The organism is Vibrio sp. KUL78, assembly GCF_059725505.1.
In genome coordinates, this window is sequence record NZ_AP045838.1 from 978763 (window position 1) to 1209448 (window position 230686).

A 230686-nucleotide genomic window follows, 5' to 3' on the forward strand; every position below is an offset into this window, starting at 1 on the left:
CCACTAATTAAGCAATGTGGCACGTAGAAACTTCCTCTAAGACCACGAAATGCCGACGAGTTCACTATTTTTTGCGTTTTTTTACCTTTTATTGAAATGGTGAATAAGTATCCCATACTGCTACATGAATTCCATATACATGAAACATTTTATGAACATCGTCATTATAAGGTGGATAATTTCTTTAGGTGTAATACTGGTGCTTGCGATGTACCTTATTCTCACTTTTACGTCACCGAACGCCCATACTTCGTCAACAATAAAAGGTCAGAGTCGCTCTGTATATCAAAGCGCTATGGCACTTGTTTCCCCCATTCCTCCTGTGCAGTTAACGCCTAATGAACTCGCTATTGCCAAGTTAGGTATGCAGCTATTTCTTGACCCTAACCTTTCCTCTAATGGACGCGTAAGCTGTGAGTCGTGCCATCACATTTTTACCAACGGTGCGGAAGATATTAAGGTCTCTAAAGGCGTGAAGGGCAAAGGGGTAAGGAATTCTCCTACAGTATTTAACATCGCCCACAATTCACGTTTTTTCTGGGATGGTCGTGCATCAAGCCTGGAATCACAGATGGATGGTCCGGTACACAACCCGCTTGAAATGAATACCAACTGGCAAAAGATTAGCGACTATGTGTCGTCAGTATCGGACTACAAAGATAAGTTCGCGAAACACTTTGAAGGCAAGATCAACGAAGCAAATATAAAAGCGTCCCTCAAATCCTTTATGGTGGCGCTAGACACACCCGCTGCGCCATTCGACCTTTATTTGGATGGAAACAAAAGCGCATTGCCTGCAGCAGCGCAGAACGGCTGGAAAAAGTTCCAAGATCTCGGATGTGTCATTTGTCATCAAGGTACCAATGTAGGTGGTAACCTGTTTCAAAAATTTGGCAACGTAAACAGCACTGGCGAGCAAGAGAAAGACCTTGGTCGTTACAACGTCACTGGAATTGAGTCAGACAAAGGCGTATTTCGAGTTCCCAGCCTGAGAAACGTCGCCAATACCGCCCCCTATTTTCACGACGGCAGAGCTCAAACCTTAGAATCGGCCATAGTTACCATGGCTAGAGTGCAACTCGGGCGCGATCTCGATGCGACAACGATCCTCGAGCTCACTGCGTTTCTCAATGCTCTTACCGCGCCGCCGCCTCCCGTTCTTGAGGAGCTTCTACCATGACACATAGGATATTATCCAGAAGGCGCGTCGAGGCGCTCTACCAGCTTGCCATTGTACTATCCGCTATTTGGTTGATCATTAGTGTGGCCAACAGCCGAGTTAGTGATGCATACCAAAAATCTTACCTAGGCCTATCACACAACATTACTCGTTCTCTCGAAGACATATACTCTTTTGAGTATAACAGTCATAAAACCTATGACAGCTTCTCAAATGAACTGGTGGATATTGAGCTTAAAGCCAATCATCTCTACGAAAACCTAACGCTCAACCAAAAGAGTTACATCGACTGGCTCAGCCCAATTCCCAATGAAGCTGTACTGTTCGGTCGACACATTAAAAATGAGATTCTTGGATTTACTCAACGTCTAGAGAGGCTTCTTAGTGCGAATGTATCCTTTGAATACTCGACAAATACGCTTCGAGAGCTAAAGAAGGAGCTTCTGTCCACTACGCTTTCAGATCAAAACAAGCTCCGCATCTACCAATACTTTGATAACCGCATCAGCCGGCAAGATCTGCCCTCTGATATTAAAACGTATAACGTGGTTATGACAATAGACAGCTATATCAAGCTCAATAACCGCGTTGGCACAGAGATCGACCAAGAAAAGCAGGCACTATTAAACAGTGAAATACACACTCTACTTAATGATGTGAATACTTATTGGCTAGACCGCTCCTCTAATCAACAAAGAAATGTCATTATCTCTAGCGTCTTACTGTTCCTATTTCTCGCAGGCTATATTTACTGGCGTCAATGGATACAACAGTACAGAGAAGCCAAACTCAATCGTGAACTGTTTACCAAAGAAAAAGAGCGCTCGCACCTGGCATTAGTGGTCGAACACGCAAGTGACGCTATCATCATCACAGATAAGTCAGGTTATATCTCATGGGCAAATCCAGCATTCGAGCGTTTATCTGGGTTTGAGCTAGATGAAGTCATGGGCCAAAAGCCGGGCAGTTTCCTTCAGGGAGAAGAGACATCGAAAGAGGAAGTTCAACGCATATCTGCGAGCTTAAGAGAGGGTAATGCGGTTCAATCAGAACTCATCAACTACCACAAAAACGGCACCCCTTATTGGATAGATATTGCAATCACCCCTATTAAAAACCTGAGCAATCAAGTCGAACAATTCATAGCCGTTGAGAGAGACAGCAGTGACAGGAAACGTCTTGAAAGTGACTTGAGACTCGCGGTCGAGAATGCGGATGCCTCTAACCGCGCTAAATCTACTTTTCTCGCTACAATGAGCCACGAACTACGGACGCCACTAAATGGCATCCTTGGTATGGCTCAAATTCTCGAATCCTCGGTCACGCAAAAGCAGCACAAGCAGCAACTGCATATCTTGCTTGAGTCAGGTAATCACCTGCTGTCACTGCTCAATGACATACTCGATATCTCCAAAATAGAAGAAGGCAAGCTTGAACTTGAATCTATCGACTTCGCCGTAGAAGAACTCTGTTCACCTATCGTCAGCACCTATTCCTCAATCTGTAGGGAAAAAGGCATAGAGTTTGAACTAGATAGTCATCTAGAAAAAGGTAAGAGCTACCGAGGCGACAAATCTCGAATTCGACAAGTCATATTTAACTTGCTGGGCAATGCAGTCAAATTCACCGCCTCTGGTCATATTAGAGTAACACTCTCGGGTGAAACAAAAGCCGATAGTACAGAACAGCTCACCATCTCTGTCGAAGATAGTGGCGTTGGTATTCCAGAAGAAAGATTGAAAAGCATATTTGACCCATTTACTCAGGCAGAAGCATCAACGACAAGAAAGTTTGGTGGAACGGGTCTTGGTCTCGCAATCGTTAAAAAGCTCGCGAAAATCATGGGAGGCGACGCAACCGTAACCAGCACCGTAGGCAAAGGGAGTACTTTCACTGTCTCATTCAAGCTAGAGCACGCTGAACCCGTGCAGGCAGAAGCAAAAGCCAATGTCTCGCTCGATGACCAAGCGCTAGCGCAGTCCCTGAAGATTCTGTTAGTTGAAGACAATAAAGTTAACGCATTAGTCGCTAAAACATTTTGTAAAAAACAAGGACATGATGTGGAGGTTGCCGAGAACGGCCAAATTGCCGTTGATAAAGTTAGGGAAAACTCATATGACCTCATCATTATGGACAATCATATGCCAGTAATGGATGGTATAGAAGCAACGCGAGTCATCCGAGAAGAGCTCAAATCAGAGACCGTAATTTTTGGTTGTACTGCAGATGTTTTCAAAGAAGCGCACGATAACTTTGTTGCCGCGGGCGCTAATCATATTTTAACTAAACCACTGCAAAAAGAGAGTTTTATTGATGCACTTCAACGCTATCGACACCTCTTAGTTATGCCTCCTAAAACAGATGCCAACTCCAGTGTCGTCGAGCTAATTAGACATGATTTTACGAAGTCTGATCTACCAACTGCAACAGAAGCCGAACTAAGTATGGATTCGGTTCAAAATGGAAACCCAATCACTTATGCGCTAGTAGCCAACTTTAAGCAAGTTGGCGAAGTGCACTTGAATCGAATCATTTCCAATTACTCAGCAAAAGATACAAAATTGCTTAGTGAAACCCTTAAAATCATTTCGCAGCAGTGTCGCGCTATTGCTCTGCATCGCGTGGTCGACAAAGTAGAACAACTTCAGACCACTTTAAAACTCGACAAGTTACCTGCTTTGGAAGAAGTCCAATCTCTGATAAACCTCGTAGAAGTCAACATTCATGAAGCGACAAGAATACTAGACAAAAACGCACAGCAGACCGACAAGGCTGCGCCAAAGTCGTCTAATATATCTAAGTAGAGATGTACACTAGCGAAAGGACATGCACTTGACTATCAAAGCCGTTGTATTTGACTTGGACAACACCCTAGTATCATCAAATATCGATTTTGAACTGCTGAGGCGAGAGATCGACTGTCCAACTGGTAAGGACTTGCTTACCCATGTTGCTGAAACCAAGTGTGACAATCAACGCAAGATTAGAAACGGCGTCATTTTAGAGCACGAGATCAATGATGCTAAGTCGAGTAGCCTAATGAGCGGGGCGCAGGCATTGCTCGATTGGCTGCTAGCTCAAGATATGCGTTTTGGTATCATTACCCGAAACTGCCGTGAAGCCGCTGAAACCAAACTGAAAGAGCACGCCCTTATTGTCGAGACGCTCATCACAAGGGAAGATTTTCCAGCGAAGCCAGATCCTACAGCACTGTTTCATTTAATGGAGGAATGGAGCTTAGAGAAAGGAAACGTTTTGTACGTTGGAGACCATCAATACGATGTACTCACTGCACAAAACGCTGGTTGTTTAAGCTGTTATATATCCAACTCTTCAGAGCTTTCAGCAAACTATGGCGCAGATTTGCATTATCCGTCTCTAACCGCGCTCCACAGCTACTTAAAGACTCAATAGGTAGTGCTTTTGTTTAAATACATCGCCTTACTGGCAAGCTCTATCAACTCTTCATGGTCGACAGTGTCAAGAGGCGTACAACAGACGACACCGACGCAATAACCAAGTGAGTAAACAGCACTATGCTTTTCATTGAAAGTATCTACCCTATCTTTGAATCGCGTGATCGGGAATTTAGAATCGTTACCTGTTGTCCCTGACATCACTACAACAAATTCATCTCCACCGACTCTAGCAATAACGTCCGAATCCCTGAAGTTGGATTTCAGCAACTTTGCGAACTGGCGTAACGCATCATCACCAACTGAATGACCAAACGTATCATTGATGCGTTTAAAGCTATCCAAGTCAAATAGAGCGATTGTGCAAGGTTCTGCGGCAAAACGACACTTTTGAATGACTTTGCTGGCAAGTGCATTATAGCCCCGTCGGTTTGAAATCTGTGTCAGCTCGTCTATGGTCGAGTTTAGATTCGCGACAAGCTCTGATTCCGCAAGTTTTGCCAGATCGATTAAGTCTTGAACTTGCTGGTCACTTAAGTGCCTAGGTTTGTTATCGATGATACATAACGTCCCTATCTTCACCCCGTTGTCTATCTTGAGCGGGACACCCGCATAGAAACGTATATTAGGTTCACCTATTACCAAAGGGTTGTCGCTAAACCTAACGTCAATAGATGCATCGGGAATAATAAAAGGTTCATCGCCTAATATTGCATGTCCGCAAAAAGATTCTCCTCGCCCCGTTTCTCGAGCGTTGAGGCCTACATTAGATTTAAACCATTGTTTGTCTTGCTCAACTATGCTCAAAAGTGCAATGTCTACATCGAACATTCGCTTTGCCAGTCGAGTGACTCTATCAAAACGCTCTTCAGGTTTTTCTAAAATATTTAACTGTTTAACGACTTTGAGACGGTAGTCATCGTCAAACGGGATTGGCGCTGGCTGCATGTGCTCTTTTTCCTTGGCATGATTCTCGGGGCGTCCCTATGAATAGCTCAGTCACGGAATTCAAACGGAACTACAGACTTAAAATTAGCCAAAATTACCCTGACTTGCCACAAAAGCATCATATTCTTATCGTAAATTTATATGAAATCACACTCTGTTGATAATTATATAATTCGCATTTCGCAAACTAATTGCGTAATGCATTTGCAAACTGGAACTGGTGGGGCTTGATGTGTGTTTTGGAGCACAAAAAAGAGGGAGAATAGACTTTGAAAAAGTTGGCATACATCATGCTTTATAAACTATGACTTCTTTTTTGAAGTCACCTAGCCAACTGACGTTGTTAGTGAACCGATTTGTTCACACTGTTTTCGGCCGATTGACTTGTCAATCGGCCTTTTCTTTGCGCGTTATTTAGTCTTGGCGTTTAAAACAGACTAGCGAGTTATTACCCTTGCTGACCAGGTTGAGATTCTTGCGCTTTTTCCATTTCTGCTAGCTTTTGCTCTAACTCACGGATACGAATTTCAGCCTCAAGCTCATCTGCACGCTTTTCAGCATCGCTGCGGTTATCCTGTTTAATACCGTCCGCCAGAGTTTCCGTACGACCAGTTTCACGAGAGTCTTCTAGATCTTTCATCGACCCGGCAACACCTCCAGCAACACCTCCGGCAACGGCTCCTTTGACCGCCAGATCAGGTTCACCCGTTAGAACGCCCATCGTTGCACCTAATAGTGCGCCTCCAGCTGCGCCTCGATTACGTGCTGCGTTCTCGTTGTCCTTATCGAAAGCAGGTGACGAACAGCCAGCTAGCAAAGCTAGTGTCGTAACAGCAAATAATGATTTAAGAGAAGTTTTGGTAAAAGTCATAGCAGTAATCTCGCAGTGGTTGTTTCTATGCCGCAGAGAATACCGATTTGACCTGTTGCAAGGAATTCACTTGTCGTTATTAGGCTGATAAGCGGTAGTTATCAGCTTATACCGAACGAGAGTATTCATAATAAACCGAGTATTGCTACTCGCAACACTCGGCATTCGGTTAATCAGCTCTGTAATTTAGTTATGATCTACTCAGAGAGAGCTTCCAACAACATTTCAGTTGGCTTAACGATGGCAACAATGGTTTCGTCTATGATGATCGCCGACTCGTTAATCATCGCTTGATATGCATTCGCACCTGCTTTAGAGATAGCCTCTCTAGCTTGCGCTTTAACGACTAGAGTTAGACCTAACTCCGCGATTTTCTTCGTCGCTTTCGTCACAGCGACAGTATCAACAGATGCGACGTTCGCAGCAAAGATAGGTTCAGCACCGATCGCAGCGTTTAAAACTGTCTGATAGTGACGCTCTAAAGCAGAGAGCACTTGCTTATCACCTTTATCAAACTGCTCTACAAGATCTCGCATTTCATAAACAGCATAGCTCTCAACGGGCAGTGCATCAGCGAAACGATTCAAACGTTCATGTTGATTATAAAGATCACCGTGATTTTCAGTTTGAATCCACTTCTCCCAGTTGCGAGCGTAGTACTGCGCAGGCTCAGTATAGCGAGCAAGTGTCAGTAATGGCGTTACATCGGCGCCATTCGCTAAACGCTGCATCATAACTCTAGAGTCAGCGTGATGGCGCATCCCCAGAGAGATCTCAGACCAACTATCGATAGCGCGCATGCGCTTATACATGCTCGCTTCATCGGTCAGTTCTTCGGAAGACCAAAATCGCTCAGCAATGGCATAGCTACGCGGCCAAATACGGTTTTCCATAGTTTGAGAGTTAATGTTTTCAGCCCAGACGGTGATTTCGCCACCAAGAATGAGCGACTGCTCTTCTTCAGTTAGTTCGGCTGGGTAACCACCGCTTGGCTCAGGTATAGTCGAGCCTGGCTGCGCAGAAGAAGCCACGATTTCACCCGTGGTTGGCCAACGAACGTTGCCAATAAGCTGATAGCTCCCTTCTGCAAGCTTGTCACCAGCCAGCTTCAGGTTAAACTCAGTATACGACATAAAGTTGTCAAAGTGCCCCTTGAAGCTCTCTCCTGGCGTGTACTCAAGAATTTCGACTTCAGTACGAGACTTACCGTTGTAGTCGGTAAACGCTCTGACGCTGCCATCTTTAGCTTGAATGATAGTGAGCAAGCCTTTACGTGGACCGCCTTTCGTACGCGGTTTTTCCCACTGATAGCTAACGAAACGCTCGCCTTCATGCAACGTATCATCGACCGTAATACCATGAGGCATTGGGTCATTGCGATAGTGATAGCTCGTCGGCTGAGGTTGGTCTAGGTAATAGCCCGTAGAGAGAAGTCCTTGATAGCCTTCTTTCGCAGCACGACCAATGCTGTCATGCCCACGCCAGCTTTGAATCACGATGGATTTTGGCAGATCTTTATGCCAGATCTCATCCCAGCCCGTCATCTTCTTGCCGCGCTCTTCAAGCATCTTCTCTACTTTCGCATTCAAATAAGACTGTAAGCCGCGCTCGCCATCGAGATTATTTTCTTTGATAAACGCTTGGATTTTAGGGTTCTCTTGCCATTGCTTATAGTTTGGCTCGTCACCGCCGATGTGGAAGTACTCATCAGGGAAGAGTTCGACCACTTCATCAAAGACACTACTCAACATGGTGTAAAGCTCAGGATTTGTTGGATCCATAAGCGGCTCAAATACACCCCATTCACGCTGCTTTGGGTAGCTTTGCTCCCCCATCCCAGACATTAGTTCAGGGTAAGCATGAGCAACTGCAGAAGCGTGACCAGGAAGTGAGATCTCAGGAACCACACGAATACCTAACTCACGAGCATAGTCAACAACATAGCGAATTTGATCTTTCGTGTAGTAATCACCATCCGTGGTTCTCTCCCAAAGCTTAGTGTAGTTATCCAGTTGAATGCGGATGCCTTGGTCATCCCAGATATGCCAATGGAACACGTTCATTTTCGCTGACGCCATTGCATCCAACTGACGCAGGATCACTTCCATCTCAATGAAGTGACGAGAGGTATCATAAGAGACACCGCGCCAGCGGAAACGAGGTTCATCTTCAATATAAATTGCAGGTACCGAGTAACCGATGGCATCCGTTTTGACAAGTTGAAGAATGGTTTCGATACCACGGATCGCACCGTATGGACGGTTCGCTTTTAGAACTATCTGCCCATTCTGTGCATTCAAGGTGTATGACTCATCAGCATTGATATCCTGAACCGCGGCTTTAGGCGCATCATCAATGTCGATGACCAAGGTCGCGTCGCTCGCACTTTCAGCCTGCCAATTCAGAGTCGGTAAACCCGTTTGACGCTCAAGGCGAGTGATAAAACGTTTTGCCGTCGCGTCAACGCGCTCTGAATTGTACCCTTTGATAAAAATACTGAAGTCTTTATCGATAACAACATTGCCCTGTTTCAATTCCACCATTTGAGGATAAGGCATTAAGTTCAGATCGGTATTTGGTGCCATAGCCCATGCCGTTGATGTTAGTGTTCCTGCAATTAAAAGAGATACCAGTTTCTTGTCCATGACCACTTCCTGAGAAAACAAAATTCAGACTAATTCGGTAGCGTCAGGGTGTTCGTATGCTACACCCTGACTAAGAGAGTGATTACTCTGTAATTGGCGTTGAAGTCGTGGTGTCCTTGTTGGACTCACCACCTTGCTCCATCTGTGCACGTTCTGCGTCTAAGATGGCTTGAGCTTCCTCTGGGGATACCATATTTCTTGGCGTGAACAAGCTTACTGCTACACCCGCAAGAGTCGCGACTGCAACAGATGGGATGACTGGGTTACCCCAGAATGCTGTTAGGCTTGGGCTGAGAATAACTGCGAATGAAGCCGCCGATGCACCAACAAGCGTCGCAATCGCACCCTGCCACGTGTAGCGCTTCCAGAAGCGACCCAACATTCCGCACACGAACATGCCTGACATCACCGTTGAGATCATCTTCGTGATGTAGCCGATAATGTCGTTTGACGTCAGTGCAAACAGTAGAGCAAAACCAATCACGACGATAAGCGCTAGCCTTGAGTAGTTCATCATCGATTCTTTATTTGGAACGCGGCCTGTAAACATGACATACACGTCACGCAATAGGATAGACACACCGGCAATCGCATCAGAGCTCGCGCTCGACATAGTTGCCGACAAACCTGCAATCAGAACGATCATGCCAATACCAACTGGTAGTACCGTTGCTGCAATGTATGGGAACGCGAAATTAGCATTATCTAGATTAGGGTCAATCGCATGCGCCGCCATACCAATAACCGCAGGGATGATTGAGAAGAACAGGTACAATACACCAGACAACACAAATGAACGGCGGATGGTCGATACGTTTTTACCTGAATAAATACGCTGACGGAATGAAGGCGTCGCCAAGACACCTACACCAACCACAACGGCTAATGAGATAGCTGGAATCAGACCGAGTTTTTCAATTGCTAGAAAGCTGGTCGCTGCTGGGTCCATCGCGGCGTAAAGGTTATCAAGACCACCAATGTGCTGCACCGATAGTACTGCCATCAAGATGAAACCAACAAAAAGAATGACGGCTTGAATTGTGTCAGTCCACACCACGGCGGTGTAACCGCCAATGACAACGTAAATCGTAAACGCGGCAGCAATAATGACTTTCGCAACATTAAGATCAATGTCTGCAATCCAAGCCAGATACATACCGCCACCCAAGATGTGGGCGCCTAGCCAACCAATAGAGGCAATAAAGATAAGAATACCGACCAGATTTTTCACCACGCGGTTTGCACCGACATAGTAGGACAACTCTTCACTCATGGTCATAAAATTGAGTCGACGAACAGGGGCAAACCAGAGTGCGAGTAGCAAAATACCAAGAGCGCCACCAATGCCATAGAGTGCACCAGCCCAACCGTTAGCGTAACCAAAACCTACTGCGCCCATACTTGAGCCAGTACCCACCATGGTCGCTACCGTGGTACCTAGTACCAAAAACAGTGGTAAGCCGCGCCCACCAAGTAGAAAATCTTCACCTGACTTTTGGTTGCGCGATACATACCAACCAAGCCAAATAAGAAAACACACATATATCCCGAATCCGGATAAGAATAGTGTACTGTTCATTGAACACCTCCAGAGAGATAAGCAACTTATATACTGCCTATCGTTTTACGTTATTTAATCTCGAAACGTAACTACACAATGTAATCACAATGTCATTATTATTTTTATTGATAAGGGCATCGCAAAATGCCCATTATTAAGTTGCGTGTAGATACGACTTTATATTTATCGACGATCTTCGCGATAGCAAGTCACGTCGACTTCTACTTTTACATCCACCACTAGGTCACAAACCATGCAGATTCGTGCTGGTGGATTTGCACCAAAGAACTCTTTGAATACTTTATTAAATGATTGGAAATAACGAGAATCTGTCAGTACCACTTTAACGTGCACAACATCTTCTAGACCGTAGCCCGCTTCTTCCATAATATCGACACAGTTCTGGATAGCCAGGCGTGATTGGTCAACAATACCGCCTTCCACAACTTCGCCATCTGTCATTGGTGTTTGGCCCGACACGTAAAGAAAGCCACCAGCCTCTGTTGCTCGAGCGAATGGTAAATGTTGTCCACCTGTACCGACACCACCTTCTACACCATAGCGTTTAATTGTCATTGTTTACTCCAGTTTTGTTACGTCTTATTTAAGTTTTACATTTCTTGAATTTGTATAATTCAAGAGCAATTAATTCCATCACGATATATAAATCGACCGAATCTTTCTTTGGCGACTAATTTATTTTGATAGCTAATATTTCCGTTAACTAATACACACTCTATTCCGTCTGCTACAGAAATAGGGGTTTCAAATGTCGCAGTATCACGAACATTATGTTTATTAAATAAAACCAGATCGGCGAATGCCCCTTCTTTGATTATTCCCCGATCGGATAGGTTATAGCGTTGCGCTGACATTCCCGTCATTTTATAAACCGCTTCCTCGAGTGGAAATAACTCGCGATCTCGACAGTAATGTTTCAATACTTTAGGGAAGGTGCCCCACAGTCTCGGGTGAGGATGTGGATCGTTCGGCAGTCCGTCAGATCCAACCATAGTAAGCCTGTGTTTAAGTACTCGCTCCACATCTTGCTCATCCATGCAGTGATATACGGCTCCCGCTGGTTGGAGAGTTTTAGCAGCGTCCATCAAAGGCAATTCCATTTGCTTGGCAATGTCAGCGAGAAGCTGACCTGCAAACTCAGGTTTAGATTCCGACCATGTAATAAAGATATCGAAGTCGTCAGTAACCTGTTTAAGGTCCAGAGTTGAAGAGCTTGCCGAATATGGGTAGCAATCGCATGAAACATCTTGATGCTCTGCCGTCTTTTCGAGCAGATCGAGCACCTCGACAGTTCTGCCCCAGTTACCCGCTCCAGCACATTTCAGATGCGAGATCACCACAGGAACACGAGCATGTTTGCCAGTTTCAAAGGCCTCTTCCATCGCATTTAAGATAGCCTCAAATTCAGTGCGCATGTGCGTGGTATAGATACCACCAAAATCAGCAAGTACCTCAGCCAAACGCATCACTTCACTCGCCGTCGCTTGCTTCGCACTGGCGTAAGCCAGACCAGAGCTCAAGCCCAACGCGCCCTCTGCCATCGCCTGACTCAGCGTGCTTCTCATTGATTGCAACTCGTCCTCGGTCGCCTCACGAAGTAGTTCATCCATCACGTTATTGCGAAGAGTGGTATGCCCAATCAACGCCGCAACATTCACCGCCGGCTGCACAGCTTCGACCGCCTTGGCATACTCTGCAAACGTTGGATACTTAAAATCTTCTTGTTTCCCTAGTAGGTTCATTGGATCAGGTGGTGCAACTTGAAGCGTCGCAGGCGAGGCACTGATCCCACAGTTACCGACGATAACCGTCGTCACCCCCTTGACTAATTTTCGGCAAGCAATCTGGATAGCGAATAACGTTAGTGTCATCGTGCGTATGAACATCAATGAACCCTGGGCTTAATACCTGCCCTTGCCCATCAATCACCAAACCCGCTTTTGAGCCTGCAAGATCACCGATTTTTGCAATACGATCTTGCTTAATTGCTAGGTCTGCATGGTAGGCAGGTCCATTGGTGCCATCGACGATTTCTACGTTTTTTATAATGATGTCGAACAACATGACCTTCTCTCTTATCTTCGCGCTTTCCATAAGAGGTATGTTAGAAATTAACCTGACAAAACTCAGTGACAAATTACACAAAACAACAATCAAAGTTTGATAGTTTCTAACATGATAAATATAATAGAAAACAACAACCATTAAATATCAATAAGTTATCCCATGTTAGTGCGAGACGAAAAATGAAGAACCCATTCACAAAAGATAGAAACAATCACAAAAAACAAGAACTTGATTATGCAATCGGTCACAAAGGCTTAGCGTGTAGTGAAGAAAAAAAGCAGAGTTATAGTTTAATCAATGAAGACATCAGCCTGCCGGCGGCAGTCATCAAACGCAGTCATTTGACGAACAATATGGAGTGGATGCAGAAGTTTGCTAACCATCATGGCGTGAAGCTTTGCCCTCACGGAAAAACCACTATGACGCCCGAGTTTTTTCGTCAGCAACAACAACATGGCGCTTGGGGCATTACGGTAGCAAGCGCCCCACAAGTTGAGGTCGCCGCTCACAGCGGTATTGCTAACATCATGATGGCGAACCAGTTAGTCGGCAAAGCTAACATGGCTTTGATCCACAGAATTAAGCGTGATACAGGCGCTAGGGTAATGGTTTGTGTCGATTCAAAACAAAACGTTGAGCAGCTGCAACACTACTTTGAGCAAACGGATCACACGATTGAAGTGCTGATCGAGTATGGGGTTGAGGGGGGGCGTTGTGGCTGCCGCACCGTAGAAGAAGTCACCGCACTTGCGCAGCTTATTGCAACGCTATCGCACGTTGAACTGGTTGGAATTGAGGTCTATGAGGGCGTTATTCATGGCGGAGACGAAGAGGCTCGTGTACGTCAGTTTCTCTCCAACACGCTTGGACTGGCGGCCAGCTTAGTCGCTGATAAGCTACTCCCCACTAAGCCAATTGTCACAGGTGCTGGTTCGGCTTGGTATGATGTCGTTGCCGAAGAGTTTGCTCACCTCGCTAACGTTGACGCTATTTTAAGACCGGGTTGCTATGTTATTCACGACACAGGTATCTACCTCGATGCGCAGCACAAAGTGATGCAACGCGCTGAGAAAAACCAAGGATTTGCCTGTGAGCTAGGGGGCGATCTTTCCTCAGCTTTAGAGGTCTGGGCTTATGTTATATCACGCCCAGAAGCTACCAAGGCGATTATTGGGCTAGGAAAGCGGGATGTAGCATTCGACGCAGGCTTACCCATCCCAGAGCGCATCTATCGCAATGGCGAAGCACTCAATATCAAAGACCTTGTAGCGACAGATGTGATGGATCAACACACATTTTTATCCATTCCAGAAGACTGCGATCTCCAAGTTGGTGATATGATTGCCTTTTCAACGTCACATCCTTGCCTGACGTTTGATAAGTGGCGGTACATTGCCATCAGTGACGACCAACATAACGTAGACCATTGGGTCGAGACGGCATTCTAGAGGGAACATTTTGAGCGTAGAAGTAGACATTATTTCTCAGATCACGGAGCGCTACAGTGCGCTTCGTGACGCAGAAAAGAAGGTGGCAGACCTGATCACCGACGATGTGAGCGGAGCCGCTAACGCAAGTATTACCGAGCTTGCAGAACAAGCAAGCGTCAGTGAAGCAACTATTACCCGTTTCGCCAAAGCAGTGGGATGCAAAAACGTACGAGACCTGAAAATCAAGCTCGCTCAATCACTTGCAGTGGGTCAACGCTTCATCATTGAGCCCCCAGTTCAAACTGGACACCAAGGTATTTATGAGTCGATCAAACAAGCTCTAGACATCAACCGCGCATTGATAAACGAAGCAGACGTCAGCAAAGCCGTGGAATTGCTACATTCGGCAAGGCAGATAATTGCTATCGGCGTTGGCGGAGGCTCAACCATCACCTCACAAGAGCTGCAACATCGTTTGTTTCGCCTTGGATACCCGGTCGTATCGTACAATGACGGTCTGTTAACCCGAATGGTGGCAGCGACGGCAGATGCCAACGACGTTATGGTGGTCATCTCAGCGACAGGTCACACTCCAATCGTGGTCGAAACTGCAGAAACCGCGAAGCAATATGGGGTTCCTATCATTGCCATTACCCCTTCAGGTTCACCACTGGCTGACTTGAGCGACATCGTGTTACCTATCGTTCATAAAGAGACCGACTTTATCTACAAACCCTCTGCATCTCGATACGCTATGTTGGCTCTTGTTGACGTGCTAGCCATGGAACTTGCCGTGAATCACAAGCGCCGTTCTCGCGACCGCCTACGCCGATTGAAGTTGGCTCTGGATACTCATCGTACGGGCAGTGATCGTCAGCCGCTAGGCGATTAAAGCTCTCCTAAAAAATTTCCCTCCTCCTAACAAACATGAACACCAATCTGACTGGGCGTTCATGTTTGGTTCATATTCTCTGTCGTATTATTTCGATATCAAGGAGAGATGCCATAAAGACTCATCCATTCTTACATTCGGTTTTTACAGAGAGGTCATTATGAAACAAGCACTCCTAACAATCAGCGCACTGTTTATCGGTTTTGTTGCAATGATGTTCAGCCTAATCATGGCGATTCCAATGGCGATTGCTGCATACATCACGGGCAACCGTATAAAAAAGCAGTTAGATAAAGAATTCGCTCGTCAGCGTCAGGCTCAAGGTCACTCAGCACAAGGAAATACGATAGAGGGTGAATATGAAGAAGTATCGTCCAAATGAATCTAAACGAGAGAAGCGATCACGCCACAAACGAAAGGTGGTGGCGTTAGCGTTCTATCTTGCTGCATTTGTTACAGCAGGCATCTTTGGCTGTTCAACCAAAAACGAAAACCCTTCATTTACGCATTCAACGTCACTACCTAGTTATCAACAAGATAGCTATCAAGGTTACGTGACCGCGACGCAGCAATGGCTCGCCGAAAATAGAGCCTATAAGTCTGACGATCATCAACTGGAAGTGGCTTTGAACAGCCCTTTTGAGGTCACTCCCAACAAACCTAACGGTGAGGCCGTTCTACTCGTGCATGGTTTGGGCGACTCCCCCTACTCTTTTCACGACATCGCACAGCATCTCGCTGATCAAGGCTATTTAGTCAGAGCCATTTTATTACCTGGCCACGGCAGCAAAGTGGGCGATCTTATCCTACCAAGTTTTGAAGACTGGCGAGGCGTCGTAGACCATCATACCGACTTACTATTAGAAGATTACCCAACGGTTTGGCTTGGTGGTTACTCCACCGGCGCAAATCTAGTCACCTCCAGAGCACTTGAAGATGATCGTGTTTCTGGACTCTTGCTGTTTTCTCCGGCTTTCCAGCCAACGTCAACTGCCGTTAAGTACGCAGGTTTTGCATGCCTGTTCATGCAATGGGCTGACCAAGACCCTGAAGACAATATGCTTCGATACAACTCGCTACCTATGAATGGTGCTGCTGTCTATTACGACACCGTGAGCGAAGTACAAAACAAGCTCGCTGCTCATGACTTCAGTAAGCCAACCGTAATGGTACTCAGTGAGGGTGACAGTGTTGTCGATACAGCCGCAGCCGTTGAATGGTTCAACCGTCAATTTCCAAACCCAGCCAATCGATTGATTTGGCAAGGAGAATCAGCCCCCAGTGGCAAGCGAGTTATCCAACAGTCGATGAAACTTCCGAAGTATCGCGTGTCAAATGGCTCTCATATGGGCATGCTATTCCACCCAAACAACCCCTATTACGGCACCAAAGGAACTGTGGCAATTTGCGACAATGGTCAATCTGAAGAAGGCTACAATGCGTGTCTGAGAGGCGAAGAGATGTGGTATTCGTCTTATGGGTATCAAGAGCCAGGGAAAGTGCACGCTCGGCTAACCTTTAACCCGTACTTCGAAGAAATGGCAGCGGTACTGGACTCTACGATGGCAGCAACCAAAACCGTCGATGCGGGTTCTTTGCAACACGCCTCTATTCGATAGAAGGACGCTGGTTGATATACTTTTGCTTGATAGAGCACAGAAAAGAAACAAGTAGCTCCAACCTTCTGTTAGATAAACTATTATTGATAAAAAACAGTCAACAGAGGTCATTGGTTTATGAAAAAGATAGCAGTAATTCTCAGCGGATCTGGCGTATTTGACGGTGCGGAAATTCATGAGTCCGTACTTGCGCTTCACGCTGTAGAAAAAGCAGGTGCCACTTGGCACTGCTTCGCGCCAAATGTTGAGCAGCTCCACGTGGTGAATCACCTAACAGGGGAAGCAACGGAAGAGTCACGAAATGTCCTTGTTGAAGCAGCGCGAATAGCAAGAGGCAATATCGAAGATGTCGCAAAGCTCAATGTCGATGACTTTGATGCTCTACTTGTGCCTGGTGGCTTTGGGGCTGCCAAAAACCTAACAGACTTTGCTATCAACGGTGCAGAGTGCTCAATCAACGCTGACGTTGCCGCTGCATGTCGTGCATTCAAGGATGCGAATAAACCTGCAGGGTATCTCTGTATCGCGCCTGTCATCATCCCAATGGTCTACCCAGAGTCAGTAAAAGGCACGATAGGTAATGATGATGGTACCGCAGCTGGCTTTAATGGCCTAGGTGGCCAACATGTTGATTGTCCAGTCGACGATATTGTGTTCGATGAAGACAACAACGTATTGTCGACGCCTGCTTATATGCTCGCTAATAGCATTTCAGACGCGGCAAGTGGTATCGAAAAACTGGTAACCAAACTCGTTGCTCTAGCTTAACCCAAAATCAAAAAAGCCCCTACTATCCAGCAGGGGCTTCCTCAATCAATATCTTTTCACTTCTCAAGCGATAGTTAGCACTTCAGCACTCATAGGCTCAATGTGCAGTGCACCACCAGCTTCAACGACTGCACCAGAGAAAATGGACGTCAGTGTCTTAGATTCATTCAGTGCGATCACTTTGCTGCGCGATGATTTATTGATGACGACTACACCATTATCGCCGCGACGGAAAGCGAGAAGATCTTCGTTTGCTTCAATCACCTCAGCACTTGATTCGTGTACTGTATTGTAAAAATGAATAAGCTTCGCCAGTTTAGGATCTTTCCAGCTATCGACCCATCTTGGTAAACCTTTCGCATTTTTGATCCCACTCGGATCGAGGTCACTGTAAATCAGCGGAACCCCTTCCCCGCGAGTCAAAATATAAACATATGCCAGCCATTCATCCGACTCTTCCATAACCATGTTGCTAAACACATCATTGTTTGGAATATCATGGGTAGTTACAAACGTGATAGAGCGCTCATGTGTTAACGCCTGACCAAAACAGTATGGGTCGATCAAGGATGTGAGACTGCCTTCTTTCGATGAAAAGGCGTCAAAAATAGTCTTAAACAACGGGAAGTCGTAAGCAGCAAGGCGCGTTTCTTCTAGATACGGCTGAAGGAATAGCTCGTACTCTTCTTCCGTCGCGCCGCCGTCGGTAATGATCTCACCGAATACGTGCATACCCTCAGTAATATCTTTGGTGAACACCTTTTTGATGTGCTCTAGCGTCAAATGCTTGGCGGCATCGATACGATAGCCACGTACGCCAAGGTCTTTCATAGCTAGCAAGTAAGCTTGCTGCTGCGCAATCACGTGATCGCTTGTTCTGAGTGTTGGTAAACCTGGATCCTCTGGACCACCAGTAAGACGACCATTTTGAACTTCCCAGCGATCCTTCCAGTTTTCAATACCAAACGCTTCAACAAAATCTTCTTCAGTAAAAAGTGGCTTGCTTAGATCGCCAAACAGCCTCTGCTGCTCAAAGTAAGTCGAATGCTCTTGATAGTTCGCCATATCTTGAGCACTAGGATACTGAAGGTCGAGCCTTTGACTCGATTCATTCGCCATATGATTAAAGACCACATCAATATAAACCCATAAGCCGAGTTCGTTGAGGGCATCCATCATGGCTTTGAAGTCTTCGGTGTTACCTAGCTTGTTATCGATAACACGATAGTCTTGCGGCTGGTAAAGCTGCCACCAGAGGACCTCTTTCTCGCTTCGATATGACTTCATTGGCGGTGAGACCAGCACTGTCTTGTACCCACAAGCTTTGATTTCCTGAGCTCGCTCAGTTACCAATGCATATGGCCAATCGAACGCATGAAGAATCACGTTACTCTGACTAGTGGTAGTGTTAGACATTTGAATCGCCTTTGTTATTTGGAATTACGTCAATAAAGACAAATTATAGTGACTGGGGAAACGTAGGGCTCATCCCCCGACCGCTTTCTCTTGTATTAGAAAGTAGGCGTAGATAAAAATTTAAGATGATATTTTAGAGTATCTCTAAAGTTATCTTCATAACACTATGAAATATAAATATATTTCTACCTGCATAAGAAACATTTTGTCACACCAGTTACGAAATAGTTAAATCTCCAGCTTCCTAAGCCGTGAGCCGTGTCACAGCATGTATCGACATAACTGGACCTAAATACCAACTCTGTCAGATACAAAAAAGGCGCACTAGCTAACTAGTGCGCCTTTGAAAAAGAGATAATGATTAGAATGGCTTAGGAGCGTAGCCAGTCATTACCTTCAGCTTCAGCTCTTTGCCAATTTTAGTCATTGGGTGAACCACAACTAAGCCTTTTACTGACTTTTTCAGTTTACCCATATCAGCCTGCTCAGCTTTGGTAATTTCACGAGAAAATGGCATGTCGAGCAAGCTTTTGCGCTCTTTGTTCATGTCATAGCTCTGCTTGTGTTTCATTTGAGCGATCTTTTTGGTGATTTTATCAATCTCATCCGTAAAGCGTGAGATCAACTCATTGTCGCCACGAGATTTCGCTCCATCTAACTTGTACTTACACTTGTCGAGGCGGTTATTTAGTTTTTGAAGTTCTTGTTTCATGCTCATGGCGTTAACCCGTATGCTATTGAATTTTTGATGGAATAATACTCTATTAAGTGCGATATAAGACTTTTACAACATGCCAGCCAAACTTAGTCTTTACCAAATGAGGAACAAGCGTTTCACCCGAAAAGCACACCTTATCAAACTGTGGCACCATTTGACCTTTGCGAAACTCACCCAGGTCACCACCTTTCTTGCCAGATGGACACGTAGAGTATTTTTTTGCAAGCGTTTGAAACTTCGCGCCTTTCTTAAGCTGTTTAATGATATCTTCAGCTTGTTCTTTGTGTTTTACCAAAATGTGAAGTGCTGCCGCAGTTCTTGCCATGGTATGCCTCTGTGTTATCGCGAGTATGGGATGATAAGTGGCGCAGAGTGTAATCTAAACTGAGATGTAAATCACGTTTACTTTTCACGCAGTTAAACTTTTCTAACGATCTGCCGCATTAACTTTTAGCGATAAAGTTTATAAAATCAACCTATTGGTGATTAGAGTAAGAATTCAAATGAAAGCAAGCATCAGTAAGGCTAATCAATCTCAGGGCATGTTGTTGTTTACCCTTAACATGCAAAAGCAGCGTTTTGCCATTGGTACGCTCAAGGTGCGTGAAATTGTGCCTTTTCTGCCGACCACGCAAATCCCGTATTCGCACCAGCATGTTGTGGGGACGGTCAGCATACGTGGGCTTACTGTACCAGTCATCGATATGGCTGCTGCTATCGGGTTCCGACCTATCGCCCCTGAAGAATACAACAGTACTTATCTGGTCGTGACCGACTGCCTTCGCACGGTGGTGGCGTTTATGGTCCGAGATATCGATAAAATCATCGAGTGTGATTGGAAATCTATTGAACCTGCACCAGAGAGCAGTGGCAAAAATGTATTCGTCACAGGTGTAACACGCTTTAATGATCAGATTGTTCAACTTCTTGATGTAGAGCTTCTGCTTTCTAAGATCTATCCGCAATATGCCGATACCAAGATCCCGATGCTTACCGACGTGCAGCGCGAGAGAATAAAGGCGCTTAATATTCTGCTTGTCGACGACTCATCCATCGCAAGAAAACAGCTGGGTGATGCGCTAAACCAAATCAGCATTCCATTCGATCTCTGCAAAGATGGCAACAGTGCACTTGAATTTATGCGTGCAAAAGCCTCGCGAAATGACGCGATAGATATTCTCGTGAGTGATATTGAGATGCCGGGGCTGGATGGCTATGAACTCGCCTTTGAAGTACAAAATGACCCTGCACTTGGTCACGCTTATCGTATTTTACACACCTCACTTTCAAGTGAAATGTGTACCGAAAGAGCCCATCAGGTAGGGGCGCATGAAGCGCTGGTGAAGTTTAATGCCGGCGAATTGATCGAAGCCATGTTGCGAGGCGCAGAGAGTCTAACCGCTAACTAGCCATGACGCCTCTTTTAGAGGCGTCATTTATTTCTATTCAACTATTCCGCGTCGTAGTTGTTATTTGGGGCAAATGAGAAGCCCTGACCACCGATCGATGCTTCGTACATCAGACCCCCTTTGGTCATAGTAAACACAGCCATACCATTGATGTAGGTCGCTTTACTCTGCTTATCACCCGCTTGTGCTCCAGCACCTGTTGAGCCAGCTTGTGCGCTCGCTCCAAGTGTCAGAGCCACCGCTGATGCTTGCGCACCAAATTCAAAGCTACCGCTCGTAAAGGCGTAGTAATCCGCTTTGCTTTCGAAGAAGATGATTTCGCTATAGGCCTGAGCGCCCAACTGCAAACCGATACTAAGCTGCGCTAATGTCGAATCGCCAACGTGTGTACCTTGACGATAAACCTGACCTTCGCCATAAGATCCACCGATACCAAACCCGCCTTTACCGACAGTTGGAAACACAGCATAACCATACGCATTTTCAAAAAACGGCTGCGTGGCTTCTGCTTGCTTAAACTTATTGAGAGTGGCTTCATACTTACTGCTAGATTCTGAAGACGTGGTGTTTTGTGCGTTATTAACATCTTGTTGAGCCTCCTCAGCAAATACGCTAGGAGTAACGGCAATACATACTGCAAGCAGTAAAGGTGAGGCTTTGACGAACATGTGCTTTCCTTGTTTTTGATAGGCAACGTTAGTTAAGATACTAACTTATTGGATATGCACAACATTAGACGATGAAGGATTTTAATAGTTCAACGGACAAGCTCGGTATTTTGCGTCGGCCCATGTTTCACCCTAAACTAAAGAGTCGCACTTAACTCCCGTAAGGCAATGAAAACTATGCTAAAGAAGCTATTGCTCAACTTGGTTTGTATCCTACTCGGCGTTCCATTGCTCTTAGTGCTGTTTTTTAAGTTTGTTAATCCACCGATTTGGGGGTGGAAAATAGCGCGTACCCTATCTCCCCCAAACGGGTACCCTGAACAGACTTATCATCAATGGGTATCGTTCTCTAATATCAGTCCAAACATGCCCAAAGCTGTGGTCGCTTCAGAGGATCAAAAATTTCCATCTCATTCAGGTGTCGATTTTCAAGCGCTGTTTAGTGTTATCGCACAAAGTGGCTCATCGGGACCATCACGAGGCGCAAGCACCATCACCCAACAGACAGCAAAAAATGTGTTTTTGTTTCCGAGTCAAACCTATGTGCGAAAAGCATATGAACTGTATATCGCGATGCTGCTTGAGCTGATCTGGGGTAAGGAGCGCATCATGGAAGTTTATCTCAACGTCATCGAGTTTGGACCGGGCATTTATGGCGTCGAAGCCGCGAGCCAACAATTCTTCGGAGTTCAATCAAAAGAACTCACTGCCATTCAAGCGGCTCAACTTGCCGTCGTGCTACCGAATCCATACAGAATGCAGCCTACTCCCATGTCTGATTATGTGAACAAGAGAACACACTGGGTTGTCAATCAAATGAATAACTTAGGACCGCTTACTCTCTAACGCGTCAAGGCGTCTCAACATCACTAGCAGAACTAACGCCTTGCCCAAAGCGTCGTACTTGGCTCATCAGCAATACGACAACCATGATTAGAGCGGACATCAAATAAAAACGCCCCAATGAATCTTGTGTGGTTACCCACTGTTCAACCAAATATCCGCCAAAAACACCCGCAATAACCATTTGTATTGAGCCCGATAATGCAGAAACGGCACCGGCTTGCTCTTTATGTGGCCCAAGCAGCAGCGATATAGAAATAGGAAAGGAAAGTCCTTGAGCCACCGTGAGCCAAGTAAATGCGAACAATAGGTTAAAGACAGTCATCTCAGTCATCATCAGCCAAAGACCAGATAAGCTCATAATGATGATTGCAAGAAACAAGATCCAGCTGGTCGAGAAGAACCGATTGAGAATATTGAGCGACACACTACCCATCATCAATCCAGCCGAAGGGATGATCATGACAGAGCCATATTCAGCAGCCGTCAACCCCAACTCATGCTGCATAAGAAATGGAAACAGGCTTAACGTCACTACTGCCCCAAGGTAACTTATCCAGTTATAACTCGCGCTGCCTATAACTTGAGGGTTGACCATTAGCTTGGCGTAATTGCTCATAACTAGGCTCGGTTGAAACGGTCTCGGCTGATAAGGCAGAGTCTCAGGTAAAATAAACCAACCTAAAACAAAAATAGCGACAAGATAAATCAATACAAAAACAAACACCGCCTCCCAACTAAGGTGAAACGCAATCCATCCACCGAAAACAGGCGCGATAATTGGCATGACTGAAGCAGTAACTGAGATGTAAGAAAGTGCCTTAGTAAGTTGCTTACCATCATAGCTGTCTCTGAGCACACTTCGTCCAAGTACTGATGCGCTCCCCGCTCCCAAGCCTTGCAACAAGCGTCCGATCTCCAGTGCGGTAAAATGTTCGTTAAGGACAATACACAGCACTGTACCGAGCAGATAAACACCTTGCCCTAAGATAAAAACAGGGCGTCGGCCGATCGCGTCAGAGAGCGGGCCATAAAAGAGTTGTGATAAGCCAAAACCAACCAGGAAGAGTGTCACGAGCATCTGCACATCAGCATGGCCGATGGATAAGGACTCGCTAATAAGAGGCAGCGAAGGCAAGTAAATACTCACGCCGACTTGGCCCGTTGCAATGATCATCATTGCGAGCAACATAGGGGTTTTGTTGAAGGATTTATTGTGTTTTTTATTCATACACTCATTCTATATTGCGTATGAATCATTGATAATACACTATAAAGGAAACAGAATACGTCCTAACAGGAAACAATAAGAGGTCTTCATGGATTGGATATCATGTATCAACACCTACATTCGTGTCGTAGAAGAAGGCAGTTTCAATGGTGCGGCTCGCCGACTCAATACCACCAGCTCAGCAATCAGCAAACGCATACATTGGATTGAAGACCGCATCGGCGTCCAGCTTCTCAAACGAACCACCAGATCCGTAACGCAAACCGAAGCGGGCGCCCTATTTTATCAGCGCGCTAAAGACTCTTTGGATCGCTTTCAGTCAATTATTGACGAAACTCGCTCAGTCAACGAAACACCCGCAGGTCTGCTTAAGATTGGCGCAACCATAGCGGTCGGCTCTAAATTCTTAGTTCAATACCTGAATGACTTTTTAGCTCAATACCCGGACATACGGATCCAATTGACAACCACAGCGCCTGGTGAACTGCCAACCAGTAATCTCGACGTATTTATAAGTCGTGAGTTAGAGACGCTCAACTCACTGAGTATGAGGCAAACGGCTCTCTTTGAGCAAAGAATTGGCTTTTACGCCGCCCCCTCTTACATAGAAGAGTTTGGCGCACCACAAACCGTCGAAGAGCTTAAACAGCACAACATTCTTATTTGGGGAGAACGTCCACAGCGCGAATACAAAATATCGAAAAACCAACGAATCATGCTCTCAGGAAACTTCGCGACGACTAACCCAGAAGCCCTCTTCTATGCAGCTAAAAATGGTATGGGTGTGCTGATTAGTAACGATGTAATGATCAAAGAAGACGTTAAGTCCGGCGCATTGATACGCGTTCTGCCCGAAATTCAAGCAATGGACTCGACTGTCTATGCCTACTATCCAAAACTAGATTACGAACACACTCGGACCAAGCTGTTTCTCGATTACATCAAAATGCGTTTAGCTCAGTCGAACGATGAGAAGTTAATATGATCAAAAAGCTTTAACTCTGTTAGCTTACCGGCCAAAGCTCACTCGCATTCCAAATGTTTAGCGGGTGTTGCTGACGGCTAGCTCTTCAAAAATGTTCGCCCATCGGCTAAACAATTCTAGATAGTCGTCAAATGTGTTCAAAGCAGTTTTAAGAACTATTTGAGGGCTCCCTTTCAATTAGGCGAACATGAATCCAGCGGCTATGAAACCAAAAAATCCGGCAGCGATAATCTTCCACGTGCTGTTTTCTTTCTTGGCTGCTAGCTCTTGCACTTCCTTGATGATCCTCTCTGTGCCTCTTCTCGTCACATTATGCGCTGCACATAATCGGTAATACCTAAAATGCAATGTCTTAAGGTTCGCTTTGTAGTGGTCGGTTAGCTCGATCCACTCTTCCTTTGTGTAATCTCGGTTGACTGCTGTCGAGGTGCTCGCTGTCTCTGGTACGAAGCTGATGATATCTAAATAAGCGATTCCCGCTTTTTCATCGATTTCCCATCCCTTAGCGTCTGGCGTGGACTGCTTCAGTCTGTAGTATTGATCGAGTTCGTTGCTGAAAAGTATTTCTTCGTTTACGTTGCGCGATACCGCTATAACATCTGTCAAGATACCTACTTTTTGCTGCAGCTTGGTTAGGTTTTGCATCTTTTCCAAATAATTCAATGAATTATTTTTCTCCTCTCCAGGTTCTTTGTTCGGAAGATTTGATTTATTTCGTCGTTTAGAACGGTGTCTAATTTTGGACTCAATCTTCGCCGTGAAGGTCGACTCTAGTCGCTTCTTATATGGCTTCGATAGTTGCTTTCCAACCAGTGCTTTAAATCGACGAAGGTCTGAAAATTTCCTTAGTTCGGATTCGTCCTCGACGGACACGTGTTCGAACTCTGGTTCAATTTCTGGCTTCGGTGGCTCGGCTAGCGCCCTCGGATTCTGTGGGGTTCTGTGCTTGCCGCCTTGTGGCTTTTTCTTTGGTTTTACTAACTTCTCTAGTCCTTCCATGATTAGACTCCGTTCGTTTTGCTTACCTTAGAATGTTGTAAATCATCTTCTGTAGTCTGAATTGGCGCGACTCCATGTATTCCATGCGTTCAAAGTAGCGGTTGCGCTTCTCTGGATAGACCCAAAGATTATCGATGCAACGGATCATGCTTTGACTCCAAACGTGCACATTCGCATCGATGCCAACTTCTTCTAACACCCCTAGTTTGTGCTCACATGCAATTATGAAACGTGCGTCTTTCTTGTCGTCCCTGATGTGTTCTCGTTTAGTCTGCTCTACATGTGAGACAGTTCGGTCAGCGATAACGCTAAAAACTAGACTCGCGAACAAAGTTATGGCGATAGTAGCTGCTATCTTCATGGCTCTAGTTACCCTCCGGCGATTGATCTGGTAGTTCGATTTCGTCAGGAATTAGTGCTTCGATTTCTAATTCGAAGATGTTCTCTAGACCATTACCGTCGACGCTGTAGATCACTTCTCGGTTGTCTAGATCGATTTGTGTATCGAGCCATTCTTCTAGCCACTCGTTGTATAAATCGCAGTTCTCTGACTCGTGCCATTTCTCCGAACGCTCTAACAAGTAGTCTTCATTTTCGCCCGCGATATGCTCTAGCTTCTCGTGAAGAGATTCTGTCTCCTTTTTCTCTTGGTCGATGAGCTCACCAAGTGTGCAACCGCCGATTGTTGACTCTTGGAGCATCGTCGAAATACGCTCATTGATGCCATCGATCAACTCTTTGATGTTTATTTGAACCGACTCGATTTGCTCGATGTTGGCTTGAATCGCGTGATAATCCTCATTGTTAATTCGTCGTTTCATGGTCTTGCTCCTACTTAAATTGTTGTAGAACGTAGCCTGTGTCGAATACGCGCGGGCTGATTTCAAGCGCTTTCATGCGTAGCTCTAAGCTGACGTTGAAAAAATCAAACTCTGCATTTTGATTAACACCCCGAAAATGTTTGCTCATTCTTGCGGACAATAGTTCGCAAGCTAACAAGCATTTGAGTCGTCTTCCTGCGTAGGCTTTTTCGAGCGTTGCCATAACTCGCGTTAAGTACGTGTCGCCAAAATGCGACATGACCATATGTGATTCGTCTTCCGTTACTCCGGCGCTCATAAACTCGTTAATCAATCCCTGTTTGAACTGCTTCAGTAGATGTATTTCAAGCATGCCTATACCTCCAAAACCTGCAACCGTGCATGAAGCCCATCATAATCAAGGTATTTTTAGGTTCCACCCTCGCTTTTGATGGATCAAATCCTACAAATGTTTTTTTTCTTAGGTAATAAGAAGAGTTAACGAGTGGTGATTTATTGTTCGTTACACTTTCTAATCATCCGTTTCGCTTCTTCGAAGATTTTTTCTACAACTAGTGGATTTTTGGGACGAATTTGGACAGCTTGCGTAAGCTGGCTTTGCAACTTTTGTTCTTCTAACGTGCTTGCCACGACTCGATAGATGCTGGAGTTTACAGGGTAGAATCCCTAGGCAGGTATTATAGTATGTGAGGTAAATTGATTGCTTTGTCGGTGTTATTGCAACATATCTAATCGACTACAAAATCACTCGCAACATTGATTTTTAGACTCGTCACGCTCGCGGTAGAGCCACACTTTCACACTGTCGACTTATAGCAGATTATGCACTGTTACATCACGATGTAGGCATTAGCGACTGCGATGGTCCCGTTAAGCCAATGCCCAATATTAGGTCATGCAGCACTAGTAAAGTGCAACTTCGCCTTAGCAAAAAGAAGCTCTAAACCATAGATAGCAGCAAAGAGACAAGAGAAGAACCATGCCGACTGAACAGCAATAACAAACCAGCTATTTTTCCATTCAAGTGCTGTATTTACAATCACTTGCATGCCAGTAAAATACACTGCAACACCAACAATTAGCGCTACCAACAAAGACATCACCGTAAGAATTGGAAACCATTTCGCCATAAGATACTCCTGATAGATATGGTAAGTTCAAAGATTCTTTGTAAGTTGCTGCATTAATAATGCCACTTTTTGTGTGGTTATTTTCTTGTTCAATTTTTTCGAACTAGATACTCAATCAAAGCGGCTTATCAGTTCTCTATCTCACATCTAAACTGAGCACATTGATAGGAAAGCGAGCAATGCTTTCATGAAAGAGGATAACCCCATGTCTAATACACTTGTTTTGAAATCGAGCATTCTTGGCGACTACTCACAATCTAACCAGATTATTGAGCAAGCGATTGAAGGTAAATCCAACGTTACTATTCGCGATCTCGCAGCGGAGCCTGTTCCTGTTTTGGATATGGCAGTAGCAACCGCATTACGAAGCACGAGCGACGACCTTAGCGATGAGCTTAAAGCAATTGTTAAGCTGTCTGACGAACTAATCGCAGAGCTTCAGAACGCTGAAAAAGTGGTCATCGCTGCACCGATGTACAACTTTATGATCCCTACGCAGCTAAAAAACTACTTCGATCTCATTGCTCGTGCTGGTGTGACATTTAAGTACACAGAGACAGGTCCGGTTGGTCTTATCAAAGACAAAAAGGTTGTTGTAGTCACCACTCGTGGCGGCATTCACAAAGACACGCCTCGCGACAGTATGCATGATTACCTTGCAACGATTCTTGGCTTCCTTGGCATGACTGATGTTGAGTTCGTATACGCTGAAGCACTCAACATGGGTGATGAGCCAGCAGCAGAGAATCGCGCGTCAGCATTGGAGGCACTTGCTCCACTCGTGTAATCGCGTAGACAAATTAAAGTGATGAGTGCCGTTTACAGACATTCATCACTTCTTCTGTACATTTCCCAACCCCACAGTTCAAATTCCATACAAACCTACGACAGTTCTCCACGGATATAACTGCACGCCCGTGCAATAATTGATGAGTCCACTTTTTGGGGGAGTCGCGTTGGTCGTTTTCTTCACTTTCTTTCTAAGCCTATATTACTTAATCGCTTTTCCTGGCGGGGTTCGCGCCTACCAGAGAGGTCAGTTGAGCTTAGGGGACGCATTTCTACCGCTTAGCGTATTCGCTACATGGTCACTGCTTGCGACGTCAGGAATTGGCGCACAAAGCTTGGGCAATCTTGTTGAGCTCGTCTTTTTACTGGGTGCTTCGGTCGCTCTGTTTTACATCAGGCTTTGGTTCGTAAAACTTCACCCTACAAACGCAGTACTGTCTTTGATTGCGCTCTACTGCATTGTCATCGCGCTTGTTGTATTAACTAGGATGAGCTTTCCGTTGATACCTGAATAGCTTGCAGTTTAAACCGCAGTGCTTCTGCAAACTCCCTAAGCTGGCGGGCGTTATCTGCGTGTAAAGGATCACCACAGGCTCTGCCATTGTTGGTAATCTCAGGACTGGAGTAGATTGAAAGCAGCTCGGACTCATAACTCATTATGGTTCCCGCACCACCACACTGAAACCCTCGAGCATAGGGCTTCAACCGATCTTTGTTCATGTCTGAAGTATGCTTTTCTAAGGTTTCATCCAGTACCTTGAACCAAGAACGGTCATCGTGCCAAGCCCAAGATAAATGCCCTAATTCATGCTCTAGCGTGTACTCGTCAGCGTGTTCAGACAACAAAAAGAACTGGCTATTTACATCAGGGTTGGTCGTGCCAATGGTGTATTCCTCAAAATAGCCATCGTCGACCGCTAGGATGACACCATAAAAATGATTCGGGGAAGATTCAATGTATCGATGTTTTTCTTCTCCAATCAGTTCAGCTAAATCTTCCCTAATCTTGTCGATATCAAACAGAGCTCTACCACTAAAATCCACCACTGAAACCTCAGCTACGCTTCGCTTCATCGGTATGCAAGAGTTTTTCATGATGACGTTACTTTTTCTCACGGAACGCTCAATCTCAGTCGTGACCTCTTCTAGACCATAGTTCTCAATCACGGTTTTCGACACAAAGAAAAAAATCGGCGTTTCGACAAGCTCTCCCATCGAACACTCTGGCAACCTCATACCTGGTTTATCAACTTTGTAGAACACCGGAATCAGAGTTAATGACAAACAGAACATAATTATTAGGCTTTGAATAGACAGCAGTTTTTTCATTTTAATATGCACTTTAGCTTATATTGTTTAATCCTAACCTAGAGATGAGATGAATAGTGATTAAACCTCGCTAAAGCCAACCTAGCTCAAGCATTTACATTCATTTACCTAGCATGACGTTGCCTTACATAGCATGGCGTAGAGTTAAAGCTCAACAGGAGCGTTATTATGAAAAAACTCTATTCTATGGTGCTCGCCCTCGTGTTGGTGGTGACCTTTATCTGGTTTCAAGCCGAGCCCTCATTGCTAGACAATGAGAGCTTTATGCCGTGGCGAAGCGCATTACTACAACTCACTGGAATCGTTTCAGTATTGCTTCTGACCCTTACCATGTTGCTGGCACTGCGACTTCCCGTCCTTGAAAATCTTACTCGAGGGTTAGATAAATCATATCGTCTACACAAGTGGACAGCGATATATGGCGTCATCATAGGTGCAGTGCACTGGCTTTTAGCTATTGTGCCGAAACAGCTCGTTAGCGCTGGCTATATGGAGCGTCCGCAACGCGGTTCACCGGCCTCGATCAACCCAGACTCACTTTATGCTGTGATTCAACCACTTCGCGGCAGCGCTGAAGCCATGGGAGAATGGATGCTGTATCTGTTTATTGCTCTTACGTTATTAGCGCTGTTTACTCCAGTAAAATACAAGGTGTTTAAATGGACGCACAAGTTGATGGCCATTGCGTTCGTCGTCATTGGCTACCACTCACTTGTATTGTTGAAACACGCGTATTGGGATAATGCGATAACACCAATTACTGTTGTTATCGTTTTAGCGGGCGTTATCGCCGCGTTGTGGAGCTTATTAGGAAAGATTGGAAACAGCCGCAAGCACGTAGGTTCGATCGTCGACGTCCATTTCAACGAAGAAAACTCGACGACTGAGGTGATGGCACAACTTCCATCTTGGAAAGGGCATCAATCCGGTCAATTTGCGTTTATAAAACTTGGTGATGAAGAGCCTCATCCTTTCACTATCGCGTCGTTCGATAAGGGAAATCAGCAAGTGGGCTTTTTGGTCAAAGCATTAGGAGACTTTACCTCCGACATTCAGAACCGAGTGTCCGTAGGTCAACAAGTCGAAGTGGAAGGACCTTATGGTCGATTTGATTTCAACGACAACCGAAAACAGATATGGATTGCGGGTGGCATAGGCTGCGCGGCATTTAAGGCGCGTCTAGAGGAGCTCGCGACATTGCAGTCTAATGACAACGTCGTGTTCTACTATTGTACCCAAGCACCATCAAAAGCCTTGATCGAGGAGATGGAGATCGCGGCTGCCAAAGCAAACGTCGAGTTTCATGTCATCGATAATAGACTTAAACCGTTTTTGTCTATCGAGCAGATACACCAAAAACACCCTGACTTGGCGGAGCGCAGCATCTGGTTTTGTGGTCCTGTAGGGTTTAAAGATGCCCTGCTAGCACAGCTCAAAACACTAAAACTTGACGCTTCCATGTTCCACTCTGAGCTGTTTAACTTCCGATAGCCCAATATTTCTCGTTTAAACGCAGTGACAAAAAAGGCGCTGAACACGCGCCTTTTTAGTCAATCTTCGACAGCTATTAGTTAAGGCTAACCTCTACATCGGACTTGATAGTACTCGAACATGCCAACACATAGCCATTCGCTCTATCTTCATCTGACAAGGTTTCAAAGCTTGTAGACTCAACCTGACCAACCTTCACTTTGCACTTGCACGAACCACAGATGCCACTTCGGCACGCAGCGATGACAGGCACTCCACCTTTCTCGAGCGCATCGATCAGCAAGCTACCTTCATCAGCTTCCAGCTCCATACCAAAATCTGGCACTGCGACTTTTATCACGCTTTCTCCCACCTCAGCATTCAACTGGGTAGGAGTAAAACTTTCTTGATGGAACTGGGACATATCAAATTGCGCTTCTTCGAGGGCTGACTTGACCGCTTCCATGAAGCCTGTAGGGCCACACAAATAGACGGTACGATCTCGAAAATCCGCCACCAACTTATTAATCCAGTCGAGGCTTATCATGCCTTGTGGAAAGGTCGTCCCAGCATTGTCTTCAAGCAGCATGTTGAGATTAAAATGATCCACCGAGCGGTTTAGCTCAACAAGCCTGTCAAAATAGATGGCGTCTTGCTTACTCTTAGCGAGGTGAAAGAACTCAATATCAATATTTGCATCTTGCTCAAGCCACTGATCAACCATCGACATAATAGGTGTCACACCGCAGCCAGCACTCAGCATCAGCACTTTCTGTTTCGGAACACAATCGACATTATTAAACTGCCCAACCGGTGCTTGCGCATCTACCTTATTTCCCACCGCTAGGTTGTCAACAATGTGGTTAGAGACCAAACCGTTAGGGACACGCTTAACAGTAAACTTAAGACGTTGTTCACCTGGTACTGAGCTGATCGAATAGGCGCGAAACGTCTTGTTTCCATCGATATCAAAACCAAGTGAAGAAAACTGTCCTGCCTTGAAGTCGAACGAATCTTGCTCAGAGTCACTCGATAGCTCGAATGACACCGAGTCTGGTGTCTCAAACCATTTCTTGGTGCAGGTTAGTTGAATTGTCTCTGAATCGGACCATGCCATTTTGCTTCTCCTAATAAAGAAATGACGCCTAGAGGCGTCATTTCCGTCACCTACGTTTACGCTGCCAGAATCGTTTTTAAGTCCTCTTCCACGGTTGTAATACCGCGCATGTCGAACTTATCTTGCAGAATGCCCATTAGGTTATCGGTTAGGAATGCAGGCGCTGTTGGACCGGTGTAAATACCTTTCACACCCAGTGCTAACAAGGTCAGTAGAATCACGATCGCCTTTTGCTCGAACCAAGAAAGCACCAGTGTTAGAGGCAGTTCGTTGATATCACAATCGAACTCGTTTGCGAGAGCAAGCGCGAGTTGGATTGCTGAATAAGCATCATTACATTGACCAACATCCAACAGACGCGGGATGCCGTTGATGTCGCCAAACTGATTTTTATTGAAGCGGAATTTACCACAGGCCAAAGTCAAAATAACGCTGTCTTCTGGCGCCTGAGCAGTAAAGTCTGTGTAATAGCTGCGCTCAGATTTGTCGCCATCACAACCGCCGACTAGGAAGAAGTGCTTAATCGCGCCCGCTTTCACTTGCTCTACTACTGCTGGAGCTGCTTGCATCAACGCATTACGACCAAAACCAACCGTGATCATGTGCTCGATTTCGTCATGCTGGAAGCCATCTAGAGCTAGCGCGCAGTCGATCACTTGTTTGAAATCATCACCTTCAATGTGAGCAACACCCGGCCAACCTACGATACTACGCGTGAACAAGCGGTCAGCGTATTGGCCGACATTCGGGTTGAGCAGGCAGTTGGAGGTCATCACAATCGCACCTGGGAAGTTAGCGAACTCCTTCTGCTGGTTTTGCCAAGCGCTACCATAGTTGCCAACAAGGTGTGGGTATTTTTTCAGCTCAGGATAAGCGTGAGCAGGCAGCATCTCACCATTTGTGTAGACATTAATGCCCAAGCCTTCGGTTTGCTGAAGGATCTTTTCTAAATCATGCAGGTCATGACCAGACACAAGGATACACTTACCTTTAACGGTCTTTACATTCACCTGCGTTGGCTCAGGATGACCGAAGGTGTCAGTTTCACCTTTATCGAGCATCTCCATGATTTTGTAGTTCATCGAACCAATCTGCATTGAGGTATTAAGCAGTGGCTCAAGGTCAACGGGGTCAGTGCCTAGCCAAGCCATGATTTGATGATATTCACCATACACAGCTTCGTCAGTCTGAGACAACACGCGCGCGTGCTCAAGGTATGCCGCCGCGCCTTTTAGCCCATATAGGCAAAGTAAGCGCAGACCAATCACATCCTCGTGCAGGCTGTCATGACCACGGTTTACTGCCGCGGTAGGGGCAAACTCTAGTAGTGCTTCTTTTGTTGTTGGTAGCTCAAATTTCGCCGCAGGAGATAGCTCATCGATGGCAATACCTTTGACCAGAGATGCTGCTTGTACTTGCTGCTGAAGGCGAGTTTTATATTGTGCTGCTAGATTAGAGAGCTCGATGATGCGCTCTGGGTCGAAGTTAACGTTAGTTAGTGTCGAGAAGAAGGCTCTCGGCGCCCACTGGTCAATTTCTTGGTCAACAATACCAAATTTACGACCTTGGTCAGCCCAGAATGAAACACCCTGCAGGGTATACACTAATACGTCTTGTAGGTCGGAGACTTCTGACGTTTTGCCACACATACCTTGTGTATATGAACACCCCTTAGAGACAGGGGTTTGAATAGTTTGCTCGCATTGAATACAGAACATAATAAGGACTCCAGTATTTTAAGTCGTGCTTTGGTACTTAGCCAAAGCTGATTATTTCCTGAAGCCCTTATAGCATTTCGCATGCCAATTTTTATCTATCTGATTTAAATGAGTTTAAACAATAAATTAACAACCAAATAAGTCATTTAGACTCGCAAATAAAACCATTCATTTAACCACTATTGAGTCATAATGACTCTTATTCATCCAGGAAGCGGTTCTCCATTTCAACTTCCTGTACTTTCATTAACTTAAGTGCTGTCTTCATATGTTTTTGCATGACTCTGTATGCCATTTCCGAGTCACCCACTCGCAAAGCGTCTATCAATGCAACTTGGCTGTCTAACCCCGTCTTCCACAGATCGTAGTTTTCTGGTTCATAAAGCTTTCGATATATGGTCATATCCGACAACATCTGAGCAGTAAAACGAACCACTAGCTTGAGCAATTCATTCGACGAATAATCAGCCAAAATTCGGTGAAACTCTATCGAAGCTAGGTGGTGTTCCCTCTCTTCAAAGATATCTTTTGGTGGCTCAGCGTACTTGTTAGTCTGGTTTTTCAGTTGCTTCAATTGCGTTACTGACAATTTCCCAGCTAAGGAGGCTGCTAGTTGCGGTTCAAGTGCCAAGCGAATCTGATATAGGTCATCAATCGAAGATTCTCTAAAAAACAGATAATTACTGAGTAACATATGTGCTTTGGATTCTGAAACTTCAGAAACAAAGACGCCTCCTTTGGGACCCGTTTTTGTCTGAAGTAATCCTTGAGCGTCCAGCAGTCGCATTGCTTCACGCACCGTGCTTTTTGATGCATCAAACATTTCCATAACTTCTGCTTCATTAGGTAAACGATCACCCGGCTGAAGCTTCTGCTCCACAATCCACTTCTTTATTGAAGACGCAACATTCTCTGTACGTCGTTTTTTAACGGCCACGCGCCACCTCTGTTTACACGTTGTTTCATCTACTACCGTAACTGAAGATCTCTTTAGGGTGAAGTAGTTACGTACATAGCTCTTCACGAACAGCTTTCATTTTGCTCACAAAACCATCAGCACCATTTGCATTTATCATGATAAATGGTGTATTTTGCCAATTTATCATGATAAATAAGCAAACGCAGCATCATAAAACGGAAAAAATTATGACATTAACCTCGACTTCAACACTTGCTTGGGAATGGCTAGAACAACTCGCTCAATGTTCAGAAACTACTCATCCCGATACTGAGGGAGTAACACGCCTTTGCGCGACAAAAGAGCATCGTGACGCTCTAGAGCTACTTCGCGAATATATGCTTGAGTCTGGAATGTCTGTATCAATGGACAATGCTGCTAACCTGATTGGCCGTTACGCCAGTAACCAACCAAATGCAAAAACACTTATCTTCGGTTCACATCAAGACACCGTTCCTAACGGTGGCAAATACGACGGTATTCTTGGCGTCGTTGCACCGCTCGCGCTGATTCACCACTTCAACCAGAACAACATTACTTTTCCTTACCATATTGATGTCATCGCGTTTAGCGATGAAGAAGGAACGCGCTTTCAATCAACTCTACTTGGCTCGAAAGCTATCTCAGGTATCTTCGATCCAGCGATGCTTGATGCTAAAGATGCTCAACAGGTATCGCTGCATGACGCTTTGGTCGACTTTGGTTGCCAACCAGAGCTCATTGAACGAGACGCTTACCTAGCGGATGACGTTCTTGGGTTTGTGGAGCTGCATATTGAGCAAGGTCCTCAGCTTGAGTCTGCTAAGTTGCCAGTAGGGGTTGTGTCAGCCATTACCGGGATCGAGCGCCATACCATCACGATACATGGAAAGGCCGGTCACGCAGGGACGGTACCGATGAACAATCGTCAAGACGCATTGGTAGGCGCCTCTCATGTGATTACTCTGTTTGATCGGTTATGTAAAAGCGATGAGGACCTTGTCGGTGTCATCGGCAAGATCGAAAACTTCCCTAACGGCGTCAACGTGATCCCTCAGCGCACCGATATCACAGTAGAACTTCGCTCACCAATTGACGCTAAACGTGTTCAAGCAAGAGAAACATTCCTAAAAGGCGTCGAACAAGCGCTAACAGCACTAAACCTGAATTACGACCATAGCCAAACCTACGAGCAGCAAGCCGTTCAATGTTCGAAAGCGTTATCTTCCAAACTCGTAACTGCAATAGAAGCTTGTGGCATTGAAAGTAAGACTCTGTTTAGCGGTGCAGGTCATGACGGACTGGCTGTCAGCTCGCTGACCAATATCGCCATGCTGTTCATGCGATGTACCAATGGTATTAGTCACCATCCAGATGAAGCCATTCTGCCGGAGGATCTGGAAGCGTCGATTAAAGTACTAAAAGAATTCTGCCTAGCAATATAAAAACACTAAGAATATTCCTAGAATCAAATAATGGAGAATATTGGACATGGAAATGACCAATCAGATAAACACAACATCAAAGCGTCCCTGGTATAAGTCGATGCCAGATCCCATGGTACTGATCTTCGGTATCTTAGTCGCAACCTATTTACTGACGTTTGTCGTACCATCTGGTGCGTTCGAAAGAGCGGTTGTCGACGGGCGAACTACCGTAATCCCTGAGTCGTTTACCTTGCTAGCCGACGCCCCATTAGTGCATGTTTTCGACATTTTCGTTGCGATTCCTAAGGGATTGATAAGCGCAGCCCCTTACCTATTTATCGTTTTCATCGCAGGTGGTTTGTTTCACATTCTTCAGCGTTCTGGTGCTCTAGAGAATGCAATCGGTGTAGCTGTAAATCGTGTTGGCGTACAAAACCGCAATCTAATCATCACGGTTGGCACTTTCATCTATGGATTCTTTGGCGTCGCTGTTGGATTTGAAAACAATATCGCCCTTGTTCCTGTTGCAGTGCTCATCTCCGCTGCAGTGGGTTACTCAAGCCTTGTTGGTACTGTTATGGCCGTCGGTGGCATAGGTATTGGTTTCGCATTATCACCGATTAACCCATACACCGTCGGTGTTGCTCAGGGTATTGCGGAGCTACCTACTTTCTCTGGCGCAGGTTTGCGCACCGCTTTGGTTCTCGCTTCTTTGGCACTGCTCTCACTCTTCATCTGTAAAAAAGTCACAAAGATGGACTTTGTCGAACAAGACGGGAATACAGGTCTTCAGAAAGATCTCAGCGAGTACACCATGAATCGCGAAAACAAGCTTACCCTGATAGCTTTTGTCGCGGGTCTTGGCGTGATGCTTTATGGCGTTTTTGCCAATGGTTGGTACATCAACGAGATTGCCGGTTTGTTCTTACTGATGGCAATCATCATTGGCGTTATTAACAAGATGAATGCTAACGAAATCGTTAAAGAGATGATGATCGGTGCGTCTGGTGTGACCGCTGGAGCGCTGGTTATTGGTGTCGCAGCTTCGATTCAAGTTATCCTAGATCAAGCGCAGATCATCGATACCATCGTTAATGCGCTTAGCTCTCTCATCCAAGACATGCCAATCGCTATCTCAGCCATCGTTGCGAGCGTAGTACAAGGTGTCATCAACCTTTTCGTTCCTTCTGGTTCAGGGCAAGCGATGGTGACAATGCCAATTTTAATACCAGTCGCAGACCTTGTAGGTATGAGCCGCCAATTGATGATCACGGCTTTCCAGGTAGGTGATGGTTTGACCAATCTTATCGTTCCAACATCAGGTGGCACGCTTGCGATGCTTGCGCTTGGCCGCGTCTCGTATGAGCAATGGCTCAAAGCCATCCTGCCATTTATGTTGATGGTGTATGCCCTTAGTTGGGTCGCCTTGTTCATCGGTCAAGTGATTGGCTATTAATATCAATATTGGGGGCTAGTCCCCCTATTTCTAAATTATGACTATATCCCTCTTACACTTTAATCCATCAACAGGTACCTCGGCTTCTATTACTGCAACGGGAGGCCCTGCGGTTGGTGGCTATGTGAACCACTCTTGGCGGTCGCTTGGTGGATGCGCAACACAAGGGCTCTTTACCAACCCTTGGTATGCAGACTTTGTCCAACAACAGTTAATGGATGGGCAGAACGCGGTGCAAATCGTTGATAAGCTCATTGCCTTAGATAGTGATCATGACAAGCGTCAATGTCTAATAATTGACAGCCAAGGACAATCAGCAGCGCTAAACGGTGGCGATAACATCCCCTATATTGGGAGCTTGGCGTTTGACTCCGTCGCTGTCGCCGGCAATATGCTGGAAAATGCTGAGGTAATGACCGAGTTCGCCAGCGCTTTTTTAGCCAGTACTACAAATAATGGGACTGCTGTGCTTTCCAAAGGAGAGCGCCCCATATACAAACCTGACTATGAAACCTTTCTGCCAGAGTCTCTGATTACCGCACTTGAAGCCGCATTAAATGCTGGGGGCGATAAACGAGGCACAGTGTCAGCCTCTTTGCGAGTGGAATATACTGACAAAGCACCTATCGACATCCGCGTTGATTGGGCGAAAGATAACCTTATTGAAGAGCTAAAGTTTGTACTCGGAAAAGTCCGAGAGTCCAGCTTTCAAGCATTTCTTGATGGTGTCCCTAACCGTATTGATATTTAACGCATTTTAGCCAGAAGCAACCTGTTGCTTCTGGCTTTTAGCTCTAGCTTATTTTACCCCCGATAGTAGCCACTTTCCTCATTCACTTTGCTTGTTATAGCCATGCGTAATTGCTAATGTAGACGTATATAACAAAAACAATGGGTTCCACGTGAACGCAGTACAATTTAGCAACGTCAATAAGTGGTTTGGAGACTTCCAAGCCTTAGATTCTATCGAACTTGAAGTCAAGCAGGGCGAAATCGTCGTCATTTGCGGCCCTTCGGGCTCTGGAAAATCGACACTCATCCGTTGTATCAACGGATTGGAAGCCTATAACTCTGGTGACATTCAAGTATTGGGACACGGGGTTGGCTCCAAGCAGATAAAGCCCGGTCAAGTGGGCATGGTGTTTCAGCACTTCAACTTATTTCCACACCTTACTGTGCTCGAAAACCTCACACTCTCTCCAATCCGCACGCTCAAACTCTCAAAACAAGACGCAGAGTCACGTGCAATGGAAATGCTAGAACGAGTGAAAATTGCTGAGCAAGCTAATAAGTACCCTTCTCAACTCTCTGGTGGCCAACAGCAGCGTGTTGCCATTGCACGTTCACTTTGCATGAAACCGGATATCTTACTGTTTGATGAACCGACATCGGCGCTAGATCCTGAGATGATCAGTGAGGTTCTTAACGTAATGGTTGAACTCGCAGAAGAAGGAATGACCATGCTGTGTGTGACCCATGAAATGGGCTTTGCAAAGCGCGTTGCTGATAGTGTGGTATTTATGGATGAGGGACAGATATTGGAATCCGCCCCCCTAGTCAGATTTTCGACGCACCGCAGCACCCTCGCACTAAAGCCTTTTTGGAAAAGATCCTCAATCACTGATGCTATTTAGAATACTCAAGCCAGCATTATCGGCATTACTGCAAATCGCACTGGTGGCGTTAGCGCTAGCGTGGCTATTGGACAGCGGAGCCCAGGCAATGGGATATCGTTGGCAATGGGAGCGTGTGCCCGATTACCTCGCCTTTTATGAAGATGGTGAATGGTGGCCAGCGGAGCTTCTCGAAGGTTTGTTAGTTACGATAAAGATCAGTGCCTTGGCCCTGGTCTTTACTCTGCTGTTTGGGCTTATCACCGCGTTTCTCAAAACGTCTAACTCTGTCGTTGGTCGTGGGATTGCGCACGCGTATGTCGAGGGAATAAGAAATACTCCACTGCTAGTGCAAATCTACCTGTTGTATTTTGTATTCGGTCCCATCATTGGGCTCGACCGATTCTCAACGGCGGTGTTCGCTCTCGCGCTATTTCAGGGAGCTTATACCGCAGAAATACTCAGAGCGGGTTTAAATAACGTTCCTAAAGGTCAGTTTGAGGCTTGTCGCTCAATAGGTTTATCCCGTTTCTATACTTATTTTGATGTCATTCTTCCGCAAGTGGTTCGTCGAACCTTGCCACCTTTGACCAACGAAGTGGTGTCACTCATCAAAAACTCGTCCATCGTGAGCGTGATGGCCATATTCGACCTCACGACAGAGGGACGAAACATCGTCGCCGAGACTGCAATGCCATTTGAAATTTGGTTCACGGTCGCGGCTATTTATCTGATGCTAACTTTGACACTTTCTGGTTTCTCCGCGTGGCTTGAGTATCGCCTAAGTCAGGAGAAACGAGCCTAACACTAATCGACCATCGCATTCTAAACCGCTGTTATTTAACGTAACTGTATCTATCACCAAGGAGTCTAACTATGAAAGGGAAACTCAAGCACTTAGTCAAGGCCGCCACAACTGCTGCGATTGGCCTCGCAGTATCATTCGGTGTCACCGCTAGTGACACACCAAACCTAGATAAGATTAACGAACGAGGCACACTAAGAGTCGGCATGTCCACATTCGTACCTTGGGCTATGCGAGACAAGCAAGGTAAGCTTGTAGGCTTCGAGATCGATGTTGCTAAGCGTCTAGCTGAGGATTCTGGCTGGAAAGTAGAGTTCGTACCAACCGCTTGGGACGGTATCATTCCAGCTCTGTTATCACAGAAATTCGATGTCATCATTGGTGGTATGTCAATCACTCCAGAGCGCTCTAAAAGTGTGCTGTTTACCGAACCATACTCTCACTCAGGTGTACAGGTTGCAGCGAGCAAAACCCTCGCCGGCGACTTTTCAAAGATTGAGGACTTCGACTCTCGCCGTGTGAAGATTGCTGCTCGCCGAGGTGCCTTTACGGTTCAGGTAGCACGCGAAACATTCCCTAAAGCGAAAGTACTTCAGTTTGATGATGACGCTCAAGCCTTCCAAGAGGTATTAAACGGCAACGCGCACGCGGTTATCGCATCAAGCCCGAAGCCTGAGCATGAAGCGATTAAACACTCCGATGCGCTGTTTATTCCATTCAGCGACCGTCTATCTAAAGGTAACGAAGCCTTCGCCGTGCGACTTGGTGAAGAAGATAAGAAGGCTTTCTTTGATAAGTGGATCCAAGCACGTACCGAGGATGGCTGGTTAAAAGAGCGCTATGAATACTGGTTCTCAACCCTAGATTGGCAAGACCAGATCGCTGGCGGACAATAGAACTTATGAGCGACACCAACTCAATGAAGATGAACAATAGCGCAGTGCCTTCGCCAAAACAGATCAGCAAACGTTGGAGACCCACACTTCTCGACGGCGTCCTGATCATCGCTTTGATATGCGTTGCCATATGGCTAACCTACCGTTCATCGATCGGTATTAACTACCATTGGCGCTGGAGCCAAGCATTTGAGTTGGTGTTCACTCCTACCGCCAATGGCGGCTTACCTTATTTCGTTCAGGGCATCATCGCCACGATACGCTTAAGCGTATGGGGAATGGTGTTAGCGGTGACTCTTGGGACCGCGTTGGGTTTTAGCAAAACACTCTGCTATCTCTGTTTTCAGTGTACCTGCCAATATATTTATTCAGTTGGTCAGAAATATCCCACCACTGGTATTTGTCTTCATTTTCTATTTCTTTATCTCGAATCAGTTAATTCCATTGCTGGGACTGAGTGATATCTTGAGAGGGTATACGGGTGAGGTTTCTGCGTGGCAAGCCTTTCTGTTTGGACCAAGTTCATTGTGGGAAAACCTTCTTTCTGGCGTTATCTGTATCGGCCTGCTCTCATCCGCTTATGTTGCAGAGATTATCCGAGCAGGTCTATCAGCCATTCCAAAGGGGCAATGGGAGGCAGGAAAATCATTAGGGTTATCGACTTGGTACCAGTATAAAGATGTCGTCGCTCCACAGGTTCTAACTGCCGTGGCACCAGCACTCGCGGGACAAGCTATTTCTTTGGTAAAAGATACCTCTATCGTTTCGCTGATATCGATTCAAGAAATGACGTTTGTAGGTACTGAAATGGCCAACTCTTCGGGACTTATTTTTGAAATCTGGCTTATCGTTGGCGCTTGTTATTTCCTATTGTGCCTTACCCTATCTCTGCTTTTTAGAAGGTTTGAGACGCAGCAAAGATAAGGTAAAACAATACGTTGGAACTACTTTTTACATAACTATATCGCCACATAGTGATCAACAAGCAATAGAACAAATAGCACCATCAAATGAATGATAGAGAACTTAAACGTCTCCATTGCCGTTTTCTCTGTCGCAGCCACTTTTAACTTCCAAGCATAATAAATAAAGCCAGCGCTTAAAAAGGTGGATCCAGCAAGATAGACAAGTCCTGTCATACCAACAAGCGCAGGCATAAGACACACTAGTGCCAACAGTATGGTGTAAAGCAAGATTGAGGTTTTGGTGTATTCAACACCGTGTGTGACTGGCAGCATTGGAATATCCGCTTTGGCGTAGTCGTCTTTGCGGTGGATGGCCAGTGCCCAAAAGTGTGGAGGGGTCCAAATGAAGATAATCATCACCAATAGCCATGCATTCGCATGCAACTCCCCCGTCACCGCGGTCCAACCTAAGAGCGGTGGCATTGCCCCCGCAATACCAGCGATCACAATGTTTTGTGGGGTCGCACGCTTTAAATAAAGCGTGTATACAACGGCATAACCCAGCAAGCTCGCGAACGTGAGCCAAGCTGTCAGCCAGTTTACCCCAAGCGCTAACACCACAAACCCAAGCACACCGATAGACGTCGCAAAAGCAAAGACCTTTCCGGCGCTGAGATCGCCAGAAGGCAGCGGTCGTTTATGCGTTCGAGCCATTATGGCGTCAATGCGTCTATCAATAAGGTGATTGAATGCAGCAGCGGAACCAGCCATCAATGCAATACCTGAAAGACCAAGCACACTAGCTTGAACGGGCAGAGCTCCTGGTACCGCCAGACACATCCCCACCAATGCCGTTAATATCATCAGCGCAACCACTTTGGGCTTGGTCAAGGTAAGATAAACGCGCCAGTTTACGGAGGACTTAACAACAGTGGTATTAGCCGTCGATGCCAAGATATTGGTTTTACTCATAGAGAACTCTCCTTGTCTCCAGATGCCTTAAGCGTTTTTATCGGTGTCGTCGCTTCGACAACGGTTAGATTAGGTTTTTCCGCTCGAATATAACGCGCACTGCGCAGTGCATAATTTGTATGAATAAGACTGAGTAGCAATAGCGCTGCACCTAGGTTATGCAGCACAGCGACCGGAAGTGGTAAATGGAACACCACATTACTGATGCCAAGCGCTAATTGAACACCAAGAATAACCGCAACAACCATGCCCAGCTTGCGAATCGCTTCGTAGGGATAACGAAGTAACCTAAATGCCAGCATGCCGACAATCAACGCCACAACAATGGCACCAATGCGGTGAGTTACGTGAATCGTCATTCTTGCAGGATATTCCAATACCCCGAATTCGTAGTTATCAAAGCCAAAGTGAACGGGTGTAAACGCGGTTTTGAAGTCCAGATACTGAGTCCAGTTGCCTTCACAAATAGGCAGCGCAGTACAGACAACAGCCGCGTAATTAGAAGATGTCCAACCGCCTAGAATGATTTGACCAACCGTGACAACCAATGCCAAGAGTGCAAATGCCTTCAATCGAGAGCTAACGAGATTTAGAGCGGTTGGTGAGATTGGTCTATCGACCACCTTAGGCTCAAACGACTTACTGGTATTTTCCAAATTCTCTTCTGGTGTATTCTGTCGTCTTATTTCCAATTTAGGTCTTAGCTTCAGATAAGTGAAAAACAGGAGCGAAAACATGGTAAAGCCGCCAATGAGGTGTCCCATAACAACAATTGGCATCAGTTTAAGAGTCACTGTCCACATACCGAGCGCTGCTTGAAAGATAATCACCAGAGAGAGCGCGACGGGTAGTAGCGTTCCTAACTTGTCTCGGCACTTAGCTAAAGCGATGCCCGTAATAGCAAACACCATTAACCCCAGACCGCCCGCAAGATAGCGGTGAATCATTTCTAGCCAAGCCTTATAAGGTTCCACGGCTCGCTCTGGATATAGAGTATTGGCAACTTCTACGTCCACTTTAGAGCTCGGGACGGTCAGCTTGCCATAGCACCCTGGCCAATCTGGGCAACCAAGCCCAGCATCAGCCAAACGTGTGTACGCTCCCATGGCAATAACCACAACGGTCAAAACGATTGCAGCTTTAACTAAGTTCATTAATCCCATAGCGACTCCTTGCTCTGCCTACCGATTCTGCTCTGTTCACTGATCACCCGACTCTTGAAAGCTTCAACAGCTTTCTTAGGTCGGAGAGTAGTCCTTTACTGTGCGATACCTGCTCTTCTTTAGTAGCGGGAGGGAAATACATCACCAACTGACCTAACGTGTCTGCAATAAGATAGCCCTGTGATGGCACCACGCCCGCGAACGCATCGTTAACGGTCACCACGGTGAGTGTCTCTGGAAGTTCTGGCAGCGCTTGCTCAGGGAGAACATACACAACAGGTGCCACGCGCTCTTTATACTTGCCTAAAGCAAGGTAGGTCTGTCCCATGATGTAAAGTCGGTTCATACAAGCTTCATCACACGTGGCGGGTAGCATGAAACCAAGCTGCCAGCTTTGGCTCTGCAATGGATTATCAATACCCAGAGTTTCAAACGTCATTCGAGGCTCAATGAGCTGACCGTGATTGGTCACGCCCGACTCATACCAGTTGTTGCTCAGAATGGCTTTGGCAATAATGAAAGGCAATGCAAAAAACACCACCAGAGCTATCAAGGTTAAGCGGCCACGTCGCACTGTTTTGGGGTCAACAACGGGTTTTCTGGTTTCCATACCAAGGTTGCTACTCATATTTCACCCTCTATTTTCATTTTTTACACGACCTGAAGTGCTGCGCCATCTAACAAAGGCAACCACAACAACCAGCGCGAATACTGCTGCCATCGTGAACCATTGAAACGAATAGCCATAATGCTTTGCTGAGTTCATGGAGATTGGCTTCCAAGGGTGCGGGTAATCGGTCAAATTTTCAGTTGGTTGAATAACCCAAGCTGACAACTCGCCTCCGATTGCTTCCACATCGGCGCCTGTCAAAGCCTGCTCGCTACGCAACGCTTCACTCAGCAATGCCAAATTAAGGTTTTGAATCCGATATAACGAATAGTGTTCGTCAACAAACCGCTCACTGTGCAACTCACTGCCAAACGGACTATCTATTTTCTTATAGAGTCGCCCTTGAACATCGACTGGCTTTGATATTGGCGTCACCTTAGGTAAGTGACGTCTGTCTAATCCACCAGCAATGAAGCCCAGCTCTACCAAAAACCGTTGATTTTTTTGTGATGGAGCAATCATCAATTGATAAACGAGATAACCCACTACGCCATCTAGAGTTTGATTGTCGAGATAATATAGATAAGGACTAGGCACCAAGTAAGCACTTACTGGCAAACCTATCCATTTCAGATAGTTATGCCCACTATGCTTCGCTAGAGGTAGAGAGAGTGAAGTAATCTCTGCGGCAGGTAACAAAGCACGCTGCGCCAAGGTTTCCTCTAACGCGACTTTTTCATCACCGCGTTGATGTTGCCACATTCCTAATTTGACCAATGCTGAAAACACAACCAAAGTTAAAGCTAAACCAATCCAAAACTTCACGGTTTTGAACCAGATAACGCGAGGAGTACCAATGTCGCCCACACTGTTGTTTAAGATTGCTTTAGTACTGCTGTTACTCTTCATCATCTTTAACTTAGCGCTTGCCCTAATTCGAATGGTGCGCGACGACCCTGATTCGGATAAACCCATGAGTTATTATTTGGGCCGTCGTGTTCTGTTCTCCGCGATTGTCATTATTCTTCTCATCATCGCACTTCAAAGTGGTTTGTTAACGCCTAACCCCCGTCCTTACTAGCTAAAATCTTTAACTAACTAAAATTCTCAGCCCTGCGAAATACCATTCGCAAGGCTCCCATATCTATAAGACGTACACAAAAACAAATAGACACAACCACACCACATCGACAAAGTGCCAATACCAACTGCCCGCTTGGAACCCAAAGTGGTCTTTAGGGGTGAAGTGGTCTTTCGCTATTCGGAATAGAAGGACGATTAAGAACACTGTCCCGATAAATACATGAAGACCATGGAAGCCAGTGAGCATGAAGAAGGTATTGCCGTAGATACCCGATTGGAGGGTTAATCCCATATCCTGATAAGCATGAGCGTATTCGACCGCTTGGTAATATAAGAAAAACGCAGCCAAGACGATGGTGATCTCTAGCCATACAATGAGCGCGGTACGCTTGTTTTTCTCAAGGCTGACATGGGCCATATGCAGGGTTATCGACGATAACAGCAGGATGACGGTGTTCTGTAGTGGTAACCCCGTCCATGGCATCGCTTCTGTGGTGGTGCCGCCTGGAGTGGTAGTGAGAGGCCATATCGCCTCAAATGCCGGCCACAACACCTCATGAGTCATGGCATTATTGTCTGCGCCGCCTAACCAAGGGACTGATATCATTCTTGCGTAGAACAGAGCACCAAAGAACGCACCAAAAAACATCACTTCAGAGAAGATAAACCAGCTCATGCCTTGCTTAAATGAGCGCGACAGCTGAGCAGAATAAAGCCCAGACATGGATTCAGAGATAACATTACTCATCCACCCAGAAAACATGTAGATAAGTACCGCCACGCCAAGCGCTAATACGATACCCCCAATGACGCTACCTGCACCGCCAGTATCAAGGTGTTGAACGGTTAGTCCCGCCCCAACTGCAACAAAAAACAGCGCTACGGCTCCAACAATGGGCCAACTGCTCTGCGCCGGAACATAATAAGTTTGAGTCTTACTCATAGCTTATCTCCGATGTTGATAGATTCAGTGCGTCGTTACCGCTGTCGACCTGTGCACGAGAAATATCGAGAGTGGCACCTTGGGTCGCTGCACTGCTCGTAATGTTATAAAGGGTGTAAGAGAGGGTCAGAGTATGAATTGACTCTGGAATGTCTGGCTCGATATAAAAGATGAGTGGCATTTCGGCTTCGCCTTTGCCCTCTAACGGCTGATGATTGAAGCAAAAGCACTCTATTTTATTGAAGTATGTCGCACCGGTACCCGGTGATACAGATGGCACCGCCTGCCCTATTAGTGATTGATTAGATTGGTTCTTAGCCAGATAGGCTGTTTGAATGACTTCACCGGGGTGTACGTCCAAAGAGAGTTTCTCTGGTTTAAACGCCCAAGGCATATCAGGATTAACATGCGCCATAAACTCAACACGAATAGTGCGTGAGATGTCGGCTCGCATGCCTACAGGCTGAACAGCAGATTCGGTATTGGTTTTGCCGTTAATACCAAGCGCCTCACACATAAGGTCGTAAAGAGGCACCAAAGCGAAACCAAAGCCAAACATCGCAACTACGGCGACACCCAGCCAGCCCACCAGTTTTCTGTTCGATTTTTTAGTTTCGCTATCCATGGCAATCCACCCTACTAATCAATCTTTGGTGGTGTGGTGAAGGTATGATGAGGTGCAGGGCTCGGTACTGTCCACTCAAGGCCTTCAGCGCGTTCCCAAGGCTTGGCTTCAGCCTTCTGACCACCTTTAATGCACTTGATGACTAACCAAAGGAAAATAAGCTGCGACAAACCAAATGCAAACCCGCCAATAGAGACGATCTGGTTCACATCCGCGAACTGAATTGCGTAGTCTGGAATCCGGCGTGGCATGCCAGCTAAGCCCAAGAAGTGCATAGGGAAGAACAGCACATTCACCGAGATAACTGAGCACCAGAAGTGCCAAAGGCTGAGTTTGTGGTCATACATATTCCCCGTCCACTTAGGCAGCCAATAGTAGGCAGCAGCCATGATGGAGAATACAGCACCTGATACCAACACATAGTGGAAGTGCGCGACAACAAAGTAGGTGTCATGGTACTGGAAGTCAGCGGGCACTATAGCCAACATCAAGCCCGAGAATCCACCGATGGTGAACAATACAATAAAGGCGATGGCAAATAGCATCGGCGTTTCAAACGTTAATGCCCCGCGCCACATGGTTGCCACCCAGTTAAACACCTTCACGCCCGTTGGTACGGCTATGAGCATGGTGCAATACATGAAGAAGAGCTCAGCAAACACCGGCATCCCGGTCGTGAACATATGGTGTGCCCAAACCAAGAAAGAGAGCAAGGCGATACTGCATGTTGCGTACACCATTGAGTGATACCCGAACAGCTTCTTGCCACTAAATGCAGGCACGATCGCAGAGATGATGCCAAAGGATGGCAAAATCATGATGTACACCTCAGGGTGTCCGAAGAACCAGAAGATATGCTGGAACATGACTGGGTCACCACCACCAGCGGCGTCGAAGAAGCTGGTACCAAAGTACTTGTCGGTCAGCACCATGGTCACAGCCCCAGCAAGTACCGGCATTACCGCAATCAGTAGGAATGCCGTAATTAACCATGTCCACACAAACAGAGGCATTTTCATCAGTGTCATGCCTGGCGCTCGCATGTTGAAAATGGTCACGATCACGTTGATCGCCCCCATGATCGAACTGATACCCATGATATGAACCGAGAATACAAACAGTGCCGTACTATCTGGCGCGTAGGTGGTTGATAGCGGTGCGTAGAAGGTCCAGCCAAAGTTAGGACCACCGCCAGGCATAAACAGTGAAGCAATCAGAATGAGAAACGCAAACGGCAAGATCCAGAAACTTAGGTTGTTCATGCGCGGCAGCGCCATATCCGGCGCACCAATCATTAGCGGCACCATCCAGTTGGCTAAGCCGGTAAATGCAGGCATCACCGCTCCAAATACCATGATGAGACCATGTACCGTCGTCATCTGATTAAAGAAGTTCGGCTCTACAAGCTGCAAACCAGGCTGGAACAACTCGGCGCGAATGACCATCGCCATGGCTCCGCCGGTCAAGAACATAATAAAGCTGAACCAGAGGTAGAGGGTTCCTATATCCTTGTGACTTGTGGAGTATACCCAGCGCTGCCAACCGGAAGGCGCGTGATCATGATGATCGTCTTCTAAGACTGCCGTGCTGTTTGCGCGGCTCATGTCAGCATCGGTCACCGCGGATGCTTTCACTTTTTCCATTGGATCCGTTTTCATCATAACTCCTTGGAGCTAGGCTCCGCTTCCTGAGCTTTGTACGCATTGATGTCTGAGGCTTGAATTACATCTCCCGTGTTATTACCCCAAGCGTTACGCTGATAAGTAATAACTGCTGCGATCTCTTTATCGGTTAGCTGATTGGCGAACGACTGCATGGCTGTACCAGGCACTCCGTCAACAATTTTGCTGATGTGGGTAACAATAGGGCCCGTCGTCGCCACTTCGGCCCCTGCAATCGCAGGGAACGCACCGGGAAGACCTTGTCCATTCGCTTGGTGGCAGACAGAGCAGCGACTTGCATAAATGCTCTCGCCCGTAGTCAATAGCTCTTCAATGGATAACGTCGCATCCAAAGCTTTGGCCGCTTCGGCTTTGGCTAGCGCCATCTCTTCTCGCTTACCAGCCAACCATACGTCGTAATCCGCTTGTGTCATGGCTTGAACGACAATGGGCATAAAGCCGTGCGCTTTACCGCAAAGCTCGGCACATTGACCTCGATAGACACCAGGCTCGTCAATTTTGGTCCAAGCTTCATTGATAAAGCCCGGGATGGTGTCCTTTTTCACGGCAAAGTCAGGCACCCACCATGAATGGATAACGTCATCGGAAGTCATTAAGAAACGGATCTTTTTATCGATGGGCACAACCAGCGGGTTATCCACTTCAAGCAGATAGTGTGCCCCCTTCTCTTCTATCCCATCGATCTGTTTTTGCGAGGTCGACATCAACGAGAAAAATTCAACGTCTTCGCCAAAATAGGCATAGTGCCATTTCCACTGCGAACCGGTAATTTTGATCGTGATATCTGATTGAGAGGTATCTTCCATCGCTACTAAGGTTTTCGTCGCAGGAATCGCCATCAATACCAAGATAATGATGGGTATCACGGTCCAAACGACTTCGACTTTGGTACTCTCGTGGAAATTTGCAGGCACAGCACCTTTGGACTTTCTGTGTTTGAAAATGGAGTAAAACATCACCCCAAACACCACAAAGGCGATTGCACAGCAAATGTAAAAGATGAGCATATGCAGGTCATAGACTTGGTTACTGATATCAGTAACACCCCGAGTTAAGTTGTAGTTACTCGACTCGGCGAGGAGAGGTTGGCTGACAAGCGCAGTCGCCAAACCAATCCCAACGTGAATGGTCAGCAATCTCTTCAAAAGATTTCTCCTTTGCCTAGCCACGCCGTTTTTGACGTGGTTCCCCTATGACTTGTACCAAGCACGTCCAGAGAGTGATCAAACAATCTAGGATGGGACAAGTCCGTAATCAAAACCCAACAAGCTGTGATTCGACGACGGTAAACGAAGACCAACTAGGTTTTTTCGACCCTTCACTGGGTCTAAAAAAGTAATGCCAAACTGCACAAGTAAACGGTCAAGACGAAAACTTAACCACTTACTTATTGAGTCCGGTATCAATAAAATACAACCAGAAACAAATTGTTATATTTTTGTTAACTAAAGGCTAGTTAGAGATTTCCAGATCTGCAAGGATAAAAATAATCGGAGACTTTTTGTGATAACGGCTTATCGAACACTCTAAAGATTTTGACAAAATGCTAAGTTAGGTTTCTTGTTACAAGTCGATAACGCGACCAAATTTCTTCATTGGTTACACTTCACAAAAACGTAAGAGAATGCGTAGAAGTATTTTATTATTGTATGACAATATGTCATATTATCCGCAATTCCTTTTCGACACATTTGTATCTACAAGAGAGTTCGTATGAGTAACGAGAAATCATTCGACGCAATCAAGAAAATGAAGCTGGAGAACGATACTTCAGCTGGTAACTTGGTTGACCTACTTCCTATTGAAGTTCAAAAGAGAGACTTTGACCTTTCTTTCCTAGACAACCTTTCTGAGGCTCGCCCTCGCCTACTTATCCAATCTGAAGAATTGGCTGAGTTCAAAGCTAAGGTTAAAGAAGATGAGTCTTACTGCATGTTCGACGACTTCTTCAATAACTCAACGAAGAAGTTCCTAGACACTGCACCATACGCAGAGCCACAACCATACCCAGAAGAAACAGTAGGTAAAGCCTCTCTATGGCGTCCTTACTGGCGTCAAATGTACGTTGATTGCCAAATGGCACTTAACGCAACTCGTAACTTGTCTATAGCAGGTATCGTGAAAGAAGACGAAGCGCTAATCGCAAAAGCAAAAGCGTGGACACTTCAACTCGCTACTTACGATCCAGACGGCGTAACATCTCGCGGCTACAACGATGAAGCGGCGTTCCGCGTTATCGCAGCAATGGCTTGGGGTTATGACTGGCTGCACGCTCACTTCACAGAAGAAGAGCGCGAAACCGTACGTGAAGCACTAGTAACTCGCCTAGACGAAATCATGCATCACTTGAAAGTGACGGTTGACCTACTGGCTAACCCACTTAACAGCCACGGTGTTCGTTCAATCTCGTCTGCTATCATTCCGACGTGTATTGCGCTTTATCACGATCACCCTAAAGCAGGCGAATACATCGCTTACGCTCTAGAATACTACGCAGTTCACTACCCACCATGGGGCGGCGAAGACGGCGGTTGGGCAGAAGGTCCTGACTACTGGAACACGCAAACCGCATTCCTAGGTGAAGCTTTCGACCTATTGAAAGCGTACACTGGCGTGAATATGTTCAACAAAACGTTCTACGAGAACACAGGTGACTTCCCGCTATACTGCATGCCTGTTCACTCGAAGCGCGCAAGTTTCTGTGACCAGTCATCTATCGGTGACTTCCCAGGTCTTAAACTGGCATACAACATCAAGCATTACGCAGGTGTAAACCAGAAGCCAGAGTACGTTTGGTACTACAACCAACTTAAAGGTCGTGATACTGAAGCGCACACTAAATTCTACAACTTCGGTTGGTGGGACTTCGGCTACGACGATCTTCGCTTCAACATCCTATGGGATGCACCAGAAGAGCAAGCTCCGTCTAACGATCCACTGCTAAAAGTGTTCCCAATTACAGGTTGGGCTGCGTTCCACAACCGTATGACTGAGCGCGATGAGCACATCCACATGGTATTCAAGTGCAGCCCGTTTGGCTCAATCAGCCACTCGCACGGTGACCAAAACGCATTCACACTGCATGCATTTGGTGAAACACTAGCATCTATCACTGGTTACTACGGTGGCTTCGGCGTAGACATGCACACTAAGTGGCGTCGTCACACGTTCTCTAAGAACCTTCCACTATTTAATGGTAAAGGCCAGTACGGAGAGAACAAGAACACGAACTTCGAAGGTCACCAAGACCGCTTCTGTATCGAAGCTGGTGGTCAAATCACTGATTACGATACAGATTCTGATGTTAAGTTCGTTGAAGGTGATGCAACCGCATCATACAAGTTCTTCACGCCAGACATTGAGTCTTACAAGCGTAAGATCTGGTTTGTAAAAGGCAAAGTGTTCGTAATGCAGGACAAAGCAAGCTTCGGTGAAGAGAAAGACCTGACTTGGCTAATGCACACAACGTTCAACACAGAGACAGCTGATAAGTCATTTGCTATCCGTGGTGAGAATGCACACCTAGACGTGAGCTTCATCAACGACAGCGCTGACAGCATCACCTCTGTGAAAAATGTTGAAGGCTTTGGCGACGTAGACCCTTACGAGTACCAAGACCTAGAAATCCACCGTCACGTTGAAGTGGAATTCTCTGCAGCTAAGCAGCACAACGTTCTAACGCTATTGGTTCCAAACAAGAACAACGGCGAGCAAGTTGAAGTGTCTCATAAAGTTGAAGGCAACACGCTTCTTCTGACTGTAGACGGCGAAACAGTGACTATCGAGCTGTAATCGCATTCATACGCAAACACCCCGCAATTAGCGGGGTGTTTTTGTTTCTGGCGTAGCCTAAATCGTTAATTAAACCGCGACCCATTCAACCTCAATAATCGCCTTACCGTCGTGCTTGATGCGGCCAAGGAATCGGTCACCCTCAACAATCTCTCCCACACCCTGTGGAGTACCCGTCATAACCACGTCTCCGTCCTCTAGACTCGTATAGGAGTTGAGCTCTTGTAAGATGACTTGTGGCTTGTAAAGCATCTGAGGCGTGCCGCCTAGCTGCATGCGCATGCTGTTAATGAAAAGCTCTACTTCTAACTTACTGACATCTAAGCCCTCAAGAGGGATAAATCGACTGAACTTCGCAGAGTGGTCGAACGCTTTCGCACGCTCCCATGGCAGTCCTTTACCTTTGAGCTTAGATTGTAGAGCGCGCTTGGTAAGATCTAAGCCAAAGCCGACAGCATGCAGTTGCTTGTCTTTGATAATGAAGCAGATTTCCGCCTCGTAGTGGAGAGGTTCATCGAGAAAAGAATGTAACTCAGTCGCTATACTTGAGTTAGGCTTATTGAAGACCACCATGTTTTCCGGCACTTCATTACCCAGTTCATGGATGTGTTCGACGTAGTTACGCCCCACACATAGAATCTTGGATGGATAAAACTTTGTTTCTCCGACATCGACCGCTTTCATTTCTTTTCCCTGAATACCACCACTTAACCTGAACCGTTTATTTTAACGGAAGATAAGTGACAGACTTATGATTTAGAAGAAAAAAGTTCAAACTTGAGGCAAAGATCTGCTTTTGCTTACCTAACCATAACGCCTACCATCTGACGGGTTATTTAAGGCGTCAATCGCACATCAATCGATCGAACACCTTGCATTTTCCAGCAATTTCCATAACCATTTGTATATTCAAATTGTAAAGCTTGAGCGATTGATGCCTGCAGAACCACTCTATATCCAGATAAAACAGTATATTGAAGACAAGATCGACCAAGGTCATTGGGGGATTGGAGAGCGTATTTCGACAGAAATGGAGCTCACCGAACAGTTCGATGTCAGCCGTATGACGGTTAACAAAGCGATTCGAGATTTGGTGGGTGAAGGCAAGCTTGAACGGCGTCCACGTCTTGGTACCTTTGTGACACGTCCAGTCGAAAAGGCTCAATCACCGCTGCTTGATACAAGAAACATCGCTAACGAAGTCGCGTCACGTGGCAAGCAGTACTCCAGTGAAGTACTCCGTCACGAGGCAACACAGGCAGATCAACACATTGCCACAAAACTCGGCGTGATGTTGGGGAGCTCAGTATACTACAGTGAAATCCTTCACAAAGAAAACGAGCTACCCATACAGCTTGAGTGTCGCTGGGTGAACGCTAAATACGCACCACATTATCATCAGCAAGACTTCACAAAAACGACCCCAAATGAATACCTTACTGCTAACTGCCCTATGACGGCAGTCGAGCATACTGTTGAGGCAATCACCTGTAGCGATCAACTGAGCTCACTGCTGGAAATGAATCCTTCGGAGCCATGCTTGCTTCTTCATCGACGCACTTGGAGTGAAGATAAATTGATTAGTTCAGCACTGCTTTATCATCCAGGCAGCCGCTACCAGCTAAGCTCTAAAGTCGAGCTCTAAAATCACCATCAACCTCCATCATTAGAATCACTTCGCTAGCCTTTTTAAACAAAGCGTTAGCGATGATCCTTGAGCATCCCCCACCCCAATTAATTTCAAACTTGATCACATTTCGTTCAACCTCACTTGATCAATTGTATATATTCATCTATTAATTTGTATATACAATAACTACTCTACGCACACTATGAATCTGATCCTTACCAACGCGCGCATTGTGACAATGGAGCCGGGTATTGATGGTTACCTCCCATCAAAACCTTGCACGCTGGTTATCCGTGGCGGATACATTAACGCGATCCTCCAAAACGAAAACGAACTAGAAACCTTACACAGGGACATCACTGACGATGTTCCCGTATTCGATTGCAAAGACAAAATCATCACCCCAGGACTGATTGACCCTCACACCCACTTGATCTTTGCTGGTAGCCGAGCGCAGGAGTTTGAGAACCGCTTGAACGGCATGTCATATGAAGCAATTGCCAAAAGCGGTGGTGGTATAAACAGTACTGTTCAAGCCACCCGAGAAGCCTCTATCGAAGAACTTGTTGAGCTCGCATTACCAAGACTTGATAGCCTGATCCGCAGTGGGTGCACAACCATTGAAGTTAAATCAGGTTATGGTCTGACACTCGACGATGAGGTGAAGATGTTGCTAGCCGCCAAAGCGCTTGAGAATCATCGCAGAATTAACATCACTACCACCCTACTCGCCGCACATACCGTACCGCCCGAGTTTCATGGTCGTGCTGATGAGTACATAGACTACGTCACTGGCACCATTATTCCCCACGTGGCGAAACACCAACTTGCTGACGCTGTTGATGTTTTTTGTGAATCCGTTGGCTTTACCCTCGAGCAAACCAAGCGCGTTTTCCTTGCAGCCAAGGAGCACGGGCTCGCCATTAAAGGGCACACCGAGCAACTGAGTAACCTCGGTGGAAGCGCCCTAGCCGCTGAGTTCAAAGCGCTATCCGTCGATCATATTGAATATCTAGACGATGTTGGCGTAAGAGCACTGGCAAGCAATGGGACCGTCGCAACTTTGTTGCCGGGAGCGTTTTACTTCTTGCGAGAAACCCAGCAACCACCAATACAAAGCCTAAGATCCCAAAGCGTTCCTATGGCTATTGGTAGCGATTTGAATCCGGGTACTTCCCCTTTTGCCAACCTTCAATTAATGATGAATATGGCTTGTACTCTGTTCCGCTTAACACCAGAAGAGAGCCTTCGTGGAGTCACGTGCCACGCCGCAAAAGCCATCGGGCAATACCAGCACATAGGGCAAATCAAGCTAGGCTATCGCGCCGATTTGGCAGTATGGAATATCGACCATCCAAGTGAACTTGGCTATCAGTTTGGCATGAGCGGACTTAGCAAACGAATCATTGCAGGGAGTGTTGAAGATGTCCTCTAAACACCGCACCCCATTTGTCTGGACTGGTCGCGACGATCTCGAAGATGGCGATAAGCGCTGTCGAGTTCATCATAAGATCCACACCTCTGAAGACGCTCAAAGACCATGCCTTCAGTTAATGGGCTTTTGTACTGATGAGGGAGTAAAACGAAACAAAGGACGAGTTGGTGCTCAGCAAGGTCCAGATGTTATTCGTGCTGCCTTGGCAAATTTGGCGTGGCATCAAGACAACGCCATTGTCGATATAGGCAATGTAAGCTGTTCTGATAGCCAGTTGGAACTGCATCAAGCAGCAGCTTCAGAAAAAATCACTCAACACCTTTCCAATGGCCCTATTGTTGTAATGGGCGGTGGTCATGAGATTGCGTGGTCTTCATTTAAAGGACTGTCCGATTATTTATCGGGGGCGAACAGCAAATCAGATGAAAAACCGAGTATTGGCATTATCAATTTCGACGCCCATTTTGACCTCAGAGAATACCAATCAAAAGATGGGGCGTTAAAAGACATCGAACTTAAGCCAAGTTCCGGTACGCCCTTCTCTCAAATCGCCGACTATTGCCAAGCCAAGGGGCACCCGTTTCACTATCTCTGCTTAGGAGTGAGTGAAACTGGCAATACAAGAGCCCTGTTCGACAAAGCCGATGACTTGCGAGTTCAATACATCAGAGACACCGAGCTCTTTGATACACCACTGCACGATAATATCGCCAAATTGCAACGCTTTATCGCCAATGTCGATATCGTTTATCTAACGATTGATCTTGATGTCTTTAATGCCAGCCTAGCACCTGGAGTCAGTGCACCCGCCGCATTTGGAATGACGCTCGAGCAGTTTATCCCGCTGCTCAACACCATTCTTGCGAGCAATAAGCTCATGCTTGCTGACATCGCTGAATATAACCCGAATTACGATACTGATAACCAAACGGCCAAGCTCGCAGCAAGAGTGTGCTGGCAAATACTGGTAGCGATGTCTAACCAAACTATTCAACAAAATATGCACACACAACAGCAGTAATCGCCAACTAATAACGTAAACACTCTCTGCCCATGCTCACAACAAAGCCGCTACCACAATAAAAGCGTCAAGTAAGGCAGAGTTCAAAAGGAAATGACAATGACAAATAAACACCATTCACGCCTTGATACGTCTCGCTCAATCAAAGCGCCTCGCGGCACTGAGCTCAATGCGAAATCGTGGCTAACTGAAGCTCCCCTTCGCATGCTAATGAACAATTTGGATGATGAGGTAGCTGAACACCCTCAATCGCTTGTTGTCTATGGCGGCATAGGACGAGCAGCGCGCGACTGGCAGTGCTACGACAAGATCGTCGAAGTACTTAAGCGTCTTGAGGATGACCAAACACTCTTAGTGCAGTCTGGCAAACCTGTTGGCGTCTTCCCTACACACAAAGACGCACCACGAGTGTTGATTGCCAACTCTAACCTCGTTCCTCATTGGGCAAACTGGGAACACTTCAATGAGCTCGATAAACAAGGGCTGATGATGTACGGTCAAATGACCGCAGGGTCATGGATCTACATCGGTTCACAAGGCATCGTTCAAGGCACTTACGAGACCTTCGTTGCTATCGCTAAAAAACACTTCAATGGTGACGCAGCCAACAAATGGATTCTAACCGGTGGCTTAGGTGGTATGGGCGGTGCACAGCCTCTCGCAGCCACTATGGCAGGCTTCTCAATGATCGCTGTTGAGTGTGACGAATCACGAATCGACTATCGCCTAAATACTCGCTATGTCGATACTAAGGCGCATTCACTCGACGAAGCTCTCTCAATCATTAAAAACAGTGACAAGCCAATTTCAGTCGGTCTACTGGGAAATGCAGCGGACCTCTATGCCGAACTGGTTAATAGAAACATTACGCCAGACGTGGTAACCGATCAAACCTCAGCACACGACCCTCTCAATGGCTATCTGCCGCAAGGCTGGACCATGGAGTTTGCCAAACAGCAGCGTGAGAGTGATCCTGAAGGCGTTGTAAAAGCGGCAAAAGCGGCGATGGCAGTGCAAGTTCAAGCTATATTAGATATGCAAGAAAGAGGTGCGGTGGCCACCGATTATGGCAACAACATTCGTCAAATGGCGCTTGAAGAAGGCGTACAAAATGCCTTCGATTTCCCTGGTTTCGTGCCTGCCTACATTCGACCTTTATTCTGCGAGGGCGTAGGACCGTTCCGTTGGGCGGCCCTATCGGGCGATCCAGAAGACATCTACAAGACCGACCAAAAAGTAAAAGAGCTCATTCCAGATAACCCACATCTACACAACTGGCTGGATATGGCGCGCGAACGCATTCAATTCCAAGGCCTACCCGCGCGCATTTGCTGGGTCGGTCTGAAAGACCGCGAGCGCCTTGGCCAAGCCTTCAACGAGATGGTGAAAAGTGGTGAACTTAAAGCACCAATTGTGATTGGTCGTGACCATCTAGATTCAGGTTCGGTCGCCAGCCCAAACCGTGAGACGGAAGGCATGATGGATGGCTCAGATGCTGTTTCAGATTGGCCGCTGCTGAATGCTCTGCTCAACACCTCAGGAGGCGCAACCTGGGTGTCTCTGCATCACGGTGGTGGTGTTGGCATGGGCTTCTCTCAGCACAGCGGCATGGTAATTTGCTGTGATGGCAGTGACGACGCTGCACGCCGCATCGCACGAGTACTGCACAATGACCCAGCAACAGGCGTCATGCGCCATGCGGACGCTGGGTACGATATCGCCAAACAATGCGCGAAAGAGCAAGGACTTGACCTTCCTATGTTGGATACACAAGCGCTAGATACACAAGACAAGAGCCATGGGTAAGGAGTCCATCATGTTGAAGTTAGTCCTAAAACCCGGTCAGTTAACCCTTGCTCAGCTTCGCCAATTAAGCCGCTCTCCAGTCAGCTTATCTCTCGACCCTGCGGCAGTCGAAGATATTGAAGCCAGCACGCGAATCGTCGAGCAGGTTATCGCCGAAGATCGCACTGTATATGGCATCAACACCGGGTTTGGCTTACTCGCCAACACCCGAATCGAGCCAAACGATCTTGAGATCCTACAAAAAAGTATCGTTCTCTCCCATGCTGCTGGTATTGGTGAGCTGATGAGTGATGAGACTGTCAGATTGATGATGGTTTTAAAAATCAATAGCTTGGCTCGTGGCTTTTCAGGTATCCGTCTTAAAGTCATCAATGCCTTAATTGAACTAGTCAACTCTCAGGTCTACCCTTGCGTGCCACAAAAAGGCTCCGTTGGCGCCTCTGGCGACCTTGCTCCATTGGCTCATATGAGCACCATCTTACTCGGTGAGGGAGAAGCTCGTCATAACGGTAAGATCATCAGCGGATTAAAAGCCCTGCAGATCGCAGGTTTGGAACCTATTACCCTAGCGCCAAAAGAAGGACTAGCACTTCTTAACGGGACACAGGCGTCGACGGCGTTTGCACTGGAAGGTCTGTTCTTGGCCGAAGATCTGTTTGCTTCTGCCACGCTTTGCGGCGCTATGTCGGTAGAAGCAGCGCTTGGCAGCCGACGTCCGTTCGATCCTCGTATTCATCGCGTGCGCGGTCATCGCTCACAGATGGACGCAGCGCAGGCTTATCGCCACCTACTTGAAAACAGCAGTGAAATTGGCGACTCACACCAAGGCTGTGAAAAGGTACAAGATCCTTACTCATTGCGTTGTCAGCCGCAAGTGATGGGAGCTTGCTTACAGCAAATACGCAATGCCGCAGAATCACTGCAAGTTGAAGCGAACTCAGTGTCAGACAACCCGCTCGTGTTTGCTGATGACGGCGATATTATCTCTGGAGGGAACTTCCATGCTGAGCCTGTGGCAATGGCGGCAGATGGTCTAGCACTAGCGATTGCCGAGATTGGTAGCTTGTCGGAAAGGCGAATGGCACTATTGATCGACAGTGCGCTCAGCAAGCTGCCACCGTTTTTGGTAGATAATGGCGGTGTAAACTCTGGCTTCATGATTGCTCAGGTTACCTCAGCAGCCTTAGCCAGTGAAAATAAGACTCTCGCCCACCCTGCGTCAGTAGATAGCTTGCCAACGTCAGCAAACCAAGAAGACCATGTGTCCATGGCAACTTTTGCAGCAAGAAGGCTTAAAGACATGTCGGAGAACACTAGAGGTATCTTGGCGGTCGAATATCTCGCCGCAGCTCAAGGTTTGGACTTCCGTACCCCTCTAAAGTCCTCACCGAGAATCGAGCTAGGTAAGCAAATCTTGCGAGAATCAGTCCCCTTCTACGATAAAGATCGGTATTTTGCTCCAGATATTGCCAAGGCTAACGACATCATAAAACTTGCGCTTCACAATGGGTTAATGCCAGAGCACATTCTTCCAAGCTTATAACGCCCAAAAATCTATCCTATCGATAAAGGGGTCAGCAATTAGCTGACCCCTTTGTTATTCTACTTTTTTCCTTTTTGAGAACCAAATGTCACCTAAGCAGCACTGCCGATGGCATCAAAGCTCTATCTGAACTTTCTCACTCAATGATAATAACAACATTAACAATAGCTTTAGTATAAAAAGGCAGGATATTCCTCTATTTTTTGTCACCGAAATGCTAGAAAATCTATTTTATAGAGTCCCATTCCATATCTGATTTAATCCATTCGCCAGACTTATTTTTCCACTCTAAATTACTCTCAGCACTTGTAAGAAAAAAGTGACAAGAAGAAAAAAACTGTTAACTGCACACTCTGTGCTGAAGAAACTGATTAAGAGAAGGTATTGGTATGAGACACACTAAAGTCTTGATTTCAATGGCAACTATTGGGTTAGTCGCCAGCCCACTTGTTCACAGTCACGGCTATGTTTCAGCGGTTGAAAACGGCGTCGCCGAAGCTCGCGCAACGTTATGTAAGTATCCGGCAGACACCGGAGAGCAGAACGTAAACTGTGGCTCTGTTCAATGGGAACCACAAAGCGTTGAAGGGCCTGAAGGCTTTCCAGAGGCTGGCCCACCAGACGGTCAAATTGCCAGCGCAGGTTTGTCACAGTTCTCGCCGCTCAACGAACAAACAGCGGATCGTTGGGTCAAGCGTCCAATTCAGTCTGGTATGCAAAATTTTGAATGGACGTTTACTGCAAACCACGTAACCCGAGATTGGAAGTACTACATCACGAAACCAAACTGGAACCCGAATCAGGCCCTTACTCGTGATTCATTTGACCTGAATCCATTCTGTGTTGTCGATGGTAACATGCAAAAACCACCAAAGCTGACAACGCACCAGTGTAACGTACCAGCTCGCGATGGTTACCAAGTGATCTTGGCGGTTTGGGACGTAGGTGATACTGCTGCCGCTTTCTATAACGTGATTGACGTGCAGTTTAGTGGCGACAATCCTGGCATTCCAGGTTGGACACAAGCAGGTACGATTAACCCAACGATGGACCTCAAACCAGGTGACTCAGTTTATACCCGAGTGTTTGACGCTAACGGAGAGCTACCAAGTCTTTCGACCAGCGTTACCATTGAATCGGAACAACAAGGTCAAGCAAACCAGTGGTCTCATGCACTAGCAACACAGATTAATAGTGAACATAGCAACATCAAAGCGGGTCAGCCGGACAACAACGGTAACATCGCTCCAGTCTACGGCAGCAACACCGTCTATGTGGCAGAGAATAGTGCTCTAGAGCGTGTGGAAATCGGCTACGACATCGTAACGCCTCCACCAAGTGCAGGTGCTGAAGTGACCGGTCTTGAACCTAAATACACGATTGGCGATACACCTGTTACGCTAGCACTTAACGTCGCGGCGACAGGAAAAGTAGCAATTACTTTGAACGTCTATAATCACGCACAAGAGTCACTGGCAAATAGCGAGCTAAACCTTGAGGATGGTGACAGTCAGAATGTTGATTTAGTTTTGTCTAAGTCGGAGCCAGGACACCATATGCTCGTTACTCGAGTTCGCGATGAGAAAGGCAACCTAGTTGATCAAACAACTCAAGACTTTATGTTGGTTGATGAGTCTGTGCCTGGAGACTACGACTTCGTATTCCCGGATGGTCTATCTCAATACACAGAAGGCACTAAGGTACTAGCGACAGATGGACACATCTACCAATGTAAGCCTTTCCCTTACTCTGGATACTGTGTGCAATGGTCACCAACCGCGACTCAGTTTGAACCAGGTACGGGCAGTCATTGGACATCAGCTTGGGATAAGCTGAACTAACGTTCAAACCCCAAGAGCAGGCAACTCCCCTATGCCTGCTCTTTTTTTGCTCCAAATCACACTACAAAATCATTACCCGTCAATAACGTACTAAACATAACCATAACCTTCTGATATATTTCTAACTCTACTCTATAAAAACTTGTTTGGTGATAGAAATGGATCTTCGTCATCTTGTCATTACGGGCTCGCTGTTAGGAGCCACTACATTTCCTGCGGTTTCCGGTGAGTTTCACATCGCCGGCGGTGCATTTTTTTCTCAGGCCGACACTTCTATTGGCGTGACGAACCCTAATACCGGTAATGAGTTTGACTTAGATTTTGAATCAGATCTGAGCCTAAAGGAACGTTCGACACTGCCATATTTACTGGTCGGCTACGATTTCAATGAACGTCACGGCATTTTTTTAGATTGGCGCAGCCTTCACCGTAAAGCGAGCAATCAAGCGGTAACAAAACCGTTTATATTGCCAGACTCCGGCACAGAAGTTCAGGCGGGGGCACGCATCGATTCTACCCTCAATATCGATATCTTACGCTTTGGCTATAACTACAAGTTCTATGACGGTGAGGATTGGGATTGGAAAGCCTCGATAGGCTTACACGTGATGAACTTTAAGGTTGGCTTTGGTGGTGAGATAGGCATTCGTATGGATGACGAAACCGGAACCATTCCGGTAAAAGATGAAGAGTTCACTGATTTAACAGCCCCGCTTCCCAACATTGGTCTAATCACCGACTATCGCATTAACGATAACTGGCATCTACTTGGCCACGCGCAAGTTTTTGCACTAAGTATCGAAAACATCTCTGGTTTACTGCTCGATCTAGGGGCAGGAGTCGAATACAAGTTTACTGACGACTTTGGTCTAGCAGCAACGTACAGCTACTACGAGATTAATGTGGATTACGGTCGTGATTTTGCAGACTTGGACGCGAAATTTAAATTCTATGGACCAATGGCTACGCTCACTTACGTGTTCTAACTGCCAGAGACTAAAAAGCCCACCTAAGTGGGCTTTTTCTGTTATTTACGAGATTAAGCCTCAGCTAAGTCTTCAACCATTGCAAGCGCAAGCGCCTCAGCAACTTTGATACCATCAATACCCGCTGACAAAATACCGCCCGCATAACCCGCACCTTCACCCGCAGGGAAGAAGCCTTTCAGGTTCACACTCTGGTAGTCTTTACCACGTTTAATACAAACTGGAGAAGATGTACGTGTCTCTACGCCCGTCAATAGGCCGTCTGCACCCGCAAAGCCTTTGATCTTCTTATCAAAAGCAGGAATTGCCTCACGGATCGCTTCAATAGCAAAATCAGGGAGTGCTTTAGAAAGATCGGTCAGCTTGATACCCGGTGTGAATGACGGCTCAACATCACCCAGTGCACTTGGATCGTTACCTTTTAGGAAATCACCAATTTTTTGAGCTGGCGCGTCATAGTTCTCACCGCCCAGTACATAAGCATTACTCTCTAGCTCACGCTGGAAACGAATGCCCGCAAGTGGATCTCCTGGGTAGTCATGCTCAGGTGAAATGCCAACAACGATAGCGCTGTTCGCGTTACGCTCGGCACGCGAATATTGACTCATGCCGTTGGTTACAACTCGACCTTCCTCAGAGGTTGCGGCTACGACAGTACCACCTGGACACATACAGAAGCTGTAAACCGTGCGACCGTTCTTACAGTGGTGAACCAGTTTGTAGTCAGCAGCACCTAGAATTGGATTACCGGCATTTGGGCCAAAGCGCGCTTCATCGATAACAGATTGCTTGTGCTCAACACGAAAACCTACCGAGAAAGGTTTTGCTTCCATGTAAACACCGCGTTCATGCAGCATCTCAAAGGTATCGCGAGCACTGTGACCAACAGCGAGAACGACATAGCGCGTTTTGATTTCTTCGCCGTTAGACAACGTTAGGCCTGTAATTTGGTCATTGTCCATGTGGATATCGTCAACGCGAGTGCTAAAGCGGATTTCACCACCAAGCTCGATAATTTTTGCGCGCATCTTTTCAATCATGGTAACCAGCTTGAAGGTACCGATGTGAGGCTTGCTCACATACATGATTTCTTCTGGTGCACCAGATGCAACAAACTCTTCAATTACCTTACGGCCGTAGTGCTTTGGGTCTTTAACTTGGCTATACAGCTTTCCGTCTGAGAACGTACCTGCACCACCTTCACCAAACTGAACGTTTGATTCAGGGTTTAAGTTGCGCTTGCGCCAGAAACCAAAAGTATCTTTGGTACGTTCACGAACTTCTTTACCACGCTCCACAATAATTGGCTTAAAGCCCATCTGCGCAAGAACCAAACCCGCGAACAAACCACAAGGGCCAAAACCGATAACCACTGGGCGCTCAGTTTGGTTAGCTGGCGCTTTTGCCACAAACTTGTACTCCATATCTGGAGTCACTTTTACATGTGGGTCATCAGTAAACTTCTCGAGCAGTTCCGCTTCGTTCTCTACAACCACATCTAACGTGTAGATCAGCAAGATGCGGGTCTTTTTACGGGCATCGTAACCGCGCTTAAACATGTTGAAAGAGATCAATTGGTCTTCAGAGATGCCAAGCTTTTTCAAAATAGCTTGGGAAATTTCACCTTCCTCGTGATCAAGAGGCAGTTTGATTTCGGTTAAACGTATCATGGAATGGTCTCGCGTCGTTGGTGTCTTAGCTCGTAAACACTGGGCTTACTCGCTCACAATGGCGCGCATTTTACGTTAACTTGAATTGTCTGTCATACTTAATTGAATTTTGCAGGTGAGAGACTGCCCAAGTCATCGCAAGATGTTGAATTTTGCGTCGGGATCAGTATTATCGCCCCTCCACAAATTAGGCTAATAAGAGTTAACCACCATGGCATTTGTCGTTACCGATAACTGTATTCAATGTAAATATACCGACTGTGTAGCGGTATGCCCAGCTGATGCCTTTCACGAAGGCCCAAACTTTATGGTGATTAACCCGATTGAATGTATCGACTGCGGGCTTTGTGTTCCTGAGTGTGATGCGCAAGCTATCTTCCAAGAAGATGAGCTGCCAGAGGACCAAGTGGTTTACATCGAACTCAACGCAGAGTTATCTGAACTATGGCCAGTACAGACCGAAGTAAAACCGGCAATGGAAGACGCTGAAAAGTGGAATGGCGTACCAAACAAACTTGGGATGCTAGAGAAGTAGTTTCAGAAAGTGTCGTCGCCCCTGCGCTGGCAGGGGTCTACTCAAAACGCGCATCAGTCTTTAACTGTGCTGACGTCGATAGTTATCCATAATAATCCCCGTCGCCATCGCTACATTAAGCGACTCAGCACCACCGAACGACGGAATGGTGATCTTGTCAGTGACATATTGCTCCGCTTCTGGGCGAACACCATGTGACTCACTGCCCATCAGCAATATACCTTGTTCCGAAAAATCGGTTGAGTGAACACTTTCACCTTCAAGAAACGCACCGTACACCGGAATACTCGCCTGGTTGAGATAACGAGGTAGATCCAGCAAAGTCACTTGAACGCGACCAAAGCTACCCATGGTCGCTCGAATGGTCTTAGGGTTATACGGATCCGCGCAATCACTGCTGGCTACGATGTGTTTGATGCCATACCAGTCGGCAATACGAATTATCGTTCCCAAGTTACCCGGATCAGAAACACCATCAAGCGCGATCATCATACCTTCTGCGGACGGCGCTTGAACTTTAGGGATCTCTACAATCGCTACAGCTGCGTTGTTACTGACTAGAGAGCTCGCTTTAGTCAGCTCTTCTAAAGACGCTTCGATGCAATCATATTGACTAAGCTCGCTGGCGTGTTTTTGCAAAAAATCATCGGTAGCAAAGACCTGCTTTACAACCAAGGAAGTGTCGACAAGCTCAAGAACGTTCTTCTCGCCCTCAACCAAAAATAGGCCGTGCGCTTTGCGCTGTTTCTTTTGCCCAAGGGCTCTTAGCAGTTTTAGTTGGTTTTTTGAAATCATTGTCTTACCTCAGATGAAAGCGGGCGCATTATATACTTAATTACTTGCTTGATGCGAGTCTCCTCCGACTCTTGGCGCATGATCCTCTTTTCGCTAAAGCCAACTGCTTAATGAAGGAACAAGTAAACTTTCAATTTTAAGGCTATGAAACGAATTTTTAGCTAAAGTAATTAAAAAGCTCACTTAGCCCTCCCGAGCAAACGGTTGCCATGGTCAGATAGAAATTATTTATACTTTTTCCAGATTAATGACCCGCTATTAACCATATGATTAATAGGACTAAATAACCATACCAACTAAAAAAGCATGATTTTTTGCCAAATTGACGGCTTGACACCGTGATTTACATCACCATAATACGCGCCGTTTGCCTGAAATACGGGTAAACGTACGACAAATAGATTTAATGAATGGTGAGGTATCAGATGTCTGCGGATAACAACTACAGTTTAGGGCCGGTTCCAAAATCGGCGAGAAAGGGAGTCGCTTCATTAACCATGGTGATGCTTGGTTTGACTTTCTTCTCCGCAAGTATGTGGACTGGTGGTTCCCTTGGTACTGGTCTCTCATTTAATGATTTCTTCCTCGCTGTTCTCATTGGTAACCTCATCCTCGGTATCTACACTTCCTTCCTCGGTTACATTGGCGCTTCTACTGGTCTCTCTACTCACCTTCTTGCTCGATTCTCTTTTGGTTCTAAAGGCTCTTGGCTCCCTTCTGTATTGCTAGGCGGTACGCAAGTAGGTTGGTTTGGTGTAGGTGTGGCTATGTTTGCCATCCCAGTTCAAAAAGCGACAGGCATTGATACCAACATCCTTATCTTAGTAAGCGGTCTATTGATGACTGCAACGGTTTATTTCGGTATTTCAGCGCTGATGGTTCTTTCAGCTATCGCTGTTCCTGCGATTGCCATTCTGGGTGGTTACTCAGTACTCACCGCTGTCGATAGTGCTGGCGGCGTTGCGGAGCTTCAAAAGATTCAACCCGCAGAGCCTCTCGACTTCTCAGTAGCACTTGCGATGGTGGTAGGTTCATTTGTCAGCGCAGGTACACTGACTGCCGACTTCGTTCGATTTGGCAAAAAGCCAATGGGCGCGGTGTTCATTACTATGGTTGCCTTCTTTATTGGTAACTCGTTGATGTTTATCTTTGGCGCTGCAGGTGCGTCGGTAACTGGTCAGTCAGACATTTCCGAGGTAATGATTGCTCAGGGTCTACTACTTCCTGCAATTATCGTTCTGGGTCTAAACATCTGGACGACCAACGATAATGCACTCTACGCTTCAGGCCTTGGTTTCTCTAACGTGACGGGTCTACCAAGCAAATACCTATCTATGGCTAACGGTGTGGTCGGTACCTTGTGTGCTCTTTGGCTTTACAACAACTTTGTTGGCTGGCTGACTTTCCTATCACTTGCTATCCCACCAATCGGCGGCGTAATCATTGCGGACTTCCTTATCAACCGTAAACGCTACGCAAATTTTGATACGGCAAAATTCCAAACGGTAAACTGGGCAGGTATCATTGCTGTTGCTATTGGTGTAGCAGCAGGTAACTTCCTACCAGGCGTTGTCCCTGTAAATGCAGTACTTGGTGGCGCTCTGAGCTATCTTGTACTTAACCGTCTTCTTAACGCTAAAACAGCTCAGCTAGAAAACGCTGACGCGTAATTATTAGGAATTTGATGCCATGTCATCTTTGCTTATTCAGAATGCAACCATAAACGGTCGAACAGGTCAGTTTGACCTCCTTATTGAAGAAGGTGTATTCAAGGCGATCGAGCCAGCGGGAACGTCATCGTTCAGCGCTGATGATGTGATTGATGCTACAGGTCAAATGGCGACAGCGCCATTTTGTGAACCTCACATTCACTTAGACACCACTCAAACTGCTGGCGAGCCAAGTTGGAACATCTCTGGCACTCTATTTGAAGGCATTGAGCGTTGGGCTGAGCGTAAAGCGATGCTCTCAATCGACGATGTCAAGCGCCGCGCAAAACAAACACTAAAATGGCAAATAGCGAACGGTATTCAACACGTTCGCACCCACGTTGATGTCTCTGATCCAACCTTGACGGCCCTAAAAGCGATGGTTGAAGTTCGTGAAGAGATGAAACAATGGGTGGATATTCAGATTGTGGCGTTCCCGCAAGAAGGCATCCTTTCTTACCCAAATGGTAAAGAGCTATTAGAACAAGCCGTACAGCTCGGTGCTGACGTTATCGGTGCTATCCCACACTTTGAGTTCACACGCGAATACGGTGTAGAGTCTCTGCATTATGTATTCGAGCTAGCACAAAAATACGACTGCTTGATCGACGCTCACTGTGACGAAATCGATGACGAGCAATCTCGTTTTGTTGAAACGCTCGCAGCACTGGCGCACAAATTTGAAATGGGACATCGCGTTACGGCAAGTCACACGACCGCAATGGGCTCTTATAACGGTGCTTACGCGTCACGTCTATTTAGGCTACTTAAAATGTCTGGCATTAGCTTCGTTGCCAACCCGCTAGTTAACATCCACTTGCAGGGTCGCTTCGATGACTATCCAAAACGCCGCGGCGTCACTCGCGTGAAAGAAATGCTTGCAGCTAACATCAACGTTTGCTTTGGTCATGATGACGTATTTGATCCTTGGTATCCGCTAGGTACTGCCAACATGCTACAAGTCCTGCATATGGGACTGCACGTTTGCCAGGTAATGGGTTACGATCAAATCAACCAATCTTTGGATATGATCAGCCACAATTCAGCGCGCGCACTAAACATTCAAGAAACTTATGGTTTAGAGATAGGTAAGCCAGGTAGCTTACTACTGCTGCCTGCTGAGAACGGCTTTGACGCGGTACGTCGCCAAGTCCCAGTGGGTTACTCTATCCGTAAAGGTAATGTGATCGCTCGCACAAAACCGGCCGAGACATCTATCAACTTAGGTGCAGAAGAAGCCATTACGTTCAAACGCTAGTAGTGCCTTAAGCGAATATCTCACTCAAATGCAAGAGCAAGCGACGAAATCGCTTGCTCTTTTTTCATGATTTAACAAGAAATTCATTTAAACCGTCCATAGGTGTGGTACACTGCGCATGCTCTGGTGTTCAGAGAGTTATTTAAAGTAAGAGTAAAAAGAGTACGAGAAGTATTGTCAGATGTTTCCCAAGCGGGTATTTGTCATTCGTTTTTCCCATTTACAGCTTGATTAAATAAACAGAACCACAAAGCAAGATCGCCGCAAGGCAAAAATTTTAATCTTAAAAGTAAGGGACATAACATGTCTAACACAAATACTGGCACTGTAAAATGGTTTAACGAAGAGAAAGGCTACGGCTTCATCGCACAAGAGAACGGTCCAGACGTATTCGTTCACTTCCGCGCTATCTCTGGCGAAGGTTTCAAAACTCTAAAAGAAGGCCAAGCGGTTTCTTTTGGTGTTGAGCAAGGCCAAAAAGGTCCTCAAGCTGTAAACGTTATCCCTCAATAATAACGTTAGCTAGCAAATTCAAAAGGCTTCGATTACTCGAAGCCTTTTTTGTATCTATCGCATTTCCATTTCATGACCTACTCTCCTTCTCCCCATAAGCTCAATTTAGAAGTCGAGATAGAAGCCAAACTCAACATTGCTGCTATCTTCAACAGGCCTCCCTGGACGAACTCGGTACTGACCCTTGGTATATTTCACGTAAGGTTGGACGTAGGGCGTGTTCAGTGTTGCGGATAGATCAAAACTATTTCTGGTACCATTTTCAAAGCCATGTTGTGAAGTCAGCACATCGACATTGTAATTTGCGCCAAGCTCAACCATTGGGTGAATGCTATAGCTAACGCCTAAGGTGTTTTTCCACTCTTGTCTGTGATTAGCATAATCTATTGGGTCTGGCAGTTCATAGGCTTTGGTCGTGTCACGCCACTGGTAGTAAGTATCCCAGTAGACAAACAGGCTCGGCGACACCGAATACCCGTACATAAAGCCAATATCATAAATATCAATCGACTCATCAAAACCGTACTGCCCGTACACACTAAAGTAGTTTCGCTCTATCAACCAATCGTAGCTAAGCCCAAACTGCAAATAGCGATCGGTATCCACTTCTGCACTCACTGTAAGACTGTCAGTGGCCGCAATATCGACACCAAAGACCCCGATGGTTTCATCTTGGTACTGAGTGGCTTGGACGTTGAAATCAATAATATCAGCGAGTGATTGCTCCTCAGCGGCAACTGAAAGTGGAAGAGCCAAAGAAAAAACAGTGATCAGTCCGTTGCGTGAAAGCTTCCATGGAAAACTAACGTTTCGCATGCAATAAATTCTCTGTATGGGTAAGTAACAACTTGGAGTTTGCGCTTAGAGGTGTTCACCTGAAGTATCACCATGGTGCCGGATTACTGATGTTTAAAAAACTGAGCCAAAGATATAGCTGATATTCACCCTGTAAATACCAAGCAGAGTCATTTTTAAACCAACCGCTATGATGACAGCAAAAATTTCCGTTCCAAATTGGATCAAATGCAGATCGACACCTTTAATAAAACCAATGGCGATGTGAGCCAAACCGCTCGATGACTCGGTATAAGTGCTGGTACCAACGACCTAAAGCTCAAAAAGCTTGTTTACAACCAATCATAATCGAAAGGATTAATTATTTTTGTTAGACATAGGGGGTGATTTATCCGTTAATGCGCACGAATCTTAAGTACACGCTCCACAACATTTGAGTACTTAAGACGCGTTTCGTGAGCATCATGGAAGATCATCACGGGGTTTGATTTTTCAGGTAAATGCTTCTTCTCAATCATCAAATCGAGCAGCAATTCGAATAACATAAAGATGAGCGACAGCCTGAACACATAATAAGTGAGACACGCTGTGACAACGACTTCAAAGCTAGACCGCGTTCGTGCGGATTACAACGTCCAATACTGGAGCCAAAACTTCTTCGGAATCAATGACGATGGCGACGTCATTGTTTCCCCTCATAAAAATGGTCAACATCAGGTACCTCTCAACAAGATTGCTAAGGCACTTGAAGACAAAGGACTTACATTGCCTGCACTGGTGCGTTTTCCGCAAATTGTCCACCAGCGCGTACACGGTATCTGTGATGCATTTAACCAAGCGATTCAAGACTACGGATATCAAAACGAGTACCTGCTTGTTTACCCTATCAAAGTAAACCAGCAAAAAGACGTTGTAGAACAAATCCTCGAAAGCCAAGCGGAAGCCGAAACCAAACAGCTCGGCCTAGAAGCAGGCAGTAAGCCAGAGCTGATGGCAGTTCTGGCAATGGCACAGCGTGCTAGTTCAGTGATTGTTTGCAACGGTTACAAAGACCGCGAGTATGTTCGCTTAGCTCTCATTGGTGAAAAGCTTGGCCACAAGGTCTTTATCGTTCTAGAAAAGTTGTCTGAGTTAGATATCGTGCTCAAAGAGGCGGCAGCACTTAACGTCAAACCTCGTGTGGGTCTGCGTATTCGCCTAGCCTCTCAAGGGGCGGGTAAATGGCAATCAAGTGGTGGTGACAAATCTAAGTTCGGTTTGTCTGCCTCACAAGTACTGCAAGTTGTCGAGCGTCTAAAAGCGCAAGACCAGTTGGACATGCTACAGCTTGTTCACTTCCATTTGGGATCGCAGATGGCGAACATTCGCGATGTACGAAACGGGGTTAACGAGGCGGCTCGCTTCTACTGCGAACTTCGCAAGATGTCTGTGCCTATCTCTTACTTCGATGTAGGCGGTGGTCTAGCGGTCGATTATGACGGTACACGCAGTCAGTCGAGCAGCTCCATGAACTACGGACTTGCTGAGTACGCTCGAAACATCGTGAGTACGGTTGGCGATGTATGTGCGCTGTATGAAGAAACCGCGCCGGTTATTATTTCTGAGTCTGGTCGCTCTCTCACTGCGCACCACGCGGTATTGATCACTAATGTGATTGGCACAGAAAGCTATAATGTTCAGTCTGTTGATGCGCCAGCAGAAGAGGCTCATCCTCTGCTTCAGAATATGTGGCAGAACTGGCAGAGCCTAAAAGGTGGTACTGACGCCCGCGCTGTTATCGAGATTTACAACGATACACAAAGCGACCTAGCAGAAGTACACACCTTGTTTGCATCTGGTGTGGTTGATTTGCATCAGCGCGCTTGGGTAGAACAGCTCAGCCTGAGTATTTACGGTGAATTGCATCGTCAAATGGACAACAAGAATCGCTTCCACAGACCGATTCTTGATGAACTTAACGAACGATTAGCGGACAAGTTCTTTGTGAACTTCTCTCTGTTCCAGTCGATGCCAGATGCTTGGGGCATTGAACAAGTCTTCCCTGTTTTACCGCTATCGGGTCTTGGCAGTGAAGAACAAACGCGCGCTATCATGCTGGATATCACGTGCGACTCGGATGGTACTGTGAAGCAATACGTTGATGGTCAAGGTATTGAATCCACCTTGCCAGTACCAGCATGGAACAAAGATGAACCCTATCTGATGGGCTTCTTCCTTGTCGGTGCTTATCAAGAAATTCTTGGCGATATGCACAACTTGTTTGGTGACACCCACAGCGCGGTTGTAAACGTTACCGATGAAGGCGAGTTTGAATTTACGGCGATCGACCTAGGCGATACCGTCGAAGACATGATGCGCTACGTTCATATTGACGTAGAAGCCATCAAACAAAACTACAAAGAGCTTGTAGAGCGACACATCGACGCTGACGAACAAGCGCTAATTTTAGAAGAACTAGAGTGCGGCCTTACTGGTTACACCTACTTAGAGGATTTTTAAATGAATGATTTGTTTACAAAAACCGATTATTCACTGTACTCGAACGCAATGACATTCTTGCGTCGACCTTACGTGAAAAACCCAGTTTCTGCCGACGCAGACGTGGTGGTTTTTGGTGTACCTCTAGACATGGCGACCTCTGGTCGCCCTGGCGCTCGAATGGGTCCAGACGCCATTCGTCGCGCTTCGATTAACCTAGCTTGGGAAGGCAAAAAGTTCCCATGGGACTTCAACGTATTTGATAAAACCAAAGTCATCGATTCAGGTGATTTGGTATTCGATACCGGAGATGCAGAAGATTTCACCTACCGTTTAGAAGCGGCAACCAGTGAGATCTTAAAGAGCGGTAAAACCATGCTGGCGTTGGGCGGTGATCACTTTATCACCCTGCCAATCCTGCGTGCTTATGCTAAGCATCATGGGGAAATGGCATTGATTCATTTTGATGCTCACACTGACACGTATGCGAACGGCAGCAACTATGACCATGGCACCATGTTCTACCATGCGCCAAAAGAGGGCTTAATCTCAGCGAAGCACTCCGTGCAAATCGGTATTCGTACTGAATATGATTACGATGACCACGGTTTTAATGTGATTAACGCCATGCAAGCTAACGATCAGAATGCAGAAGAAATTGTTGCGCAGATCCGCAATATTATTGGTGATAAGCCAGTTTACATCACTTTCGATATCGACTGTCTCGATCCAGCGTTTGCACCAGGTACTGGCACACCAGTATGTGGTGGTTTGAATTCAGACAAAGTATTGAAGATCATTCGCGGTCTGGCTGGTATCAACGTTGTGGGTATGGATGTGGTTGAGGTATCGCCTCCCTATGACCAAAGTGAATTGACTGCATTGGCAGGCGCGACGATTGCCCTTGAGCTTCTTTACGTTTGGGCGAGTAAAGAAAGCCAAGACTAGCCAGCGGCATAAAGCGAGGTACTGATACCTCGCTTTTTTATAACCACGATTTGTCGTGGCGTAAAATGACAAATCCTCTTTTACCATTTATCTAAACTATGCCTCATCCCAACACCTATGAGGCACTACAACCATGCGTAACCTACTTCTTATTGTCGCAGCTCTATTACTACCAGTATCAGCAAGCTATGCCAGTATTTCTATTAAGACTGATAATCTTGAGCTCAGTGAAGACTGTGTAAGCTACGAGTCAGACCGAGTACGAATCGAGTCGGAAGAATGCGATCGTAAACATCATAAGAACAAGGATAACCGTAGTGCACACGGAAAAAACAATCCTGGTAAAGGACATGGTAAGAAGAAATAGCACAGTCACTGATAGAAAAAAGCCCAATATACTGAATATATTGGGCTTTGCTAAAGTATCCGAGATTACCACATCAGATCATCAGGCACGACGTATTGTGCATATGGGTCATCTTCTTCGACCACTTCTTCTTTAACATCATTTTCAATGACAGTTTCTTGATCACGCTCTGCAATCTTTTTCGCCACAACCGTCGGAATCACTGCATAGCTCTCTTCAAGGCGAGCAATAGACAGGTTGCCTTTGCTGAGTTGATCGCGGATTTCTTGTGTTACATAGAGGGATTTCACTAGCGTGCCGTCGGTGAAGTTGTATTTAATGTCACCGTTGCCATGTTCGATGGTGTTAAGAGTGATCAGTTGCTTTACCTGAGCTTTGATTTCTTTGCTCAGTTTTTCTTCGTCACGCTGCTTATTCAGTGCTTGATCGCGCTCTTTTTGCGCTGCTTTGTTCTCTTCAACGGCCGCTTTAGCTTCGCGTGCTTGAACACGTGACTTCTTTGAACCTTTCTTGGCTTTCTTCAGTTTTTTCTCGTTGACCAGACCTGCTTTTAGCATCTGCTCTTGAAGGCTTAGTTTCGACATGAAATGCAATCCTAGTTTGTTCTCACAATTGTGTGCATGATCCCAAGAAAGCCCTTGAAGAGCAAGTCCAATCCAAAGGAATATGACCGTGCCTCCTGTAATTCGCCGCGCGCGTCTTTTGGTGACTTGCAAGCCGCGATCTCTGTCTATAGATCACGTAACCGATTGAACCTTTTGAGACTCGGTACGGTTTAGGATATGTTGATTGTTAACGACTTTTCACCATCATATAACCTCTATGTTACTTGACCTCTCTCAGATAATTTTGCTCTTCCTCGCTGGCGTGTTTGGTGGTGTACTCAACTCTGTCGCAGGAGGAGGGAGCTTCATCACCTTCCCTGCACTGCTTTTCGTCGGAATACCCCCGATTGTCGCCAATGCCACCAATACCTTTGCGGCTTGTGCTGGTTATCTGAGTGGTACCTACGCGTTTAGGCTGGAAGTACTTAAAGATCGCAGTAACCTGCTAAAAATTGTCCTTCTTAGTATTGCCGGGGGCATCAGCGGTAGTTACCTATTGATTTTGGTGTCTGAGCAACAGTTTGTTTCCGCGATTCCATGGTTACTGCTGTTTGCAACTTTGCTGTTTATCTTTGGTGATAGCATCAATAAGCGATTGCAGAAAGCCAGTAGCAATCGTCATTTCGGTGGGCTTGTCGCCTTTGGTTTGGGCTTATTCCTATTCTGTGTAGGCGTTTTCGGCGGCTTTTTTAATGCCGGGTTAGGCGTTATCGGTTTGAGTTACCTTGCGGTTGCTGGCTACAAAGACATTAATTTAATGAACGGCCTCAAACTTCTTATTTCTACGTGTGCGTCAGCCATTGCTATTGTCCTATTTGTTTTCAATGGACTCATAGACTGGTATTCCGGCATTGCCGTTATGCTCGGGACTCTCACTGGCGGTTACGTGGCTGCAAGGCTTTCACGGCAGCTACCCCAAATTGTGGTTCGACGCTTCGTTACCTTTAGCTCGATTGCGATCACTTGCTACTTTTTCTACGACACCTATTTATAACTCTTGGATATAACCTCTATTCTTTTTATCACCCTCTGACCTATTGATAACAAAGCTATGACCTAACGGTTAAACTACCACCAACTGGATATGTTACTGATAGCACCTAATCTATGAGTACTTATGACAAATCGTTTAGAGGTCCCCTATGTCATCACGTATCGCGTTGCTTCTGACGCTGGTTTCCACGTCATTAGCAGCACAGCCTGATCCTTTTCCAACACAACCAAACGACACAGGAAAGTCGTTTATGGTCAGTGCCACCAACCCTTATGTGACCAGCACAGGGTATTCAATCTTGAAGCAAGGCGGCAATGCGGTGGATGCCATGGTGGCGATGCAAATGGTAATGTCAGTGGTTGAACCTGATATGACAGGTATCGGTGGCGGCACCTTTGCCCTCTATTATGACAACAAAGCCAACTCATTTACGGCCTATGACGGGCGCGATGAAGCTCCGTCTAGTGCAACGCCAGATATGTTTTTGGATGACAACGGCAAAGCAATCAGCCGAAATGACATTCTAGGCCCACGTTCGGTTGCCATTCCTGGCACATTGAAGCTTCTGTACCACACTCATCAAAAACACGGTAACTTAGCGTGGAAACAATTGGTTCAGCCTGCCATCAACTACGCTGAGCATGGCTATTCAATGAATAGCTACACCTACGATATCGTTGTCCGTGAACAATCAAGATTGGTTCATGATCCTGAAATCAAATCACTCTATTGGAACGGTGATGATATTCGCCCTACTGGCACCCTTATGACCAACCCGAAAATGGCAGCGACACTAAAAGCTATTGCGGAGCAAGGTGCAAACTATATGTATCAGGGTCCACTGGCTAAACGTATTGTCGACACCGTAAACGCACAATTGGACAAAGGGCAGCCTAAGCTATCGGTTGAAGATTTTGCAAACTATCGGGTAAAAACTCGTGACATCGTTAAGTCCGACTATCGCGGTAACGAAATCGTATCGTTTGGTTATCCGGCGTCTGGTGGCGTTCTGGTTTCTCAGTCACTCGATATGCTTGAGAAGTACGATATCGCCTCGATGCCAAAAACGACGGCAGAGCCTTGGCGCTTAATGGTGGAGGCCATGCGTCTAGCCAAAGCCGATCGCATCGCTTACGCAGGTGATCCGAGTTACGTTGAAACGCCGGTAGAGGCTCTACTCGATGAAGATTACCTTGATGACCGTTTTGATATGATCCCAGAGCAAGGCGCTGGAGACAGCAAAACCATCAAACCAGGTCTGCCTGAAATCAAAACACCGGCTCAACACGAAGGCTTTGAGAGTCAAGATACCGGCCATATCTCCATTGTAGATAGTGAGGGCAACGCGATCGCGATGACAAGTACTGTTGGCACAGGCATGGGCTCTGGCGTCATGGTCGACGGCGTCTTGCTCAACGCGCAAATGGCCAACTTCTCATCGATACCAACACTCAAAGGTAAGCCTGTCCAGAACGCTATTGAGGCAGGTAAACGCCCTCGTTCAGCAATCACTCCTTTGATGATGTTTGATGAAAACGGCAAGCTTCGTTTAGTTGTCGGTAGCCCTGGCAGTTCACAGATCCCAGGGTACGTACTGAAAACCATTGTAGGCGTGGTCGATTGGAACCTATCAGCACAGGATGCGATTGATCTTCCGAATATTCAATATGGTACTAAGATCGACCGAACTAAGCCGTACAACCCAACTGGGCTGCTCGTAGAGAAGCGCACCTTTGCAGAATCAATGGTGCCAAGCTTCGCTGAGATGGGCTATAAGGTGCACGTCATCCCGGTAGTCAGTGGTCTGAATGCGATTGAAGTGAAAAATGGCGAGTTGCACGGAGCAACTGACCGCCGCAGGGCTTCTACATCATTAGGCGATTAATCTCTGATTGAGGCATTCCGCATCGCTTAGAAACAAAAAAACCTCCGGCTCAATAAGCCGGAGGTTTTGTTTTTAGATTAAGGCATTATTTTTGGTATTGATCGTGAGACACGTCAAGCTGGTAGAACGTCGCTTGAGAGTAATCGTCTAGATCACCACTGATGTTTTGGTTGTATACACCAGCTTTGAAGTACATGTACTTGCCACCAACGTCATAACCACTGTCGCTCATGTCAACAACTTGTACCACGTCGTCTTTGCCTTCACGCATTAGTGTAACCGTCATAGTGTTACCTTTAACTTCAATGCGGTAGCTAAATACTTCACCAAGTGCGATGCCGTCTTCACCGACTTCAGCAGTCATATCGCCCACTAGAGGGTAGAAGTCTTCTTTTGTTGCATCTTGGCTTTCGTGTGCAAAGTATACTGCGCCCGTTGCTTGATTTGGCAGTTTACGGTAGTACAAACGAATTGGCTCATCGTTTTGGTCGTGAATCTGACCAATGATAAAGCGGCCAACTTCGTTCGCGTTACCTGTTGTGGTTGCATGGTCGATTTTCAACGTCGCTTCCATCACACCGTCAATACCGCCAGCCGCTTCTAGATCCGCTTGAGGAGCACTTGAGAATACCCAGTTGTTCTTGTTAACACCTTTCGTGCTAATCGACTGGTCACCACGGCGCATCATTTCACGAAGCTCAGTACGCGCGTACTTAGTATTCTTCGATGTACGTACACCTTTCACATAAGACTTGAATACTAGACCGCCGTCATCTGCTGTGTAGAAGATTTCTGGATGTTGGTAACCGTTCGCAAGGTTCCACTCAGAAACGTCATCCGGCTTGCCATTTTTGTCATGGTCGAATGGTTGAGATAGGTACCAGTGTGTCAAATCAAAGTTTTCGCTTGGTGCGTTACCTGCAAGCGGCTTCTCTGGTAGGTTAGTTGGTACCGGCAGCGCGCTGCGAGTGTCACATTTTACTGTTGTTTCACATGGGTATACTGCTGGTGCACCAAAGTTACCTTTACGTAGATCTTTGCGTGCTTCTTTGCGTGCCTTTTCAGCCGCTTTCATCTCAGCAATCATTGTTGCTTCTGCTGCAACCACTGCTGGTGTAATGATGTGGCTCGCTGGACAAGCATTGATGCCACAGTTTACTGCAGCAAGCTCAGTGACACTGTTCCAGCCGTTCTTAGTGTTGCCATGGCCAACGTATCGTACGTAGCGTGCTTTAACAGCAGGCTCAAACTGGAAGCGCTCTAGACCAATTGCTTGACCTGAGCTCATCTGGTTTTCTAGCACTGTTGTCCAGTTTTCGCCATCGACACTGACTTGGATATCAAACTTAGACTGACGCTCATTACCTTTACTGAACGCGGCTTGAACAGCGTCAAACTCTTGCACTGAACCGTAGTCCAACATCGCCCACTCACCATCACCAGCAGAAGACCAGCGCGTTGTAAGGTCTTGATCAAATAGACGATCAGGTCCATTACCATCGTGACTGCTTGCCGTGATCGCAACCGGCGTCAAAAGTGGCTCGCCAGTTTCTTTGTTGTTCGGGAAATCAGAAGTTGGTGTGCTTGTGCTCGCGCAACCAACCGCTAGTAATACAGAAGAAGCAACCAGGCTCTTTAGAATCGTTTGTTTCATATCAAATCCATTATTGTCGTACAAAGACAGCGTATGTAAGCGAAAATGAGTTCGCAAACAGCTATTTTTAGGTACTTAACCTTCAAATGTGGGCCGTTACACAAAACCTTACATAATCTTATAATACAAATAAATCTTTAATTTGATAAATGAGACTGCCGACACTTTTTGTGTTTCTGATACTTTAACTCGGTCACATTTGTTATTGATAAATTAGTGGACAGGCAGGTTATCTCGTTTAAAAGGTCGCTTTGATAGCCCCTTTTAAACAACCTTTTAGTGCAGTCAAAGTTAGAAAGCTTGACCGGAATAAAAAAAGCCGAGCTTTCGCTCGGCTAGGTATATCATCGCTTGGGAAGAGTCGATGAGATATTTTGATTTCGTTATCAATTAAACGATGCGTAGACCGCCTTGAGCGATAGCGAATCGACGTGCACGTGTGAACGATAGTGCATTGGTGATGCCTTCACCCGTTGGGCCAGCGATTGTGAACGTTGACGTACCTTCCGCGTTATAACCTACACCAGAAAGTGTTGGACCATTGTGAGCAAAGATAGTCGTGTTAATGCGACCACCAAACTTAGTGACGTTCTCGATGTTACCTGAATAGATGCATGCAGAGTGCTTATTGCCACGCTCAGCTGCTACCGCACGTTCAATCGCTTCATCGATGTCTTTACAGATAACCACTGGTAGCACAGGCATCATTTGCTCTACGTGTACGAGTGGGTGATCGTTCTCAACCAACATAACTGCCAGACGAGTGTCAGACTTAACGCCAATCGACTTCAGGATTTCACCTGCGTCCTGACCAACATATTGCTTGACTGGGTGCCATACACGCGCAATTTCGTGTGCAGTACATGGTTTCGCACCTTCAAACTCATCAAGAGTTAGAATTTTATCAGTCAGCTTCTCTGCTTCTTTCGCTGACATCACGTACGCACCAACTTCTTCTAATTTGTCTAGGAATGCATCCGCTACAGATTCTTCAACGAAGACTTCTTTTTCACCAATACAAAGCAGGTTGTTATCGAAAGAAGCGCCGCCGTATACGCCAGCAGCTGCGAGGTCTAGGTTTGCTGATGCGTCAACGATAACTGGTGGGTTACCAGCGCCAGCGCCCACACCTTTCTTACCAGACTGAAGAATCGCTTTTACCAGACCAGGACCGCCAGTGCCTACCAGCATGTTGATTAGTGGAGAGTTTGCAATCTCGTTTAGGGTTTCTAGTGTTGGCTCTTTCACCATAGTGACTAGGTTTTCAGGGCCACCTGCAGCAACGATAGTGTCGTTCAGAAGGTCGATCATCATCGCAGACACAACTTTTGATGAAGGGTGAACGTTGAACGTTACGGCGTTACCACCTGCTAACATAGAGATAGCATTGTTAACGATCGTTTCTGTTGGGTTGGTCACTGGCGTTACTGCGCCAATAACACCGTAAGGTGCACGCTCGCCAAGAGAGATACCGTTGTCACCAGACCAAACCTGAGTTTCTAAGATTTCAGTACCAGGCGTCTTAGCAGCCGTTAGTTGGTGCTTAGCAACCTTATCTTCTACACGCCCCAGTTTGGTCTCTTCACGAACCATTTTTGCGAAGTCTTCTGCACGCGCTAATACTGCACCGCGAATTGCAGTGATGATGGCTTCGCGACCTTCTTTCGTACAGTTAACGTAGTACTCGATTTGAGCTTTGTGAGTTGCTTCAATCGCAGCGTCCACTGTCGCGAATACACCTTTAGCGTTATTGATATCAAAAGACATAATGATTACCTCGTGAGATTTGGTGCTATAAGAGCTGGGCTTTGCCTTCTATTTGCTCTTTTGAGCTTGTTGGCTGAGCTTTATCGCCAGCCTCAAGATGGTGACAATTTACCCCAAGCATTCATCGAAACTATGTCACTCAGCGTCAGTTTAATTGACCAAGATACCTATTTCTGACAAGTATGTTACTTGACGATTTGAGGCGAAAAAATCAGAGGAAAGAAGCTGCACGAAAGATCAGTAAGTTAGCAGCATCATGGCAGATAATCAGGCGGCCGTGCGGGGTGAGGCGTGTTACTTTAACTAAGCAATGAAGTAACGGTAACTCATAACACATTGAGCTGAATTATGAATTAAATCTTTGTTTGACATGGACTTATAACATGCACTTAGAACACGTAGTTTGATGTTTAATCACGTTCATCAATGCAATCCTGCCATAGCAGACTAAGTTAAGCATAGAGATCATCTGGTGATGCAACGCTCTCTTTATTTCAAAAAGTTGGCGTTGAACTAGAGCTTACCTAACCAAATCGATAACTAAGCGCAGGGAGCGCAATACGTTCGTCCACCAAACGCTGATCGTGTTCATAATCAGTGTTAGGGACAATTTTCCAACCTGTGTTGTAATGCTCTTTCAAAGCACAAACCAGTTGATAAAAACTCCATCGCTCCGTCGCGTTACTGTCTAGGTGGTACAGGCCAGGTTCATTTCTTTCAATCAGCTGCAAAAACGCAATGGCCGTATCATCCATATGTGATGTGGCCGGAAACCAAGCCTCGCTGGCGTTGATAACCCCTTGTTCTAGATGTTGCTGCTCTAAATGCGCCAACATGTTGTTACCGGTGGTTTCGTCGTGGATCTGCCATCCGATCCTTGCGATCATAGCATCTGGATTGGCCTTCCAGATCGCATCTTCACACTGGATTTTGTACTGCCCGTACGCCTCTTTCGCATTGCGTTCTTGAAAGATACCGTAAGGTCCATCAATCTCAGAATCAAACACCATAGCAGTGCTTACAAAAAGAAAAGGTATCCCCTGCTCTTTACAACGCGTGGCGAGCCAAGCAGCCCAGTTTTCGTCTCCCATGGCCATATGACAGACAGCATCGATCGAGTGCTCGTGCCAAAACTGTGTGCTTTGCTGCTCATCTTGTGGAGATACGACGTGGTGGTTCCACTCTAGAACTCTCCACCCACGGAGGGAAAATTGAGCAGCGACCTTAGGGCCGAGTGTGCCGGTTAGACCTGTCATTAGAACGGTTTTCATTGAATGACTCTGAGGTTGGTTTTCAATGAAGGTCAGTTAATCATATATAAAGAAAGGCTCAATAAGAGATGAAAGGAAGCTTAATAGGGAGCACAGTTTGTATAGAGAAAAAAAGGCCGAAGCATACGCTTCAGCCTTCCTTTAAATCTATCGTCGCGACTCATTAGACGATACGCAAACCACCTTGAGCTATCGCAAAGCGGCGTGCACGTGTGAATGAGTACGCGTTAGTAATACCTTCACCCGTTGGACCTGCGATGGTGAACGTTGAGGTACCTTCTGCGTTGTAGCCTACTCCAGACAAAGTTGGGCCATTGTGAGCAAAGATAGTGGTATTGATAGCTCGACCAAACTTAGTCACATTCTCAATGTTGCCAGAGTAGATACATGCAGAGTGCTTATTACCACGCTCGGCGGCCACAGCACGCTCAATCGCTTCATCAATGCTTGCGCAGCGAACAACCGGAAGAACAGGCATCATCTGCTCTACGTGAACCAACGGATGGTCATTGTCCACCACCATGACCGCGAGGCGAGATTCTGATTCAACGCCGATAGACTTTAGAATGTCACTTGCATCTTGACCTACGTGCTCTTTCACTGGGTGCCATACACGAGCAATCTCTTGTGCAGTGCACGGCTTCGCGCCGTCAATGTCATCCATTGTGAGGATTTCAGTGGTGAGTTTTTCAGCTTCTTCCGCAGTCAGTACGTATGCGCCCGCACTTTCAAGTTTTGTTAGGAATTCATCCGCTACAGAATCTTCAACAAACACTTCTTTTTCACCGATACACAAAAGGTTGTTATCGAAAGATGCACCACCATAAACGCCTGCCGCAGCAAGATCGAGGTTTGCCGTTGCATCGACAATAACAGGTGGATTACCTGCGCCTGCTCCAACGCCTTTCTTACCTGATTGCAGAATGGCTTTTACCAGACCTGGACCGCCCGTACCCACGAGCATGTTCACCAATGGAGATTTAGCGATTTCACTTAGTGTCTCAAGAGTTGGCTCTTTAACCATAGTGATGAGGTTTTCTGGACCACCCGCTTCAACGATAGCTTTGTTGAGCATGTCAACCATGACCGCAGACACTACTTTAGACGACGGGTGCACGTTAAAGGTCACCGCATTACCTGAAGCCAACATAGAAATAGCGTTGTTTACAATGGTTTCGGTAGGGTTAGTTACTGGCGTTACCGCACCGATAACACCGTATGGGGCGCGCTCTTCGAGAGAAATACCGTGGTCACCCGACCATACTTTCGTCTCTAGCACTTCGGTACCTGGGGTTTTTAGCGCTGCTAATTGGTGCTTAGCGATCTTTTCTTCAACACGGCCTAATTTCGTCTCTTCACGAACCATCTTTGCAAAGTCTTCTGCACGTGCAAGCACTGCCTCTCGAATGGCAGTAAGGATAGCTTCGCGGCCTTCTTTGGTAGAGTTAGCGTAGAACTCAACTTGAGCTTTATGAGTAGCCTCAATCGCAGCGTCCACTGTCGCGAATACACCTTTAGCTTTGTAGATATCAAAAGACATAGTAATTACCTCATGAAGATTGAAATGACTGTGTTGGTACAGATCTATTGTTGTGTTTACTCTCTCTTCGGCCTCACATTTGGCTAATAACAGAACGGGCGCTATTAGCCTTGCCTCGAGTTAGTGATTACAAATTAATCACTAAGCATCAACTTGTAACGTCACTGAGAGTCAACTTTATTGACCAAAAACACCAAAAAATGTGATCTTAATAAGGGGGTGTTACTTGACGCTTTGGTGAAACTAGATTTTCCTTAACAAAAAAAACAACAACCCTCTCGAAAAGCAACGAAATCGAACGTAACTCCGCCCCACCATTTGATTTAATTGATACTTTGGTATACCAGTTACGCCGAAGTAACATACCTATGGCAACGAATGAATGTTAACAACACATTCACCAAGCCTATCAATTGAGTTCCAGCCATATTCATTAGGTGTAAGTTTTTTTGACTCTGGGTGACGTGTTGTTTTTTCAACCACCGATTACACTGCTTAGCAACAAATCAGTTCATACCTTTTCAACGATTTCGTGAGGAACGAATATGAAATATCAAGCGCGTTTAGAAGACTCAGTAAAGCAACTAAGTTCTGTACTAGAAGAGCAAAAGCAACTTCTTGCCGAGCACAAAGCAAACCAAAACTACGCTGAGCGTCTACAAAACATCCTAACGCCAACTGACGAGCTAACCACAAAAGGCGACGACCTTTATATCGGCGGCTGCAAAGCTTCTGACCTAGTTGAGCAATACGGTAGCCCGCTATTCGTTCTTAGCGAAGACACACTGCGTGGCAACCTACGCCGCGTTAAAGCAGCATTTGGTTCAAACTGGCCAAAACCTGTGAACGTTATGTTCGCTATCAAATCAAACACTAACTTTGCTGTTCGTGCTATTTGTAACGAAGAAGGCGTGGGTGGTGACTGTTTCGGTCCAGGTGAAGTTGAAGCGACTCACATCGGCGGCGCAGATCCAAAAACGATCGCACTTAACGGTACAGTTAAGCCTGAGCTAGCTATCCGCAAAGCGATTGAGTACGGCTACGCAATCCACCTAGACTCATACGAAGAGATCGAAATCGTTGAGCGCATCGCTCGCGAAGTGAAGCCAAAAGAAAAAGTACGTATCGCAGTACGTCTAAAAGTTATCCCAGAAGAGTTCTTTGATAACTTTACACCAGACGCATACCCATTCCCTGACTTCAAGGGCGCGATGAAGTGGATCAAATTCGGTCTTCTAAAAGAAGAAGCGAAGAAAATCATCAACCGCGTAAAAGAAATCGACGTATTCGAATTCTACGGTTTCCACACGCACCTAGGCCGTTTCTCTAAAGATCCAGCTGGTTGGGATGCGCTTTACCGTGAATACGCTCGCAACGTGATTGAAATCTCTCGTGAGTGTGGCGTTCAACCATTCCAAATCGACCTTGGCGGCGGTTGGCCACGTGAGCGTGAGCCAGAAGGTCGTAGTGTTGAAAACCTAATGAATCCGAACACGATTGAAGACTACGCAAAAGTGGTTTGTGCTGGCATGCTTGAAGAGTTCAACAAAGAAGGCTTCGAGATCCCTCAACTATGGCTAGAGCCTGGTCGTTACATCGCAGGTAACATCGGAACGCTACTGACTTCTGTGTACGTAGTGAAAGAAGACCAAGAGATGGACTACAGCTACACAATGGTTGACGCGTCAACATACCTAGCCGTACTGGTTGAGTCTCAAGAGTCTAAGAACCCAGTTCTACCAGCAACTAAGATGACACAACCTCTTCAGCAGAAGACAACAGAGATCGCAGGCCCAATCTGTATCCCATCAATCTGGGAAAGCGGTGCACGCATGCCTGAGCTAGTACCTAACGATATCCTAGCTATCATGGATGTGGGTCACTACGCAGAGTCTCAAGCAAGCCAGTTCAACTCTCTACCACGTCCTGCAACCGTACTAGTTAAAGACGGTGAAGCTGAACTAATCAAGCGCGCTGAGACTGTAGAAGATGTATTCGCAACTCAGATTCTTCCTGAGCGTCTTCAGCAAAAGAAGAAAAAGCCAGCAGCGAAGAAGCCAGCATCTAAGCGTGCTGTAGCAAGAACGCCTAGCTACGCTAAGAACACAAAAAAAGCAGCATCTGCAAAAGCATAATCAAACTCTGATTTAGCTGGTCAAAAGCTCCCTGTCGGGAGCTTTTTGTTGTTTTAGGGAACCAGAACTTTTCGAAAAGTTAAGTTAATTCTAGGTTCGACAAATCGCTTAGTTTTGGGAATGGTATGTTGCCAATGATGTTGAGTTTCTCCAGCCATGATCAGTAGAGAGCCAGATGTGAGATTAAACTCCACTTTCTCACCGGTCATTTTGTGTCTGAGTAAAAACCGCCGCTCGGCCCCAAAGCTCATCGAGGCAATGACTGGATTAGTGCCAAGTTCTTTCTCATCATCACTATGCCAACCATTGGAGTCTTGTCCATCACGATACAAATTCGCGAGCACGGAATTGAACTGACTGCCAGCAACCTTCTCACAACGGGCTTTCAAACTGTTGAGTAACGGATTCCAAGGTAAAGGCTCAAGCTTTAGGTTCGAATAGGTGTAACTTGCACCACCGTACCAAGCCTGCAGACGTGGTATCGCAATCTTTTTTCCAAACATCACTATACTGTCTTGCCGCCACGCCAGTTGCTCTCGCAGCTGTTGGTGGTAATCGCTAGCTTGATCCGATGTGAAATAGTTGGGTAGCCACAATAGGCGTCCACCCGACAACTCGTTCCATTGATTTTCTAAAAGCTTCAATACGTGTTCTCCAAAGTACTCAGCGTGGTCACCCCTGCTTTGATATTCAAACTAGGGTATCTCACTTTCCTACTTTCTATATGAGAATACACTAGTATCGGCTCACATTTCAGAAGAAACAGAGGTAGGAAATGGAACAGGCAATGAGGCTCGCTTCCAAAACTTGGCCTTAAAACTCTAGGGTTTCACCATCAGCTGGGATAAACACTTTTTGCTCAAGACCAAGCTGCTGTATTGAGTTAGACAGAGTTTCTCTATCAACCGGACAGTGGTTCAGCGCCTCCATATGGTTAGCAATAACCTTACCTGGTGATAGCTGGATGAACTCCATGACTTCATCAGTTGGCATCAATAAAGGTTGACCCACATCCATTTGTGCCTGTCCTGCAGCAACCACGGTAATGTCTGGCTTAAGTTCAGTCAGTGCGCGTTTCACATCGTCTGTTAACACCGTATCGCCACTGATGTAGATACTTGGCTCATTAGGCAGCTGCAAAAAGAAGCCACAGCCATTTGCCATCACTTTGTGAATCCAACCGTGACCGTGCTGAGCAGGTACAGCGGTAATTTCGCCGCCAAGGTATGGCGTCGGTGTCCATGCTTCCAGACCATTGGCAACTGTCATACCATACTTTTCAAGATAGGCTTTATCCTTAGCGGGTGTAGTCACAGGAATACCTTGCTCAATCAAGAATTTCTCTCCAGTAGGATCCAGGTGGTCACCGTGCTGAAGCGGCTTGAAGCCAAACGTCTGGCTATGTGTGACCAAGGCTTGGTTGACTTTGCTGAGAACTCCCTCAGCATTCGCTGGAAGATCAACAGTAGGGTTTTTCTCAGCCTTAAATCTGAACACAGAAAACGGAGGCATTGACCCTTTTTCACCCAACATTGGGTCAATCAAAATAAAGTGTTCGCCAGATTCAATAACAAACGTTGCGCTTCTCAAGTGATGGATTTTCATGGTTACCTCCCGTTTCGTAGTGGTGACCATTATGCAAGTTCGCTGGGGTGTGCAATACTGTCCCAAGAGACATTAATCGCTCACATTGGGCCATTTCATGAAACAACATCAAATCGCGCTCATCGCGCTGGACAACATCAGTGCCTTTCACCTGTCAGTACCATGCTTGGTTTTTCAGGATGTGTTTGTCGACCAAACGCCCGCTTTTCATCTAACCATCTGTAGCGAGAATGCGAGTGCAGTATCGCTCAGTACCGGCTTCCAAGCCTCTGTGACCCATTGTCTTGAAGCCGTTGACAATGCTGATATCGTCATCGTTCCGAGTTGGCCAAATACGCTACCAAAACCTAGTGAGCTATTGCTAACTAAACTCCGAGCTGCTCACCAAAAAGGCGCAACCATTGTTGGGCTATGCCTTGGCGCCTACGCATTAGCAAAAGCAGGGCTGCTAGATGGCAAGCGCGCGACCACGCACTGGGGTTTCCAAGACGCCTTTCAGGCCGAATTTCCCAATGTCATCGTTGATTGCGATCCACTCTTTATTGACGAGCACCAGATAATTACCTCAGCGGGTACGGCAGCCTCTCTCGACTGCTGTTTACATATCGTGCGTTCCTTATGCGGGAGTGAGGTCGCCTCACAGATAGCTCGCATGATGGTCACGGCGCCATTTCGAAGTGGGGGCCAGCAGCAGTACATTCCCAATCCAATCGCCAAGCAACCTGATAAAGCTACCAGCTTTGGTCATGTCATCAGCGAGATTGAGCAGAACTTGACACAAAGTTACGACCTCGACTCTGTTGCGGCAAAATGTGCTATGAGCAGACGTACCTTTACGCGTCAGTTTAAAGCCGCTTATGGATGTACGTTTGGGGAGTGGTTACTTAACAGGAGGTTGGCACTTAGCCAGCAGTTGTTGGAATCGACAAGTTACAATATTTCGACTGTGGCGGACCTTTCAGGGTTTGGTTCGGAAAGCATTTTTAGAAAACACTTCAGTCATAGTTTTAATATTTCACCATCTAAATGGAGAACAACCTTTAGGGGGGATTAAGGAGTCGATGTAAAGCCTGAGAAAGCAAGAAGGAAGTGCCGTTCCTTTGCACTCCCAGAAAACCAAGACGCTAGTAATTACTTACGTCTTGGTTATACCCCGCATACTCACGCCATTCAGGAATATCTCTTGGGTCACCAAACTGACGGAAAAAGCGCACCGAACTTTGTGGGGCTTTGCAATCTAACTTGTCCTGGCAGTAGTTAGTCAACTTATAGTGACTCTGGTAACCCTCTACCCACGCGTCATAAGCTATATGAGATTGCTTCCAGAACTCATGATCCACCTGCCCTTTGGTTGCCAAGAACGGGTAGCTGGGCTTCGTTTGTTGAGTAGAATAAATAGCGGTGCCATACAAGTTGATCAGTTTCGAGAGCAGATCTGCACCTATCTCTTCGATGGTTAGCGATTTGATTTTCTCAATATCATGGCCAACAAGCGTTGCGACTCTTTCAACCAAAAAGTCCATGTCGATCTGTGGCTGGAGTTCATAAGCTAGCCAGTTTAGGCGCTCTCCTATCTCATCAAGAAACTCTTGTCTGGTGAACTGTCCTTCGCGCAACGCTCGATTGTACTTAGTAACATTAGGGTTCTTACGCGCCAAATAGTCTTGAAGCTCTGGGTAGTCAGTGAGCGAAGAGTGACTCTTAGAAAGCACCTCCAATAACGCTTCTTGATTCACCAATAACCTACCCAACTCATTTTTGACACTTTCATTCATATTAAACCTCACTTTTGATTTTGGTTATAATATAACCAAGCTCAAATATAATCAACAATGATGAATAATTAAAATACACACAGAAATGACAATGAGCGGTAAAACAGATATTTATGGAGAAAAACAATGCTAGGCAGCTGAGATAAATTGAGCTCAAAGAGAAAAACGGAAGTTGTGCGGTTGCACTCAATATTGACATCTAAGTCAATATTTTGACTCTTGATACCCTGTTTTTGATTGCACTTTGACTATCGAAACCCTAGAATTTTGTGAACGCCGTTCAAAAATATAATAAGTGTGACTCAAGGAATTTCATATAAAATGTTCGGCTTAAGGCCTTGAGTGTAGGACAGAAAACGTCAGGAACCATCAAGCAGTGACGCAACAAAATCAACAAAAATCTAATCCACCACAACGGACGACTCAAACACTAAACAGCACCGATGCCCTTGCGATGATTGAGCACGGTGGCGATGTTACGCTCACAGTGAACACACCTGTCGGGACGTCATTTCGCTGTGCTACCAAGTTTATCGGCGCGCACTCTGATCATCGAATTCTATTGGAAATTCCCAAGATTGATGAAAGCGACCTTAAGTATTTCTTCCAAGAAGGGTTTTGGCTGATCGTAAGAGCGATTTCACAGCGCGGGGAAGGCGGTGTGGTGCAATATCGCGCGCAACTACTGAACATTGTTGAAGAGCCTCTGCCGATTTTGGTCCTTTCGATCCCCCAATCGATGCAGGTCACCAACCTCAGAAAAGAGCCAAGATATGAGGTAAACCTCGATGCCGTGCTAAAATCTGGCGAACGTCAGACGCGTTGTGAGTTGAGAGACATGTCAAAGAGCGGTTGTCGCTTTATCCTCCCGGCACTTGGTAAGAGCTTGGTCGTAGGACAGGAAGTCTCTTTGATGGTGGCAGCGGGTGCTCAGAAAGGGCGTTATTTTCCTCCGCTATCTGGTTTAATTTGCAACCAACAAAAGTCCAGCCATTACACTGCTTACGGTATCAAGTTCGATGAAGCAGGAGAAGACAACGCCAAAGAGTTGCTCTCACACCTTAAGTTTGACGGCACCAAACTAAAACTGCGCGCATAAAGAAAGCCAAGCGATCGCTTGGCTTTTTTAGTGTCACAGTCGCGAAGTCAAAAAGCGCTACTTACGTAATGCATTCAACCTAGCTTGCGCAATACCAAAAATGGTATCAATTGGATAACTGCCCTCCAGCGTCGCTGTACCTGCTTCTTTACCCGTAAACAACTCAATTGCCTCGGTAACATGGTCTATCGCCCAGATATGGAAGTCACCTTTCTCGACCGCTTTCACGATATCAGCGCGCAACATTAAGTTATGAGCATTGGAACGAGGAATAATCACGCCCTGCTCTGAGTTGCGTCCCTTGATGGTACAAACATCAAAGAAGCCTTCAATTTTTTCGTTCACACCGCCAATCGGTTGTGACTCGCCAAACTGGTTCATTGAGCCCGTTATCGCGATATCTTGTCGATTGGGTTGACCCGAAAATGCCGACACAACAGCACAGAACTCCGCCATACTGGCGCTATCACCATCAACCCCACCGTAAGATTGCTCAAAGGTAATCGTGGTCGTCAGGGGCACTTTTGCCGTTTTACCAAATACCGAAGAGAGGTATGCACTTAAGATCATCACACCCTTGGAGTGAATGCTGCCACCGAGATCAACACTGCGCTCGATATCGATGACTTCACCATCACCATAAGAGGTCGTCGCGGTAATGCGGTTAGGGGCACCAAACATATGATCGCTTGTCGTCAGCACAGACAATGCGTTCACTTGTCCGATAGCAGAGCCTTCTGTGCGAATGAGTGTTGTACCATTAACGAACCCTTCCATCACGCTGTCTTGAAGGCGATTAACACGCATTTGTTGGTATTCCAACGCCTGATCGACATGCCCCAAACGAATCAAGTTTGATTTCGCATTACGAGCGACATAATTGGACTCACGCAACAGGTTAGCGATGTGAGCAGAATGTAGAGAAAGCTTATTCTGATCACCCGATAATCGCGAGCTATGTTCAATGATCCTGGCGATCGCTTTTCGGTCGCAATGCAGCATACTGTTGTCATGAACAATACTAGAAATGAACCGAGCATAATGGAGTTCAGATTCTGCTGTACGAGGCATCTCATCTTCAAAATCTGCGGTGACTTTAAATAACTCGCCAAACTCCGGGTCATAATGTTGCAGTAACTGATAGGTTCTATAGTCACCAAAGAGAATGATCTTCACATCCAAAGGAATCGGTTGTGGGTCAAGTGACACAGTACCTGACAGCGTCAGTTCCTTCTCAAGTGAAGTGAAGCTCAGCTGACGAGCACGAAGCGCGCGCTTAAGTCCGTCCCACACATAAGGCTGCTCTAGAACTTTTATCGCATCCATTAACAGAACACCACCGTTAGCACGGTGCAAACTGCCTGCACGGATCAATGAGAAATCGGTAAATACCGTTCCCTTGTAAGTCGCTGTTTCGATAGAACCAAACAGCGAATGATAATTGGGGTTCTCTTCAACGATGATCGGGAAATCAGAACACGACTGCTTTACAATCAAGTTTACTTTGTAGCGTCTTGGAAATTTTTTATCCAACGATGCCGTAGCAATCTCACCCTGCTCATTACCTTCTTCAAGGAAGATATCGACATTTTCACAGATGTCTTTTTGCAGTGCGCTCAGATATTTCTTGATTTCAGTGTAGCCGTTGTACTCTTTTTTCAGTTTCTTGATCAGATGGCTAATAACACCTAACGTCACTTCCTCGTTAAGCTTCTGAATATTATCTGTAAAGGTTTCTTCCCAATCTGTCAGCTCGCGAGCCATACCACGCAGGCTGACTTCTAGCTCATCGATAGTAAGGCCGAAACGTTCTTGTTCATCTTCAGACAGCTCTGCAAAGGTTTCATCTGTATGGAGATCTTCGCCATTTAACGCGACAAACTGATAATCACCTTGAGAGGTAATAGTGAGACTAATGCCTTTTTCTTTGGCTTCTTCGCTGAGTTTTTGAAGCTCAACTTGCTGCTTGCGTGCCAGATCGTTTTTAAGCTTATCTGCGCGACCAAAATAGAGTTCATTATCAAACGCCATAGGTATGGCTTTCACGAGTTTTGAGATAAGTTTTTCAACATCCTTTTTAAGCTTCTCGCCCATTCCACAAGGAAGTTTGAGCACTTGTGGTGTTCGTGTATCTGCAAAGTTGGCTACATAACACCAGTCGAAAAGTGCTTCACTATCGTGTGGATGACGGCTGAGATAGCGCAAGATCATGGTTCGTTTACCGAGACCGTTTTGACCAATTGCGTAGATGTTATAGCCCTTTTCCTTGATGGACATAGCAAACTCGACGGCTTTCTGAGCTCGTTCTTGTCCGACGATCTCATCAATTGGGTCTAGCTCTTTGGTCGATTTACAAGGCAGCTTTTTTAGTTCTGCGGCGTGGTATAGCTTATTGGCATCTAATCTTTGAATCGCCATTACCAGCTCCTACTTTTTCCCTTCTTAGTTTCAGTTTAGCTGAATTGGCTTTACATTTTAGTGACTTACTAAGGAATTACGCTCAACTGCTGTCTTTTTGTACAATCTCGCAATTCCTGCCAACTTAGCTCGTTAGCCGAGGAGCGCACCGTTTACTCTCTTGTTTAGTTTGGTTATGTTAGAAAAAACTAAGGTCGTTTTAGCGTGCTCAAGCACTCTTTTGGATTACCGACACTACAGTGAGTTGTGAAATGGAAAAAATACTAGCAGGAACCAGAGTACTTTTCGCCTTCGCCATCATGGCATTAGCATGGTCGATTTACAGTTTCACCATGGAGGCGAAACAAGTTCGTACTGAGCTCCCAAGCTTGTTGACGCAGATAGATCAGACCGCACAACGCATCACACCTGTCATAGAAGAAGTTCAAAAGATACAAGCGATTATTCCAAGTATTCTTGAACAAAGTGCTGAGTATCAAAAAGCGATACCTGAAGTGTTGGCGAGAGTTGACGACATCAATAAGCAAATACCCACTATCATTGCCGAAGTTGAGAACGTGAGAAACGCCATTCCCCCTATTCTTGAAGAAACACAAAACTGGCACCGCTCCTTACCAAGCATTCTCAAACAAATAGATGAAACCAATCAGACAATTGAGCAGACCAACAAGCAAATAGCCGCGACATCAAAACAGATCCCTGCCATTTTGGCTGAAAGTGAAGCGGTGCGTAAAGCGATGCCCGAGATAATTAGTCAGGCTGAAGACTTGGTCCAACAGGCCGAGAAAGCCGGTCGTGAAGCCAGTAAGGGCGCGGTCACAGGGGTCATTGGCGGCATCCTTAGTTCACCATTCCAACTTGTTGATTCGCTCACCTCTCAAACCTTTGGAGTGAATGATGAGAGTTACTCAGACAAAGATAAATCGCTACATAAAGACGCGGTTGAGAAATTAATGAGAAGTCCGAAGTCTGGAAAATCTGTTCCCTGGAAAAATACCACCAGTGGTAATTCAGGTACCGTAAAAATCCAGTCTGCGGAGCAAAAAGGTAGCACAACTTGCTACAGCATCGTGAGCCAACTCACCATAGCCAAAGGATCAGACAAAGGTACGCATAGCATCGTAACCGAGCGATGTGTTGATAACCAGTAGCATTATGAAAGTTCAATATATTGAAGACAGCTCAGTGGATGAGCAGCTTAATCAAGCACTGATCGCCCTACTCAGCGCTTGTTTTACCAAGCCAAGTGACGCAAGGTTCAAAACTCAGCGTTTTTACAATGAGATGCCGCAACACCGCTGGTACGTCACGAGCGACAACAAACACCATGTTGTCGCACATGTTGCGGTACACGAGAAATCTGTTGAAATTAGAGGTCGCTCCTATCCTATTGGCGGCGTAGCTGAGGTATGTGTTCACCCAGACTATCGCAAAAAGGGCTTGGTCAAAGCGATACTAACTGAGGTTCACCAATGGATGGAGCAGCAAGGAATGCATTTCTCGGTTCTGTTTGGTCGAGATCAAGTCTATGGGTCTAGCGGGTATATTCGAGTCACCAATTTAAATATCCTGCAAGAGGATCCGCTAGCTCAACCAACACCCGTATCGGCGATGGTCAAGCCTTTGAACGGTTACCGATGGCCATCTAAACCTGTGCTACTGCCTGGTCTGGTTTTCTAGCCAAAGCTTACTTCTTAAACAACACCACCTCAGTGACCAAGTCTTTCGCTTCATTCTCACCTGGGTCATTGAGGTATCTTTCGAGCCCCAAAGGACGACGCTTGACTTTCACCTTGTGGTGGCGTGATGCATTCATTGCCATCGACCAAGCATTGCCCATGAAAGGGTATTCGCCTGTGTGTTCAACAACATAGGTCTCACAGCTAGCCAGCGTACCCGTTTCAAATGGCTTCGCTACCTCGACCTTTTGTCGCACAGGGAAGCAGGTCGTAAACTCAAAGAACTGCTGCTTCATTTTCATCGAGTGATATAACGCAAAGGGTGGCCCGGCTATCTCTAGCCCTTTCGTTTCTATGAGCTGGTTAAGTTCAGAAAAGTGCGCTTGCATTTGCGGTCCCAGTTCAGCAATCGTGCCACTACCGCGTACCCCCACATAATGGATCTCGTCTTGAGTTCGTTCCCCAATGAGTTTGAGACGTGAGTGAACTTCGCCTGTTTCCAACGCAGACTTGAGCATCTTTAGCCCGCGCTCATAATCCATCCCTATCATGGTTTGAAACAAGCCTTTGAGAAAAAACAGGTACCATGGCACCTTACTCTTCATGCTCCAACGTACTTCGGTATTATTGCCCATTTGTACCGCTTGAAGGCTCACCTTAGCCTCAGATTTAAACGGCCTTTGAAAGCTTAAATGCATGTCGAGCTGCGTGGCACTGCGCGTCATCAAGGTCATTTCTCCAGCGCCAACAAGGTCACCGTCCCATTGATACCCATCGCCGATATTGCCTTGCTCACCCCGATAATCAAGCTTGCATTCAGGCTCCATAATGAGCCACGGAGACCACTGAGGCCAGTTCCGATAATCCGCCAAAAAGTTTATTGCGCTCTCTGCTTGAGTCGCGATATCAATTCTTTTTTCAACAAAATAATCCAACATGTTCAGTCACTTTGCGTTATTTAATGTGAGTAGTTTAGCTGCCCGAAAACAAACCTGCTAAGCAATCTGTTTTGAACTGAATACATTTTGTTCGCTGATCTTGGTGATCGATGAGTTATTCGCCGCGTAACAGACGACTGCGAATAGGAATAAAAAAGGATCGCAGATATGAAAACACTGTTAACACGTTCGTTTGCAGCAATGGCAGCACTTCTTCTTTCAATCTCGGCTTTCGCAGACCACCACGGAATGAAAAAGGACATCGTTGATGTTGCGGCAGAAAATGGCTCGTTCACGACACTTGTCGCTGCAGTACAGGCTGCGGGGTTGGTTGATACACTAAAAGGGGAAGGTCCCTTCACGGTGTTCGCTCCGACTGACGAAGCGTTCGCCAAGCTACCTGAAGGCACTGTCGAATCTCTGTTACAACCAGAGAACAAAGACAAGCTGGTTGCTATCCTAACCTACCATGTGGTACCGGGTAAGGTGATGGCTGCAGATGTGATGGGACTAGACAAAGCGAAGACAGTCCAAGGCCAAGAGATTATGATAACTAAGAAAGACGGTATGGTTATGGTCGACAACGCAACAGTTGTTGCGACAGACGTTAAGGCCAAAAACGGCGTCATTCACGTCATTGATGCTGTCATCATGCCGAAGTAACGCAACACGTTACCCTATAAAGAAAACCGAAGCTTGACGCTTCGGTTTTCTTTATCTTGGAGGCAGGTCATCTAACATGGAGCCTATTAGGTTTTTGAGCTCTTCTCGCTCTGCTGAATCTTTTACTCTCTGATCGGTTGGCCCTTGAGCAAGCGCTCTCCATCTTGGGAACGCGCCAACCGAGTCAAAAACAGCGATATAGATGCTGCCCTTCTCACCTTTTTGACTATCGCCCTGTATACCCGTTGCAATCTGCGTGCTTTCAAAAATCTGTTCATCGTTCATGGCATTTTCTGTCGCTATACCAAAATCAAGGTGCATTGTTGCCGCATGACCATCACTGACGGCGATATAACCTTTAGACGCTAAAACCTGGTCGATTTGAGCCTTGATAACATTGAGGTAATAGTCCGCATCATACTCTTTCGAAACATGTGCGACTGGAGAATCACTGCGCCAAGAGTAGGTAACAACTCCAGATTGAGGCAAAAAACTAAAATCACCCGTTTTTGCAACCCCATAGGAAAAGTTAAGTGGTGAGTTCGTTGTGGTAGACGTCGTACACCCGACCAAAGCGATGCTGGCAAAAAGTAATGAAGAGAGCAGTTTGTTCATTGGCAATGTCCCAAAGCGTAATTTAACCTAAGGTCTAAACACAATAATGCACTAAAAAACAACAAGTTTAAATTTTACTCAGCAGAATGGCATTTATTGGTAAACCGCTCGGTAAGCAACACCCTCTAGCCTATTACGCAAGTTCTGGGCTTCCCCCTGATGGTTATCGTAATTTGAAAGCACCTTCTCCGCTGAAAAATCGTCACTATATAACGCTTGGTTGAGGTCTTTGTCTAGCGAAAGCGTGAAGGTATCGATACTTCCACCAAAGTACAGCCCTTTATTTTCGGACACCATCATGGCGCTGACGCCCCCGGTACCACCAATAACCTTGCCACTGACGCCTTTCCCGACTGTGAGGTCTGCCGTGCCACCCACTTTAGTCGGGCTAGATTTGAGGTTCTCAAGTACATCATCTGAGAGAATCACGCCGACACCACTTATATGTTGAGCTCCCGCTAAAAGTCCGATCATCGCGCTGTGGAACTTAACAAACACAGGCTCGCTCCAACGATGATCCTCACGTGTCAGTAGTATCCCTCTTCCCCATTGGGCGCCAATGAGAAAGCCCGCCTGGGCGCCCGACGGAAACACCACAATAGCCTTTGCCACGCCGGTAAGATTTTTCACAGACTCCCAATGTTGTGTCGAATCAAACATGTCGATTTTTTCAGAAGCCTTTACGATGAGTTGTTGTGCTTGCTCCCTGCTTTTTTCGTCACTTGCACATACGGAACTGGCAAACAACACGCTCGTAGTGGCTAACAAAATAGCGAGTAGTTGGCTGCTCAATCGTTTTGATCTCAGAAGCTTTGGTCTCAGAAGCTTTGGTCTCAGAAACTTTTCTCCCAGAAACATAGTTAACCTGCTTAAAATTAATACGCCAGCAGCATAACAAAAAAAGGTGAAGCCAAAGGCTTCACCTATTCGTGATTCAGATAAAAACTATTGTGATTTATGCTATTTGCGACCAACGCCCATGAGAACTTTTTTGGGTCCTTTGCCAGCGTCTATTTCAAACGGTACGGTCACTTCAACTTTCTCGAAGCCAGCATTGAGTAAAATCTCTTTTGCACGCTGCTCAGTTAAACCATATCCCAAGTCATCGCTATCCACCGCCCAATCCCAGTGAATAAACAAGCCATACTCATCAAGAAGGGTATAGATAATGTTTACAGTCTCTTGAAGGTTATCAAGGAACCCACACACCGACGACGCTACAACCAAATCAAACTGATTACGAAATGCTGGATGCTGAGCGACCAAGCCGCGAGTCAATAAGTCGACGACTGGTTCAACGTTTTCCAGCCCCTTTTTATCAAGCTCTTCGATCATGGCCTCAGAGCCGTCAAGAGCGACAATTTCTTTTGTTGCTGGCGACATCAACTGACTTAAAAGGCCTGTGCCACAGCCAAAGTCCAACACCGTTTTGCGCGTTAATGAGGTCTGCGCGGTGAGCTCTTCAAAACAAGACTGTGCAAAGGTAGCCGTCGCTTGGTCTTTCTCCCATGTCGCAGCGTACTCATCCCACTCGTTAGACATAGTTTACTCCATTCATTTGCAAGTGCTGAACACAATATAAGCACTACATTTTAATCCTTAATGACTACGCATAGATTAAACCAGAACGCCAAGCAATTCCTAGTGTTATCTTCGTATTCTTTGGGACTCGTGCTATGATTTTTATTCCTTTGTTTTCGGGTGTTTGAGTGGCAATGTCGATTAATCTTTCCCAAATTGAAGCCTTTTGTGCCGTTGTTAACTCAGGCTCTGTGTCTGAAGCAGCGCGAATGCTGAACTGTAATCGTACTAAGCTCAGCATGGCGATCAAAGCGCTTGAGAAAGATCTCGATACTGAGCTATTTGTTCGTACTGGCAACAATGTCACTTTGTCAGAAACAGGGAAGGCCATCTTCAAAGACTGCGACAACCTACTCGTCACTGCGGCGCGAATTCGACAAACGTGCGCACAAGTATCAGGCGATTTTGCAACCGAGCTTCGCATTGCTCACGATGACAGCCTACCTGATAAGGTTTGGCAAGATCTCACCATAGAGCTTAACCAACGTTACCCTGCTATTTCACTCAATATTGTTCTCGCTTCTTCTGGTGATCTCGCTGATATTGTCGAAAAGAAACAAGTCGACTTTGCCTTTGGTGTCGATTTTGAGAGACAAGGTGACCCAAGGCTCACCTACCAACCACTTGGTAAGATTCGAATGATGTCGGTATGTCGCGCCGACCACAGGCTATCGAACTTGCCTCGGGTCTCTGACGAGGTATTACGAGATGAAATGCAAGTATCTCTTGCCTATCTAAACCTACGTGATAACCCGGAGTTACTGCCTTTCTCATTGAAATACATCGGCTTCTCGAGTTTTGAATTTATGCTCAAGACCATCATTTCCGAAGGTGCTTGGGGGGTATTGCCTGAACCACTGATTCGTCAGCTTCTGCGCGAGCAAACACTTTCAGTGATAAAGCATACCTATGGTCTAACTCAAGAAGACTTCAGTATGATTGCCCCTTCAGGGATGTCTGAACACCCAGCCATGACTTGGCTTGCTGATCAAATCAGCGATTACCTCTTCACTTTCTAGTTATATCGCCAAGTCGCACTGCACTTAAAATACTCAGCGCTCTGGTCAACATCACATATTTTTAATGACCGCATCAGTGGGTGCCACGATTTTTGACAGCAAGAATCATCACATAACCTTCTGATATATCTAACTAAGATCACCTACCTCACTCCAACATAGTTCTCCCATCGACAGTTAAAGTTTGAAAGTTAATCACTGCGGCGAAACAATAGACTCAATTCAAACAAAAGGTAAATCCCATGTCTTCGCAAAAGCAACACAACGAGTCTTCCGTTTTGAGAGTTTCAGCCATTATCGCAACTGGCTTTGCTGTCGCAGGGCTTGTCGTGGGTGTGCTTATGGGCTCGCTCGTCATCGCCTTTGACGGTGTTTACTCATTAGTAAGCTTGCTGTTAACTTTATTGTCGCTGGCGGCAGCACACCAATTGAAGAAACCAAAGAGCCATGCGGCTAAATATGGTCGCCATACCGTAGAGTCGGTTGTTATTGCCATCAAAGGTTTCGTTATATTAGTGATCGTCTTGGCGTCTCTATACTCAGCGATAAGCTCGATGTTCACCGGTGGTCGTCCGGTGGATACTACCGTCGCCACCATTTTTGGTTTGTTTAACGTATTAGGCTGTTCGTACGCATGGTGGTATATCTCTAAGCAAAACAAAGTACTGTGTGCAAACCTGATCGAAGCTGAGACGAAACAGTGGCAGATGGATACACTATTAAGTTTTGCAGTAATGGCGGGCTTCATCACCGCTTGGGGACTAGAACAGTCACCATGGTCGCACCTGAGCGTTTATGCGGATCCAGTGATGATGATTTTGATTTCGGCATACTTTATTAAAGTACCAGCATTTATGTTGATCGATGCGTGTAAGTCTCTATCTCAAGCTGACGATGTCAACTACGCACGTAATTCTTAATGCTTGATTGAGACTGACGCTTAGTAGGCTTTAGTCTCTAACATTCGGATGAGAGAGATGTTGGTATCCAGCAATCTCTCTCTTCAATCCTCTGAAGGTCTCAATGGCGCCTTCTACAGTCAGCTGATTTGCCAGCCAATCTGGCAAAGCCCCGCCCACATCGGCAAACGCCGTATACACCACAAATACCTCTCCATCAGATAACTTAGTAAGCTCCCAACGCGCTCGCACTTGGGTAATTCGTATGTAATCGGGTTGCTGAGCTAAATACTCAGTGGCATCGCTAATCTCTAGCACAAATCGACGACCTGATTGGTAATAGCGTGAATAGGTGACCATATCACGATTTTTGGCAGGCCAAGGGGCGGCGAAGGTCGTGTAGACCACATTTTCATTGGCAGAGAGCTGGGCCAGCACCTTGGTTTGATCTACATTATGAAGCCACCGAGGAACGTTTTTTGTATCCTCAAAGAGTCGCAGAAACGCGGCAAAGGTCGTTGTCATATCCGCATGAACGCGAATCTCAATTAGGCCATCTTTGTGTTCGCGCTTATAAAGCGTCACCGCATCTTGGTTATAGCTGACGAGCCAAGGCTTTCCGCTTGGCGCTGCAAATGAGGTAACACTGTAAAGACTTATTCCAACACCTAGAACGACCAACCCAATTGCTTTGACAAAAAGTCGGTGCTGACAATACCTCAACCAACCATTGTGTCTCTGCTGAACACACTCCATTTACCTCAATCCTATTTTTTGTCGTAATACCCCTCTTACGATAGTAGAACCAGATAAGATTGCTGTGCTTATAGAGCCGACGCCTCTTCGCGCTCAGGTTTCTCTCTCGTTGCCCATGCGCACATTAACGATCCCAAAGTCACCAGCGCAACGCCCTGCCAAAAAGATTGAGTCAACGCGACAGATAAATAAAACGAAGAAAACAAGGTGGAAAACACAGGTGTAAAGTACGAGAAAGTCGCAATCAAAACCATGTTACCGCCGATGATCGCCTGATTCCAAAGCGCATAGCCCGCACCCATCACTATCCCAGCCAGCAGCAAGGTAAATACCGACGATAGGTTGAATGCCATTTCACGCTCATTGCTAAACGCATAATGAACCCAGAGCGTTATGGCTGTCATGGCGAAAAACACCACAATCGCATTCTTGCCACCGCTCATAGACGGGGTTATGTTGCAGTAAAGCGCCCAAATAAAGGCCGCCGAAAACGCCATACTGTAGGTAATCGGATTCGTTGCGATGTTGCTTTTAATGCTTTCTATCGACAACGTCGAGTCACCCGAGATACACCACACTACCCCAATAAAGGCGAGTACCACGCTCGGATAGACAAGAATATTCACTTTGCGACCGCTACTAAGAACAGCGAACAAAACAGTAAGCGCCGGCCACAAGTAATTAATGACTGCCATTTCCATCGCCTGCTGACGGTCATTCGCCATTCCCAATGCTAATGCCAATAAAATTTCATAGGCGACAAACAAAACACCACCAAATAGCAAGTAACGTGTATTGAAATCACTCAGCCTTGGAACCCCCATGACCAAAGCGAGTGCAAGCGTACTCACGGTATACATTAAAGCCGCGCCGCCAATGGGTCCAAAAAGCTCTGCGATATCTCGTGTCAGCGCCATTACACAGCTCCACATTAATATCGCCATCACACCAAATAACGTGTATTTATTACTTCCCAACCCGGCCATCTGTACTCCTAATATCCAGCTCACTAAATCTGGTTTAATCCGTTATAAGTAATTGTTATGCAACCTTGTCGCTTTCGATTAGGCTATACTTATTTGCTATGAAATATGTCAGTAAAAAAGGCGAACGATTCAGTGCAAATTAGCTTCTGAGTCGTTACACTCTCGCTGCATTTGTAGAACTCTATTAAATACCAGCACTTTAACTATGCCCAATATTTTGTCTATCAAAAATTTCTTCGTTTTTTCTCTGATTATCGCGTTAAGTGGCTGCGTCTCGTCCAGCATTGATCCGAGCCGATACGAAAAAGAGAACTCTTACACCATTATCAATGACGAGCCGACTCGACTTGATGAACTATTCAAGCGTGAAGTCTCCTCCCATTCTCTTACCGAAGAAACCGGGTTTTATCCATTAGACAAAGGGCACGATGCCCTGCTAGCTAGGCTCGCTATCATCGAAACCGCTCAGTCGAGCATTGATGTTCAATACTATATTTTCCGTGATGATGAAGCGGGTAACCTTATCGGTTGGCGTTTATTTGAAGCCGCAGAACGTGGCGTCAGAGTACGTTTACTTCTTGATGATATGCAAAAGTACAATGACCAAGATTTGGTGAGGTTCAGCAGTCACCCAAATATCGAAGTACGCATGTTTAATCCACATCACCTGCGCTCTGCTCGTAGCATTTCGATGTTGAGTGACTTTGAACGCCTTAATCATCGCATGCACAATAAGTCGCTTACGGTAGATGGCATTGTCTCCATTATCGGCGGACGTAACGTAGGGAATGAATACTACTCCATTGAATCCAGCGTCGAGTTTGCCGATCTTGATTTACTCATGGTCGGTAAGTCTGTCCGTCAGGTTAATCGTCAATTCGATCTCTATTGGAACAGTGACTACAGCATTCCCATCGAATGGATAACACCTATCGAAGAACACTACACCGACGCCGATGTCGATAAATGGGTACAAGAGCTCGATTTGGAAGCTAAGTTTTCTGGAGGCACTTACGATTTTGCCAAGTTGCCGTTGTACAACGACCTCATCAATGGAACGGTAAAGCTCTACTGGGGTATCGGTGAGCTGCTTTATGATCTTCCCGACAAACCCGATAGCAAGCAAAGTACCCTTATTGATAGCCTCAACTCTGTTCTCGAGGATTCTGAAACCTCGTTAGTGTTTATATCTCCTTATTTTGTACCTACAGAACAAGGAACAAAGGAGCTCGTCACTGCAGTACAGCAAGGGCTCGAAGTGATTATCATCACCAACTCTCTGGCATCAAACGATGTATTCGCCGTACATGGTTGGTACGCAAAATATCGCGAAGACTTAGTCGAGGGTGGCGTACAGCTTTGGGAGGTGAAATCCAATGCAGAGATTAAGAAAAACTGGAGTTTAACAGGCAGTAGCCGATCCAGTTTGCACACCAAAGCGATGATCATTGATAAGCAAAAAGTATTTGTTGGTTCGATGAACCTCGACCCGCGCTCTGCACATCTCAACACAGAAATGGGCGTGGTGATTGAACAACCAGAATACGCTCAGAAGGTCTATCGTAACCTTATTGATGAAATTCCAAAAACAGCTTACGAAATGAAGATGGAAGATGGCGATCTCGTTTGGTTTGATCATACCACCGGAGAAACACTGACATCTGAACCAGAAGCAAGTATCTGGCGCAGAATGGGCGCCTGGTTTAGCGGTATATTGCCGATAGAGGAACAACTATAAACCTCCGACAACACTCATTGCCTCTGAGGCTTTTACGCCTCAGAGGTCGAAATCGCAGGACGATCCAGTTTAAAGGTGTTCACTAAGTTTACTTACTCGCTCATCGAAGACACTGAATACCTCATCCAACGCTGCTGTCGCATCATCAAAATACTCTAATGCGGCGACACTTGGGATCACGATGAGTACCTTGTTTTCTATCGTGCTAAGAAGTTTTTTCACCGTCGGATAATCTGAGTGTTTTTGCGCAGACACAAAGTTATGAATAGACTCATGTAGATACTTTAAACGAATTCGCTCGACACTCGAACATTTTGACTTCGCAGCCACACCCGTTCCTAGCGCACGTGCCTGACCGACACATTCGGCCACTTTCAGTAGGTCCTTCCAAAGCGCCGCTATGGACTCCCCGTCTTTTTGGGGCAACTCAGCTAATCGATAATGCTGCGCGCACTCCTCTACAGACTCCAGAACCGCTGCGAGTAACTGATTGTGAGTAGCGAGATTTTGTTCCGCTGACCACTGCCTATAATGAGACTGAACTGCTGGCCATTTATCTTCGACATGGCGCCAACTGCTCGTACCCCGAATCGGCTCATCGAGCGTGGCTAACGTTTGCAGGTGGCGATTGATGTCACTTTGAATCGACGGCAAGCGGGATTGAAGTTTATCGTCCCCACAAAGCACTCCATTGGTGATGCCTCGGTGTTTCTGAATGGTGGCTAGCAACTGTCGAAGCGTCGTGAGATGCTGTAAACCACCTTGTCTGGAAATTTGAATACTATTGTAAGTACTCGCTCGCTTCCAAACTATCGACCCTAGAATAAGCAGAACTATAGAAACACCCGCGATAATTGGTAGGTTTGTCAGTATCGTATCCATATTCAATGACTCCTTACGCAGTTAGCTTTTCGAGATGTTCGGCAACTTGGGCATTGTCCGCCGCTGTTTCAGCATTATGCTTTGCGGTAACCGCAACCTGCTCCATGTTGCTGGAGATCTCCTGAATCGCGATCGCTTGTTGTTCTGAGGCAGCCGATACTCCTGCGACCTGGTCAGTGATCGATGCCATAGAGACTTTCATTTCCTCTAACGTCTCTTGTGCCACCAGCGTTTGATTGGTGCAACGGCTATTACCCTCTCTCACTTTCTCAACCATTGCGGTCACATCACTCATGCTACTGGTCACCTTGTCAACATGAGAGGTAATCGCATTCGCAGATTCATGACTTCGCTTAGCCAACCGCCCAACTTCTTCCGCCACCACGCTAAATCCGCGTCCATGTTCGCCTGCTCTCGCCGCTTCTATTGCAGCGTTCAGAGCGAGGAGGTTAGTTTGCTCAGCAATATCACGAATAAACTGTGACATTTCAGATACGGTGGACAAGTGGCTCTCTAGCGTCACTATGCTGCTCGCGGTAAATCCAACTTGCTCTTCAACTTTCTCAACACTTGCTTGAACGCTCACTAACGCTTGATTTCCTTGTCCGCACAAAGCATTGCCTTGCTCAATCGCCTTCAGTGTTTGCTCAATACGACTCGACACATCTTCAATACTTTGCGAGATTTCGGTGGCTGCCGACGCTGATGACAACGTCGAGTCCGCTTGCTTGTCACTGTCCCTGGCGGCATCCACGGCATTACTGGCTAGCTCCTGCGCGCAAAAAGCCATCTCTGAGCGCATGGCTTCTGCCTTTCTGAGCTTTCGAGACATCAATTGAACGACGTCATCAATGGCATGAAAACTCGAATAAAGTAACGCTATTGAGCTTGGAAGTGTCGGCTCTTCGCCACCCTTCATCTGCACCATATACTCATTGAGTACACGAACTTCTCGGCTTAAGGAAAACAGTAAAAGTGTTGATAGTGCTGCAGTTAGGAATAGTAGCACCATACCAAGTTGACTGGCTTCAAAAGCAAGTAGTGCTACCGATGAAATCAAAGCGAATGTCAGCAATAAATTGACGCTATTCAACGATGTTGCACGTAAGATAAGTATCATCTCTCCCCTCCCTGGCTAAAGACTCGCTCTCTTTATGTCTATGATTGAAGTGCAACATTCATTCCAGTCGACGCGAATAGGGTGAAATAGTGCTGAGACTCAATAGTATTAGCGCTTGTAGTACATTCGAAGATTGCACACCTACGATGCAGGCACGGTTTAAAGAAGGGCAATGCACCAAGAGAGTGCAGTATACTGATAGTATTAAGAATTAAATGAAAATGGCGACCATTGGGTCGCCATTTACAAAGAAGAACTAAGCAGTAAAGATTACGCTTTTTGTAGGTCTTTTGCTGGGTAAGTTAGAGACATGCCGTCTACTTCTACACGAACGTAGAAGCCGCCACTGCTCAAACCAGTCACGACCATTTTACCTAGATCGATACCTTTAGTTGCAACTACAACATCATCAATAGCAAACATTTTAAACCCTTAATTGGAAAATAAGATTAACAGCAATCTTTCGGGCGCTATTGAAGCAAATGTGAAGGCTTGGGACTAATCAGGTTTTTTATCGTATAGACAAAAAATCATGACATCAGTTTAGAAAGTTCTGTATGCAGCCACAGTGTAAAGCCCGCATGACGATTAGACGCATGAAAGAACAGAGCAGTCTCTCTGCGAAACGTGTCACTTTTGAGCTCTGGCGGCAACGCTTGTGTCACTATCTCCGAATCCAGCATGCCTTCGATGCGTTTTGACACCACACCTAACCCGTCGCTGCTTTTAATAAACTCAAACAACAGCGCGAGGTCTGCAGAGCGTACACTGATCGACTTATCGAGTTTGTACTTCTTAATGAGCATCTCCACTTTAGAAGCTTCGATGTAACCAGGGATAATACTCAAACACAGTGGGTACTGGAGTACTTCCTCTAGCGCTTCAGATTGAATGGGATGATCTTTACGCTTAACCAAAACAAACTTGTCATCAGGCAGCGCCTTTTGCATCACGTTTTTGTTGGTTTCTAGTGGCAGATAGCCCACTCCCCAGTAGCTTGGGTCCTGTTCTAGCATTGACAGTGTGCCAGCATTCCAAGGTTCACAGTTGATCGTGAGGTTAGGAGCGTGCTCACAGAGCGCAGTGATCAGCTTCGAGGCAATCGGAGCCATTAAAGTAGCCGGGAACACTAAGGTAATATCCCCTTTCATCTGAGATATATGCCAGCTTTTATCATCTAGATACAACGCCTCCATCTCTTCGACTAAAGCGGGAAGGCGTTCCATCAATTGTTGGCATTTTGGCGTTGGCTCTAACTTGTTCTTGTTACGAACAAAAAGATCGTCATTGAACTGATGCCTGAGCTTTCTCAGCATCGTGCTGACAGTTGGCTGGCTAATGTTCAGCTTACGTGCTGCCGCGACCGTTTGCCGGGTTTGAAACAGGACGATTAAAAGGCGAAGCAGGTTGTAATCTTTATCCATAACGACTCATCTAGCTCTAATCATAACCGAAGTCTAAATCAAAACAGTTGGTAATACTTTGGTGAGTATCCGTTTTTCATCGCATCAACCATTCTTAACATTCGCGGCAATGCATAGGCAAAAAACGTTTTATAGCCTGAACAGAGCAGGTTCATCGGCTCTGAATCTTGATTCAACAAAGTTCGATTTTTAGGGCAGCCACCATGACAGAGAGGCAAGAAATCGCACTCGTGACACTGTCTACATAAGCTTTCCCATTTGCTCTCCCCAAAATGACGCTGCTCTGTGCTGTTGACCATTTCTCGTAGCGGGCGATAGTCGTTTTGAGCAGCGTCCTTACACTGTCCCAATGAGTATTGCTCATACCCATAGTGGTCGCAGCTGAACACCTCCCCATCAGCCTCGGCCATCAGTTGCTGGCCACAAGTTGGGGCGTGATGACACATTTGACTCGGGTAATCCATAAGAATGGCCAAACAGTTTTCAAAAAACTGAACATTCACTTGCCCGATATCCCCGTCACACCACTCATCAAAGACATCACACAAAAAACGCCCCCATTGCTCGCCACTCAATGACCAATCATAGTCTGAGCGGCGATCAAGATCATGGTCAACACAAGGCTGAAACTGCAGATAGTCACTGCCATTTTTGGTCAGAAACTGATAGATCTCCTTGCCTCTGTGAAAGGTTCGATTGCTTATTACAGTCAAGGTGTTGAACTCAACCTTGTGCTGGCGAAGTAGCGCCATTCCTTGCAATGTCTGTTCGAAACTAGAGCCCCCTCGTTTGTCTATTCGCCCAATATTGTGCAGCAGTTCCGGCCCATCAATACTCACACCCAGCATGAAATTGTGTTTGGCAAAAAAACGCGCCCATTTTTCAGTGATCAGGGTGCCATTGGTCTGCAACGTATTCACAATCCGCTTATTCGTTGGGTATCGACTTTGCTCTGCAACCACGGTTTCATAGAAGCTCAAGCCTCTCATCATCGGCTCTCCCCCATGCCAGATAAAATCGACCACCGGCGTATGGGAGGGCTGCGCTGAGATGTGCTCTGAGACCATAGTTCTCATTGCCTCAACATCCATTTTGTTTGGCTTGTCCTGATTAAGGTAGTAGCAATAACTGCAATCTAGATTGCAGCGGCTACCAACGGGTTTAATAAACAAACTAAAGGGCAATTGCATTTTTTAATGCCTTATATTTGGTAGTTGAACTCTAAACGATGTGACCCATCCTTGAAGTCTGTGTTTTGTGACCAGTTAGAAAAAAAACGAACACTTAGCCGTGGAGAAGCCTGATAAGACAGTGCGACTTCATGGGTCAGCAGCGAGCTCCCTCCTTCGATGCCCTCCCTTGTGTACTCATCACTGCCAGAAAGTGTCGTGAACCACATTGGGTTATAGTTAAACCAAAGCTTATCCGTAAAACTCACTTGTCCGTATGAGCCAACAACAGCAAACGTCCCCGGGACTTCATAGCCACCGACGTGCTCACCCGTGTCATCTACTGCATTACGAAAGTTCAAACCTGCTCCCAACAAGGGGAACAAGCTAACAGGGCCTATCTTTGGTATTGCCTGAATGAAACTATAAGATGCATTCCCTACCTCATTTTTCACGTCATACTGGACATCTATTTGACGACCTCTACCATTCTTGTAGTTGGCATGGAAGTTTCTGAATCGAAAGCTATCGATACTATTATCCCTTCCATCATTCCAGCCGATCTCTTTTCCCAAGAAACCTTTAACCTCAAAAATGTTCATCGCTGCAGTACTAGGATTCCCAGTGTCGTATGAGCGACCGACTTTGAGATTAAAGCCTTTATCTGTCACCCCCATACCAACCTGTGTGTACACAGCCAAAGGATCAGACATATCCTGCACGTCTTCGGTGTCTTCTGCCCACACAAGTTGAGAACTGCACGCGCAAAGCAGCAAGATTTGGAGTCTTTGCATACTCAATCTACCCCGCTTCTTACTATTGGATTTTCTCAAGTCCAGGCACCGTCCACTCCATTCGTAATACCTCTTGAGAAGGGACATACAAACGAGTCAGGAGGTAAAACTCACCTTCAGGTATTGGCAACCAGTTCTGGTTATCAGAAAGCGCCTGATTAGACAGATGAATCTCAAATGAGCCATCGTCACCGCGCTTGAGTGGCATTGAGTTGTTAATGCTGTAGCGGTTGATTGGGTTCTCCACCAGCATCTTGGTTTTGGCATCATAAACAGTGACCGACCAGAACGCGCCAACAGGAGGTTCTTGATCAAACTTCATCACGTAATTATTTTTGCCAGAGAGTGGCTGACCTTTCGCATCCATTGCTGCCATCGGGTAGATAGCTTCTTTCGCTCCTTGTCCACCTAAATAAGGGTGGGCAATCAGAGAACGCATGGCGTTGTCATCACCAAAACCGTCTAGATTAAAGGCATAAACCCAGCCATCTTTAATCTCAAGCGCCGCAGGGTTTTTCTGCTGAGCCATAACGATTGACTGTCCGTCTTGAACCGCTTTGATCATCGCTTCGATGGTTGCCACACTCAGGTTACTGCGATCAAAGCCTTGCTCTGTAATACCTATCTTCGCCAGTTGACCTAGCATCGCTTGCTGTCTTTCGTCGACAGGGTTGTCTTTCAGGTACGCGCCGAGTTCTTCATAAAATCGAAGTGGGTCGCCTTCTTCTCCTGCGCGTGGCGGTAAGGGTGTGGCTGCGACTTTCTCGCCACCAAGATATTCTTGAAGCGGTGTCAAGGTGTACTGATCTTGAATGCGATGAGCAAACACATCATCACTGCCTTCAAAGACTTGCGTGCGTCCCCAAAGCCAAACTTTACTGGTTGGCGCTTCCACGATTTGAAGCTCTCGTGGAACGTCAACGTTAGACTCCCAGCCGGGCGGCACCAGTAGGAGTTGCTTCGAAAGTTGTCCGGTTTCGCGAGTGCCCACATATTGGAACAAGTTGTGCCACATATCGAACATGTTGATCACGTAATAGCGGTCATTCACCTCAGGAACCGATAGCACCATTGGCCCCTGACTCAAATCCAATACTGCACTTGAATAGAGGGTGTCGCGGTTTGCAGACGGCATATCCAAATCATGAGGCGTACTCAAACGTCTCGCATGGCCGAACTCGTTAAGTGGCGCTCGATAGCTGGTATCAGAGATTGGCTGCGTCATATCAGTGTACTGCCGAGCAATCTGCTCCATTCTGACTAGGGTCGAGCCCCACACGTAAGCGTTAACACCCAATACATAGCTTTCATTTTGCATCGCCTGCTCAGCCGTCATCGGCTGTGTTGGAACGGCTGCGATGGTTGGCAAGACAAACAATGAGCTCGACACAACAAGCACGCTTGCTAGTAGCGTTTTCTTGAACATAAAAGAACCTTTAAGAGAGAAAGTGAGATAAACCTAAATCCGCATGCAGCCTACGATAGGCTGCATGCGGTGGATCGGTTATTCGATGGTGTTGTTACCCATACCGACACCTGTCCCTTTCTGAACTGGTGGGTAGTCTTGAAGCGATTTTTGATACTTGCCAATCGCTTGATAGAACTCTGGCAACACCCAAGACTTTTGCTTCATCCAGTGATACCAACCTGTGGTGTCTGGTGAGCGCTCATACGGATCGGCTTTGATATTGACGAGTACGCCGAATGGCCACTGTTTCGCAGGCTCAGTCCACGTCGTTTTAGTGCGAAGGTGAACCTTCCATTGATCAACACGAATTGCGTTGAGGTCCGTTTCGTTATAGAAAAAGAACTCTCGACGTTTGCTCTCCCCATTGTTCGCAAGCATGTCTAGCTGGTTATAACCATCCAGATGAGCAACACGCTTAGTACCTTCGATTTCTTTGCCCTTAAGGAGCTCTTGCTTGATGGTGGTATCACCTGCTGCGGCCATGAGCGTTGGCAACCAGTCTTCCGCTGACATCATGCCGTCGACATAAGTGCCTTGAGGTAGCTTTTCAGGCCAACTCACTAGCATTGGAACCCGGAATCCGCCATCCCAAGTTGTACCTTTTTGACCTCGGAATGACGCTGCGCCCCCATCTGGCCAGTGATCTAGGTTCACGCCGTTGTCAGAGGTAAACATGATGATGGTGTTATCGAGCTCACCGGTCTGGCGAAGCTTTTCAATCAAGACCCCAACCTGATCATCGAGTTCTTTCAATGCATCGTAATAAGTCGACGTCTGACTAGCTCCTTCATATTCCTTTCTCACATGAGTAATGGTGTGCATTCTCGATGGGTTGTACCACATGAAGTATGGCTGGTCGTCGCTCTGGGCTTCGTGCTCATCAATCCACTCGGTTGCAAAGTTCAAAAACTCTTCATCGATGGTCTTCATTCGCTCTTTGCCAAGCGTTCCCTTGTCGGTGATCTTCTGTTTGCCGACTACACCAAATCTAGGGTCTTCGGACTTATCAAACTTATCCGTTGCCACTGAGTGCAGCACATTACGCGGAACGCCGGTGAAGTTGGGGTCTTTCGGGAATTCTGGTTGTTCTGGCATTTCCATCACATTGAGGTGATAGAGAAAACCATAGTATTCGTCGAAGCCGTGTACGGTAGGGAGGTGACTGTTGTTGTCACCAAGATGGGATTTACCAACGTGAACCGTCGCGTAGCCTTTTTGCTTGAGTAACTCGGCAAGGGTCGGACTCTCTTTCTTAATCCCCAACTTTGAGCCCGGTTGCCCAACGCCAGTCAAACCGGTTCGAATCGGATACTGACCGGTGATAAAAGCGGATCGTCCGGCGGTAGAACTGCTTTGGGCATAGTAATCGCTGATCATCACGCCGCGCTGGGCAATACTATCGATATGAGGCGTTTTAATCGCGCCTAAGCCACGGTGATAAGCAGACAGATCCATAGGTGCAACATCATCAACCATGATGGCAACAATATTAGGGCTTTTGGCCAGCGCAGATGCGCTCGCCAACGAAGCGCTAACTACCAGAGAGGCAGTAATCGCATTTTTCGCAAACTTTGTTGTGTTTTTCATTAAGTGTCTCCGCTGTAGGATGCGGTTGATGTTAATGAAAACTCGATAGAAAAAAGGCGATAGCGACTATTACGTTTTCCAATAGTCCTTTTTCGAATAGCCCTAAATTAGAAATCCAAATAATCACTATCACACAAACCAATTTCGCTTCACGTTACTCTCTTCAGACGTTGGCGCGATGCTGTGACAAAACAGTGAGCCAGAGAACGATGGGATAGATATGAAACGAAACACTCTCAACAGATTCACACTGATGCTTGCCATGGCATCCGTGCCTCACATCGCTTGGGCAGACGCGCCAATTGACCCTGAAGAAGAGCTTGCCTACAACCTAGGGGTTCAGGTGTTCATTTATGGTGCAGGGTCGCCGCCGTGAGAGAAACAACCACTTCCGTGGACGCGCCAATGGATAACGCAATGGCTCCTCTCAACAAAATGGGCAAGACACGCGTTTTATCGGGGCCACAAGATCAGATAGTACCAACAGTAAACAACGACACCTTGTATTCACAAGCGCACTACGACTTAGATATCGCGGGTCCGATGGTTCTAGAGATCCCTAAAACAGATGACCGTTATTTCATCGTGCAACTGCTCGACGCTTACTCAGATTCTATTACCGATTTGTATCACGACAACGCCGGTAGTAACGGCTCGAAGTATCTTTTAGTCAATAGGGGTTGGAGTGGACAAGTACCTGAGGGTATCGATGGCGTGATCGAGTCTCGCACGCCTTTGGTTTGGCTAATCCAGCGCACTGGTGTTTCTGGTGAGTCCGACCTACAAAGCGCGCTCAAAGTACACGATGGGTTTATTAGCTATCCCCTCACTGAGCTTGGCTGGCCTCACCAGCCAGTTACGCTGGCCAAATCGAGTAATCGAATTCCACCAATGACACTGCCTCAAGGCTTAGATTGGTATGCCTTGATTGATAAAGAACTGAGAAAAAACCCTGTCTCTGAAGACAAAGCCGTGGTTGATCAGTTCTCTTACATAGGCATTGGTAATGACACCCCATTTGATGCCACCAAGCTATCCGAGGCACAAAAGCGTGGCCTATTAAGAGCGATTGAAACCTCAAAACAAGTGATTCAATACGCTGGTCGAAGTGTCGGTACGACAAACAACGGTTGGTCAATGATGTATGAAGGTGGACGCTATGGTCATGACTACCTGAGCCGTGCCAGCATCAATCTGCGCGCCGCTGGACTCAACGTCCCTGAGAGAGCGTTGTACCCTAATCGATATACCGATGCTAAGGGTGAAAAGCTCTCCGGAGACCACGCCTATCGAATGACGATGCCGGCGAATCCCCCTGCAGACGCGTTCTGGTCACTGACGATGTACGATGCCAAAAACCTGTTTATGGTAGAGAACAGCATCGACCGCTACTCCATTTCTACCAACCGTTCTAAAGAGCTGAAATACAACTCGGACGGATCACTTACCGTGTGCATACAGAGCGACAAACCAAAGGATGAAGACTGTAACTGGTTGCCTGCTCCTAAAGAAGAGTTCTACCTCCATATGAGACTCTACGAGCCAACACAAGCCATCCTCGACAATCAATATATGCTGCCACAAGTTCAGCGTATTCAATAACCTGACTTAGGGTTCTTCCATAGCCCTGCCAATGGAGTAACCGCAATTGGTTGCTCCTTTTTTATCACTTCAAACACAACTCAATAATGATGAATAAGACCGTTTTACTATCCACCTTTGCTGCTCTGGGGCTCCTCTCTTTCAACGCGCACGCAGCGGGTCTGGCGACATCGCAAATTGCCACAGTCGAGAGTGTTGGCAGCGCAGGTGTCGCAGGCGTGACCAACCATAGAGATGCCTCCGCCACCATCACTAACCCAGCAGCGCTGTCGGAAATTGACACCAGCAGTGCTGTTGTGGGGATCCAGTACGTTAACGTACAAAGTGAGTTTGCTCGCCAGCATAGTGAGCTCTCGACTGAAAGCCGTGGCGCGTTGTGGGTTCCGAGCCTTTCTTATGCGCTTCGACTAAATGAAGATAGCGTCGTTGGTTTATCGCTTCATTCACCCGGTGGATTGGGCGTCGATTACTCCAATGGTGTATCGGCAAACCCACTGAATCTTCTCGAAAGTAATCAGATCTCTGTCGTCAATCTAACGGCCGCTGCAAGTCATCAAGTGACTGAGCGTCTTGCACTTGGCGCAAGTGTGATTGCACAGTACGCCTCACTTGAGATGGTCACCAAGGGCGGGGATATCAAAGGCGATAGTATCAGCCCCACCTTTGGTCTATCGGCTTTTTATCAAGCCACCGATACCATTAATCTCGGAGTTAATTACGTTCATAGCACCCAGCACGGCGTGAGTACCGACCACAACTTGATTGGTGACGCCGCAATCAACTGGCCCGCGAGCCTCGATTTGGGGATCAGTAAAGCGTTAAACGAGAACGTCACATTGCAAGCGAACGTCGGTTGGCAGTCGTGGAGTAATTATGATGACGGCTATCAAAATACCTTCAGTACTGGTGTGGCCATCCGATATACTCGAGACTCTTGGCTCTACTATTCAGGCGTAAGCTATGATTCTAGCCCTGTCGAGGCACACCAACGAGATACGCTCCTCCCACTTGATGAGCAGTGGCGCATTGGTTTAGGTGCTGAAAAGCAGTTGAGCTCAGGTTCAAAGGTTGGCGTTGCCTATCAATATCAACATCTAGGACACGGGGAAATCACCTCAAGCGACGACCAAGTTTTCAGACCCAACGGGCAGTATGATTCAAACCGGGTTCACTTTGTCACCCTATCCTACCGCTACTAGCAAAAAAAGCCCCAACCGCATAGCGATTGGGGCTTTAAATCAAATGTTATCAGTCAACGTAATTACAGCGATACAGAACCAAATGCTTGGTGCCATACTGTGTGACGGTTTTCGCCGCCGTTTTCTTTCTTACGCTCTTCTGCTAGCCAACAAAGTAGTTCCCAACCGAAGCCAGCTGCGATGATGCCGTCTTTATCTGTTGGATCTGTGTCTGGCGTGTACTCTGCAATATCAGCACCCACAAGGCGTACTTTACCTGAAGCCTTCACTTTACGGATGATGTCGTAAACCTGAAGGTGAGTCAGACCGAATGGATCTGGGCTCGAGTTTGAACGACAGAACGCAGTATCAAGTGCATCTAGGTCAAACGTGAAGTAAACCGGACCGCCATCGCCACAAAGTTCAATGATCTTGTCTGCGACTGCATCCACGCCTTGCTCGTAAACTTCGTTAGTCGTGAAGCCAGTGGTACCAAATGCTATGTGGTTACCCTTCACCAGCGCCGTTTGACGACCACGCATACCAATCTGAACTGTGCGCTCTGGATCCGCCAGACCTTCAGAGTACAGTTTTGGTAGCCAGTGACCTGATGTGTATGGGTAATCAAAGTCAGCACGAGTTGATAGGTCGTAGTGCGCATCGAAGTGGATAACGCGAAGTGGACCGTACTTCTCACCTAGTGCACGCATTGTTGGGTACGGGATTGTGTGGTCACCACCGAAGATAAGTGGCGTACAATCTTTTTCAACAACCATGTGGTGAAGAAGTTCAGTGAGCTGCTCAACTTCTGCTTTCAGCTCAAACTGGCCTAAGCTGTCCCAGTTACCGTAATCAGAAACACGACACCATTCGAATGGGATCTCACCGTTGTCACCAACCGTACCCATCCCCATTTTACTTAGGTGGCGTAGACGCTGTGGTGCGAATTTGTGTGAAGAACCAGTAGGAGAACACTTCTCAATACCCATACCGTAGATAACAACATCTGTGTTATCTAGGTCTTGAGAGAATGGCGCTTGGTAGAAACCTAGGTAGTCTTTGTTGATAAAGCTCATCTGTTCGATGCCTTTACCGCCACCTTGCTCTTTAACGCGAGCTAGATAAGCCGCGACTTCTGGATCTAGGTTATCTGCTGCAGATACGTTTTCCCAAATGTGCTTATACTTTGCTACTTTTTCTGGGTCGATTGCAGGCCACTTTTTGATGTTAGACATGATATTGCCTCTCTACTTAGTTGATGAGGAAATACTAGCGTAATCAGAATAGTTGGCACAGTAACAGGGGGTAAATTACGTGGACCAGCAAGTAGTCCACGAATGATCAATTGTTCCGTTTTCAGCTATTAAAATAGAGACACACGAGACGCCCATCCATTTCGCGAATATCGAATGGGATCTCGTAGATGGCTTCCATTGTCTCTTGCTGAACAACTTCCTCGACACTACCAGATTTGATGACCTTACCCTTCTTCATCGCAACGATGTTGTCCGAGTAGCATGAGGCAAAATTAATGTCATGGATCACAATCACCACCGCTTTGTTGAAGTCATGCGCCAAACGACGGAGCGTGTGCATGATTTCCACTGAGTGTTTGATATCGAGATTGTTTAATGGCTCATCAAGAAACACGTAATTGGTATCCTGAGCAACGACCATAGCAATAAACGCCATTTGTCGCTGACCACCACTCAGTTGATCAAGGTATTTGTGTTGAATCTCTTCGATTCCTAATTGCCCGAGTGCTTGGTCAATGATCTCGTTATCTTCCGCGGTCAAACGTCCACCAGAGTGCGGGAAACGACCAAAAGAGACCAGCTCGCGAATAGTAAATCGCATATTGATGTTGTTCGATTGGCGAAGGACTGCGAGATGCTTGGCAAGCTCCTTGGTATCCCACTGTGCAAGCAGCTTATCACCGATAACAACTTCACCAGCGTCACTCTCAGTCAAGCGGCTCGCCATCGACAGCAGCGTACTTTTACCCGCACCATTCGGACCAATGATCGACGTGACCTCTCCCTTCGGAAACAGCGCATCGGCATCTTGAACCACAAAGGTTTTGCCGTATTTTTTACTTAGACCTGTTAACTTAATCACTGTTATACCTCTTAATTAATTCTGTTTCTTAGTAATAAGAACAGGAAGTAGGACCCACCAACGAGATTGATAATGACGCTGATCGTCGTTTCAAATGCCAGTACTTTTTCGACAAACCACTGACCCGTTACGAGTAAAAATACCGCTAATAAACTGCTCGCGATGATTAGAAATCGATGCTGATAATGACTAAATATCTCACGGGTTAAGCTCACTGTTATGAGTCCAAAGAAAAGAACAGGACCAACCAACGCAGTCGAGATAGCGATCATAATGGTGATCAGAATCATCACCCGTTGGGTTAGCTGCTGAGTATTCACACCCAAACTGGTCGCGTTATCCGTACCCAACCAAAGCACGTCAAGCTTAGGAGCGTAATAGAACAAGATAGCTAAGCAGAGCGATAGCGGGATAAGGCTCCAATACACCAGCTTGGCATTCACATTATTGAAACTCGCGAACATGGAGTTTTGAATACTGGCAAACTCATTCGGATCCACCAGCATGGTCAAGAACCCTGTTACGCTGCTAAATAGACTTCCGCAAACAATACCAATCAGCAGCAAAGTAAACACATTGCTGTCTTTGCGTTTAAAGTAGAAATGAAACAGCAGCAGTGAGAAGCCAATCATCACACAAGTCGAAAGCAAAAAGTTACTCATTGCGTGTATGACCCAAAAACTGGTGCTGCCAAGAATAACCACCATAAGTACTTGCACCATCAGGTACAAGCTATCAAAGCCCAATATAGAAGGCGTCAAAATACGGTTGTTAGTGATGGTTTGAAACACCAAAGAAGAAGCCGAGATTGCAACTGCAGCTAGGACAATAGCCAACACTTTGGGAAGACGACGCGATAGGAAAAACTGATAGTTATCTGCCGTCAATCCTTGACCAATAAACCAAGCAATAATGCCAATACACCCTGCGATGAGCAAAGAGACTTTTAACGAATCACGCATTGCGCTTCTCCCTTAACACCAGATAAATGAACACCGCACCACCGAAAATACTGATGATCATCGAGATAGGCATTTCGTAAGGGAAAATAATAAGACGACCTAGGATGTCGCAAGCAAGCACCAAGATAACGCCCCAGTAGGCTGTCCACGGCAATATCCGCTTCATGTTGTCGCCCATAAACAGTGACACAATATTAGGGACGATGAGACCAAGGAACGGGATAACACCGACGATCATCACCACGGTAGACGAACTTACTGCCACCAAGATAACGCCAATGAACACGATCTTTTGGTAATCCAGACCGATGTTCTTTGCGAAGCTCTCACCCACACTCGCTGCACTGAACTGGCGCGCATAGAAATACGCCAAAAGACAAGCCGGTACCGCGAGATAGAGGATCTCGTAATTGCCCTGCAACACGCTGGCGAAATTCGCCACCGTCCACGAGGACATGGTCTGAACTAAGTCATACTTATAAGCAATAAATGTTGTCAACGCGGAGACTACGTTGCCATACATAATGCCAATGAGCGGCACTAACACGGCGTTCTTAAATTGCAGTCTTTGTAAAAAGCGTACAAAAATCAGTGTACCCGCTACCGCAAAGAAAAAGATGGCTCCAAGATGCAACCATTGGCTTGCACCGCCAAGGAAAATAAGCCCAACCACGTAGCCTAATAGCGCGCAGTCGATAGTGCCCGTCGTCGATGGAGACGCAAATCGGTTTTGCACGATCTGCTGCATAATCAGACCTGCAACACTTAAACCAGCACCTGCAAGGATAATGGCAAGCAGTCTAGGGACACGGCTGACGACATAGATGGAATAGGCATGCTCATCACCACGAAATAGATCCACGAGTGAAACGGAAGCCGCGCCAAGAACAAGAGAGCAGACTGCTAATACAATGAGCAGCGCACTTGCCAGAATGTATTTTTGAATGGTCATTACAACGATGGGCTTAAAAGGAATTCTAAACAGGAAAAGCCTCCGCCAGATGACCAGCAGAGACTTTCATTAACTTATCTGATTAGTTCAGCGCATTATCTATATCGCTGATCATGGTTTGCGTAGCAGTCACACCGCCGCCAGAGATATACCAAGCGTTTGGATCGACGTAGACAACCTTGTTGTTTTTTGCAGCTGGCGTGGAGTTAACTAATGGGTTGTTGAACAGTTCTTGTGCCTTACCAACACTTCGACCGATGGCTTGTTCGCGATCCAGAATAAAAATGACTTCCGGCTGAGCATCTGCAACATACTCAAATGAAATGAGGTTTCCGTGAGCGCCTTCGATTGGAGCCACATTCTGACTGCTCGATTCAGCAAAGCCAAAGTCATCAAAAACGATAGAGAAACGGCTGCCCTTATTGAACATGGCAACATTGCTACCGTTGTTCATCAGCATCAAAGCGTTCAACTTCTCTTTCGCAACTTTTGATGAAGCATCGTCAAATTGCTGTTGAGTTTCCGCAATCAGCGCTTCCACTTCATCTTGCTTATCGAACAACTTACCTAGCATACGCCAGTTCTTTTGTGCATCTTGCCAATATTGACCGTTGTCGACATAAAACATCACCGTTGGTGCAATTTGGTTTAGGTCATCGTAAACACGAAGCATGCGGTTTTCAGCGATAATGACATCTGGCTTCAACGTAAAGATGGCTTCAAAATCGGGTTCACCTACAGAGCCTGTATTCCCCGTCGTTTTCTTGTAATCAGCAAGATATTCTGGGAGAAGTGAATGAGGAGCACCTACAGGTTTAACACCAATACGATCCAGCACATCCAAACTACCATTACCCAGAACAACAACACGCTTCGGCGTACCGTCAAATTCACTCGTTCCTTTAAAGTGCTGAATAGTAACAGCGCCTGCTTGAGCAACCAACGCTAGGCTTGCGACTGCTGTTAACGCCAAACGCTTGCCGAAACCAAAGAACTGACTCATTCCGATTTCCTTATATATTTTATGGTTATATTAGACAAGCTCATTATCACCTACAGTTAAATGGGAATCAATATCGTTTTCATAGTCAGTTGCGATTTTATTGTCATAACGCAAAAAAGTGCCCTGTCACGCGACTTATTTGATATGGCCCTTACCAAAGCTTTGAACCACCGTACAAATTGCAAACAATTATCAACAAAAGCACGCTATTGTTTTTACTCATCTCGGTTTTGTCATACTATGACCAAAATCATTTACTTATGAGCAAACTCCAAAGCATGGCGACCACCAAAGCGAAATACTCTGATATCTATCAAGCGATCAAGCAGCGCATTCTGTCTGGGGAATACAGCACCACTGAAAAGCTCCCTGGCGGCAGCGAGTTTGCTGAAGAGTTCGGTTGTAGTGAACTGACCATCAAAAAAGCACTGGATATCTTGGTAACGGAAGGCTTGGTCGTGCGTAAACGTGGCTCTGGCTCTTTTGTAAAAAGACCATTAGGTAATGCTGGCTATGCTCACCTTCATGGCACCAAAGCTAATGTCATTGCTAACGGTCAATCCGTAGAAACTAAGGTGCTCGAGTTTCAGGTCGTTCCGGCCGACGAACATGTTGCCAAGCGTCTTAACTGCGATGTAGAAGATATGCTCTATAACACCACCAGGCTGCGCATCATTGACGGCATCGCATCCTCACTGGAAGAAACCTATATGCCAATCAGTATCATCTTAGGTTTAAAAAGAGAGCATGCCGAGGACTCCATCTACAGCTTTATTACCGATAAACTTGGTCTAAAAATACACAGTTCGACAATGGAAATTTCTGTCGTTAAAGCGAGTGCCTTTTACGCCGAGCAGTTTGGGATCGCTGAAGGAGAGCCACTCGTGAATGTAGAACAGGTAGTGTACCTTGATGATGGTGAGATTTTTGAGTACTCCAATGTAAAGCACCGTTGGGAGAACTATAAGTTCGCGACTAACTTCTTCAAGATATAACGCCTTCTATTACATCCAAGCATCGTGATCATGAATCTTGCCGCCAAGTCGCGGCGAGCTTTACTAAGTTGAGTCCGTTAAATCGATGTTGAGCTACACACTCCAACCTAACTGGCCAACTCTATAAGTAGGATTTTTCCTCACCTTTCTATAAAACTGTGCGCGTAAGCACATGATATACCGAAAGCCTTCACATCTTGCAACAAATATAATATGCGCGTTCCAATATAAGTGATAACTTTATTAGCACAGTGCTATCAAAAGTGATGAAGCACAGGAAGCTAATAACCCATGGACTCAATCCAACTACGTGTATACAAAGAACGCTACCTTCGAACAGCAGCGCTGTTTCGTCATGCGGTAAAAAACCATGCCATCATGGGCGCGCTGTTCGCTGTACTTCTGTTCTTAACTACAGACCTGAGCAGTGAGCTTTTCGCTTGGTATGCTTGCATGTGTTGTGTCATATGGCTTCGTCATCTTTCTATTCAATCGGCTATTAAAAAGCTTGATTCTCTGACCGCTACTAGCCGTCGTTTTGATCTTATTTTTGCAGCCTCGCCAATACTGAACGGCTTTGTTTGGAGCATTGGGATATGGCTTGCTTTCTCTCAAAATAACTTTCAAGTCACCATAGCGTCACTACTTGTTGCTGCGTCTGTTGCGTTTCATGGGTACTCTTACCTCTCTTACAGCAAGACGAGTTACATCGGCTATTTTATTGCTGTGTTTAGCTTACCGACGGTCTATGCGTTTAGTGAGGGTTGGTATCTTATTGGGATGGTTTTTGTATTTGGCATGTTTCACTTTGTGTTTTTCAACACTCATCAGTCAGACATCGCGACCTCGAGGCTATATGAACACTTCGAGCACACCCAACTTATCGCTAAGCTTACACAGGCAGAAAAGCAGCTAACCCGACACGCAAAGTTCGACAATCTAACGGGACTTTATCGAAGACGCGAATACGAAAAGCGCTTTGTCGGTCTTAAATACACAGCACTTATCCGTCAGCAGTCTATCGGTGTTGCTCTGTTTGATGTTGACCATTTCAAGCAGTTCAATGACACCTATGGTCACTTATTTGGTGATGAGGTTCTTGTCAAAGTAGCCAATCTCATCAAGATGCATGCCTCTAACACTGTCTTTGCAGGCCGCTTTGGTGGGGAGGAGTTCGTTCTGATTGGAGTTTTCGACTCTAAAAAACAGTTTATCGAAGTATTAGAGCAGGTCCGCCAACAAACCGAAAGACTCGCTCTTTCCGAACACAATACATCGGTCACCATCAGTGCAGGGGCTTGCTTCCAGCCTGCCACTGAGTCAATCGAGCTTCGTGACTATATTCTCGAATCGGACTCAGCGCTCTACCAAGCGAAAGCCTCAGGTAGAAACAAAGTTGTACAGTCAGATGAACTTAATCAACAGAAACAATATAGCTCAATTTCAGTCAGTTAATCCCCTTTCTCGCTGCAGCTCGTCTACAGAATATCGATAAATTTCTTTTATCGTGAAGATCATTTTTTTTCGTTTTACTCCCCCCTCTTAAAGCCTCATAGTCGCGCCGAAAACTTCATCAAATCTTTCTTTTTCTTGATTTCCCACGACTAAATTTGGAGGCTCCGCTAGTGGAAAACACAACTGATTTCGCAGTAAAAACTGGTTTCAAAGTTCCTGTTATTGCGCTATCACTTTATGCCGTGGCATCGGGCTATCTCATGAGTCTGATCCCTCTGATGTTGAATCAGTATGGCATAGACGCGAACAACGCAAGTTGGTTGGCGAGTGTGTTTTATGCGGGTCTGCTAGTTGGTGCGGTCATCATTGAACCTGCGGTAAAACATGTCGGTCACCGCGTCGCATTTATTGCTTGTTTGGCGCTATTTATCGCGACCATCATCACTTTACCTCTAGTTCCAGTGGCAGGAGTATGGTTAGTTGCTCGCTTTATTGCTGGTATTGCGGTTGCTGGTGTCTTTGTCATCGTCGAGTCCTGGCTATTAGTCGGTGATGAATCGAGCCGCGCAAAACGTTTGGGGCTTTATATGGGCTCGCTTTATGGCGGTTCGGCACTTGGTCAACTTGGCATCGGTTTTATTGGTATCGAAGGCAGTGTACCGTTCGTCGTGATACTCTCAATGCTGAGCGCAGCGATTATGGTACTGATGTTTGTTCCAACTCAGCAGCCGCAAAGTGCGCATTCCGCAACCTTGTCGCTTAAGCAAGTTGCAAAGCTTAACCATGCAGCGATCATTGGCTGTATCGTTTCGGGTCTAACGCTGGGTTCAATCTACGGTTTGATGCCAGTCGAGTTGACACACCGTGAGGTGTCACAAACGAACCTAAGCGCGCTGATGGCACTGGTTATTCTTGGTGGTATGGCAGTGCAAACCATGGTTCCAGCATTGATTAAAGTAGCAGGACGTACGCCGTTGATGGGGCTTTTCTGTCTACTCGGTGTGTTTGGTGTGGGACTGGTGATCTTAAGCGACGACTTAAGTGTGTTAGCAATCAGTCTATTCTTGATAGGCATGGCAACATTTGCGCTCTACCCAATCGCCATTAATCTTGGCTGCGATAAACTGGACGAGAGCTTCATTGTCTCCGCTACACAGGTGATGCTGTTTTGCTACAGTATTGGCTCAGTGGCAGGCCCAATGATTGCTGACTGGTTTATGAATGGCACGCAAGGTCTGATGGCATACTTACTAGCAACCATGATGGCAACTGCTATCTACATGTTTATCGCTAGCGTCCGTACCAAGAAGCATTTGGTGGCAGGCGAATAAAAGAAAGGAGCACCGCAAAGTGCTCCCTTTTCAGCGTTGCTCTAAGTGTGTATTTTCTAGAGGTACGTTACTGCGTTGCTCCTTTAGCAAAATTGGCGAGTGCTCCCTCGACTTTACTAAGCACTTTGTCACACCCTTCTATGTGATGTCGCGCAGCAAGATAGCTTGGGCTGTTATAAACAAGCCACACCTCTCCTTGATCGTCTTCCATGATCAGCGCCTTTTGCGGAAGGTCGATAGCGACACTTTGGCTACAAGCCATCAATGGCGATCCTACCTTAGGATTACCAAAGATGATGAGCTCAGTAGGCCTTAACTCTACTCCCACTTTTTTCGCCGAATCTGAATGCTTAACACGGGCAAAAATGGTCATGCCTTTACTTTCCAGCAGACCAACCAGTTTATCTGCTGTCATCGACACATCTTGCGTACTTTTGACTCGGACTAGCCCATCGTCAGTAGCCGAGGTTGACGCTAATACGCTACTGCTGATTACAATAGCGAGTCCAAACCATAACCTTATTAACTTCATCACTTCTCCTATCCGCGATCGTCACAAGATGAAATGAGTATAGTGCTCGCTCGCTAACCTAGCTCTATTGTTTTGTGAATCGTCAAATGCCTAATAAACCCAACATCATGACTGACAACTATGACAGCCCCTGTATAGCCATTGATGGCTTTAACAAGTTGCTGCTTAGCTTCCAAATCAAGGTGGTTATCTGGCTCATCCAACAACAAGATTGAGGCTTGGGTTTGATGAGAGGCAATGAGCATTGCGAGCTTCATTTTTTCTCCGCCACTGAGAGCGAATACCTTTTTGGTGCACCGACTCACGCCGAAAACCTATACCAGCAAGTAGCGTTCGTGCTTGTGGGATGTTTAAGGATTCACAATGCGTGCATACCGCATCCAACATGGAGGCATCAGGCTCTAAGAAAGAGAAATACTGGTCGAGATAAAAGCACTCTCCATTAACCGCTAGATGACAATAGGCGCTAGAGTAATGCTCTGCGTTCAAAAGTAGCCGCAGCAACGTGGACTTTCCTGAGCCGTTTGCGCCCTTGAGCCAAACATGCTCACCAGAGAATATCTGTGCAGTAATAGGCTCTGACTCTATTCGCTCATGATAAAAGCCTTCAAAGTGGATCTTAACTCTCCCCTTCGACTGAACCTCGCTGGTATACCATTTTTGTGGCTTGAGCTGCTCAAGTTGCGATTTTACATCCTGTATTTTTTGGTCGAGCTCAGCCATTTGTCGCTCGTTCTGCGCTTTTACCGCCGAATTGGCGAGTTGTGCGCCTTGTTTCTTGCCATCCATCAATATCTTCGACTGGCTACCAGACGCCCGCTGCTTCTCGCCCCGACTCGCTAGCCTTTGCATCGTAAGGTCTCGACGGCGCGCTTTCTCTACTTTAACTCTGCGGGCTTTCTCTAACGTTTTTGCCATCTTGTTGATCGCCGCAAGCTTTTGCTCTTTTTGGGTTATATATCCCTGATAACCACCACCGAAACAGGTAATTCCCAAGCTATCAAGCTCGAAAATACGGTCGGTTTGCTCGAGGAAGGAAATATTATGGCTGATCACTAGGATAGGTACTTGTCGCTGTCTTAGCGTTTCCACTAACCAACTTATGTGTTCGGTATCTAAGTGATTGGTTGGCTCATCGAGGATCCATCCATCGTGCTCTTGGTTAAGCAAACGATAGAGCCTGATGATCGCCCGTTGTCCTCCACTTAAATGGCGCAGTTTGGTACTTAGGTCAGTGGGCAGCCGCAATGACTCGAGTAGCTCCGTCAATGTTTGCTCGAGCTGCCAATCTGAATCGGCAATAAGATCAAACCACTGATTGTCGGTTGAACCTCGTGAAATCTGCTTAAGAGCTTCAAGCTTGTTCTCAACACCTAGGTAAGCAGCAACAGAGTAATCAAGTTCATCTTGTGACTCTTCTTGACGGTAAACACCAATTGACTTGATGTTGCCCCCCCACTCAACGCTCCCACTGCTGGGTTGAGAGTGTTTCGCCAGCATTGACGCTAAGTGGCTTTTGCCGCAGCCATTTTTCCCAACCAAGGCATTCACGCCAACCGGGATGGTAAAAGAAATATCGTGAAACAGATCGTGACCGTCAGAAAATTGTTTTGATAATGAAATAGCATGAATTGCAGTCATACATCCTCCTTGGCAGAGCATGAGACGCATGGCATCACATACGACAATGTCGCGATAAATAGCAATGTCCTGATAGGTAGACAGGAATATAGAACGAGCCAACGCCCACTAACTCTGCGATTTCAAAAGTTACTTGTATAAAACGTTCGAAATTGAGTTAGTTGTTCATGTAGGCGTGCGCTCCTAGAGAAATGTTGCTTTGAATTATACATGAATTCGCCCAAGTAACACGCTTGTCGACAAGCAGTGTTACTGGGCTCGCAAAGTTATGTGGTGCGGAGTAGCCAGCAATTCAGATTAACGCCTTATCCAAGCAACTTACCTAAGTCCGCTGGTTGAGGTGCATCAGGGAACACTTGCTGTAGGGTTTGTTCATCAGCCCCCATATGTTGGCTAAGCACCGTTTTGAGCACTGAGCGCATATCGGTCGTCGGTTGCAAGTCACGACCTTCATATCGTTCACTTTCAGCAAGTCCAGGCCAGTCAGTAATGACATCTGAACCCTTGAGTGCCCCGCCCATAATAAACATGGCATTGCCTGTACCATGATCAGTCCCTTTGGTGCCGTTTTCTGCGACAGTCCGACCAAATTCACTGGCTGCGATAACCACAGTCGATTGCCATTTGTCTCCCAAGGCTTGTTTGAGTACATCAAGCCCTCTGTCTAATTTAGTCAACTGAGAAGCAAGGCGACCATTTGTCGTTCCTTGTCCTGAATGGGTGTCCCAACCACCCAGCTCTAGTACCGCAATATTGGGCCCCTGTGGTGAGCTGATAAACTTACCCGCTTGACGCATCAAATTGTTAAACTGCTTATTCTGACTGCCTCCGCTGGTCATCGATTCAAGCTTTAGGCTCTCTTCAAAGTTTGCTGATAGGATCTCGTCGTTTTGAAATAGCTCAGCCAGCAATAGGCTTTGTTCCTCCTCTGCTTTGAGTTTATGAGGGAACCAACTGCTGACTTTAACATCCCCTTGCACTATCAAAGGCATGCCAGAATCTATTGCTATCGCTTGCTGTGAGCGCTGCGTCGCTAAGAATCGGTTCATCCAACCAATCGGACCAAATGAGTCGGTAGTGCCGTTCTCAAGCACCTTTTGACCATCAAAGTGAGAACGCTCCCGATAACCCGTTGCACAGGCGTGCACAAAGCCAGCTTGCTTTTGTTGGTACCATTGATAGACATTCTTGAGAGCTGGATGCAATCCAAAGCCGTCACTTAATGGCTGGAGCTGATCCTTACTTATTGCGATGTTAGGTCTGAGTTTGTAGTAATCCTCATCGAAACTGGGCACCACCACGTTTAGTCCATCCATTGCACCGCGCAATGTTATCCACACCAACACATTCGGGCTCTGAGTAGAAGCCAATGACAAGTTGGGCAACATGGTGACTAAAGATGCCGCCCCCATGCCTTTGATAAAGTCTCGTCTCGTTGCCATAGCACTCACCTGTATTGGAACTGTGGACTCATCCACAGCACCACCAATTTCGACGTGGGATCCTGCGCTTTATCCATGGCGGTAAGAACGTGCTCATCCACCTCACTACCGTAAAGACGCTGGGTCATTTGAATCAGTTTGTCATCGACATTTTGTTTGCTGCGCTCCAACTGTCTCACTACTAGCTTGGCGATTTGGTTCGCAACTTGCCAACGCTGGGTAAGTGCAGACGAGGAGTTATAATCAGAGTCTTTATCGGACCACCCGGCAGGCGACCCCGGCATGAAAGGCGGCTGTCCAAGCTGACGTAACATCTGCTGCATCTGGCGCGCATTGGGCTCAAAGTCAGCGCTACGAAGTACTGCAAAATACCACTCTTGAGGCGTCCGAAATCTCAGCTGTTGACTGCTATTTTTGAGCGTGGAGTTAATTAAAGTGATGTAAACAGGAATCAGCATCCCTTCATTCTCTAACCACACTTTAGTAAGCTCATCCACCAGCGAAGGATGACCTGAGCCATAGAAGTGTTGAACCAACTTGCTGCATAAATGCTTCGCGGTGTTTTCATGGTTGGCGAGATCACGAAGGCAAGATATCGCTTGCTCCTCACCCTCCTCTTCATAAACCTTACCAAGTACATTGATGGCACCCGGTTCATGCATGGCATCAACAAATTGGTACCCTGGTCGATCTGTTCTAAAACTCACTGTCCAGCCAGTTAAACCTTGGGCAAGTTCAATCACATCGTTTTGTGAGTAGCCGCCATCGACGCCTAAGGTGTGCAGTTCAAGAATTTCCCGCGCCAAGTTCTCGTTAAGGCCTTTATTGCGCTTTTGACCCGCTTTTGAGTTGGGCCCAATAGAGCGGTGATTATCGAGATACATCAGCATGGTTGGATGCTGACAAACCGCAAGCAGCATAGAGGGGAAATCGATACTCCACAGCTCGCGAACCACCTCATTTTCGATACCAGCAGCTATGGGGCGAACACGTCTGTTGTCTGCTGAAATGGCGAAGTGGTTACTCCAAAACTGAATCAAACGCTCTTGAAAGCCAAGCGGTGTTGTTAAGGTTTGCAGGTTTCTAGCGTGAACTATGGTTTGGAAATTTTCTTGGAAGAAAGCATTGCTAGATTTGGTGAAAAGCTTTTTTTCTTCTGGCGTTGTTGCCTCTTTTCTTCGGCGGTTTAGATCGCCAAGATGCGCCAACATTTCTGTGGTTGACGGTAATTCGGTAATGGTTTTGTGAATGTAGGGGGTCGCTTTTAGCTGATCATTGAGCGCGGGTTCCTGTTTGGCATCGCCAACTCTGGGACCAAAACCAAAACGCTGAGAAACGACGTACTGTGAAGTACTGGTCTGCGCGGTCTCTTTACTTTCCATGGCAACCTCGTTGAAGGGGGCATACAAAAAGCATTGCACATCCACACCAAATTGCCTAGAGCCTGACCATAAAATCACAAACGGCGCTCAAAAATGAACGCCGCTTGTCTTTCGAACTAACAGAATTAACGCTCTGACAGCATGTCGATTAAGAACGTTTAGGCTGACGGTAAGTCTTACCTGCTGTTTTGTAAGTATCGCTCGGTTTGATTTCGAACATAACATCGAAGAACCACGCGACAAACTTAATCACATCATCACCTTCGTTCATGATGTGTTCAGCGTACTCTTGCTCTTCGCCGTTATCATCAACATCGTTAAACACGTGATAGATACGCTCTTCACCGTCAACCGTAGCCAAAGCAAATTGACCCGTTAGGCTCTCTGCTGCCTCTTTGATTTCTGGGTTTTCAGAGCTTTTCAGCTTGTTCAGCGCATCTGGAAGTGTTTTCAACTCACATAGCTGCATGACCAGCAGCTGAAATTCTAATTGTTGCATTCATTACACCATGGTTATTTGGCCAATTATAGGCTAGCCAATTTGGTCTCTTGTTTCTCAAGCATGGCATCGAGTTCATCACGACGCGCAATAAACTGCTTGAGCTCGTTTTTCGGGACAGAGTCTGCCATAGGAATGTTAGCTCGCATAGCATTTACTGGTCTTCCACGAGAAATCAACTCGTAATGAAGGTGTGGGCCAGTCACGCGACCCGTTGCACCAGACAAACCGATTCGAGTTCCACGAGTCACTTTCTGCCCTTTCTTCACCAAGATTTTACTCAGGTGAAGATAACGCGTTTTGTATGGCCCACCGTGGTCGATTACGATGTACTTACCCGCGTACGGGTGGTTACGGACCATAGCAACAACGCCATCACCAGTGGTGTAGACATTAGTACCAGTACGAACGCCAAAGTCTGTGCCATTATGCGGTGAAACTCGTCCCGTCACTGGGTGACGACGATTTGGATTAAAGCCCGAAGTAATGCGATGGTTCTTCACGGGATAACGCATAAAGGCGCGCTGTAAGCTGTCCCCTTTCGCGTCATAGTACTGACCGTTCGAATGCAAGTAAGCCGAGTACATGGCGCCACGGTTAAAGATCTTGATCGCTTGGATCTCAGAGTTACCCGTTGGCGTACCTTCAACAAATTGGCTGTTCTTCACTACCTCAAAGCGATCGCCTGCTCGAAGATCGCGGGTAAAGCTAAGTTTGTCTTTTAGCAGTGTGACTACCTGGTCGATTTCGCGAGGGCTCAGTCCAAGCTTGTTAGCTGAAGCAGAAAAACTACCGTTGATGCTGCCCACCATAGCGACACTCTCCCAGTCACCCGGGATAGAGATATCTTCGAACTCATAGCTTCCATCGTCTAGACGCGCATAAACCGCTTTTTCAGCGACATTACGACTAACTTCGAGTTTGCTTAGTGAACCTGTCGCTTCATCTTGCCAAAAGCGCAGACGATCACCGGGTCTCAGCGTATCAAGAACAAGGAAGTTTAAGTCGGTTTCCATTACCGACATCATGTCACTGTATGGAAAACCCAGCTGATCAAAGATCTGGCTTAGGCTATCACCAGATTTCACAAGATAAGCAAATTTAGGGGGGAGTTCGGCTTTCGCTGGTTCTTCAGCGAGTACAGCTACCACGGGTGAGTCATTGAGATTGAGCTCAATGGTACCCTGCATATTTAAGTCAGGTAAGCTGTGAAGAAAGGCAAAGGCTGCCATAAAGGGCAGGCCAAAAGCGATGCTTCTTTTGAGTTTTCGAGACGGATTCTTAGCCGTTGTTAATCCGTCTGCTGGTTGATTCGATTGCACAATGGTTCCGATGCATGTCCTAAACAGAGCCATTAGAGTAATCGTTTCCTATTTCAAATGCACTCAAATGTCGGGAAAAGTAAGGTAAAACATGTGATGAGAGTGTAAAAAAGCGACGTTCGTCGTCAATTAAACGGCCTAGATATTGTTCTAAATTGGCGCTTTTTCCTTAAGTATTTGAATTCTCGTAAAACGATATATGTGGGCAAATTCGGCAATAACAGCGCCGTATTTTAATGCAGAACTAAGTGCATATGGATGCATTCTGTTTCAGCTTCCATCCATCATCTTGCCCACAAAGGGCACATTTTATGTTAAAATCGCCCGTTCAGGATTAGATGTAAAACGGATAATTTCATCATAAACCTTTGATTAAAATCAGTTTAAACAAAGGATTTTCGAATTCTAATCAGTAATTCATTAAACATGGAGTTGGTCTTTATATTCGTGTGAACGAATATGTAAACCTCATAATTATGAGTTTTAAATCTCAAAAATACAGTATCGATTCAACTGACTATCAAGTCGGCCAAGACAACATCACTAAGTGGGGCATGGATGTCCACAACACAGTTTTCACCGCTTCAGCGGGCTTATCCATCCTATTTATCGTCACTCTTCTCGTACTTTCCCCAGCAGACGCCAAAGCTGCCATCGACGCGGTAAAAGCCGCTGCGCTATCGAAATTCGATTTCGTCTTTATGTGGGGCGCGAACATCCTTCTGATCTTCGCTGTGCTTATCGCCCTATCGCCACTGGGCAAAATTCGTTTAGGTGGCGATAACGCCACGACAGATTATTCAACCCTATCCTGGATCTCAATGCTGTTTGCCGCGGGCATGGGTATTGGTCTGATCTTTTGGGGTGTCGCAGAGCCTACTGCGTTCTTTACCAACTGGTTCGGAACACCTCTCAATGCAGAACCTTTTACACCAGAAGGTCGTGAAGCGGCACTAGGTGCCACAGTATTCCACTGGGGACTGCACGCGTGGGCTATCTACGGAATGACAGCGCTATCGCTGGCTTACTTTGTTTATAACAAAGGCCTACCTCTTTCTATGCGCTCTGTATTCTACCCACTACTGGGTGACAGAGTTTGGGGAAGAATTGGTGACATCATCGACGTAATGGCGGTTCTCGTTATCTTGTTCGGTCTTGCGACATCACTTGGTCTCGGTGGCTCACAAGCAGCTAGTGGTATCAGCCACGTGTTTGGCCTAGAGAATAGCTTATTGCTGCAGATTGCTATCATCCTGACCATTATGGGATTAGCTATTGTTTCTGTCGTTCGCGGCATGGACGGCGGCGTTAAGGTGCTTAGTAACCTGAACATGATCATTGCCTTTGTCTTCCTTGGCTTCATGGGTATTTTGAACTTCACTACCGTGCTCGACTCCGTCACTACGTCGGTTGTAGGCTATGTGAAAAACATCATCCCTCTAAGCCAGACGTCAGGTCGCGAAGATACCACATGGCTACATGGCTGGACGGTATTCTACTGGGCCTGGTGGGTAGCGTACGCGCCATTCTTCGGCATGTTCGTAGCACGTATTTCAAAGGGTCGTACCATTCGCGAGTTCCTTGTATGTGTTCTCGTCATTCCAACCATAGTGACAACCGCATGGATGTCATTCTTCGGTGGTATTGCTATCCAACAGATCATCGACAAAGTTGGCTTGCTTGGCATGGAACAAGGCATCACCGATGTCTCGCTGAGCTTGTTCTACATGCTTGATGCCTACCCTATCGGCAATATTCTTTCGCTGATTGCGGTTGCTCTGATCATCGTGTTCTTTGTAACCACACTGGACTCTGGCTCTATCGTTGTCGATAGCATGACCGCGGGTGGTAAACTCGAGCTACCAATCAAACAGAAAGTCGTTTGGGCGGTAATTTCTGCCGTTATTGCAATGGTAATGCTATGGATTGGTGGTACAGACTCCATTCAAGCACTGCAATCCATTACGATTATTGCCGCGCTGCCGTTTACTATCATTCTGATAATGGGCTGTGTGAGCCTTCTTAAAGGCATGTTGACTGAGGTTGAACAGCCGGAAGTTGCAAGCAAATCTCGATAACCACCGAGCAGCGAGTCAACGTCGATTCGCTTCAAATCGTGAAGAATAAAAAAGCCGCTCACTATCAGAAGTGAGCGGCTTTTTTTAACTTGTGGTGTTGAGTTTTGTCTCAGTGACTTAAGTCAAATCAAACTTGTGCAGTCTTAACAATACAGTTATCAGCACCAAAACCATTTGGCACGTATTGGTCTGCTTGGGCATCGTTAACCCACTCGTTTTCGTTCACTAGGTAACGGAATTGGAACTCCGCATCTTTTGGTAGTCGAGTTTTGTATTTGAATGATTTGGTCTTAGCGACCTTCTTCATTGGGGTTGGCTGCCAGTCTAAAAGTCAGCCATTAAAACCGCACTCTCCACATTGGTCGCATCTAACTCAAAGGTGACTTCTACTTCATCTTTTGTTTTAAAAAAGCGCTTATTAATCATCGCAAGCTCCATTTGTCTAAAAATAACAACATCAAAAAACCCATGTTATGTAATTAATGTCACATTCTCAAGTGTGCATTTCGCAACCATTTATTTCTGATAAGCTATCGTTGAGATCACGCTCTGTGCAAAAAGATGACTAACAATCCACCCATTTAAACGCTTTGGCTACGCAAACTAACGCGTCGTTTTCTTCGGGAGCTTCACTCATTGACTGCGCCTGTCCGTGCTTCTTAAACGTGAGCGTCATGCGGTCATCGGCTCTTGTCAGCGCTGAAATCTCTATTCGATCTCCAGCAAACTTGGCATCCGACAAGATCACGCGTTGGCGCGCGCTGTCCCACTTGAAAAGCCCAAGATAATAAAAAACGCCAGAACCTTGATTGCTGACTGCAAAAGGAATAACGACCGCAGATAACGCCTTGTCGTCATTAATAGATTGTTGATAACGATAAAGAAGATAAACATTACCTCGCTCCATACCGTCATCATAGCTTCCCGCCGCGACTTGTTTATCCGCATCGATATCGGTAAGCAGTGTGAAAGCACTTGTCTCGGGAACTTGAATAGTCCATGGATTCGGAACCTTTAGGCCTAAGATGGCTTCGACAACGGGATCAGCTTGCACATTTTGCTGAGAGGGAAATTTGGCAAGGATCTCTTCATCAGACAGAGAAAATCGATAGATACCTGCGACAATAACCACGGCAAGCAAACACAGAGGGATCAAAAGTATAAGGGGAATAGGGAGCTTCTTCCTAGGCATTATTATAATTCTCAATAACTTATTCATTCACTACAGTTTAGCCTGTTCTCTGAACTGCTGAAAGCATCAATCCCCACTATAATGTAGCCATGTTCACACAAACACTCACCATACATTCTATTGCGTATTATTAGTTACTGCAGAGCCATATAGTGAATAATTACCCTTTAATGATGAATAGTATTGCCAGCATTCAAAAAAAGGAGTAATCTTGCGCCCAATGCACAAATATGGATGTTTAGTGAATAAATAGGCGCAGGACGTCGCCATTATTAACTAGTTGTAACACGAGAGAAAAATGCAAAATAGTGCTCAATCTATGCCGAAAAGCGGCAAAAAAGGCAACTTCTGGATGTTCTTCATCCCGTCTTTAATCGGTCTATTCCTGTTTATGGCGCCTATCAGTTACGATGGCGGCTTGACGATTCCTGTCGCAGTTCTTGCTAAAGCTTTGCAAGCCGCTGTTGGCGATTTCATTGTACCTTTGGTCACGGCAATCATTGCTGTCATGGCAGCGGCGTCTATTTTAACTCGCATTTTTAAGCCTGCTTTCATCACAGACAACGAATTTCTGAACGGTCTATTCAACCCAACACCAATGTGGCTGGCTGTGCGCGTAATTGGCGGCATCGCGGTGCTGATGACCTACTTCCAGGTTGGTCCTGAGGCTATCTGGGAAGAAAACACCGGCGGTCTTGTTTTAGAAGGTCTACTGCCTACCTTGTTCGCTGTGTTCATCTTCGCGGGTCTTTTGCTACCCCTGCTACTGAACTTTGGTCTACTTGAGCTGTTTGGTGCCTTACTAAGTAAGATCATGCGCCCAGTGTTTAACCTTCCAGGTCGTGGTGCTATCGACTGTATGGCTTCTTGGTTAGGTGATGGTAGTGTTGGTATTCTGCTAACCAGTAAGCAGTACGAGAACAAGTTTTACACCATGCGTGAAGCCGCAGTGATTGGTACCACGTTCTCAGCAGTATCTATCACGTTTAGCTTAGTGGTTATCGCTCAAGTTGAGCTCGAGCACTTGTTCCTACCTTTCTATGGTGCGATTTGTTTGGCAGGTATCGTAGCGGCTATCATTATTCCTCGCTTACCACCACTACGTAACAAGAAAGACACCTTCATCGATGGGACTAAACCATCAGAAGATGCCGAAGTGACACCTAAGGGCCATACAACGTTCTCTTGGGGTCTAGACCTCGCTCTGCAACGTGCTGGTACTGTGACGTCTGCTAAGTCAGTATTTGGCGAAGGCGTTAAAAACGCAGTTGATATGGTGTTCGGCGTGCTGCCGGTGGTTATGGGTTTGGGTACTGTCGCTCTCGTAATTGCTGAATACACTTCAGTATTTGAAATCCTAGGTACACCGTTTATCCCTTACCTAGAGTTACTAGGTGTACCTGAAGCCGTTGCTGCTTCTAAAACCATGGTAGTGGGCTTTGCAGATATGTTTATCCCATCAATCCTAGCAGCTTCAATCGACAATGAGATGACTCGCTTTGTCATCGCGGCGATGTCGGTAACACAGCTTATCTATATGTCAGAAGTCGGTGCACTACTACTTGGTAGCCGTATTCCAGTAAACATCGTAGAACTGTTTGTTATCTTCATTCTACGTACACTGATCACGCTACCTGTGATTGCGGGTGTTGCGCACCTTATCTTCTAAACACCAATAGAATTTTTCTCTTTCAAAGGCTCACCTCACAGAGGTGAGCCTTTTTTTATCCTATAAAACAAAATGATAGCTCATTTACTTTATATAAATATCAATTATCATATGCTCTTGCGTGAATAACTCACGTGAATGCAGTGGCGTGACCTTCGCAATGAAGGCGCGTGATCATAAGACTCATCGGATAATGAGTACTCAATGCGAATGAATCGCAGGACATAATAATGAATAAACTAACTAAAGTGGCCGCCATCGTCTTGGCAGCAACCACTCCAATTATATCGAATGCAGCAAACAATATGGTCGAAGCACGTGGTGCCGCCATGGGTAACACTGGTGTCGCGTCAGCTGACTACTTAACTGCAGGCTTATACAACCCAGCATTAACCGCTACATACAAAGATAACGATGATGTAGGTCTGTTGCTACCAACATTTGGTGCGAGCGCTCGTGATACGGATGAGAGCATCACTACGTTGGACGATCTGCAATCATTAATTGATGAGTATGAGAAAAACCCAACGGGCGATGTCGCTAAGCTCGCTGAGATCAACCGCCTATTGGATCAGCTTGAGGGCAACAGACCGACTACGGTCACTGCCAACGTTGGATTTGCAGTGGCAATACCATCAAGCATTGTATCGAGCAACCTGTATGCGCGTGGCTACGCAGAAGCCATTGCAGCGCCATTAATCGCGCCAAGCCAAGGTGACACTCCAGATGCCATTGAAGACCGTTATATGGACTCTGAAGTACAGATGCAGGCATTCGCGAGCGCCGAACTTGGTCTAGCCCTGGGTAAGAACTTCGTGATTGCTGATCAAGACGTCTCATTTGGTATTACGCCTAAGTTCCAAAAGCTACGCACATACGCACTGATCGCGAGTGTTCAAGACTTTGATGCCGACAATGCAGAAGACAGCATGGTTGAAAAAAGTGCATTTAACTTTGATCTCGGCGCGGCATGGCACTACGAAAACTGGCGTCTGGGCTTATCAGTACGAGACATCATTCAACAAGAAATTGATGTTAAAACCCACGATGGTACCAAGATCGACAGCTATAAATTAAACCCTATGGCGACCATTGGTTCAGCATACAATGGCGACTTTGTAACGGTTGCGGTAGATATCGAACTCACCAAGCAAGAGCGTTTTGCAAGCCTTAACGACGAAACTCAATACCTACGCTTTGGTATCGAAGGCAACGCGTGGGACTGGGCACAACTGCGCGCTGGTTATGAGATCGACATGCAAGACAATGCGGACAGTGCTATTACGGCGGGTATTGGACTCAGCCCATTCGATGTCGTCAGTCTGGATATTGCGGGTAACTATGCGGGAAGTAATCAGCTTGGCGCATCTGCAAACCTCGCTTTCACCTTCTAATTCTCTAGTTAAAACGAAAAAACGGAGCGAACTCGCTCCGTTTTAGTATTTGGCAGTGTTGTTCTATACGACTAAGCGCTTAGAAGAAGTACTTGAAGCGTACACGAACACCTTTGTCAGACTCTTCTTCAAATACTTTCGCAGTTGTTTGGTCATCGATAGTCGTGTAGTAAGCACCTAGGTAGATAGAGAAGTCATCCACTTGAAGAACATCAGCAAACTCGTAAGAAGCGTAAACTGTGTCAACTTTCGCTTTACCTTCAGTGTACGTTAGCTTTTTGTTTTCGTACTCGTTGTTTGCATGGATATAACCTAGACCGAAGCCTTTGTATAGCGCGTTCACACCAGCAGTCATGTTGTTTTCATCAACTGCGTCCATGTATGCGAAGTTAGCGATAAGATTCCAGTCTGCAGTTGTGTAGTTTGCTGTCACGCCGTAACCCATACGGTCAGAGATATCTACACCTTCTGTTGTAACAACTGCATTTTTAACAAGGTTAGTCTCTAGAGACGCAGCAATACCAAAGTTGCCCGCTTGGTAACCAACTACTGGACGGATAAGCACAGAGTCTTTTGTCTTATCTGCATCAATAGTCGCACCGTGGTACGTACCACCTACAAATAGGTCAGAACGGTCGCCAATCATAGAACCTAACTCAACGTAAAGGTTGTTGAATGTTTGGCTATACATGATTTGACCGTCAGAACCACGACCACGTGCTTCTTTCATTTGGTAAACGTATGGTGCAGCATCAGAGACTAGCTCGTTAGAAGTGTCACCAGAGTACTCAAGGAAAGTATCTTGACCTACAGGGAACATATCGAACGCTTCGAAGCGACCCATACGTAGGTTCCAGCCATCTTGTGCACCAAAAGCGAACCAAGCATCATCAAGAGCTACGTTGCCGCTGCTTTCCATTAGAGGTTGAACGTTTACTTGGAATACGTGACCAGTATTTGTGATACGCTCACCAGCAAACTCAAGAAGGATACGGCCAGTTTGGTTGAACTCGTTGTTTTCAACACCTTCGCGGTCTTGGAAGTTGAAGTCAAATTCAACGTCACCACCGATAGAGAAGTTACCTTGCTCGTTGTCTACGATGCTGATACCCGCGTTTGCAGCCATTGCAGTAGAAACCAATACTGCAGCTAGCGATAGCTTAAATGTGTTTTTCATTATTAACCCCAAGGATTGTAATTGTAATAAGTGTTTTTTTTATATTTAAAAGCTCTTTGTCTGTAGTGAATGTATTGGGGAACAATTTAGCAACACATTCACACGTCACATCAAACAAAAAACTTGAAATCATTTATCGAATGAACGAGAGCAATTTTGGGGAAATTCATTCACCCCATCAATCCTAAGAAACTGAAAATGCCTATCTAAATCACGCTTTTAGAAAAAGAGAAAAAATCAATTAAATCAGTATTTTATATATAAATAAATATACATTTAGCTTTAAAAACATTTATTGAGGCAATTTATGGGAACTTTCAATCAATCCGCAGTCTTATAGTGATATTCCTCACACTAATCTATTGATAAACTCATTAATCGCATGTTAATGAATTGATGCGAATTTGAAGCAAGACCGTGTCATTAAAGGGCTCTGTACATTTTCGTTGCCGTTGGTTATACAGAGCACAGACTAGGCGACAAACAAAACTCAGAACCTCAAACCAAGACTAGTCACTAGAGTGCATAAACTTTTACTTGCTATCAGTCGCATATCGTCTAATTTATGTAGTAGGGAACCGAGGGAGGGAGTCGTATGAATCAAACGCTAGAAAAAGACATTGTTGATGCTATCCACCGTCTAGACGATGAACAGCTAAGAGATGTTAAGCTATTTGTCGACCGCCTATTTAGCGATAAGCAAGTTAAAGCTCTCGTTACTGACGAAGAGTTAGATATGATTCTTGAGCTTAGCTCATCAAAACAGCGCTTCCGATAATAACAACCCAGGCGCGGAACAACTCACCGCTCTCCAGCTCTTCATTTATTTGAAAGGCTTATAGAAAACAAAAAGGTCAGCATTCGCTGACCTTTATTCGTTATAGCATGTTGCTAGTTGTACTGTATCGAATCGAGATAGTGGATCGTACCAGTGACATCCGACAAGTAGAGCTGATTAAGGTCCGCCACAAACAGTCGCGACGTAAACACTGTTTCGCCGTCATCACAGAATATCTCGATGCTCGAGTTATCGACGAAGATTCTCACTCTGTTGTGTGCGCCGACGCGTTTTGCGTAACGAACTGTTCCGAATTGCTCTGCATGCACATCAGTTACCTCAGTTCTATCGAGTTTCCATTCACAATCTGTACCAGAGAACACCATTTTTTCGCCGTTTTGGTTAGCAAACTCGATTGCGAAATTCTCTTCAACCAAGACGTCCAACTCAAATGCGCGACTCGCTAGCTCAGTCTTTGCAGCAAGTGAGTGAGCACTTAATCTCAATGCTTCCATTTCAATAAGTGGCTTTTGAATCAATTTTTTACCGCGAATTTCGACTTCTCTGGGCATGGTTAGCATATGTGCCCAGTAATTTTTATCCGTTGGGTACTCGCTTTTCGAATTGCCAAGCCAACCAATCAGGATTCGCCTACCCTGCTCATCGAGATACGTCTGAGGCGCGTAAAAGTCGAAACCTTTGTCTAACTCAAAATAGCCTTGATTCTCAAAGGTCAGGGTTTGTGTATCAATTGGTTTGCCAACAATATAGACCACTGAAAAGACGTTCTTAAGATCATATTTGTTGTCGGATGAAACGCCCTGAGGAGAGAAGATAAACACGCCGTTATCGTCTTCTTCATAGTAATTAGGGCATTCCCACATAAAGCCAAACTGCTCAAGACCGATATCGACATTTCCCATATAGTGATAGCTATCGATCGATTGACCACCATAAATAGCCAACTTACCTTCATTTTGGTGGCTTTCAGCACCAATTAGCATGTAGTAGCCATCATCTCGCTTTATGGTGACAGGGTCACGCATGTTGTGAGTGTAATGCTCTGGGTTGAAATCGACAACGATTCCCTTTTTCTCGACATTCCCCTCTTTATCCATGACAGCCAAAATCTGAGTCGGATGACCAGTGTCAGGCTCTGGGACATAGTGCGCGGTATACAACAGATTCAATTGGTCATTTTCCACCACTGCGATACCAGTGTGGCAGCCGTGCTGGTCGTAATCTTGATCAGGATAAAGCGCAACACCTCTGTCTTTAAAGTGGACAAAGTCTTTGGTCGAGACGTGATACCAGTGTTTTAGGCCGTGCACCGGACCTAAAGGAAACCACTGATAAAAGATGTGGTGTTCACCATTGAAGAAGCAAAGCCCATTGGGATCATTCACCAAACCATGCTTTGGTGCGATATGGTAGCTTGGATAATAAGGATCATTTTTGGTGAGTGAAGCAATGTGCTGTAAGTACTCATCCGAAACTTCGTCTAGCCTAACCATACGGTTTTGACGGTTCGAAAAATCCATAACGACTCTCTTTAAAACTGAAAATAAAAAAATCCCCCCATGTGACTCGCTCATCCATGAGGGGATAAAAATCAATGTATTAGTTTGCTTCTTTGTAGAATAGCTTGGTCATTACAAAGGCTACCAATGCCGCGACTAACATAACCACGACGTACATGCCTAGACCACCACCCAAGTAAAGCAACATGCCTGGTAGCATAGTGGCACCAGTACCTGCCGAGCCAATACCAGCAATAGCACCGATACAACCACCAATCGCACCGCCCACACAGCCGTAAAGGAATGGCTTAACTCGAGGAAGCGTCACAGCGAACATCGCAGGCTCAGTGATACCAAATAGTGCTGGTAGCGCTGCACCAAACATACCCGACTTTTTCACCTTGCTGGTTTGCATTGTCATCACCGCCATCGCCGCACCAAACTGACCAGCAATTGCTGCTGTGCCCAGTGGATTGATGTAGTCAAAGCCAGTCTCTGTCACCATCGCAATCGTAATTGGAACAATCGTATGGTGCATACCTGTCACAGCCATAAACTGAATAGCGCCACCGTAAATGAGACCACCAATGCCGTATGGAATTTGCAGGAAGTAAACCACGATATCAGTAATGAACTTTTCAATACCGAGTAGTAATGGACCCACAAATACCAGTCCAGCAATCAGCGATACCAAAAGCGTGATAAACGGCGTAAGGATAAGATCCAGTACCTCTGGTACGTATTTGCGAGAGGTTTTTTCGACCATTGCGGCGAACCAACCCATAAATACTGCAGGCAATATAGAACTTTGCAGACCGGTAACCGCAATCTCAAAACCAAAGAATGGAATCATTAAGGCTTCAGCATTGCCAAACGCCACATCCCACTTGTTAGCCAATTGCGGTGCCACCAGCATCAAGCCTAAAACGATACCTAGGACAGGGTTACCACCAAACACTCGCATGGCAGACCAAGTCACTAAAACTGGGATAAAGATAAAAGCGGTATCGGTAAGGACTTGAGAAAGCGTCGTTAGCTGAGGTGATAATTCAACACCGAATCCACTAACGATCAGTCCGCGCAATCCCATGAGCAATCCCGTTGCAACGAGAGCAGGGATAATCGCAACGAAGATGTCTGAGAAAGTTCGAGTAACTCGTTGAAACGTGCTACCAGATTCTTCCTTCTTTGGTGCTGCGCTCGTTTCTACTTCACCATTGCCAGTTAGCTCAGCGAAGACTTTGCCCACAAAGCCAGTACCTAAAATGACCTGATGCTGACCATTTTTAAAGAAGTAACCATGAACACCCTCTGTCTCACCGAGTTGTTCAGCGTTAACTTTTGAGTCGTCTTTGGTGACGACGCGAAGACGTGTTGCGCAGTGCGTCAACTGTTCGATGTTGCCTTCACCACCGAGCAAGTCCATGACTTGCGATGCGACAACTTTAGCATTTCTTGCCATTGTTTCGTTCTCTCCTAAGAGCACAAAATAGTAACCTGTATTCAACGTGTATTAATGTAATACAGGAAGAATACAGGATAAACCTTTTTATGTTATTGAACGTGAGAAACGTGCTTGTCATCACAATCAATAATAGATAGTGAGCATATAAAAAAACCACCTTATAGAAGGTGGTTTTCGGTAGCTTAAACGTCGCTCAAAGCCTAGCGACGATCTCGAAGTCATAAACGCTAGATTTATAGTAGACCACTGAATACTCGTAAGGCTCGGTCTCATTTCGATAGTTGACCGATTCGTTGATCAAGATAGGTTCAAGCGCGGCGACCGACAACTTATCTTGAACAAACTCACTGGGTAAAGAGGGTTTGATCTTTTGATGAGTTTTCACCATTTCAATCCCCTGCTCTTTTAAGTAAGCAAATTTAGAGCCTGACAATACCTGCTTATTTAAGTCTGGTAGTAACGCCACCGGTATATAGAAATCCTCATATGACACGACATCACCGTTCACAACACGCAGACGACCACATCGAAATAGCTCTGCATGAAGCGCGACCTTAAGCTTATCTGCTAGGGCTTCATCAGCGACCGTCTTTTCAAAATGAATAACTTGGTTACTGGCCTCTAGTCCTGCGCCTTGCAATTCCTGAGCAAGCCCCGCCATACCTAAGAAATCATGCTTCAATTTCTGGACTGCGACATAGGTCCCTTTACCCTTTTCCGATACCGTATAGCCAATATCGGCGAGTTGCCCTAACGCTTTACGAACGGTAACTCGACTGACCCCTAGGCTCTCTACTAGCTGACTCTCAGAGGGCAATTTCGACCCTTGTGGATACAGCCCATCATCGATGCGTTGTTTTAGCGTATCGGCGACTTGTATATAGAGGGGTTGTAGTGATTTCGAGTCCATGTGGCGCTAACGTCTCCTGTAATGAATGCGAGCAGAGATGCTTGTGTTACTTTTATAGTTCTTATTAGACAAGGTCTTTTGCAAACAATCAAATACCTTCAAGGCGAGCTGTTGGCAATCCTGTTCTATGGAATCGATTTTTAGCGGCAAACAATCGAGAATCGAATAATTATCGAAAGTAGCAAGGCGCATCGATTGCTGTGATGCATCCGCCATCAAATCATGCTCGTTAAGGTATCGCAGTACACCCTCGAGCAAAGAGTAGGACCCGGTAAAAAGCGCCTCTGGTAAGCGACCTAATTGCTCGACGCACTGTTGCATCATGTCATAGCCACTTTGCGGCTGATAATCCTGGTTAAACACTAATTCTGGCTGCAATAACAGCTCTCGCTCTTTCAGCGCATCCACAAAACCCTGATAGCGCTCTCGACTCGGAGATAGTGACAATTGTCCACCAATAAAGGCACATTCTTGTGCATTTTCGGTTAGTTCGAATACTATCTCTTTGGTGGAATCATAGGCATTTGTAGTGACGACACTAAAGCGTTCTGACTCGAAGCCTCGATCAAAAAACACAATGGGTGTTTCTTTTGTTAGGGTTTGATAATAGTCATCATTGTCTAAACATGATGCCACCATCATGCCATCAACCTGACGCTCAATAAGATTAGCGACCGCTTTTTTCTCTTGTGATGGATCGTCATCTGTCGAAGCGATCAACAGCTGATAACCTGAAGCAAGGGATAACTGCTCTAGTGATTTAGCGATAGCAGCGAAGCCCATATTAGTAAGATCAGGAATGACTAAGCCAAAAGTCTGTGTTTTCTTAGACTTAAGCGCCCGTGCATAAACACTTGGCGAATAGTTATTCTCATCAACGACCCGTAACACGCGTGCTACGGTCTCTTTATTGATACGGTGCTTTTCTGCATGTCCATTCAGGACAAAGCTAACGGTCGATTTAGAAACCCCGGCTAGCTCCGCTATGTCTGCGAGTTTTAGCTTTTTACTCATCGCGCTTTACTTCTGCTTCCTGCTTATTTCTTCTATCAAGGATCAACTTCGCTAATCGTGATCGTGTTTTAGATCACAGTTTTTACTGCTTTCACTATGTTGCCTATTAAAACACATTTTCTTTGCTAAATCGATTTAGTAAACTGCCAACAAATCGATTAAGGCAGGAAATTTGTTATGAGTAAGGTTTGGGTAACGGGCGACGCCGTTGTAGATTTGATTCCTGATACGGATACCACGTATCTAAAATGTCCTGGTGGCGCTCCTGCCAACGTTGCTGTTGCAATCGCTCGTCTGGGTGGCGAGACAGGCTTTTTTGGTCGCGTAGGTCAAGATCCTCTCGGTCGCTTTATGAAGCAAACGCTGAGCAATGAGAAGGTCAACACGGACTTTATGTTGCTTGATGACGCACAGCGTACATCTACCGTTATTGTTGATCTCGATGAATCGGGTGAGCGCAGCTTTACCTTTATGGTTAAGCCAAGTGCCGACCAATTTATGCAAGTAAGCGATATTCCTGAGTTTAACGCAGGCGAGTGGTTGCACGTTTGCTCTATTGCTCTTGCAAATGAGCCAAGCCGTGGTGCCACACTAGAAGCGATGAAGCGCATTAAGCAAGCAGGCGGCTTTGTCAGTTTCGATCCAAACCTTCGCGACGAAGTGTGGGGCGACCAAAGCCTTATCAAGCCTGTGTGCCAGCAAGCAATCGCCCTGGCCGATGTGGTTAAGTTCTCAGACGATGAACTGATGTTTCTAACTGAAACCGACAACCTTGACGCAGGTATCGCAGCGCTTGGCGAATACAACAATACACTTGTGCTCATTACTCAAGGCGCAAAAGGCGCATTGATTATTCGTGACAATGAGCAACAGCTAATTGCCGGCACGCCAGTCAAGCCGGTTGATACCACAGGTGCAGGCGATGCTTTTGTTGGCGGCCTATTGACTCGCTTATCTAAAACAGCAGATTGGATCAATGAGGAGACAATCGTTGATGCGGTTCGCTGGGCAAACGGCTGCGGGGCTTTAGCGACAACGCAAAAAGGGGCGATGACCGCGCTACCAAGTGAACAAGCCCTTATCGATTACATTCAGTAATCTTGTGCCCCTTGCTGCGGTAAGGGGCGACCTCTTGCTCGTTATACCTTCCCCCTTTTCTATCAAGCGTTATCGTCACGATAAACAACCTAAATTGAAGCATGCTGTCTATTTCTTTATAAAGCGCCCTCCCTGTTTCTAACAACAATGGCGCATCATGCAAACACTGATCGAAAACTTGACCACACATGGCTACTACATCTGGGATGATTTCCTATCTCCAGAGCAAGTCTCTGCATTAAAAGATTGCTTACCAGAAGAATGGAATAAAGCACGCATTGGTCGTAACGATGATGTGATGCGCGAGAGTGCGATACGTAGCGACAAGATCCGCTGGCTTTCTACCGATCTGGGCGATCCCGTTGGTCAGTTTTTAAGTAAGATGGAAATCATTCGCCAAACCGCTAACCAAAACTTTTTCTTGGGGCTATTTGAGTATGAAGCACATTTCGCCAAATATGAGAAAGGCGATTTCTACCAAAAGCATCTCGACTGTTTCCGTGGTAATGAGAACCGTCGCCTGACCACCGTGTTCTACATGAATGATGAGTGGAGCGACGAAGACGGTGGTGATTTGGTGGTTTACGATCTCGATGACAACGAAATCACGCGTATCAAACCAAAATCTGGGCGCTTGTTTGTTTTCTTCTCTGAGCAGTTCCCACACGAAGTGCTGCCTACCAATCGCGAGCGTTTTAGTATTGCGGGCTGGTTTAGAACCAACGGAGTCAAGGACAACATACTAGATATAGCGAACTAGGATCGGCGCCAGTTGAAGAACAACTGGCGTTTTTGTTTTTTCAGAGCTCACCAGAGTCAGGTTTAACCTTAAACTCCAATACCTTAGGCGCACACACATCAATGCATCGGCCACAGCTGATGCAATCTTGGCTCATAATCCGTCGATCACCAGACTTGAGTGGCTGTCTTAATACATCGGGCTCAGGACACACGTTATAGCAGTCCATACACTTGGTACAGGCCTCGCGCTGTGTCGCTTTCACGCGAATAAGGCTCTTACGACCGATCACGCCGTAGGTCGCTCCAAGTGGACAAAGGTGCCCGCACCAACCGTGCTCGACTAAGACAAGATCAAGCAAGAATACCAAAGCAATTAAGATCCAACCGGCTCCCATACCAAAAACCAAACCACGATGAAGTGTCGCGACAGGATCCACCCACGCCCAGAGCAGCGATCCCGATACTGCACTGCCAAGTAAGATCACGGGGATCAACCAGTAACGTATTGTCGGAGACCACTTAAAGCTGGTTTTGAGATTCAGCTTACGACGCAACCATGCCGCCATATCCGTGATGATATTTAATGGACACACCCAAGCGCAAAACGCGCGAGGAGCTAGCAAGGCATAAAAAACCACAACGATAGTGACACCGATTAAGGCATTCACCTCCGGCCAATGTCCGGTAGCTAACGTTTGCAGGACCAATAAAGGGTCACTGAGCGGCACAGTACCTAGCAGCATGCTAGACGACAAATTACCCTGTAAAATACCCCACGTAGGTCCCATCATAAACAGACCAACGATGGTGAGTTGACACAACCTACGTAGAATCAGAAATCGATGAGCACGCCACCAGCCTAACTCTCGGATCGCGTCTTTACCTGCATTTTTTGCGAGATTTTTAGCCATTATTTCCTCCCGTCATTGATGCGGATATGCTCACTTGGGGCAATATCCGGCGTTTCAGGGAACTGTCCATCGCGAAGCTCAACCTTCTCTTCCCAACCAAGCTGGTAATGATCGCCCATATAACCCTTCGCCAGTTCGATTGGCACAACCTTGATCACCGGAACTTCTGTCACACAGGCCTGTTCACACTTACCACACCCTGTGCATGCGTCAGAGTGCACCGTTGGGATAAACATGGCGTGGTATCCAGTTCGCTGGTTTCGTATTGGCTCTAGCGTGATGGCTTTGTCGATAAGCGGGCAAACTCGGTAACAGACATCACAGCGAAGTCCCTGCCAGTTAAGACACTCTTCGTGGTCGATCAAGACCGCGAGTCCCATTCGAGAATCATCAATATTGGTCAATGAATGATCGAGTGCCCCACTTGGACACGCCACCACACAAGGGATGTCTTCGCACATCTCACAGGGAATGTCGCGTGCCGTAAAGTATGGCGTACCCGATGCAACCGGTGAAAGTAGAGTTGCCAGCTTCAGCGTGTCGTAGGGGCATGCCTGAACACATAGCCCGCAACGCAGACAGGCTTGATCAAATTGGTTGCCTTCTAGCGCGCCAGGCGGGCGAATAGGGACACCGCCACTAGTTTTGGCTTGCCCTTGTTTAGACTGCAATCCCAAAACAGTTGCAGCAGCACCGACACCTACGGCGGTGCGTGCGGCGTCGCGGAGGAATCGGCGTCGGCTTTCTGAGGTTTTATTTCGTGACATATGCTCCGCCTTATTGGTGACTTATAACGTGCATTTATGCATAAGGCTTTCCCATAACTTTAATGGGAAAAGTGTCATTTGAAATAGTGCTTTGTGGTTATACGAGGGCTGGCTTGATATTTATCAAGTTAGCCGCGTTACTTTGATCACAATGCGGCATTCTAGTCAGCATTACACTTATGTGACAGCGTCACTTTAAGGTACGTAATGGCTTACAGAAGTATAGCCTACCGTGCTGATGAGTTTATTGATAGGAGAAGGGAACAGCGCGTCCCAGAGAAAGAAACTGGAACGCGCAGGGATTCGATTATGCAGTTTTAACGGCTTTAGACTCTGGGGCTTTCGAGTCGGTTTTAGCGGTATTAGCTTTAGCCGCGCTAACCTCTTTGCTGGTTTGACTTTTCAAAGATACGACTTCTTTTTCAGGTAACTCTGCGGTTTCACCAAAAAACTTACCGCCCGGTTCGATGCTCAAGTTGTTACTCCACACCTTACCTTTTACGCGACCATTCGCGAGAATTTGAATCTGCTCCGCGTGACAGTCACCCTCTAAGATGCCGTTGACCACAAGCTGCTTGGCAAACACTTCACCTTTTACGCGACCAGATTCGGCAACCACTAATACCCCTTCGATATGCAGTTGACCATCAACCACACCATCGACTTGAATATCGTTTTCTAGTTTGAGTTTTCCGCTAATAACACAGCCTTTGGCGATGAGAGTTGAAGCTGCTGAGCGACTCTTTGTTCCACTGTTTTTACTAAAGATTCCCATCTTATTGCTCGTTCCTTTTTAAAAATATCTTCGAAATCATTCACGCCCCACTCCACAAAGGGTTTGGGATCCAGCGCTCGCCCAACAAAGCGAACCTCATAATGTAGATGTGGACCGGATGACAACCCACTATTGCCCGAGATGGCAATCAGCTCACCTTTACGGACAAATTGTCCTGGACGAACTTCAAAACCTTTTAGATGTGAATAGGAGCTAGAGAAGCCAAATGAATGCTGCAATCTAAGGAAGTTTCCAGAGCCTTTGTTGCTGCGTCTGGTAACCTCAACGACACCATCCGCTGGCGCATAGATTTTGGTTCCGGTATTAACCGCAAAATCCAAACCACGGTGCATTTTGTATTTTCTAGTGACTGGGTGTTGTCGCTTACCAAACTGAGATGAAATGCGCTCTTTCCCAACAGGTGAACCGCTCGGTATCTGATTGAGCATGGTCATACGCACGTTAGAATGGATTGCAGCTGCATCAAGTCTCGAATCGAGGTCAATGTCATCGGTGGGCTCTGAAACCCCTAACACCTTTTCTAGATCCGCAAGACGCTCAGAGACTAATGTAATGCGCTCTTCCCGCTCAGACAGATCTTGTTGAAGACTCTGCTTAAGGTCTTGCAAATTTGCTAGCTCATCACCAAGGGTTTGTGACTCACTTGCCAGCTCTGCCTGCTTTAGCTCGGCGTAGTCCACTACCTCATACAAATGCTGAATCAACAAACCAGCGCCTAACACCAGCACCAAACCAATCCACGCGAGACTCTTTAAGCTGCGGCGCATTGATTTACTCAATTGCCAATGCGAAGAGCCGTTAATCGTTGAAATTGAGATAGTTAACTGATCTTTCATGATAGTACGGTATTCCCTAACCCTGATTCCTTTACTTAATCCACTAAGCTTAATCTACGAAATCCCTATGACAGGTACTAGTAAGAAACAGCAAAAGTGTGTCAGGACGTGATGTGGTTTCAGACAATTTAGAAAAAAACGTATTACGTTTAACAACTGATTAAAAACATCCGCAACAAAATCTTCTAGCTGGGTCGTAGCAATAAACAGATGCACTGTGTTAACTTGCCAAAAAACAGTATAAATCTGTAAAACAGCAGTCAAAACCGAGGCTTATATTGAAAATTGCACACATTGGCATGGGTGATATAGCCCAAAAGGCATATCTACCATTCACGACATCTCAAGCAGATGTTCATCCCATATTTTGCACTCGCGATACAGCGACTCTTAATGCGCTGGCAAGCAAATATCGTGTTATAGACACAACCACTCAGTATCAAGCTGTCCTCAACTTTAAGCCTGATGCGGTAATGATTCATGCCGCGACCTCTGTGCACCCAGAAATTGCCAGATATTTCCTCGAACATGGTGTTCCAACTTTCGTTGATAAGCCGCTGGCAGATAGCTTTGAAGAATGTGAAAGCCTGTATCAATTAGCAGAAAAAAGACAAGTACCGCTTTATATCGGTTTTAATCGCCGCCACCTACCTTTGATTAACCAACACTCCCTATCGGATACGGGAACTCTGAAATCGCTGCGCTGGGAAAAACACCGCCATGCACTTCCAGGTGATGCGAAAACTTTTATTTTCGACGACTTTATTCATCCATTGGACAGTATCAATCTTAACGGGAGCATTGAGTTCGATGATATCCATGTCCAGCACCAAATGGACGGTGCTAAGCTAGCTCGACTTGATGTAAAGTGGCAACAAGGAGGCGTGATCTTTGAAGCCTCGATGAATCGTCAATTTGGCATCACACATGAAGTCATTAGCAGTAGCCACGATGACAGAGCCTATCGCTTTGACTCATTTGTGTCAGGTCAATGCTATCAAAACAACCTTGTAGAGCAGGTTCAGCTCAAGGATTGGACACCAATGCTGGCAAGTAAAGGTTTTCACAATATGTTTGATGAATGGAAGGACGTCGTCTCCAGCGGCAAGATGCCACTAAAATTAATCGAAAGAAATCTTTCGACTCATCGAATTGCTCAAAAGCTACTTGACTTCATAACTTGATGAAATTCAGCTAGAAATTCACCACTGCCCTTCTAATATTGATAGTAGAAATCTGTTAGAAGGGTTATGTATGAAACGTTCGCTGCTCGTCATCTTTCCACTCGTCTTAGCACTACTTGGCTGTCAGAATGACGACAACGGCAAGGCGTTAGGCACGTTAGAGAGAGACCGTATTTCTTTCTCCTCAACGGCAAGTGAAATCATTCGCGAACTCCCCGTGCGTGAAGGGACCAGAGTCAAAACCGGTGACGTACTTGTGAGGCTCGACACCAAGCGCCAAGAGGCCGTGCTTGCTCATGCAATCGCTGAAGAGGCTAAAGCCAGCGCCTACTTACTTCGCCTAACTAATGGTGAGAGACCTGAGGACATCGCCGCGGCAAAAGCGCGCGTCGACATGGCTGAAGCCAAATTAACCGAGGCGCAGAAAAACTACTCGCGCGCCTCTGAACTAGTCAGAAAGAAACTTGCCAGCCAGTCTCAAAAAGACCAAGCCGTCGCTAGTCGCGATACTGCAAGAGCCGAGCTTAACTCAGCCAATGAAGAATTCTCAAAGCTAACCGCAGGTTCGCGTCCAGAAGACATTACTCAAGCTGAGGCCGCACTCGCAGCGGTGAGAGCGGATGTTGCGCTGCAAACTCAACAGCTTGATGAACTTACCATAGTAGCAACACGAGACGGCATATTAGATAGCCTACCCTATAACCTCGGTGAGCGAGTGTCTGTAGGCGCGTTTGTTGCTGTCGTTCTTGCCGACAGGATTCCCTATGCGCGCGTTTATGTCCCTTCTTCAGTGAGAGTCAAGTTTGTACCCGGCTTGCAAGTTAATGTTCATGTTGATGGTCTGGACGAGGTACTGACAGGTACGGTGCGCTGGGTTGCCGCCGATCCATCGTTTACCCCCTACTACGCGTTAACAGAGGATGAGCGTTCTCGACTCATGTATCTCGCTGAGGTTGACCTTCCAGACAGTGCTGAAAACTTGCCTACCGGCGTCCCTGCTCAAGTTGACCTACAAGGGCTGAAATAGATGACTGATATCGCTGTAACCGCAACCAATCTGGTCAAGAAGTTCGGTGACTTCACCGCTATCAACGGTATCAACTTGTCTGTGCCCAAAGGTAGTATCTATGGTTTTTTGGGCCCAAATGGGTGCGGAAAATCCACAACCATACGCATGTTGACGGGATTACTTAGTCCTACTGAAGGTGAAGTGAATGTTCTTGGCCTGCAGATCCCGGAGCAGTCAGAAGCCCTTAGGCTCAAGATCGGCTACATGACTCAGAAGTTCTCTCTGTATGATGACTTAACGGTTCTTGAGAATCTTCAGTTTATCGGTCAGATCTTCGGTTTAGACAGAGCGCTGCTTAAACAGCGAATAGCAGAACAGATGACCATCTATGGACTCACTGATCTTCAAAAACAGCGCGTTGGTGGTATGAGTGGTGGACAGAAACAGAGGCTCTCTCTTGCTTCGGCGACCATGCACCGCCCTGAATTGCTGTTTCTTGATGAGCCGACCTCTGCCGTCGATCCAGAGAATCGACGTGATTTTTGGGAGCAGCTTTTCGATCTTAGCGATCAAGGCACGACCATACTTGTCACTACGCACTACATGGATGAGGCGGAGCGCTGCCATCGACTTGCGATTATGGAATCCGGCGAAATGCGCGCAGATGGCGAGCCTGAAGAGCTGATGGACAATATGGGGGTCAACATCATTGAGGTCAAAGCACCTAACTTGAGAGCGCTGAAAGAACGTCTTATTGCTTGTTCAGAGGTTCGCTCTGCCGCTCAGTTGGGTATTCGACTGCGAGTACTGATCTATCAGAATGTGGCGGACCCGATTAAGTGGCTCATTCAAACTGTCCCTGAGCTCGCAGATGCCGAGCTCACTCCCGCAAGGCCGAGCCTAGAAGATGTGTTTGTCTCTGTCACAGGAGAAGGTCGCCAATGAAAAGCTTAACGCGCATGAGCGCCATCATGGTCAAAGAAATCCGCCAACTGTCGAGAGACCGCATTACATTTGGCATGGTGATCATGATCCCTCTTATCCAACTGATTCTATTTGGCTTTGCCATGAATACTGACGTTCGCAATATACCCGTCGCTGTCGTCGATAAGAGTGAATCCGCGCCGGGGCGAGTGATTGTCGAAGCGGTGAAAGTCACTCAGGTGGTCAATGTCAAAGCCTATTATCCCACGGTTAAGGAAGCAGAAACCGCAATCAGAGAAGGTGTGGTGCGTGCTGCTCTCATATTGCCCACTAACCTTACGCAGCGCATTACCCACCAAGAGACGCTCGGACAATGGCTTGTCGATGGCTCAGATACTATGGTCAGCGCTGCGTTGCTCTCACTTCAAACCATGCCCATCGCTGAGTTTGCCATCGCGGGCTATCAGCCCAACCAAACCAAAACCTTTGAAGCGACACTGCTCTACAACCCAAGCCAACGTTCGGCAGTAAATATTGTACCTGGTCTGCTTGGTGTGATCTTAACTATGACCATGATTCTATTTACCAGTGCCGCGATAGTGCGTGAACGTGAGCGTGGCAATTTAGAGCTACTCATCACCACTCCTATTCATTCGATGGAGTTAATGATCGGTAAGATCGTGCCCTATATCTTCATTGGTCTTATCCAGATTTTTATTATTTTGGGGCTAGGCTATTTGATTTTCAGCGTGCCGATTAACGGACAAATTAGTCAGATACTGCTTGGCAGCCTACTCTTTATCGCCGCAAGCTTAACGCTTGGGCTCGTCATCTCGACCATTGCTCAGACTCAGCTTCAAGCCATGCAGATGACGGTGTTCATCTTGCTTCCTTCCATTTTATTGTCTGGCTTTATGTTCCCCTATGAAGCCATGCCAATGGCGGCACAATGGATAGCCGAAGCATTGCCCGCGACCCACTTCATGCGCATGATCCGAGGAATTATTTTACGTGGCGCTGATTTAATGGACATGTGGCGAGATACACTCTGGCTCGCAGGGTTTACCGTCATCGGTATTGTTGTTGCTGCACTAAGATTTAAGAAGAACTTGGATTAATTCCCCTACATTTTTACTTGGCAAGGACACGCAATGGATAACAAGGATAAAACGGGAAAGGCTAGCGGAAAGAAGTTTGATCTTAACTTGCTGCGAGTTTTTGTGTCCACTTACGAGACAGAGTCGGTCACGAAATCGGCAGAACAGCTCGATTTAACGCAGTCATCGGTCAGTAACGCGTTGGCAAGGTTGAAAGACGCTGTGGGCGGTGAGCTCTTCACGCGCACAGGGCGTGGCATCAAGCCAACCCGCTTTGCGGTTGAGCTCTATGAGCACGTACAAGAGCATATTCTCGGGATTGATAGGTTCATCGAAGGACTCGCCAACTTTGAGCCAGAATCCAGTCGACGTCGATTCGTTATCTATTGTCATGAAGCAGCCCTACTGCGTCTGCACAAGCGTATGCATGTGTTTGAAAAATACCCCAACATCTCGCTTGTACTGAAAGAACTCCCCCCCAAAGACGCGCGTATCTACGAAGACTTGCGCATGGAAAAAGTAGACTTGGTGATCGATGTTGCTCCATCAGATAGTCGTGTATTTCAGTCTAAACTTCTACACAGTGACGGCTTGATCTGTATTGCCAGCGCAACTCATCCCAGACTACAAGATGGCAAGATGACCAAACAAAGGTACATGGACGAAAACCACGTACTGCTTAATATTCGTCGCGAGAATCTAACCTTTGTAGAATGGTTAGTGAGTGATGTGCTGCCACCCCGCAAAGTCTTCAGCCAACATTCATCCCTACTTGGTATGTTGCCGTCTGTATCACAGTCTCAAGCACTTGCAGTCGTGCCGGAAACTCTCTTTCTCCAGTACGGAGAGATGTTCAACTTACAGTCGTTGCCCTTCCCATTTGAAACCAAAACCTTTGACTCCTACATGGTGTGGCCTACAAAAATGGCCCGAAACTCAGCGCTCACTTGGCTACGAGGATTGATTGAAGATCAACTCAGAGCAAGCAAATAGAAAAGACCGCCCTTTGGCGGTCTTATGTTATGCAAACTGATAGACGTTTACTCCATTGTTGGCATCGTAAACGCGCTACTATGCTGCTCTAGGCGAACACTGGTTGGCCAGCGACTCGTGACTGTTTTCATTTTGGTGTAGAAACGAACGCCATCGTTACCATGAACATTGAGAGGACCAAATACAGAGCGTTTCCAACCACCGAAGCTATGGAACGCCATAGGAACTGGAATAGGAACGTTGATCCCAACCATACCCGCCTGTACATCTTCACTGAACTGACGAGCTGTCTCCCCATCACGAGTAAAGATTGCGGTTCCATTACCAAACTCGTGCTGATTAATAAGCTTTAGCGCCGTATCATAATCACTGACTCGAACTACTGCTAAGACAGGACCAAAAATTTCCTCTTGATAAATGGTCATCGTTGGCGTGACATTATCGATGAGTGTTGGACCTACAAAAAAGCCAGTTTCATTGCCGGCCACTGAAAAGTCTCGCCCGTCGATAACGATCTTCGCGCCTTGGCTCTCACCCGTAGAAATGTAATCACAGATCTTTTGTCTATGCTCCGCAGAGATAACGGGACCCATGTCGTTTTCTTGCCCGTCCACTAAACCCGGTCCGACTCGCATCGCAGCAACTTTTGTTTTGAGCTGCTCAATCAGTTGGTCTGCAATCTCATCACCGACAGCAACGGCAACCGATAGGGCCATGCATCGCTCGCCTGCTGCCCCGAACGCTGCCCCCACTATCGCATTCACCGCCATATCAAGGTCAGTGTCTGGCATCAGAATACAGTGGTTTTTAGCACCGCCTAGCGCCTGACAGCGCTTGCCGTGAGCTGAGGCTGTCGTGTAGATATACTCGGCGATTGGCGTTGAGCCGACGAAGCTGACCGCATCCACATTTGGGGACGTCAGGAGCGTATCCACTACCGTTTTATCGCCATTAATGACGTTGAACACGCCATCTGGCAGCCCAGCTTCTTTAAGCAGTTCAGCGAGCAGCAATGCCGTTGACGGATCTTTCTCTGATGGCTTCAAAATGAATGTATTACCAGTTGCTAAGGCAATAGGAAACATCCACATCGGAACCATAGCGGGAAAGTTAAAAGGCGTAATGCCCACGCATACCCCAACAGGCTGCATGAGAGAGTGGCTATCAACACCCGTCCCTACATTCGCTGAATGCTCACCTTTTTGCAGATGCGGGATACCACAAGCGAACTCGACCACTTCTAAACCACGCGTTACCTCACCAACGGCATCCGAGTAAATCTTGCCATGCTCGGTGGATATCAATCGTGCCAATTTATCCGTGTTCGCTTCTAGCAATGATTTGAACTTGAACATTACACGTGCACGCTTAAGTGGTGAGGTTTTTGACCACGAACTGAATGCTTGCTTGGCGACTTCAATCGCTTCGTTGGCCTCTTGTTCCGAACTGAGTACTACTTGTTTGATTTGCTCCCCTGTTGCAGGGTTATAGACAGGTGCAAAGCGTTCGCTGTGACTTGAAACGATTTCACCTGCGATATAGTTTTGAACGGTTTCCATATGTGCTCCAAATTCTCTGTGAGTTACGCGGTTTGCTGCCAAGCAGAAATTAGGGTTTGGTATTTCAGTTTGATTTGATTCTTAAAGGTTTCATCATCGATCGTCCCAGCAAGCCAGGCACGAGACGCATCGCCAAAGATAGTTCGACCAACAGCAAACCCTTTGACTAATGAGCTCGCTCTCGCATTGGCAAAGCCTTTGATTAACTGCTCTTGAGGGGCATCTAACCCGAGCAACACCACGCCGTGACAGTGAGGGTCTTGATTCTCGATCACACGCTCTAGCTGACTCCACGACGAGGCTGTTAATGCAGGCAGTTTCCACCAATCGGGCTTAATAGCTAGCTCATAGAAGCGCTCGATGGCCGCAATATAGTTTGTTTCATCTTGGGGGAGGTCTTTTGGAAGAATGACCTCGAGCAGCAGCTCATGGCCAGACTGACAACAGGCTAAGTACACTTCTTCGAGAATCTTCTCTTGCTCTACTCTAAGCCCCTGCTCATCATCTGGGTGATAGAAAACTAAGCACTTCACAATGTGCTCTTGTGGCCAAGACACCAGTTGAGAACCAATATTGCCGTGTTCGAGCACCAGAGGTCGGGAGCTTGGCAGTTCGATAGGACGACCTATCCACCAGTCTTTGCCTGTGGCTTGATTAAGCGCCGCTTGTCCGTAAGTACTATCGCATAATAGTCCCGCTTGCCCCTGCAGCCCCAGTTCGTCTACCGACTCTTGGTATGCATTTAAAATCAGTTGCTTAAGAGGTGAAATTCGAGACACTGATACGCCAGCATCTTGAGCCATTTGCTCAAACTGGCTTCGATGATCAAATGCCAGTATGCACAAGTCGCCCCATGACTTATCTCGTGTTGTCACTCGGTGAAGGTGGTTTAGCTTGGTATCAAGATCAGGTCTAGGGACGGATTCTGCACGAGATAAGTAATCATCCAATTCTTCTTTACTCGGCATTGCGGGTGCGCAGCCATGTCGAGAAACGACCAGAGCGCCGCAGGCGTTGGCATAATCACACGCTTGCTGCCAGCTTTCATCATTGAGGTAACCTCTTAGTAAGCCGGACATAAATGCGTCGCCCGCACCAAGCACGTTAAGCACATCCACTCGAACCCCCGTTGCATTGATGGCGCCGTCAAGGTGATCTGGGATTTGCGATTCATACACTGAACAGCCTTGTGCTCCTCGCTTACAAACCAAGACCGCATCTGTCGCTTTTCGAACGCCATTTAGCGCTTGAAGGGTATCTGTGAACCCACCTGCAATATGGAACTCTTCTTCCGTACCAACAATAAGATCAAACAAACCTAATACTTCTTGCAACTGGTCAGTGACGGCTCCAGATTCGATAAAGCGCGTTTCCCCATCGCCAAGCGACGTGAGCCCCCAAAGCACTGGGCGATAGTCGATATCAAGTGCCGTTCTAACACCGTGTTTTCTAGCGTAACGGAGCGCCGTTAAGACGGCATCACGGGTTTTCGGGTTAGAGAGATGAGTTCCAGTAATCGCTAGGCAACGCGAGGAGGCAATATACTCTTCATGAACGTCATCTGCTGTAATCGCCATATCAGCACAGTTGTCACGGTAGAAAATCAGCGGAAAGGTATCTTCATCTTTGATACCAAGAATCACCAACGCCGTCAGCCGCTCTTTATCAGTAATTAAATAGCTGGTATCAACGCCGAGTCTATTTAGCTCCTCGCGTAAAAAGCGCCCCATGTGCTCATCACCAACTCGAGCGAGCATTGACGACTTTAAGCCTTGTCTTGCCGTACCATAGGCGACGTTCCCCGATGACCCTCCAAGGTACTTGGCAAAGCTACTCATATCTTCTAAACGGGAGCCTATTTGTTGACCGTAAAAATCGACGGCGACCCTACCCATACAGATCACGTCAAACATCTTATCCTGCTGCCTCATCATGTAATCTCCTCCAAGACCAAATGAAACGTTTATTTCATTTTATTATAGGATGAAATTATTCTAGAAAACCGTGATCTGTCGCTTCTTTTTCGACCAAACCGAACAGCCGACGCAGAATACGATAAGATTTTGATAATATTTTTTCATTTATCGACAATCTCATTTCAAAACTCAATACGAACAAAAGCTCTAGTGGATACTTTAATTAAACACACGTTAAAAAACATGTATTTAACATTAAATCAAACACTTAAATTCAAAATTAGCACTAAGCCAAGAAAACCAATGAGATCAGCGTAACACTTTTAACATTTATGCCACATTAACAGTGGTGATAATTTAAACATCAACATATAGTTAAAAACCAACGGGGGATAGAAAATATTTTTCAACAAATGCTATCCAAACCGTTCTATAAAAAGTCAGAGTAAATACTGAATAAACACTCTAGAAATTTCATCTGATAACGAAATGAAATGTTCATATTTATCGAAAGATAGGTGTGATGGATACCAAGGAGGCATTTATGCCAACGGAGAAACAAGGGATTACTATGTTGCTGGACAGATTGTTAACACTCGCGTCAAACACGAAAGCACTACTCAAAGGTACGTTAATGGTGATGGGACTGATTGTTCTTACAGCCTGCGGCCAAGAGGCGAAACAAGAAGACGTGACACGCATCGGCGTCGCGATACCAAACTTCGATGACACCTTTATGGTCTACATGAAAGACGCGATGGACAAATACGCGGATCAATTTGATGGCAAGGTCGAGCTGACCTTTGTGGATGCCAAAGAGGATGCCGCTAAACAGCTAGGCCAAGTCGAAAATTTCATTGTTCAGCAAATGGACGCCATCATTTTGGTTCCGGTCAACACTGATGCAACTCAGCCGCTTACAGACCGAATCATTAAAGCAGGTATCGAACTTGTGTACCTAAACCGTCGACCTGATTACCTCCCTGACAGTGTTTTCTACGTGGGTTCCGAAGAGCTGAAATTTGGCGAAACACAAGCTCAATACATCACGGATTCTGTAGACGGAGGCAATGTTGCGATACTAATGGGTATGTTGACTCATGAAGCTGCCGTTATGCGCACCAAAGGTGTAGAAGACTTCTTGGCAAACAATCCGAATTTCAATGTGGTAAGAAAGCAAACAGGTCTATGGCAGCGCTCGCAAGGCATGACTGTAATGGAGAACTGGCTCAACTCTGGTGATCAACTTGACATCATCGTTGCCAATAACGACGACATGGCACTCGGTGCAATTCAAGCGCTTCGCGCCGCTGGCAAACTGGATGACACGCTCGTCGTGGGTGTTGATGCCACCCCTGATGGTCTCGTCGCGGTAAAAGATGGCGCGCTAAGCGCTACGGTATTCCAAGATGGAGCCGGTCAAGCTCGAGGCGCGATTGATGCAGCGGTTGACGCTGTTAACGGCAAACAACACGAACAAGTGACGTGGATCCCTGCCGAGCTCGTGACTCAAAGCAATCTAGAAGCATTTGAAGCGAAGCAGAAAGGTTAACCACCCTCGCTCCGTATTCTCCCCCTCTCAAGAATACGGAGCATTTTTCGGAGTAGTAATAGTATGAGTCAAGTCCTACTAGAAATGCGTGGCATTACCAAAACCTTCCCAGGTGTAAAGGCGCTCGATAACGTTCAGCTCACGTTAAAACAAGGTCGAGTCATGGCATTGATGGGTGAAAACGGTGCCGGAAAATCTACGCTAATGAAGGTGATGTTCGGTATCTACCAGCGCGATAGCGGCACCATTCGCTACAAAGGTGAGAATGTTGAGTTCCAAGGTGCAAAGGAAGCACTTGAAGCTGGTATCTCAATGATACATCAGGAGCTATCGCCAATTTTGCACCGCAGTATCGCGGAAAACATCTGGTTAGGTCGAGAGCCTCTTAAAGGCCCTTTACGACTAGTAGACCACGCCAAAATGTACAGTGATACCGCAGAGTTGCTGGCGAAGTTAGATCTTAAGCTCGACCCTAAAACACCAATGAGTGATCTCACGGTTGCCACCATGCAAATGGTCGAGATCGCCAAAGCGATCTCGTACCAATCCGAGATCATCATTATGGATGAACCGACCTCAGCGCTCACTGACAAAGAGGTAGACCATCTTTTTGACATCATTGAAATGCTAAAAGCTCGTGGCTGCGCCATTGTTTATATCAGCCACAAAATGGATGAGATTTTTAGAATTTGCGACGATATCACCGTGTTCCGTGATGGTTGTTTTGTGGGCGAGCGAGAAGCAAAGGCAACCAACAACGACGAGCTGGTGCAGATGATGGTAGGTCGTGACTTAGGCGATGTATTCCCACCAGCCACCGCCAAGCCCGGCAAAACACGGTTAGAAGTTGAGAATCTCAGCGTCGATGGCGCATTCAACGACATCAACTTCACACTCCATGAAGGTGAAATACTCGGTATTGCAGGTCTTGTGGGAGCGGGACGAACAGAACTGATTGAGACGCTATTTGGTGTCAGACAGAAGGATACTGGAACCATTAAAATTAATGGTGACATAGTGGAAATCAATACGCCACAAGATGCCATCCAACACAAAATGGCTTTCCTAACAGAGGATCGACGTCATTCAGGGCTCTACTTGATGCTCGATATCTTCGCCAATACTTCGATTGCTCATTTGGACGCATACCGAAATAAAGTGGTCAATGTGTTAGATGTCAGAAAGATGAAGCAAGACAGCCAAACACATTGTGAAAAGCTGAAAGTCAAAACGCCAGGCATGTACGAAATGATCGACAACCTCAGCGGCGGTAACCAACAAAAGGTGTTGCTAGCTCGATGGATGCTGACTAAGCCCGATATCCTGTTCCTCGATGAGCCAACACGAGGCATCGACGTGGGGGCAAAATCCGAAATCTACAAGCTCATGCGCTTGCTGACTGGCATGGGTAAAAGCTTAGTCATGATCTCTTCAGAACTACCGGAAGTCATGGGAATGAGTGACCGCATCTTGGTGATGCACGAAGGCAAGCTCAAAGGTCTTATCGACGGACCTGAAGCGACCCAGCAAAAAATCATGTCGATGGCACTCAATTAGTTAATTGAACCACCCCCTAAATTCAATCACCACGAGTCCTCAGCAGAGCGACTTGAGGAGAGAGTAGTAACTCAAGGAATGCAGTTATGATTGCGAAACTGATTAAATCGACCTCCCCAGAAGGTCAAACCCAAACCAATTTCAAGAGAATGATATCCAAGTATGCGATTTACGTGGTGTTTGTTGTCATGTGCGTCGTCATGTCTATCCTCTCGCCCGTTTTTTTGTCGGTCGCTAACTTGCTCAATGTCATGACACAGATGGCCAGTATTGGTCTACTTGCTCTTGGTGTCACCATCATCATTATTACTCGGGGCATCGACTTATCATCTGGTTCGGTGCTCGCGGTCGCGGCGGTCGTTTCAGCAAGTATGGCGCAGACCATTGATTGGTCGATGCGTATGTACCCAAACATGCCTGAGCTGCCTATCATAGTGCCGATCATTGCTGCTTTGGCTGTGGGTGCATTGTGTGGCTACATTAATGGTGCGCTTATCGCTTACACGGGGATCCCTCCTTTTATCGCTACACTTGGCATGATGATCGTCGCGCGCGGCGCAGCACTGCTCTATTCAGATGGTCGCCCTGTGAGTAGCCTTATCGACTCGTATCAATGGATTGGTCAAGGCAGCATCGTTGGGATACCCGTCCCCGTCATCATCTTTGCCTTTATGGCGTTTGTCTCGTACGTACTGTTGAACTATACCCGTTTCGGAAAGTATGCGTATGCGATTGGCGGTAACGAAACCGCGGCGTATGTATCGGGCATCAATGTAAAGCGTTATAAAATATTGGTTTATACCTATGCTGGCCTTCTCGCTGGTATTTCAGCACTAATCTTGGCAGCTCGAATCAACTCAGGTCAGCCTGGTCTCGGTATCATGTATGAGCTAGATGCTATCGCAGCGGCGACCGTGGGTGGTGTTTCGCACGCTGGCGGTATTGGTACTATCCAAGGAACTATTATAGGCACCATGATCATGGGTGTCCTACAAAACGGTCTCGACCTTCTCAACGTCTCAGCGTATTGGCAGCAGGTGGTTAAAGGCTTAGTTATCATCTTTGCGGTGATGTTTGATATGAAACGTCACAAGAAGAGTAAGTAATCACTCCCGCATCAAGACACTAACTTTGAGTAGGGTACGAAGTGGTGCTCTAACCTTGGAAGCACCACTCTCGGTTTAGCTCAACGCGCCTTGTCCGAGGCGCTTTTTTCTTTTTGCTTTACTGCCTTCTTTAAACTCGATACTGACAGCTATCACAACACGCCCTACCCACAACACAGTTTCGATGAAACAAATATTTCAAATAGGCTCTCAATAGGGTATTTTATTGAAATGCAAACAAAAGTGAGTTTGGAGCTATCTATGCCTGTGGCAACTACATTGAGTGAACTTCAAGAGCAAATTCGAGAGCAATATAGCGAGCTGAGCAAACGACTTCAGCAAGTCGCCAAGTATGTACTTGATAACCCGAATGATATCGCCTTGGAAACGGTAGCTGTCATTGCTCAAAAAGCGGAAGTGCCACCTTCTACCTTAATCCGTTTTGCCAGTGCTTTTGGTTTTAGTGGTTTCAATGAGATGAAACAGCTATTTCGCAACAAGATAGTGGAAGAAACCTCAAGCTACACTGATCGCGCCAGAATCCACAAGCAGCTACAGACAGAGCCGTTGGCACCCGAAAGCCCTAAACAGATACTGCAAGAGTTTGCCAGCGCCAACTCACAAGCAATGAATTTTCTTGCGAATCAGACCTCTGAAGACGATCTCAATCGTGCTATCGATACTCTAGAAAACTGCGAGAACATCTACCTTATTGGTTTGCGCCGCTCATTCAGTGTCGCTTCTTACTTTACCTATGCGCTGCGCCACTTAAACAAACGCGCATTTTTGATTGATGGCTTAGGTGGGATGTACGAAGAGCAGCTGAGTATGATCGGCGCGAACGATGCCGTCGTCGCCATCAGTTTTAGTCCATATGCCAATGAAACCATCGCGCTGAGTGAAATTGCCTCTAAAGCCGGTGCCAAGCAGATCGTGATCACTGACAGCCAGGTAAGCCCACTTGCCGCGTTCAGCGACGTCAGTTTTGTTATCAAGGAAGCAAAGGTTGACGCATTTCGCTCACAATCTGCTTCGCTTTGTTTGGTTCAGAGTATAGCCGTCGCCATGGCAATTAACAGCGAAGATAGTCAGTGAGCCACAGATAGCTTCGAAACATTAAGTAATCTACCCACGGCGAGTAACTTCTCCATACTTTGCACACATTTCGCTATTACCATTGAAAGCCAAGCAAAGGTCAATCAAGGGAATAGCTTGACGTTACAATTTCACGAAATCATCAACATACCGGAGAAAGGCTTCTTTGTTCTTGATGAAGACCACAAAGTTCGCGGCCCATTTATTACCAAAGAGATAGCTTACGAATTCGGTAGAAGTATTGAGTTGCTCAAAGGCAACGACTTAGCAGCTCTAACAGGTGAAGGCAAAGAGACAGGGCACAGTTTCTTTAGTGGACAAAAGTAATTGAGCCAATGGCAATTTGGCTGCGGCAGAACGATAAGACCCGCTCCCCCTAATACCCAAAAGGGGCCCTAACTCCTTGGGCACTTGGTTTACGCTTCGCACTGGAATGCGGCGGCCCTAATAGAGCGCATTGCTTTTTTACCGCCAATTCCACGGCTACTCGGCTCTAGTCTGGTGATTGCGACGGTATTGGCGTTGGGATATTTGTCCTCTGCCATAATTCTCAGCACGGATTCATGGTCAGCTCGACGGTGCACGCGAATGATCACTGGACCAAGTTGCTCACATTGCGCCGATTGGGCATCCTCAAGCTTGGCTACCGCTACGTTATTGCCTGTAGGCATATTTGCACAGCCTGTCAGTAATAGTGCGAATAGCGCTGCGCCAATAAATTTATACATTCGAGTTTCCTCCGGTTAATGTGACAATCTCGTTTACGTGTTTGCAGTTTCGACGATTTTTGAGCCCAAAACAAAACACATACCATCACGTTAACTGATGGAAATGTTTAGTGACCCTAGGCCAACGTACTTAACTTCACAATAATTCCGACTTCTCGACTACACTGGTATCCGAGGAACCTCATGCTAGGAGTGATAATGAACAGCGCGAATAACGTACTTGGCGAGCCGTTAGAGCTTTGCGGCTGCAAACCTAATACTGGGTATTTTAGAGATGGCTACTGTCGTACCGTTGGTAGCGACATGGGTCAACACACTATCTGCGCCGTCATGACAGAGGACTTCCTCATCTTCACCAAAGCCCGTGGCAATGACCTTTCTACTCCCAGGCCAGAGTTTGACTTCCCAGGGTTAAAACCAGGTGATCGTTGGTGCCTTTGTGCACTGCGCTGGAAAGAAGCTTGGCAAGCGGGAATGGCCCCATTAGTCGTGCTAGCGAGTTGCGAAGAGAGCTCCCTTGAAATTGTTCCACTCGATGTATTGACCATGTATGCCACCACCTCACAATAAGCCGAGAAGCTCAGAGTAAGCCAAGAAGATTGAACCAAGAGAGCATCTGACTTGGCGTGATAGCGAGTATCTGCCGGTCATTTTATGCGTTTAATAACCAGTAGCCACATAATTGCTGATAACAAACTGAATTAATGTTCTGGATAATCCTATTACTCTTAATCGCGACAGTCGTCTTTGGTCCTGGCCTATGGGTCAAGCACGTGATGGAAAAATACAGTCAACCGGCTGACCGCTACCGCGAGCAGGGAAGCGGTGCTGAGCTAGCTCGTCACCTGTTGGATAGTTTCGGCTTAGATAACGTTGACGTAGAGGAGACCACTCAAGGTGATCACTATGATTCCGCAACCAAGGCTGTCCGTCTTACGCCGAACAACTACTCAGGGCACTCACTAACGGCAGTGACTGTCGCCGCCCATGAAGTAGGGCATGCCATTCAAGATTCGCGTAGAGAGACCTTGTTCCTGGCTCGGCAAAAGCTGGTAAAAACAGCCATAATTGGCGAGCGCATTGCTGGATTGATGCTTGTTGCAGCGCCTGTTGTCCTTATGCTGACTCGCGTGCCGCAAGCGGGTGCGATAACGATTATGATAGGTGTTGTTTCGATGGCATTAAGTACCTTGGTGCACCTGTTGACTCTTCCGGTTGAGTTCGATGCCAGCTATGGTAAGGCTTTGCCTATCCTAAAGAAAGGCAACTACCTGCACGATGGCGACCTAAAACATGCAGAGAAAATTCTGAAAGCGGCAGCACTGACCTATGTCGCAGCCTCGCTGACGAGCTTGCTAAACCTTGGCCGATGGATCGCCGTTCTCCGCCGCTGATTGGTAAGTGAGGTATCTAACCTAGATACCCCATAGCTTATCAGCCCATCCTATTAGGATGCTGTCTTTTCAGATTAGAAGTTAAAGCAACACGGTCCGCTTTTCATTCATAGACGCTATCGCCGCATCAGCAAGGCGCAACGCAAACTCACCATCGGTTCCTGAACAGTTTGGCTCTGCGCCATTGAGAACGTCAACAAAGTGCTGCCACTCGGCAATATACGCCTCTTTGTATCGCTCTAAGAAGAAGTGCAGTGGTTTCGCATCTTGGGCACCGCTATCGGAAGTGCTCGTCACTAGGTTCTCACGAACGTTGGCTACTTGTAGCATTCCTTTTTCGCCATGCAGTTCAATGCGTTGATCATAGCCATATCCAGACTTGCGACTGTTTAGAATGGTCGCAATCGCACCCGAGGCGAAGTTCAGAACAATCACACCAGTATCTATATCGCCCGCTTTACCGATCTCAGGATCAATTTTACAACTGCCGTGAGCAGTGATCGAGGTAGGGTCTTCACCTAAGATGAATCTCGCCATATCAAGATCGTGAATGCTCATGTCACGGAACATACCGCCAGACACCTTGCTGTACTCGGCTGGTGGTGGCTCGGGATCGCGTGAGGTAATGGTGAGCGTTGCTGGCTCACCTACTTCACCATCAACTACGCGTTGCTTTAAGTTCGCAAAGTGTGGATCGAAGCGACGATTAAAACCGACAAGCAGAGGAACCTTATATTGCTCGACGACACCTAAGCAATCGCGCACCCTGCTTGAATCTAGATCAATCGGTTTCTCGCAAAAGATCTTTTTGCCCGCTTTCGCACCAAGTTCAATCAAGTCAGCATGGGTATCAGTAGCCGAGCAAATACACACGGCATCCACATTACTGTCCCCCATCGCTTCTTCAATCGATTGACGCTTAGCATCATATTGGTCACACAACATGTTGGCATTCACATCATAAGGGTCGATGACTGAATACAGGTTAGTTTCAGGGTGATTGGCAATGTTTACCGCATGAACTTGCCCAATGCGCCCTGCTCCAAACAGCGCGATATTATACATTCTGCACTCCTTCCTTTGCTTGTCATTGGCCTCACTCGACACTGAGTCAGACCAGAATAAATGGTTCATGAGCGGCATCGCCTCCGTTGGTAGCCATACAACACTCATTACGATTACTTGTAATCCTTAGAATTGATCCATGCGTGGTCGCATTCCCAACTAAATTGCCATTTACGTTTAGGTCCCGCCATTACGTTCAAGTAGTAACTGTCATATCCCGCGACTGTAGCGACTGGGTGGTAGCCTTTTGGCACCATAACCACATCTTTGTCGTAAACGGCCATACATTCATCAAGCTCGCGATTATCTGTGTATACACGCTGCATACAAAAGCCCTGAGATGGGTTTAAGCGATGGTAGTAGGTCTCTTCTAGATAGGTTTCCTTGCCATCAATATCTTGGTCATGCTTATGGCTTGGGTAAGAACTGGTGCAGCCTTCGTTGGTAAAGACCTCGACCACCAGCAAGCTGTCTGCGGGTTTGTCATCAGGGAGAATATTGTGCACATACCTTTGATTGTGCCCTTTGCCTCTGTGCTCTGCGTCAACCTCTTGCGGCGTGATATATCGGGTCTCTAAATTACCCTTGCTCGGCGCCTCACACACGGCAAGTTCTAAATCGGTTTCAGCAACAACTTGAATGCGCTGCTGTGGCGCGACATAAACCGAATGCGGCTTGATACGCTGCTGGTCGGTGTCTTTCTCAAATGGTGACATACGCTCACCGATATGACTAAAGACCTGATTGCCTACTGTCACCGTCGCCTTACCCGATACCAGAACTAAGCATTTTTCAGTCGCAGAGCTTTCGAGAACCAAGGATTCACCAGATGCAATCTCGTGAACAGAGAATCCAACATATCCCCAGTTGGCACTCTCAGGCGTAATCGATTGAACTCGAGAATCGGATTGTGATTGAGAATACTTCGACAGTAGGTGAGACATAGGGGATTCTCCGTTGGTGGCATCGTTATTTCATGAAATATTTAATTCAATATTATACTTATGAAATATTTATTTCGTGATATACACAACAAAGTCCACTTAATGCTGAGATTTTTCTCTGCTAAGTGGACTTCACCACGAGTAAACGGTTGTTCAAATCAATGAAAGGTTAAAACAGTGCTTTCATGCCCTTAAGCATTTTGGTCGCTACATCGTAATAATCCTGCTCCCACATTTGGTCATTGAGGTATTCACCTGAGTAGAATCCTTGATAGCCGGTTGATTGGATGGCGTCGACCCATTCTTTAAGCGGAATATCGCCCTGTCCGATGAAGTGGCCTCGCAACTCTCTCTCGTCCGGCCACGGTGCGCCCTCTTCTGGACGCGCGCCATCAGAGATATGGACGTTATAGATGAGCGAAGGGTCGATACTGGCTATTTGCTCGAGACTTGCTCCGCGACATGCCCAGAAGTGCCAGGTATCAAGAACGAAGCCGAAGTTGTCACGCCCTACTGCATCCAACAAGCGATAGTAGTCGTCTAGCGTTGCAATCGGTGTCCATGCTGCTCCCTCGTACTGAAAGCGAACACCGTAGTCTTTACCAATATCGGCAATAGAACGAATGTTCTGTGCGGTGAGTTCAATGTTCTGATCTAGCGTCAAACCATTCAATGCTTCGAAGGCATTAAGCTGTATCGTCGGCGCACCGATCTTTTGAGCAAACTGACACAGGATCTCAGTATCTTTGAATAGCTGCGCTTTCGAGGCTTTGTCAGTCACTTCGATAGCACCAATGATGTCAATCGCCGTCGGTTCAATATTAAAGTGGTCAAGGCGCTGTTTAAACTGCTCAGCAGATAAGCCTGCTTTGATGTAGCGCCACAACTTTTCGGTATGAATTTCAAGACCTTGATAGCCAGTATCATGAGCGAGACGAATGTCCGACATGACATTGCTGTGCAGTGAGCACATTCCGTGTAAAGCAAAACGCATGGAGAATCTCCTTGAATTTAGGCAGCAAGAGACCAAGCCTTGCTGCTTCAGCTTTACAAGGCTTACTCTTTAATTGGGTTGGTGGTCATTAATGGTGATTATTTCACTTCACGGCACATCAAGCTGACCGCGAGAGTTTGGGCAAGATACATTGAGCTACTCAAAGAGCGGAATCCCATCACTTCACCCTCTTGGACCTCGAAACAGACTTCCATCTTACTGCCTTGAGGCGTCATTTGATTGTCGGTAATAGCGATAATCGGTACGTTCTTCTTATACGCTTCGTCAATGAGATCACTGGTCTCTTGCGCGTAAGGGTTAAATGTCACCGTAAATAGCACGTCTTTCTCATTCATTCGACGTGTCATAGGCGACAACATACCGCCATGGTCATCTAACAGCACCACGTTGTTGTCTGATTTCATCAGTGCGTACCAGAGATAAAATGCAACTGGGTACGCTCGGCGCATCCCTTGAATGTAGATGGTTTCCGCTTCTTCAAGCATCGCTACAGCACGTTCAAGCTTCTGTGGAGAGACCATGACTTGTAACTGCTCTAACGCATCAATGTTGGCGTCACCGAAGTCCTGAAAGATGGCTTGAGGAGAGTCATGTGGCACGTCTTCCATCTCACGTGCTTTACGAACACGTTCTTTGTAGTCTCTTGGGCGATTCAGATACTGATCTCTGAACAGTATCTGCATAGACGTAAAGCCATCAAAGCCCATTGCATTAGAGAATCGACTCAGTGTCGACAGCGGTACATTGGCTTGCTGGGCAATGGTAGCCATGGTTTCTACGGCGACCAGCATTGGCTGTTCCATGACAAAGTCGGCTACCTGCTGCAATCTACTGCTCAAGCTATCGTAGCGCTTCACAATAAGCTCGCGCAGCGTGTCTAAATCAGCGGGCACTTTTACTTCTACATCCATAGTGATAACGCTCTCCTATTCGAACGCAATAAATAGTCAACCGGTCCCCTTCCCTATGTTAGGTTGGGGACTCTATTTTAAGATAATAACTCAAAGTTGCGAATCGCTTCTTGCTTAACATACGGCATTGCCTTCTGCATAAAGTAGATTCGATCAAATTTCTGTGGTTCATCATTCATATAACCACGTAAATTGTGACCCAATGCTTGACGCAAACAGGTGCCGATATTGAACTTAGATACGCGGCTCTGTTTTAGCTTAAGCATATCTTCGTCGCGAATTCCGCTGGTGCCATGAATAACAAGCGGCACGCTGACTTCGCTCGCGATGCGGTCCAAACGACCAAAATCAATCGTACAGGTTGGCTCCGTCAGGCGGTGAATATTACCGACTGAAATGGCCACACAATCAACGCCGCTTTCCTCAGCAAAACGCGCAGCATCTTCCGGTTCGGTATAAATAGACTTGATATGATCACGTCCTTCTTCGTAAGGAACCGAACCAATTTCGCCCTCAACCGATGCGCCCAACGCATGTGCCACATCGACCACTTTCTTAGTACGAGCAATATTCTCTTCAAGTGTTAGCTGGGAGCCATCGAACATCACTGAGCTGAATCCAGCTTTCAGTGCACGATAAACAATATCCTCTTCATAAGTATGGTCTAGGTGCAAACAAACAGGCACGCTGCTCTTATGAGCAAGATTTAGGAACATAGCTGCTGCGGTCTCAACGCCATAAAAATCCACAACATCTTTGTTGCAAGCAAGGATAACTGCCTTACCAACCTCTTCCGCTGCCTCAACTACCGCTCTTGCGTCTTCGTAACCAAAAACATTAAAGCATGGTACGGAATAATCAGAGGCCGCTGCATCGGGTAATAGATCATTAAGATTAACTAACATGCATCGCCTCCTATTTGAATTTCGCAATCATATCTTTGATACCAGGAATGGTATTTACTTGATACTCATGGTGTGGGTCAAAGTGTTGGATCAAAGACTTGTCTGTTTTGCCAACGATGATGGTGAAGTAATACATCTCATAGCCAGGCGCTGCCACACTTGGGTGATAACCTTTGTCGATTGCAATCACTGACCCCGTTTTTACATGATAAACCGGACCATGGTCATCTTCGTGCTCGTAGAGGAACTGTGCGCCAAAGCCGAAATCTGGGTTGAAACGGAACTGATACACTTCTTCGTATAGCGTTTCACGGCTGCCATCTTCTTTCACACGGTCTTCATCATGCTTGTGTGGTGGAAAACCTGACCAGCCACCCGCACCAACGGTAAACAGCTCACTGACGAGCAAACGACCGCGTTTGTCTGAGTTAGACTGACCAAGAACATGCTTGATCTTACGGTGTGTTTTGGTGTCATCAGAACCGTATTGAACGATGTCGACATTCTCTTCGCGTACACAGAATGGTTCTAGAGAAGCTTCAAACTTACCGCCAGCAATCATGATGTCGGCATTTTCGCTCACACACTCTATTTGTGCTGTATAGCCTAATGGAACGTAAACCGCTTCTGGGTTGCCGTCCCATACAGAGGCACGCTTACCGATGTTGTCGAACACTTGTGTGTCATCGCCATTGGTCACCGACACGCTGCAAGTACCGCCCGCTAGAACAATCACAGACTCGTAGCCTTCAACTTCGTGGTTGAACGTTCCGCCTTGAGTCAGACAAACTTGGTTGAAATAACACAGAGGTGTCACTTCGTCATTAATACCTACAATGGGCTCATTTTTATTATCGTAGGGTGGTATGTGTTTACCCATGTTCTTTCTCCTCACTGCTCTTTTTATGAGCGCAGTTTTTATTCCTAAACTTATTCACTGATAAAAAAACCGGGCCACGATGGTTGTATTTTCGCGAGTATCTGGAGTCGAAATACCGGCCCGGGAGACTAAAAGCTGTCTTCAAAACCACATCAAACTGATGCCATCAAACACCTTGGTTTCTTGTCTCAATAAAATCAAAAAGCTGCTCTTTGGTTGGCATAGCTTCGGTGCAGCTATCGCCGCTCACGTTTATCGCCGCTGCTGCAGAGCCGTTTCTGACGCCTTCTTGCAGGGTGCCACCGTTCACTAACGTCCAAATCAAACCACCAGCAAATGAGTCACCAGAACCAAATGGCTTGTTCACTTCCACACGGAAGATGCCTTGTTGGAACTTGGAGCCATCACGGCAGTAGACTTTTGAGCCAAACTCGCCCGCCTTAATCACAACAATCTGCGTGTTGTCACGCATAAAGCGCTCTGCTGTGGCGTCGTCGTCTTTATTGCCCGGTGCAATCACGGTTTCCATCATGTCGAACTCTTCGCGATTACCAATCACGATGTCAGACAGACTCGATGCGATGCCGTAATAAATCGAAGCGTCAGTATCGGTGCGCCATGAGTAAGGGCGATAATCGACATCCAGCACTACGAGCGTATTGCTGCGACGAGCGTGCTGCATCGCCAAAAGCGTCGCTTCACGGCTTGGGCTCTCTGACAGCGCAGTGCCGGTAACCACCAGTACTTTAGAGCTCGCTATGTACTCAGGATCCACCTGCTCTGGCTTGATCGTCAGATCCGAAGCGTTATTGCGATAGATAAGAACCGTACAGTCGCTCGGCTTCATCTCTGTAAACGCGACAGAAGTGCGAGAGCCCGAATCGTCCGTCATCATGCCATCGAGGTTTATCCCTTGATCTGACATGTAACCTTTGACATAACCGCCAAACGCATCGTCAGCTACACAGCCAATAAAACCTACTTTGCCACCCAGCTTGCTCACCGCGACTGCAATGTTGGCAGCAGAGCCACCAACAAACTTGTTGAAGCCCGAAATGTCCGCCATATCGGTTTTTGATTCGCGGGCGTATAAGTCCACACCCGCGCGTCCTAAAACGATGGCATCCAACGGTCTGTCATGTTGAAATGCAATTTTTGTCATCGTCATTCCTATTATTTGTAGCTAACCCAAGCCGCGTCTTGGTCTGCTGACTCAACACACTTCTCACACAAACGTACGCCTTCGATACCTGCATCAATACCTGGGAACCAGATACCCGCTAGCGCCTCTTGATCATCTCTATCAGCAGCATCGAACGCCAAAGCAAAACGGTGATACAGGTTCGCCCAAGACTCGAAGTAGCCCTCAGCGTGACCACCGCCAACTCGGTTTGAGGCTACACCTTCTGCATCTTGGTAGAGGTAACCCATACCGCGCTCTAGCACACGAGGTGCCTCGCCTTGCACTTCGTAACGAAGTTGGTTTGGATACTCATCCCACCATTCGATAGACGCTTTTGAACCAACGATGCGGATCTTCTGCTGGTGCATAGAGCCTGAATTGACCGCCGATGCCCACAAGGTACCCACTGCGCCACCTTTGAACTTGATCATTACGTGCGCGTTGTCTTCGAGTGGCGCACGAGATTCGATAAAGCTCTGGCGCATACATGCCAAGCTGTCGACTTCTAGACCTGTCATCACCTCGTTGAGATAAAACGCGTGAGTACCGATGTCACCTAGCACATAAGTTGGACCCGATACCTCAGGGCTTACACGCCACTTCAGACCCGGATCATTCTTTTCATATTCTTCGTTGTGGAAGCCGTGCGCGAACTGCATGTTGATGACTCGGATTTCACCAAGGTCGCCACGCTGAACCATTTCACGAGCCTGCTGAACCATTGGGAAGCCGGTGTAGCCATACATAACACCGATGACACAGTTATTTTGTGCTGCGATGGTTTTGAGCTCTTCGGCTTCTTCTGTGGTAAAGGTGATTGGCTTCTCGCACACCACATGAAGCTTGGCTTCTAGTGCGGCTTTACAGATTTCGTAGTGAGTAGAGTTTGGCGTTGCGATAGATACTGCTTGAATGCCATCTTCACGCTGTGCTTCTAGCGCAAATAACTCTTTATAGCTTGAATAACAGCGCTCTGGGTCTAGTCCAAGATTGACACCGAAATCGCGGCAGCGCTCAGCATCTAGGTCAAACGCACCAGCCACCAACTTAAACAGGCCATCACGCTGCGCTGCATTGCGGTGAGAGTAGCCGATTTGACTACCACGACCACCACCTACCATTGCCCAACGAATTGGCTGCTCAAAATGACGCTCTTCATTAAACATGCTTGACTCCTTGTGTGGCTCCTAGTGTTTAGGAGCCGAGATTAAGTATTAGAAAATTAAATAGAATTCTGAACTAGACGCCGCGGCGCTGTGTGGCGCGACCTTCTTCCCAGCTGGCAACCTTCTCTGCCACGTGGTCGTTGCGAGTCACCTCTGGTAGACCGACTTCCCACCAGCAGTCGCACTTAGACCATGCTGCTGGTGATACTGGGTCAATATCGACAACGATGACGTAAGTACGGTCCGCTTCTTTTGCGCGTTGGAACGCTGCATCAAACTCATCAACAGACGTTAACTTCTCGCTGATTGCGCCTTGTGCTTCGGCGTGCTTGGCAAAGTCGACGCGAGCCACTTCGCCATCTGGACGGCGGCAATCTTCAAGTAGGTTGTTGAATGAGTCGTTGCCCGTGTTGTTTTGTAGCTTGTTGATCACCGCGAAACCGCCGTTATCACACACCACGACAATCATCTTGTGGCCCGTCAGTACTGATGAGTAGATGTCTGAGTTTTGAATCAGGTACGAGCCGTCACCCACGAGTACAACCACGTCGTTGTCTGGGTTTGCGACTTTCGCACCCCAGCCACCCGCAATTTCGTAGCCCATGCACGAGAAACCGAACTCGATATCAAACTTACCGATTTGGTAGTTTTGCCAGTTCATTGCTAGCTCAGCAGGTAAGCCGCCTGCTGCTGTTAGAACGGTATCCCCCGGCTGCATAGATTTGTTTAGCTTGCCAATCACCTCTGCGTAAGAAGAAAGACCTGGTAGCAAGTCGCCCTCTTGAGGGTTAGTGCGGCGGTGAACCACAGCTTTCCACTCATCGGCTTGTGCTTTCGCCGTTTGTGCCCACGCGCTGCCACCTTTCCAATCACCTAGCAATTTCGATAACTCAACCAAACCGCGTTTTGCATCACACTTGACTGGCAATGCGCGATGTTTGATTGCATCGAAACGTCCGACGTTGATAGTAATAAGTTTCATGTCTGGGTTTTTGAACACGCTCCACGAGCCCGTTGTGAAGTCTTGCAAGCGCGTTCCGATTGCAACCACAACATCCGCGTGCGCCGCCATGTAATTTGCAGAATCCGAGCCTGTAACACCGATAGGACCAGCGTTTAGCGGATTGTCTTGTAGCATCGTTGCTCGACCTGCGATGGTCTCAACGACAGGAATATTGTGTTGTTTCGCGAATGCCGCTAGCTCATCCGTTGCGAGCGAGTAATGAACGCCGCCACCAGAAACAATCAGCGGATTTTCTGCTTTCATCAGTACTGCTTTTGCATCTTCCAAATCAGCAATTTCTGGTTCTGGGCGACGAATGCGGTGTACTTTCTCTTCGAAGAATACTTCTGGGAAGTCGTATGCGACGCCTTGAATGTCTTGAGGAAGACCAATGAATGCTGGCCCACATGTCTCTGGATCAAGCATGGTGTCGATCGCTTGCGGTAAAGAATGCATCAACTGTGTTGGTGAAATAATGCGATCCCAGTAACGCGTCAAAGGTTTAAATGCGTCATTACAAGTGATAGATGGATCGTAGAAGTTCTCGGGTTGCTGCAATACAGGATCAGGTAGACGACTTACGTACGCGTCACCTGCGATCAGCAGAACGGGCAATCGGTTGGTGTGAGCAATACCTGCTGCTGTCACCATATTGGTTGCGCCAGGACCAATCGAGCTCGTCGCAATACCAATACGTCGGCGCTGGTTTGCTTTTGCATAAGCAATGGCAGCCGTCGCCATCGACTGTTCGTTTTGACCACGCCAAGTCGGGATTTTGTCTTCAATGTTCTTTAGTTGCTGTCCAAAGCACGTCACATTACCGTGACCAAATATGGCAAAAGCGGTGCCGAACAGTTGCTCTTTCTTTCCATCAATTTCAATCATTTGAGCAGCTAAGTATTGTGCAAGCGCTTCTGCGACAGTTAGGCGTACAGTTTTCATTCTCTTCCTCGGTAGTCTCAACGTTGTCCATTCCATGAGTAAGCTACGTTTTGCATCCCTAACCCCGTAGCTTTTATCATGGGGAGCGTGGCTCCCCATTATCCAGAGCTCTATTACAAGCCGTATTTTTCCGCGTAGCCTGTGATGTTCTCGTAAGCTGTTTTCGCGAACGTTAGTGGGTGTGCTTTTGCAGGATCTTGCTCTGCTTCAACCAATAACCAGCCTTGGTAGTTGCGCGCTTTAAGCGCTGCAAATACGTCGTCGTAGTCCACATCGCCCGTGCCAGGTACTGTGAATACACCGTCTAGTACTGCATTTAGGAAAGACTTATCCGCTTCACGTGCTGCTTTCATTACGTCTAAACGAAGATCTTTGAAATGCATGTGGCCGATACGGTGACCCCAACGCTCAATCATAGTGACTGGGTTACCACCACCGTAAGTGATGTGACCCGTATCTAACGTTAGGAACACAGAGTCGCCTGTAAACTCCATCATTAGATTGATGTCGTCTTCTGTTTCACAGATAGTGCCAACGTGATGGTGGAAAGAGAGCTTGATGTCATGCTCATTCAGAAGGTAGTCCGCTACTTTGGTTAGCTTCTCGCAGTACATCTTCCACTCATCCATAGATAGGATGACGCGTTGAGAAAGTGGTGTGTTGATATCGCCGTGAACGGTATTGCTCACTTCACCATAAACCATTGCTTTACAGCCTGCTGCTTTCAAAAGCTTGATGTGATCTTGCATCGCTGCAATCTCTTCATCTGCTGTCATAGTCATTAGGTTGCCACTATACCAACCCGACGCTAGTACCAGACCGTGCTCCTTTAGCAGTGGAACGAGTACTTCAGGCTCACGTGGGTACTTAGTGCCTAGCTCTGTGCCTGTGAATCCAGCTTCAGCCATTTCACTTAAACACGTTTCCAAAGGGATCTCGCCACCAAGCTCTGGCATATCATCGTTGGTCCAAGTCAGTGGGCTAATTCCATATTGCACGTTGCTCATTTTTATTCTCCGACAATGTTTTAAAGATTTTCCAAGTGACTCAAAGCTATCTCGTCGACTAAGTCATCGTGTAGGGAAGCTTTGAACATCTCCTGTTGTTTCACTGAGGACTAATTTAGCCCAAAAAATCATTTGTGAAAAATATTTTTCATCCCACTCAATGAGATTTTCAAAACAACATAAATTTGGAAAAAAACCTATATAGCACGTGGCTTCCCACTGTTTTTGATCTAGATCTCACTTTTAAATTAAGTATTAAAATCAATTGCTTATGATAATTGTAGGATTTGATAAAGATTTTTCATAGTTTGATAGAGGTAACATTTTTGGACAAAATGACAGTTTACCGGTAGTAGAAATCAAAAAGAGTCCATATGATTAAAACACCAGCAAAATGAAAAATAATTTTCAAACACACACAACTATAACATCTGCTGGACTTATAGAATGCCAATACTCGTACCCTACAAACCGAAGTATTGGGCTCACCTCAGCTAAACCTTGTTCGATGGTAAAGGGACAGTTTTGAGGGAATCTCAATAAGGAAAAATCTAATGGAAGCAACATCCAAGGTAGAAGCTAGTAAGCACAATATTGCCTATATCGTTCGTATCTGTTGTATAGCAGCGCTCGGTGGAATCCTCTTAGGCTATGACACCGCGGTAATATCCGGTGCGATTGGTCCTATCCGTGAACACTTCGGACTCAGTTCCGCACAAACTGGCTGGGCCGTATCCAGCGTTGTACTTGGCAGTATTATCGGTGCCGTTAGTGCTGGATGGGCAGCATTAAAATACGGACGACGTAACACCCTCTTTATCGCCGCCATCTTATTCATGATCTCTGCGGTTGGCTCAGCACTCGCCAGTACATTCAGTTTTTACGTCATGTTACGTATTGTCGGTGGTGTCGCCGTTGGCTTGGCTTGCGTGGTATCACCCATGTATATGTCAGAAGTCGCACCAAAGGATTTTCGTGGGCGAGCAGTAAGTATGTTTCAGCAGTCTGCCGTAATTGGTCAAACTGGCGTGTTTTATGTTAACTACCTCATCGCAAAGGGTATGTCAGAAGCATGGTTGGTAGATATGGGCTGGCGTTGGATGCTCGGTTCAGAGATCATCCCAGCGGCTCTGTTCGCTGCACTGCTATTTATTATTCCTGAGTCACCACGCTGGCTAGTATTGAAAGGCAAACTCACGGAAGCGAAAGCAACACTTTCTCGCATCTCGAACCCTGAACATGCCGACCGACTCATCTCTGAAATTCAAGATTCTCTAAAGGACAGCCGCTCCTCTAACAAAAACAAAGTCAGCCTACGTTCTCCACTCCTGTTTGCTATCTTGGTCATCGGTACGTTTGTCGCAGCAGCACAGCAGTTGACTGGTATCAACGTCATCATGTACTACACCCCGGAAATCCTTAAGCCAATTACTGGCTCTACTGAAAATGCTCTTTTCCAAACCACTTTTGTCGGCGTCGTATTTATCTTAGGTAACGCTTTGGGTATGTACCTTATCGACAAAGTGGGTCGTCTACCGCTGATGAAATACGGCACATTTGGCTGTGCACTTGGTATGTTTGTCGTTGGTTACGTGCTGTATCAACAAACTGAAGGGTACGCCGCTCTATTCGCACTGTGTCTGTATGTTGTCTCTTACGCAACGTCGTGGGGCTGTGCATGCTGGACTATGATTTCCGAGATTTTCCCGAACAGCATCCGCTCACGTGCAATGGCAATTGCGGTAGGTGCACAATGGTTCACTGGCTTCATCGTCACACAATCATTCCCTATGCTGAATGACAATGCTTACCTGCAAGAGAACTTTAACGGTGCCTTCGCCTTCTGGTTATTCGCAATTCTTTCCATCATCTGTATGTATGTAGTCGTTCGCTATGTACCTGAAACAAAAGGCGTCAGCCTAGAGAAAATGGAAGAAGCAATGGCTGAGAAACTGGGTAAAAAACACACCCACTCAGCTGACCAAGCTCATGTTTAACCATTAGTAAATCAGCAATACTTGGGAACGGATACTGTCCGTTCCCATTTTTCGTTTCTGGTTTCACGATTTGAGTCTTAGTATTTTTTAAACGCAAAACCGACAAACAGGGAGACAACTTATGCTCGATAAAATGGCTTTCTTTATCTACGTCATTCGCTCTGGTTCGATATCGTCGGCTGCGCGGCGCTGTAATATCTCGGTCTCCGCAGGAAGTCGTTGGTTGCAAGAACTAGAAAGTCACTTCGGGACAGCGCTTTGCTATCGCTCAAATCGTCTTTTAGAGGCAACACACGCCGGGCAAACCTTGTTTGAAGAATTCTCCCCACTTGTCGATAGTGCCGAGCGCATTACGCGTAAGCTTGAAGATTATCAATCCCATGAGAAAGGTCATATTGATATCGCCTGTACACCCGTTTATGCCAATCACTTTCTGATGGATAAACTGCGTCACTACGCCAACGATCACCCAGAGGTCACTTTTAATATCAATGTCACCCCTTGGGCACTGGACCATGCGAGTACCAGTGACCTGATGATTAGCGCCAATGCGAGCTATCAGGGCTATCGTGAAAAAGATTTATTGCTAGTGAAAAGAGAGCTAATGCAATGCCCATTCGTCGTTGTGGCCTCCCCCGACTACCTGAGTGATCACAATGAACCTGAGCATCCACAAGATCTCCTTAAACATCCTTGCTTAGTAGCAACAACGTTAACAGGCAGCAACGATTGGATCTTTAGACGTCAGTCTGAAAATATTCTTTTAAAGGTGCCAAAAACCATTGAGGTCAACGACAGTGATTTACTTCTAAAAGGGGTAATGAACGGAATGGGTATCGCCTATTTGCCAGACTTTGTAGTCAATGAGGCGATTGATAATGGCAAGTTAAAGCCACTTTTGCTTGATTATGAGACTAGCGTGTGGAGCCTCAACCTGTACTATCACTCGCCGCAGTCGGCTTCACCAACTGCGACAAAGTTCAAAACGTACTTGTTAAGTGATGACCCAGATGCAGGGAATTAAATGACAGCAACAGCCGCATCAAAACAGAGCTTGCTACCCGATAAAAATAGGAACAGATAACAAAGCTGATAGATCCTCGTCTGACTGACACGATGCAGCAACATTACCCCGAGTTTGACGCCAAGCGGTGCCAAAGGGATAAGAATAAGCGCCGTTAACAGGTTGGTCGAATCAAACTCACCTAGTGCTATATATGGGATCACTTTTGCAAGATTAATAAGACCAAACAACACCGCCATGGTTGCAATCAGAGTGACCTTCTCAAGCTTCAACGGCAGCAAGTAGATGCTTGCAGGTCCTCCACCAGCATGAATAGCGGTGCTCGAAAATCCACTTAAACTGCTCCAGAGCCACGCCGAAAAAGTACTTGGCTTTGATCGCTCACGCTCGCCACCCAGCCAGTACTGAAAGCAGAATGCTAGTGACAGCAAACCAATAGTAAGCTTTAGACCCGCTTCTGAAGTCACTCCTAGAAACAGCCCCGCTAGTAACACGCCGAGCAAAGCGCCTGGCAGCATGCTTTTGATCACTCTGTAATCGGCGTTTTTATAATGGTGACTAACCGCAAAGATATCCATCACGATTAGAATGGGCAGCAATATCGCCGCTGCTTGTGTTGGTGCGACGACGAGCGCCATAAGCGGCACGGCGATAATGCCTAAAGCCCCGCCAAGACCGCCCTTGCCAATTCCATAGATAAGGACGGCAGGAACAGCCATGACATAGAAAAGTGGATCGGTGACCACGCTCACTGCTATACCCCAACGGCGTTTAAGTAGTGTCGGCTGCGTTTAAGATCGTCTACAACACGAGTAAGCTCACTCTTATCATGCTCATGCTCAACCACTAGCCAGCCTTGATAATCGACCTCTTTTAACGACGAAAGTACATGTTTCAGCTTAATGTCGCCTTCACCTAAAGGGGTGACCAAGCCAGTTGCATAAGCGTCCACCCAAGGTTTTTTGTCGCGTATCGCCAGCCTCAATTTATCGACGGACACATCCTTAAGGTGAACGTGTTCTACGCGACTTGCATATTGCCTAATCACTTGGCTGGGATCCATGCCATCCAAAAAGGTGTGCCCAATATCGATGCACAAACCTAGCTTACTATTAGGGATGGCGTAAAGGACATAATCAATTTCATCTTGAAAGCTGATGTAACCGCCAACACCTGGATGCAATAAGCATCTTAAGCTGTACTTATCAGCAACCGCGATGACTTTATTTAGCACATCGACCATCGCGTCTTTCTGAACCTTATTCAACCTAGGCGCCGTTGCACTTTGACCTACTGAAGTGTTGCGCTCAGGATGATTCCCTTCCATTAGCAGCAACGTTTTGGCACCAAGTTTACTCAGACGAACGCAAGTTTTTTCAGTCTCGTCGAGAATCTGTTCTAAAGCATTTACGTCACTAAATGGCAGTTGAAGCTTTCCCGCACAAATGGTGAGTCCTCGGGTTCTGCAAGCACTGCTTAGTAGTGATTCATCCTCGGGAAAGTACTCGGTCGGACCAAGCTCAATGCCTTGATAGCCACTGTCACTGGCTTCCATGAGGACCTTGCCCCAACTCGGGTTTTCCGGGCTGTGGGACTCTTCAATCCCCCAGCAGCAAGGGGCACACGCGATTCGATTCTTCATACCTTATCTCCAACTAGTTTTAACTCAGCATTGATGATTCCAAGATAAGAGTTAGCCCAATAAAAAGACGTGATCCGTCACTAACTTGGGTTTTGCAAATCTGCAAAGCGACTTTGAATTCCTGCCTGTAACGCTCCAACACATCGACGATTTAGACTGTTATCAAGCTTGGAAATTTAGGAGACAGGCATGGAACGTGTATTTATCGTGGCGGCAAAACGCACGCCTATTGGCAGTTTTAATGGTGCATTGAGCGCCCTATCGGCATCGGAGCTTGGCGCGCATGCTATCAAAGCGACGCTAGAGCAGGCAGACATCTCGCCAGATATGGTTGATGAAGTGATCGCGGGTAATGTGCTCACCGCTGGCGCCGGCATGGGACCAGGAAGACAAGCCGCATTAAAGGCCGGTATACCCGATTCAGTGCCTGCCTATACGCTCAATATGATCTGCGGTAGCGGCATGAAAACCGTAATGGATGCCGCAAGCCACATTCGAGCGGGAGATGCTGAGGTGGTAGTCGCCTGTGGTATGGAGAGCATGTCTAACGCCGCGTTCATTACTTCAGGACAGATTCGCCGTGGTCAACGAATGGGTCACCTTCCCCTTGAAGACAGCATCATTAAAGATGGTCTAACGGATGCGTTTCATCAGTACCACATGGGGATCACAGCTGAAAATATCGCCAGAAAGTTCAGCTTATCTCGTGAAGAGCAGGATGCATTTGCACTCAATAGCCAGAAAAAAGCGGTGAACGCCATTAATAAAGGCGATTTCAATGAAGAGATTGCGCCGGTTTCCATCGTCAGTCGACGTCGCCAAATTGAAGTCAAATTCGATGAATATCCAAAAGCCGATTGTACTTATGAGTCATTGCAAAAACTCCGCCCAGCATTCGATGCAGAGGGCAGTGTCACCGCAGGCAATGCCTCTGGCATCAATGACGGAGCCTCTGCCATCCTTCTTGCATCAGAGAGCGCGGTAGCGAGGTTAAACCTCAAGCCACTTGCTGAGGTGATTGAATATGGGCAAGGCGCGCTCGCTCCTGAAGTAATGGGACTAGGTCCAGTACCCGCCATCGCGAATACCCTAAACAAAGCGCATTTGTCGATTGATGATATTGAGGTGTTCGAGCTCAACGAGGCGTTTGCCGCCCAAGCGCTTGGTGTTGTCCACTCTCTTGCGGAGCAACATGATATTGATGCACCGTGGCTACTGGAGCGCAGTAATCTCTCGGGAGGGGCGATTGCACTCGGTCATCCTATTGGCGCCTCAGGCAACCGCATCCTCACGACCTTGGTGTATCAACTTCATCGAACCCAGCAAAACCTTGGCTTAGCATCGCTTTGTATTGGTGGTGGTATGGGTACGGCTGTCATCTTGAAACGTTACAACTAAGGAGAATACGATGAAAAAGTCTGCAAATGCCGAGCAGCTTCGTCCTCTTTTCCATGACGGAATGACCATCATGATCGGTGGATTTATGGCGACGGGTGCTCCAGAGTCCTTAATTGATTTAATCAATGAGTGGGACATAAAAGACATCACTCTTATATCGACGGATACCGCGACACCTGGCTATGGCACCAGTAAGCTCATTGCGCAAAAACGCGTCAGTAAACTCTATGCGTCTCATATTGGTTTAAACCCAGAAACGGGCAAACAAATGAACGAAGGCACGCTTGATGTAGAACTCGTCCCCCAAGGGACCTTGGCGGAGCGTATTCGAAGCGGCGGCGCTGGATTGGGAGGCGTATTAACGCCAACAGGTTTAGGTACGTTAGTAGCGGAAGGTAAACAGGTCATCAAGGTTGATGGAAAAGATTACCTACTTGAAACGCCGCTTAAAGCAGACGTCGCCTTGATTCGCGGCTCAATCGTCGACACCCGTGGTAACGTGTTTTATCGCAAGACAACGCAGAACTTTAACCCTTTGATGGCAACCGCTGCTGACACCGTGATCGTAGAAGCGGAAACGATTGTTAATCTGGGTGATATTGAGCCTGAATCAGTACACACACCTAGCCTATACGTAGATTACATTTTGACGGAGGATGCGTAATGACGACTCAATTGGATAAACACACCATCCGTCGCCGTATCGCGTGGCGTGTGGCTCAAGAAATGCGTGACGGCGATATCGTCAACCTTGGCATTGGCCTTCCAACACTCGTGGCCAATGAGGTAGACAAAGAGGTCGAGATCTTAATGCAGGCAGAGAACGGCCTGCTCGGCATCGACAACTTGGCGACCGAGGAAAATGCAGATCCCGATCTCGTTAATGCCGGTGCACAGCCAATCACCGCAATCGAAGGTAGTTGCTATTTCGATAGTGCGGCATCTTTTGCCATCATTCGTGGCGGACATGTGGATTCAACCGTGCTTGGCGCTCTGCAAGTTGATGAACAAGGCAATCTCGCCAACTGGATCATCCCGGGGAAGATGGTCCCTGGCATGGGTGGTGCGATGGATCTCGTGGTTGGAGCCAAAAAGGTCATTGTGGCAATGGAGCACACAGTGAAAGGCAAACCTAAGCTTTTACGTCAATGCTCACTGCCGCTGACTGCGGTGAATCAAGTTGACCTTATTGTTACTGAGATGGGCGTTATCGAGATTACATCGAAAGGTATGTTGCTGACTGAGCTTGCGCCAGAGTTTACTGTCGAGGACGTGCAAGCAGCGACGGAAGCCAAGCTATTAGTTAGCGATAATCTAAAACCAATGGCTCTTCCTGTTTAAAGACACTTCAGTTCTCCCAAAAGAAAAAATGCCGCTCTTAAAGAGCGGCATTTTCTTAGGATCTGGTTAGCTTTTATCTACGCTAAGCAGATTAGAAGTTGAACGTTACACCCAAACGAACACGGTTTTCTACCTTGTTTTCATCGCTTTGACCGTTGCGGTAAGTGCGATCTAGGATTTGGTAATCTAGGTACGGAGCCCAAGTGTCAAAGCCAGTGTATTTAACTTGGAACGTGTGTTCCCACTTAGAATCAGCGCGGTCTGTACCTTTACTGCTCGTGTATGCGCCGCCATCGTTTTGCGCGATGTAAGCTGGGTTATATTCTAGGTTGAAGTCTGAAACGTTGTAACCAACCCAAGCGTCAACTTGGTTAGTGTTGTTCACGTTAGAACCGTCTGCTGCGTTAGTTGCAGCTTGGTAACGGTAACGAGCAGCTGTATAGAAGTTGCCAGTCGCGTACGTTGCTTTTAGGTATGGACGGTACTCAGAGTGGTTAGTACCATTCCAGTATACGAAACCTGGAGTTAGCGTTACGTTATCGTTGATCGCGTAGTTGTAGTTAAGCTCAGTCTCGAACGCAGCTACTGTGTGCTGGTTTTGGCTAAACGCTTTGTCGCCGTGACCTTGAGTACCTTCTAGGTGGATTTCCCAATCTTCGGCAAAACCCATACCCGCGCGAACACGGCTCTCGTAAGTTTTTGCTTCTGTGTTGTATGCACCACGAACGTCAACGTAGTTTGCGCTTGCTGGAAGTGCTACTGCAGCAACAAGAGCAGCCGCCAATGTCATTTTAAAAGATTTCATAAAAAGCTCCGTATAGAACAGGAATGCCAAATTCGGCACCGGATTTAATGTGCAAACGATGAGGCCACTGCCAAGCATCCTCATGCGTCACACCAAAACTGAGCTCAGAATATTTTTTTGAACATTGTTTTTGTCATGGAAATGTCAAACCCCTACATTGAGTGACGGGACTCACATCAATATTGAGTTCAATTTCATCAACGAGTACAGACATGAAATCATCTAGTAACAATAATGAAATATATAATCAAAAATGATTTATACGCATTAGATAACTGCCCTGTATGAAACAGCACGTCATATTTGAAACTTTATGCGGTGTAGTTGGTTCCGTAGCTGGAATACGAATACTGAGCGGAGTTGTCATCTATATCCGATTGAGGCAGCTCCTGCTCTGACACTTCATTAGATGGGATTGGTTTCTCTACTTCTTCTTTGCTTTCCGCTTTGTCTACAGTTAAACCAAACAGAGGCAGTTCACGTTTATAGAGCTTGTTGAGGGCACGGATAAGCGAGTGTTTTACAACGGGTCCAAATTGGAGCTTCTTCAGTACTGGCTTGGCTAGTGATTGCAGACCAACAACTGAATCCACACCTAACGTACTTCCCACAGTATCGCGAGCCGATTTAGCAGGTTCATAGCCCATGTACGCTGACATGAACAACCAAATATAGGCGATAGCCGCGCCATTGGGCTTCACTTCACGCCAGGCTTCACCGGCAAAGTACATGGCCTCAACATTGCCTTTCTCCGCGGCTCGCTCTAACCAGTAACAGGCACGTTGAATGTCTTGCTCGACGCCAACGCCGTTCAAGTAGTTAAGACCAAGCTTGGTCATCCCTTCTTCACTTTGCTTGTCGGCGGCGATCTCAAACCATTCTGTCGATTGTTTTGGTGACGGCGTTGGGTTGTCTGGTGAGATGTTCCAATCTCCCATGAACAAGATCCCTTCGAGATTGCCCTCTTCTGCGACTTCTTGAACCTTAGCAACACCTTGTGGAATATTTCGTTCGACACCCTTGCCATAGATAAGCGCTTTCGCGGCTTCAAATTTGGCATGGATATCGCCCTCAGCCCCTGCAATGCACAAGCGCCAGTAATTGGCCTGCTCACGCAACACCAAGTCTTCGCGCTTTTTATCACTTAAGCGAACAATGCCGTACATGGCGGTAATGTTGTCGAGCAACGCGCCTTTGTGATACCAATAAAGCGCTTCGTTGGGTTTGTTTCGTTCTGCTTCTTTGGCGAGATATAAAATGGTAGGAACATGACCAGTCTCTGCTTTAAAGATTCGATCTTGTCTTTCCTGCTGGCGAGCTTTTTCCATTGCTCTTCGATAGGCAGCTTCTCTAGCGATGCGCTCCTCCTCCATACGCTTTTTGCGCAGAGAGAGTGAGAACATCCAGACGAACACCAGAACAAGTGACAAACTGGTGGCGCCGATGGCAATGGCTAATGTCGACATAGTATGAACGGGCTTTTTAGTAACGGTTACTCTCTATAGTAACGGCTGATAGTCCGAACAATTAAGCGCGATTTTCGATCTAACCCACGCTTTTACAACATTAGCTCAATAATTCTTCTAAATTAACGCGATGCAGTCGAATTCACCGCGTTATTGAAGGTTTCTCTTGCCCCTTCCACACCGAGCGATTCCGCCTCCTCAAGTAAGCTCACCGCTTTTTTTAGATCATTATTTCGAACAGCTTTTGTAATCGCATCGTGATAGAAAGCGCTCGACTCTTTTGTTACTGCGACCGATGGGGTTCGCGATACGTTTGATTGCTGTTGTTCACTGCTTGCTATTGCGATAACGACTCTCCCCGTTTTTACGAACGGCACTTCGATGTCTTTGACCTCGGGCAAGTAGTTCCCGCGAGCTTCAGCATCGAGCTTTGCTGGGTGGGTAACGCTCACTGATTCCTTCAACGCTTTAGGCTTAGTGTAAACCACAAGCATGAGATCTGAGCTGTTACTTGGCGGCATAAACGTAAACGTGAGTTCTAGACGGTTTCCAAGATGGAAGCGAGCGGGTAAATAGTTGAACTCTTCCAGCTCATATTGCTCGATGATGCTGCCATCCTCACGAATAATGGCGATGTAAGGAGCAAAAGCCGACGAAGCTATCAAGCTTGTCACTGTAATGTCTAACGCGCCTGAGGATAGTGGCAGAGAAGCAACCACAACCGGACTCTCTACGCCATCAATCATGTATCGTTGACTGTCTTCAGCGATGGAAAAGGTCTGCTCACTTGGTGCCTTCAAAGGCCGTACATTCAGCTGTGAGACACTGTTTACCTTAGCCTGAGTTAGTAGTGACGTCTGCTCCACAACGTCTGCACTCTGACAGCCCGCTAAAAGCAAACAGCTACTAATAAGGGTGGTTGATAGTTTCATTATTGTCTCCTAAAAAGGGCGAAGTATCCTCCGCCCTATCGTCTTAGCTCTCGTTAAGTGTTAGAACCAAGCTTCCACTTGAACGCCAACGAGGAACTCATTTTTCTTTGATTTATCCGCTAACTGGGCGCTGTCTGAACGATCGTTAAGGTAAGTGCCGTAAACGCGGATTTCTGGACGAGCAAAGAAGCCTTCTCCCATAGAAAATGCCTGAGCCACCGTGAGTTTGCTGCCCTTTTTGTTACCGTAGTTGCTGTAGTTTTCAACGTACGAACCCGCTTCAAACACGGTACGTACGGTGTCTGTCCACTGGTACATTGGACGAATAACTGCAGAGATCAGATCGTGATCGGTTTTAGCACGGTTGGTTGCCGAGATAGCTGCATCGGTAGAGCGAGCTGCAAGGAATTGGTGCCCCATTTCCCACTTATCACCCAAGCTGATCACACCCCAGTTCAATAGACGAACACCTTGAGCGTCGTTATTCGCGTCGTCACGACGATCAAAGTTACCGCCATTGCCCAGATCCGCCATTTGTGCACCGTATGAGCTATTACCGTACTGAACTACCGTTTGGTTGAAACCGCTGCTCATGTTTTGGTGAAGGATCGCAGTCACCAAAGCGCCATCATCCGCTTGAACGTCTTTGTTGCCTGAAGCTGTGCCTGTAGAGAAGTTGTACGCACCTGCCACTTCAAGCGTTGCGTCCTCCCACAGACCGATATTCGCTAGACGCACATCAGCGATGTAGCCTTTAACTTCATCTTCTTTGTATTTGTCTTGCTCTACCCAGCTGCCAGCTTCACCAGGGTTGGTGCCAGGTTTTTGCACCCACTGCTTACCATCAAGCGTCTTTTGCTTAGTGCTGCTATCTTCGATTAACGCCACAGACAGCTTTTGGTTGCCGACTGAAATGTTCTCAATACCGCCGCCAGTACCCGACGTGTTCAAGAAGTAGAAGTCCGTGATATGGACATCACGACGTTGGTAGTAACGCTTACCCGCCCAAACGGTCGCTTCTTTATCAGAGCTAAATAGGCCCGTTGCTTGAACGTTGTACTGAGCAACGTTGAAGTCGCCATCTTGCCAACCGTTAGTACCACTGTTACCAGACGCAATCATGGATTCTACGCGCCAAGTTTGGTCGCCTTTTTTCAGGTCTTTACCAAAACCAAACTCCGAGTAGTTGTCGTTTTCATTACCTAAACGACCCACTTTTTGTTTCTCGTAGTTCGCATCACCCGTGCCGTTCGAGCTAAGCGCAGTACCCGCTCGAAAGTAGCCAAAGTAATCAACAGCAAAAGAAGGGGCTGCAACTAGTGCAGTCGATACTGCCGCTGCAACTAGACATAGTTTGTTCATTATTAACTCCGTTTATTATTGTTATTTTTCTCAAGCGACATCCAAAAGGCAGTGGAATGTTTGACTCGCAAGGAAAACAATCGGAGGAGGAGAATAATGATGAGAGTTTTGTTATTACAGGGGGAGTTATTAGGCTATCGGGAAGTTGAAGAGCGATTCTTTTAAGTAAAGAGATGGTTCATTTCTGACGAGATAGAACTTTTTCTACAGATTCAGGATTAAATTTGAAGTTCGACAAAGAAATATTGTGAAATGCACATAAAAACATGATTAACATCACACGATTATTCTATGGAAATTCAAATAACTTAAAATAACCTTTTTGAGCGACATCACTTTTTGAGGTTAAGTGGATGTGAATCGAAAAGAGTTCGCTTTGACTAGATAAATCAAAGCCCCAGAAACATTGACGGATAAATTACCTTACAATATCCCTGAGGCTTATAGAAATCACCTTGCGAACATCTTATTTGGTATTTATAGCCTTAACAAATGCATCTTGAGCACCCTCTACATTCAATGCTTTCGCCTCTTCTAGTAAAGCTAGAGCCTTTGGAATATCGTCTGCTTTCACCGCAGCTTCAATAGAACTGATGTAGTAATTCTGGGTTTCTGGTTGAGCGGTAACGTCGCTCTTTGATGTTGATGCTGCAACAGCGGTTGCAGAAGCAGCAGCTACTGTTCCATTCAGTTGAGGATCAATAGCTTCTGCTGGCGCCGCTGGCGCTTTGTTTGAACTTGGCAACAACGAGAAGCTACTAGGAACAGACAGCTTCACATTAACAAAACCACTATCGCTATGGCTTACCACAGGGTCTGCTATCATAGGTGGTTCATTACGTTTAGCTATTGCCATAGCTTTAGCTGGGTGAATTACTGTTGTCGTCTTTGCAATATCTTCATCGGTTGTGAAAATAACGGCATTTACGCGAGTCGTTGAAAGCGGTAGTGTTACCGACACTTCACCAAACAGGGCTTCCCCTTTAATAAAATCATTTCTGTCGTACTTAAAGGCAGAAGAGCTATATACCTTTAATAACTTAAAATCTTGATCGTACAGCGCCAAGCTTGGTGCGAATACGTTTTTGTTTTTCATCGGCGCAGTAATAGCGATATTGATCGTTTGCGCTTCAGGTTTGAAAGAGAATCCAGCGACACGGCTATCTATTTCAGCATTATTAAGTTGCTGAGAAAGGTCATTGAATTCAAAAGTAAAGGCTGATGGAACAGATACATTATTCCACTGTACTGAGCTCGTAGCAGAAATTGCCGCCAATTCGACAGAGCTCACTTGGTTAGATACATCTGTAGCGCTTGAGCATCCCAATAGCGCCATCAATCCAAGAGAAGAAATTAACATCCGTTTCATAGTGTCACCTTATAAGAAAAAAAATAGCCAGCTTTTACACTGGCTACGATTTTACGTGGTATGTAAAAGTATTAGGAGGTTAGATTACCACCATGCTTCAACTTGAGCACCAAACATTAGGTCATTTTTCTCAACTGCTAGGTCACCCTGGTACTTACTTGCAAAGATACGGATTGCAGGACGTGCCCAGAAGCTGTCACCAGCTTGCCATTGTTGAGCAATAGTGATCTTGTTTAGGTCTTGCTTCTCAGCACCCCAGTCCGAACCGAAGTCTTGTTGGAAGTAACCTACCTCAAGAATAGTACTCATAGTCTCAGACCATTTATAGCCAGGACGTGCAACGATGCTCATTGCTTTAGCATCTTCGCCATCAGTACCTTTATCAAGCTGAGCGTATACGAATGAGTAGCCTAGGTTCCACTTCTCACCTTCTACCACACCCCAGTCAATGAAGCGGTATGACTTACGGCCTTCTTGACCAGTTTCCATGTTGTAAGAATCACCTAGGTGGTTGCCTACGAAACCAGCCCAAGCGTAACCTTCAGTAGAGATTTGGATAGCTGCTTTGTTGAAACCAAGGCTGTGACCTTGAGTATGCTCAGCTGTGAACGACACACCAAACTTGTCTAGACCGTAATCACCAAAGTTGCCGTCTGGGTTATTCTCGTTCGCTTCTTGCGCATCTGTGTGTGAAGGTTGTGCACCAAGAAGGATGAACTCCATGCTACCACCTTCGTTTGTTTCAATACCAGTCAAACGTAGGTCGAAAGTGTTAGCTGTAGAGTAAACTTGTGTATTTTCTACTGGTGTACCATCTGCATCGATTACAGGTGCTTTCCATTTGTGCTGAACTGCCGCAGCGTGGAACTTGGCGAAACCAAGGTCAATGTTCTCGATACCAACACCGTTACCAGAGTTGTTCACGTAGTACATATCTAGAATGTGGATGTCTTTACGACCATAGTAACGGTTACCAGCCCATAGCTTCATGCCGTTTGCCATGCTGTAGTCTGCCCACGCTTCACGGAAAGAAGCGCGTTGACCGTTCCACGGGTCAGATGGATCTGTACCAATACCTTGGAATGAGTTACCACGGTAATCTAGACCACCGTTTTCGTAGCTACCAAAAGCTAGAAGGGTGTGCAGGTTGAATGCGCCGCCATCTTGAGCTTCCCATACTTTGTTTACGTTTAGCGCTAGCTCACCGTAAACATCACATTCGTCACCTAGACGACCTACTGCGTGACCAAATGTAGTTGGACCACCGTTACCGTAACAGTATTGAGAACCACCATCAGCGTTTGCACCGAAGCCAGCACGGAAATAACCGTGATAATCTACTTCTGCTGCTGATACAGAACCAGCCGCCAATACACCTACCACCGCAGCAGCAATTACACTTACTTTTTTCATTTAGAAAACTCCGTTTAACTTATTGTTATATTCAATTTCTTTTTCTTAAACGCTTCGAAGGCAGTACCGAAGTGTCTCAGACTTGAAATATCGGTTTAGGGTCCCGAGTTGATTGAACAATTGCAGATTAACGAAGTCGGTTGATGGAGGCGTCCTCCACCCTATCGATAGTTAAGGGGGATGAGAAAGGAGGAGAAAAATAACCGCATGGCGTTTTTTTAGTGCAGATCACAAATAAGGGGGGGAGTAGTATGGATATTGGTAATGTTTTGACGCGCACAATATGCTTTACATCACTGTTTTTAACTTTTTCGTAGTAAATGTGAAATTAAATTACATTTAAAATTCTGTGATCTTCGCTTGACCTAAAGTTTACAAACCTATTAACTATTGAAAGCACGATTAATGTCATTCACGAACAAATAGAAAAAATCTCTATGACGCAACATCAATCTAGCCCTTATCCACTGGGTGCCACATTAGATGAATACGGTTGTAACTTTGCTATTCATGCACCCGATTGCGAAACTATTTATCTCGCTCTCTATGATGACAACAACAAACAAGAGTTGTTCCCGCTTTGTGAAGATTATGCGGGAATCAAGCATACTCACCTTAATGGTATCCAAGCCGGACAACGTTATGGTTTTGTCATAGAAACTTGCGAAGAACGTCAATACATCGCAGATCCATATGCTAAAGCTCTGGATAAAGCCTTACATTATGTTCCACCTTTTACTACCGAGAAAAGTTTTGAGCTGCCTGCTTGTGTTGTTGTTGACGATGCATTTGATTGGCAAGGCGTTCGCTCTCCACGAATCCCACGTGATGAGATGGTGTTATTTGAGACTCATGTAAAAGGCGTATCGAAGCTCAACCCTGACGTTCCTGTCGAGCAGCAAGGTACTTACCTTGGTTTGGTTAGCGAGCCTATGCTTCAGTTCTACAAAGAGCAAAATATTAACTCGCTACAGCTACTACCTGTTGCCGCTTGCATGCATGAGCCTCATCTATTGCAAATGGATAAGGTGAACTATTGGGGCTACAACCCTTATGTCTTTATGGCCCCTGATCCTCGTTATGCGAACAAGGATGCGGTAGCTGAGCTTAAAACCACCATTAGAGAGCTTCACCGAGCTGGTATCGAAGTCATCTTAGATGTGGTCTACAACCATACCGCAGAGGGTGGCGATAACGGCCCTGTCTTTAACCTCAAAGCTCTCGACTCCAAATTCTATCTACGCCACGGTGAGTATTTCGCCAACTACACAGGATGCGGCAATACCGTTGATTTGAACTATCAACCAGCTCTGAATTTAGTCATGGATACCCTGAGATATTGGGTTCAAGAGTTTAAGGTTGATGGATTCCGCTTCGACTTAGCTGCAACCTTAGGTCGAAATGGTGACAACTTTAACCGAGAAGCAGCTTTCTTCAGAGCGGTGGCGCAAGATCCTGTTTTGAAGATGACCAAGCTAATCGCAGAGCCTTGGGATATCGGTCCAAATGGTTATCAAGTTGGTAATTTCCCATTTGGTTGGAATGAGTGTAACGATAGGCTTCGTGATATCACGAGAAGCTTTTGGCGAGGTGATCAAGGCTACCTAAAAGAGTTCGCGACTCGCATCATGGGTTCACGTGATCTCTACAGTGCGGCTAACTGGCCATATAAACTGACCGTCAATTACATTACCTACCACGACGGTTTCACCATGCAAGACTTGGTGTCTTACAAGCATAAGCACAACGAAGCAAACGGTGAAAACAACCGTGACGGGCACGGTGACAACCGCTCTCACAACTATGGGGTTGAAGGTCCGACAGATAATCCAGTTGTGCTGGCAACTCGTGAAAAGCAAAAACGCAATTTCATGGCAACCCTGCTGTTTTCATTCGGTATTCCTCATATCTTGACCGCCGATGTGCTATCTCATAGCCAGCAAGGCAATAACAATGCCTACTGTCAGGATAACGAATTGAGCTGGTTGAACTGGGAGCCAGAAGAGGCGAAAACGCACTTCAAGCAGTGGCTGTCTGAGATGCTGGCTGCTCGTCAGGAGTATATGGTGCCGTTTATTCGTGCATTCAGTGGCGAGAAACGTAACGACAACCGTATTTTCTGGAGTCGCGTTGATGGCCAACTGATGAGCATGGAAGACTGGAATCGCTTGAGCAGTGTTGCGCTTCATATTGGTATCGGTGACGATGGCGACGAAATGGTTTACTTAATCAACCAAACCAAAGCGCCAGCGCGCTTTACGCTACCAAACGATCGCTCACAAGTATGGAAAACCATCTGTGATACCCACATCTCTGATGCGGAAGTTGGACATGCTGAGGGGGAAATCCTTCAGGCTCCGATGTCGATGGCTATTCTTCACTACTCTGCCAACGCATCGTAACTAGCGTGGCGCTAAATCAACCAAAAAGAGTTCACATCGTGAACTCTTTTTTAATTCTATTGATCTAGGTTATCGCTAACCTTATTAATACTTTGAAATACATAACTCATTAATAGTAGTATCGGCGCAGTACTCAATTGGTTTTATATTTTATGTCGTTGCCTAAGCTGTTACTTCGCACCTTCAAGCCGCTCACTTTTGCGCTGATCACCCTACTGGTTTATCTCTCTTATCAGCACTATGAGCGCTCACAGGCGCTGGCTAAGTCCCAGTCTCAAGACAATGTGAAGGTTGCCTCTGCCCTTGTTTGGTCACAGATTGAAGCAACCTTTGCCAAGGTTGATTTGCTACAAGAAAGCATTGATTCAAATAGCTTCGATATCCTGACCAATCAAATATTAGCCAACAGCTACTTGTATAAAAGCATCGCGCTATACAACACCAAGACGCAATACTATTCCAACTTTAATGATGATGGGCTCACTGACAGCAGCCAGGCCTCAATTAAATGGCACAGTTTTGATGGCTTTGCACACCGATACGCCGTTTCCACACTCTATCAAAAGGCTGATGGATTTTGGGTGTTTGCGATAAAGCAAGAACAGGACCAAAGCCCTATTGAAGTTTGGTTTGAAATCGACGTACAACATACTACTCAATATCTCGCAAACCTCAAAACCTTGGACAATGGTTATGTGTTTGTCATTGATAAGATAACGGGACAACTGGTTTTTCATCCTAACCCATCTCGCATTGGCACGGCATCGATTAGTTACTTTGGTGGATTACAAGACCAAATTGAGGCGGGAGAAACGCGAGGGCAATACGATTACTTTTACAATGGAAACTTAAAGAAGAGCGTCTTTAGCGCACAAAATCCCATGGGTTGGGTGTTTGTCTCTGGAACCAGTCAGACAGATATTTTGTTTACGTCCTACCAGATATCACTGACCGCCGTCGTCATCCTTGCACTACTGTTACTCGTCTTCTCGATAAACTACATCACCTATCAACTGAACGAGGCATTATCTGAGTTGACTCGTGCAGAAGACATCGCACATTTTAAACATGACTTGAAGATCATCTTCGACCGATTTACCTATCACAAAGGCGTTCAATTCTGCTTGTATGACGCTGAGACACACTACTTCAAGACCATAGATTTTCACGGCAACTCAAAGTCTATTTTTCATTGTGAAAGACTCCCTAGAGTATTCGAATCAAGAGGTCTCAACTTTCTCTACAACAACAAGCATGATCCTCTTGCTCAAACGCTTCATATCACAGGGCGACACTACACTTTACCTCTCTATCATCAAGACGCACTAATCGGTGTTATCTACCTAAAGAGTTCTTTCTATGCGTTTGAAGGACTCATCAGAGCGATAAGAGATTTTTCTGAAGTCGCACTAGCAAATCTCTTGTTAACTAAGAAGGTGGCAATGGACGATGCCCTCACTGGACTTGAGAACGAATGGAGCATGCGAAACCATATCGCCGTATCGGAAAGCAACACTGTTATGTTCTACGCCGTGGTTGATATCAATGGTCTTAAAGGCATTAATGAAAAGTATGGCGAACACATTGGAGATAGTGTCGTCGTGCATGTGGCCGATATTGCGCGTAGGAGCTTCCCTAAGCCGAAAGCAACATGCATTGCTAGAGGTCAAAATGGTTGTATTAGTGTGCTATTTCACACTAGCCATATTGAGGATGCTGAGAAACAAATGGATTGGTTTAGGCAACTTGTCGAAAAACAGCCTTTGGATGTCGACGAAGGTTCTATAGAGGTTACGGTATCTATTGGTTTGACACAACTAGGAGACTCGGTAGACGCAACACTCAGCCGAGGAATAAAGAGCCTGCAACAAGCTAAGTTAAAAGGACGAAACCAAGTCTACAGCTGCAAAATTGCATAAAAAAAGCCCTCGCATGAGAACATGCGAGGGCTTTTTTAATAAAATGGAATACTAGAACACGCCCAGCATCTCGCATAAGTATTTGGCCGCAGGGCCCAAGCGGGTATTTGACTTCCACAGCACGTCTGCAGAGTTCATCATCTCATAACGTTGAAACTCAGGTCTGAAATCGATCAGGGTACCCATCGCTTGTTTCTCAACGATGTAATCGCGTGGCACGATGGCCCAGCCAATACCTTGCTCAACCAACTTAATCACATCTTCTTGGTCATCGGCCTGCCAAATATCTTGAGAAAAGGCACCTTGTGCTTTGAGAACCTTATTTTGCATCATGCTTCGGCAGACAATTTGTCGTTCACCAATAAGCGTTTCATTGCTCACCTGTTGCATGTCAGCAAAGATGGAATCTGGGCTACAGATACATACCCATTCAATATTCGCTATCGAGATAAAATCGACGCCATCCGGCACGGCATCAGCGGCTAGGTTAAAACCAAGCTCTACTTCATCTTTAATCAGTGCATTAGTTAGGTGATGAGCACCCAAACGAGATACGTCTACCTGAGTAAACGGAAAACGCTGAGACATTTTCTCGATCGCTGAATCAATAAGCGAAAATGGCAGTAAAGGGTCAAGCGCGATTTTTAATGTGTCTTCCACACTATCTACGCTGGCTTTAGAGTAGTTTCTGATACGCTCAGCTTGCCGCAATAGCACTTTCGCTTGCGACAACATTCGTTCACCTTGCGGAGTGAGTTTAGGGTACTTGGTACTTCTATCGAAAAGTGTAATACCTAGGTCTAGCTCTAGGTTATTCACTCCGATACTCACCGAGCTTTGACTCTTACCAAGATGCCTTGCGGCCGCAGAAAATGAACCTTGCTCTGCTGCAGCGACGAATGCCACTAGCTGTTCAATATTCAGCATACTCAACCCTTTGATTAATTGATTAATTGCGTTCTATCGTAAAACAATAGCACATAAATTGCACTTAATTATAAGCACCACAAATGACGACAACCCATTCATTCATAATGACAATTTAACCCTTCTCGCCATTGCTCGCATTCGATAGTTAGAAAGCTTCACCAAATCGAATATAGAAGCTGGTATTCCCCATTTTAGACACTGCAGCGTCTACACCAATCGTAAAACGTTCTTTGGCATTCAGTAAATACCTAACACCAATACCTGCTGACGGAATCACCTCGGTTTGAACAGCACTATTAACCTGGCGATCATCATTTTGGACCACTGCCGCCCCCGCAAAAGCAACACCACTCCAGAGCGTAGAAAACTTATGACGGTATTCGACCTCCGCCTGATACATTGAGTTACCACGATACTTGTTCCAATCCGCCCCGCGTAGGTCAGGCGTCACAAACTCATACTCAGGCGTATCACCAATCATCTCTTTACCAATCACACGATAAGCGAAGACATCGTCTCCAATCGGAAAGTATTGGCTTACTTCGGAATCTAAACGGTGGAAAGGCTTACCGGTTTTTTTATCTTTTGAGTAATGAAGCGTGCTTAAATCAACATTAAGCCCTTGGGTGGCTCCCATCATGTTGTCGCGTGAGTCATACGTCATCAAGAAACCGACCGCGTGGTTGCTTCCGCTCATCGCATTCTCGAAGGCTTTTTTGATTTCAGGGTCAGTCTTTTCGTTTAGACTTGCGTCACCACCACTCCAAAGCCCTTGGACACCAAAGTAGAGGTCATCAACGATCCGCTTGCGAACTTCACCATAAACGAAGTTTGAATAGGACGCATACTGAGCAGCCTTTGGAAGTTTCGCTCCAATTCGGCCTGTGTACTTGAGGTTTAGACTAAAGTGCCCCGCGTAGAAGCCCGCTCGCCAAGCGTCGTAAGCAAATACGTGTTCGTGACCAACGATCGCCATTCCACTATCTGAATCGGTATATTGACCGTAAAACATACTGGTAGACGGGTTTGTTGCCCCTTCCTCTCGGTCATGGATATACATGGCGTTCACACCTAAGCCAACACCCAGAGCATCATCGGTAATAGGCACGGGAAAGGCTGCAAATTTACGGTCAGGGAGCGCTTCGGAATCCTGCTCATTTTCTGAAGGCGTCGCGTCACTATTTGCGGCTTTGGGTGCAGCTGTGTCGTCTTTAGGTTTGATCTGAGGGTCATTGTTTGGCTTTTCTGCCGAAGGCTCTTCAACCAAAACAACCTGCTCTGTTGCACAAACAGCCGTGGATACAGACAATAGCGTAGCCATAACCATAGACAGTGGAGTTTTTGACGTCTTCAAATGAAATCTCTTTAAGTACAATAACTAATAGTTGTGTGCGCACTACGATTCCATTCAACAAGCCCCTCTAGATACTGCGTTGGGCTATACAGTGCTTGACTAGCGATTCTCGCTTTGGAGGGCGATGCTACTAGATTCAATTTCTATGGCAAAAACAACCTATTCGAAAATCGCATAGAAATTGCCACCTAATACCAAATAGGCCTCAGTTTGAGGGTTCAAAATATCCAAATAGCAAATAAATGTGAGCGCAGTTGCAACCAGACGCGAATCCATCAACTACCATCTTCAAAAAATGGCATATATTCATAGTGTTCCGATAATTGTCGACCTAATATGGCGTTACTAGAGCAATCACTATCTGCTTCAATACACAGATTTTTGTGTCAGTTTTTGATGAAAATTAAACGGAAAGTAACATACGTGATTGCAAACACACCGTAACCTAGGCAAGCTAGGCTAATCTGAATAACATATTCTGCTAGGGAAATAATAATGAAAGCATCGAATCTGATTGCTGCTGCGTTACTTGTTGGTTGCAGCACGGTTGCAATGGCTGAGGTAACTATTGCACTTCCAGAAAACGTAGACCTACTCTCTGTTAACGCTGCGGATCCACAGACTGACTCTAAAGGTTTTTTCTCATCTGCAGAGACGGCAACCTTGCCAGATGGCGTTAACCAAATTGTATTCAAATATGAGCCTTACTTCGATATCAACCGTGACGAGCGCAAAGTTATCTCTAGTAAAGCTATCATCGCTAAGTTTGATGCAACCGATGCTAAGCTCACTCTCAATGTCCCAACCTATCGCGATGCTCGTCAAGCCGAGAAAAATATCGACAACTTAGAATGGTCACTTACCGATGAAAACGGTGAAGAGATTGTTGTGGTTCAAGACCAACTCATCAAAGATGGCATGCAGATCGGTCGTGACTACAACCGCGAAGCAGAAGACTATAACCGCAAAGGCGGCGTAGCGGCGATCGCTGCAGCAGGCACGGTTGCCGTAGCGGCGGCTCCAGCAGCTGTGGCAACGACTGCAGCACAACCTACGACACTTCCTGCAGAAGCACCTGTTGCTGCATCAGACAACACGGCAGAAGAGATGCTTTTCTTCTGGTACAACAAAGCAGATGCCGAGACCAAGGCTCGCTTTAAAGAGTACGTAAGCAAAAACTAAACACTAGCGTATTGAGTAAGCCGCTCTAATGAGCGGCTTTTTCGATCTTGTAAGAGACTAGAAAATGAAAAAAGTTGTCTTGCTTGGCGACAGCTTGACGGCTGGCTGGGGTCTACCTCAAGGTGACAACTGGTCGTGCAAACTCGCCAAAGAATTGTCAGATATCGAGTTTATCAATCGCGGCGTACCAGGAGATACCACCACTGGCATGCTAAGCCGCTTCGAGCTACAAGTAATTGATGCTAAACCAGATGCTTTCGTGCTGTTTGGGGGGCTCAATGACCTGAACTGGGGGACGGACATCAGTGTCGTGGCTAGTAATCTCAATAGTATGATAGCTCAGGCACAGCACCATGGTATTAAACCGATTCTAATCATCACTAGTGCCGTCGATCCAATTGGGTCACTACCTATGTTTGGCAACAGTTCAGAAACTGTTGAAACGCTGAGGCAGTCAATAAAGACGCTAAGTAGCCAACACAGCGAAAAGCTCAAGGCGATGTATGGTCATGGCCCATACAAGCTTGAGGTTGTCGATGCCTTTATCGCCTTTGAAGAGCACGCGATAAGTCATAGTTATGCCGAACTTTATCAAAGTGATGGCATCCACCTCTCACCTTGTGGTGCGGATCTCATCTTGGAAAAAGTACGCCCTTTATTCCTATAGAACCATCAAATTAAAAGCCCCCAGCTACATATCACAGTGACTTGGGGGCAATATTTTTATCGATGTTTTTAGAACATTAAGCCCAGAAAGTCACTGCAATCAGGGTTAATGCGCCAATACAAGCAATGTTAAGTAAGATGCCGATTCGCATCATTTCTTGCTGCTTAATATGACCCGAAGCAAACACGATCGCGTTTGGAGGTGTCGCTACTGGCAACATAAACGCACATGACGCTGCAACCGCGATAAGCACCGATAGAATCACAGGTGACATACCAAAGGCTTCTGCAACACTGGCAAACACAGGTATCAATAGAGCGGCACTCGCGGTATTACTCGCAAACTCTGTTAAGAATACGACGAAAGCCGCGATCACTAAGATAATAAACAGCATGCTAAATTGGGAGATTAACTCGCTCAACTCATTCGCCAAGAACACACTCGTTCCCGTCGCTTTTAATACATTACTAAGACAGATACCACCACCAAACAGCAGCAAGACGCCCCAATCCGCTGTTTTTTCAATATCTTTCCAGTGAACCACGCGGGCAAAGTTAACGGCGACAATCGCACCCAGTGCAACAATGGTATCAAACTTAGCGTAGCCGCCTAGCATGGCATTGATTGGCTTGCTAAAGATCCAGAAGAACACGGTTAAACCAAAAATTAGCAAGGTGACAATTTTACCTTTGTCCCAATTCACTGGCTCATGATTAATCTCAAACTCACCATCGAGCTTTGGCTTAAGCACAAAGAACAGCACGGCCAAAGCTATAGGCAGCAAGATAAACGCGGTAGGCAAGCCAAATGCCATCCAGTCCGTGAATGTCATACCAATTTCGGCTGCAGCTATCGCGTTTGGCGGGCTACCAACCATAGTCGCAATACCACCGATGCTGGCGCTATAAGCAATACCAAGTAGCACAAACACGTAAGTGTTGTGACCACTTTCTTCATTCACTTTACTCAGTACACCAAGTACAAGGGGTAACATCATAGCTGCGGTTGCGGTATTACTGATCCACATCGACAGCAATGCAGTCACGCCAAAAAGCATAAACACGGCAACGCTCATGCGACCTTTTGCCATAACCAACACTTTGTCTGCGACCACTTTGTCTAAGCCTTGCCTGTGCATCGCTGCCGCTAAGGCAAAGCCACCAAGGAATAGAAAAATGATTGAGTTGGCAAAGTTGTTCAGCGCGGTCTGGGTATCAAAGACATTAAACAAAACCGCTATGACGGGCACCAGAACCGCCGTTACGGTAACGTGTAAAGCTTCCGTGAGCCAAAGCACAGCGATAAACGTTAAGATACTAATGCCAAGTACAACATTAGGCTCAAAAGGTAGGGTGGTGTAGAGCGCGTAAAACAGAACAATGTCAGCAAGAATGATTAGACTATTGCGGTTAAAAAACCATTCTCGGGTATTGGAGGGTAAGGGGACACTATCGTTTCTATTCATTATTATGGCTTCCTTTAATCAATGGGCGGCTGCTCCCTTGAGGGGCTAGCTCAAGAAGAGTGCCCTAGAAACCACAAACATCTCTAAGCTATTGATCAATAGCGAACTGAAAGTAGATAATTACCGTGAGTTTTGACTCGATATAGTAGTTTGTTTTGAGACAAGAACCCAACACTCAGCACGGATGTAAGTGGGACCTAAATATGATCCCACATACCCAACCATTTACATAATAGGAATCTATCAATTCGTTAACCACATCAACATTATGGATACATAAACGTAACCTTGATCAAATCGTTGAAGATTATGACGTTAGCGTGTCAAACGCCGCTTTCGCTTCATCACTGTGCATGACTCGACCGTGTCCTTGACCTTGCGTCGTGATCAGCGTGACTAATGGCATTTCTTTTGCTGCTTTTTCTGACACTGAGTATTTTGTGAATCGGTCTTTTTCGTCATGTACGATCATGGTTGGTGCCGTTCGGCGACCTAACTTGTTGTATGGATCAATTGAAGTAATTGGATAGTGATACTGGTTTTGAATATCATCTACGACTGCTTCAAACAGTCGCATCGAGTACCCTGAACGCGCCACACTACCAAATAGGTTATCGAGATAATCAAGAACCGGTGCAATAAGCAGCAGTGGTTTGTCTTGAAGCTTGGCATGTTTACATTCAATCGCAGCTGCCGTCCCCATACTGTGACCAACTAAACCTGCCACTTCTTCTTCGCTATCCAGCAATCCTTCCAAGCCGCCAACGAAGGCTGGAATATGTCCGTAAGCACCTTCACTTTGTCCGTGAGCCGGGTGGTCGTATGCAAGAGCGGTATAACCTCTGCTGGCGATATGCTCCATAAGCGGAAAGAACTGGCTCGCTGTCCCAGACCAGCCATGTGTTAGCAACCAAACCGGCCCTGTACCCACGCGATAAGTCTTAAGCACACCCTCAGAGGTAGTCACTTCCGAGATGATTAAATCTTTCGGCTCTGCATTCTTCGGCTTTGAACGAACTGGGGTTAGAAGCAGTTTCTTAGCGGTGCGTTTCGCATGATTTGGCGCAAGTTTATGGTGAGCTCGAGTAGTAAGGTTCACCATTTTCTTCTTGAAACTGAATTTCTTCGATGTATTGAAGTAGATTTTATCACTCATGACTGACTGTCCTTATTATCCTCGTCATCCTCGGATAGTTGTATTGTTGAGCTTACATTTAGAACGACCGTGCTTTTTTAAGTTAGCGTTTTACGCTGCCGTTCCATATAAAAGAGTTATTGAGATATCGACCAAGATTGCATGGAAGTGTCAACGCTAGTCCAAAATCGCTGACTGCTCTCCTGCTCACCCACCAGCGAGTAGAAAACGTGCGCACTTAAGTAATGCCCATAGAGCTCAAACGCGGCTTGTTGCGGGTCTAGTGTCGAACTGAATTCACCGCTATCGATCCCCTTCTGTATTTGTATCGTCAAATAGTGGATCCAACGGTGAATGGCTTTCCTCAGTGCTTGTTGAAGTTCATCTTGCTGGCTATCGCGCCACGCATCAATGAACATGCAACTGCCCTGAAACGAATGATTCCAGCTCATCCAATTGTCGATAAGGTGCTTGAGTTTTTGTTTAGCCATCTCATGATTGCGTTCACGAACTGGCGAGATCACCCTAGCTTGAAACGTGGTATCCGCATGCTCTACAACCGCAACTTGCAGATTGACCTTCGAGTTAAAGTGAGCAAACAGACCACTCTTCGACATGTTGCATTGCTTAGCTAGCTCACCGATAGTCAGACTTTCTAGCCCATCTCTGCTCGCTATTTCGAATGCCTTCATCAAAATATGATCTTTTGTTAGCCGACCTTTACCCATAATCACCATCATCGATTTCGTCTGTATGACATCAATTTAGCACGGTCGTTCTATTTTGCAATCTACGTTTATTTGTATGACAAGGTATGAAATAATCACCCTGCCCCTATCCCCTAACAATATGGAAGTAAATCATGGATCTATTGATAGAACAGTTGTTGTTTTCACTTTCAATTACCGGTCCCATTTGCTTGCTGATTATTCTCGGCGTCGTCTTCAAACGTATTGGACTTATCAACGATAATTTTATCGAGGTGGCATCTAAGCTCGTCTTTAAAGTCACGCTTCCAACCATGCTGTTTCTGAGCATAGTGACGTCAGAGCACGACTTTTCCTCAGCCAAGCAGTTTCTCACCTTTGGCGTCATTGCTAGTGTCTTATTCTTCTTATTCAGTTACCTCTCTGTCGGTACTTTATTCAAGAAATCCGCTGACCGAGGTGTGATAATTCAAGGCGCATTTAGAGCCAACACTGGCATCATAGGTATCGCTTACGTTGCCAACGCCTACGGCGAGAGAGGCATTGCCCTGGCCGCTTTGTATGTCGCAATAACGACCTTTATCTATAATGTTCAAGCCGTTATCTGTTTAACCCCCAAAGGGGCTGATTCCGGCACATCAGCGGGCAAGATCATGCTCACCACTCTCACCAAAAACCCATTAATCATTGCGATATTGGCGGGCTTGGTTGTGTACCTACTCTCTATTCCTGTTCCCACTATCGTTGTGGATGCGGGTAACTACTTTGCCACGATGACGCTGCCACTCGCGCTGCTTTGTACAGGTGGTTCGCTAGACCTGAGCTCTATGAAAAAAGAGCAAGCCCCTACTTGGATCGCCAGTGGCTATAAGCTAGTACTGGCGCCACTTGCGATTACACTTGCCGCTTTCTTATCTGGATTTCGTGGTATTGAATTAGGGATCCTGTTCTTTATGAATGCCTCGCCTGTAGCTGCTGCTAGCTATGTGATGGCACGCTCGATGGGCGGCAACTCGATACTTGCTGCCAATATCATCGCGTTGACCACAGTGCTATCCACCGTAACTTGTACTCTCGGTATTCTGGTGCTGTCTTTATATGGGCTGATCTAGTCCCTCTCCAAACGCTTATATAAAAGCATCACAGACCAGTGCTAGTCTAACCTCGGCTAGCACTATTTTTAGATCCCAGTACAATGACTATATGCCTGAAAAAGCTCGAATGAGCCTTTGGAGAATAGAATGAATCAACAACAAATCGTCAGTACCCTAAACAAAGTCCGCGAAGAGAAACCGCTGGTAGTGAACATCACTAACTTCGTGGTCATGAACAACACAGCCAATGCATTATTGGCCGTTGGTGCTTCCCCTATCATGTCTCACTCAAAACAAGAAATGGCAGAGATGATGTCGTTCGCAGGTGCGCTAGTGATTAACATTGGTACGCTAGACAGCGTATGGCGCCCAGGTATGTTCTTTGCCGTAGAGCAAGCCAATGAGAACAACAAGCCAGTCATTCTAGACCCAGTGGGTTGCGGTGCGACCAAACTGCGCACCTCAACAGCTCGCCAGCTTGCTGAACTTGCCGACAACCTGATTATTCGTGGTAACGCTTCCGAAATCATCGCGATGGCAGGTGAGAAATCGCAGAACAAAGGCGTTGATGCTCTCGATGCCAGCGAAGCCGCGCTAACTGCTGCCCGTGCTTTGGTCGACGGCTATGCGTGTAGCGTCGTTGTCTCTGGAGAAACTGACTACATCGTCACCAAAGAAAGCACCATCGCCCTAAACAACGGTCATGAGATGATGCCATACGTCACAGGCATGGGATGTTCGCTCTCTGCCATTACTGGTGCATTTGCCGCAGTTGGCGAGAAAAGTGGTGTTGCCGCAGCAGCAGTATTTAGTATCGCTGGCGAAATCGCTGCTGAGAAGTCGCAAGGACCAGGCTCATTACAAATGAACCTTCTTGATAGTCTCTACCAGATTACCGCTGAAGACATCGAATCACGCCTTAACCTTCGCGAGTGCTAACAGACATCATGACACTGAATCCTTACCGACTCTATTTAGTAACGGATGAGAACCAAGACATAGACACACTCCTTCAAGTGGTTAAACAAGCCGTTGAGGGAGGCGTTACCATGGTTCAGCTTCGAGAAAAACACCATGATATTCGCACCTTCATCAGTAAAGCCAAGGCAGTGAAGCAAGTGCTAGCGGGCACCGGAGTTCCACTCATTATTAACGATCGCGTGGACGTAGCATTAGCGGTTGAAGCTGAGGGGGTTCACTTAGGTCAAACGGATATGCCGGTCGCTCTAGCACGCAAGCTTATTGGTGATGACCGTATTTTAGGCTTATCTATCGAGAGTGAAGCTCAGCTTGAAGAAGCGAAATCACTACCCATCGATTACATCGGGCTCAGTGCCATCTTCGCTACTCCAACTAAGACCAATACCAAGACGCATTGGGGTCTCGATGGCTTGGCTGAAGCTCTTAAGAAAACAGCGCTGCCAATCGTTGCCATTGGTGGTATTAATGAAGCTAATCTCACTGATGTAGCGTCAACAGGTGTTCACGGTGTCGCCATTGTTTCTGCTATCAGTCACGCAGCGTCACCTAAAGATGCAGCCAGTAAACTACTCAATCTGATGGAAGCGGGTTCGTAGACTCATTCTTGATAAGCAAAGAGAAAAATAAGACGACTATGCACGATAAACTTTCCACCTCAGCCCTCGCAAAGCAGAGGCAACTCGAACCTAAAGCGCTTTTTAATGAGCTAAAACAGGTTGGGTACATCATTTGGCATGATTCAAGTTGGCTGTTGACCGATTTGGGTGCACGCTTTGGTGGCGAGTACAGAGAAAGTGAAAAGTATGGTCGTTTTATTGTTTGGCCTAGCAAATTGGTTTTAGATGAATCACTTAAAAGCGACAAATTACTGACAGCCACTCAGCTCGGAGAGCGCTTCGACCTTCCAGCAAAGAAGATCAACTTGCTTCTCAGTGAGCTTGGCTGGATCCAACGACAAGAGTCCGACTGGATTGTGACCATGCAGGGCTTGAGAGCCGGTGCTCAGCAACGTCGCGACAAGCAAAGCAACACTCAGTTTGCGGTGTGGCATCCTGCTGTGGCTCGTAACCATAGACTCAAACAGAGTGTGCTTGAGTTTAAAGGTGCGGATGCAGAATCGCACTCCACAGAGAAATCTTTCTCAAGTTTTCGACAGAAATTCGCCGCGAAACATAGGGCGCTCGACGGTCACTATGTCCAGTCAAAAGGCGAATTGCTCATTGATAATTGGCTATATATGGCGGGCGTCGTTCACGCTTATCAAAGACAACTGCCCATTGAGCAAGATGTCGTGAGCGATTTCTATCTTCCTCAAGGCAAACTTTATCTGCAATACTGGGGCTCTGATAACGGACCGATTGACTCTAAAACCATTGAATCAACGCGCGCACTTTACGAGGAGCATGACCTGCCCCTCATCGAAGTGTTCCCAGAAGATATCGACAACCTAGACAGTGTTTTGCCTAAAAAACTCAAGCCGTTTGGCATTAGCGCTTACTAAAGATCGCTTATGAGTCGCTAGGCTAAAAATAACACAAACAAGCTTGGTGACTGTGCTGACCCGCAATCATATAGGGCGTTGAAGCAAGCACTGTGCTCACGGCTTCGTTATCAGATGATGGCGATGTTTTAGCGACTTGCTGCGTCTCGTTTGTGGACAGCTTAGTTGACGTCGAGCGAATAAAAGCGTCTTTATAGGTTTGTGTCGAACGCAGTTTCGCAAGCTCTTGTTTAGCCACGTCAAATGACTGGTAAGGCCCGATAAGACAGCGATCGCCTTTCATCTCTGGTTTTAACCAAATAGATTTGCTCACCTGTTTAGCCAAGTGTGCAGGTACATACCTCAAACTACCTGACTTCACGAATCCACACTGAATCCAAAAAGATTGGTCCGATTCATCGGGTTGAGTATTCCCCCACAAACCTTCGCCAATTGGGCACTCACTCTCAAGAACTGGAAATGGCAGCTGTGATTTGCTTGCACTATCGCAAACAAATACATCCTTTGATGCTTGGGCACTTGCTGTTACCGACACAAACAGAACGACAAACAACGCAAATGCGCTTGACGCTTTTTTCCACATAAATCCTCCTTGAACAGAGTGAATAGTATGCGGTGCTGGACACTTCCTTCTGAAGCTTGTTTAACACCTTCTATTTAGATTAGGCGCTAATCAAGCCATGTCAAAAGATGGAACCTATAACAAAAAATAGCCGTACGCGATGTGGCAGATTCGAGTCAGCTCACAACGAAGATGTTGAAATACCATTAAAATAACGTATCGCAATTGTTAGCGCCTGATTTTTTTAGCTTTTGAAGGATCAAAACATGAAGAAAATAAGTCGGTGGCCGACCCTTTTACTATCCCTTTTTTTCGCCACCTCTAGTTTCGCTTCCTCTGGGGCATCACACGATGCTTTCAACTTTACCCAATCCACCGTGGGCTACGCCTCATTACTGATCTTCGGTATCGCCTACACACTCGTTATGATGGAGGAGTATTTAAAACTTAGAAAGTCAAAACCTGTCCTACTTGCCGCCGGTCTTATCTGGATACTCATCGGCTTTGTTTACAAAGACATGGGACAAATCGAAGTCGCCAAATCAGCGCTCGAACACAACCTGCTTGAATACGCCGAGCTTCTATTATTCCTATTAGTCGCCATGACCTATATATCAGCCATGGAAGAGCGGAGACTTTTCGATGCTCTGCAATCTTGGATGGTGGGTAAAGGCTTTGATTTCCGCTCGCTATTTTGGATAACCGGGATACTTTCGTTCTTTATCTCTCCCATTGCCGATAACCTGACAACAGCGCTATTGATGTGCGCCGTCGTTATGAAGGTAGGTGGCAGCAACCTTAAGTTCGTTAACATTGCCTGTATCAACATTGTTGTCGCGGCTAACGCTGGCGGTGCATTTAGTCCATTTGGTGATATAACTACCTTGATGGTTTGGCAAGCAGGTCATGTGGCATTCTCTGAATTTATGCCATTGTTTGTGCCTTCAGTCGTTAACTACTTAGTGCCTGCTGTGATCATGTCGTTCTTTGTGCCCAAGACAAAACCTGACGCTGTTCATACACACGTTGAACTGAAACGCGGTGCCTTTAGGATTGTTGGGCTGTTTATTCTCACCATCGCAACCGCCGTGGCGTTCCATGCGGTGCTTCATTTCCCACCAGTAATGGGAATGATGATGGGCTTAGCCTATCTACAGTTCTTCGGTTTTTTCCTTCGCAAAACCTTACCGACGTCTATCGCTAAAAAGAAAGCAATCGCCATTGCCAACAATGATGAAGCTGCGCTGAAAGCACTTGGTTCTATCGTTCCATTTGACGTATTCAGACGTGTATCTCATGCAGAGTGGGACACACTGCTGTTCTTCTATGGGGTTGTCATGTGTGTTGGTGGTTTAAGCTTGCTCGGTTATCTCAGCGTCGTCTCAGAGATCATGTATACCCAATGGGATCCAGTCTGGGCGAACGTGATGGTCGGTATTCTGTCTGCTATCGTCGATAACATCCCGGTCATGTTCGCAGTATTGACCATGAGCCCAGAGCTCTCGATGGGGAACTGGTTGTTAGTCACCCTTACCGCAGGGGTTGGTGGTAGCCTGCTCTCTGTTGGCAGTGCAGCCGGCGTTGCGTTAATGGGGGCGGCACACGGCAAATACACCTTCTTTGGCCACTTAAAGTGGATGCCTGTTATCGCCATTGGTTATGCCGCTAGTATTTTTGTCCACCTTTCAATGAATGGCAGCTTATTCTAGCCACCATTTATGACTGCTATATATGATAGAAACACTTAAACCCCTCTTTGGAGGGGTTTATTTTTGCCTGAAAACCCAAATAGGACCAATGAGAAGAAATTGAATATCATCGAAAAACGAGGGCTTTTTTGCCTTCGATTTTGTGCCCAACGAATTGCATTATCCAAAGCAGGACAAACAAGCCTATCGACAGGTTGAGAATCGATAACCCAAACCTATCCGCAAACGTAATAACCGCTAAACAAGCTAAGGTAAACAGCAGCATTTGAATAAACACCGAGCGAGACAGCCTAAAATAGAAAAACATCACAGGGAGCATAACCAGCCAGACCCAGTTAATGGCGACGCCAGCAAGAGATACATGAGGAATGCACCATATGAGTCCCACGATCGATAAATAGATACCGGGGACGGCCACTTTGTGTATCTTTCTGTTGGTGCTGTTCTGGTGGCTTTCTCCGTATGCATCTAGCCATTGTTGTAACGACTTCATTCTACTTCCTTGTTGTTTATGACAGTTGTTTTCGATTGGTGTTAAGACTCTAGACTAAAATCCGCTACTCTTCCTCCTCACGCTTACGCAAGCCTATTAGCAATACTTAAAGGTGCTAATTTAACCTAATCGCCAATTCCCCTTACTATGACCTCAACGAAACAAACTACTCCACCAAGTGAGGTCATTATGAACAAATCAGTCCTTAGCCTAGCTCTCGTTGCAACCCTATCTGCAGGTTATGTTGCCGATACTGTCGCATGTACATCAGCAATCTATAACAACGGAGAGGCAAGCCTAACAGTAAGAACCATGGACTGGTTCGGTCACGATGACGCCATCGTTGTCGGCGCTGGTAAAGGCATCGCTAATCAGTATGGTGATACCGCGGAATCCATCAAAACAGAGAGCAAATATGCATCGCTAAAGATTAAGTCATTCGCACCTCAATTGGTTGCTGAAGCGATGAATGAAAATGGCTTGGTTGCTCGTATCCTATACCTAGGTAACGATTACACTGAAATGGCACCTGACCGTGCGGGCGTGCCTGATGTCGCAGCCTCTCAGTTCCCAAACTACGCTGTCGATAACTTTGCATCTGTTGCCGATGTCGTTAGCAACCTTGATGACATCGACGTTATCCAAGACAAGGTCTGTGACCTACCAGGACACGAGAATGAGTGTATTGCAGCACCGGTACACTACCACCTTACCGATGCGAGCGGTGACAGCGCAGTCATCGAGTTTGTAAAAGGTGAGGTGAAGATTTACCACGGTGACGTGACAGAAGCTGCAAGCGTGCAATACCTGTCTAACGACCCTGAGTTTGGCTTCCATATGAACCTGGATAAAGAGCAAACGGAGTCGGGCTCAACAATTCGTGCCTACGACCGTCGCCTACGCGCCAAAGAAGTCATTGAAGATATGTATGCGCGCAATGTCACTGACAACACCTCAGCGCTAAACAGCTTGAAAGCTGCCGGAGCATCAGTATTCGCAGGCTACGACCAACTGGACCCGTACGCAAATGATGTGTTCCCGACGCTTTGGACTATCTACACAGACCAAAATGCAAAGGAAATCTACCTAGACCGCTACGACACATGGCAAGTAGAGCACTATGACTTCACCATGTTTCACAATGATGAGGCGAAAGAGGTAGTACTTGGTGCACACCCAAGCGCTGACAAATAACCCGATTAAAGCTCACAAAAAGGCCACCGCAAGGTGGTCTTTTGATATTCGCTTTATGCATATCAGTAATTGAAATTCATAATTTCAAAATATAATTACGACACCTTACTATAGCCACAGACCCAAGGAATGAAGTCGACACACTGCTTGAGCTTAATCACTGCAAGCACTTCAAACTTGAAATAAGGCTATCTAAGATGAAAAAACTTACTATTTTGGCAACGATTACCGCTTCTCTATTTGCAACCACGACCATGGCACATGACCTTGGTGATCACTTACCGAAGAAGGGACAACCAACCGCTGTGCAACTTGAAAATGGTGGCACAACCAAGGTCAGTAAAGATAACTTCATCGCTGCTGAGTCAGATAAGTACTTTTTCGAGCAACAAGAGAAATCTGGCATCAACCACTTCACCCACGATCGCCAACTTTTGACGATGGAGACACAAACCGTCGTTAGACAGAACCGAGACACACTGTATTCAAAGTCAATCTGGGACACAAAAGGTGGTGTGACTTTTGAACTGCCAATCCTAGACAGCTATCAGGCACTACAAGTGATTGATGAACAGCATCGCACTGTAGCCGTACTTTATGCATCAGAAGGGCAAAACAAGGTGACGATCACGCCAGATATGCTCTCTTCAGGACAACACGTTTGGGTTATTGCCCGCACTCAGGTTGCCTCCAATGATCCTGCTGACATCAAAGAAGGCAACCTCAAACAAGATATGATCAAAGGTACGGCATCATCTGCTGAACGCTACACGCCTAAAGGCTTTGATCAGTTTGGTCGAGAAAAAGTTCGCTTAGCGCTGGAAGCGAACGTGCTCCAACTCGACTTTACCAAAGCGATGGGTGCCCCTGATGGCAAAACGCTGAAACCCGAGCAGCACTTAGCACCGCGCAAGGTGGAGCAGTTCCATGCGTTGGGTCTGACATCAATGGGCTTCGGCGGACTGCCAAGCGAACACGCTTACTACAAAGTACTTTTGGCAGACGACCGCTCGGGTCAGTGCCAGACTATGAACTTTGACGCGCCACCACTCGGTAAGAACGGTTTCTTCTCCATTACGACCTATGGTTCAGATGCGTATGTTCATACTGAAAAATTCGCGCTATCGAGTCGTAAAGATGAGTTGAAGGCGAACAAAGACGGCTCTTACACCGTAAACTTCAACTGTGGCGAGCAGGCAATCAACAATATTGATGTAGAGGAAGGTTGGACAGGTATCCTTCGCATGTACAAACCAAACTCAGACAAGCAAATTGTTAGCTATGCGAAAGGAGTAGAACAGCCACACGGTTAATCTCGCTTAGCATCCTCCCGTCTATCAAGAGAGCTCAACTGATGTTGGGCTCTCTTGATTTACAATGTAAACACAAGCTACAGCTACGATGAAACGGAAAAGCAAACACTAAAAAACAACTTATCATTCAATAAACTATCTTTTAATAAGCCACGTTTAATGGTTTACGTCTTTACTACTTTCTTGCAGAGTAGACATAGTCTTTGTGATTGGTGGATAGCATGTTACTGAATACCGAACGTCTTTTATATCTGGTTTCTATTGCCGAAACAGGTTCATTCTCTGCAGCAGCTCGTAAACTAGGCGTCAGCCCTTCGGCCGTGAATCAAGCAGTGCAAGCCATGGAGATCGATTTAGGGATCAGCGTGTTTGAGCGAGTAGCCGGAAAGGCACCCACGCTGACACCAGAAGGTAAGGTGCTTTACTTCCAAGCATTAGAGATAGTGCCGAGGCTCAAAGCAATTGACCGCAAAGTGCAATCTTTACAGAGGGGTGAAGAGCCTACTATCACCATCGCGACTCATAGCATGACCCTCTACCCAAGATTTGTAGAGGTATTCGCGGAGCTGACGCGTCAGTTTCCTGAAGTAGACTTAGTGCTGGTCGATGCCGAAACTCACTCCCTCGCCATCGACAATGATGACGAGGGTGCCGATATCATGATTGCGCCAGGTGGACTTAGCCCTGCACGTGGTACCAATGTTCAGACTGTTGACACTATTGAATGGTGCTTTTTGGCTTCTCCAGATCACCCGCTCTCTAAATTACGCGGCGAAATCACCACCGAAGATCTTGAACAATACCCACAGATCCTGTCATTAGAGGGTAAGGTCGCCACCAGCGAACTGATTGAATCGCTACGCTACAGCCCCAGACTAATTCGTTACGAAAATCACTATCAGCTGCAAGATATGCTGCTTCAAGGTATCGGCTATGTCGCTTACCCTACGAAGCTCGCTCAACCGTTTATCGACCATAGTCTAGTTACCAAACTCAATGTCGGTCGCTATGATGGTTCTTTAGTATGGCCTGTTGATTTGTCTTGGCGGAGCGGATTAGGCAGTGCAGGCACTTGGTTTGTCGAACAAATATTAGATCAGGAGAACTAGATGTTAGAACAAAACAACACGCAACTAATGATCATAGATGTGCAGGGAAAACTTGCGCAGCTGATGCACGACAAAGAGACACTGTTTAGCAACCTCAATACGCTCACTAAAGCCGCAAATCTAATGGAACTCCCTATTATCTGGGTCGAGCAGATCCCCGATAAACTCGGATCGACGATTGAAGAAATCAGCCAAGAGCTTAGCCATCAAACTCCGATTGCAAAAGACGTGTTTAGTGCTTGGGGAGAAGCGAATGTTCGTGAGGTAACAAACGCGAGCGACAGAAAACAAGTTTTACTGGTGGGTATTGAAGCGCATATCTGTGTTCATCAGACTGCCTGTGATCTACTGCAAGCAGGTTATGAAGTACACCTAGTTACGGATGCAGTCTCTTCCCGAAATCCAGCTAACAAAGATCTGGCGCTGAAACGCTTAGCTCAAGAGGGGGCAGTGCTCACCTCCACTGAAATGGCACTTTTCGAATTGCAGAAGGTTGCTCGAGGAGAGCAGTTTAAATCACTGTTGAAACTCATTAAGTAGTGACACTGTTGAAACTCATTAAGTAGTGACATTCAGTAGTGAGTAGTAAAGCTGACTCAACGTCTTGATTTTCCCCCGTATCGCCTCTAATGGGGCGTTACCAAACCCGAGGACTACTGACCCAAACTCTCGTTGTTTTTCTACTGGTTCGTAAAAGCGCATCGGTCTCACCACCATGCCTGCATCCTGCGCTTTCTCAGACAGCTCAACTTCATCAACGCCACTTTGCCACTCAACCGTTACATGCAAACCCGCACCTTGCGATACTACGTGCCAATCGCTGCCAAAAGACGCTTGAATGCTTTTTCTTATTAAGCGGTATTTCTGTTCATACAATCGGCGCATCTTACGAATATGCCTTACCAAGGCCCCCTCGTTAATAAAATCCGATAAAGCCGCTTGAACGAGAGCGGGCGTATCTCCAGACAGCGCATCTTTTATTTCCAAACACAATTGAACCATATGGGGAGGAACGACCATATAACCAATGCGCAGCGAGTTAAACATCACTTTGCTCATCGAGCCTATATAGATCATTTTGTCCGCATTGCCGCTCTCTGCGGCTAAGCCCTGCATACTGCGAAATGGACGACTATCAAACTGAAACTCACTGTCATAGTCATCTTCAATAATCCATGATTGATTGGTCTGCGCCCATTCTATGAGCTGCAAACGTTGCTCCGTTTGAATAGAACATCCCATCGGGTATTGATTACTCGGCGTTAAGTAAATACCTGTTGAATCACTGCTAAGCACACGTTGAATATCCAACCCTTTGCTTGCATCAACATCGACGTAGTCATAGCCGATGTTGAAGGTATCCAACACCTTAACGACCTGTCGATAGCCAGGAAACTCCACCAAAAAGCCTCGATGAGGTTTAAGTTTTTGGGTTGCTAATAGTGCTATCGCAATGGACTGCTGCGCACCCGACGTAACTATGATTTGATTCGGGTGGCAAACAACACTTCGACTTCCTGTTAGGTAGCGATGGAGTGCTTCCCTTAGCGTCACTAGCCCCTGTAAATCTTGGTTTCCAAGTAACGCACTACGACTGCTATGACGTTGCAACAACCGATTCCAAGCACTCATTGGGAATGAGGCAAGTTCAGCAACGCCAGGTGCAAACAGCCCGTTGTTTGGCGTATTGTCGTCTCCGGGCTCTGAGGATGGCACTACCTGCTCCGTTGTCAGGTATTGCTCCGGGAGCGACACTGCGACATAGAAACCACTGCTTGGTTTCGCTATTAAATACCCCTCCGCAACAAGCTGCTCGTAGGTTTGAATCACAGTGTTGCGACTGAGCTTAAGCTGACTAGCCAACGTGCGAGTAGAAGGCAGCTTTGCACCGGAAGCCCAAAACCCTTTTAAGATGCGCGTTCGTATTTGCTCAAAAAGGATTTGCTGAAGCGTTGTACCACTAGAGGTCATAGACGACAACTCTAGCGTCAACTCACTGGAATCAATAGCACTCAAACTGGATCCACCATTTATCATATTTTGGACCTAAACAGAGTACCAAAATATTCTTAATCTGGCTGTAAAGGATTAAGGAGGAGAGATTACATGCTGTCACAAACACAACGAACCCAAATCAAAAAAGGGGCTCACAAAGCCGTGCTAGAGGAGCAAGCTCTTTACGATATTATCGATGAGTCGCTTATCGCGCACATAGCCATAAACCAAGACGACGGTCCAATCATCATTCCGATGCTGGCTTGGCGTGTAGATGACAGAGTTTACGTTCACGGAGCGAAGAACAGCCGTCTCATTCGAGCGCTAAAATCTGGTCAGAAAACGTGTCTCACCTTTACATTATTTGACGGTTGGGTGTTAGCAAGGTCAGCGTTTCACCATAGTGCTCATTATCGAAGTGCCGTTGTGTTTGGGAAATTTGAGATCATAGATGACAACCAAGAAAAAGATCGAGTACTAAACTTCTTTATCGAACATATTGCTCCGGGCAGAACCGAGCAAGTAAGACTGAGTAATCAAGAAGAACTCACGGCCACAGACGTGCTTGCTATTGAGCTCACCGAGGCTTCTGTGAAAATTGGACGTCACGGCGTCAATGACGACAAAGAAGATCTTGATGTCCCTGTCTGGGCTGGCATTTTGCCCTATCGAACGGTAGTTGGACCGTTAGAGCCATGTGATGATCTCGCCGAGTGTATCGACACTCCGGATTATTCGAGCGCTTATGGAGACAGGTGGATTGGTAAAGTAGACAACGAATGATGTCACTTTACCCTAATGTCATTTGCATTCTGAAGAGGTCGTCTAAAGCACGGGACGACCTACCTTCATACTTGTAGCCAGCGCCATGCCGCAATAGATAGAGCCGCCACCAGAATCAGTAAAAATACGCCAAGCTCGATAAGCCACTCTTTATCATTCCACCCCAAATACTCGATATCGTATTCATCGAGCTCAAAGCTGAAGTCTTCAAATTCATCTAATTGTTGCATAGCTGCCTCCCTTAAATCGGATTCCATGCTATGCGGTAAGATAACTCTATAAAATCAAATAATTTCTACGCTCAGTTTAGAAAAAGTGAACGCTCAACAAGAGACAGGGAATTTACGACTCAGCACAAATTGTTGCAAAATTCTTGTTGTTGCACGCTAAATTATTGACGCTGAACACATCAGGAATATACATAAATGCTAATGTGGACGGGTTCCAATTACATTGCAGAGCCATTTATAAGATATGCAGCAAGCTATTAAAAAATCAGAAAAAATTGCAAGTTTCGAGCTAGCTCGAGTGATCGCTTTAGTGGCTATTATTTCTATTCACTGTCAGTTGTTTATGGGCTACGGCTACATTGATGAAGAGCCCTGGTTAAACTTTGTCACCAACCAAGCCGCACGATTCGCTGTGCCGCTATTTTTCCTTATTGCCGGCTATCTCATTTATCCAAAACTGAATACTGCTCCGTACAAAACGGCGAAAGACTACTGCATACCGCTGATGGTAATTTGGTTAGTTTGGAGCATCATCCACCTCCTACTGCCGTTTAACTTAGGTGTTGTTGCAGAGCAAGGTTATCTAGTGGAGCGACAAGGGTACTGGCAATATCTAATGCAAGCGCCTCTAAACTCCTTGTTTGAAGGTGGATTAGTTCATCTGTGGTTTATTCCATCCTTAGCTATAGCAATCTTAATGATTGCTTGGTTTATCGACAATAAATGTCGCAGACTGATCATTCCTTTTGCCGCCATTATTTATGTGTACGGACTTATCGCAGGAAGCTATGGCGTGATAACTGAGGTAGCAACGCCAATTTTTACCAGAAATGGTCCTTTCTTTAGCTTCTTGATGGTCGCCATTGGATTCGAAGCCCGCCGTAATAATTGGTCTATGTCCGCAACAATCGCCCTTCTAGTTGCTGCTGCAGGTATGTTGCTGCATTTTGCAGAAGCTTATTATCTGCATGGTAAGGGGCAAATATTTAATATGAATGATTTTCTATTGGGTACTGCGATTTGGGCGACAGGTTTGTTCTTTTTCTTACTCGCTAAGCCACAACTCGGCAATCAGCCAATATGGCTAAAGCTCGGGCAGTGGGTGTTACCGATCTATGTGGTGCATCTGTTGATCGTCATCTATATGAATAATTTAGTTGCCATACTCGAGCTACAAACAGTCTCAGCCGACCTTGTCATCTTCTTTGGTACCTTAGTTGGCTCGGTCATCTTGATGTTCATCATCGAGAAAACCCCTATTTCGTTTGCCAAACTGCGCAGTATTAAGCTGAAAGGAAAACCCGTGGCAAACTGTCCATCTGCGAAGTAATTCCTCTCTGACTAAGCGCCATGTTACTTGTAGAGAGGCGAGATACCTGATAGAAAGGTGCCGATTACAAGCATCAGGTACAACCATGAATAACGCCTCTCCACTTGAACAACTCCTTAACTCTCGCCGCTCAGTTCGCAAATACGATGCTGAAGCGGCGTTTGACCATAATGCCGTACAGCGAGCACTTGAACACGCAACGCTTAGCCCTAACAGCAGCAATATGCAGATGTGGGCGTTTCATCGTGTCATCAGTGAAGATAAACGTCAGAAGCTTGCCGACATTTGTATGGGGCAAAATGCGGCGAAGACCGCTAATGAGCTGGTCGTCGTAACCGTGACTCCAAACAAATGGAAACAACGCGCCGCTATGAACGCCGACATCGTTCGAGCAAACTTTGCTGGCCGCGAAGATGAAACATCAAAGCGTGCATTTAAGTACTACGACAAGCTGATCCCTATGGTCTACAACAATGACGCATGGGGTATTCGAGGCATGGTAAGAAAGCTCTACAGCTTTTGGTTAGGGCGCAACAAACCTATGGTGCGCGAAGTCAGCAAGCAAGATGTGCGCGTGTGTCTCCACAAAAGCGCAGCACTAGCGTCTATGACCTTTATGCTTTCTATGCGAGAACAAGGCTATGACACATGCCCAATGGAAGGATTTGATTCCATGCGAGCAAAAGCATTACTTGGTATCGCAGATCATGATGAGATCACGATGATCATCAGTTGCGGCGTGCGAACTGAAGAAGGTATCTACGGGGAGCGTCATCGTGTGCCTAATGAAGAAGTGATTATTTCTCATTAAGTTAACAACTTGATTGTCATTCCTGTGCAGACAGGAATCTACTTGAAGCTTGGTGCGCGCTACGAGAAGATCCCTGCCTGCGTAGGCACACGGCTAGTGGGATGACGACTATTTTATGTACTGTGAACCTACTGCAACCGTCATTCCTGTGTAGACAGGAATCTACTGGAGGCTTGGTGTGCGCTGTGATTAGATCCCTGCCTGCGCAGGGATGACGACTGTTTTAAGTACTGTGAACCTACTGCGACCGTCATTCCTGCGCAGACAGGAATCTACTTGAGGCGGTATTAACCGGGCTCATAGGTAACACTTCAAACCGGGCACATGGGTAGCAGGTCAAATTGACAACATTCTAGGATGTATTTACCTTCTTAGCTCGCCAAATTGGTGCTCTACATGTAATAGCAACAGCCTATCAATACCATTACCACAATCGATTATTCCTTTCACAACAGTCACCGTATACTGATTCCAACAAAACAAGATTTCACTCTTCCTAGAGGACAGTATTATGACAAGCACTAACCTAATCGGCCTTGATAAAAACGCATCTCAGTCAATCGCAGTTGAGCTAAACCAATTACTTGCGAATTACCAGGTGTTGTACATGAATACTCGTGGTTACCACTGGAACATTAAAGGTGAACAGTTCTTTGAACTCCATGTAAAATTTGAAGAAATCTACACCGATCTCCAGACCAAAATTGATGAATTAGCGGAGCGTATTCTGACCATTGGTCATACTCCAGATCATTCGTTCAGTCGCTACCTTGAACAAAGCCAAATTGAAGAACACCAAAATGCTTTCCGAGGCAAAGAATGTGTCACTGGGTTGGTAAACGGCTTCTCAGTGCTGATTCATCGTCAACGCGAAATCCTAGATCAAGCCGCAGAAGCGAGTGATGAAGGTACCGCCGCACTGATGGGTGACTATATTCGCGAACAAGAAAAGCTGCTTTGGATGCTCAATGCTTATCTAAACTAATCAATAAAATACAAGTCCAAAAGAGGTACTTAACGCACCTCTTTTTTACATTCTGGTTTTAATCAACGACCAAGCACTCGCTATTTCAATTGGGTTCCCACGTAAGCTATATTGCTCGAAAAAGCATAGTTCCCGTCTGGCCACTTCACTGCCGGATAGTGATAACGCTTCGACTCGAAGATTTCCACTAGTCCCGGCAACATGTGCTGTAACTCTTTGCGCGTTTTGACACGCATCTCATCGCTTTCAAGATCAGCTTTGGAACCCAGATACGCTGCTGTTCCCAAATAGAAGAACTCTATGGTTTTACACGCATCATCACAGGTAGGATCGTCATACTTATACAGCCCTTGTTGCTCCGCTAACTGCCACTGTTTATAGATCTCACTACGTTGCGTTTTATTGTCACCAAACACCGTCGGCAAATATGATTGCCATCCAGCATTGACGATGAGGTGATGAATCTCCTCTTGAGAAGCATCTCGTTGACGGTGTGGGTTCGTTTCATTAGCGGCTAGATCCTGGCCAACCATATAATCAAAATAAGGCTCAAGTTTATCTAACGCCTGGTCGCTGAATCCTTCGCTGCTCATCAACAAAGTCGCATGATTGCCCTGCAGTGGAACAATCAATCTTGGCTCATCAACCACGCCATCTTGATTATTATCAAGCCATTGCGCCGTCACGTTGGCAGCATGTTTTAATTTGTTATCTGACACACGTTGAGTGGCACAGATTGTCACTGCATCAAAGACCTTTGCCTTCTTAGTAAAAAAATCACCCGGACAACCTGCCGCCGGCGCTTCCGCAGTAGAAAACTCCCCTGCACCAACCAAACTACTCAGTAAAGCGAGCGCACCAAGACTGTATTTCATCCCTGTTCCCTTATATCTATCGCGCGAGTTGTTTACATGTTAATCAATGAGCGCGGAATTACTGTATTAAGAGGTCAGTAAATGTAAGGCTAAGAAACTTCAGATTCAGGAGTGAATTCTTGCGAGACGAACTCGATAAACTTACTAAGTCGTTGCGAGCGATTAACGATGGGCGGATACAGCAAGTAAAAGTCATTCGACGTTGATATATGATCTGATAGCACGCTGACTAATTTACCACTGTCCACTTCTTTGCGAACAAAGTAGTCCGGTGTGTAGATGATGCCTCTGGCTTCAAGAGCCTGCGTTTTTAGGATCAAATTATCGTTATTCTTAAGCCAACCACGAATTGGGTAGTCACCGTCTGCAAATGACCAGGTCGCATCATCACTATTATTCATGCAATCATGTTCAACCAACTGTTTTGGATGTGTAGGCACACTCTTTTGCGAAAAATAGTCGGGAGAGCCCGTCACTGCATGACTATAAGAAAAGAGCTTTTTAGCAATCATGTTCTCAGGTGGATTTCGCGTTGCTCGAAAAGCGAAATCAAAATTGTCTCTAACCAGATTAAAGCTTCGATAGCTGCATTCAACGTCAAACTGTATGCCTGGGTGTTTATGACTGAATCGGCGGCATAAATCTAACAATACCCCTTGAGTAAACTGCATAGGTGCAGTAATTCGAATCGTCCCCTCAAGGCACTGATTTTCGTATTCGGCTTTACGTTCAAGATCCACCAGCGTCTGTGAGATAGACTCCATCCCAGCCGCCACTCTCTCACCCTGAGGTGTTAATCGAATGCTTCGTGTAGAACGAATCATCAAGCTGTAGCCCAGCTCTTTTTCAAGCTGTTTGATTTGTGTCGAGAGATAGCCACGCGAGATATCTAGCGCATCAGCTGCCTTAGTAAAACTGAGCTGTTTCGCTACTTCCGCAAATAACATCAGCCTTTCTATTTTCTTATGCTGCATTCACTTTACCTAACTCTGATCTCGAACATTTGATTGTTTGTTATATCAAATAATGATTTTTATTGGCTATATTTTTCTTACCAATTTCTTCAGGCATTCTAGTGTCAGTCAAAATAATATGGAGTCGCGAGATGTCTTCTCAAAATGTGAACAAAGGAAACCACTCTCAACTTATTTACGGTTGCATGGGGCTCGGTGGTGGATGGGATGATAGTCCTATCACCGCTCAACACATTCAACAAGCCCATCAAGTTATTGATACTGCGATTGAATCTGGAATTACCGTGTTCGATCATGCAGACATCTATACACGCGGCAAAGCGGAAAAAGTATTTGGAATTGCGCTAAAAGATCGCCCAGAGTTAGCCGATCAACTCACCATTCAGTCAAAGTGCGGTATTCGCTTCGCCGATGAAACCGGCCCAGGTCGATACGACTTTTCGAAAACGCATATTCTCAACATGGTTGATGGCATTCTTGAGCGTTTAGGAATTGAACAAATTGATACACTACTCCTTCACCGTCCAGACCCACTGATGGTGCCAGAGGAAGTGGCAGAAGCGGTCGAGACGTTGCAAAAATCAGGTAAGATCCGTCAGTTGGGCGTGTCCAACATGAACTTGCACCAGATGGCGCTGCTTCAATCGGCGCTATCTACGCCTATCGTTTGCAATCAGTTAGAGATGAGTCTTACGAAACTAGACTGGCTTGAAGAGGGAATCACCTCACATGCAAGCTCAACACTTGGCACTGTAGAGTATTGCCGTAGCAACAACATTGAACTGCAGGCATGGGGTAGCCTAAGCCAAGGTTTGTTCACGGGGCGCGATGTCAGTAACCAGCCAGAGGCAGTGAAAAACACCGCCGCTACCGTCGCTGAGCTAGCCGCCAAATATCAAGTCTCTACAGAAGCTATCGTCTTAGGATGGCTGTTGCGCCACCCTGCGAAGATTGCACCTGTAATTGGTACAACTAACCCTGACCGTATCCGAGCTTGTGCTCAGGCTAAGTCTTTCGAACTCACTCGTGAAGACTGGTATTCACTATTTGTCGCTGCTCGCGGCCAGCAAATGCCATAGGAAGGACAAATCATGACATTAGACCAAGCACAAAAGATACTGACCTTTGTTCAAGCGTACGCGAACGAAAACAACCTGCACCTCGCCGCAGCGGTGACCGACAGTCACGGAGAACTCATCTCGTTCTTTAAGATGGATAATTGCAGTTTACAATCTGGCGTATTAGCCCCTAACAAAGCCTATACCGCCGCACGAGAACGCCAACCAAGTGGCAATCTCGGCAAATGGGCTCAAGAAACCGGAAAAGATATGGGCTACTGGGCGGATGCAAAATTCACAGGGCTTGGTGGCGGTGTCCCTATAGTAGTGGATGGTAAAGTCATTGGTGCGGTCGGCGTAAGTGGTATGAGCGAAGCCGAGGATGAAGCTTTAGCGAAACAGGCGATATCCCATGTAATGTCTTAGATAAGATGGGCCGATATCACACCCAAATAAGAAGTCGAAGCAATATGTTCCGACTTCTTATTCGGCTTTGTTCCATCTTAAATGAGAGAACTGATGGCTAAACTAGTTTCGCTCTTAAAGGTCTCCAAATTGATACTCTACCGTCGCACTATAGGTCGTGACATCGTTAAGGCGAATAAAATAACGCGACACTTTTGCACCGAGCATAACATTTGAAGATAACTTTCCCTTTAGCGCGAAAGCAATGTAAGGATCAATACCATCTTCGGTCGATTCAATTTTTTGCCCTTGATAATCACTTTCAAATTCCGTTCGCCAAGCGAGTACTCCGCCGATGCCATTAAGCGACACCTTGTCGTTTTCCCACAAAGTATAATCAACATCCAATCCAATACCGTGCCCAAGTACTGGCGTCACTTTGGCAACTGTGCGGTGATAATCCTCTGGAGATTGACCAACGTCAGCTGCTAATTCGGCACTCCCTTTGCCGAGGTTGATATAGTTAACTGACACAGCCCAATCTTGGTTATATCGATACCCCACTCCAAGTAACCAAGCCGTATCGCGGTCTTCGATACTTAGCACCTGCGCATTGTTGTCATAGTTTCGATCGTCCGCTCTTGCTTGACCGATGTCCGCTTTAAGAAACCAATTTGCGTTGACATTAAATGCTGCTAACAGGGCTAGAAAGGCGAGACTTGCACGCACTTGACCAGCACGAATTGTACCAAATACTGCCAATATCATCACAAGCCATCCTCCAAAAGAGCCACCACTCGAGCTATTTCTCACCACATCGTTACTAGCAAGATTCACGTTCACCGATACTTTTGAGAATGCGGTTCCACCATTGCCATCGGAAATGCCATAGCTCAACGTATCGACACCAAAAAAGTCTGCGGGCGCTTGATAGACGAGTTGGTTATTCTCAATCGATACGTGACCAAGTTGACTGCTAGCACTCGTAACCTGTAGCGAATCGCCATCACTATCATCGTCGTTCGCCAATACGTTGATCGTCACCGTACCACCTTTAATCACGTTAACTTCATCTGACTCTGCTTGCGGTAGCGTGTTCGATGAAGTCGTTGCAACGCCACCAGGGTCAACGATTCTGCCATTAGCTTCGCCATCGTCATCATAAATGCCGCCATCTTTAATGGTTAGTTGCACACACCAATGGCCTTCAACCAACTGACCTTGCTGCCATGACGCATCACCAGGAGGTGGACAATAACCTTCAAATCCAGGTGCTGATGAGACGTAGTTGTCTGGGTCAGTGCCATCGTTTGTTAACGTTATCCATCCGTTGGTTTCGCTGTATTTGCGATAGACCGCATTACGAGGAATCGGTCTACTTTGCGGTAACACTAGAGAATAGCTCTGCCCAGGGATAGGAAGTCCAATCGCAACATAGTCAAAAAGACCACCAACATTTGTTGCATCATCATCTAAAGGCAACTCCTGCTCGAGCAGCAGTGCTCCTCCAGTCACTCCATTGGCAACCGTCACCCCCTTACGCAAACAGACACCAGGTTCACCCTCTACCAAATAGCTGCTCGACTCCGACGCATAAGACTGAATGACGTTACATTCGGCTATCGCATCTTGGAAATCTGGAATGCCATCGCCATCACTGTCACTGTACCCCTCTTGGTTATCTGGAATGAGATCGCCATCGGTATCCTGTTCCCCGAGAGTAGCAAGTTCAGTCACAACTTCTAAGAACACGCTAGTGTTCACCGTTTCATTGCCTGAATCGGTCACTTCAATAGCAAGCTCATAGACGCCATCAACCAGAGCCGCTGGATCAAACTCAAATACTGACGCTGTTTGGCTGATGTTTGCCAATGCTGAATTGTCATTGATCCAACGATATTGGTGGCTATCGCCTGGATTGACGTCATCTACAACGGCAGTCACGGTTACTGTGCCTTGTTGCGGAGAAATAACCGTTCTAGGTTCACTATTTTGAACGACTTGCAAGGTGACATCAGGTGCCACATTCACCTCATAAACGGTGAGTACATATTGGGATTTGCTACCAAGATTGAGAGCATCAGATAAGGTGATAACCAAGGTCTCTTCGCTATCTGCAACATCGTCATTGAAGATCTCAAAGTCAATGACACCCTCAAGGCCTGAAGAGATGACAACTTCCCCAGAAACTAGGTCGTGATCTTGCGTATCCATCGTGCCGCTTACCGTGTACGGGATAAGCACCGGGTAACTGCTAGGCTCGCCATTGAGATAAACCGCGATCTGATGCTCAGTTCCTTCGACGGTTTTACCATCTTTCTCAACTGAGATTAGTGGGTTAACCGTAATCGTCTGCAGTGATTTACCTGTATTGCCACTTTGATCTGTTGCAGCCCAGGATACTTTGTGAACACCGGGTTTGAAGAAGCCGTCGCTGTTTTCAATGACCACAGGGAGTGGCTGCCCTGAACTATCAAGCGCTGTTGCTACCCCAAGGTCGACTTTAGTAAATAGTGCCGTGGCATTAATCTCAACATCATCGGGCGCTGTGACGGTTAGACCTTCATTCGCGACAATTTCTAGCACAGCCTCACCAATAACTTCAGCACCGTTACCATCTATGACACCATACTTTATGGTGACTATCCCAACATCAGCAGTCTGAAGCTCAATACTGTCACCGTTAACGGCTAATGTTCCCGTGTCTGCATTCGCCCAAGCGAGCGTTAATGTGTCATCATCATGATCCACATCGTTGGCCAGTGGAGCAAAGTTATAAATACCTTGTGGTGTCGCAGAGAATGTTAAGGTCTCACCAGCAACAACAGGGGCATCATTCACACTGATAACCTGGACGTTAATAGTTCTATCTACTGTATAACCGCTGTCATCGGTCAAAGTGATCGTAAAGCTGTCACTGCCGTTATAGTTGCTGGTTGGCGTGTAGACGATATCCGTGCCATTGATGACTATCTGACCATGACTTGGCGCGGATTTCTCAGTTGCCGTGACCGTATCACCATCCTCATCGCTAAAGTTGAAACTCAACTTTTGATTGTTGTCTTCGTCTGTGGTCAAGGTTGAGGCGATCGTAATGCTCGGCTCGTCATTGACGCTGGAGACGGTGACGTTGATGGTTTTGTCTACCGTGTAGCCGTTGCCATCGGTCAGAGTAATGGTGAAGCTGTCGCTGCCGTTATAGTTGGCGGTTGGCGTGTAGACGATGTCCTTGCCATTAATGGCTATCTGACCATGACTTGGAGCAGACTTCTCCGTTGCCGTAACCGTATCGCCATCCACATCGCTAAAGTTGAAACTCAACGTTTGGTTGTTGTCTTCATCCGTGGTCAAGGTCGAGGCGATCGTAATGCTAGGCTCGTCATTGACGCTGGAGACGGTGACGTTGATGGTTTTGTCTACCGTGTAGCCGTTGCCATCGGTCAAAGTAATGGTGAAGCTGTCACTGCCGTTGTAGTTCGCGGTTGGCGAGTAGACGATGTCCGTGCCACTGATGGCTATCTCACCATGACTCGGCACCGATTTCTCCGTTGCCGTGACCGTATCGCCATCCACATCGCTAAAGTTGAAACTCAACGTTTGGTTGTTGTCTTCGTCCGTGGTCAGAGTCGACGCGATCGTGATGCTCGGCTCATCATTGACACTAGAGACGGTGACGTTGATGGTTTTGTCTATCGTGTAGCCACTACCATCGGTCAGAGTAATAGTGAAGCTATCACTGCCGTTATAGTTCGCGGTTGGCGTGTAGACGATGTCCGTGCCACTGATGGCTATCTCACCATGACTCGGCGCCGATTTCTCGGTTGCGGTGACCGTATCGCCATCCACATCGCTAAAGTTGAAACTCAACGTTTGGTTGTTGTCTTCATCCGTGGTCAAGGTCGAGGCGATCGTAATGCTTGGCTCATCATTGACGCTGGAGACGGTGACGTTGATGGTTTTGTCCCCCGTGTAGCCGTTACCATCGGTCAGAGTAATGGTGAAGCTGTCACTGCCGTTATAGTTCGCGGTTGGCGTGTAGACGATGTCAGTGCCATTAATGGCTATCTCACCATGACTCGGCGCAGATTTCTTCGTTGCCGTGACCGTATCGCCATCCGCATCGCTAAAGTTGAAACTCAACGTTTGGTTGTTGTCTTCATCAGTAGTCAAGGTCGACGCTATCGTGATGCTCGGCTCATCATTGACGCTAGAGACGGTGACGCTGATGGTCTTGTCGACGCTATAACCGTTACCATCGGTCAGAGTAATGGTGAAGCTGTCACTGCCGTTATAGTTAGCGGTTGGTGTGTAAACGATGTCTGTGCCATTAATGGCTATTTCACCATGACTTGGCGCCGATTTCTCTGTCGCTGTCACCGTATTGCCATCCACATCGCTAAAGTTGAAACTCAACGTTTGGTTGTTGTCTTCGTCAGTCGACAACTGACTTCCAATGGTAATGGATGGGTCATCATTAACACCCACTAATGGCAACGTAGACGTTAGGTTTAAAGACGAATTGCTGTTTAGGTTGTCTCCATCACTGCTACCGCTATCCACCAGCACTGTGATCGATATACTACGAGAACCTGTGACAATGTTTTCAGCCGTGTTCTTATAGGTGATCCCATCGATAAGGGTTTGGTAGTTGGACGTGGTATCCTGCTTGGACACACTTACAGCAAATACGCCGCTAGAGACCAAAGAAACTTGATAAACGAAACTGTTTGCAGAAGTGGTGCCATTTGCTCCATCAGTTAAACTCACCTCGCTTCCATCAATGACCAAATACTCACTTCCACTATTAGCAACGCCACTGACCTGCCAAGTGATAGATTCTATTAACTGTGAAGCTTCTACTGTATCGACTGCAGCGGAAGAGAAAACGCTCACCGGTGAGCCATTTTCTGTAAATGTTTGGTTAAGAGCGGAAGCGTTTAGCGTCGGCGCATCATCAACAGCGCTAACCGATACCGTAGAAGCAATCGCAAGGGTATCGTTGAGGTTGTCATTGTCTCCACTATTCGAGCCACTATCCGTCACTTCAGTTAAGGTCACAACCCGACTGCCTTCGGTAGGATCGTCGCCTTTGTGAATGTAACCGATGTAATTGAGTAATTGCTGCGCCAACTGAGCAGTGCCGGTGACGTTAGATAACACCACCGTTGCCACATTACCTGACACCGAAACCGAATAATCAATAAGGTTTGTCGGAGTCGTCCCAGATGTACCTTGAACTAACGTAATTTCTGTTGCATCGACGACCAAGGCCTCTTGGCTGCCATCTTGTACGCCATTGATTGTGAAAATCGCACCGGTAATAGTCTGCGAACTCTCCACGGTATTAACCGAAGCAGAAGAATACACATAGCTCGTGGCAGCTCCCTCGGTATAGGTTGGGCTCAACCCATTTGCGCTAACGATTGGTTCATCATCCACTCCAGTAACCGAGACCGTCGAAGATATAGTGGTATTAGCGACCGTATTGACCGAACCAGTTTCACTAATGCTAGTTATGGTAACAACACGGTTGCTTGCTGTTGTTGGATCATCACTGTTATTTTGATAGCTTATCGCGTCGATAACTGACTGCATCTGAACTTCTGTTAATGTGCCGCCAGTGAATATGACCGTTGCTGTTGTGCCCGCAACGGACACTGAATAATCAAAGCTTGATGTACTGCCAGACTGCCCAGTCATCAAAGTGATGGAAGAGCCATCGACACTGAGTTTCTCATTAGCCGCATCCGCAACATTGGTGACGGTAATCACTAAACCCGCTAACGTTTGGCTCGCCTCGACAGTGCTGACTGCAGCACTAGAGAACAGCACTGCAGTCGAGCCTCCCTCGACAAAGGTTGGAGAACTGCCTGTGGCTGAGAGTGTTGGCACATCGTTGACCGCGGTGATGGACGTTGTTACTTGAACAGCACTGCTGTTTTCTATTCCGTCATTGAACACAAAGCTCAACGATGCTGTACTAGCAGGATCATCGCTCGTATTCTCGTAGGTAATATTCTGAAGCACCGAGTTAACTAAAGTCGTGGTCGCGTTCGAATTGAAGGTGATCGTTAATGTACCCGCACTATTGGTGGTAACCGTTCCAACCACGGTGCCGTTATAGGTGACACTTCCCGATTCAACCAAAGCACTCAAAGAACCACTGCTTCCAAAAACATCACCACTTTGCGCGCCACCAGCGCGAGCAATCGTGATACTGGCGCCATCGTAGTTACCTTGCGCACCATTTAGGGCATCCAACTCGGTATCTGATACCGTAACGTCATTGTCGATAACGACCGCATTGCCTCCTTCAGAAAACAGCGGTGTCGCATCAAGCCCAGCAATGACTGCCTGATCATTTTGGTTAATGGTTACCGTTTGACTGGCAATAGCCCCAATTGTCGCAGCCCCTGCAACCACGGAGTTCATACCAAGGATAATGGTTTCAGCGTCATCGTCATCGCCATCGCTACTGCCGGTCACTGTAAATGTATTTGCGGCATCACCTGTCACAATCGTGATCTGATTCGAGCCATCGAGCCCACTGATTGAGTAATCACTCCCTGTTACAGCGGTTCCTGACAACGCCATTTCCACTGTAATGTTTTCATCTGCGCTGTATGCATTGCCATTACCATCAATCAAAGACACGGTATAAGCCGTTGAACCACTGTTCTCCGCGATATTTGAGTCCGCTACCGTTAATTTGAGTTCCGGCTGTACCGCAAAGTTATAGGTGGTGTAATCGGCTATTCCTGCAAACACATTACCTGACGGATCTTGTAACGTCGTAGAATCGACTGTTATTGCGTAGCGGTTGCCTAAAGGGAAGTCTGAAGATGGGTTGATGGTTAGCTTATCCCCACTTAACGTCGCCGCTCCTGAAGAAGAGCCAGTCGCCGCAGTGGTCGAGCTCGCGGTATATGTTTCAAGCACAGCACCATTAGTCAGGTCATAGATAGCAAACGTTTTTCCGCTGACCAGCTCGACGTTTTCACTAAAGTCCAATACCAGGTTACTGTTTGAAGCTATGCCAAAGGCATTGTCTGTAGGAACAGAATCCGCACTTGAGAAGGTAGGAGGCGTTTTGTCCAAGGTGAGAGACAGTGAGTTATCGGTATTCGCGTTACCCACAGCGTCGGTTGCGCTGACAGTGATGGCAAACGTGCCCTCTTGCATGTTTCCTGCCGCATCAAGTGCAGGAGTTTGAAAACTATAAGTATTGTCGTTGTTGTCCGTTAAGGCTTGAGTCGCACTAAAGTCAGTATCTAGCACAGATAAATCTGCAGTGACATTTAGCCCTGTTTCACCAAGATCTACAGTTATGGTTACTGTTTCCCCTGCCTTATAGTTGCTATCGCTTGAATCCGACACCGATATAAATGAAGGAGCGCCATTATCTAGGGTGTAAGACTCGACAGCACCGGTTGGTGTGGTTGAAGAGAGACTATTGCCGCTGCTATCTTGTAAATTGTTACCAGCAGCAATGCTCAAAGCGACACCACCACTATATCCAGCAAGATCCCCTCCTGAAACTGTGATGTCCACAGAAGAACCAGAGGCGGCCGATACGGATGTTACCGTTGCCGTGGTGCCCGATACCTCAAAATCATCCGTGGAAATGTTCAATACGGATTTGGAAAAACTGACCGTCCAGACTAGCGTATCACTGTTTGTATCGGCGTCGGCCGGCGTCTTGCGAACTATCGTTGCTACATCGGGTGCAATTCTGTCTACGGTATGTGTTGTGCCGCTAGTGTATGCAGCGACATAACCGTTATTGCTATTACCATTACCACTATCATCGGTAATGTTAGTTGACGACTTGAGATCCAATCTAAGCGTACCCTGTCCCGATATATTATTCACGGTAACATCAATGGTGGAACCCGAAGATGAAGAGGTTGAGCTGATGGAGCCGTCGGCAGAGCCTGTACTCGTCAAACTAAAATCATCTGCTGATACCCCATTGACACTTTCGTCAAAAATCACTGAAAACACTATGGATTCAGCGCTAGGAGAGGGGCTATTCTTTGGTGCTATTGAGTTTACTACTGCTGGGGTGGTATCACTTGAAGGAGGATTACAGTATTGACTACCAGACGCATTGTTAGACCCACTCCATACACAAATCCCCCCTCCCGCGGTTGTTGTATTACAAGAGGATTTATAGGATGCTCCACAGCTTCCCAAAGCTAAACTTACCCCTGGCGTTTTCCCCACAACAGCCATACTGCCCGGCATCACCTCAGAGCTTAGCTTCGATAACAACACATCCCCCACGACCCGCTCACTGCGTGTCATTTTGGTCAACGCGCTTCGACTCTGCTTGATATCATTAATGAACTGACCAATGCCATGTTTTGCATCACTACTCGAGCTGGTGTTGCGCTGATCGGGCTTGGCATTCCCGCCACCAAACGCATTGAATACCATCGTAGAATCTAGATTAGCCTCTGTGGATTGAATCCAAACATTTTGAGGACGTTGTTTACTGCTTGTGAGATTGC

General features: G+C 46.4%; 201 protein-coding genes and 6 pseudogenes (1 of these 207 cut by a window edge). 95 read left to right on the top strand and 112 right to left on the bottom strand.

What is annotated here, in order from left to right; all coding sequences use genetic code 11:
• Nucleotides 1–295: 295 nt before the first annotated feature.
• The 3 genes from AC6I8Y_RS21005 to AC6I8Y_RS21015 are packed head-to-tail and all read left to right on the top strand — an operon-like array spanning nt 296 to nt 4594.
• The gene (locus AC6I8Y_RS21005) at nt 296–1180 is read left to right on the top strand and encodes a cytochrome-c peroxidase (RefSeq protein WP_394149244.1); all 885 of its coding nucleotides are present in this window, start codon (nt 296–298) and stop codon (nt 1178–1180) included.
• Nucleotides 1177–3984, top strand: coding sequence for a PAS domain-containing hybrid sensor histidine kinase/response regulator (locus tag AC6I8Y_RS21010; protein WP_498023004.1), 2808 nt, complete (start codon nt 1177–1179; stop codon nt 3982–3984). Before AC6I8Y_RS21005 ends, AC6I8Y_RS21010 begins: the two co-directional genes overlap by 4 nt.
• A 22-nt stretch (nt 3985–4006) precedes the next feature.
• Nucleotides 4007–4594, top strand: a complete 588-nt coding sequence (locus AC6I8Y_RS21015; RefSeq protein WP_498023006.1) for an HAD family hydrolase — start codon at nt 4007–4009, stop codon at nt 4592–4594.
• On the opposite strand, the gene AC6I8Y_RS21020 is transcribed toward AC6I8Y_RS21015, so the two are convergent.
• The 6 genes and pseudogenes from AC6I8Y_RS21020 to AC6I8Y_RS21045 all read right to left on the bottom strand — a co-directional run bounded on the left by AC6I8Y_RS21020 (nt 4588) and on the right by AC6I8Y_RS21045 (nt 12706).
• Nucleotides 4588–5544 carry a sensor domain-containing diguanylate cyclase gene (locus AC6I8Y_RS21020; protein ID WP_498023008.1) on the bottom strand — a complete coding sequence of 319 codons (957 nt, stop codon included), beginning with the start codon at nt 5542–5544 and terminating at the stop codon, nt 4588–4590. The two genes, AC6I8Y_RS21015 and AC6I8Y_RS21020, sit on opposite strands and share 7 nt — an antisense overlap.
• Nucleotides 5545–5992: 448 nt before the next feature.
• A complete protein-coding gene (locus AC6I8Y_RS21025) occupies nt 5993–6415 on the bottom strand; it encodes a YMGG-like glycine zipper-containing protein (protein WP_042469920.1) in 423 nt (140 codons plus the stop codon).
• Nucleotides 6416–6612: 197 nt separating this feature from the next.
• Complete coding sequence (locus AC6I8Y_RS21030) at nt 6613–9060, bottom strand: family 20 glycosylhydrolase (protein WP_498023009.1); 2448 nt, start codon at nt 9058–9060, stop codon at nt 6613–6615.
• An 82-nt stretch (nt 9061–9142) separates the two neighbouring features.
• Nucleotides 9143–10639 (bottom strand): sodium:solute symporter family protein, encoded by a 1497-nt coding sequence (locus tag AC6I8Y_RS21035; protein ID WP_498023010.1) that lies wholly within the window; start codon nt 10637–10639, stop codon nt 9143–9145.
• A gap of 165 nt (nt 10640–10804) precedes the next feature.
• Nucleotides 10805–11197: a RidA family protein gene (locus tag AC6I8Y_RS21040; RefSeq protein ID WP_006069083.1), complete on the bottom strand. Its 393-nt coding sequence runs from the start codon at nt 11195–11197 to the stop codon at nt 10805–10807.
• A gap of 59 nt (nt 11198–11256) precedes the next feature.
• A pseudogene (locus AC6I8Y_RS21045) lies at nt 11257–12706 on the bottom strand (N-acyl-D-amino-acid deacylase family protein).
• 182 nt (nt 12707–12888) lie between these two features.
• Here AC6I8Y_RS21045 and AC6I8Y_RS21050 point away from each other — a divergent pair.
• The 5 genes from AC6I8Y_RS21050 to elbB all read left to right on the top strand — a co-directional run bounded on the left by AC6I8Y_RS21050 (nt 12889) and on the right by elbB (nt 17418).
• The gene (locus tag AC6I8Y_RS21050; RefSeq protein WP_498023012.1) at nt 12889–14157 is read left to right on the top strand and encodes an amino acid deaminase; all 1269 of its coding nucleotides are present in this window, start codon (nt 12889–12891) and stop codon (nt 14155–14157) included.
• Nucleotides 14158–14167: 10 nt separating this feature from the next.
• The gene (locus AC6I8Y_RS21055; protein WP_042469910.1) at nt 14168–15031 is read left to right on the top strand and encodes a MurR/RpiR family transcriptional regulator; all 864 of its coding nucleotides are present in this window, start codon (nt 14168–14170) and stop codon (nt 15029–15031) included.
• 160 nt (nt 15032–15191) lie between these two features.
• Complete coding sequence (locus tag AC6I8Y_RS21060; protein ID WP_252015425.1) at nt 15192–15413, top strand: hypothetical protein; 222 nt, start codon at nt 15192–15194, stop codon at nt 15411–15413.
• Nucleotides 15391–16650, top strand: a complete 1260-nt coding sequence (locus AC6I8Y_RS21065; protein WP_498023014.1) for an alpha/beta hydrolase — start codon at nt 15391–15393, stop codon at nt 16648–16650. The genes AC6I8Y_RS21060 and AC6I8Y_RS21065 overlap by 23 nt, the downstream gene beginning before the upstream one ends.
• A gap of 117 nt (nt 16651–16767) precedes the next feature.
• Nucleotides 16768–17418, top strand: a complete 651-nt coding sequence (gene elbB / locus AC6I8Y_RS21070) for an isoprenoid biosynthesis glyoxalase ElbB (protein WP_498023016.1) — start codon at nt 16768–16770, stop codon at nt 17416–17418.
• A gap of 63 nt (nt 17419–17481) precedes the next feature.
• Here elbB and AC6I8Y_RS21075 read toward each other — a convergent pair whose 3' ends face one another.
• From AC6I8Y_RS21075 to ppiC, 3 genes are all read right to left on the bottom strand, one after another.
• The gene (locus AC6I8Y_RS21075; RefSeq protein ID WP_498023017.1) at nt 17482–18834 is read right to left on the bottom strand and encodes an alpha-amylase family protein; all 1353 of its coding nucleotides are present in this window, start codon (nt 18832–18834) and stop codon (nt 17482–17484) included.
• A gap of 361 nt (nt 18835–19195) precedes the next feature.
• The gene (locus AC6I8Y_RS21080) at nt 19196–19552 is read right to left on the bottom strand and encodes a YibL family ribosome-associated protein (protein ID WP_042469905.1); all 357 of its coding nucleotides are present in this window, start codon (nt 19550–19552) and stop codon (nt 19196–19198) included.
• 46 nt (nt 19553–19598) lie between these two features.
• Nucleotides 19599–19877 carry a peptidylprolyl isomerase PpiC gene (gene ppiC / locus AC6I8Y_RS21085; RefSeq protein WP_004737764.1) on the bottom strand — a complete coding sequence of 93 codons (279 nt, stop codon included), beginning with the start codon at nt 19875–19877 and terminating at the stop codon, nt 19599–19601.
• Nucleotides 19878–20055: 178 nt separating this feature from the next.
• On the opposite strand from ppiC, the gene AC6I8Y_RS21090 reads away from it, so the two are divergent.
• On the top strand, nt 20056–20961 hold the full coding sequence (locus AC6I8Y_RS21090) for a chemotaxis protein (protein ID WP_252015434.1): 906 nt from the start codon (nt 20056–20058) through the stop codon (nt 20959–20961).
• Nucleotides 20962–21002: 41 nt separating this feature from the next.
• Here AC6I8Y_RS21090 and AC6I8Y_RS21095 read toward each other — a convergent pair whose 3' ends face one another.
• On the bottom strand, nt 21003–21629 hold the full coding sequence (locus AC6I8Y_RS21095; protein WP_498023018.1) for a lipid-binding SYLF domain-containing protein: 627 nt from the start codon (nt 21627–21629) through the stop codon (nt 21003–21005).
• A 168-nt stretch (nt 21630–21797) separates the two neighbouring features.
• Here AC6I8Y_RS21095 and mtgA point away from each other — a divergent pair, with 168 nt between their 5' ends.
• The gene (gene mtgA, locus AC6I8Y_RS21100; protein ID WP_498023019.1) at nt 21798–22475 is read left to right on the top strand and encodes a monofunctional biosynthetic peptidoglycan transglycosylase; all 678 of its coding nucleotides are present in this window, start codon (nt 21798–21800) and stop codon (nt 22473–22475) included.
• Between the two features lie 4 nt (nt 22476–22479).
• Here mtgA and AC6I8Y_RS21105 read toward each other — a convergent pair whose 3' ends face one another.
• Nucleotides 22480–23703 carry a multidrug effflux MFS transporter gene (locus AC6I8Y_RS21105; protein ID WP_498023020.1) on the bottom strand — a complete coding sequence of 408 codons (1224 nt, stop codon included), beginning with the start codon at nt 23701–23703 and terminating at the stop codon, nt 22480–22482.
• Between the two features lie 88 nt (nt 23704–23791).
• On the opposite strand from AC6I8Y_RS21105, the gene AC6I8Y_RS21110 reads away from it, so the two are divergent.
• Nucleotides 23792–24688 (top strand): LysR family transcriptional regulator, encoded by an 897-nt coding sequence (locus AC6I8Y_RS21110; protein ID WP_498023021.1) that lies wholly within the window; start codon nt 23792–23794, stop codon nt 24686–24688.
• A gap of 177 nt (nt 24689–24865) precedes the next feature.
• Here the strand turns inward: AC6I8Y_RS21110 and AC6I8Y_RS21115 are convergent, their stop codons facing one another.
• The 5 genes from AC6I8Y_RS21115 to AC6I8Y_RS21135 all read right to left on the bottom strand — a co-directional run bounded on the left by AC6I8Y_RS21115 (nt 24866) and on the right by AC6I8Y_RS21135 (nt 27638).
• Entirely contained in the window at nt 24866–25687 is an 822-nt protein-coding gene (locus AC6I8Y_RS21115) for a hypothetical protein (RefSeq protein WP_498023022.1), read from the bottom strand.
• Nucleotides 25688–25709: 22 nt separating this feature from the next.
• Complete coding sequence (locus tag AC6I8Y_RS21120; protein WP_498023023.1) at nt 25710–26048, bottom strand: hypothetical protein; 339 nt, start codon at nt 26046–26048, stop codon at nt 25710–25712.
• A 4-nt stretch (nt 26049–26052) separates the two neighbouring features.
• Nucleotides 26053–26508, bottom strand: coding sequence for a hypothetical protein (locus tag AC6I8Y_RS21125; protein ID WP_498023024.1), 456 nt, complete (start codon nt 26506–26508; stop codon nt 26053–26055).
• A gap of 10 nt (nt 26509–26518) precedes the next feature.
• The gene (locus AC6I8Y_RS21130) at nt 26519–26860 is read right to left on the bottom strand and encodes a hypothetical protein (protein ID WP_498023025.1); all 342 of its coding nucleotides are present in this window, start codon (nt 26858–26860) and stop codon (nt 26519–26521) included.
• Between the two features lie 541 nt (nt 26861–27401).
• Nucleotides 27402–27638 carry a hypothetical protein gene (locus tag AC6I8Y_RS21135; protein ID WP_128649424.1) on the bottom strand — a complete coding sequence of 79 codons (237 nt, stop codon included), beginning with the start codon at nt 27636–27638 and terminating at the stop codon, nt 27402–27404.
• Nucleotides 27639–27843: 205 nt separating this feature from the next.
• Here AC6I8Y_RS21135 and AC6I8Y_RS21140 point away from each other — a divergent pair, with 205 nt between their 5' ends.
• Both AC6I8Y_RS21140 and AC6I8Y_RS21145 read left to right on the top strand, forming a co-directional pair.
• Nucleotides 27844–28425 (top strand): FMN-dependent NADH-azoreductase, encoded by a 582-nt coding sequence (locus AC6I8Y_RS21140; RefSeq protein WP_394149267.1) that lies wholly within the window; start codon nt 27844–27846, stop codon nt 28423–28425.
• Nucleotides 28426–28567: 142 nt separating this feature from the next.
• Nucleotides 28568–28942 (top strand): hypothetical protein, encoded by a 375-nt coding sequence (locus AC6I8Y_RS21145; protein WP_498023026.1) that lies wholly within the window; start codon nt 28568–28570, stop codon nt 28940–28942.
• Here AC6I8Y_RS21145 and AC6I8Y_RS21150 read toward each other — a convergent pair.
• Nucleotides 28911–29756: a hypothetical protein gene (locus AC6I8Y_RS21150; RefSeq protein ID WP_498023028.1), complete on the bottom strand. Its 846-nt coding sequence runs from the start codon at nt 29754–29756 to the stop codon at nt 28911–28913. The genes AC6I8Y_RS21145 and AC6I8Y_RS21150 overlap by 32 nt on opposite strands.
• 168 nt (nt 29757–29924) lie before the next feature.
• On the opposite strand from AC6I8Y_RS21150, the gene AC6I8Y_RS21155 reads away from it, so the two are divergent.
• Nucleotides 29925–31247, top strand: coding sequence for a ferredoxin reductase family protein (locus tag AC6I8Y_RS21155; RefSeq protein ID WP_498023029.1), 1323 nt, complete (start codon nt 29925–29927; stop codon nt 31245–31247).
• Between the two features lie 76 nt (nt 31248–31323).
• On the opposite strand, the gene AC6I8Y_RS21160 is transcribed toward AC6I8Y_RS21155, so the two are convergent.
• The 3 genes from AC6I8Y_RS21160 to AC6I8Y_RS21170 form a co-directional block, all read right to left on the bottom strand.
• Entirely contained in the window at nt 31324–32343 is a 1020-nt protein-coding gene (locus AC6I8Y_RS21160; RefSeq protein WP_498023031.1) for an FAD-binding oxidoreductase, read from the bottom strand.
• 56 nt (nt 32344–32399) lie between these two features.
• Nucleotides 32400–34061, bottom strand: coding sequence for a hydroxylamine reductase (gene hcp, locus AC6I8Y_RS21165; protein WP_498023033.1), 1662 nt, complete (start codon nt 34059–34061; stop codon nt 32400–32402).
• Nucleotides 34062–34260: 199 nt separating this feature from the next.
• Nucleotides 34261–34998, bottom strand: coding sequence for a FadR/GntR family transcriptional regulator (locus AC6I8Y_RS21170; protein ID WP_234496311.1), 738 nt, complete (start codon nt 34996–34998; stop codon nt 34261–34263).
• Nucleotides 34999–35204: 206 nt separating this feature from the next.
• Between AC6I8Y_RS21170 and AC6I8Y_RS21175 the strand changes: the two genes are divergently transcribed.
• From AC6I8Y_RS21175 to AC6I8Y_RS21205, 7 genes and pseudogenes are all read left to right on the top strand, one after another.
• The gene (locus AC6I8Y_RS21175; RefSeq protein ID WP_498023068.1) at nt 35205–36443 is read left to right on the top strand and encodes a M20 family metallo-hydrolase; all 1239 of its coding nucleotides are present in this window, start codon (nt 35205–35207) and stop codon (nt 36441–36443) included.
• Nucleotides 36444–36489: 46 nt separating this feature from the next.
• Nucleotides 36490–37881, top strand: a complete 1392-nt coding sequence (locus tag AC6I8Y_RS21180) for a YfcC family protein (RefSeq protein WP_498023035.1) — start codon at nt 36490–36492, stop codon at nt 37879–37881.
• A 37-nt stretch (nt 37882–37918) separates the two neighbouring features.
• Nucleotides 37919–38632 carry a DUF1028 domain-containing protein gene (locus AC6I8Y_RS21185; RefSeq protein ID WP_498023036.1) on the top strand — a complete coding sequence of 238 codons (714 nt, stop codon included), beginning with the start codon at nt 37919–37921 and terminating at the stop codon, nt 38630–38632.
• Nucleotides 38633–38783: 151 nt separating this feature from the next.
• Nucleotides 38784–39505, top strand: a pseudogene (locus tag AC6I8Y_RS21190) (amino acid ABC transporter ATP-binding protein).
• The gene (locus tag AC6I8Y_RS21195) at nt 39505–40299 is read left to right on the top strand and encodes an amino acid ABC transporter permease (RefSeq protein WP_498023038.1); all 795 of its coding nucleotides are present in this window, start codon (nt 39505–39507) and stop codon (nt 40297–40299) included. Before AC6I8Y_RS21190 ends, AC6I8Y_RS21195 begins: the two are co-directional and overlap by 1 nt.
• A gap of 71 nt (nt 40300–40370) precedes the next feature.
• Nucleotides 40371–41195 carry a transporter substrate-binding domain-containing protein gene (locus AC6I8Y_RS21200; RefSeq protein ID WP_498023040.1) on the top strand — a complete coding sequence of 275 codons (825 nt, stop codon included), beginning with the start codon at nt 40371–40373 and terminating at the stop codon, nt 41193–41195.
• Nucleotides 41196–41200: 5 nt separating this feature from the next.
• Nucleotides 41201–42119: pseudogene (locus AC6I8Y_RS21205) on the top strand (amino acid ABC transporter permease).
• Nucleotides 42120–42154: 35 nt separating this feature from the next.
• Here AC6I8Y_RS21205 and cyoE read toward each other — a convergent pair.
• Genes cyoE through AC6I8Y_RS21225 form a run of 4 tightly spaced genes read right to left on the bottom strand, consistent with a single transcriptional unit; the run spans nt 42155 to nt 45607 of the window.
• Nucleotides 42155–43072, bottom strand: a complete 918-nt coding sequence (gene cyoE / locus AC6I8Y_RS21210) for a heme o synthase (protein ID WP_234496304.1) — start codon at nt 43070–43072, stop codon at nt 42155–42157.
• The gene (locus AC6I8Y_RS21215; protein WP_498021559.1) at nt 43069–44235 is read right to left on the bottom strand and encodes a COX15/CtaA family protein; all 1167 of its coding nucleotides are present in this window, start codon (nt 44233–44235) and stop codon (nt 43069–43071) included. The genes cyoE and AC6I8Y_RS21215 overlap by 4 nt, the downstream gene beginning before the upstream one ends.
• Nucleotides 44236–44278: 43 nt before the next feature.
• Nucleotides 44279–44863: a redox-active disulfide-containing membrane protein gene (locus AC6I8Y_RS21220; RefSeq protein WP_498021560.1), complete on the bottom strand. Its 585-nt coding sequence runs from the start codon at nt 44861–44863 to the stop codon at nt 44279–44281.
• Nucleotides 44864–44866: 3 nt separating this feature from the next.
• Complete coding sequence (locus AC6I8Y_RS21225) at nt 44867–45607, bottom strand: SURF1 family protein (RefSeq protein WP_498021561.1); 741 nt, start codon at nt 45605–45607, stop codon at nt 44867–44869.
• 94 nt (nt 45608–45701) lie between these two features.
• Here AC6I8Y_RS21225 and AC6I8Y_RS21230 point away from each other — a divergent pair, with 94 nt between their 5' ends.
• A complete protein-coding gene (locus AC6I8Y_RS21230) occupies nt 45702–45926 on the top strand; it encodes a DUF2909 family protein (RefSeq protein ID WP_042469869.1) in 225 nt (74 codons plus the stop codon).
• 63 nt (nt 45927–45989) lie between these two features.
• On the opposite strand, the gene AC6I8Y_RS21235 is transcribed toward AC6I8Y_RS21230, so the two are convergent.
• Genes AC6I8Y_RS21235 through coxB form a run of 4 tightly spaced genes read right to left on the bottom strand, consistent with a single transcriptional unit; the run spans nt 45990 to nt 50323 of the window.
• On the bottom strand, nt 45990–46871 hold the full coding sequence (locus tag AC6I8Y_RS21235; protein WP_234496300.1) for a cytochrome c oxidase subunit 3: 882 nt from the start codon (nt 46869–46871) through the stop codon (nt 45990–45992).
• On the bottom strand, nt 46864–47496 hold the full coding sequence (locus AC6I8Y_RS21240) for a cytochrome c oxidase assembly protein (protein ID WP_498021562.1): 633 nt from the start codon (nt 47494–47496) through the stop codon (nt 46864–46866). The genes AC6I8Y_RS21235 and AC6I8Y_RS21240 overlap by 8 nt, the downstream gene beginning before the upstream one ends.
• Before the next feature lie 14 nt (nt 47497–47510).
• Nucleotides 47511–49154, bottom strand: a complete 1644-nt coding sequence (gene ctaD, locus AC6I8Y_RS21245; RefSeq protein WP_234497822.1) for a cytochrome c oxidase subunit I — start codon at nt 49152–49154, stop codon at nt 47511–47513.
• Nucleotides 49154–50323, bottom strand: a complete 1170-nt coding sequence (coxB, locus tag AC6I8Y_RS21250) for a cytochrome c oxidase subunit II (protein ID WP_498021564.1) — start codon at nt 50321–50323, stop codon at nt 49154–49156. Before coxB ends, ctaD begins: the two co-directional genes overlap by 1 nt.
• Nucleotides 50324–50891: 568 nt before the next feature.
• Between coxB and AC6I8Y_RS21255 the strand changes: the two genes are divergently transcribed.
• The gene (locus AC6I8Y_RS21255) at nt 50892–52970 is read left to right on the top strand and encodes a DUF4962 domain-containing protein (RefSeq protein WP_498021566.1); all 2079 of its coding nucleotides are present in this window, start codon (nt 50892–50894) and stop codon (nt 52968–52970) included.
• 69 nt (nt 52971–53039) lie between these two features.
• On the opposite strand, the gene AC6I8Y_RS21260 is transcribed toward AC6I8Y_RS21255, so the two are convergent.
• Entirely contained in the window at nt 53040–53654 is a 615-nt protein-coding gene (locus AC6I8Y_RS21260; protein ID WP_498021568.1) for a fumarylacetoacetate hydrolase family protein, read from the bottom strand.
• Between the two features lie 250 nt (nt 53655–53904).
• Between AC6I8Y_RS21260 and hutC the strand changes: the two genes are divergently transcribed.
• From hutC to AC6I8Y_RS21295, 7 genes are all read left to right on the top strand, one after another.
• Entirely contained in the window at nt 53905–54615 is a 711-nt protein-coding gene (gene hutC, locus AC6I8Y_RS21265; RefSeq protein ID WP_446566891.1) for a histidine utilization transcriptional repressor HutC, read from the top strand.
• A 187-nt stretch (nt 54616–54802) separates the two neighbouring features.
• On the top strand, nt 54803–56035 hold the full coding sequence (gene hutI / locus AC6I8Y_RS21270; RefSeq protein ID WP_498021570.1) for an imidazolonepropionase: 1233 nt from the start codon (nt 54803–54805) through the stop codon (nt 56033–56035).
• On the top strand, nt 56019–57056 hold the full coding sequence (gene hutG, locus AC6I8Y_RS21275) for a formimidoylglutamase (protein WP_498023070.1): 1038 nt from the start codon (nt 56019–56021) through the stop codon (nt 57054–57056). Before hutI ends, hutG begins: the two co-directional genes overlap by 17 nt.
• 99 nt (nt 57057–57155) lie before the next feature.
• Nucleotides 57156–58862 carry a urocanate hydratase gene (gene hutU / locus AC6I8Y_RS21280; protein WP_498021571.1) on the top strand — a complete coding sequence of 569 codons (1707 nt, stop codon included), beginning with the start codon at nt 57156–57158 and terminating at the stop codon, nt 58860–58862.
• Between the two features lie 10 nt (nt 58863–58872).
• A complete protein-coding gene (gene hutH / locus AC6I8Y_RS21285) occupies nt 58873–60405 on the top strand; it encodes a histidine ammonia-lyase (RefSeq protein WP_498021572.1) in 1533 nt (510 codons plus the stop codon).
• 389 nt (nt 60406–60794) lie between these two features.
• Complete coding sequence (gbpA, locus tag AC6I8Y_RS21290) at nt 60795–62246, top strand: N-acetylglucosamine-binding protein GbpA (protein WP_498021573.1); 1452 nt, start codon at nt 60795–60797, stop codon at nt 62244–62246.
• A gap of 158 nt (nt 62247–62404) precedes the next feature.
• On the top strand, nt 62405–63232 hold the full coding sequence (locus AC6I8Y_RS21295) for a putative outer membrane beta-barrel protein (protein WP_498021574.1): 828 nt from the start codon (nt 62405–62407) through the stop codon (nt 63230–63232).
• A 53-nt stretch (nt 63233–63285) separates the two neighbouring features.
• On the opposite strand, the gene AC6I8Y_RS21300 is transcribed toward AC6I8Y_RS21295, so the two are convergent.
• The gene (locus AC6I8Y_RS21300; RefSeq protein WP_252015490.1) at nt 63286–64902 is read right to left on the bottom strand and encodes an NAD(P)/FAD-dependent oxidoreductase; all 1617 of its coding nucleotides are present in this window, start codon (nt 64900–64902) and stop codon (nt 63286–63288) included.
• A gap of 211 nt (nt 64903–65113) precedes the next feature.
• On the opposite strand from AC6I8Y_RS21300, the gene fdxA reads away from it, so the two are divergent.
• Nucleotides 65114–65437, top strand: coding sequence for a ferredoxin FdxA (gene fdxA / locus AC6I8Y_RS21305; RefSeq protein ID WP_042469860.1), 324 nt, complete (start codon nt 65114–65116; stop codon nt 65435–65437).
• A 60-nt stretch (nt 65438–65497) separates the two neighbouring features.
• Here the strand turns inward: fdxA and AC6I8Y_RS21310 are convergent, their stop codons facing one another.
• On the bottom strand, nt 65498–66232 hold the full coding sequence (locus AC6I8Y_RS21310; RefSeq protein WP_498021575.1) for an RNA methyltransferase: 735 nt from the start codon (nt 66230–66232) through the stop codon (nt 65498–65500).
• Between the two features lie 425 nt (nt 66233–66657).
• Between AC6I8Y_RS21310 and codB the strand changes: the two genes are divergently transcribed.
• The 3 genes from codB (at nt 66658) to AC6I8Y_RS21325 (ending at nt 69712) form a co-directional block, all read left to right on the top strand.
• Nucleotides 66658–67902, top strand: a complete 1245-nt coding sequence (gene codB, locus AC6I8Y_RS21315; RefSeq protein ID WP_394149310.1) for a cytosine permease — start codon at nt 66658–66660, stop codon at nt 67900–67902.
• Between the two features lie 19 nt (nt 67903–67921).
• The gene (locus AC6I8Y_RS21320; protein ID WP_498021576.1) at nt 67922–69199 is read left to right on the top strand and encodes a cytosine deaminase; all 1278 of its coding nucleotides are present in this window, start codon (nt 67922–67924) and stop codon (nt 69197–69199) included.
• A 303-nt stretch (nt 69200–69502) separates the two neighbouring features.
• Complete coding sequence (locus AC6I8Y_RS21325; RefSeq protein ID WP_006069145.1) at nt 69503–69712, top strand: cold-shock protein; 210 nt, start codon at nt 69503–69505, stop codon at nt 69710–69712.
• Between the two features lie 105 nt (nt 69713–69817).
• On the opposite strand, the gene AC6I8Y_RS21330 is transcribed toward AC6I8Y_RS21325, so the two are convergent.
• Both AC6I8Y_RS21330 and AC6I8Y_RS21335 read right to left on the bottom strand, forming a co-directional pair.
• Nucleotides 69818–70528, bottom strand: a complete 711-nt coding sequence (locus tag AC6I8Y_RS21330) for a hypothetical protein (RefSeq protein ID WP_498021577.1) — start codon at nt 70526–70528, stop codon at nt 69818–69820.
• A gap of 374 nt (nt 70529–70902) precedes the next feature.
• A complete protein-coding gene (locus AC6I8Y_RS21335; RefSeq protein ID WP_156110884.1) occupies nt 70903–71052 on the bottom strand; it encodes a hypothetical protein in 150 nt (49 codons plus the stop codon).
• Between the two features lie 43 nt (nt 71053–71095).
• Between AC6I8Y_RS21335 and speA the strand changes: the two genes are divergently transcribed.
• From speA to AC6I8Y_RS21350, 3 genes are all read left to right on the top strand, one after another.
• Nucleotides 71096–73006 carry an arginine decarboxylase gene (speA, locus tag AC6I8Y_RS21340; RefSeq protein ID WP_498021578.1) on the top strand — a complete coding sequence of 637 codons (1911 nt, stop codon included), beginning with the start codon at nt 71096–71098 and terminating at the stop codon, nt 73004–73006.
• Nucleotides 73007–73933 carry an agmatinase gene (gene speB, locus AC6I8Y_RS21345; RefSeq protein ID WP_498021579.1) on the top strand — a complete coding sequence of 309 codons (927 nt, stop codon included), beginning with the start codon at nt 73007–73009 and terminating at the stop codon, nt 73931–73933. It abuts the gene before it with no gap.
• Nucleotides 73934–74066: 133 nt separating this feature from the next.
• Nucleotides 74067–74300 carry a CG2 omega domain protein gene (locus tag AC6I8Y_RS21350; RefSeq protein WP_252015502.1) on the top strand — a complete coding sequence of 78 codons (234 nt, stop codon included), beginning with the start codon at nt 74067–74069 and terminating at the stop codon, nt 74298–74300.
• A gap of 65 nt (nt 74301–74365) precedes the next feature.
• Here AC6I8Y_RS21350 and AC6I8Y_RS21355 read toward each other — a convergent pair whose 3' ends face one another.
• Nucleotides 74366–74884, bottom strand: coding sequence for a DUF2058 domain-containing protein (locus AC6I8Y_RS21355; protein WP_252015504.1), 519 nt, complete (start codon nt 74882–74884; stop codon nt 74366–74368).
• Between the two features lie 238 nt (nt 74885–75122).
• Here AC6I8Y_RS21355 and AC6I8Y_RS21360 point away from each other — a divergent pair, with 238 nt between their 5' ends.
• Both AC6I8Y_RS21360 and ggt read left to right on the top strand, forming a co-directional pair.
• Nucleotides 75123–75899 carry a sulfite exporter TauE/SafE family protein gene (locus AC6I8Y_RS21360; protein ID WP_498023072.1) on the top strand — a complete coding sequence of 259 codons (777 nt, stop codon included), beginning with the start codon at nt 75123–75125 and terminating at the stop codon, nt 75897–75899.
• 148 nt (nt 75900–76047) lie between these two features.
• Nucleotides 76048–77784, top strand: coding sequence for a gamma-glutamyltransferase (gene ggt / locus AC6I8Y_RS21365; protein ID WP_498021580.1), 1737 nt, complete (start codon nt 76048–76050; stop codon nt 77782–77784).
• Nucleotides 77785–77869: 85 nt separating this feature from the next.
• On the opposite strand, the gene AC6I8Y_RS21370 is transcribed toward ggt, so the two are convergent.
• From AC6I8Y_RS21370 to AC6I8Y_RS21385, 4 genes are all read right to left on the bottom strand, one after another.
• A complete protein-coding gene (locus AC6I8Y_RS21370) occupies nt 77870–79438 on the bottom strand; it encodes a polysaccharide lyase family 7 protein (protein WP_234496279.1) in 1569 nt (522 codons plus the stop codon).
• 390 nt (nt 79439–79828) lie between these two features.
• Nucleotides 79829–81205, bottom strand: a complete 1377-nt coding sequence (locus AC6I8Y_RS21375; RefSeq protein WP_498021581.1) for an aldehyde dehydrogenase EutE — start codon at nt 81203–81205, stop codon at nt 79829–79831.
• A 524-nt stretch (nt 81206–81729) separates the two neighbouring features.
• Complete coding sequence (locus AC6I8Y_RS21380) at nt 81730–82476, bottom strand: sugar nucleotide-binding protein (protein ID WP_498021582.1); 747 nt, start codon at nt 82474–82476, stop codon at nt 81730–81732.
• Nucleotides 82477–82639: 163 nt separating this feature from the next.
• Entirely contained in the window at nt 82640–84016 is a 1377-nt protein-coding gene (locus AC6I8Y_RS21385) for an aldehyde dehydrogenase EutE (RefSeq protein WP_498021583.1), read from the bottom strand.
• A gap of 545 nt (nt 84017–84561) precedes the next feature.
• Here AC6I8Y_RS21385 and AC6I8Y_RS21390 point away from each other — a divergent pair.
• On the top strand, nt 84562–86151 hold the full coding sequence (locus AC6I8Y_RS21390) for a diaminopimelate decarboxylase family protein (protein ID WP_394149325.1): 1590 nt from the start codon (nt 84562–84564) through the stop codon (nt 86149–86151).
• Between the two features lie 53 nt (nt 86152–86204).
• Here the strand turns inward: AC6I8Y_RS21390 and AC6I8Y_RS21395 are convergent, their stop codons facing one another.
• Complete coding sequence (locus AC6I8Y_RS21395) at nt 86205–86795, bottom strand: alpha-ketoglutarate-dependent dioxygenase AlkB family protein (protein ID WP_498021584.1); 591 nt, start codon at nt 86793–86795, stop codon at nt 86205–86207.
• A gap of 169 nt (nt 86796–86964) precedes the next feature.
• The gene (locus tag AC6I8Y_RS21400) at nt 86965–87756 is read right to left on the bottom strand and encodes an MBL fold metallo-hydrolase (protein WP_498021586.1); all 792 of its coding nucleotides are present in this window, start codon (nt 87754–87756) and stop codon (nt 86965–86967) included.
• A 97-nt stretch (nt 87757–87853) separates the two neighbouring features.
• On the opposite strand from AC6I8Y_RS21400, the gene AC6I8Y_RS21405 reads away from it, so the two are divergent.
• Nucleotides 87854–88810 (top strand): GlxA family transcriptional regulator, encoded by a 957-nt coding sequence (locus AC6I8Y_RS21405; RefSeq protein WP_498021587.1) that lies wholly within the window; start codon nt 87854–87856, stop codon nt 88808–88810.
• A 70-nt stretch (nt 88811–88880) separates the two neighbouring features.
• Here the strand turns inward: AC6I8Y_RS21405 and AC6I8Y_RS21410 are convergent, their stop codons facing one another.
• The gene (locus AC6I8Y_RS21410) at nt 88881–89531 is read right to left on the bottom strand and encodes a hypothetical protein (RefSeq protein WP_252015525.1); all 651 of its coding nucleotides are present in this window, start codon (nt 89529–89531) and stop codon (nt 88881–88883) included.
• A gap of 454 nt (nt 89532–89985) precedes the next feature.
• Between AC6I8Y_RS21410 and AC6I8Y_RS21415 the strand changes: the two genes are divergently transcribed.
• Nucleotides 89986–90630, top strand: coding sequence for a flagellar brake protein (locus AC6I8Y_RS21415; protein WP_234497814.1), 645 nt, complete (start codon nt 89986–89988; stop codon nt 90628–90630).
• A gap of 57 nt (nt 90631–90687) precedes the next feature.
• Here AC6I8Y_RS21415 and AC6I8Y_RS21420 read toward each other — a convergent pair whose 3' ends face one another.
• Entirely contained in the window at nt 90688–93048 is a 2361-nt protein-coding gene (locus AC6I8Y_RS21420; protein ID WP_498021588.1) for a Lon protease family protein, read from the bottom strand.
• Nucleotides 93049–93299: 251 nt separating this feature from the next.
• Between AC6I8Y_RS21420 and AC6I8Y_RS21425 the strand changes: the two genes are divergently transcribed.
• Both AC6I8Y_RS21425 and AC6I8Y_RS21430 read left to right on the top strand, forming a co-directional pair.
• The gene (locus AC6I8Y_RS21425) at nt 93300–94199 is read left to right on the top strand and encodes a hypothetical protein (protein WP_498021589.1); all 900 of its coding nucleotides are present in this window, start codon (nt 93300–93302) and stop codon (nt 94197–94199) included.
• A 4-nt stretch (nt 94200–94203) separates the two neighbouring features.
• The gene (locus AC6I8Y_RS21430) at nt 94204–94728 is read left to right on the top strand and encodes a GNAT family N-acetyltransferase (RefSeq protein ID WP_498021590.1); all 525 of its coding nucleotides are present in this window, start codon (nt 94204–94206) and stop codon (nt 94726–94728) included.
• A gap of 7 nt (nt 94729–94735) precedes the next feature.
• On the opposite strand, the gene AC6I8Y_RS21435 is transcribed toward AC6I8Y_RS21430, so the two are convergent.
• Nucleotides 94736–95665: an SRPBCC family protein gene (locus AC6I8Y_RS21435; protein ID WP_498021591.1), complete on the bottom strand. Its 930-nt coding sequence runs from the start codon at nt 95663–95665 to the stop codon at nt 94736–94738.
• Between the two features lie 201 nt (nt 95666–95866).
• Here AC6I8Y_RS21435 and AC6I8Y_RS21440 point away from each other — a divergent pair, with 201 nt between their 5' ends.
• The gene (locus tag AC6I8Y_RS21440; RefSeq protein WP_234497811.1) at nt 95867–96328 is read left to right on the top strand and encodes a fasciclin domain-containing protein; all 462 of its coding nucleotides are present in this window, start codon (nt 95867–95869) and stop codon (nt 96326–96328) included.
• Nucleotides 96329–96379: 51 nt separating this feature from the next.
• Here the strand turns inward: AC6I8Y_RS21440 and AC6I8Y_RS21445 are convergent, their stop codons facing one another.
• From AC6I8Y_RS21445 to AC6I8Y_RS21455, 3 genes are all read right to left on the bottom strand, one after another.
• Nucleotides 96380–96943, bottom strand: a complete 564-nt coding sequence (locus tag AC6I8Y_RS21445; protein ID WP_128649577.1) for a DUF4136 domain-containing protein — start codon at nt 96941–96943, stop codon at nt 96380–96382.
• 93 nt (nt 96944–97036) lie between these two features.
• Nucleotides 97037–97735, bottom strand: coding sequence for a lipid-binding SYLF domain-containing protein (locus AC6I8Y_RS21450; protein WP_498021592.1), 699 nt, complete (start codon nt 97733–97735; stop codon nt 97037–97039).
• A gap of 168 nt (nt 97736–97903) precedes the next feature.
• Entirely contained in the window at nt 97904–98485 is a 582-nt protein-coding gene (locus AC6I8Y_RS21455) for a class I SAM-dependent DNA methyltransferase (protein ID WP_042469810.1), read from the bottom strand.
• A gap of 179 nt (nt 98486–98664) precedes the next feature.
• Here AC6I8Y_RS21455 and AC6I8Y_RS21460 point away from each other — a divergent pair, with 179 nt between their 5' ends.
• A complete protein-coding gene (locus tag AC6I8Y_RS21460; protein ID WP_498023074.1) occupies nt 98665–99543 on the top strand; it encodes a LysR family transcriptional regulator in 879 nt (292 codons plus the stop codon).
• A gap of 242 nt (nt 99544–99785) precedes the next feature.
• Nucleotides 99786–100463, top strand: coding sequence for a cation efflux transmembrane domain-containing protein (locus AC6I8Y_RS21465; RefSeq protein WP_394149351.1), 678 nt, complete (start codon nt 99786–99788; stop codon nt 100461–100463).
• A gap of 30 nt (nt 100464–100493) precedes the next feature.
• On the opposite strand, the gene AC6I8Y_RS21470 is transcribed toward AC6I8Y_RS21465, so the two are convergent.
• Together AC6I8Y_RS21470 and yddG are read right to left on the bottom strand one after the other, a co-directional pair.
• On the bottom strand, nt 100494–101198 hold the full coding sequence (locus AC6I8Y_RS21470) for an START domain-containing protein (RefSeq protein WP_498021593.1): 705 nt from the start codon (nt 101196–101198) through the stop codon (nt 100494–100496).
• A gap of 68 nt (nt 101199–101266) precedes the next feature.
• The gene (yddG, locus tag AC6I8Y_RS21475) at nt 101267–102184 is read right to left on the bottom strand and encodes an aromatic amino acid DMT transporter YddG (RefSeq protein WP_498021594.1); all 918 of its coding nucleotides are present in this window, start codon (nt 102182–102184) and stop codon (nt 101267–101269) included.
• A 205-nt stretch (nt 102185–102389) separates the two neighbouring features.
• Between yddG and AC6I8Y_RS21480 the strand changes: the two genes are divergently transcribed.
• Nucleotides 102390–103922 (top strand): phospholipase D family protein, encoded by a 1533-nt coding sequence (locus AC6I8Y_RS21480; RefSeq protein ID WP_498021595.1) that lies wholly within the window; start codon nt 102390–102392, stop codon nt 103920–103922.
• Nucleotides 103923–103991: 69 nt separating this feature from the next.
• On the opposite strand, the gene AC6I8Y_RS21485 is transcribed toward AC6I8Y_RS21480, so the two are convergent.
• The 8 genes from AC6I8Y_RS21485 to AC6I8Y_RS21520 all read right to left on the bottom strand — a co-directional run bounded on the left by AC6I8Y_RS21485 (nt 103992) and on the right by AC6I8Y_RS21520 (nt 112366).
• Nucleotides 103992–104804, bottom strand: a complete 813-nt coding sequence (locus AC6I8Y_RS21485) for a hypothetical protein (protein WP_498021597.1) — start codon at nt 104802–104804, stop codon at nt 103992–103994.
• A 13-nt stretch (nt 104805–104817) separates the two neighbouring features.
• Nucleotides 104818–105924 (bottom strand): methyl-accepting chemotaxis protein, encoded by a 1107-nt coding sequence (locus tag AC6I8Y_RS21490; RefSeq protein WP_498021599.1) that lies wholly within the window; start codon nt 105922–105924, stop codon nt 104818–104820.
• A gap of 270 nt (nt 105925–106194) precedes the next feature.
• Entirely contained in the window at nt 106195–106347 is a 153-nt protein-coding gene (locus AC6I8Y_RS21495; RefSeq protein WP_128650681.1) for a hypothetical protein, read from the bottom strand.
• Between the two features lie 107 nt (nt 106348–106454).
• Complete coding sequence (locus AC6I8Y_RS21500; protein ID WP_394149361.1) at nt 106455–107348, bottom strand: LysR family transcriptional regulator; 894 nt, start codon at nt 107346–107348, stop codon at nt 106455–106457.
• Between the two features lie 38 nt (nt 107349–107386).
• Complete coding sequence (locus AC6I8Y_RS21505; RefSeq protein WP_394149362.1) at nt 107387–108538, bottom strand: anaerobic sulfatase maturase; 1152 nt, start codon at nt 108536–108538, stop codon at nt 107387–107389.
• 11 nt (nt 108539–108549) lie between these two features.
• Nucleotides 108550–109317, bottom strand: coding sequence for a hypothetical protein (locus AC6I8Y_RS21510; protein ID WP_498021601.1), 768 nt, complete (start codon nt 109315–109317; stop codon nt 108550–108552).
• 16 nt (nt 109318–109333) lie between these two features.
• A complete protein-coding gene (locus AC6I8Y_RS21515; protein ID WP_394149365.1) occupies nt 109334–110737 on the bottom strand; it encodes a DUF1254 domain-containing protein in 1404 nt (467 codons plus the stop codon).
• Nucleotides 110738–110815: 78 nt separating this feature from the next.
• The gene (locus AC6I8Y_RS21520; protein ID WP_394149367.1) at nt 110816–112366 is read right to left on the bottom strand and encodes a sulfatase-like hydrolase/transferase; all 1551 of its coding nucleotides are present in this window, start codon (nt 112364–112366) and stop codon (nt 110816–110818) included.
• A gap of 253 nt (nt 112367–112619) precedes the next feature.
• On the opposite strand from AC6I8Y_RS21520, the pseudogene AC6I8Y_RS21525 reads away from it, so the two are divergent.
• Nucleotides 112620–113968, top strand: a pseudogene (locus tag AC6I8Y_RS21525) (DUF1254 domain-containing protein).
• Nucleotides 113969–114054: 86 nt separating this feature from the next.
• Entirely contained in the window at nt 114055–115167 is a 1113-nt protein-coding gene (locus AC6I8Y_RS21530; RefSeq protein WP_498021603.1) for an OmpP1/FadL family transporter, read from the top strand.
• Nucleotides 115168–115229: 62 nt separating this feature from the next.
• Here AC6I8Y_RS21530 and AC6I8Y_RS21535 read toward each other — a convergent pair whose 3' ends face one another.
• From AC6I8Y_RS21535 to AC6I8Y_RS21555, 5 genes are all read right to left on the bottom strand, one after another.
• The gene (locus tag AC6I8Y_RS21535) at nt 115230–116381 is read right to left on the bottom strand and encodes an arginase family protein (RefSeq protein WP_394149370.1); all 1152 of its coding nucleotides are present in this window, start codon (nt 116379–116381) and stop codon (nt 115230–115232) included.
• A 121-nt stretch (nt 116382–116502) separates the two neighbouring features.
• Nucleotides 116503–117264: an iron ABC transporter ATP-binding protein gene (locus tag AC6I8Y_RS21540; protein ID WP_498021605.1), complete on the bottom strand. Its 762-nt coding sequence runs from the start codon at nt 117262–117264 to the stop codon at nt 116503–116505.
• 11 nt (nt 117265–117275) lie between these two features.
• Nucleotides 117276–118226 (bottom strand): iron chelate uptake ABC transporter family permease subunit, encoded by a 951-nt coding sequence (locus AC6I8Y_RS21545; RefSeq protein WP_498021607.1) that lies wholly within the window; start codon nt 118224–118226, stop codon nt 117276–117278.
• Complete coding sequence (locus AC6I8Y_RS21550) at nt 118219–119178, bottom strand: ABC transporter permease (protein WP_498021609.1); 960 nt, start codon at nt 119176–119178, stop codon at nt 118219–118221. Before AC6I8Y_RS21550 ends, AC6I8Y_RS21545 begins: the two co-directional genes overlap by 8 nt.
• Nucleotides 119179–119260: 82 nt before the next feature.
• Nucleotides 119261–120181 carry a siderophore ABC transporter substrate-binding protein gene (locus AC6I8Y_RS21555; RefSeq protein WP_498021611.1) on the bottom strand — a complete coding sequence of 307 codons (921 nt, stop codon included), beginning with the start codon at nt 120179–120181 and terminating at the stop codon, nt 119261–119263.
• Between the two features lie 260 nt (nt 120182–120441).
• Here AC6I8Y_RS21555 and AC6I8Y_RS21560 point away from each other — a divergent pair, with 260 nt between their 5' ends.
• The 3 genes from AC6I8Y_RS21560 (at nt 120442) to AC6I8Y_RS21570 (ending at nt 123962) form a co-directional block, all read left to right on the top strand.
• A complete protein-coding gene (locus tag AC6I8Y_RS21560) occupies nt 120442–121176 on the top strand; it encodes a GntR family transcriptional regulator (RefSeq protein WP_252015599.1) in 735 nt (244 codons plus the stop codon).
• Between the two features lie 291 nt (nt 121177–121467).
• Nucleotides 121468–122631: a GGDEF domain-containing protein gene (locus AC6I8Y_RS21565; RefSeq protein ID WP_498021612.1), complete on the top strand. Its 1164-nt coding sequence runs from the start codon at nt 121468–121470 to the stop codon at nt 122629–122631.
• A 170-nt stretch (nt 122632–122801) separates the two neighbouring features.
• Entirely contained in the window at nt 122802–123962 is a 1161-nt protein-coding gene (locus AC6I8Y_RS21570) for an MFS transporter (protein ID WP_498021614.1), read from the top strand.
• Nucleotides 123963–124029: 67 nt separating this feature from the next.
• Here the strand turns inward: AC6I8Y_RS21570 and AC6I8Y_RS21575 are convergent, their stop codons facing one another.
• The 7 genes from AC6I8Y_RS21575 to AC6I8Y_RS21605 all read right to left on the bottom strand — a co-directional run bounded on the left by AC6I8Y_RS21575 (nt 124030) and on the right by AC6I8Y_RS21605 (nt 130690).
• Nucleotides 124030–124494 carry a DUF302 domain-containing protein gene (locus tag AC6I8Y_RS21575; RefSeq protein ID WP_498021616.1) on the bottom strand — a complete coding sequence of 155 codons (465 nt, stop codon included), beginning with the start codon at nt 124492–124494 and terminating at the stop codon, nt 124030–124032.
• Between the two features lie 53 nt (nt 124495–124547).
• The gene (locus AC6I8Y_RS21580) at nt 124548–124751 is read right to left on the bottom strand and encodes an AAA family ATPase (RefSeq protein WP_498021618.1); all 204 of its coding nucleotides are present in this window, start codon (nt 124749–124751) and stop codon (nt 124548–124550) included.
• On the bottom strand, nt 124690–126135 hold the full coding sequence (locus AC6I8Y_RS21585; protein WP_498021620.1) for an ATP-binding cassette domain-containing protein: 1446 nt from the start codon (nt 126133–126135) through the stop codon (nt 124690–124692). Before AC6I8Y_RS21585 ends, AC6I8Y_RS21580 begins: the two co-directional genes overlap by 62 nt.
• A gap of 305 nt (nt 126136–126440) precedes the next feature.
• The gene (locus AC6I8Y_RS21590; RefSeq protein WP_498021622.1) at nt 126441–127577 is read right to left on the bottom strand and encodes a DUF1501 domain-containing protein; all 1137 of its coding nucleotides are present in this window, start codon (nt 127575–127577) and stop codon (nt 126441–126443) included.
• 5 nt (nt 127578–127582) lie between these two features.
• Nucleotides 127583–128959 carry a DUF1800 domain-containing protein gene (locus AC6I8Y_RS21595; protein ID WP_498021624.1) on the bottom strand — a complete coding sequence of 459 codons (1377 nt, stop codon included), beginning with the start codon at nt 128957–128959 and terminating at the stop codon, nt 127583–127585.
• A gap of 148 nt (nt 128960–129107) precedes the next feature.
• Nucleotides 129108–129458: a hypothetical protein gene (locus AC6I8Y_RS21600; RefSeq protein WP_128648927.1), complete on the bottom strand. Its 351-nt coding sequence runs from the start codon at nt 129456–129458 to the stop codon at nt 129108–129110.
• Between the two features lie 26 nt (nt 129459–129484).
• Nucleotides 129485–130690, bottom strand: coding sequence for a peptidoglycan DD-metalloendopeptidase family protein (locus tag AC6I8Y_RS21605; protein ID WP_498023076.1), 1206 nt, complete (start codon nt 130688–130690; stop codon nt 129485–129487).
• Nucleotides 130691–131256: 566 nt separating this feature from the next.
• On the opposite strand from AC6I8Y_RS21605, the gene AC6I8Y_RS21610 reads away from it, so the two are divergent.
• Nucleotides 131257–132858, top strand: coding sequence for a BCCT family transporter (locus AC6I8Y_RS21610; RefSeq protein ID WP_234496235.1), 1602 nt, complete (start codon nt 131257–131259; stop codon nt 132856–132858).
• A 127-nt stretch (nt 132859–132985) separates the two neighbouring features.
• On the opposite strand, the pseudogene AC6I8Y_RS21615 reads toward AC6I8Y_RS21610, so the two are convergent.
• Nucleotides 132986–133284: pseudogene (locus AC6I8Y_RS21615) on the bottom strand (isoamylase early set domain-containing protein).
• Between the two features lie 139 nt (nt 133285–133423).
• A complete protein-coding gene (locus tag AC6I8Y_RS21620; protein ID WP_498021626.1) occupies nt 133424–134050 on the bottom strand; it encodes a hypothetical protein in 627 nt (208 codons plus the stop codon).
• A gap of 298 nt (nt 134051–134348) precedes the next feature.
• Between AC6I8Y_RS21620 and AC6I8Y_RS21625 the strand changes: the two genes are divergently transcribed.
• Nucleotides 134349–135719, top strand: a complete 1371-nt coding sequence (locus AC6I8Y_RS21625; RefSeq protein WP_234496233.1) for a YjiH family protein — start codon at nt 134349–134351, stop codon at nt 135717–135719.
• Nucleotides 135720–135949: 230 nt separating this feature from the next.
• Nucleotides 135950–137113 carry a conjugal transfer protein TraF gene (locus tag AC6I8Y_RS21630; RefSeq protein ID WP_498021627.1) on the top strand — a complete coding sequence of 388 codons (1164 nt, stop codon included), beginning with the start codon at nt 135950–135952 and terminating at the stop codon, nt 137111–137113.
• Between the two features lie 79 nt (nt 137114–137192).
• Here AC6I8Y_RS21630 and AC6I8Y_RS21635 read toward each other — a convergent pair whose 3' ends face one another.
• Nucleotides 137193–138290: a carbohydrate porin gene (locus AC6I8Y_RS21635; RefSeq protein ID WP_446566824.1), complete on the bottom strand. Its 1098-nt coding sequence runs from the start codon at nt 138288–138290 to the stop codon at nt 137193–137195.
• Between the two features lie 595 nt (nt 138291–138885).
• On the opposite strand from AC6I8Y_RS21635, the gene AC6I8Y_RS21640 reads away from it, so the two are divergent.
• On the top strand, nt 138886–139068 hold the full coding sequence (locus AC6I8Y_RS21640) for a hypothetical protein (protein WP_042469775.1): 183 nt from the start codon (nt 138886–138888) through the stop codon (nt 139066–139068).
• Nucleotides 139069–139181: 113 nt separating this feature from the next.
• Here AC6I8Y_RS21640 and AC6I8Y_RS21645 read toward each other — a convergent pair whose 3' ends face one another.
• The 4 genes from AC6I8Y_RS21645 to AC6I8Y_RS21660 all read right to left on the bottom strand — a co-directional run bounded on the left by AC6I8Y_RS21645 (nt 139182) and on the right by AC6I8Y_RS21660 (nt 143977).
• Nucleotides 139182–140609 (bottom strand): sucrose-6-phosphate hydrolase, encoded by a 1428-nt coding sequence (locus AC6I8Y_RS21645; protein WP_498021628.1) that lies wholly within the window; start codon nt 140607–140609, stop codon nt 139182–139184.
• Nucleotides 140610–140688: 79 nt separating this feature from the next.
• Nucleotides 140689–142050, bottom strand: a complete 1362-nt coding sequence (locus AC6I8Y_RS21650) for a PTS transporter subunit EIIC (RefSeq protein WP_234496229.1) — start codon at nt 142048–142050, stop codon at nt 140689–140691.
• A 196-nt stretch (nt 142051–142246) separates the two neighbouring features.
• A complete protein-coding gene (locus tag AC6I8Y_RS21655; RefSeq protein ID WP_498021629.1) occupies nt 142247–142963 on the bottom strand; it encodes a GntR family transcriptional regulator in 717 nt (238 codons plus the stop codon).
• A 6-nt stretch (nt 142964–142969) separates the two neighbouring features.
• Nucleotides 142970–143977, bottom strand: coding sequence for a LacI family DNA-binding transcriptional regulator (locus AC6I8Y_RS21660; RefSeq protein ID WP_498021630.1), 1008 nt, complete (start codon nt 143975–143977; stop codon nt 142970–142972).
• A gap of 177 nt (nt 143978–144154) precedes the next feature.
• Between AC6I8Y_RS21660 and cscK the strand changes: the two genes are divergently transcribed.
• Both cscK and AC6I8Y_RS21670 read left to right on the top strand, forming a co-directional pair.
• Nucleotides 144155–145075, top strand: coding sequence for a fructokinase (gene cscK, locus AC6I8Y_RS21665; protein ID WP_498021631.1), 921 nt, complete (start codon nt 144155–144157; stop codon nt 145073–145075).
• A 157-nt stretch (nt 145076–145232) separates the two neighbouring features.
• On the top strand, nt 145233–145835 hold the full coding sequence (locus tag AC6I8Y_RS21670) for a 2OG-Fe(II) oxygenase (RefSeq protein WP_498021632.1): 603 nt from the start codon (nt 145233–145235) through the stop codon (nt 145833–145835).
• Nucleotides 145836–145875: 40 nt separating this feature from the next.
• Here AC6I8Y_RS21670 and napH read toward each other — a convergent pair whose 3' ends face one another.
• The 4 genes from napH to AC6I8Y_RS21690 all read right to left on the bottom strand — a co-directional run bounded on the left by napH (nt 145876) and on the right by AC6I8Y_RS21690 (nt 149126).
• Nucleotides 145876–146727 (bottom strand): quinol dehydrogenase ferredoxin subunit NapH, encoded by an 852-nt coding sequence (gene napH, locus AC6I8Y_RS21675; protein WP_498021633.1) that lies wholly within the window; start codon nt 146725–146727, stop codon nt 145876–145878.
• A complete protein-coding gene (gene napG / locus AC6I8Y_RS21680; protein ID WP_128648923.1) occupies nt 146727–147494 on the bottom strand; it encodes a ferredoxin-type protein NapG in 768 nt (255 codons plus the stop codon). Before napG ends, napH begins: the two co-directional genes overlap by 1 nt.
• 307 nt (nt 147495–147801) lie before the next feature.
• Complete coding sequence (locus AC6I8Y_RS21685; protein ID WP_498021634.1) at nt 147802–148269, bottom strand: bactofilin family protein; 468 nt, start codon at nt 148267–148269, stop codon at nt 147802–147804.
• On the bottom strand, nt 148173–149126 hold the full coding sequence (locus AC6I8Y_RS21690; RefSeq protein WP_234496222.1) for a M23 family metallopeptidase: 954 nt from the start codon (nt 149124–149126) through the stop codon (nt 148173–148175). Before AC6I8Y_RS21690 ends, AC6I8Y_RS21685 begins: the two co-directional genes overlap by 97 nt.
• A gap of 278 nt (nt 149127–149404) precedes the next feature.
• Here AC6I8Y_RS21690 and AC6I8Y_RS21695 point away from each other — a divergent pair, with 278 nt between their 5' ends.
• From AC6I8Y_RS21695 to AC6I8Y_RS21715, 5 genes are all read left to right on the top strand, one after another.
• Nucleotides 149405–150310, top strand: coding sequence for a Gfo/Idh/MocA family protein (locus tag AC6I8Y_RS21695; protein WP_498021635.1), 906 nt, complete (start codon nt 149405–149407; stop codon nt 150308–150310).
• A 70-nt stretch (nt 150311–150380) separates the two neighbouring features.
• Nucleotides 150381–151337, top strand: a complete 957-nt coding sequence (locus tag AC6I8Y_RS21700) for an HlyD family secretion protein (protein WP_498021636.1) — start codon at nt 150381–150383, stop codon at nt 151335–151337.
• Nucleotides 151338–152264, top strand: a complete 927-nt coding sequence (locus AC6I8Y_RS21705) for an ABC transporter ATP-binding protein (RefSeq protein WP_394149396.1) — start codon at nt 151338–151340, stop codon at nt 152262–152264. It abuts the gene before it with no gap.
• Nucleotides 152261–153361, top strand: a complete 1101-nt coding sequence (locus AC6I8Y_RS21710) for an ABC transporter permease (protein ID WP_234496219.1) — start codon at nt 152261–152263, stop codon at nt 153359–153361. Before AC6I8Y_RS21705 ends, AC6I8Y_RS21710 begins: the two co-directional genes overlap by 4 nt.
• A gap of 33 nt (nt 153362–153394) precedes the next feature.
• Nucleotides 153395–154333 (top strand): LysR family transcriptional regulator, encoded by a 939-nt coding sequence (locus AC6I8Y_RS21715; protein ID WP_394149398.1) that lies wholly within the window; start codon nt 153395–153397, stop codon nt 154331–154333.
• A 47-nt stretch (nt 154334–154380) separates the two neighbouring features.
• On the opposite strand, the gene AC6I8Y_RS21720 is transcribed toward AC6I8Y_RS21715, so the two are convergent.
• Complete coding sequence (locus AC6I8Y_RS21720; RefSeq protein ID WP_498021637.1) at nt 154381–155892, bottom strand: CoA-acylating methylmalonate-semialdehyde dehydrogenase; 1512 nt, start codon at nt 155890–155892, stop codon at nt 154381–154383.
• A 23-nt stretch (nt 155893–155915) separates the two neighbouring features.
• Nucleotides 155916–157823: a bifunctional 5-dehydro-2-deoxygluconokinase/5-dehydro-2-deoxyphosphogluconate aldolase gene (locus AC6I8Y_RS21725; RefSeq protein WP_498023077.1), complete on the bottom strand. Its 1908-nt coding sequence runs from the start codon at nt 157821–157823 to the stop codon at nt 155916–155918.
• Between the two features lie 529 nt (nt 157824–158352).
• Between AC6I8Y_RS21725 and AC6I8Y_RS21730 the strand changes: the two genes are divergently transcribed.
• From AC6I8Y_RS21730 to AC6I8Y_RS21750, 5 genes are all read left to right on the top strand, one after another.
• A complete protein-coding gene (locus AC6I8Y_RS21730; protein ID WP_394149401.1) occupies nt 158353–159360 on the top strand; it encodes a sugar ABC transporter substrate-binding protein in 1008 nt (335 codons plus the stop codon).
• 63 nt (nt 159361–159423) lie between these two features.
• Complete coding sequence (locus AC6I8Y_RS21735) at nt 159424–160917, top strand: sugar ABC transporter ATP-binding protein (RefSeq protein WP_498021638.1); 1494 nt, start codon at nt 159424–159426, stop codon at nt 160915–160917.
• Nucleotides 160918–161003: 86 nt separating this feature from the next.
• Nucleotides 161004–162023 carry an ABC transporter permease gene (locus tag AC6I8Y_RS21740; RefSeq protein ID WP_234496214.1) on the top strand — a complete coding sequence of 340 codons (1020 nt, stop codon included), beginning with the start codon at nt 161004–161006 and terminating at the stop codon, nt 162021–162023.
• Between the two features lie 261 nt (nt 162024–162284).
• Entirely contained in the window at nt 162285–163118 is an 834-nt protein-coding gene (locus tag AC6I8Y_RS21745) for a MurR/RpiR family transcriptional regulator (protein ID WP_498021640.1), read from the top strand.
• A gap of 117 nt (nt 163119–163235) precedes the next feature.
• A complete protein-coding gene (locus AC6I8Y_RS21750) occupies nt 163236–163445 on the top strand; it encodes a hypothetical protein (RefSeq protein ID WP_394149405.1) in 210 nt (69 codons plus the stop codon).
• Nucleotides 163446–163534: 89 nt separating this feature from the next.
• Here AC6I8Y_RS21750 and AC6I8Y_RS21755 read toward each other — a convergent pair whose 3' ends face one another.
• Nucleotides 163535–163846, bottom strand: a complete 312-nt coding sequence (locus AC6I8Y_RS21755; RefSeq protein ID WP_498021642.1) for a hypothetical protein — start codon at nt 163844–163846, stop codon at nt 163535–163537.
• A 198-nt stretch (nt 163847–164044) separates the two neighbouring features.
• Between AC6I8Y_RS21755 and AC6I8Y_RS21760 the strand changes: the two genes are divergently transcribed.
• Both AC6I8Y_RS21760 and AC6I8Y_RS21765 read left to right on the top strand, forming a co-directional pair.
• On the top strand, nt 164045–164416 hold the full coding sequence (locus tag AC6I8Y_RS21760; RefSeq protein WP_498021643.1) for a DUF2237 family protein: 372 nt from the start codon (nt 164045–164047) through the stop codon (nt 164414–164416).
• Between the two features lie 134 nt (nt 164417–164550).
• Nucleotides 164551–165240 carry a zinc metallopeptidase gene (locus tag AC6I8Y_RS21765; protein ID WP_498021644.1) on the top strand — a complete coding sequence of 230 codons (690 nt, stop codon included), beginning with the start codon at nt 164551–164553 and terminating at the stop codon, nt 165238–165240.
• An 81-nt stretch (nt 165241–165321) separates the two neighbouring features.
• Here the strand turns inward: AC6I8Y_RS21765 and iolG are convergent, their stop codons facing one another.
• The 10 genes from iolG to iolE form a co-directional block, all read right to left on the bottom strand.
• Nucleotides 165322–166305, bottom strand: a complete 984-nt coding sequence (gene iolG, locus AC6I8Y_RS21770) for an inositol 2-dehydrogenase (RefSeq protein ID WP_498021646.1) — start codon at nt 166303–166305, stop codon at nt 165322–165324.
• Between the two features lie 113 nt (nt 166306–166418).
• Nucleotides 166419–167249, bottom strand: coding sequence for a 5-deoxy-glucuronate isomerase (gene iolB, locus AC6I8Y_RS21775; protein WP_498021648.1), 831 nt, complete (start codon nt 167247–167249; stop codon nt 166419–166421).
• Nucleotides 167250–167418: 169 nt separating this feature from the next.
• The gene (locus AC6I8Y_RS21780; RefSeq protein WP_498021650.1) at nt 167419–168243 is read right to left on the bottom strand and encodes a sugar phosphate isomerase/epimerase family protein; all 825 of its coding nucleotides are present in this window, start codon (nt 168241–168243) and stop codon (nt 167419–167421) included.
• A 98-nt stretch (nt 168244–168341) separates the two neighbouring features.
• Nucleotides 168342–169175 (bottom strand): MurR/RpiR family transcriptional regulator, encoded by an 834-nt coding sequence (locus AC6I8Y_RS21785; RefSeq protein WP_042469746.1) that lies wholly within the window; start codon nt 169173–169175, stop codon nt 168342–168344.
• 77 nt (nt 169176–169252) lie between these two features.
• Nucleotides 169253–170080, bottom strand: coding sequence for a class II fructose-bisphosphate aldolase (locus tag AC6I8Y_RS21790; RefSeq protein WP_446566799.1), 828 nt, complete (start codon nt 170078–170080; stop codon nt 169253–169255).
• 10 nt (nt 170081–170090) lie between these two features.
• The gene (locus AC6I8Y_RS21795) at nt 170091–170960 is read right to left on the bottom strand and encodes a 5-deoxy-glucuronate isomerase (protein WP_252015668.1); all 870 of its coding nucleotides are present in this window, start codon (nt 170958–170960) and stop codon (nt 170091–170093) included.
• A gap of 166 nt (nt 170961–171126) precedes the next feature.
• Nucleotides 171127–172122 (bottom strand): 5-dehydro-2-deoxygluconokinase, encoded by a 996-nt coding sequence (gene iolC / locus AC6I8Y_RS21800; RefSeq protein ID WP_252015670.1) that lies wholly within the window; start codon nt 172120–172122, stop codon nt 171127–171129.
• Between the two features lie 11 nt (nt 172123–172133).
• A complete protein-coding gene (locus AC6I8Y_RS21805; protein ID WP_394149418.1) occupies nt 172134–173309 on the bottom strand; it encodes a Gfo/Idh/MocA family protein in 1176 nt (391 codons plus the stop codon).
• Nucleotides 173310–173382: 73 nt separating this feature from the next.
• A complete protein-coding gene (gene iolD / locus AC6I8Y_RS21810; protein ID WP_498021653.1) occupies nt 173383–175254 on the bottom strand; it encodes a 3D-(3,5/4)-trihydroxycyclohexane-1,2-dione acylhydrolase (decyclizing) in 1872 nt (623 codons plus the stop codon).
• A gap of 113 nt (nt 175255–175367) precedes the next feature.
• Nucleotides 175368–176261, bottom strand: a complete 894-nt coding sequence (gene iolE / locus AC6I8Y_RS21815) for a myo-inosose-2 dehydratase (protein WP_234496200.1) — start codon at nt 176259–176261, stop codon at nt 175368–175370.
• 554 nt (nt 176262–176815) lie between these two features.
• Between iolE and AC6I8Y_RS21820 the strand changes: the two genes are divergently transcribed.
• On the top strand, nt 176816–178258 hold the full coding sequence (locus AC6I8Y_RS21820; RefSeq protein WP_498021654.1) for a sugar porter family MFS transporter: 1443 nt from the start codon (nt 176816–176818) through the stop codon (nt 178256–178258).
• A 121-nt stretch (nt 178259–178379) separates the two neighbouring features.
• Complete coding sequence (locus AC6I8Y_RS21825) at nt 178380–179282, top strand: LysR family transcriptional regulator (RefSeq protein ID WP_234496198.1); 903 nt, start codon at nt 178380–178382, stop codon at nt 179280–179282.
• Here the strand turns inward: AC6I8Y_RS21825 and AC6I8Y_RS21830 are convergent.
• Both AC6I8Y_RS21830 and AC6I8Y_RS21835 read right to left on the bottom strand, forming a co-directional pair.
• A complete protein-coding gene (locus tag AC6I8Y_RS21830; protein ID WP_498021656.1) occupies nt 179279–180034 on the bottom strand; it encodes a sulfite exporter TauE/SafE family protein in 756 nt (251 codons plus the stop codon). The two genes, AC6I8Y_RS21825 and AC6I8Y_RS21830, sit on opposite strands and share 4 nt — an antisense overlap.
• 2 nt (nt 180035–180036) lie before the next feature.
• Complete coding sequence (locus tag AC6I8Y_RS21835; RefSeq protein ID WP_498021658.1) at nt 180037–180924, bottom strand: sugar phosphate isomerase/epimerase family protein; 888 nt, start codon at nt 180922–180924, stop codon at nt 180037–180039.
• A 189-nt stretch (nt 180925–181113) separates the two neighbouring features.
• Here AC6I8Y_RS21835 and AC6I8Y_RS21840 point away from each other — a divergent pair, with 189 nt between their 5' ends.
• Genes AC6I8Y_RS21840 through AC6I8Y_RS21850 form a run of 3 tightly spaced genes read left to right on the top strand, consistent with a single transcriptional unit; the run spans nt 181114 to nt 183663 of the window.
• Complete coding sequence (locus AC6I8Y_RS21840) at nt 181114–182322, top strand: acetyl-CoA C-acetyltransferase (RefSeq protein ID WP_498021660.1); 1209 nt, start codon at nt 181114–181116, stop codon at nt 182320–182322.
• A gap of 10 nt (nt 182323–182332) precedes the next feature.
• On the top strand, nt 182333–182986 hold the full coding sequence (locus AC6I8Y_RS21845; protein WP_252015685.1) for a CoA transferase subunit A: 654 nt from the start codon (nt 182333–182335) through the stop codon (nt 182984–182986).
• On the top strand, nt 182986–183663 hold the full coding sequence (locus AC6I8Y_RS21850) for a 3-oxoacid CoA-transferase subunit B (RefSeq protein ID WP_252015686.1): 678 nt from the start codon (nt 182986–182988) through the stop codon (nt 183661–183663). Before AC6I8Y_RS21845 ends, AC6I8Y_RS21850 begins: the two co-directional genes overlap by 1 nt.
• A 91-nt stretch (nt 183664–183754) precedes the next feature.
• Here AC6I8Y_RS21850 and AC6I8Y_RS21855 read toward each other — a convergent pair whose 3' ends face one another.
• From AC6I8Y_RS21855 to AC6I8Y_RS21880, 6 genes are all read right to left on the bottom strand, one after another.
• Nucleotides 183755–184468: an oligogalacturonate-specific porin KdgM family protein gene (locus tag AC6I8Y_RS21855; protein ID WP_498021662.1), complete on the bottom strand. Its 714-nt coding sequence runs from the start codon at nt 184466–184468 to the stop codon at nt 183755–183757.
• A 311-nt stretch (nt 184469–184779) separates the two neighbouring features.
• The gene (locus AC6I8Y_RS21860) at nt 184780–185934 is read right to left on the bottom strand and encodes a tetratricopeptide repeat protein (protein WP_498021664.1); all 1155 of its coding nucleotides are present in this window, start codon (nt 185932–185934) and stop codon (nt 184780–184782) included.
• Between the two features lie 122 nt (nt 185935–186056).
• Nucleotides 186057–186866, bottom strand: a complete 810-nt coding sequence (locus AC6I8Y_RS21865; RefSeq protein ID WP_498021666.1) for a MalM family protein — start codon at nt 186864–186866, stop codon at nt 186057–186059.
• 60 nt (nt 186867–186926) lie between these two features.
• Nucleotides 186927–188228, bottom strand: a complete 1302-nt coding sequence (gene lamB / locus AC6I8Y_RS21870) for a maltoporin LamB (RefSeq protein WP_498021667.1) — start codon at nt 188226–188228, stop codon at nt 186927–186929.
• A 466-nt stretch (nt 188229–188694) separates the two neighbouring features.
• Nucleotides 188695–189597 (bottom strand): MalM family protein, encoded by a 903-nt coding sequence (locus AC6I8Y_RS21875; protein ID WP_498021669.1) that lies wholly within the window; start codon nt 189595–189597, stop codon nt 188695–188697.
• Nucleotides 189598–189681: 84 nt separating this feature from the next.
• The gene (locus tag AC6I8Y_RS21880) at nt 189682–191010 is read right to left on the bottom strand and encodes a maltoporin (RefSeq protein ID WP_498021671.1); all 1329 of its coding nucleotides are present in this window, start codon (nt 191008–191010) and stop codon (nt 189682–189684) included.
• A 437-nt stretch (nt 191011–191447) separates the two neighbouring features.
• Between AC6I8Y_RS21880 and glgX the strand changes: the two genes are divergently transcribed.
• Both glgX and AC6I8Y_RS21890 read left to right on the top strand, forming a co-directional pair.
• A complete protein-coding gene (gene glgX, locus AC6I8Y_RS21885; RefSeq protein WP_498021672.1) occupies nt 191448–193412 on the top strand; it encodes a glycogen debranching protein GlgX in 1965 nt (654 codons plus the stop codon).
• Between the two features lie 152 nt (nt 193413–193564).
• Nucleotides 193565–195331: a sensor domain-containing diguanylate cyclase gene (locus AC6I8Y_RS21890; RefSeq protein ID WP_498021673.1), complete on the top strand. Its 1767-nt coding sequence runs from the start codon at nt 193565–193567 to the stop codon at nt 195329–195331.
• Nucleotides 195332–195382: 51 nt separating this feature from the next.
• Here AC6I8Y_RS21890 and AC6I8Y_RS21895 read toward each other — a convergent pair whose 3' ends face one another.
• Nucleotides 195383–196258 (bottom strand): LysR family transcriptional regulator, encoded by an 876-nt coding sequence (locus AC6I8Y_RS21895; RefSeq protein WP_128648908.1) that lies wholly within the window; start codon nt 196256–196258, stop codon nt 195383–195385.
• 148 nt (nt 196259–196406) lie between these two features.
• Nucleotides 196407–197615 (bottom strand): hypothetical protein, encoded by a 1209-nt coding sequence (locus AC6I8Y_RS21900; protein ID WP_498021675.1) that lies wholly within the window; start codon nt 197613–197615, stop codon nt 196407–196409.
• A gap of 495 nt (nt 197616–198110) precedes the next feature.
• Here AC6I8Y_RS21900 and AC6I8Y_RS21905 point away from each other — a divergent pair, with 495 nt between their 5' ends.
• The gene (locus tag AC6I8Y_RS21905) at nt 198111–198797 is read left to right on the top strand and encodes a DUF2057 family protein (RefSeq protein ID WP_498021676.1); all 687 of its coding nucleotides are present in this window, start codon (nt 198111–198113) and stop codon (nt 198795–198797) included.
• Between the two features lie 64 nt (nt 198798–198861).
• Nucleotides 198862–199464 carry a GDSL-type esterase/lipase family protein gene (locus AC6I8Y_RS21910; RefSeq protein ID WP_498021677.1) on the top strand — a complete coding sequence of 201 codons (603 nt, stop codon included), beginning with the start codon at nt 198862–198864 and terminating at the stop codon, nt 199462–199464.
• A 76-nt stretch (nt 199465–199540) separates the two neighbouring features.
• On the opposite strand, the gene AC6I8Y_RS21915 is transcribed toward AC6I8Y_RS21910, so the two are convergent.
• From AC6I8Y_RS21915 to AC6I8Y_RS21925, 3 genes are all read right to left on the bottom strand, one after another.
• On the bottom strand, nt 199541–200929 hold the full coding sequence (locus AC6I8Y_RS21915) for an SLC13 family permease (RefSeq protein WP_394149440.1): 1389 nt from the start codon (nt 200927–200929) through the stop codon (nt 199541–199543).
• A 307-nt stretch (nt 200930–201236) separates the two neighbouring features.
• A complete protein-coding gene (locus AC6I8Y_RS21920) occupies nt 201237–202085 on the bottom strand; it encodes an alpha/beta hydrolase (RefSeq protein ID WP_498021679.1) in 849 nt (282 codons plus the stop codon).
• Between the two features lie 116 nt (nt 202086–202201).
• Nucleotides 202202–202792 carry a TetR/AcrR family transcriptional regulator gene (locus AC6I8Y_RS21925; protein ID WP_252017256.1) on the bottom strand — a complete coding sequence of 197 codons (591 nt, stop codon included), beginning with the start codon at nt 202790–202792 and terminating at the stop codon, nt 202202–202204.
• A gap of 134 nt (nt 202793–202926) precedes the next feature.
• Between AC6I8Y_RS21925 and AC6I8Y_RS21930 the strand changes: the two genes are divergently transcribed.
• The 4 genes from AC6I8Y_RS21930 to AC6I8Y_RS21945 all read left to right on the top strand — a co-directional run bounded on the left by AC6I8Y_RS21930 (nt 202927) and on the right by AC6I8Y_RS21945 (nt 206347).
• Nucleotides 202927–203883 carry an AEC family transporter gene (locus tag AC6I8Y_RS21930; protein WP_394149443.1) on the top strand — a complete coding sequence of 319 codons (957 nt, stop codon included), beginning with the start codon at nt 202927–202929 and terminating at the stop codon, nt 203881–203883.
• A 129-nt stretch (nt 203884–204012) separates the two neighbouring features.
• Complete coding sequence (thiM, locus tag AC6I8Y_RS21935) at nt 204013–204804, top strand: hydroxyethylthiazole kinase (protein ID WP_498021681.1); 792 nt, start codon at nt 204013–204015, stop codon at nt 204802–204804.
• Nucleotides 204805–204818: 14 nt separating this feature from the next.
• Nucleotides 204819–205442, top strand: coding sequence for a thiamine phosphate synthase (gene thiE / locus AC6I8Y_RS21940; RefSeq protein WP_498023078.1), 624 nt, complete (start codon nt 204819–204821; stop codon nt 205440–205442).
• A gap of 38 nt (nt 205443–205480) precedes the next feature.
• Complete coding sequence (locus AC6I8Y_RS21945) at nt 205481–206347, top strand: glycerol kinase (protein WP_498021682.1); 867 nt, start codon at nt 205481–205483, stop codon at nt 206345–206347.
• A 22-nt stretch (nt 206348–206369) separates the two neighbouring features.
• On the opposite strand, the gene AC6I8Y_RS21950 is transcribed toward AC6I8Y_RS21945, so the two are convergent.
• Nucleotides 206370–206930, bottom strand: a complete 561-nt coding sequence (locus AC6I8Y_RS21950) for an SPOR domain-containing protein (RefSeq protein ID WP_252015719.1) — start codon at nt 206928–206930, stop codon at nt 206370–206372.
• Between the two features lie 245 nt (nt 206931–207175).
• On the opposite strand from AC6I8Y_RS21950, the gene nhaD reads away from it, so the two are divergent.
• Entirely contained in the window at nt 207176–208618 is a 1443-nt protein-coding gene (gene nhaD / locus AC6I8Y_RS21955) for a sodium:proton antiporter NhaD (protein WP_252015721.1), read from the top strand.
• A gap of 57 nt (nt 208619–208675) precedes the next feature.
• Here the strand turns inward: nhaD and AC6I8Y_RS21960 are convergent.
• A pseudogene (locus AC6I8Y_RS21960) lies at nt 208676–209111 on the bottom strand (Mpo1 family 2-hydroxy fatty acid dioxygenase).
• Between the two features lie 189 nt (nt 209112–209300).
• Here AC6I8Y_RS21960 and AC6I8Y_RS21965 point away from each other — a divergent pair.
• The 4 genes from AC6I8Y_RS21965 (at nt 209301) to AC6I8Y_RS21980 (ending at nt 213267) form a co-directional block, all read left to right on the top strand.
• Nucleotides 209301–210305, top strand: coding sequence for a linear amide C-N hydrolase (locus AC6I8Y_RS21965; protein ID WP_498021683.1), 1005 nt, complete (start codon nt 209301–209303; stop codon nt 210303–210305).
• 197 nt (nt 210306–210502) lie between these two features.
• Nucleotides 210503–211618, top strand: a complete 1116-nt coding sequence (locus tag AC6I8Y_RS21970) for a DUF1254 domain-containing protein (RefSeq protein WP_498021684.1) — start codon at nt 210503–210505, stop codon at nt 211616–211618.
• A gap of 221 nt (nt 211619–211839) precedes the next feature.
• Nucleotides 211840–212727: a LysR family transcriptional regulator gene (locus AC6I8Y_RS21975; RefSeq protein ID WP_498021685.1), complete on the top strand. Its 888-nt coding sequence runs from the start codon at nt 211840–211842 to the stop codon at nt 212725–212727.
• Nucleotides 212728–213267: a hydrolase gene (locus AC6I8Y_RS21980; RefSeq protein WP_498021686.1), complete on the top strand. Its 540-nt coding sequence runs from the start codon at nt 212728–212730 to the stop codon at nt 213265–213267.
• An 18-nt stretch (nt 213268–213285) separates the two neighbouring features.
• Here AC6I8Y_RS21980 and pdxR read toward each other — a convergent pair whose 3' ends face one another.
• The gene (gene pdxR / locus AC6I8Y_RS21985) at nt 213286–214743 is read right to left on the bottom strand and encodes a MocR-like pyridoxine biosynthesis transcription factor PdxR (protein WP_498021687.1); all 1458 of its coding nucleotides are present in this window, start codon (nt 214741–214743) and stop codon (nt 213286–213288) included.
• Between the two features lie 90 nt (nt 214744–214833).
• On the opposite strand from pdxR, the gene AC6I8Y_RS21990 reads away from it, so the two are divergent.
• Nucleotides 214834–215505 carry a pyridoxamine 5'-phosphate oxidase family protein gene (locus tag AC6I8Y_RS21990; protein WP_498021689.1) on the top strand — a complete coding sequence of 224 codons (672 nt, stop codon included), beginning with the start codon at nt 214834–214836 and terminating at the stop codon, nt 215503–215505.
• A 65-nt stretch (nt 215506–215570) separates the two neighbouring features.
• Here the strand turns inward: AC6I8Y_RS21990 and AC6I8Y_RS21995 are convergent, their stop codons facing one another.
• Nucleotides 215571–215735, bottom strand: a complete 165-nt coding sequence (locus tag AC6I8Y_RS21995) for a hypothetical protein (protein ID WP_498021690.1) — start codon at nt 215733–215735, stop codon at nt 215571–215573.
• A gap of 256 nt (nt 215736–215991) precedes the next feature.
• On the opposite strand from AC6I8Y_RS21995, the gene AC6I8Y_RS22000 reads away from it, so the two are divergent.
• From AC6I8Y_RS22000 to AC6I8Y_RS22010, 3 genes are all read left to right on the top strand, one after another.
• Nucleotides 215992–217065: an acyltransferase gene (locus AC6I8Y_RS22000; RefSeq protein WP_498023079.1), complete on the top strand. Its 1074-nt coding sequence runs from the start codon at nt 215992–215994 to the stop codon at nt 217063–217065.
• 85 nt (nt 217066–217150) lie between these two features.
• Complete coding sequence (locus AC6I8Y_RS22005; protein ID WP_498021691.1) at nt 217151–217876, top strand: nitroreductase family protein; 726 nt, start codon at nt 217151–217153, stop codon at nt 217874–217876.
• Nucleotides 217877–218387: 511 nt separating this feature from the next.
• Nucleotides 218388–218861, top strand: coding sequence for a Dps family protein (locus AC6I8Y_RS22010; RefSeq protein ID WP_042469695.1), 474 nt, complete (start codon nt 218388–218390; stop codon nt 218859–218861).
• A gap of 80 nt (nt 218862–218941) precedes the next feature.
• Here the strand turns inward: AC6I8Y_RS22010 and AC6I8Y_RS22015 are convergent, their stop codons facing one another.
• Nucleotides 218942–219736: a hypothetical protein gene (locus AC6I8Y_RS22015; protein ID WP_498021692.1), complete on the bottom strand. Its 795-nt coding sequence runs from the start codon at nt 219734–219736 to the stop codon at nt 218942–218944.
• A gap of 89 nt (nt 219737–219825) precedes the next feature.
• Nucleotides 219826–220710, bottom strand: coding sequence for a LysR family transcriptional regulator (locus tag AC6I8Y_RS22020; RefSeq protein ID WP_498021694.1), 885 nt, complete (start codon nt 220708–220710; stop codon nt 219826–219828).
• A gap of 131 nt (nt 220711–220841) precedes the next feature.
• Between AC6I8Y_RS22020 and AC6I8Y_RS22025 the strand changes: the two genes are divergently transcribed.
• Nucleotides 220842–221789, top strand: a complete 948-nt coding sequence (locus tag AC6I8Y_RS22025; RefSeq protein ID WP_498021696.1) for an aldo/keto reductase — start codon at nt 220842–220844, stop codon at nt 221787–221789.
• A gap of 12 nt (nt 221790–221801) precedes the next feature.
• Nucleotides 221802–222194, top strand: coding sequence for a GlcG/HbpS family heme-binding protein (locus tag AC6I8Y_RS22030; RefSeq protein ID WP_498021697.1), 393 nt, complete (start codon nt 221802–221804; stop codon nt 222192–222194).
• A gap of 114 nt (nt 222195–222308) precedes the next feature.
• On the opposite strand, the gene AC6I8Y_RS22035 is transcribed toward AC6I8Y_RS22030, so the two are convergent.
• A protein-coding gene (locus tag AC6I8Y_RS22035) for a tandem-95 repeat protein (protein ID WP_498021698.1) crosses the window boundary here: on the bottom strand, nt 222309–230686 show its 3' portion. The gene runs 139 nt beyond the window's last position; 8378 of the gene's 8517 nt are visible here — the last part of the coding sequence; the start codon falls outside the window, past its right edge; its stop codon occupies nt 222309–222311.

Excerpts from the sequence above, each read along its gene's own strand:
- AC6I8Y_RS21115 (WP_498023022.1), bottom strand. The coding sequence starts at position 25,687 with ATGGAAGGACTAGAGAAGTTAGTAAAACCAAAGAAAAAGCCACAAGGC.
- AC6I8Y_RS21465 (WP_394149351.1), top strand. The coding sequence starts at position 99,786 with ATGTCTTCGCAAAAGCAACACAACGAGTCTTCCGTTTTGAGAGTTTCA.
- fdxA (WP_042469860.1), top strand. The coding sequence starts at position 65,114 with ATGGCATTTGTCGTTACCGATAACTGTATTCAATGTAAATATACCGAC.
- AC6I8Y_RS22030 (WP_498021697.1), top strand. The coding sequence starts at position 221,802 with ATGACATTAGACCAAGCACAAAAGATACTGACCTTTGTTCAAGCGTAC.
- AC6I8Y_RS21230 (WP_042469869.1), top strand. The coding sequence starts at position 45,702 with ATGTCGCCCACACTGTTGTTTAAGATTGCTTTAGTACTGCTGTTACTC.
- AC6I8Y_RS21785 (WP_042469746.1), bottom strand. The coding sequence starts at position 169,175 with ATGGATGTAGAAGTAAAAGTGCCCGCTGATTTAGACACGCTGCGCGAG.
- AC6I8Y_RS21875 (WP_498021669.1), bottom strand. The coding sequence starts at position 189,597 with ATGAAACGGATGTTAATTTCTTCTCTTGGATTGATGGCGCTATTGGGA.
- AC6I8Y_RS21050 (WP_498023012.1), top strand. The coding sequence starts at position 12,889 with ATGAAGAACCCATTCACAAAAGATAGAAACAATCACAAAAAACAAGAA.
- AC6I8Y_RS21630 (WP_498021627.1), top strand. The coding sequence starts at position 135,950 with ATGAATAAACTAACTAAAGTGGCCGCCATCGTCTTGGCAGCAACCACT.
- AC6I8Y_RS21410 (WP_252015525.1), bottom strand. The coding sequence starts at position 89,531 with ATGAATGAAAGTGTCAAAAATGAGTTGGGTAGGTTATTGGTGAATCAA.
- AC6I8Y_RS21760 (WP_498021643.1), top strand. The coding sequence starts at position 164,045 with ATGAACAGCGCGAATAACGTACTTGGCGAGCCGTTAGAGCTTTGCGGC.
- AC6I8Y_RS21605 (WP_498023076.1), bottom strand. The coding sequence starts at position 130,690 with ATGGCAGCCTTTGCCTTTCTTCACAGCTTACCTGACTTAAATATGCAG.
- hutH (WP_498021572.1), top strand. The coding sequence starts at position 58,873 with ATGTTGAAGTTAGTCCTAAAACCCGGTCAGTTAACCCTTGCTCAGCTT.
- hutC (WP_446566891.1), top strand. The coding sequence starts at position 53,905 with ATGCCTGCAGAACCACTCTATATCCAGATAAAACAGTATATTGAAGAC.
- AC6I8Y_RS21125 (WP_498023024.1), bottom strand. The coding sequence starts at position 26,508 with ATGAAACGACGAATTAACAATGAGGATTATCACGCGATTCAAGCCAAC.
- AC6I8Y_RS21640 (WP_042469775.1), top strand. The coding sequence starts at position 138,886 with ATGAATCAAACGCTAGAAAAAGACATTGTTGATGCTATCCACCGTCTA.
- AC6I8Y_RS21980 (WP_498021686.1), top strand. The coding sequence starts at position 212,728 with ATGTTAGAACAAAACAACACGCAACTAATGATCATAGATGTGCAGGGA.
- iolD (WP_498021653.1), bottom strand. The coding sequence starts at position 175,254 with ATGAAAACTGTACGCCTAACTGTCGCAGAAGCGCTTGCACAATACTTA.
- AC6I8Y_RS21235 (WP_234496300.1), bottom strand. The coding sequence starts at position 46,871 with ATGAGTAAGACTCAAACTTATTATGTTCCGGCGCAGAGCAGTTGGCCC.
- AC6I8Y_RS21025 (WP_042469920.1), bottom strand. The coding sequence starts at position 6,415 with ATGACTTTTACCAAAACTTCTCTTAAATCATTATTTGCTGTTACGACA.
- iolE (WP_234496200.1), bottom strand. The coding sequence starts at position 176,261 with ATGAGCAACGTGCAATATGGAATTAGCCCACTGACTTGGACCAACGAT.
- AC6I8Y_RS21880 (WP_498021671.1), bottom strand. The coding sequence starts at position 191,010 with ATGAAAAAAGTAAGTGTAATTGCTGCTGCGGTGGTAGGTGTATTGGCG.
- AC6I8Y_RS21105 (WP_498023020.1), bottom strand. The coding sequence starts at position 23,703 with ATGAATAAAAAACACAATAAATCCTTCAACAAAACCCCTATGTTGCTC.
- AC6I8Y_RS21655 (WP_498021629.1), bottom strand. The coding sequence starts at position 142,963 with ATGGACTCGAAATCACTACAACCCCTCTATATACAAGTCGCCGATACG.
- AC6I8Y_RS21335 (WP_156110884.1), bottom strand. The coding sequence starts at position 71,052 with ATGTTATTCGAATTGCTGCTCGATTTGATGATTGAGAAGAAGCATTTA.
- AC6I8Y_RS21370 (WP_234496279.1), bottom strand. The coding sequence starts at position 79,438 with ATGAAACAAACGATTCTAAAGAGCCTGGTTGCTTCTTCTGTATTACTA.
- napG (WP_128648923.1), bottom strand. The coding sequence starts at position 147,494 with ATGTCACGAAATAAAACCTCAGAAAGCCGACGCCGATTCCTCCGCGAC.
- AC6I8Y_RS21415 (WP_234497814.1), top strand. The coding sequence starts at position 89,986 with ATGATTGAGCACGGTGGCGATGTTACGCTCACAGTGAACACACCTGTC.
- AC6I8Y_RS21065 (WP_498023014.1), top strand. The coding sequence starts at position 15,391 with ATGAAGAAGTATCGTCCAAATGAATCTAAACGAGAGAAGCGATCACGC.
- AC6I8Y_RS21755 (WP_498021642.1), bottom strand. The coding sequence starts at position 163,846 with ATGTATAAATTTATTGGCGCAGCGCTATTCGCACTATTACTGACAGGC.
- hutI (WP_498021570.1), top strand. The coding sequence starts at position 54,803 with ATGAATCTGATCCTTACCAACGCGCGCATTGTGACAATGGAGCCGGGT.
- AC6I8Y_RS21145 (WP_498023026.1), top strand. The coding sequence starts at position 28,568 with ATGAGTCCACTTTTTGGGGGAGTCGCGTTGGTCGTTTTCTTCACTTTC.
- AC6I8Y_RS21535 (WP_394149370.1), bottom strand. The coding sequence starts at position 116,381 with ATGTCTAACATCAAAAAGTGGCCTGCAATCGACCCAGAAAAAGTAGCA.
- AC6I8Y_RS21910 (WP_498021677.1), top strand. The coding sequence starts at position 198,862 with ATGAAAAAAGTTGTCTTGCTTGGCGACAGCTTGACGGCTGGCTGGGGT.
- AC6I8Y_RS21645 (WP_498021628.1), bottom strand. The coding sequence starts at position 140,609 with ATGGATTTTTCGAACCGTCAAAACCGTATGGTTAGGCTAGACGAAGTT.
- AC6I8Y_RS22010 (WP_042469695.1), top strand. The coding sequence starts at position 218,388 with ATGACAAGCACTAACCTAATCGGCCTTGATAAAAACGCATCTCAGTCA.
- AC6I8Y_RS21825 (WP_234496198.1), top strand. The coding sequence starts at position 178,380 with ATGCTCGATAAAATGGCTTTCTTTATCTACGTCATTCGCTCTGGTTCG.
- codB (WP_394149310.1), top strand. The coding sequence starts at position 66,658 with ATGTCTGCGGATAACAACTACAGTTTAGGGCCGGTTCCAAAATCGGCG.
- AC6I8Y_RS21500 (WP_394149361.1), bottom strand. The coding sequence starts at position 107,348 with ATGGATAAAGATTACAACCTGCTTCGCCTTTTAATCGTCCTGTTTCAA.
- AC6I8Y_RS21195 (WP_498023038.1), top strand. The coding sequence starts at position 39,505 with ATGCTATTTAGAATACTCAAGCCAGCATTATCGGCATTACTGCAAATC.
- AC6I8Y_RS21735 (WP_498021638.1), top strand. The coding sequence starts at position 159,424 with ATGAGTCAAGTCCTACTAGAAATGCGTGGCATTACCAAAACCTTCCCA.
- AC6I8Y_RS21080 (WP_042469905.1), bottom strand. The coding sequence starts at position 19,552 with ATGAGCATGAAACAAGAACTTCAAAAACTAAATAACCGCCTCGACAAG.
- AC6I8Y_RS21690 (WP_234496222.1), bottom strand. The coding sequence starts at position 149,126 with ATGAAAGATCAGTTAACTATCTCAATTTCAACGATTAACGGCTCTTCG.
- AC6I8Y_RS21595 (WP_498021624.1), bottom strand. The coding sequence starts at position 128,959 with ATGGAAAGTAAAGAGACCGCGCAGACCAGTACTTCACAGTACGTCGTT.
- AC6I8Y_RS21015 (WP_498023006.1), top strand. The coding sequence starts at position 4,007 with ATGCACTTGACTATCAAAGCCGTTGTATTTGACTTGGACAACACCCTA.
- AC6I8Y_RS21375 (WP_498021581.1), bottom strand. The coding sequence starts at position 81,205 with ATGTCTTTTGATATCAATAACGCTAAAGGTGTATTCGCGACAGTGGAC.
- AC6I8Y_RS21915 (WP_394149440.1), bottom strand. The coding sequence starts at position 200,929 with ATGAATAGAAACGATAGTGTCCCCTTACCCTCCAATACCCGAGAATGG.
- hutU (WP_498021571.1), top strand. The coding sequence starts at position 57,156 with ATGACAAATAAACACCATTCACGCCTTGATACGTCTCGCTCAATCAAA.
- AC6I8Y_RS21320 (WP_498021576.1), top strand. The coding sequence starts at position 67,922 with ATGTCATCTTTGCTTATTCAGAATGCAACCATAAACGGTCGAACAGGT.
- AC6I8Y_RS21925 (WP_252017256.1), bottom strand. The coding sequence starts at position 202,792 with ATGGGTAAAGGTCGGCTAACAAAAGATCATATTTTGATGAAGGCATTC.
- AC6I8Y_RS21620 (WP_498021626.1), bottom strand. The coding sequence starts at position 134,050 with ATGCCTAGGAAGAAGCTCCCTATTCCCCTTATACTTTTGATCCCTCTG.
- speB (WP_498021579.1), top strand. The coding sequence starts at position 73,007 with ATGAATGATTTGTTTACAAAAACCGATTATTCACTGTACTCGAACGCA.
- AC6I8Y_RS21480 (WP_498021595.1), top strand. The coding sequence starts at position 102,390 with ATGCCCAATATTTTGTCTATCAAAAATTTCTTCGTTTTTTCTCTGATT.
- AC6I8Y_RS21220 (WP_498021560.1), bottom strand. The coding sequence starts at position 44,863 with ATGAGTAGCAACCTTGGTATGGAAACCAGAAAACCCGTTGTTGACCCC.
- ppiC (WP_004737764.1), bottom strand. The coding sequence starts at position 19,877 with ATGGCAAGAACTGCGGCAGCACTTCACATTTTGGTAAAACACAAAGAA.
- iolB (WP_498021648.1), bottom strand. The coding sequence starts at position 167,249 with ATGTCTCACCTACTGTCGAAGTATTCTCAATCACAATCCGATTCTCGA.
- AC6I8Y_RS21930 (WP_394149443.1), top strand. The coding sequence starts at position 202,927 with ATGGATCTATTGATAGAACAGTTGTTGTTTTCACTTTCAATTACCGGT.
- AC6I8Y_RS21575 (WP_498021616.1), bottom strand. The coding sequence starts at position 124,494 with ATGAAGTTAATAAGGTTATGGTTTGGACTCGCTATTGTAATCAGCAGT.
- AC6I8Y_RS22020 (WP_498021694.1), bottom strand. The coding sequence starts at position 220,710 with ATGCAGCATAAGAAAATAGAAAGGCTGATGTTATTTGCGGAAGTAGCG.
- AC6I8Y_RS21660 (WP_498021630.1), bottom strand. The coding sequence starts at position 143,977 with ATGAGTAAAAAGCTAAAACTCGCAGACATAGCGGAGCTAGCCGGGGTT.
- AC6I8Y_RS21485 (WP_498021597.1), bottom strand. The coding sequence starts at position 104,804 with ATGGATACGATACTGACAAACCTACCAATTATCGCGGGTGTTTCTATA.
- AC6I8Y_RS21860 (WP_498021664.1), bottom strand. The coding sequence starts at position 185,934 with ATGTCGACATTAGCCATTGCCATCGGCGCCACCAGTTTGTCACTTGTT.
- AC6I8Y_RS21445 (WP_128649577.1), bottom strand. The coding sequence starts at position 96,943 with ATGAACAAACTGCTCTCTTCATTACTTTTTGCCAGCATCGCTTTGGTC.
- AC6I8Y_RS21185 (WP_498023036.1), top strand. The coding sequence starts at position 37,919 with ATGACTATATCCCTCTTACACTTTAATCCATCAACAGGTACCTCGGCT.
- AC6I8Y_RS21805 (WP_394149418.1), bottom strand. The coding sequence starts at position 173,309 with ATGTTTAATGAAGAGCGTCATTTTGAGCAGCCAATTCGTTGGGCAATG.
- AC6I8Y_RS21110 (WP_498023021.1), top strand. The coding sequence starts at position 23,792 with ATGGATTGGATATCATGTATCAACACCTACATTCGTGTCGTAGAAGAA.
- ggt (WP_498021580.1), top strand. The coding sequence starts at position 76,048 with ATGTCATCACGTATCGCGTTGCTTCTGACGCTGGTTTCCACGTCATTA.
- AC6I8Y_RS21090 (WP_252015434.1), top strand. The coding sequence starts at position 20,056 with ATGAAAGCAAGCATCAGTAAGGCTAATCAATCTCAGGGCATGTTGTTG.
- AC6I8Y_RS21215 (WP_498021559.1), bottom strand. The coding sequence starts at position 44,235 with ATGGGATTAATGAACTTAGTTAAAGCTGCAATCGTTTTGACCGTTGTG.
- AC6I8Y_RS21405 (WP_498021587.1), top strand. The coding sequence starts at position 87,854 with ATGAAACAACATCAAATCGCGCTCATCGCGCTGGACAACATCAGTGCC.
- AC6I8Y_RS21780 (WP_498021650.1), bottom strand. The coding sequence starts at position 168,243 with ATGCGTTTTGCTTTACACGGAATGTGCTCACTGCACAGCAATGTCATG.
- AC6I8Y_RS21515 (WP_394149365.1), bottom strand. The coding sequence starts at position 110,737 with ATGTTCAAGAAAACGCTACTAGCAAGCGTGCTTGTTGTGTCGAGCTCA.
- AC6I8Y_RS21835 (WP_498021658.1), bottom strand. The coding sequence starts at position 180,924 with ATGAAGAATCGAATCGCGTGTGCCCCTTGCTGCTGGGGGATTGAAGAG.
- AC6I8Y_RS21720 (WP_498021637.1), bottom strand. The coding sequence starts at position 155,892 with ATGGAAACCGTTCAAAACTATATCGCAGGTGAAATCGTTTCAAGTCAC.
- AC6I8Y_RS21030 (WP_498023009.1), bottom strand. The coding sequence starts at position 9,060 with ATGGACAAGAAACTGGTATCTCTTTTAATTGCAGGAACACTAACATCA.
- thiM (WP_498021681.1), top strand. The coding sequence starts at position 204,013 with ATGAATCAACAACAAATCGTCAGTACCCTAAACAAAGTCCGCGAAGAG.
- AC6I8Y_RS21225 (WP_498021561.1), bottom strand. The coding sequence starts at position 45,607 with ATGTGGCAACATCAACGCGGTGATGAAAAAGTCGCGTTAGAGGAAACC.
- AC6I8Y_RS21845 (WP_252015685.1), top strand. The coding sequence starts at position 182,333 with ATGAAAAAGTCTGCAAATGCCGAGCAGCTTCGTCCTCTTTTCCATGAC.
- AC6I8Y_RS21135 (WP_128649424.1), bottom strand. The coding sequence starts at position 27,638 with ATGGCGAAATGGTTTCCAATTCTTACGGTGATGTCTTTGTTGGTAGCG.
- AC6I8Y_RS21585 (WP_498021620.1), bottom strand. The coding sequence starts at position 126,135 with ATGACTGCAATTCATGCTATTTCATTATCAAAACAATTTTCTGACGGT.
- AC6I8Y_RS21060 (WP_252015425.1), top strand. The coding sequence starts at position 15,192 with ATGAAACAAGCACTCCTAACAATCAGCGCACTGTTTATCGGTTTTGTT.
- AC6I8Y_RS21555 (WP_498021611.1), bottom strand. The coding sequence starts at position 120,181 with ATGAGTCAGTTCTTTGGTTTCGGCAAGCGTTTGGCGTTAACAGCAGTC.
- AC6I8Y_RS21580 (WP_498021618.1), bottom strand. The coding sequence starts at position 124,751 with ATGAAGCTCGCAATGCTCATTGCCTCTCATCAAACCCAAGCCTCAATC.
- AC6I8Y_RS22005 (WP_498021691.1), top strand. The coding sequence starts at position 217,151 with ATGAATAACGCCTCTCCACTTGAACAACTCCTTAACTCTCGCCGCTCA.
- AC6I8Y_RS21730 (WP_394149401.1), top strand. The coding sequence starts at position 158,353 with ATGCCAACGGAGAAACAAGGGATTACTATGTTGCTGGACAGATTGTTA.
- AC6I8Y_RS21325 (WP_006069145.1), top strand. The coding sequence starts at position 69,503 with ATGTCTAACACAAATACTGGCACTGTAAAATGGTTTAACGAAGAGAAA.
- AC6I8Y_RS21095 (WP_498023018.1), bottom strand. The coding sequence starts at position 21,629 with ATGTTCGTCAAAGCCTCACCTTTACTGCTTGCAGTATGTATTGCCGTT.
- AC6I8Y_RS21865 (WP_498021666.1), bottom strand. The coding sequence starts at position 186,866 with ATGAAACTATCAACCACCCTTATTAGTAGCTGTTTGCTTTTAGCGGGC.
- AC6I8Y_RS21005 (WP_394149244.1), top strand. The coding sequence starts at position 296 with ATGGCACTTGTTTCCCCCATTCCTCCTGTGCAGTTAACGCCTAATGAA.
- AC6I8Y_RS21590 (WP_498021622.1), bottom strand. The coding sequence starts at position 127,577 with ATGGCAACGAGACGAGACTTTATCAAAGGCATGGGGGCGGCATCTTTA.
- AC6I8Y_RS21840 (WP_498021660.1), top strand. The coding sequence starts at position 181,114 with ATGGAACGTGTATTTATCGTGGCGGCAAAACGCACGCCTATTGGCAGT.
- AC6I8Y_RS21745 (WP_498021640.1), top strand. The coding sequence starts at position 162,285 with ATGCCTGTGGCAACTACATTGAGTGAACTTCAAGAGCAAATTCGAGAG.
- glgX (WP_498021672.1), top strand. The coding sequence starts at position 191,448 with ATGACGCAACATCAATCTAGCCCTTATCCACTGGGTGCCACATTAGAT.
- AC6I8Y_RS21995 (WP_498021690.1), bottom strand. The coding sequence starts at position 215,735 with ATGCAACAATTAGATGAATTTGAAGACTTCAGCTTTGAGCTCGATGAA.
- AC6I8Y_RS21610 (WP_234496235.1), top strand. The coding sequence starts at position 131,257 with ATGAGTTTTAAATCTCAAAAATACAGTATCGATTCAACTGACTATCAA.
- AC6I8Y_RS21795 (WP_252015668.1), bottom strand. The coding sequence starts at position 170,960 with ATGGGTAAACACATACCACCCTACGATAATAAAAATGAGCCCATTGTA.
- AC6I8Y_RS21740 (WP_234496214.1), top strand. The coding sequence starts at position 161,004 with ATGATTGCGAAACTGATTAAATCGACCTCCCCAGAAGGTCAAACCCAA.
- AC6I8Y_RS21040 (WP_006069083.1), bottom strand. The coding sequence starts at position 11,197 with ATGACAATTAAACGCTATGGTGTAGAAGGTGGTGTCGGTACAGGTGGA.
- AC6I8Y_RS21260 (WP_498021568.1), bottom strand. The coding sequence starts at position 53,654 with ATGAAAGCGGTCGATGTCGGAGAAACAAAGTTTTATCCATCCAAGATT.
- AC6I8Y_RS21850 (WP_252015686.1), top strand. The coding sequence starts at position 182,986 with ATGACGACTCAATTGGATAAACACACCATCCGTCGCCGTATCGCGTGG.
- AC6I8Y_RS22015 (WP_498021692.1), bottom strand. The coding sequence starts at position 219,736 with ATGAAATACAGTCTTGGTGCGCTCGCTTTACTGAGTAGTTTGGTTGGT.
- lamB (WP_498021667.1), bottom strand. The coding sequence starts at position 188,228 with ATGAACAAACTATGTCTAGTTGCAGCGGCAGTATCGACTGCACTAGTT.
- AC6I8Y_RS21505 (WP_394149362.1), bottom strand. The coding sequence starts at position 108,538 with ATGCAATTGCCCTTTAGTTTGTTTATTAAACCCGTTGGTAGCCGCTGC.
- AC6I8Y_RS21890 (WP_498021673.1), top strand. The coding sequence starts at position 193,565 with ATGTCGTTGCCTAAGCTGTTACTTCGCACCTTCAAGCCGCTCACTTTT.
- AC6I8Y_RS21330 (WP_498021577.1), bottom strand. The coding sequence starts at position 70,528 with ATGCGAAACGTTAGTTTTCCATGGAAGCTTTCACGCAACGGACTGATC.
- AC6I8Y_RS21350 (WP_252015502.1), top strand. The coding sequence starts at position 74,067 with ATGCGTAACCTACTTCTTATTGTCGCAGCTCTATTACTACCAGTATCA.
- AC6I8Y_RS21965 (WP_498021683.1), top strand. The coding sequence starts at position 209,301 with ATGAACAAATCAGTCCTTAGCCTAGCTCTCGTTGCAACCCTATCTGCA.
- AC6I8Y_RS21180 (WP_498023035.1), top strand. The coding sequence starts at position 36,490 with ATGGAAATGACCAATCAGATAAACACAACATCAAAGCGTCCCTGGTAT.
- AC6I8Y_RS21600 (WP_128648927.1), bottom strand. The coding sequence starts at position 129,458 with ATGCAACAATTAGAATTTCAGCTGCTGGTCATGCAGCTATGTGAGTTG.
- AC6I8Y_RS21360 (WP_498023072.1), top strand. The coding sequence starts at position 75,123 with ATGTTACTTGACCTCTCTCAGATAATTTTGCTCTTCCTCGCTGGCGTG.
- AC6I8Y_RS21420 (WP_498021588.1), bottom strand. The coding sequence starts at position 93,048 with ATGGCGATTCAAAGATTAGATGCCAATAAGCTATACCACGCCGCAGAA.
- cyoE (WP_234496304.1), bottom strand. The coding sequence starts at position 43,072 with ATGAGTAAAACCAATATCTTGGCATCGACGGCTAATACCACTGTTGTT.
- hcp (WP_498023033.1), bottom strand. The coding sequence starts at position 34,061 with ATGTTCTGTATTCAATGCGAGCAAACTATTCAAACCCCTGTCTCTAAG.
- AC6I8Y_RS21490 (WP_498021599.1), bottom strand. The coding sequence starts at position 105,924 with ATGATACTTATCTTACGTGCAACATCGTTGAATAGCGTCAATTTATTG.
- yddG (WP_498021594.1), bottom strand. The coding sequence starts at position 102,184 with ATGGCCGGGTTGGGAAGTAATAAATACACGTTATTTGGTGTGATGGCG.
- AC6I8Y_RS21495 (WP_128650681.1), bottom strand. The coding sequence starts at position 106,347 with ATGTTTGCTATTGATGATGTTGTAGTTGCAACTAAAGGTATCGATCTA.
- iolC (WP_252015670.1), bottom strand. The coding sequence starts at position 172,122 with ATGACAAAAATTGCATTTCAACATGACAGACCGTTGGATGCCATCGTT.
- AC6I8Y_RS21200 (WP_498023040.1), top strand. The coding sequence starts at position 40,371 with ATGAAAGGGAAACTCAAGCACTTAGTCAAGGCCGCCACAACTGCTGCG.
- AC6I8Y_RS21790 (WP_446566799.1), bottom strand. The coding sequence starts at position 170,080 with ATGTTAGTTAATCTTAATGATCTATTACCCGATGCAGCGGCCTCTGAT.
- ctaD (WP_234497822.1), bottom strand. The coding sequence starts at position 49,154 with ATGAAAACGGATCCAATGGAAAAAGTGAAAGCATCCGCGGTGACCGAT.
- AC6I8Y_RS21240 (WP_498021562.1), bottom strand. The coding sequence starts at position 47,496 with ATGGATAGCGAAACTAAAAAATCGAACAGAAAACTGGTGGGCTGGCTG.
- AC6I8Y_RS21295 (WP_498021574.1), top strand. The coding sequence starts at position 62,405 with ATGGATCTTCGTCATCTTGTCATTACGGGCTCGCTGTTAGGAGCCACT.
- elbB (WP_498023016.1), top strand. The coding sequence starts at position 16,768 with ATGAAAAAGATAGCAGTAATTCTCAGCGGATCTGGCGTATTTGACGGT.
- AC6I8Y_RS21545 (WP_498021607.1), bottom strand. The coding sequence starts at position 118,226 with ATGCGTGATTCGTTAAAAGTCTCTTTGCTCATCGCAGGGTGTATTGGC.
- AC6I8Y_RS21550 (WP_498021609.1), bottom strand. The coding sequence starts at position 119,178 with ATGACCATTCAAAAATACATTCTGGCAAGTGCGCTGCTCATTGTATTA.
- napH (WP_498021633.1), bottom strand. The coding sequence starts at position 146,727 with ATGGCTAAAAATCTCGCAAAAAATGCAGGTAAAGACGCGATCCGAGAG.
- AC6I8Y_RS21155 (WP_498023029.1), top strand. The coding sequence starts at position 29,925 with ATGAAAAAACTCTATTCTATGGTGCTCGCCCTCGTGTTGGTGGTGACC.
- AC6I8Y_RS21920 (WP_498021679.1), bottom strand. The coding sequence starts at position 202,085 with ATGAGTGATAAAATCTACTTCAATACATCGAAGAAATTCAGTTTCAAG.
- AC6I8Y_RS21565 (WP_498021612.1), top strand. The coding sequence starts at position 121,468 with ATGGACTCAATCCAACTACGTGTATACAAAGAACGCTACCTTCGAACA.
- gbpA (WP_498021573.1), top strand. The coding sequence starts at position 60,795 with ATGAGACACACTAAAGTCTTGATTTCAATGGCAACTATTGGGTTAGTC.
- AC6I8Y_RS22025 (WP_498021696.1), top strand. The coding sequence starts at position 220,842 with ATGTCTTCTCAAAATGTGAACAAAGGAAACCACTCTCAACTTATTTAC.
- AC6I8Y_RS21435 (WP_498021591.1), bottom strand. The coding sequence starts at position 95,665 with ATGTTGGATTATTTTGTTGAAAAAAGAATTGATATCGCGACTCAAGCA.
- AC6I8Y_RS21160 (WP_498023031.1), bottom strand. The coding sequence starts at position 32,343 with ATGGCATGGTCCGATTCAGAGACAATTCAACTAACCTGCACCAAGAAA.
- AC6I8Y_RS21255 (WP_498021566.1), top strand. The coding sequence starts at position 50,892 with ATGAGTAACGAGAAATCATTCGACGCAATCAAGAAAATGAAGCTGGAG.
- AC6I8Y_RS21725 (WP_498023077.1), bottom strand. The coding sequence starts at position 157,823 with ATGAGGCAGCAGGATAAGATGTTTGACGTGATCTGTATGGGTAGGGTC.
- AC6I8Y_RS21990 (WP_498021689.1), top strand. The coding sequence starts at position 214,834 with ATGCTGTCACAAACACAACGAACCCAAATCAAAAAAGGGGCTCACAAA.
- AC6I8Y_RS21635 (WP_446566824.1), bottom strand. The coding sequence starts at position 138,290 with ATGAAAAACACATTTAAGCTATCGCTAGCTGCAGTATTGGTTTCTACT.
- AC6I8Y_RS21430 (WP_498021590.1), top strand. The coding sequence starts at position 94,204 with ATGAAAGTTCAATATATTGAAGACAGCTCAGTGGATGAGCAGCTTAAT.
- mtgA (WP_498023019.1), top strand. The coding sequence starts at position 21,798 with ATGAAAACTATGCTAAAGAAGCTATTGCTCAACTTGGTTTGTATCCTA.
- AC6I8Y_RS21705 (WP_394149396.1), top strand. The coding sequence starts at position 151,338 with ATGACTGATATCGCTGTAACCGCAACCAATCTGGTCAAGAAGTTCGGT.
- AC6I8Y_RS21765 (WP_498021644.1), top strand. The coding sequence starts at position 164,551 with ATGTTCTGGATAATCCTATTACTCTTAATCGCGACAGTCGTCTTTGGT.
- AC6I8Y_RS21470 (WP_498021593.1), bottom strand. The coding sequence starts at position 101,198 with ATGGAGTGTGTTCAGCAGAGACACAATGGTTGGTTGAGGTATTGTCAG.
- iolG (WP_498021646.1), bottom strand. The coding sequence starts at position 166,305 with ATGTATAATATCGCGCTGTTTGGAGCAGGGCGCATTGGGCAAGTTCAT.
- AC6I8Y_RS21385 (WP_498021583.1), bottom strand. The coding sequence starts at position 84,016 with ATGTCTTTTGATATCTACAAAGCTAAAGGTGTATTCGCGACAGTGGAC.
- AC6I8Y_RS21035 (WP_498023010.1), bottom strand. The coding sequence starts at position 10,639 with ATGAACAGTACACTATTCTTATCCGGATTCGGGATATATGTGTGTTTT.
- AC6I8Y_RS21855 (WP_498021662.1), bottom strand. The coding sequence starts at position 184,468 with ATGAAATCTTTTAAAATGACATTGGCGGCTGCTCTTGTTGCTGCAGTA.
- AC6I8Y_RS21945 (WP_498021682.1), top strand. The coding sequence starts at position 205,481 with ATGCACGATAAACTTTCCACCTCAGCCCTCGCAAAGCAGAGGCAACTC.
- cscK (WP_498021631.1), top strand. The coding sequence starts at position 144,155 with ATGAGTAAGGTTTGGGTAACGGGCGACGCCGTTGTAGATTTGATTCCT.
- AC6I8Y_RS21625 (WP_234496233.1), top strand. The coding sequence starts at position 134,349 with ATGCAAAATAGTGCTCAATCTATGCCGAAAAGCGGCAAAAAAGGCAAC.
- nhaD (WP_252015721.1), top strand. The coding sequence starts at position 207,176 with ATGAAGAAAATAAGTCGGTGGCCGACCCTTTTACTATCCCTTTTTTTC.
- AC6I8Y_RS21950 (WP_252015719.1), bottom strand. The coding sequence starts at position 206,930 with ATGTGGAAAAAAGCGTCAAGCGCATTTGCGTTGTTTGTCGTTCTGTTT.
- AC6I8Y_RS21355 (WP_252015504.1), bottom strand. The coding sequence starts at position 74,884 with ATGTCGAAACTAAGCCTTCAAGAGCAGATGCTAAAAGCAGGTCTGGTC.
- AC6I8Y_RS21300 (WP_252015490.1), bottom strand. The coding sequence starts at position 64,902 with ATGATACGTTTAACCGAAATCAAACTGCCTCTTGATCACGAGGAAGGT.
- AC6I8Y_RS21520 (WP_394149367.1), bottom strand. The coding sequence starts at position 112,366 with ATGAAAAACACAACAAAGTTTGCGAAAAATGCGATTACTGCCTCTCTG.
- AC6I8Y_RS21150 (WP_498023028.1), bottom strand. The coding sequence starts at position 29,756 with ATGAAAAAACTGCTGTCTATTCAAAGCCTAATAATTATGTTCTGTTTG.
- AC6I8Y_RS21425 (WP_498021589.1), top strand. The coding sequence starts at position 93,300 with ATGGAAAAAATACTAGCAGGAACCAGAGTACTTTTCGCCTTCGCCATC.
- AC6I8Y_RS21140 (WP_394149267.1), top strand. The coding sequence starts at position 27,844 with ATGTCTAATACACTTGTTTTGAAATCGAGCATTCTTGGCGACTACTCA.
- AC6I8Y_RS21530 (WP_498021603.1), top strand. The coding sequence starts at position 114,055 with ATGATGAATAAGACCGTTTTACTATCCACCTTTGCTGCTCTGGGGCTC.
- AC6I8Y_RS21905 (WP_498021676.1), top strand. The coding sequence starts at position 198,111 with ATGAAAGCATCGAATCTGATTGCTGCTGCGTTACTTGTTGGTTGCAGC.
- AC6I8Y_RS21895 (WP_128648908.1), bottom strand. The coding sequence starts at position 196,258 with ATGCTGAATATTGAACAGCTAGTGGCATTCGTCGCTGCAGCAGAGCAA.
- AC6I8Y_RS21670 (WP_498021632.1), top strand. The coding sequence starts at position 145,233 with ATGCAAACACTGATCGAAAACTTGACCACACATGGCTACTACATCTGG.
- AC6I8Y_RS21820 (WP_498021654.1), top strand. The coding sequence starts at position 176,816 with ATGGAAGCAACATCCAAGGTAGAAGCTAGTAAGCACAATATTGCCTAT.
- AC6I8Y_RS21010 (WP_498023004.1), top strand. The coding sequence starts at position 1,177 with ATGACACATAGGATATTATCCAGAAGGCGCGTCGAGGCGCTCTACCAG.
- AC6I8Y_RS21455 (WP_042469810.1), bottom strand. The coding sequence starts at position 98,485 with ATGTCTAACGAGTGGGATGAGTACGCTGCGACATGGGAGAAAGACCAA.
- AC6I8Y_RS21700 (WP_498021636.1), top strand. The coding sequence starts at position 150,381 with ATGAAACGTTCGCTGCTCGTCATCTTTCCACTCGTCTTAGCACTACTT.
- AC6I8Y_RS21970 (WP_498021684.1), top strand. The coding sequence starts at position 210,503 with ATGAAAAAACTTACTATTTTGGCAACGATTACCGCTTCTCTATTTGCA.
- AC6I8Y_RS21650 (WP_234496229.1), bottom strand. The coding sequence starts at position 142,050 with ATGGCAAGAAATGCTAAAGTTGTCGCATCGCAAGTCATGGACTTGCTC.
- AC6I8Y_RS21130 (WP_498023025.1), bottom strand. The coding sequence starts at position 26,860 with ATGCTTGAAATACATCTACTGAAGCAGTTCAAACAGGGATTGATTAAC.
- AC6I8Y_RS21710 (WP_234496219.1), top strand. The coding sequence starts at position 152,261 with ATGAAAAGCTTAACGCGCATGAGCGCCATCATGGTCAAAGAAATCCGC.
- AC6I8Y_RS21310 (WP_498021575.1), bottom strand. The coding sequence starts at position 66,232 with ATGATTTCAAAAAACCAACTAAAACTGCTAAGAGCCCTTGGGCAAAAG.
- AC6I8Y_RS21560 (WP_252015599.1), top strand. The coding sequence starts at position 120,442 with ATGAGCAAACTCCAAAGCATGGCGACCACCAAAGCGAAATACTCTGAT.
- AC6I8Y_RS21715 (WP_394149398.1), top strand. The coding sequence starts at position 153,395 with ATGGATAACAAGGATAAAACGGGAAAGGCTAGCGGAAAGAAGTTTGAT.
- AC6I8Y_RS21685 (WP_498021634.1), bottom strand. The coding sequence starts at position 148,269 with ATGGGAATCTTTAGTAAAAACAGTGGAACAAAGAGTCGCTCAGCAGCT.
- AC6I8Y_RS21440 (WP_234497811.1), top strand. The coding sequence starts at position 95,867 with ATGGCAGCACTTCTTCTTTCAATCTCGGCTTTCGCAGACCACCACGGA.
- AC6I8Y_RS21020 (WP_498023008.1), bottom strand. The coding sequence starts at position 5,544 with ATGCAGCCAGCGCCAATCCCGTTTGACGATGACTACCGTCTCAAAGTC.
- AC6I8Y_RS21120 (WP_498023023.1), bottom strand. The coding sequence starts at position 26,048 with ATGAAGATAGCAGCTACTATCGCCATAACTTTGTTCGCGAGTCTAGTT.
- AC6I8Y_RS21390 (WP_394149325.1), top strand. The coding sequence starts at position 84,562 with ATGAAATATCAAGCGCGTTTAGAAGACTCAGTAAAGCAACTAAGTTCT.
- AC6I8Y_RS21380 (WP_498021582.1), bottom strand. The coding sequence starts at position 82,476 with ATGAAAACCGTTCTAATGACAGGTCTAACCGGCACACTCGGCCCTAAG.
- AC6I8Y_RS21975 (WP_498021685.1), top strand. The coding sequence starts at position 211,840 with ATGTTACTGAATACCGAACGTCTTTTATATCTGGTTTCTATTGCCGAA.
- AC6I8Y_RS21075 (WP_498023017.1), bottom strand. The coding sequence starts at position 18,834 with ATGTCTAACACTACCACTAGTCAGAGTAACGTGATTCTTCATGCGTTC.
- AC6I8Y_RS21400 (WP_498021586.1), bottom strand. The coding sequence starts at position 87,756 with ATGAAAATCCATCACTTGAGAAGCGCAACGTTTGTTATTGAATCTGGC.